At 74.3% G+C, this 226,495-nt stretch carries 214 protein-coding genes, 4 tRNA genes and 2 pseudogenes (2 of these 220 only partly in view); 125 read left to right on the top strand and 95 right to left on the bottom strand.

Annotation, left to right across the window (positions count from 1 at the left end; all coding sequences use genetic code 11):
- On the top strand, positions 1-330 hold the end of the coding sequence (locus LQ327_RS25880; protein ID WP_230738681.1) for an SDR family oxidoreductase. The gene continues 411 nt to the left of window position 1, outside the view; only the last 330 of its 741 coding nucleotides appear in the window; its start codon lies beyond the left edge, outside the window; the stop codon is at positions 328-330.
- Positions 331-333: 3 nt separating this feature from the next.
- Here LQ327_RS25880 and msrB read toward each other — a convergent pair whose 3' ends face one another.
- Positions 334-756, bottom strand: coding sequence for a peptide-methionine (R)-S-oxide reductase MsrB (msrB, locus tag LQ327_RS25875; protein WP_230738680.1), 423 nt, complete (start codon positions 754-756; stop codon positions 334-336).
- 39 nt (positions 757-795) lie between these two features.
- A complete protein-coding gene (locus LQ327_RS25870; protein WP_372460748.1) occupies positions 796-1,119 on the bottom strand; it encodes a hypothetical protein in 324 nt (107 codons plus the stop codon).
- Between the two features lie 46 nt (positions 1,120-1,165).
- Here LQ327_RS25870 and ligD point away from each other — a divergent pair, with 46 nt between their 5' ends.
- A complete protein-coding gene (gene ligD, locus LQ327_RS25865; RefSeq protein ID WP_230738679.1) occupies positions 1,166-2,170 on the top strand; it encodes a non-homologous end-joining DNA ligase in 1,005 nt (334 codons plus the stop codon).
- A gap of 57 nt (positions 2,171-2,227) precedes the next feature.
- Here the strand turns inward: ligD and LQ327_RS25860 are convergent, their stop codons facing one another.
- Positions 2,228-2,956, bottom strand: a complete 729-nt coding sequence (locus LQ327_RS25860; RefSeq protein WP_230738678.1) for a GntR family transcriptional regulator — start codon at positions 2,954-2,956, stop codon at positions 2,228-2,230.
- Positions 2,957-4,106: 1,150 nt separating this feature from the next.
- Between LQ327_RS25860 and LQ327_RS25855 the strand changes: the two genes are divergently transcribed.
- The 7 genes from LQ327_RS25855 (at position 4,107) to LQ327_RS25825 (ending at position 11,688) form a co-directional block, all read left to right on the top strand.
- Positions 4,107-5,945: a Vgb family protein gene (locus tag LQ327_RS25855; RefSeq protein ID WP_230738677.1), complete on the top strand. Its 1,839-nt coding sequence runs from the start codon at positions 4,107-4,109 to the stop codon at positions 5,943-5,945.
- Between the two features lie 381 nt (positions 5,946-6,326).
- A complete protein-coding gene (locus LQ327_RS25850) occupies positions 6,327-6,698 on the top strand; it encodes a hypothetical protein (protein ID WP_230738676.1) in 372 nt (123 codons plus the stop codon).
- Positions 6,695-7,108, top strand: coding sequence for a hypothetical protein (locus LQ327_RS25845; RefSeq protein ID WP_230738675.1), 414 nt, complete (start codon positions 6,695-6,697; stop codon positions 7,106-7,108). The genes LQ327_RS25850 and LQ327_RS25845 overlap by 4 nt, the downstream gene beginning before the upstream one ends.
- Positions 7,109-7,288: 180 nt before the next feature.
- Positions 7,289-8,422: a hypothetical protein gene (locus tag LQ327_RS25840; RefSeq protein WP_230738674.1), complete on the top strand. Its 1,134-nt coding sequence runs from the start codon at positions 7,289-7,291 to the stop codon at positions 8,420-8,422.
- 69 nt (positions 8,423-8,491) lie between these two features.
- Positions 8,492-9,475 (top strand): LLM class F420-dependent oxidoreductase, encoded by a 984-nt coding sequence (locus tag LQ327_RS25835; RefSeq protein ID WP_230738673.1) that lies wholly within the window; start codon positions 8,492-8,494, stop codon positions 9,473-9,475.
- Positions 9,476-9,602: 127 nt separating this feature from the next.
- Positions 9,603-10,592, top strand: a complete 990-nt coding sequence (locus LQ327_RS25830) for a zinc-binding dehydrogenase (protein ID WP_230738672.1) — start codon at positions 9,603-9,605, stop codon at positions 10,590-10,592.
- A gap of 40 nt (positions 10,593-10,632) precedes the next feature.
- Positions 10,633-11,688, top strand: a complete 1,056-nt coding sequence (locus LQ327_RS25825) for a sigma-70 family RNA polymerase sigma factor (protein WP_230738671.1) — start codon at positions 10,633-10,635, stop codon at positions 11,686-11,688.
- Here the strand turns inward: LQ327_RS25825 and LQ327_RS25820 are convergent.
- The 4 genes from LQ327_RS25820 to LQ327_RS25805 form a co-directional block, all read right to left on the bottom strand.
- Positions 11,574-12,941: a metallophosphoesterase family protein gene (locus LQ327_RS25820; protein WP_230738670.1), complete on the bottom strand. Its 1,368-nt coding sequence runs from the start codon at positions 12,939-12,941 to the stop codon at positions 11,574-11,576. The two genes, LQ327_RS25825 and LQ327_RS25820, sit on opposite strands and share 115 nt — an antisense overlap.
- Before the next feature lie 41 nt (positions 12,942-12,982).
- Positions 12,983-13,471, bottom strand: coding sequence for a hypothetical protein (locus tag LQ327_RS25815; RefSeq protein WP_230738669.1), 489 nt, complete (start codon positions 13,469-13,471; stop codon positions 12,983-12,985).
- Between the two features lie 204 nt (positions 13,472-13,675).
- On the bottom strand, positions 13,676-14,176 hold the full coding sequence (locus tag LQ327_RS25810) for a hypothetical protein (RefSeq protein ID WP_230738668.1): 501 nt from the start codon (positions 14,174-14,176) through the stop codon (positions 13,676-13,678).
- A gap of 124 nt (positions 14,177-14,300) precedes the next feature.
- Positions 14,301-14,894 (bottom strand): TetR/AcrR family transcriptional regulator, encoded by a 594-nt coding sequence (locus tag LQ327_RS25805; protein WP_230738667.1) that lies wholly within the window; start codon positions 14,892-14,894, stop codon positions 14,301-14,303.
- Between the two features lie 143 nt (positions 14,895-15,037).
- Between LQ327_RS25805 and LQ327_RS25800 the strand changes: the two genes are divergently transcribed.
- From LQ327_RS25800 to LQ327_RS25755, 11 genes and pseudogenes are all read left to right on the top strand, one after another.
- The gene (locus tag LQ327_RS25800; RefSeq protein WP_230738666.1) at positions 15,038-16,009 is read left to right on the top strand and encodes a fumarylacetoacetate hydrolase family protein; all 972 of its coding nucleotides are present in this window, start codon (positions 15,038-15,040) and stop codon (positions 16,007-16,009) included.
- A gap of 11 nt (positions 16,010-16,020) precedes the next feature.
- The gene (locus tag LQ327_RS25795) at positions 16,021-16,992 is read left to right on the top strand and encodes an MBL fold metallo-hydrolase (RefSeq protein WP_230738665.1); all 972 of its coding nucleotides are present in this window, start codon (positions 16,021-16,023) and stop codon (positions 16,990-16,992) included.
- A 28-nt stretch (positions 16,993-17,020) separates the two neighbouring features.
- Positions 17,021-18,148: a cobalamin-independent methionine synthase II family protein gene (locus LQ327_RS25790; protein ID WP_230738664.1), complete on the top strand. Its 1,128-nt coding sequence runs from the start codon at positions 17,021-17,023 to the stop codon at positions 18,146-18,148.
- Positions 18,149-18,166: 18 nt separating this feature from the next.
- Positions 18,167-18,679, top strand: coding sequence for an SDR family NAD(P)-dependent oxidoreductase (locus tag LQ327_RS25785; RefSeq protein ID WP_308286382.1), 513 nt, complete (start codon positions 18,167-18,169; stop codon positions 18,677-18,679).
- An 81-nt stretch (positions 18,680-18,760) separates the two neighbouring features.
- Entirely contained in the window at positions 18,761-19,993 is a 1,233-nt protein-coding gene (locus LQ327_RS25780) for an acetyl-CoA hydrolase/transferase family protein (protein WP_230738662.1), read from the top strand.
- Between the two features lie 85 nt (positions 19,994-20,078).
- Positions 20,079-20,330: pseudogene (locus LQ327_RS35325) on the top strand (AMP-binding protein); the annotation flags it as partial.
- Positions 20,331-20,598: 268 nt separating this feature from the next.
- Positions 20,599-21,042, top strand: coding sequence for a hypothetical protein (locus LQ327_RS25775; RefSeq protein ID WP_230738661.1), 444 nt, complete (start codon positions 20,599-20,601; stop codon positions 21,040-21,042).
- 100 nt (positions 21,043-21,142) lie between these two features.
- Positions 21,143-21,655, top strand: a complete 513-nt coding sequence (locus tag LQ327_RS25770; protein WP_230738660.1) for a DUF3824 domain-containing protein — start codon at positions 21,143-21,145, stop codon at positions 21,653-21,655.
- A gap of 74 nt (positions 21,656-21,729) precedes the next feature.
- Positions 21,730-22,992 carry an amidohydrolase gene (locus LQ327_RS25765; protein ID WP_230738659.1) on the top strand — a complete coding sequence of 421 codons (1,263 nt, stop codon included), beginning with the start codon at positions 21,730-21,732 and terminating at the stop codon, positions 22,990-22,992.
- 7 nt (positions 22,993-22,999) lie between these two features.
- Positions 23,000-23,650 carry a trimeric intracellular cation channel family protein gene (locus tag LQ327_RS25760; protein WP_230738658.1) on the top strand — a complete coding sequence of 217 codons (651 nt, stop codon included), beginning with the start codon at positions 23,000-23,002 and terminating at the stop codon, positions 23,648-23,650.
- Between the two features lie 351 nt (positions 23,651-24,001).
- A complete protein-coding gene (locus tag LQ327_RS25755) occupies positions 24,002-24,628 on the top strand; it encodes a hypothetical protein (protein WP_230738657.1) in 627 nt (208 codons plus the stop codon).
- An 18-nt stretch (positions 24,629-24,646) separates the two neighbouring features.
- Here LQ327_RS25755 and LQ327_RS25750 read toward each other — a convergent pair whose 3' ends face one another.
- Positions 24,647-24,961, bottom strand: a complete 315-nt coding sequence (locus LQ327_RS25750; protein WP_230738656.1) for a hypothetical protein — start codon at positions 24,959-24,961, stop codon at positions 24,647-24,649.
- Between the two features lie 93 nt (positions 24,962-25,054).
- On the opposite strand from LQ327_RS25750, the gene gad reads away from it, so the two are divergent.
- From gad to LQ327_RS25735, 3 genes are all read left to right on the top strand, one after another.
- Positions 25,055-26,473 carry a glutamate decarboxylase gene (gene gad / locus LQ327_RS25745; RefSeq protein WP_230738655.1) on the top strand — a complete coding sequence of 473 codons (1,419 nt, stop codon included), beginning with the start codon at positions 25,055-25,057 and terminating at the stop codon, positions 26,471-26,473.
- 56 nt (positions 26,474-26,529) lie between these two features.
- Positions 26,530-27,819, top strand: coding sequence for an alpha/beta hydrolase family protein (locus LQ327_RS25740; protein WP_230738654.1), 1,290 nt, complete (start codon positions 26,530-26,532; stop codon positions 27,817-27,819).
- Between the two features lie 155 nt (positions 27,820-27,974).
- On the top strand, positions 27,975-28,526 hold the full coding sequence (locus LQ327_RS25735; RefSeq protein WP_230738653.1) for a hypothetical protein: 552 nt from the start codon (positions 27,975-27,977) through the stop codon (positions 28,524-28,526).
- A gap of 147 nt (positions 28,527-28,673) precedes the next feature.
- Here LQ327_RS25735 and LQ327_RS25730 read toward each other — a convergent pair whose 3' ends face one another.
- The 5 genes from LQ327_RS25730 to LQ327_RS25710 all read right to left on the bottom strand — a co-directional run bounded on the left by LQ327_RS25730 (position 28,674) and on the right by LQ327_RS25710 (position 36,650).
- A complete protein-coding gene (locus LQ327_RS25730) occupies positions 28,674-30,800 on the bottom strand; it encodes an elongation factor G (protein ID WP_230738652.1) in 2,127 nt (708 codons plus the stop codon).
- Between the two features lie 110 nt (positions 30,801-30,910).
- Positions 30,911-31,486 (bottom strand): DUF6790 family protein, encoded by a 576-nt coding sequence (locus LQ327_RS25725; RefSeq protein ID WP_230738651.1) that lies wholly within the window; start codon positions 31,484-31,486, stop codon positions 30,911-30,913.
- Between the two features lie 122 nt (positions 31,487-31,608).
- Positions 31,609-32,913, bottom strand: coding sequence for an MFS transporter (locus LQ327_RS25720; RefSeq protein WP_230738650.1), 1,305 nt, complete (start codon positions 32,911-32,913; stop codon positions 31,609-31,611).
- Positions 32,913-35,612, bottom strand: coding sequence for a helix-turn-helix transcriptional regulator (locus LQ327_RS25715; RefSeq protein ID WP_230738649.1), 2,700 nt, complete (start codon positions 35,610-35,612; stop codon positions 32,913-32,915). Before LQ327_RS25715 ends, LQ327_RS25720 begins: the two co-directional genes overlap by 1 nt.
- Positions 35,613-35,687: 75 nt before the next feature.
- On the bottom strand, positions 35,688-36,650 hold the full coding sequence (locus LQ327_RS25710) for an EamA family transporter (protein ID WP_230738648.1): 963 nt from the start codon (positions 36,648-36,650) through the stop codon (positions 35,688-35,690).
- 145 nt (positions 36,651-36,795) lie between these two features.
- Between LQ327_RS25710 and LQ327_RS25705 the strand changes: the two genes are divergently transcribed.
- A complete protein-coding gene (locus LQ327_RS25705) occupies positions 36,796-37,686 on the top strand; it encodes an SMP-30/gluconolactonase/LRE family protein (RefSeq protein WP_230738647.1) in 891 nt (296 codons plus the stop codon).
- Between the two features lie 7 nt (positions 37,687-37,693).
- Here LQ327_RS25705 and LQ327_RS25700 read toward each other — a convergent pair whose 3' ends face one another.
- A complete protein-coding gene (locus tag LQ327_RS25700) occupies positions 37,694-38,065 on the bottom strand; it encodes a hypothetical protein (RefSeq protein ID WP_230738646.1) in 372 nt (123 codons plus the stop codon).
- Positions 38,066-38,189: 124 nt separating this feature from the next.
- On the opposite strand from LQ327_RS25700, the gene LQ327_RS25695 reads away from it, so the two are divergent.
- From LQ327_RS25695 to LQ327_RS25680, 4 genes are all read left to right on the top strand, one after another.
- Positions 38,190-39,026 (top strand): SDR family oxidoreductase, encoded by an 837-nt coding sequence (locus LQ327_RS25695; protein WP_230738645.1) that lies wholly within the window; start codon positions 38,190-38,192, stop codon positions 39,024-39,026.
- 35 nt (positions 39,027-39,061) lie between these two features.
- Positions 39,062-39,439, top strand: a complete 378-nt coding sequence (locus LQ327_RS25690) for a VOC family protein (RefSeq protein WP_230738644.1) — start codon at positions 39,062-39,064, stop codon at positions 39,437-39,439.
- Positions 39,440-39,557: 118 nt separating this feature from the next.
- Complete coding sequence (locus tag LQ327_RS25685) at positions 39,558-40,115, top strand: dihydrofolate reductase family protein (RefSeq protein WP_230738643.1); 558 nt, start codon at positions 39,558-39,560, stop codon at positions 40,113-40,115.
- A gap of 367 nt (positions 40,116-40,482) precedes the next feature.
- Positions 40,483-41,370, top strand: coding sequence for a DivIVA domain-containing protein (locus tag LQ327_RS25680; protein ID WP_230738642.1), 888 nt, complete (start codon positions 40,483-40,485; stop codon positions 41,368-41,370).
- 106 nt (positions 41,371-41,476) lie between these two features.
- On the opposite strand, the gene LQ327_RS25675 is transcribed toward LQ327_RS25680, so the two are convergent.
- Positions 41,477-42,403 (bottom strand): AraC family transcriptional regulator, encoded by a 927-nt coding sequence (locus LQ327_RS25675; protein WP_230738641.1) that lies wholly within the window; start codon positions 42,401-42,403, stop codon positions 41,477-41,479.
- 93 nt (positions 42,404-42,496) lie between these two features.
- On the opposite strand from LQ327_RS25675, the gene LQ327_RS25670 reads away from it, so the two are divergent.
- Entirely contained in the window at positions 42,497-43,225 is a 729-nt protein-coding gene (locus LQ327_RS25670) for a class I SAM-dependent methyltransferase (RefSeq protein ID WP_230738640.1), read from the top strand.
- A gap of 1 nt (position 43,226) precedes the next feature.
- Here the strand turns inward: LQ327_RS25670 and LQ327_RS25665 are convergent, their stop codons facing one another.
- Positions 43,227-44,024 carry an Fpg/Nei family DNA glycosylase gene (locus tag LQ327_RS25665; RefSeq protein ID WP_230738639.1) on the bottom strand — a complete coding sequence of 266 codons (798 nt, stop codon included), beginning with the start codon at positions 44,022-44,024 and terminating at the stop codon, positions 43,227-43,229.
- Positions 44,025-44,123: 99 nt separating this feature from the next.
- On the opposite strand from LQ327_RS25665, the gene LQ327_RS25660 reads away from it, so the two are divergent.
- Both LQ327_RS25660 and LQ327_RS25655 read left to right on the top strand, forming a co-directional pair.
- Positions 44,124-44,777 carry a DUF3159 domain-containing protein gene (locus LQ327_RS25660; protein ID WP_230738638.1) on the top strand — a complete coding sequence of 218 codons (654 nt, stop codon included), beginning with the start codon at positions 44,124-44,126 and terminating at the stop codon, positions 44,775-44,777.
- 36 nt (positions 44,778-44,813) lie between these two features.
- Positions 44,814-46,076: an FAD-dependent oxidoreductase gene (locus tag LQ327_RS25655; RefSeq protein ID WP_230738637.1), complete on the top strand. Its 1,263-nt coding sequence runs from the start codon at positions 44,814-44,816 to the stop codon at positions 46,074-46,076.
- Here the strand turns inward: LQ327_RS25655 and LQ327_RS25650 are convergent.
- Positions 46,052-46,525, bottom strand: a complete 474-nt coding sequence (locus LQ327_RS25650; protein ID WP_230738636.1) for a MarR family winged helix-turn-helix transcriptional regulator — start codon at positions 46,523-46,525, stop codon at positions 46,052-46,054. The two genes, LQ327_RS25655 and LQ327_RS25650, sit on opposite strands and share 25 nt — an antisense overlap.
- A gap of 144 nt (positions 46,526-46,669) precedes the next feature.
- Between LQ327_RS25650 and LQ327_RS25645 the strand changes: the two genes are divergently transcribed.
- A complete protein-coding gene (locus LQ327_RS25645; protein ID WP_230738635.1) occupies positions 46,670-48,589 on the top strand; it encodes an ABC transporter ATP-binding protein in 1,920 nt (639 codons plus the stop codon).
- Here LQ327_RS25645 and LQ327_RS25640 read toward each other — a convergent pair.
- Positions 48,586-49,512 carry an LLM class flavin-dependent oxidoreductase gene (locus LQ327_RS25640; RefSeq protein ID WP_230738634.1) on the bottom strand — a complete coding sequence of 309 codons (927 nt, stop codon included), beginning with the start codon at positions 49,510-49,512 and terminating at the stop codon, positions 48,586-48,588. The genes LQ327_RS25645 and LQ327_RS25640 overlap by 4 nt on opposite strands.
- A 22-nt stretch (positions 49,513-49,534) precedes the next feature.
- A complete protein-coding gene (locus LQ327_RS25635; protein ID WP_230738633.1) occupies positions 49,535-49,996 on the bottom strand; it encodes a PNPOx family protein in 462 nt (153 codons plus the stop codon).
- 81 nt (positions 49,997-50,077) lie between these two features.
- Between LQ327_RS25635 and LQ327_RS25630 the strand changes: the two genes are divergently transcribed.
- The gene (locus tag LQ327_RS25630; protein ID WP_230738632.1) at positions 50,078-50,656 is read left to right on the top strand and encodes a TetR/AcrR family transcriptional regulator; all 579 of its coding nucleotides are present in this window, start codon (positions 50,078-50,080) and stop codon (positions 50,654-50,656) included.
- On the opposite strand, the gene LQ327_RS25625 is transcribed toward LQ327_RS25630, so the two are convergent.
- A complete protein-coding gene (locus tag LQ327_RS25625; RefSeq protein WP_230738631.1) occupies positions 50,653-53,382 on the bottom strand; it encodes an AfsR/SARP family transcriptional regulator in 2,730 nt (909 codons plus the stop codon). The genes LQ327_RS25630 and LQ327_RS25625 overlap by 4 nt on opposite strands.
- A 77-nt stretch (positions 53,383-53,459) precedes the next feature.
- Between LQ327_RS25625 and LQ327_RS25620 the strand changes: the two genes are divergently transcribed.
- Positions 53,460-54,155: a DUF4386 family protein gene (locus LQ327_RS25620; protein WP_230738630.1), complete on the top strand. Its 696-nt coding sequence runs from the start codon at positions 53,460-53,462 to the stop codon at positions 54,153-54,155.
- On the opposite strand, the gene LQ327_RS25615 is transcribed toward LQ327_RS25620, so the two are convergent.
- From LQ327_RS25615 to LQ327_RS25570, 10 genes are all read right to left on the bottom strand, one after another.
- Complete coding sequence (locus LQ327_RS25615; protein WP_230738629.1) at positions 54,110-55,966, bottom strand: Na+/H+ antiporter NhaA; 1,857 nt, start codon at positions 55,964-55,966, stop codon at positions 54,110-54,112. The two genes, LQ327_RS25620 and LQ327_RS25615, sit on opposite strands and share 46 nt — an antisense overlap.
- Before the next feature lie 4 nt (positions 55,967-55,970).
- On the bottom strand, positions 55,971-56,438 hold the full coding sequence (locus tag LQ327_RS25610) for a hypothetical protein (RefSeq protein ID WP_230738628.1): 468 nt from the start codon (positions 56,436-56,438) through the stop codon (positions 55,971-55,973).
- Between the two features lie 67 nt (positions 56,439-56,505).
- Complete coding sequence (locus tag LQ327_RS25605; RefSeq protein ID WP_230738627.1) at positions 56,506-57,729, bottom strand: cytochrome P450; 1,224 nt, start codon at positions 57,727-57,729, stop codon at positions 56,506-56,508.
- Positions 57,730-57,757: 28 nt separating this feature from the next.
- A complete protein-coding gene (gene denD / locus LQ327_RS25600) occupies positions 57,758-58,732 on the bottom strand; it encodes a D-erythronate dehydrogenase (protein WP_230738626.1) in 975 nt (324 codons plus the stop codon).
- 340 nt (positions 58,733-59,072) lie between these two features.
- Positions 59,073-59,669 carry a histidine phosphatase family protein gene (locus tag LQ327_RS25595; protein ID WP_230738625.1) on the bottom strand — a complete coding sequence of 199 codons (597 nt, stop codon included), beginning with the start codon at positions 59,667-59,669 and terminating at the stop codon, positions 59,073-59,075.
- Between the two features lie 5 nt (positions 59,670-59,674).
- Positions 59,675-60,625 (bottom strand): lysylphosphatidylglycerol synthase transmembrane domain-containing protein, encoded by a 951-nt coding sequence (locus LQ327_RS25590; protein WP_230738624.1) that lies wholly within the window; start codon positions 60,623-60,625, stop codon positions 59,675-59,677.
- The gene (locus tag LQ327_RS25585; RefSeq protein ID WP_230738623.1) at positions 60,622-61,452 is read right to left on the bottom strand and encodes a class I SAM-dependent methyltransferase; all 831 of its coding nucleotides are present in this window, start codon (positions 61,450-61,452) and stop codon (positions 60,622-60,624) included. The genes LQ327_RS25590 and LQ327_RS25585 overlap by 4 nt, the downstream gene beginning before the upstream one ends.
- Positions 61,422-62,483 carry a glycosyltransferase family 4 protein gene (locus LQ327_RS25580; RefSeq protein WP_230738622.1) on the bottom strand — a complete coding sequence of 354 codons (1,062 nt, stop codon included), beginning with the start codon at positions 62,481-62,483 and terminating at the stop codon, positions 61,422-61,424. Before LQ327_RS25580 ends, LQ327_RS25585 begins: the two co-directional genes overlap by 31 nt.
- Before the next feature lie 61 nt (positions 62,484-62,544).
- Entirely contained in the window at positions 62,545-62,943 is a 399-nt protein-coding gene (locus tag LQ327_RS25575; RefSeq protein WP_230738621.1) for a 6-pyruvoyl trahydropterin synthase family protein, read from the bottom strand.
- Positions 62,944-62,964: 21 nt separating this feature from the next.
- A complete protein-coding gene (locus LQ327_RS25570; protein WP_372460756.1) occupies positions 62,965-63,933 on the bottom strand; it encodes a zinc-dependent alcohol dehydrogenase in 969 nt (322 codons plus the stop codon).
- A 76-nt stretch (positions 63,934-64,009) separates the two neighbouring features.
- On the opposite strand from LQ327_RS25570, the gene LQ327_RS25565 reads away from it, so the two are divergent.
- A complete protein-coding gene (locus LQ327_RS25565) occupies positions 64,010-66,493 on the top strand; it encodes a CDP-alcohol phosphatidyltransferase family protein (RefSeq protein ID WP_230738619.1) in 2,484 nt (827 codons plus the stop codon).
- Between the two features lie 421 nt (positions 66,494-66,914).
- Positions 66,915-68,036 (top strand): glycerate kinase, encoded by a 1,122-nt coding sequence (locus LQ327_RS25560; RefSeq protein WP_230738618.1) that lies wholly within the window; start codon positions 66,915-66,917, stop codon positions 68,034-68,036.
- A 135-nt stretch (positions 68,037-68,171) separates the two neighbouring features.
- Here the strand turns inward: LQ327_RS25560 and LQ327_RS25555 are convergent, their stop codons facing one another.
- On the bottom strand, positions 68,172-69,557 hold the full coding sequence (locus tag LQ327_RS25555; RefSeq protein WP_230738617.1) for a PQQ-dependent sugar dehydrogenase: 1,386 nt from the start codon (positions 69,555-69,557) through the stop codon (positions 68,172-68,174).
- 108 nt (positions 69,558-69,665) lie between these two features.
- Here LQ327_RS25555 and LQ327_RS25550 point away from each other — a divergent pair, with 108 nt between their 5' ends.
- A complete protein-coding gene (locus tag LQ327_RS25550) occupies positions 69,666-70,592 on the top strand; it encodes a DUF2127 domain-containing protein (RefSeq protein ID WP_230738616.1) in 927 nt (308 codons plus the stop codon).
- The gene (locus tag LQ327_RS25545; RefSeq protein WP_230738615.1) at positions 70,589-71,650 is read left to right on the top strand and encodes a cation diffusion facilitator family transporter; all 1,062 of its coding nucleotides are present in this window, start codon (positions 70,589-70,591) and stop codon (positions 71,648-71,650) included. The genes LQ327_RS25550 and LQ327_RS25545 overlap by 4 nt, the downstream gene beginning before the upstream one ends.
- Here LQ327_RS25545 and LQ327_RS25540 read toward each other — a convergent pair.
- Positions 71,626-72,351: a TetR family transcriptional regulator gene (locus LQ327_RS25540; RefSeq protein ID WP_230738614.1), complete on the bottom strand. Its 726-nt coding sequence runs from the start codon at positions 72,349-72,351 to the stop codon at positions 71,626-71,628. The genes LQ327_RS25545 and LQ327_RS25540 overlap by 25 nt on opposite strands.
- Before the next feature lie 57 nt (positions 72,352-72,408).
- Complete coding sequence (locus tag LQ327_RS25535) at positions 72,409-72,612, bottom strand: hypothetical protein (protein WP_230738613.1); 204 nt, start codon at positions 72,610-72,612, stop codon at positions 72,409-72,411.
- 160 nt (positions 72,613-72,772) lie between these two features.
- Here LQ327_RS25535 and LQ327_RS25530 point away from each other — a divergent pair, with 160 nt between their 5' ends.
- Positions 72,773-73,708, top strand: coding sequence for an NADP-dependent oxidoreductase (locus tag LQ327_RS25530; RefSeq protein ID WP_230738612.1), 936 nt, complete (start codon positions 72,773-72,775; stop codon positions 73,706-73,708).
- A gap of 22 nt (positions 73,709-73,730) precedes the next feature.
- Here the strand turns inward: LQ327_RS25530 and LQ327_RS25525 are convergent, their stop codons facing one another.
- The 14 genes from LQ327_RS25525 to LQ327_RS35015 all read right to left on the bottom strand — a co-directional run bounded on the left by LQ327_RS25525 (position 73,731) and on the right by LQ327_RS35015 (position 83,755).
- Positions 73,731-74,282: a hypothetical protein gene (locus LQ327_RS25525; RefSeq protein WP_230738611.1), complete on the bottom strand. Its 552-nt coding sequence runs from the start codon at positions 74,280-74,282 to the stop codon at positions 73,731-73,733.
- A gap of 177 nt (positions 74,283-74,459) precedes the next feature.
- Positions 74,460-75,437: an SDR family NAD(P)-dependent oxidoreductase gene (locus LQ327_RS25520; protein ID WP_308286376.1), complete on the bottom strand. Its 978-nt coding sequence runs from the start codon at positions 75,435-75,437 to the stop codon at positions 74,460-74,462.
- Between the two features lie 85 nt (positions 75,438-75,522).
- Positions 75,523-77,118 (bottom strand): alpha/beta hydrolase, encoded by a 1,596-nt coding sequence (locus LQ327_RS25515; RefSeq protein ID WP_230738610.1) that lies wholly within the window; start codon positions 77,116-77,118, stop codon positions 75,523-75,525.
- Positions 77,119-77,226: 108 nt separating this feature from the next.
- Positions 77,227-78,297 carry an ATP-dependent DNA ligase gene (locus LQ327_RS25510; protein WP_230738609.1) on the bottom strand — a complete coding sequence of 357 codons (1,071 nt, stop codon included), beginning with the start codon at positions 78,295-78,297 and terminating at the stop codon, positions 77,227-77,229.
- A 15-nt stretch (positions 78,298-78,312) separates the two neighbouring features.
- A complete protein-coding gene (gene amaP, locus LQ327_RS25505; protein ID WP_230738608.1) occupies positions 78,313-78,915 on the bottom strand; it encodes an alkaline shock response membrane anchor protein AmaP in 603 nt (200 codons plus the stop codon).
- Positions 78,912-79,445, bottom strand: a complete 534-nt coding sequence (locus LQ327_RS25500) for a DUF6286 domain-containing protein (RefSeq protein WP_230738607.1) — start codon at positions 79,443-79,445, stop codon at positions 78,912-78,914. The genes amaP and LQ327_RS25500 overlap by 4 nt, the downstream gene beginning before the upstream one ends.
- Positions 79,446-79,453: 8 nt before the next feature.
- Positions 79,454-79,888 carry an Asp23/Gls24 family envelope stress response protein gene (locus LQ327_RS25495; protein WP_230738606.1) on the bottom strand — a complete coding sequence of 145 codons (435 nt, stop codon included), beginning with the start codon at positions 79,886-79,888 and terminating at the stop codon, positions 79,454-79,456.
- The gene (locus LQ327_RS25490; protein ID WP_230738605.1) at positions 79,885-80,064 is read right to left on the bottom strand and encodes a hypothetical protein; all 180 of its coding nucleotides are present in this window, start codon (positions 80,062-80,064) and stop codon (positions 79,885-79,887) included. The genes LQ327_RS25495 and LQ327_RS25490 overlap by 4 nt, the downstream gene beginning before the upstream one ends.
- A gap of 46 nt (positions 80,065-80,110) precedes the next feature.
- Positions 80,111-80,467 (bottom strand): hypothetical protein, encoded by a 357-nt coding sequence (locus LQ327_RS25485; RefSeq protein WP_230738604.1) that lies wholly within the window; start codon positions 80,465-80,467, stop codon positions 80,111-80,113.
- Positions 80,468-80,472: 5 nt separating this feature from the next.
- Complete coding sequence (locus tag LQ327_RS25480) at positions 80,473-80,856, bottom strand: hypothetical protein (RefSeq protein ID WP_230738603.1); 384 nt, start codon at positions 80,854-80,856, stop codon at positions 80,473-80,475.
- Positions 80,853-81,350, bottom strand: a complete 498-nt coding sequence (locus tag LQ327_RS25475; protein ID WP_230738602.1) for an Asp23/Gls24 family envelope stress response protein — start codon at positions 81,348-81,350, stop codon at positions 80,853-80,855. Before LQ327_RS25475 ends, LQ327_RS25480 begins: the two co-directional genes overlap by 4 nt.
- A gap of 124 nt (positions 81,351-81,474) precedes the next feature.
- Positions 81,475-82,575, bottom strand: coding sequence for a methyltransferase domain-containing protein (locus tag LQ327_RS25470; RefSeq protein WP_230738601.1), 1,101 nt, complete (start codon positions 82,573-82,575; stop codon positions 81,475-81,477).
- Positions 82,572-83,363, bottom strand: a complete 792-nt coding sequence (locus LQ327_RS25465) for a pyrimidine reductase family protein (protein ID WP_230738600.1) — start codon at positions 83,361-83,363, stop codon at positions 82,572-82,574. The genes LQ327_RS25470 and LQ327_RS25465 overlap by 4 nt, the downstream gene beginning before the upstream one ends.
- Positions 83,360-83,755, bottom strand: a complete 396-nt coding sequence (locus tag LQ327_RS35015) for a DUF3072 domain-containing protein (protein WP_308286375.1) — start codon at positions 83,753-83,755, stop codon at positions 83,360-83,362. Before LQ327_RS35015 ends, LQ327_RS25465 begins: the two co-directional genes overlap by 4 nt.
- 806 nt (positions 83,756-84,561) lie before the next feature.
- Here LQ327_RS35015 and gltB point away from each other — a divergent pair.
- Together gltB and LQ327_RS25445 are read left to right on the top strand one after the other, a co-directional pair.
- On the top strand, positions 84,562-89,244 hold the full coding sequence (gene gltB, locus LQ327_RS25450) for a glutamate synthase large subunit (RefSeq protein ID WP_230738599.1): 4,683 nt from the start codon (positions 84,562-84,564) through the stop codon (positions 89,242-89,244).
- Entirely contained in the window at positions 89,237-90,700 is a 1,464-nt protein-coding gene (locus LQ327_RS25445; RefSeq protein WP_230738598.1) for a glutamate synthase subunit beta, read from the top strand. The genes gltB and LQ327_RS25445 overlap by 8 nt, the downstream gene beginning before the upstream one ends.
- A gap of 53 nt (positions 90,701-90,753) precedes the next feature.
- Here LQ327_RS25445 and LQ327_RS25440 read toward each other — a convergent pair whose 3' ends face one another.
- Positions 90,754-91,104 (bottom strand): hypothetical protein, encoded by a 351-nt coding sequence (locus tag LQ327_RS25440; protein ID WP_230738597.1) that lies wholly within the window; start codon positions 91,102-91,104, stop codon positions 90,754-90,756.
- Positions 91,105-91,475: 371 nt separating this feature from the next.
- On the opposite strand from LQ327_RS25440, the gene LQ327_RS25435 reads away from it, so the two are divergent.
- The 3 genes and pseudogenes from LQ327_RS25435 to LQ327_RS25425 all read left to right on the top strand — a co-directional run.
- Positions 91,476-93,383: a glycosyltransferase gene (locus LQ327_RS25435; RefSeq protein WP_230738596.1), complete on the top strand. Its 1,908-nt coding sequence runs from the start codon at positions 91,476-91,478 to the stop codon at positions 93,381-93,383.
- Positions 93,384-93,386: 3 nt separating this feature from the next.
- A complete protein-coding gene (locus LQ327_RS25430; RefSeq protein ID WP_230738595.1) occupies positions 93,387-94,496 on the top strand; it encodes a GNAT family N-acetyltransferase in 1,110 nt (369 codons plus the stop codon).
- 55 nt (positions 94,497-94,551) lie between these two features.
- Positions 94,552-95,541: pseudogene (locus LQ327_RS25425) on the top strand (glycosyltransferase family 4 protein); the annotation flags it as partial.
- 53 nt (positions 95,542-95,594) lie between these two features.
- On the opposite strand, the gene LQ327_RS25420 reads toward LQ327_RS25425, so the two are convergent.
- Positions 95,595-96,740 carry a GNAT family N-acetyltransferase gene (locus LQ327_RS25420; protein WP_230738594.1) on the bottom strand — a complete coding sequence of 382 codons (1,146 nt, stop codon included), beginning with the start codon at positions 96,738-96,740 and terminating at the stop codon, positions 95,595-95,597.
- 214 nt (positions 96,741-96,954) lie between these two features.
- Here LQ327_RS25420 and LQ327_RS25415 point away from each other — a divergent pair, with 214 nt between their 5' ends.
- The 4 genes from LQ327_RS25415 to LQ327_RS25400 all read left to right on the top strand — a co-directional run bounded on the left by LQ327_RS25415 (position 96,955) and on the right by LQ327_RS25400 (position 102,534).
- The gene (locus LQ327_RS25415; RefSeq protein WP_230738593.1) at positions 96,955-97,575 is read left to right on the top strand and encodes a hypothetical protein; all 621 of its coding nucleotides are present in this window, start codon (positions 96,955-96,957) and stop codon (positions 97,573-97,575) included.
- Positions 97,576-97,733: 158 nt separating this feature from the next.
- Positions 97,734-99,587 (top strand): ArnT family glycosyltransferase, encoded by a 1,854-nt coding sequence (locus LQ327_RS25410; RefSeq protein ID WP_308286374.1) that lies wholly within the window; start codon positions 97,734-97,736, stop codon positions 99,585-99,587.
- A gap of 3 nt (positions 99,588-99,590) precedes the next feature.
- A complete protein-coding gene (locus LQ327_RS25405) occupies positions 99,591-100,940 on the top strand; it encodes a beta-galactosidase (protein WP_230738592.1) in 1,350 nt (449 codons plus the stop codon).
- A gap of 115 nt (positions 100,941-101,055) precedes the next feature.
- Entirely contained in the window at positions 101,056-102,534 is a 1,479-nt protein-coding gene (locus LQ327_RS25400) for an oligosaccharide flippase family protein (protein ID WP_230738591.1), read from the top strand.
- Here LQ327_RS25400 and LQ327_RS25395 read toward each other — a convergent pair.
- On the bottom strand, positions 102,522-103,187 hold the full coding sequence (locus LQ327_RS25395; RefSeq protein WP_230738590.1) for an HAD family hydrolase: 666 nt from the start codon (positions 103,185-103,187) through the stop codon (positions 102,522-102,524). The genes LQ327_RS25400 and LQ327_RS25395 overlap by 13 nt on opposite strands.
- A 203-nt stretch (positions 103,188-103,390) precedes the next feature.
- Here LQ327_RS25395 and LQ327_RS25390 point away from each other — a divergent pair, with 203 nt between their 5' ends.
- From LQ327_RS25390 to LQ327_RS25345, 10 genes are all read left to right on the top strand, one after another.
- Positions 103,391-104,959, top strand: a complete 1,569-nt coding sequence (locus tag LQ327_RS25390; RefSeq protein WP_230738589.1) for a DUF6777 domain-containing protein — start codon at positions 103,391-103,393, stop codon at positions 104,957-104,959.
- A gap of 313 nt (positions 104,960-105,272) precedes the next feature.
- Positions 105,273-108,077, top strand: a complete 2,805-nt coding sequence (locus tag LQ327_RS25385) for an ATP-binding protein (protein WP_230738588.1) — start codon at positions 105,273-105,275, stop codon at positions 108,075-108,077.
- A 146-nt stretch (positions 108,078-108,223) separates the two neighbouring features.
- Positions 108,224-108,640 carry an ester cyclase gene (locus tag LQ327_RS25380; protein WP_230738587.1) on the top strand — a complete coding sequence of 139 codons (417 nt, stop codon included), beginning with the start codon at positions 108,224-108,226 and terminating at the stop codon, positions 108,638-108,640.
- A 23-nt stretch (positions 108,641-108,663) separates the two neighbouring features.
- On the top strand, positions 108,664-108,996 hold the full coding sequence (locus LQ327_RS25375) for a GYD domain-containing protein (protein ID WP_230738586.1): 333 nt from the start codon (positions 108,664-108,666) through the stop codon (positions 108,994-108,996).
- Positions 108,997-109,051: 55 nt separating this feature from the next.
- Complete coding sequence (locus LQ327_RS25370) at positions 109,052-109,555, top strand: SRPBCC domain-containing protein (protein WP_230738585.1); 504 nt, start codon at positions 109,052-109,054, stop codon at positions 109,553-109,555.
- Between the two features lie 220 nt (positions 109,556-109,775).
- On the top strand, positions 109,776-111,005 hold the full coding sequence (locus tag LQ327_RS25365) for a glycine cleavage T C-terminal barrel domain-containing protein (protein ID WP_230738584.1): 1,230 nt from the start codon (positions 109,776-109,778) through the stop codon (positions 111,003-111,005).
- Between the two features lie 13 nt (positions 111,006-111,018).
- Entirely contained in the window at positions 111,019-111,885 is an 867-nt protein-coding gene (locus LQ327_RS25360; protein ID WP_230738583.1) for a methylenetetrahydrofolate reductase, read from the top strand.
- Between the two features lie 19 nt (positions 111,886-111,904).
- Positions 111,905-114,415, top strand: coding sequence for a GcvT family protein (locus LQ327_RS25355; protein ID WP_230738582.1), 2,511 nt, complete (start codon positions 111,905-111,907; stop codon positions 114,413-114,415).
- 7 nt (positions 114,416-114,422) lie between these two features.
- Positions 114,423-115,181, top strand: a complete 759-nt coding sequence (locus LQ327_RS25350; protein WP_230738581.1) for an electron transfer flavoprotein subunit beta/FixA family protein — start codon at positions 114,423-114,425, stop codon at positions 115,179-115,181.
- Between the two features lie 8 nt (positions 115,182-115,189).
- Positions 115,190-116,152, top strand: a complete 963-nt coding sequence (locus LQ327_RS25345; RefSeq protein WP_230738580.1) for an electron transfer flavoprotein subunit alpha/FixB family protein — start codon at positions 115,190-115,192, stop codon at positions 116,150-116,152.
- A gap of 161 nt (positions 116,153-116,313) precedes the next feature.
- On the opposite strand, the gene LQ327_RS25340 is transcribed toward LQ327_RS25345, so the two are convergent.
- Together LQ327_RS25340 and LQ327_RS25335 are read right to left on the bottom strand one after the other, a co-directional pair.
- Positions 116,314-116,706: a hypothetical protein gene (locus tag LQ327_RS25340; protein WP_230738579.1), complete on the bottom strand. Its 393-nt coding sequence runs from the start codon at positions 116,704-116,706 to the stop codon at positions 116,314-116,316.
- A 207-nt stretch (positions 116,707-116,913) separates the two neighbouring features.
- The gene (locus LQ327_RS25335; RefSeq protein WP_230738578.1) at positions 116,914-117,483 is read right to left on the bottom strand and encodes a TetR/AcrR family transcriptional regulator; all 570 of its coding nucleotides are present in this window, start codon (positions 117,481-117,483) and stop codon (positions 116,914-116,916) included.
- Here LQ327_RS25335 and LQ327_RS35320 point away from each other — a divergent pair.
- A complete protein-coding gene (locus tag LQ327_RS35320) occupies positions 117,446-117,571 on the top strand; it encodes an ester cyclase (protein ID WP_372460755.1) in 126 nt (41 codons plus the stop codon). The genes LQ327_RS25335 and LQ327_RS35320 overlap by 38 nt on opposite strands.
- Before the next feature lie 5 nt (positions 117,572-117,576).
- Here the strand turns inward: LQ327_RS35320 and LQ327_RS25330 are convergent, their stop codons facing one another.
- The 3 genes from LQ327_RS25330 to LQ327_RS25320 all read right to left on the bottom strand — a co-directional run bounded on the left by LQ327_RS25330 (position 117,577) and on the right by LQ327_RS25320 (position 120,673).
- On the bottom strand, positions 117,577-118,359 hold the full coding sequence (locus LQ327_RS25330; protein WP_230738577.1) for a PIG-L deacetylase family protein: 783 nt from the start codon (positions 118,357-118,359) through the stop codon (positions 117,577-117,579).
- Between the two features lie 39 nt (positions 118,360-118,398).
- Positions 118,399-118,632, bottom strand: a complete 234-nt coding sequence (locus tag LQ327_RS25325; RefSeq protein ID WP_230738576.1) for a hypothetical protein — start codon at positions 118,630-118,632, stop codon at positions 118,399-118,401.
- A 133-nt stretch (positions 118,633-118,765) separates the two neighbouring features.
- The gene (locus LQ327_RS25320; protein WP_230738575.1) at positions 118,766-120,673 is read right to left on the bottom strand and encodes an Hsp70 family protein; all 1,908 of its coding nucleotides are present in this window, start codon (positions 120,671-120,673) and stop codon (positions 118,766-118,768) included.
- A 266-nt stretch (positions 120,674-120,939) separates the two neighbouring features.
- On the opposite strand from LQ327_RS25320, the gene LQ327_RS25315 reads away from it, so the two are divergent.
- From LQ327_RS25315 to LQ327_RS25300, 4 genes are all read left to right on the top strand, one after another.
- A complete protein-coding gene (locus LQ327_RS25315) occupies positions 120,940-121,551 on the top strand; it encodes a histidine kinase (RefSeq protein WP_230738574.1) in 612 nt (203 codons plus the stop codon).
- Entirely contained in the window at positions 121,542-122,207 is a 666-nt protein-coding gene (locus LQ327_RS25310; RefSeq protein ID WP_230738573.1) for a response regulator transcription factor, read from the top strand. Before LQ327_RS25315 ends, LQ327_RS25310 begins: the two co-directional genes overlap by 10 nt.
- 70 nt (positions 122,208-122,277) lie before the next feature.
- Entirely contained in the window at positions 122,278-123,558 is a 1,281-nt protein-coding gene (locus LQ327_RS25305; RefSeq protein WP_230738572.1) for a sensor histidine kinase, read from the top strand.
- Positions 123,555-126,827: an ATP-binding protein gene (locus tag LQ327_RS25300; protein WP_230738571.1), complete on the top strand. Its 3,273-nt coding sequence runs from the start codon at positions 123,555-123,557 to the stop codon at positions 126,825-126,827. Before LQ327_RS25305 ends, LQ327_RS25300 begins: the two co-directional genes overlap by 4 nt.
- Here LQ327_RS25300 and LQ327_RS25295 read toward each other — a convergent pair.
- A complete protein-coding gene (locus tag LQ327_RS25295) occupies positions 126,796-127,578 on the bottom strand; it encodes a class I SAM-dependent methyltransferase (RefSeq protein ID WP_230738570.1) in 783 nt (260 codons plus the stop codon). The genes LQ327_RS25300 and LQ327_RS25295 overlap by 32 nt on opposite strands.
- 17 nt (positions 127,579-127,595) lie before the next feature.
- A complete protein-coding gene (locus LQ327_RS25290; protein ID WP_230738569.1) occupies positions 127,596-128,633 on the bottom strand; it encodes a methylenetetrahydrofolate reductase C-terminal domain-containing protein in 1,038 nt (345 codons plus the stop codon).
- A gap of 117 nt (positions 128,634-128,750) precedes the next feature.
- On the opposite strand from LQ327_RS25290, the gene pqqB reads away from it, so the two are divergent.
- The 4 genes from pqqB to pqqE are packed head-to-tail and all read left to right on the top strand — an operon-like array spanning position 128,751 to position 131,689.
- Positions 128,751-129,644, top strand: a complete 894-nt coding sequence (pqqB, locus tag LQ327_RS25285) for a pyrroloquinoline quinone biosynthesis protein PqqB (protein WP_230738568.1) — start codon at positions 128,751-128,753, stop codon at positions 129,642-129,644.
- Positions 129,641-130,312 carry a pyrroloquinoline-quinone synthase PqqC gene (pqqC, locus tag LQ327_RS25280; RefSeq protein WP_230738567.1) on the top strand — a complete coding sequence of 224 codons (672 nt, stop codon included), beginning with the start codon at positions 129,641-129,643 and terminating at the stop codon, positions 130,310-130,312. The genes pqqB and pqqC overlap by 4 nt, the downstream gene beginning before the upstream one ends.
- Entirely contained in the window at positions 130,309-130,593 is a 285-nt protein-coding gene (gene pqqD / locus LQ327_RS25275) for a pyrroloquinoline quinone biosynthesis peptide chaperone PqqD (RefSeq protein WP_230738566.1), read from the top strand. Before pqqC ends, pqqD begins: the two co-directional genes overlap by 4 nt.
- The gene (gene pqqE / locus LQ327_RS25270; protein ID WP_230738565.1) at positions 130,586-131,689 is read left to right on the top strand and encodes a pyrroloquinoline quinone biosynthesis protein PqqE; all 1,104 of its coding nucleotides are present in this window, start codon (positions 130,586-130,588) and stop codon (positions 131,687-131,689) included. The genes pqqD and pqqE overlap by 8 nt, the downstream gene beginning before the upstream one ends.
- A gap of 70 nt (positions 131,690-131,759) precedes the next feature.
- Here pqqE and LQ327_RS25265 read toward each other — a convergent pair whose 3' ends face one another.
- From LQ327_RS25265 to LQ327_RS25250, 4 genes are all read right to left on the bottom strand, one after another.
- Complete coding sequence (locus tag LQ327_RS25265) at positions 131,760-132,914, bottom strand: sodium:calcium antiporter (protein WP_230738564.1); 1,155 nt, start codon at positions 132,912-132,914, stop codon at positions 131,760-131,762.
- 111 nt (positions 132,915-133,025) lie between these two features.
- A complete protein-coding gene (gene ppc / locus LQ327_RS25260; protein WP_230738563.1) occupies positions 133,026-135,824 on the bottom strand; it encodes a phosphoenolpyruvate carboxylase in 2,799 nt (932 codons plus the stop codon).
- Between the two features lie 397 nt (positions 135,825-136,221).
- Positions 136,222-137,445, bottom strand: a complete 1,224-nt coding sequence (locus LQ327_RS25255; protein ID WP_230738562.1) for an RNA polymerase sigma factor — start codon at positions 137,443-137,445, stop codon at positions 136,222-136,224.
- 1 nt (position 137,446) lies between these two features.
- Positions 137,447-137,806 (bottom strand): YciI family protein, encoded by a 360-nt coding sequence (locus tag LQ327_RS25250; protein ID WP_230738561.1) that lies wholly within the window; start codon positions 137,804-137,806, stop codon positions 137,447-137,449.
- A gap of 103 nt (positions 137,807-137,909) precedes the next feature.
- On the opposite strand from LQ327_RS25250, the gene LQ327_RS25245 reads away from it, so the two are divergent.
- The gene (locus LQ327_RS25245) at positions 137,910-138,950 is read left to right on the top strand and encodes a glutathione S-transferase family protein (RefSeq protein WP_372460744.1); all 1,041 of its coding nucleotides are present in this window, start codon (positions 137,910-137,912) and stop codon (positions 138,948-138,950) included.
- A 29-nt stretch (positions 138,951-138,979) separates the two neighbouring features.
- Positions 138,980-140,791 carry a thiamine pyrophosphate-requiring protein gene (locus tag LQ327_RS25240; protein ID WP_230738560.1) on the top strand — a complete coding sequence of 604 codons (1,812 nt, stop codon included), beginning with the start codon at positions 138,980-138,982 and terminating at the stop codon, positions 140,789-140,791.
- 8 nt (positions 140,792-140,799) lie between these two features.
- On the opposite strand, the gene LQ327_RS25235 is transcribed toward LQ327_RS25240, so the two are convergent.
- The gene (locus LQ327_RS25235; RefSeq protein ID WP_230738559.1) at positions 140,800-141,261 is read right to left on the bottom strand and encodes an RDD family protein; all 462 of its coding nucleotides are present in this window, start codon (positions 141,259-141,261) and stop codon (positions 140,800-140,802) included.
- Positions 141,262-141,355: 94 nt separating this feature from the next.
- Between LQ327_RS25235 and LQ327_RS25230 the strand changes: the two genes are divergently transcribed.
- From LQ327_RS25230 to LQ327_RS25220, 3 genes are read left to right on the top strand one after another with little or no spacing between them, the layout of a single operon-like run.
- On the top strand, positions 141,356-142,486 hold the full coding sequence (locus LQ327_RS25230; RefSeq protein ID WP_230738558.1) for a sensor histidine kinase: 1,131 nt from the start codon (positions 141,356-141,358) through the stop codon (positions 142,484-142,486).
- Positions 142,487-142,509: 23 nt separating this feature from the next.
- Positions 142,510-143,151, top strand: a complete 642-nt coding sequence (locus LQ327_RS25225) for a response regulator (RefSeq protein ID WP_230738767.1) — start codon at positions 142,510-142,512, stop codon at positions 143,149-143,151.
- A gap of 44 nt (positions 143,152-143,195) precedes the next feature.
- Complete coding sequence (locus LQ327_RS25220; protein ID WP_230738557.1) at positions 143,196-143,594, top strand: FKBP-type peptidyl-prolyl cis-trans isomerase; 399 nt, start codon at positions 143,196-143,198, stop codon at positions 143,592-143,594.
- Between the two features lie 61 nt (positions 143,595-143,655).
- Here LQ327_RS25220 and LQ327_RS25215 read toward each other — a convergent pair whose 3' ends face one another.
- Positions 143,656-144,981, bottom strand: a complete 1,326-nt coding sequence (locus tag LQ327_RS25215; protein WP_230738556.1) for an ATP-dependent 6-phosphofructokinase — start codon at positions 144,979-144,981, stop codon at positions 143,656-143,658.
- A gap of 181 nt (positions 144,982-145,162) precedes the next feature.
- On the opposite strand from LQ327_RS25215, the gene LQ327_RS25210 reads away from it, so the two are divergent.
- Together LQ327_RS25210 and LQ327_RS25205 are read left to right on the top strand one after the other, a co-directional pair.
- A complete protein-coding gene (locus LQ327_RS25210) occupies positions 145,163-145,624 on the top strand; it encodes an SRPBCC family protein (RefSeq protein WP_230738555.1) in 462 nt (153 codons plus the stop codon).
- Between the two features lie 36 nt (positions 145,625-145,660).
- A complete protein-coding gene (locus tag LQ327_RS25205; RefSeq protein ID WP_443611920.1) occupies positions 145,661-146,518 on the top strand; it encodes an exodeoxyribonuclease III in 858 nt (285 codons plus the stop codon).
- Here LQ327_RS25205 and LQ327_RS25200 read toward each other — a convergent pair.
- A complete protein-coding gene (locus LQ327_RS25200; protein WP_230738553.1) occupies positions 146,501-147,301 on the bottom strand; it encodes a helix-turn-helix transcriptional regulator in 801 nt (266 codons plus the stop codon). The genes LQ327_RS25205 and LQ327_RS25200 overlap by 18 nt on opposite strands.
- A 425-nt stretch (positions 147,302-147,726) precedes the next feature.
- On the opposite strand from LQ327_RS25200, the gene LQ327_RS25195 reads away from it, so the two are divergent.
- Positions 147,727-148,293: a MarR family winged helix-turn-helix transcriptional regulator gene (locus tag LQ327_RS25195; RefSeq protein ID WP_230738552.1), complete on the top strand. Its 567-nt coding sequence runs from the start codon at positions 147,727-147,729 to the stop codon at positions 148,291-148,293.
- Positions 148,294-148,317: 24 nt separating this feature from the next.
- On the opposite strand, the gene LQ327_RS25190 is transcribed toward LQ327_RS25195, so the two are convergent.
- The 3 genes from LQ327_RS25190 to LQ327_RS25180 are packed head-to-tail and all read right to left on the bottom strand — an operon-like array spanning position 148,318 to position 153,189.
- Complete coding sequence (locus tag LQ327_RS25190; RefSeq protein WP_230738551.1) at positions 148,318-150,843, bottom strand: DEAD/DEAH box helicase; 2,526 nt, start codon at positions 150,841-150,843, stop codon at positions 148,318-148,320.
- A gap of 31 nt (positions 150,844-150,874) precedes the next feature.
- On the bottom strand, positions 150,875-152,266 hold the full coding sequence (locus LQ327_RS25185; protein ID WP_230738550.1) for an MFS transporter: 1,392 nt from the start codon (positions 152,264-152,266) through the stop codon (positions 150,875-150,877).
- Positions 152,263-153,189, bottom strand: coding sequence for an amidohydrolase family protein (locus LQ327_RS25180; RefSeq protein ID WP_230738549.1), 927 nt, complete (start codon positions 153,187-153,189; stop codon positions 152,263-152,265). Before LQ327_RS25180 ends, LQ327_RS25185 begins: the two co-directional genes overlap by 4 nt.
- Before the next feature lie 153 nt (positions 153,190-153,342).
- On the opposite strand from LQ327_RS25180, the gene LQ327_RS25175 reads away from it, so the two are divergent.
- Positions 153,343-154,005 (top strand): GntR family transcriptional regulator, encoded by a 663-nt coding sequence (locus LQ327_RS25175; protein WP_230738548.1) that lies wholly within the window; start codon positions 153,343-153,345, stop codon positions 154,003-154,005.
- An 8-nt stretch (positions 154,006-154,013) separates the two neighbouring features.
- On the opposite strand, the gene LQ327_RS25170 is transcribed toward LQ327_RS25175, so the two are convergent.
- Positions 154,014-155,447 carry an MFS transporter gene (locus tag LQ327_RS25170; RefSeq protein WP_230738547.1) on the bottom strand — a complete coding sequence of 478 codons (1,434 nt, stop codon included), beginning with the start codon at positions 155,445-155,447 and terminating at the stop codon, positions 154,014-154,016.
- 158 nt (positions 155,448-155,605) lie between these two features.
- Between LQ327_RS25170 and LQ327_RS25165 the strand changes: the two genes are divergently transcribed.
- From LQ327_RS25165 to LQ327_RS25145, 5 genes are all read left to right on the top strand, one after another.
- A complete protein-coding gene (locus tag LQ327_RS25165; RefSeq protein ID WP_230738546.1) occupies positions 155,606-156,313 on the top strand; it encodes a 4-carboxy-4-hydroxy-2-oxoadipate aldolase/oxaloacetate decarboxylase in 708 nt (235 codons plus the stop codon).
- Entirely contained in the window at positions 156,306-157,397 is a 1,092-nt protein-coding gene (locus tag LQ327_RS25160) for a 4-oxalomesaconate tautomerase (protein ID WP_230738545.1), read from the top strand. Before LQ327_RS25165 ends, LQ327_RS25160 begins: the two co-directional genes overlap by 8 nt.
- Before the next feature lie 70 nt (positions 157,398-157,467).
- On the top strand, positions 157,468-158,424 hold the full coding sequence (locus LQ327_RS25155) for a VOC family protein (protein ID WP_230738544.1): 957 nt from the start codon (positions 157,468-157,470) through the stop codon (positions 158,422-158,424).
- Entirely contained in the window at positions 158,421-159,203 is a 783-nt protein-coding gene (locus LQ327_RS25150) for a DUF1932 domain-containing protein (RefSeq protein WP_230738543.1), read from the top strand. Before LQ327_RS25155 ends, LQ327_RS25150 begins: the two co-directional genes overlap by 4 nt.
- Entirely contained in the window at positions 159,200-160,219 is a 1,020-nt protein-coding gene (locus LQ327_RS25145; RefSeq protein WP_230738542.1) for an amidohydrolase family protein, read from the top strand. The genes LQ327_RS25150 and LQ327_RS25145 overlap by 4 nt, the downstream gene beginning before the upstream one ends.
- A 7-nt stretch (positions 160,220-160,226) precedes the next feature.
- Here LQ327_RS25145 and LQ327_RS25140 read toward each other — a convergent pair whose 3' ends face one another.
- On the bottom strand, positions 160,227-160,475 hold the full coding sequence (locus LQ327_RS25140; protein WP_230738541.1) for a DUF8847 domain-containing protein: 249 nt from the start codon (positions 160,473-160,475) through the stop codon (positions 160,227-160,229).
- A gap of 83 nt (positions 160,476-160,558) precedes the next feature.
- On the opposite strand from LQ327_RS25140, the gene LQ327_RS25135 reads away from it, so the two are divergent.
- From LQ327_RS25135 to LQ327_RS25115, 5 genes are all read left to right on the top strand, one after another.
- Positions 160,559-161,227, top strand: coding sequence for a class I SAM-dependent methyltransferase (locus tag LQ327_RS25135; RefSeq protein ID WP_230738540.1), 669 nt, complete (start codon positions 160,559-160,561; stop codon positions 161,225-161,227).
- A gap of 128 nt (positions 161,228-161,355) precedes the next feature.
- Positions 161,356-162,528, top strand: coding sequence for an oxidoreductase (locus LQ327_RS25130; RefSeq protein ID WP_230738539.1), 1,173 nt, complete (start codon positions 161,356-161,358; stop codon positions 162,526-162,528).
- A gap of 158 nt (positions 162,529-162,686) precedes the next feature.
- A complete protein-coding gene (locus LQ327_RS25125; protein WP_230738538.1) occupies positions 162,687-163,658 on the top strand; it encodes an NADPH:quinone oxidoreductase family protein in 972 nt (323 codons plus the stop codon).
- A gap of 98 nt (positions 163,659-163,756) precedes the next feature.
- Positions 163,757-164,545: an alpha/beta fold hydrolase gene (locus LQ327_RS25120; RefSeq protein WP_230738537.1), complete on the top strand. Its 789-nt coding sequence runs from the start codon at positions 163,757-163,759 to the stop codon at positions 164,543-164,545.
- A gap of 3 nt (positions 164,546-164,548) precedes the next feature.
- Positions 164,549-164,995, top strand: coding sequence for an OsmC family protein (locus tag LQ327_RS25115; RefSeq protein ID WP_230738536.1), 447 nt, complete (start codon positions 164,549-164,551; stop codon positions 164,993-164,995).
- Between the two features lie 98 nt (positions 164,996-165,093).
- Here the strand turns inward: LQ327_RS25115 and LQ327_RS25110 are convergent, their stop codons facing one another.
- Complete coding sequence (locus LQ327_RS25110) at positions 165,094-166,236, bottom strand: hypothetical protein (protein WP_230738535.1); 1,143 nt, start codon at positions 166,234-166,236, stop codon at positions 165,094-165,096.
- A 354-nt stretch (positions 166,237-166,590) separates the two neighbouring features.
- On the opposite strand from LQ327_RS25110, the gene LQ327_RS25105 reads away from it, so the two are divergent.
- The gene (locus LQ327_RS25105) at positions 166,591-167,313 is read left to right on the top strand and encodes an SGNH/GDSL hydrolase family protein (protein WP_230738534.1); all 723 of its coding nucleotides are present in this window, start codon (positions 166,591-166,593) and stop codon (positions 167,311-167,313) included.
- 9 nt (positions 167,314-167,322) lie between these two features.
- Here LQ327_RS25105 and LQ327_RS25100 read toward each other — a convergent pair whose 3' ends face one another.
- The 5 genes from LQ327_RS25100 to LQ327_RS25080 all read right to left on the bottom strand — a co-directional run bounded on the left by LQ327_RS25100 (position 167,323) and on the right by LQ327_RS25080 (position 168,610).
- Positions 167,323-167,691, bottom strand: a complete 369-nt coding sequence (locus LQ327_RS25100) for a hypothetical protein (protein ID WP_230738533.1) — start codon at positions 167,689-167,691, stop codon at positions 167,323-167,325.
- Between the two features lie 117 nt (positions 167,692-167,808).
- Positions 167,809-167,883: transfer RNA gene (locus LQ327_RS25095), tRNA-Val, on the bottom strand.
- A gap of 1 nt (position 167,884) precedes the next feature.
- Positions 167,885-167,956: transfer RNA gene (locus LQ327_RS25090), tRNA-Cys, on the bottom strand.
- 66 nt (positions 167,957-168,022) lie between these two features.
- Positions 168,023-168,095, bottom strand: a tRNA-Gly gene (locus LQ327_RS25085).
- Between the two features lie 95 nt (positions 168,096-168,190).
- Positions 168,191-168,610, bottom strand: coding sequence for an SsgA family sporulation/cell division regulator (locus LQ327_RS25080; protein WP_230738532.1), 420 nt, complete (start codon positions 168,608-168,610; stop codon positions 168,191-168,193).
- 289 nt (positions 168,611-168,899) lie between these two features.
- Here LQ327_RS25080 and LQ327_RS25075 point away from each other — a divergent pair, with 289 nt between their 5' ends.
- The 11 genes from LQ327_RS25075 (at position 168,900) to LQ327_RS25025 (ending at position 175,594) form a co-directional block, all read left to right on the top strand.
- Complete coding sequence (locus LQ327_RS25075) at positions 168,900-169,493, top strand: RNA polymerase sigma factor (RefSeq protein WP_230738531.1); 594 nt, start codon at positions 168,900-168,902, stop codon at positions 169,491-169,493.
- Positions 169,490-170,506: an anti-sigma factor gene (locus tag LQ327_RS25070; RefSeq protein WP_230738530.1), complete on the top strand. Its 1,017-nt coding sequence runs from the start codon at positions 169,490-169,492 to the stop codon at positions 170,504-170,506. The genes LQ327_RS25075 and LQ327_RS25070 overlap by 4 nt, the downstream gene beginning before the upstream one ends.
- Positions 170,507-170,585: 79 nt before the next feature.
- A complete protein-coding gene (locus tag LQ327_RS25065; protein ID WP_230738529.1) occupies positions 170,586-171,077 on the top strand; it encodes a TIGR02611 family protein in 492 nt (163 codons plus the stop codon).
- 20 nt (positions 171,078-171,097) lie between these two features.
- Positions 171,098-171,169: transfer RNA gene (locus LQ327_RS25060), tRNA-Val, on the top strand.
- A 133-nt stretch (positions 171,170-171,302) separates the two neighbouring features.
- Complete coding sequence (locus LQ327_RS25055; RefSeq protein WP_230738528.1) at positions 171,303-171,578, top strand: hypothetical protein; 276 nt, start codon at positions 171,303-171,305, stop codon at positions 171,576-171,578.
- Between the two features lie 47 nt (positions 171,579-171,625).
- The gene (locus tag LQ327_RS25050; RefSeq protein ID WP_230738527.1) at positions 171,626-171,988 is read left to right on the top strand and encodes a VOC family protein; all 363 of its coding nucleotides are present in this window, start codon (positions 171,626-171,628) and stop codon (positions 171,986-171,988) included.
- A gap of 289 nt (positions 171,989-172,277) precedes the next feature.
- A complete protein-coding gene (locus LQ327_RS25045; protein WP_230738526.1) occupies positions 172,278-172,976 on the top strand; it encodes a hypothetical protein in 699 nt (232 codons plus the stop codon).
- Between the two features lie 379 nt (positions 172,977-173,355).
- Positions 173,356-173,730 (top strand): hypothetical protein, encoded by a 375-nt coding sequence (locus LQ327_RS25040; RefSeq protein WP_230738525.1) that lies wholly within the window; start codon positions 173,356-173,358, stop codon positions 173,728-173,730.
- A 40-nt stretch (positions 173,731-173,770) separates the two neighbouring features.
- Positions 173,771-174,394, top strand: a complete 624-nt coding sequence (locus LQ327_RS25035) for a methyltransferase family protein (RefSeq protein ID WP_230738524.1) — start codon at positions 173,771-173,773, stop codon at positions 174,392-174,394.
- Positions 174,395-174,630: 236 nt separating this feature from the next.
- A complete protein-coding gene (locus LQ327_RS25030) occupies positions 174,631-174,891 on the top strand; it encodes an ANTAR domain-containing protein (RefSeq protein ID WP_230738523.1) in 261 nt (86 codons plus the stop codon).
- Between the two features lie 94 nt (positions 174,892-174,985).
- A complete protein-coding gene (locus LQ327_RS25025) occupies positions 174,986-175,594 on the top strand; it encodes an ANTAR domain-containing protein (RefSeq protein ID WP_230738522.1) in 609 nt (202 codons plus the stop codon).
- Here the strand turns inward: LQ327_RS25025 and LQ327_RS25020 are convergent.
- Positions 175,585-176,364 (bottom strand): SDR family NAD(P)-dependent oxidoreductase, encoded by a 780-nt coding sequence (locus LQ327_RS25020; RefSeq protein ID WP_230738521.1) that lies wholly within the window; start codon positions 176,362-176,364, stop codon positions 175,585-175,587. The genes LQ327_RS25025 and LQ327_RS25020 overlap by 10 nt on opposite strands.
- Positions 176,361-177,011, bottom strand: coding sequence for a TetR/AcrR family transcriptional regulator (locus LQ327_RS25015; RefSeq protein WP_230738520.1), 651 nt, complete (start codon positions 177,009-177,011; stop codon positions 176,361-176,363). Before LQ327_RS25015 ends, LQ327_RS25020 begins: the two co-directional genes overlap by 4 nt.
- A 115-nt stretch (positions 177,012-177,126) precedes the next feature.
- Between LQ327_RS25015 and LQ327_RS25010 the strand changes: the two genes are divergently transcribed.
- Entirely contained in the window at positions 177,127-178,341 is a 1,215-nt protein-coding gene (locus LQ327_RS25010) for a cytochrome P450 (RefSeq protein WP_230738519.1), read from the top strand.
- A 164-nt stretch (positions 178,342-178,505) separates the two neighbouring features.
- The gene (locus LQ327_RS25005; RefSeq protein WP_230738518.1) at positions 178,506-179,000 is read left to right on the top strand and encodes a nuclear transport factor 2 family protein; all 495 of its coding nucleotides are present in this window, start codon (positions 178,506-178,508) and stop codon (positions 178,998-179,000) included.
- Here the strand turns inward: LQ327_RS25005 and LQ327_RS25000 are convergent.
- Complete coding sequence (locus tag LQ327_RS25000) at positions 178,975-180,792, bottom strand: chorismate-binding protein (RefSeq protein WP_230738517.1); 1,818 nt, start codon at positions 180,790-180,792, stop codon at positions 178,975-178,977. The two genes, LQ327_RS25005 and LQ327_RS25000, sit on opposite strands and share 26 nt — an antisense overlap.
- Before the next feature lie 55 nt (positions 180,793-180,847).
- Here LQ327_RS25000 and LQ327_RS24995 point away from each other — a divergent pair, with 55 nt between their 5' ends.
- A complete protein-coding gene (locus tag LQ327_RS24995; RefSeq protein WP_230738516.1) occupies positions 180,848-181,195 on the top strand; it encodes a hypothetical protein in 348 nt (115 codons plus the stop codon).
- Here the strand turns inward: LQ327_RS24995 and LQ327_RS24990 are convergent.
- From LQ327_RS24990 to LQ327_RS24975, 4 genes are all read right to left on the bottom strand, one after another.
- Positions 181,152-181,685, bottom strand: a complete 534-nt coding sequence (locus tag LQ327_RS24990) for a MarR family winged helix-turn-helix transcriptional regulator (RefSeq protein ID WP_230738515.1) — start codon at positions 181,683-181,685, stop codon at positions 181,152-181,154. The genes LQ327_RS24995 and LQ327_RS24990 overlap by 44 nt on opposite strands.
- Before the next feature lie 229 nt (positions 181,686-181,914).
- Positions 181,915-182,700, bottom strand: coding sequence for an FHA domain-containing protein (locus LQ327_RS24985; protein WP_230738514.1), 786 nt, complete (start codon positions 182,698-182,700; stop codon positions 181,915-181,917).
- Between the two features lie 28 nt (positions 182,701-182,728).
- Complete coding sequence (locus LQ327_RS35010) at positions 182,729-184,039, bottom strand: FHA domain-containing protein (protein WP_230738513.1); 1,311 nt, start codon at positions 184,037-184,039, stop codon at positions 182,729-182,731.
- Positions 184,036-184,545 carry a hypothetical protein gene (locus LQ327_RS24975; protein WP_230738512.1) on the bottom strand — a complete coding sequence of 170 codons (510 nt, stop codon included), beginning with the start codon at positions 184,543-184,545 and terminating at the stop codon, positions 184,036-184,038. The genes LQ327_RS35010 and LQ327_RS24975 overlap by 4 nt, the downstream gene beginning before the upstream one ends.
- A gap of 277 nt (positions 184,546-184,822) precedes the next feature.
- Here LQ327_RS24975 and LQ327_RS24970 point away from each other — a divergent pair, with 277 nt between their 5' ends.
- The 4 genes from LQ327_RS24970 (at position 184,823) to LQ327_RS24955 (ending at position 189,610) form a co-directional block, all read left to right on the top strand.
- Entirely contained in the window at positions 184,823-185,995 is a 1,173-nt protein-coding gene (locus LQ327_RS24970; RefSeq protein ID WP_230738511.1) for a ferredoxin reductase, read from the top strand.
- 29 nt (positions 185,996-186,024) lie between these two features.
- A complete protein-coding gene (locus LQ327_RS24965) occupies positions 186,025-187,212 on the top strand; it encodes a fatty acid desaturase family protein (protein ID WP_230738510.1) in 1,188 nt (395 codons plus the stop codon).
- 115 nt (positions 187,213-187,327) lie between these two features.
- Positions 187,328-189,289, top strand: coding sequence for a dipeptidyl-peptidase 5 (locus LQ327_RS24960; RefSeq protein ID WP_230738509.1), 1,962 nt, complete (start codon positions 187,328-187,330; stop codon positions 189,287-189,289).
- A 3-nt stretch (positions 189,290-189,292) separates the two neighbouring features.
- On the top strand, positions 189,293-189,610 hold the full coding sequence (locus tag LQ327_RS24955; RefSeq protein WP_230738508.1) for a hypothetical protein: 318 nt from the start codon (positions 189,293-189,295) through the stop codon (positions 189,608-189,610).
- 4 nt (positions 189,611-189,614) lie between these two features.
- Here LQ327_RS24955 and LQ327_RS24950 read toward each other — a convergent pair whose 3' ends face one another.
- From LQ327_RS24950 to LQ327_RS24930, 5 genes are read right to left on the bottom strand one after another with little or no spacing between them, the layout of a single operon-like run.
- Positions 189,615-191,114: a sodium:solute symporter gene (locus tag LQ327_RS24950; RefSeq protein WP_230738507.1), complete on the bottom strand. Its 1,500-nt coding sequence runs from the start codon at positions 191,112-191,114 to the stop codon at positions 189,615-189,617.
- 12 nt (positions 191,115-191,126) lie between these two features.
- Positions 191,127-192,266 (bottom strand): N-acetylglucosamine-6-phosphate deacetylase, encoded by a 1,140-nt coding sequence (gene nagA, locus LQ327_RS24945; protein WP_230738506.1) that lies wholly within the window; start codon positions 192,264-192,266, stop codon positions 191,127-191,129.
- Entirely contained in the window at positions 192,263-193,561 is a 1,299-nt protein-coding gene (locus LQ327_RS24940) for an anhydro-N-acetylmuramic acid kinase (RefSeq protein ID WP_230738505.1), read from the bottom strand. Before LQ327_RS24940 ends, nagA begins: the two co-directional genes overlap by 4 nt.
- 11 nt (positions 193,562-193,572) lie before the next feature.
- The gene (locus LQ327_RS24935; RefSeq protein WP_230738504.1) at positions 193,573-195,393 is read right to left on the bottom strand and encodes an N-acetylmuramic acid 6-phosphate etherase; all 1,821 of its coding nucleotides are present in this window, start codon (positions 195,391-195,393) and stop codon (positions 193,573-193,575) included.
- A complete protein-coding gene (locus LQ327_RS24930) occupies positions 195,390-196,112 on the bottom strand; it encodes a GntR family transcriptional regulator (protein WP_308286373.1) in 723 nt (240 codons plus the stop codon). The genes LQ327_RS24935 and LQ327_RS24930 overlap by 4 nt, the downstream gene beginning before the upstream one ends.
- 93 nt (positions 196,113-196,205) lie before the next feature.
- On the opposite strand from LQ327_RS24930, the gene LQ327_RS24925 reads away from it, so the two are divergent.
- Complete coding sequence (locus LQ327_RS24925) at positions 196,206-196,802, top strand: MOSC domain-containing protein (RefSeq protein ID WP_230738502.1); 597 nt, start codon at positions 196,206-196,208, stop codon at positions 196,800-196,802.
- Between the two features lie 240 nt (positions 196,803-197,042).
- Here LQ327_RS24925 and LQ327_RS24920 read toward each other — a convergent pair whose 3' ends face one another.
- Both LQ327_RS24920 and LQ327_RS35005 read right to left on the bottom strand, forming a co-directional pair.
- Entirely contained in the window at positions 197,043-197,474 is a 432-nt protein-coding gene (locus LQ327_RS24920; protein WP_230738501.1) for a hypothetical protein, read from the bottom strand.
- A 19-nt stretch (positions 197,475-197,493) separates the two neighbouring features.
- On the bottom strand, positions 197,494-198,219 hold the full coding sequence (locus LQ327_RS35005) for an IclR family transcriptional regulator (protein ID WP_230738500.1): 726 nt from the start codon (positions 198,217-198,219) through the stop codon (positions 197,494-197,496).
- A gap of 106 nt (positions 198,220-198,325) precedes the next feature.
- Here LQ327_RS35005 and LQ327_RS24910 point away from each other — a divergent pair, with 106 nt between their 5' ends.
- Genes LQ327_RS24910 through LQ327_RS24900 form a run of 3 tightly spaced genes read left to right on the top strand, consistent with a single transcriptional unit; the run spans position 198,326 to position 202,180 of the window.
- Positions 198,326-199,414, top strand: a complete 1,089-nt coding sequence (locus tag LQ327_RS24910) for a mandelate racemase/muconate lactonizing enzyme family protein (protein WP_230738499.1) — start codon at positions 198,326-198,328, stop codon at positions 199,412-199,414.
- A gap of 28 nt (positions 199,415-199,442) precedes the next feature.
- The gene (locus LQ327_RS24905) at positions 199,443-200,927 is read left to right on the top strand and encodes an aldehyde dehydrogenase family protein (RefSeq protein WP_230738498.1); all 1,485 of its coding nucleotides are present in this window, start codon (positions 199,443-199,445) and stop codon (positions 200,925-200,927) included.
- Positions 200,924-202,180: an iron-containing alcohol dehydrogenase family protein gene (locus LQ327_RS24900; protein ID WP_230738497.1), complete on the top strand. Its 1,257-nt coding sequence runs from the start codon at positions 200,924-200,926 to the stop codon at positions 202,178-202,180. Before LQ327_RS24905 ends, LQ327_RS24900 begins: the two co-directional genes overlap by 4 nt.
- Positions 202,181-202,189: 9 nt before the next feature.
- Here LQ327_RS24900 and LQ327_RS24895 read toward each other — a convergent pair whose 3' ends face one another.
- The gene (locus LQ327_RS24895) at positions 202,190-202,681 is read right to left on the bottom strand and encodes a pyridoxamine 5'-phosphate oxidase family protein (protein ID WP_230738496.1); all 492 of its coding nucleotides are present in this window, start codon (positions 202,679-202,681) and stop codon (positions 202,190-202,192) included.
- Positions 202,682-202,854: 173 nt separating this feature from the next.
- On the opposite strand from LQ327_RS24895, the gene LQ327_RS24890 reads away from it, so the two are divergent.
- From LQ327_RS24890 to LQ327_RS24875, 4 genes are all read left to right on the top strand, one after another.
- Entirely contained in the window at positions 202,855-203,967 is a 1,113-nt protein-coding gene (locus tag LQ327_RS24890; RefSeq protein WP_230738495.1) for a flavin reductase family protein, read from the top strand.
- A gap of 170 nt (positions 203,968-204,137) precedes the next feature.
- The gene (locus LQ327_RS24885) at positions 204,138-205,301 is read left to right on the top strand and encodes a fatty acid desaturase family protein (RefSeq protein ID WP_372460754.1); all 1,164 of its coding nucleotides are present in this window, start codon (positions 204,138-204,140) and stop codon (positions 205,299-205,301) included.
- A gap of 50 nt (positions 205,302-205,351) precedes the next feature.
- Positions 205,352-206,125, top strand: a complete 774-nt coding sequence (locus LQ327_RS24880; protein ID WP_230738493.1) for a GAF and ANTAR domain-containing protein — start codon at positions 205,352-205,354, stop codon at positions 206,123-206,125.
- 107 nt (positions 206,126-206,232) lie between these two features.
- Entirely contained in the window at positions 206,233-206,682 is a 450-nt protein-coding gene (locus LQ327_RS24875; RefSeq protein ID WP_230738492.1) for a hypothetical protein, read from the top strand.
- A gap of 39 nt (positions 206,683-206,721) precedes the next feature.
- On the opposite strand, the gene LQ327_RS35000 is transcribed toward LQ327_RS24875, so the two are convergent.
- Entirely contained in the window at positions 206,722-208,041 is a 1,320-nt protein-coding gene (locus tag LQ327_RS35000; RefSeq protein ID WP_230738491.1) for a helix-turn-helix domain-containing protein, read from the bottom strand.
- Between the two features lie 284 nt (positions 208,042-208,325).
- Between LQ327_RS35000 and LQ327_RS24865 the strand changes: the two genes are divergently transcribed.
- Complete coding sequence (locus LQ327_RS24865; protein ID WP_230738490.1) at positions 208,326-209,597, top strand: alpha/beta hydrolase; 1,272 nt, start codon at positions 208,326-208,328, stop codon at positions 209,595-209,597.
- 195 nt (positions 209,598-209,792) lie between these two features.
- Here LQ327_RS24865 and LQ327_RS24860 read toward each other — a convergent pair whose 3' ends face one another.
- Positions 209,793-210,110 (bottom strand): hypothetical protein, encoded by a 318-nt coding sequence (locus tag LQ327_RS24860; protein ID WP_230738489.1) that lies wholly within the window; start codon positions 210,108-210,110, stop codon positions 209,793-209,795.
- A 109-nt stretch (positions 210,111-210,219) separates the two neighbouring features.
- Between LQ327_RS24860 and LQ327_RS24850 the strand changes: the two genes are divergently transcribed.
- The 6 genes from LQ327_RS24850 to LQ327_RS24825 all read left to right on the top strand — a co-directional run bounded on the left by LQ327_RS24850 (position 210,220) and on the right by LQ327_RS24825 (position 219,805).
- The gene (locus tag LQ327_RS24850; protein WP_308286372.1) at positions 210,220-214,539 is read left to right on the top strand and encodes an RHS repeat-associated core domain-containing protein; all 4,320 of its coding nucleotides are present in this window, start codon (positions 210,220-210,222) and stop codon (positions 214,537-214,539) included.
- The gene (locus LQ327_RS24845; RefSeq protein WP_230738487.1) at positions 214,530-214,826 is read left to right on the top strand and encodes a hypothetical protein; all 297 of its coding nucleotides are present in this window, start codon (positions 214,530-214,532) and stop codon (positions 214,824-214,826) included. The genes LQ327_RS24850 and LQ327_RS24845 overlap by 10 nt, the downstream gene beginning before the upstream one ends.
- A gap of 649 nt (positions 214,827-215,475) precedes the next feature.
- Positions 215,476-217,542 carry a threonine--tRNA ligase gene (thrS, locus tag LQ327_RS24840; RefSeq protein WP_230738486.1) on the top strand — a complete coding sequence of 689 codons (2,067 nt, stop codon included), beginning with the start codon at positions 215,476-215,478 and terminating at the stop codon, positions 217,540-217,542.
- A 24-nt stretch (positions 217,543-217,566) separates the two neighbouring features.
- Positions 217,567-218,235: an HIT family protein gene (locus LQ327_RS24835; protein ID WP_230738485.1), complete on the top strand. Its 669-nt coding sequence runs from the start codon at positions 217,567-217,569 to the stop codon at positions 218,233-218,235.
- Positions 218,232-218,909: a phosphatidylinositol phosphate synthase gene (gene pgsA, locus LQ327_RS24830; protein ID WP_230738484.1), complete on the top strand. Its 678-nt coding sequence runs from the start codon at positions 218,232-218,234 to the stop codon at positions 218,907-218,909. The genes LQ327_RS24835 and pgsA overlap by 4 nt, the downstream gene beginning before the upstream one ends.
- Positions 218,906-219,805 carry a phosphatidylinositol mannoside acyltransferase gene (locus LQ327_RS24825; RefSeq protein WP_230738482.1) on the top strand — a complete coding sequence of 300 codons (900 nt, stop codon included), beginning with the start codon at positions 218,906-218,908 and terminating at the stop codon, positions 219,803-219,805. Before pgsA ends, LQ327_RS24825 begins: the two co-directional genes overlap by 4 nt.
- 9 nt (positions 219,806-219,814) lie before the next feature.
- Here LQ327_RS24825 and LQ327_RS24820 read toward each other — a convergent pair whose 3' ends face one another.
- Entirely contained in the window at positions 219,815-220,231 is a 417-nt protein-coding gene (locus tag LQ327_RS24820) for a MarR family transcriptional regulator (RefSeq protein WP_230738480.1), read from the bottom strand.
- 173 nt (positions 220,232-220,404) lie between these two features.
- Here LQ327_RS24820 and LQ327_RS24815 point away from each other — a divergent pair, with 173 nt between their 5' ends.
- Together LQ327_RS24815 and LQ327_RS24810 are read left to right on the top strand one after the other, a co-directional pair.
- Positions 220,405-221,127 (top strand): GntR family transcriptional regulator, encoded by a 723-nt coding sequence (locus LQ327_RS24815; protein WP_230738478.1) that lies wholly within the window; start codon positions 220,405-220,407, stop codon positions 221,125-221,127.
- 63 nt (positions 221,128-221,190) lie between these two features.
- Complete coding sequence (locus LQ327_RS24810; RefSeq protein ID WP_230738476.1) at positions 221,191-222,402, top strand: alpha/beta hydrolase; 1,212 nt, start codon at positions 221,191-221,193, stop codon at positions 222,400-222,402.
- Positions 222,403-222,408: 6 nt separating this feature from the next.
- Here LQ327_RS24810 and LQ327_RS24805 read toward each other — a convergent pair whose 3' ends face one another.
- Entirely contained in the window at positions 222,409-222,894 is a 486-nt protein-coding gene (locus LQ327_RS24805) for a hypothetical protein (protein WP_230738474.1), read from the bottom strand.
- A gap of 382 nt (positions 222,895-223,276) precedes the next feature.
- Here LQ327_RS24805 and LQ327_RS24800 point away from each other — a divergent pair, with 382 nt between their 5' ends.
- Positions 223,277-223,549, top strand: a complete 273-nt coding sequence (locus LQ327_RS24800; RefSeq protein WP_230738473.1) for a hypothetical protein — start codon at positions 223,277-223,279, stop codon at positions 223,547-223,549.
- A 4-nt stretch (positions 223,550-223,553) separates the two neighbouring features.
- Here LQ327_RS24800 and LQ327_RS34995 read toward each other — a convergent pair whose 3' ends face one another.
- On the bottom strand, positions 223,554-224,681 hold the full coding sequence (locus LQ327_RS34995; RefSeq protein WP_230738471.1) for an adenylate/guanylate cyclase domain-containing protein: 1,128 nt from the start codon (positions 224,679-224,681) through the stop codon (positions 223,554-223,556).
- Between the two features lie 118 nt (positions 224,682-224,799).
- On the opposite strand from LQ327_RS34995, the gene LQ327_RS24790 reads away from it, so the two are divergent.
- Together LQ327_RS24790 and otsB are read left to right on the top strand one after the other, a co-directional pair.
- Positions 224,800-226,041, top strand: coding sequence for an ROK family transcriptional regulator (locus LQ327_RS24790; protein ID WP_230738470.1), 1,242 nt, complete (start codon positions 224,800-224,802; stop codon positions 226,039-226,041).
- Positions 226,042-226,184: 143 nt separating this feature from the next.
- Positions 226,185-226,495 carry the beginning of a trehalose-phosphatase gene (gene otsB, locus LQ327_RS24785; protein ID WP_230738469.1) on the top strand. It continues 493 nt past the right edge of the window, so only the first 311 of its 804 coding nucleotides appear in the window; it begins with the start codon at positions 226,185-226,187; the stop codon falls past the right edge of the window.

The following is a 226,495-nucleotide window of genomic DNA, read 5'->3' as shown; positions in this document are numbered from 1 at the left end:
GTGCTGACCTCGTCGATCTCCGCGGGGATGGGCGTGCCCGGGCACGCCGTCTACGCCGGGTCGAAGGCCGCGGTGGAGGCGATGGTCCGCTGCCTCGCGCTGGACCTGGTCCGCCGGGGGATCACGGTCAACGCGATCGCCCCCGGCGGCACGGCCAGCGACATGGCCGCGGAGAACGGCAGGCACTACGACAACGACCTGACGGCGATCTCCTGGCCGATGGGCCGCTACGGCGAGCCCGAGGACATCACGCCGACCGTGCTCTTCCTCGCCTCACCCGACAGCGCCTGGATCACCGGCCAGACGCTGCGGGTCTCCGGCGGGCAGTGACGCTCAGCCCTCCTTGGGCTCCAGCGTCAGCGAGACGCTGTTCATGCAGTACCGGTCGTCGGTCGGCGTGCCGTAGCCCTCGCCGTGGAAGACGTGCCCGAGGTGCGAGTGACAGGTCCCGCACAGCACCTCGACGCGCTTCATGCCCATCGTCGAGTCCTCGCGCAGGATGACGTTGTCCTCCGCCGACGGCGCGTAGAACGACGGCCACCCGCAGTGCGAGGCGAACTTGGTCTCCGAGCGGAACAGCTCCGCGCCGCACGCGCGGCAGTGGTAGACGCCCTCGGTGAACGTCTCGTCGTACTCCCCGGTGAACGGGCGCTCGGTGCCCGCCTTCCGCAGGACCTTGTACTCCTCGGGCGAGAGCTGCTCGCGCCACTCGGCGTCGGACTTCTCGACCTTCGGCTTGCCGATCGCACTGCTCATGCGTCCAGGCTAATACGAGTCGCGCGCAACCGGCCCGGATCAGACGAGCCAGCTCCCGACCACGAACTCCAGCACGCCGTAGATGACGTACCCGGTCCCGAGCAGCACGAGCACGACCAGCAGCCAGGCCGCCCACCGCTGGAGCCCGCCCGCGCGGTTGGCCGACTCGGCGAAGTCCCGCACCCCGGACAGCTCGCCCTCCACCGTGAACATCGGCCGCACCCGCTCCATGCGGTCGAGGTGCTCGGCGAACGCGCGCGCCTCCGGGTCGTCGGGGTCGAGCCCGACGAGGTCGTCGTGGAACCGGCGCGTCGGGTCGGGACGGCCGGCGCCAGATGAAGCACCCCAGGTCACGCCGGTCACGGTAACCTCCGAACCTGTGGCGCGGTCCCCTGCGGTGGAGCTCGAGGTGGGCGGACGCACGGTCCGCGTCTCCAACCCCGACAAGGTCTACTTCCCGGAGCGGGAGATCACCAAGCGGCAGGTGGTCGAGCACTACGTCGCGGTGGCCGACCCGCTGCTCGGCGTGCTGCGGGACCGCCCGACGCACCTGAAGCGCTTCGTCGACGGCGTGACGGGCGAGTGGTTCTACGCCAAGCGCCTGCCCAAGGGCGCCCCGGACTACGTCGAGACGGTGCAGGTGCGCTTCCCGTCCGGTCGCCCCGCCGACGTGCTGTGCCCGACCGAGCCCGCGGTGCTGGCCTGGGCGGCGAACCTGGGCACCTTCGACTTCCACCCCTGGCCGGTGCGGCGTCCCGACGTCGACGCCCCGGACGAGCTGCGCATCGACCTCGACCCGCAGCCCGGCACCGACTTCGCCGATGCGGCGCGGGTGGCGGCGACGCTGCGCGAGGTCCTGACGGAGGCCGGCCTGCGCGGCTGGCCGAAGACCTCCGGTGGGCGCGGCATCCACGTCATGGTCCCGATCCGCGCGGAGTGGGACTTCGTCGCGGTCCGCCGGTGTGTGATCGCGATCGGGCGCGAGGTCTGCCGCCGGATGCCCGCCGAGGCCACCGTCGACTGGTGGAAGGAGGAGCGCGGCGAGCGCGTGTTCCTCGACTTCAACCAGGCCGCGCGCGACCGGACGATCGCCTCGGCGTGGTCGGTCCGCGGCACGCCGCGGGCGACGGTGTCCTTCCCGTTGCGCTGGGAGGAGCTCCCCGACGCCGAGCCGGACGACTTCGACGTCCTGACGGCGGCCGGCCTGCTCGCTGAGCGCGGCGACGCCCACGCGGGGCTGCACGACGAGCCGGCGGGCCTGGAGACTGCGCTCGAGTGGGTGGAGCGCGACCAGCGCGACCACGGGCTCGGGGACATGCCCTACCCGCCCGAGTACCCGAAGATGCCCGGCGAGCCGAAGCGGGTCCAGCCGAGCAAGTCCCGGGCGGACACCACCGGCAAGACCGTTTCCTGAGCCCTCGCGGGTAGCGAGGAGCCCTCGCCGAGCACCGGACCCGGGCCTCGGGGTCGATCAGGTGGCGGGGACCCCGCTCATGGCCTCGAGGATCATCCACTGGGCGTGCCGGGCGTGGCGGACAGCGAGGTGCTCGGCCTCCGCGCCGTCGCGGCGGGCGATGGCGCCCAGGATGTCGGTGTGGTCCTCCCAGACCCAGAGCGGCCCGCCGTCGTGGAGCAGGACCTCGCTCATCAGGCGATGGACGTTGCGCCACATCACCTCGGCGCTCTCGGCGATCAAGGGGTTGGCGGCGGCGTCGACGACGGCGCGGTGGAACTCGACGTCCGCGGCGATCATCTGGGCGAAGGCGCCCTCGGAGCGGGCGCGGTGGCCGGCCTCGACGATCTCGGTGGCTCGGGCGAGCCATGGTTCGTCGTGCCGTTCGGCGGCCAGGCGCGCGGCGGGGCCGTCGATCACGCCGCGCAGTTCGTAGACGTGGCCGACGAGGTCGGCGGCGACGGGGGCGACCTCGAGGCCGCGGCGCCCGAAGTCGCGCAGCAGGCCCTGGTTGCGGAGCAGGAGCAGCGCCTGCTGGATGGGCTGGCGGGAGACCTCGAACCGCTCGGCGAGCCGTTCCTGGCGCAGCGGTGTGCCGGGGGTGAGACGGCCGGTGCAGATGTCGTCGACGATGGCCTCGTACACCCGGTCGGTGCGCGACGGCGCTCCGGAGGCGGTCATCGCGACGCCCCGACCGCGGTGCGCGGGGGTCGCTCGGCTGGTGGCGTGCTCCGCCGGGCTCGGCACTGCTGACCTCCTGCTCGGCGTGGGCATCGACCGTTCGGGGCAAGATCATGGGCGGTACGGCCGCAGCTGATGTTCTGAATTCAGTGTTGACACTGAATTCAGAGTGCGGCAAGCTCCGCGCCCAACCTGATGTGGTCCGGTTCACACGCGAGCCGAGCCCTCTCGGGCCGACCTCACCCCGACCACGTCGCTACCCGGCTCCGGCTCCCCGGTCGTCTCCGGGTCTCGACGATTCCCGCAGCCGGTTCGGATCCCGACGGATGGACGCTCCCCGGCTTCCACTCTCCCGCCGAGACCCCGAACCGGACCGACCAAGGATCGTGACGATGACATCGAGATCCACAGTGGTCCCGCTGGCCCGAGGTGACCCTGCCGCTGGGTTCCGCTCACACGCTACGACGTGAGCGGCAAGGACCCCGAAACGTCGAAGACGTCGGCGAGTCGGGGTATTTCGACGAACAGTATCAAACCAGACATCGACGCTCTATCGGACGGCCGGGTGCCGACGATCCGAGTGTCGGACCCGGCGCTGACGGTCGCACTGCCGTCACGCGGCATCGGTATGCCGTAGCGCCGGCGCTACGAATTCTATCCAGGAAATGAATAACCGAGCCGTATCCTTCCGGTCATCGGTTCGTTATCTGCATACGTCGATCGAGGAGTTCAGGGGCCTCGGTCGGTGTCCACTACCGTGTCGCGCCACGTCGAGGCCGATCGGTGATCATGTCGCCGGTCGGACAGATCGACGGGTTCGACGTCGCCCCTGATTCTCAGGGGCCCGGAACCCCTTCGAGGAGCTACTCCACCCGCCGGTGGGTCTCGCCGTCTCGTCCTCCTTCTCGGGGCGCGGCCGCTCCCACTCCGGCGTAGACGCAGATTTCTTCGGAACTGCCGGACGATCATCACGTGAGTCGTCCTCTCGACGACTCGCTGGTTCGGCTGTGCCCGGATCCGGGTGTCGACCCCACGATCCCCGATTCCCGGCTGCCTGAATCAACTGACACGAATCGTCATCCGCATCGAGCGGAACGCTTCTTCGTGGGCGCCCACGTGTTCGGTCCGTTCTGTCCGCTCGTCTTCGGTCGCACCCCAGTGGACCGACCCCTGAACCGTCCGACGGAAAAGACTCCCCAACACCGAAAGAGGCCTGATGTCTCGAATTCGCCTCCGTCCACCTCGTGCGAGGTGGCTGGTCCGATCACTGGGCGGGGCCACGCTGGCCACCGCACTGGTCGCGGGGCTGGTCGCGGCCACCCCGGCGGCCGCTCCGGCACCGGCCGATCCGGCCGTCGCGAACCTCGCCCTGCTCAAGAAGGTGGTCGCCGACATGCCGGCCGACTTCCGTGCGAGCAACGAGAAGGCCCAGGCCATGGCCGCGGCCGCCAATCCGGCGGCACTCGGGCCGCAGGTCCCGACGGTCGGGCCGGCTCCGAAGGACACGCAGATCCTCGAGTACCCCCTCCCGCCGGGGACCTTCCCGATCGATGAGAAGAACGGGGTCGACGGGGCGATCTGGTACACCGCGCTCCAGTCCATGATCCGGCAGGACCCGGTGACCAAGAAGATCGACATCTTCCCGGTCCCGGCCCAGACCGGAATCCCGTACGCGGTCAACTCCGGCCCGGGTCCGTGGGTGTACTTCACCTCGCTCGGTGTGAGCGGTGGCCCCGGCCTCAAGGTCGTCGGGAACGCCATCAACCGGATCAGCACGATCGACCACCATTTCGAGTCGTTCCCGATCCCGACGCCCGAGGCGTACCCGGCCGACATCAAGACCGGCTCGGACGGCAAGCAGTGGTTCTCGGAGACGGTGGCCGGCAAGGTCGGCCGGTTCGACCCCGTCACCAAGAAGATCGACGAGTTCGAGGTCGGCCCGGGCACGCTGCCGCAGGATGTCACCACCGGCGAGGGCAACTGCCTGGTCTTCCGGGGATGCACCCGGGACTACACGCAGGGCATCAACTACGCCCACTGGCCCATCCAGGACCAGAACGTGTACTTCTCGATGACCGGGCCGGCCTCGCTGGGTAGCGGCAGGCTCCCCGTCGTGGGCGGGACCAAGCCCGAGCCTCCGACGCCGTCGCCGGCGCCGAACACCGGCCCCGCGCAGGGGAACGGGCTGTTCGTCATCGACCCCAAGAACCCGGGACCGACGACACCGATCGTGCCCGCCACGGGTACCGACCCCGCCGCGAAGAAGTACCCGTACCCCACCGCGGCCGCGCTCACGGTCGACAACGAGCCGGGGCCGTCGAACGACTGTGACGTGTGGTCCATCTACCTCAACGGCAACAAGTTCGACAAGTTCAACACCGTCACCAAGAAGCACACCGAGATCCCTCAGCCGACGCCGAACGAGCTCTCGTACACGAACGGCCCGACGGCGGTGGGCGTCAACGAGAAGCGGATGTACGCGGGCGGGTGGCGTAGCAACGCGCTCTCCGTCGTGCGGAACATCGACTCGCCGAACCCGGTCGTCGAGGACCTGCCGTACCCGACGCCGCTGGCCATCCCGGTCGACTTCGCCCAGAGCCCGCGGTCGCAGTCGACCTGGTCCGCCGAGCTGCGCGGCAACAACCTCGTCGAGATCCGGAACCCGGAGTCCTACCCCACGGGATACGACCCCGGCCAGCACCTCCCGCCCGGCGTGGGCCAGCAGCGCGACGCTCACAACTCCTACCCGCCGGTCGACCCGCCCGGACGGGCGGTCGACAAGGCCAAGGAGAGCGACGTGCTCCCGGCCCCCGGCCCGTCGGGTGTGTCGAAGGACGCCACCCCGGCGACGGTTCACCCCGGGTCGGGTCTCCCGATCGCCCCGCCGCCCCTTCCGCTGCCGGGCACCCCGCTGCTCCCCGGAACCCCCGCAGGGGCGGCTCCCGCAGCACCGGCTCCCGCAGCGCCGGGTGCTGGGGCGCCTGACGCCGGGGCACCGGCTCCCGCAGGACCGGCTCCCGCAGCGCCGGGCCGCGGGATCCCCGGGCTGGGCTAGGAGGACGAGCGGACGGGGTTGACCTGTCGGCTCGCCGAGACCTCGCCGCATGACGGGCGAGGAAGCACGACAGGCGGGCGCGCCCCTCGGGGAACGCGTATCCGCTGATGCCGCACGAGGCGGGGGCGGGCCGGCCCACCACGGACCGGTCCGCCCCCTGCTCGCCGCTCGGAATCGCCCGGGAGCGAGCAGCAGCAGCCGCCGACCGCTCCTCGGTCGCGGCGGTAGGAACTGCCGGTGTCACCGAATGGGGTGAGGCGGCACCGGCCAGCACTCGGCCCCGGCCCGGGCCTCCCCTGACCCGGACCGGGGCCGACGTGCACCGGATCGACCCGACAACCACGAGAGACCGACCAGTGGCCTGCAGCCCGGAGGGCGACCATGGGACGCCACGACTTCCACGACGACTTCCTCGACGACGATGTCCACGACTTCGACGGCTTCGACGGCTTCGACGGCTTCGACGAGTTCGACGAACCGCCGACGCTGGCGCTGCCGGCTCCGCGCGAGCCCCGCAGACGCCGCCTGCGCGCGCAGCGCGTGGAGGCCGCCGCGTTCGACACCCTGATCGCCCACGCCCGACGACGGGCTCTGCAGGTCGCCCTCGCCAGTCGTCCCACGTCGCCGCCGGAGCCCTCGGACCCGTGGCCCGCGGATCCGGACGAGGTCGCCGGGGGCCGGTCGTCCGCGCGCGGTCGGCACCCGCACCGGCGCGCCGGCCGCGGCCTCCGCCCGGGGCGTCACCGTCGATGACCGCGGCCGATCAGCACCTCGACGCCCCGCACATCCGGTCGGTGTGGGAGGCGATCCTCGCCGCCGCGGCCCGCGAGTGCCCGGCCACGACCACCTTCACCACCGCGCAGCTGTTGCTCTGGCGCACGTTCGCCGGCCCGGACGAAGCCATCGAGTCCGAGATCGGGTGTTCCTTCGAGCGCGCCCACGACGGCCCTCATCACGCCCCGCTGGGACCCAACGATGCCGCGGGCGAACTGGGGCAGCGCGACGTCTGGTGGTTGCGCTGGAGCGACGACGGCGAGCACCACGAGTTCGTCGACGCCCCGTTCTGCCCCGGCACCCGCGGCGGCGCCGGCCACGACTTCTGCGTCAAACCCGCCCGCCACCGCGCCCACCACCTGTGGTCCACCGACCTCCGCGGTCGATAGCGCGCCCGCCCGGGTCCTCTCCCTCCCGTACGTCATGGCTCGACCAGTCCAGGTAGCGACACGAACGCCGAGGTTCCGATGAGTTCTCCGTCAGCATCGCCTTCCGGGGCCGCTTCCGCGGCCCCTCCCACCCCGTCCGGCACTGCCCCGGACGGCCACACGCGAACCCTGCCCTGGTGGGTGTTCGGGCTGGCCAATGTCGTCGTCGTCGCGGTGGCGGCGGTGCTGTTGTGGTGGCTGTTGATCGATCCGCAGTGGAGCCCGGTGGGTTCGTATCCGCAGCCGTTCAACGCGTCGCTGTTCTGGGCGATCATCGCCACGGTGTGGGTGGCGTTCAACTGCGGCTGGACCGGGCCGGCGCGGCTGGGTCAGCCGGCCCGCGGGCTGGTGGGGATCGTGGTGGTGCTCGCGATCGCGGCGGCGGTGGTGGCGCTGCTGGCCTACGGCTGGTCGCGCGTGGATCCGAGCTTCGCCGCGTCGCGGGCCGAGGGGGCCGGGTTCGGGACCGGGCAGCTGATCGTGCTGTTCGCGTTCTTCTTCTACGTGACCGCGGTGGTGAACTGGGCGCAGTGGCCGTGGGCGGATCGGCTCTCGCCGCCGTGGGCGGGGCTGGCCGAGATCGGGACGCTGGTGCTGCCGACGCTGGTGCTGTTCGGGGTGTTCGCGGTGCCGAGCGTGGCGACGTGGGCGGATCCGTCGACCGCGTTGATGAGCAAGGCGACGCTGACCGGCTGGTTCTACAGCTGCATCGTGGCGGTGGTGGTGACCGGGCTGCTCTGGGACAACCTGCCGTGGGCGCTGCTGAAAAGCCGCGCCGCGACGGCGGTGGTCTCGCTGGTCGGGAACTTCGTGCTGGGCACGGTGATCTATTTCGGGACGCTCGGGGCGGCGAAGCTGCTCATCGGCCCGGCCAACGTGGCCGCGCTGGGGGACGGGGTGACCTCGTATGCCGCGGAGTTCGGGGTGTGCTGGGTGTTCTGGATGATCGCCTGGGCGAACGTGTTCGGGAACAAGCCCACCCATCTGGGTCGGGCGGCGAACCTGGTGGTGCGCACCGTGGTGACCCTGGTGCTCGCCGTGGTGACGTTCCTCGGCTACTACTTCGTGGTGGCCGGGTCGGTGCTGCACGAGCCGGCGGCCGGGGTGTCGCTGCACGGTGACGCGCTGGGGTTCATGAACTTCGCGGTGCTGGTGATGCTGTTCTACGTGCTGTTCCTCGGGTCGTTCGGGCTGCCGCCCGCCGAGCCCGACGCCGCCGCGGCCGACGCCGAGACCATCGCCGTCGAGACCGCCGGAGCCCGCGAACCCGCCTGACGCACGGTCCCGCCCGCGCGGCCCGTCGACGCCGCGCGGGCGGGATCCGGGGATGGCAGTCTCGGAGGCATGGGCATTCGACTCGGCTACCAGATGCCGAACTTCTCCTACGGCGACTCCGTCGAGAAGCTCTTCCCGACGGTGATCCGTCAGACCCGCGACGCCGAGGCCGCGGGCTTCGACACCGCCTTCGTCATGGACCACTTCTACCAACTGCCCGGCCTCGGGGCCCCGGACGAGCCGATGCTCGAGGCGTACACCGCCCTCGGTGCGCTCGCCACGGCGACGTCGTCGATCCAGCTCTCGACGCTGGTCACCGGCAACACCTACCGGAACCCGACGCTGCTGGCCAAGGCGGTGACGACGCTGGACGTGGTCAGCGGCGGCCGGGCTGTGCTGGGCATCGGAGCGGGCTGGTTCGAGCTCGAGCACCGCCAGCTCGGGTTCGAGTTCGGCACGTTCACCGAGCGGTTCGAGCGTCTCGACGAGGCCCTGCAGATCATCGTGCCGATGCTGCACGGCGAGCGCCCGACGTTCTCCGGGAAGTGGTACCGCACCGAGAACGCCATCAACGAGCCCCGCGTCCGCAACGACCTGCCGGTGATGCTCGGCGGCGGTGGCGAGCGCAAGACGTTCGCGCTCGCCGCCCGCGACGCACAGCACCTGAACATCATCTGCAGCCCGTCGGAGCTGCCGCGCAAGATCGAGGCGCTGGACGCCCGCTGCGCCGAGGCGGGTCGCGACCGGTCGACGCTGGAGACCAGCTTCCTCGCGTTCGTCATGATCGACGAGAACGGTGACCGGGCCCGTGCGCAGCTGAAGCAGGTCCTGCGGGGTCAGGGCCTCGACCCGGACGCGCTGTCCGACGACGAGTTCCGGGCCGCCACCGAGCGGATGTTCGTCGGGACGCCGGACGACGTCGCCGCCGACCTGAAGGAACGCGTGCTCGACCGGGGCGTGGACGGGCTGGTGATCAACCTGCCGGCCACCGGGCACGTCGAGGGCGCCGTCGAGCTCGCCGGCCGGACGCTGCGTCCGCTGGTCGACGCCTGAGGGCTCGGTCCCGGCGCCGCCGGCAGGCCGCCGGGACCGATTCCTTCCGGTGGTGTCCGCGGTCTACCTGGGGGGAGGCCGCGCACGGGCCGGTCTCCGCCACCGAGACCGGAGGGCCGAGGAGCCGATGACCGTTCCCACGACGATGCGCGCGCTGCAACAGAGGTCTCTCGACGGACCGCTCGACATGGTGCTGATCCCCGATGTGCCGGTTCCGCGCCCCGGCCCGGACGACGTCCTGGTCCGCGTCACCGCGGCCGGCGTCAACTTCGCGGACGTCTCGAAGGCGCACGGGACGTTCGGGGACGGCCCGCGGCCGCCCTACCTGGCCGGGTTCGAGGCCGCCGGAGAGGTCGTCGCCGTGGGGGAGGCGGTGACCACCGTGGCGGCGGGGGCACACGTCGTCGGGGTGGGGGAGGGCGCCTTCGCCGAGTACATGGTGCTGCCCGCGGTCGCGGCGATGCCGGTGCCGAGCGGCTGGACCCACCAGCAGGCGCTGGGACTCGCCGTCAACTGGCCCACCGCCCTCGCCGTCGTCGGGCACCTGGGTGGCGTCACGGCCGGCCGGACCGTGCTGGTGCACGCGGCGGCGGGTGCGACCGGCCGGGCCGCGGTCACCGTCGCCAAGCATCGCGGTGCGATGGTCATCGCCACCGCCTCCCGGGAGAAGCACGCGGCGGTCCTGGCCGCGGGCGCCGACCACGTCGTGGACTCGCGGGGCGACGTCGCGGCCGAGGTCCGGCGGCTGACCGGCGGGGTCGGTGTCGACGTGGTGCTGGAGTCGGCGGGCGGCGCCACCCTGGAGGCGAGTCTCGCCGCGGCGAAGCGGGTCACTGGCCGCGTCGTCGTCTACGGCCTGGCGGGCGGCGAGGCCTCCCTCACCAACTGGGACCTGGTGTACCGGCACCAGGTCCACGTCGTCGGGTTCAATCTCGGCGTCTTCATCCGGTCCGCGCCGCAGCTCTTCGGGGAGGTCCTGGGGGAGCTGCACACGCTCATCGCGGACGGCGTCCTCACGCCGTCCGAGCCCACCACCTACGCGTTGCCCGGCGGCCCGAAGGCGCTCGCGGCCTTGGAGACCAGGGCCACGATCGGCAAGCTCGTCCTGGCGCCCTGACCACCCGGGGCCGAGGTCCCAGCGACGCGAACGGACACCGATGACCACGGACGCCGATCCGGCCGCCGTCGGGAGGGCGCGCACGTTCGCGGCCGAGACCGAGCCGTTCCGTCGGGAGCTCCTCGCGCACTGCTATCGCATGGCCGGCTCGGCGCAGGACGCCGAGGACCTGGTGCAGGAGACCTACCTGCGGGCCTGGCGCTCCTACGCCGGGTTCGAGGGCCGGTCGTCGATGCGGACCTGGCTCTACCGGATCGCCACCAACGTCTGCCTCTCGGCGATGACCTCGCGCCCGGTCCGGCTGCTGCCCTCGGGCCTGACCGGCCCCGTCGACCGGGCCGACGGCCCGCCGAGCCTCGCGGGACCGGGCGAGGTCTCGTGGCTCGAGCCGCTCCCGGACGCCTGGATCGCCCGGCCCGACGACGACCCCGCCGCCGTCGCGGTGGAACGCGAATCGGTGCGGCTGGCGCTCATCGCCGGCCTGCAGCACCTGCCGCCCCGGCAACGCGCGATCCTCATCCTGCGCGACGTGCTCGCCTTCTCCGCGCTCGAGACCGCGGAGCTCCTCGGGACCACGACGGCGGCGGTGAAGAGCGGTCTGCAGCGTGCCCGCGTCCGGCTCGACGACGTGGGGCCCACGGACCTGCTCGAACCGACGGATGAACGGGCCCGGGCCCTGCTCGAGGGCTACATCGCCGCCTTCGAGCGCTCCGACGCCCGCCTGCTGGAACAGGTGCTGCGCGCCGACGCCACCCTGGAGGCCACGCCGTTCCGCGACTGGCAGTCGGGTCGGGCCGCGTGCATCGACGTCCTCGACACCTACGTGCTGGGTGCACCGGGCGACTGGCGGATGATCGCGACCACGGCCAACGGCCAACCCGCGGCGATCGTCTACCGGCGCGACGCCGGCGGGGTCCTACGAGCCGACGGCGTGGTGGTCCTCGCGGTGACCGCCACCGGGATCGCCCGCGTGACGAAGTGTCACGATCCCGCTCTGGCCGCGTCGTTCGGGTTCCCGCCGGCGCTGCCGTCGTCGGCCGACGGGGTCGGGAGCACGTCCTCGGGACGCCAGGTGCGGCCGTTCTTGTCGAGGTAGCGGACCCGCATCGTCGGGCCGTCCAGGTCGAGGACGGCGAAGCCCGGCATCCGCCAGGTCAGCCCCTCGGGGTCGGTGAAGGTGGCGTCGAACTCGCCGGGGTGCGGGTGCTCGGGCGGGGTCTCGAGGATCGCGCCGTGGCCCATGCAGGTCGCGTAGCCGATCCCGGAGTGGTCGCCGTAGGCGATCAGCTTGTGCTCGTGGCCCCAGAGCCATCCGGTGAGCCGACCGGCCTGCCGCAGGGCCCGTGTCCGGTCGAGCAGGTTGCCGATGGGCTCGACCCCGTGATCGCCCCAGGTGATCGGCTGGTGATGGCTGAACAGCATCGTCCGGTGATCGGGGTGGGCCTGGACGTGCCGGGTGACCCACCGGCTCTGGCGCCGGCTCAGGTGGCCGGCGCCGCCGCGGGGATCGCGTAGCCGGAACTTCCAGCTGGTGTCCAGACCGATCAGCGACCAGTGCCGGTTCGCCAGCAGGAACTCGGTGGTGATCGCGCCGGCGGTGGTGCGCTGCGCGGCGAACCGCGGGTCGGTGAGGACGACCCGGGTGAGACCCCGACCGGCGGAGTACATGTCGTGGTTGCCGTTGAGGCACCACGACGGGTGCTCGTCGGCGTCGGTGACGGGCCAGTGGTCCAGGAAGCGCCTGCGCGCCTCGGCCGGGGTCCCCGCGTAGTAGATGTCGCCGAGGTGCACGACGTGGACCTCGCGGTCCCCGGCCTCCTCGATCGCCTCGCGCATCCGGGCGGCGACCTCGATGGCCAGGCCCTCGCCGGTACCCCAGTCCCCGACGACGACGACGCGGGCGTTCTCGGCGAGCGGCTGCTGCCGCGGCTGACCGGCGGGCAGCCGGAAGCGGATCCGTCGGAAGAGGTGGACCGGCAGGGTGCGCAGGAAACCGGTCACGAAGCCGCGGTCGATGCCACGGCCCTCGCTGAACGGCTCCACCGAGCGCGAGCCCATCGGCTTCGGCGCCTCGGCGGTGGTGAGGTGCTCGGGGTGCTCGCGGTCCAGGTGCTCCTCGTGCTCGGCCTGGAACAGCGAGAGCAGCATGTCGCGCGGGATGTAGGCCTTGCGGTCGGCCTGACCGGGCTCCTCCGGCAGCGTCTTCCGCTCGGCGCGCATTGCCCCGCGCAGCAACAGGCTGCCGAGCCCGAGCCGGGGATCGACGAGCGTCCGCCACCGCGGGGTGCGCGCGAGCAGATGCGACGTCCCGGCCAGCACCGCGGACTTGTCCACCGCGTCGTCGATCATCTCCGGGATTCTGCCTTCCCGACGGCGAGGGGGCGCCCGGCCTATCTCCGGCCCAGGGCCGGGATCAGCTCCCGGGCGGCTCCGTGCCAGAACGGCACCGCGGCGAGGTAGAGACCGCCGAGGGCGAGCAGCCCGATCGCGGCGTCGACGCTCGAGCGGCCCTCGCGGGACCAGTAGACGTCCTCGAGGTCGATCAGCAGTGCGAGCTCGTCGACGATCAGCGCCGCACCGCTGCCATAGGCGGTCGCGGTGACGGGATGGCGACGATGACGCTCCTCGCCGCGCAGCGCGACACCCCCGACGGCGGCCAGCAGCAGGATGCCGATGTTGTAGTGGTGCAGGTGGCGCCCGCCCGCGCTCATCCCGCCGCTCGACGGACCATGTCCCGCGCGGATCCAGTGGGTGATCGCGCGGGTGACGCCGAACGTCGCGCCGAAGCCTCCCCACGCGACGATGAGCGACTGCTCGGTGGGCCCGACCCGGTCCACCGCGACCTGGCGCAGCCGGGCGACGACACCCTTGTCCGCCATCTGGTCCTCCTCCCGCCGTTCGGCGCCACTCGGGGGAGCGGGCCGGATTCCTGGCAGGGGTGACACGGCGTCGTCGTCGGGAATCGCCGGGGAACCGCCTTCCCGACGAAGGGGTGGCGCCGGTCGGTGACCGGTGGGCTGCGTCAGCGGCGGTTCAGGGCCGACCCAAGAACGCGTCACCGTCCGGCAACCGGTCGGCGTCACTCAGCGCGGCCGTGAGGAGACCGCGACCGGCGTCTCCGCGAAGGCGCGCCACAGGTGCGTCAGGCCGAGCAGGAACACGGCCGCGATGACGAAGCCCTCGATCTGCAGCGGCGCCAGGCCCGCCCGGGGACCGGGGACGAACGCCGCCAGTGCCACGAGGAGGTACAGCAATGGTGCGAGAACGCCCAGCACCCGCTCGACGGTGCCCGGCAGGCCCTGGTGCCCGATGAGGAACGGCACCGACTCGACGAGCCCGATGACCGCCCCCAGGACGAAGACCACCCGCCACGCCAGCGGGTTCGTCCCGCCGAGCACGGAGGCGAGCCCCATCGTCCCCGGCAGGAAGAAGAACAGCGCGACGTGGAGGCGCTCCCGGTGGCGTGCCGGGGAGCCCCAGTCCCCGCGGCCGATCCCGAGCACCACGAACCACAGTCCGAGCAGTGTGAAGCTGATCGATGCCAGTGTCTGGTAGAAGCTGAATGCCGTCTGCGTATCCCCCATACAGGCAGGGTGACATCGGGGAAAGCGGGCACGAATACCTATGACAGCAATGACTACGTCGGCCCGGGAATGCGACCGGCGTCGGTAGTCATCTCGGCCGGACAGCGGATCGGAGAATCGGCGATCATTCCATCAGCGCGCCGGACAGCACGGTGTCCAGCACGGCCGAGAGCTCCCGGTCGAGGCTGAACGGCGCCGGCTCGACGACGATCCAGCGCACGACGGCGGAGTAGTACCCCAGCGCGAGCAGCCGTCCGACCTGCGCCGCGTCGGTGGTCGGGCGCAGTGGCTCCCCGCTCGCGGTGATCAGCTCGGTGAGGTCCTGACCCAGCGTGTGGCCGCGGAACACGTCGTGGACCTTGAGCGAGAGCGACATCAGCGCGGTGGTCTCGGCGCGGGTCTCGGCGTTCACCGCGGCGAGCGCGGTGAAGTACCGCGCGAGGACCTCGCGCAGCGGCTGCACCGGCACGGAGGCGTCCTCGATCGCGTAGGCGGCCCGTTGCCGGCGGCGCAACGCCCATTCCTCGAGGAACAGCGCCTTGCGTGGGAAATGGTTGAACACCGTCGTGCGGGCCAGGTCCGCCCGGGCCGCGATGTCGTCCATCGACGTCTCGTCGAAGCCCCGTTCCACGAACAGGGCGATGGCCGCGGCGTAGACACGGTCCCGGCGCTCGTGGCGCTTGCGGGTCCGGGTGCTGACCGCCGGGAGGTCCGCCACACCCGCCGTCGCTCCTCGCGGGTCCATCGTGATCAGTACAGCACAGACCGCGAACCCGTACTCGAGTCTTGATTCGCGTCACACCGGGTCGTAGCGTCGCCCACGAACCTGTACTGGAGTGCGGATTCAGCGTGGAGGCGGCCGTGAAGTGGGTGACGTACGACGCGGGCGCTCCCGGGGCGAGCGGAGCGACGGGGATCAGTTTCAGCCCGCGGACCGGGCTGCTGACCGACGACGGGATCCGCGGGCTTCCGCCCGGCGTCACCCTCCTCGCGCTGCTGGAGGACGGGGCTCTCGACGACGCCGCGACGACGGCCCGCCGCGACCCGGCCGAGGTCCGGGCCCTCGACGAGGTGCGCCTCCTGGCCCCGATCCCGCGCCCGCCGTCGATCCGCGACGGGCTGTCCTTCCTCGACCACCTCCGCGGCTGCTACCGCGCGCTCGGTCGGCCGCCGGAGCTGCACCCGGCGTGGTCGCAGGCGCCGGCGTTCTACTTCGGCAACCCGGCCGCCGTCGTCGGGCCCCACGACGACGTCCCGATCGCGCCCGGGTCGCGGATGTTCGACCTCGAACTGGAGGTCGGCGCCGTCGTCGGGCGGCCCGGACGCGACCTGCACCCGGACACCGCCGCGGACCACGTCGTCGGGTTCACGTTCTTCAACGACTGGACCGCCCGCGACCACCAGATGCGCGACATGGCGCAGGGGATCGGCATGGGCAAGGCCAAGGACATGGCCATCACGCTCGGGCCCGCACTGGTCACCGTGGACGAGCTCGAGGCCTACCGCGGTCCGGACGGCTACGCGTTCGAGGTCGCCGCCACCGTCAACGGCCGCGAGATCGCCAAGGGCTCGCTCGCCGGCATGGACTGGACCTGGGGCGAGCAGCTCGCCTACATGTCGCGCGGGACCGAACTGCAGCCCGGCGACGTCATCGGCTCGGGCACCGTCCCCGGGGGCTGCCTGCTCGAGCACGTCGACACCCCCGACCCGTTCGCCTTCACCGGCTGGCTCGCGCCCGGCGACGTGGTCTCGCTGTCCTCGGAGGTCCTGGGCGAGACCCGCCAGGTCGTGCGGGAGGCCGAACCGATGACGCCGCTGCGGACCGGTTACTGAGGAAGGGACCCATGAGCACGCTCGACTACCGCAAGGGACTGCACGACCTCGGGCAGGGCTGCCACGCCTGGCTGCAGCCCGACGGCAGCTGGGGGTGGAGCAACTCCGGCCTGATCACCGGCTCGGGCACCTCGCTGATGGTCGACACGCTGTTCGACCTGGCGCTGACCCGGGAGATGCTCGCCGGCCTGCAGCCCGTTCTCGACCACCACCCCCTCGGGACCCTGGTCAACACCCACTCGGATCCCGACCACGTCAACGGCAACGAACTGGTCGGGGAGGACGTCGAGATCATCGCGTCCGAGGCCGCGGCCGCGCTGATGACCCAGGAGGCGCTCGACGCGGTGGCCCGGGTCAAGCACCTCGACGGCACCCTCGGCGAGTTCGCGCGGCACATCTTCGGGCCGTTCGAGCTCGACGGGATCACCGCCACCGGCCCCGACCGCACCTTCTCCGGCGAGGACAGCGTCGACGTCGGCGGTCGGGAGGTCCGGCTGATCCAGGTCGGACCCGCGCACACCCCCGGCGACGCGCTGGTCCACGTGCCGGACGCGCGGCTGCTCTATGCCGGCGACGTGCTGTTCGTCGGCGGCACCCCGATCGCGTGGGCCGGGCCGATCGACCGCTGGATCGGCGCGCTGGACCTCATCCTCGAGATGGACGTCGCGACGATCGTGCCGGGTCACGGCCCGGTCAGCGGCAAGGCCGAGGTCTCGACGATGCGGGAGTACCTGGTCTCGGTCGAGACCCAGGCCCGCAAGCGGTTCGAGGACGGCCTCGACGTCGACGAGGCCATCGCGTCCATCGACCTCGGACGCTTCGCCGATCTCCCCGAGCACGGCCGGCTGGCTCAGAACGTGCTCAACGTCTACCAGCAGCTCGACCCCGCGATCCCGCGCCCGGACCGGCTCACGGTCCTGACGAAGATCGCCGCGCTCGAGGGCTTCAGCCCCTCGACGTTCGACGAGGCCACGGCCCCCTGACCCATCCGTCCCCCGGAGGACAGCCCCGATGACGACCGTGCGCACCACCCACGTGGGGAGCCTGCCCCGCCCCGAGGCGCTGACCCGGCTGATGTACCTCCACCAGGAGGGCAAGGGTGACGAGGCCGAGCTCGAGGCCGCCGTCACCGACGCCGTGCACGACGTCGTCGCCATGCAGCACGGCGCGGGCATCGACATCGTCTCCGACGGCGAGATGGGCAAGCCCGGCTTCGTCAACTACGTCCGCGAGCGCCTCGACGGGTTCGGCGGGCAGGCCCCGCCGTGGAGCATCGACGACCTCGCGGCCGCGCCCGAACTGGCGATCGCGCAGTACGGCGGGGAGGCCGGCGCGCACATCATGCCGGCGAACTGCGAGGGACCGGTCAGCTACATCGGCGACACCGCCGTGCAGCGCGACATCGACACCCTGCGCCTCGCGCTCGACAAGACCGGGCACCGCGACGCGTTCGTCCCGGCTGCCTCACCCGGCTGCATCGCGACCGGCAGCCCGAACCTGCACTACCCGGACTACGACAGCTACCTCGACGCCCTCGCCGACGCCATGGCCGTCGAGTACCGCGCGATCGTCGACGCCGGCCTGCTGCTCCAGCTCGACTGTCCCGACATCCCGATGGCCGCCCACACCGAGTTCTGGTGCCGCGACGAGGTGCGACGGCGAGGGCTGGTCGGGTTCGCGGAGCGCCACGTCGCCGCGATCGACCGGGCACTGGCGGGGATCGACCCGTCGCGGGTGCGCCTGCACATGTGCTGGGGCAACTACGAGGGGCCGCACCACCTCGACGCCCCGCTGGCCGAACTGCTCCCGCCGGTGCTCGCCGCCCGCCCGACGATGATCTCGTTCGAGGGGGCCAACCCCCGCCACGAGCACGAGTGGGCCGATCTCGGAGCCATCGCGATCCCGGCCGACAAGGTCCTCGTGCCCGGCGTCGTCGACACTCTCAACAACATCGTCGAGCACCCGCGGCTCATCGCCCAGCGCCTCGAGCGCTACGCGTCGATCGTCGGCCCCGAGCGCGTCATCGCGAGCACCGACTGCGGCTTCGGGACGTTCGTCGGCTTCGGCCGCGTCGGCGCGCAGGTCGCCGAGATGAAGCTCCGGGCGATGGCCGAGGGGGCGGCGCTCGTCCGCGGCTGACCCCCGGAGAGCCGTGATCTGGATCATGGCCGGCGCCGCCATCGGGCGCCGCTGATAGTTGTTGCATCAACTGTCAGGCACATCGGGCCGGCGGAACTCCGACCGATCGGGATCGGAGAGCCTCTGGCCACCCACGACGTCGCGGACCGTTCGGCCATCGTCACCGGAGCAGGGTCGGGGATCGGGCGGCGGGCGGTGGCGCTGCTGCCGGCCGCGAACGGGGCGGCCGTGCTCGTCCACGACCTCACGAGCGACGCGGCCGACAAGGTCGTGCAGGAGGTCGTGGACGCCGGCGGGACCGCCGCCGCCTTCGTCGGGGACGCCGCCGACGAGGATGTCGCGGTGGCCGCGGTCGAGGCCGCCGAGGCGCTGGCCCCGCTGCGCATCGCCGTCGACAACGCCGGCATCGGCGGACCGGACCTGCCGGTCGGCGAGTACCCGACGGAGGCCTGGTGCTCGGTCATCGACGTCAACCTCGACGGCGTCTTCTACGGCATGCGCGCCCAGAGCCCGGCCATCGCGGCCCACTAGCCGACCCCGGCGCATGCGGGTGGCTCCGGTTCGCCCGGACGAAAGGTCAGACCTAATCTCGCGGCCGACCGTCCCGCCCCGATGCCTCCGGAGCCGCTGATGCTCGACCTGCGCCCGCACCTGCGGCCCGGGGACGGCGTCTGGTGGAGCCAGGCGGGGGCCGAGGCGACCCCGTTGGTGGACGCACTGCTCGACCAGGTCGGCGACCTCGGGCCGGTCCGCGCCTTCTGCGGGCTGACGTTCAACCCCCGGCTCCGTGACCTGCCGCCTCAGCTCACGCTCACGTCCTACGGGGCGATGGGCGAGCTCCGGGCGGCGAGCGCGGCGGGACGGCTCGAGATCGTGCCCGCGCACTACTCGGTGCTGCCCCGGCTCTTCGCCGAGGGACGGCTGCCCGGCGACGTCGGGCTGGTCCAGGTCGCACCGCCCGGCCCCGACGGCCGGTGCTCGCTCGGGATCGGCGTCGACTACGCCGGCGACGCCGTGCGGTACAGCCGGACCCTGATCGCGGAGATCAACCACCGGATGCCGGCCGTCGCGGGCGCCGACACGGTCGCGCTCGGCGACTTCGCCGCCGTCGTCGAGACCGACCGGGCGCTGCCCGAGGCGCCCGACCAGGGGCCGAACGCCGTCGACCGGGCGATCGCGGCGCACGTCGCGGGACTGGTCCGCGACGGCGACACCGTCCAGATCGGGGTGGGTGCGCTGCCGTCGGCGATCCTCGATGGGCTCGCCGGGCACCGCGACCTCGGCGTCCACTCCGGGATGGTCAGCGACGGCGTGGCGCGGCTGGTGGAGGCCGGTGTCGTCACCGGCGCCCACAAGGAGATCGACCCGGGCGTGGTCGTCGCCGGCGCCGCCCTCGGCAGTGGCGGTCTCTACGCGCGCCTGCCGGAGATGCCCGTGCGGTTCCGTCCCGCGAGCTACACGCACGCCCCCGCGGTGCTCGCCCGCCTGTCCCGGCTCGTCGCGATCAACTCCGCACTCGAGGTCGACCTCACCGGGCAGACGGGTGCGGAGGTCGCCCGGGGCCGCTGTCTGGGCGGCGTCGGCGGGCAGGCGGACTTCTCGGGTGCGGCGGCGCGGACCGGTGCCTGCTCGATCATCGCCCTGCGCTCCACGGCGGGCGGCGCGTCGACCGTCGTCCCGGCGCTGCGCGGACCGGTGACGACGGCGCGGGCGGACGTCGACGTCGTCGTCACCGAGCACGGCGTCGCGTGGCTGCGGGCGTGCCCGCTGTCCGAGCGCGGGACGAGGCTCGCCGCGATCGCCGCGCCCGAGCACCGGGACGCGCTCCTGGCAGCGCTGCGCTGAGCCCGATGCTCTCGTCCCGGCCCGCGAGTCGGGGCAAGCTCGGTGGGACGGCGTTCGCCCCGAGCGCCCCGGCGAGGAGCAGCCCATGGACGACGACCTCGATCGGTACCTCCCGCCGCTGTCCGAGGACGTCGTCCGGGCCCGGCGGCAGAGCATCGGCTCGCTGCTGGCCCGCACCGCGCTGAAGTACGGCCCGAAGCTCGCCGTCGTGCACCGCGACACGCGCCGGACCTTCGCCGAGCTCGACGCCGACGCCAACCGGGTGGCTCAGTCGCTGGCGCGGCGCGGCGTGGTCCGGAACCAGCGGGTGGCGATCCACTCGCGCAACTCGTACGCGTTCGTCGTCGCCAGTCGCCGAAGTACGTCGTGCTGGTCGAGGAGTTGCCGAAGAATCCCAGCGGGAAGATCCTCAAGCGGGAGCTGCGGGACACCTACGCGGGGCTCGCGGGCGACGCGCCCTGAGCGGACCGGCGGGGTCGGCTCCAGGACCGGTGCGCACTCCGCGCGCCGTCGTCGTCGCCCCGAGTGTTGCGTCCGAACGGCGGTTCGTGCTCCGGCCCGTCCGCGGCGAGAGTCGGGGACATCGGGGGAGGGGTGATGCGCGGATGTCGACCGATCGATCGTCCTGGCCGGGGGAGGACTGGGCGCGCGCCTGGCTCGACCGGCTGCTTCCCGGGCGCTGGGCCCCGGGCGTCCTGACCCAGCCGATCCTGCCGGGCTGGAGCTTCGGGCCGACGCTGACGATCAACGAGGCCAACTCGTCGTCGCCCCGGACCGAGGAGGCCATCCTCGAGACACACAGCTACGGACGTCAGCTGGGACGGATGGCCGGGGCCCTCGACGCCGTCATCGATCACGTCGACCCGGACGACGCCGATCCCCGGATCGAGGCCTTCCGCGAGATGCAGCGCGAGATCGCGGACGTCAAGCAACGGACGAGCGACGACGACGTCGACCGTGCGCGGACGCTGCTCGGGTGGTTGCGGGAGACCAACCGCCCGGCCTTCGACGGACTGATGACCGAGTTCGCCGACGGGCGCCCCGGCTGATCTGGCCACGAACGGGACGTAACGAGATCCGCTGTCGCACGATGCACAGGGCGTACCGCCTCCGCCCGTTCGGCAGAGGTCCTGACCGTCGGGGGAAGCCATGACCGAGTCCACCGGGGCGACCTGCCCCACCTGCGCGACCGTCCTGCCCGTCGCGGGCGCGCCCTGCCCCCGGTGCACGACGACGCCGGCGGCCGGCCCGCAGTACGCGGCCCCGCAGGGGATGCCGTTCCAGCAGGCCCAGTACCCGCAGGCGCCGTACCAGCCGGGCTTCTACCAGCCGGCCCCGTTCCAGGCCGTCCCGTACCAGCCGATGGCCTACCCGCCGGCGCCGTACCAGCCGAACCCGTACGCGGTGCGCGCCCCGAAGTCGGCCGGCATCGCGGTCCTGCTGACCATCCTCTGGATCGGCGCGGGCCACCTCTACCTGGACCGCATGGGCACCGGGCTCGTCCTGATGGGCGCCCACCTCGTCGTGGGATTCATCCTGATGTTCATCTTCCCGATCAGCTTCTTCATCTGGCTGGCGGCGGTCGTCGGCGTCTCGATCTGGTGCTCGAACCTTTCCGGGCAGATCAACGCCGGGACGGTGCCGGCCCGCGAGACCTGGTGACCCGGCGCGGCCGATCCCCCGCTTGATCGCGCCGCCGACGAGGACCATCGTCGGCGTCGTCGCGAGGAGGGTCGATGCCGGACGATCGGATGCAGACGTTGCTGGGCGCGGTGGACGCGCTGGTGCCGGAGGCGCAGGAGTTCTACACCGACCTCCACGCCCACCCCGAGCTGTCGATGCAGGAGCACCGGACCGCGGAGCGCGCGGCGGCCCGCCTCGCCGACGCCGGGTTCGAGGTGACCACCGGCGTCGGCGGGACGGGCGTGGTCGGCGTGCTGCGCAACGGCGACGGCCCGACCGTCGCGCTCCGCGCCGACATGGACGCCCTCCCGGTGCGGGAGGACACCGGTCTGCCCTACGCGAGCACCGTCACCGCCACCGACGACGACGGGCACGAGGTCCCGGTCGCGCACGCGTGCGGCCACGACATGCACGTGGCCTGGCTGGCGGCCGCGTCGGCGCTGTTCGGGGCCCACCGCGACACCTGGTCGGGAACCCTGGTCGCGCTCTTCCAGCCGTCCGAGGAGACCGGGGGCGGCGCGCAGGGGATGGTCGACGACGGGCTGGTCGGACGGTTCCCGAGCCCCGACGTCGTGCTCGGGCAGCACGTCATGCCGGCGCCCGCCGGGGTCGTCAGCACCCGGCCCGGCACCGTCACCTCGGCGTCCGACGTGTGGCGCATCCGGTTGTTCGGCCGCGGCGCCCACGGCTCGATGCCCGAGGCCGCCGTCGACCCGGTGGTGATGGCCGCGTCGACCGTGCTGCGCCTGCAGACCGTCGTGTCCCGGGAACTGGGCATGAACGAGCCCGCGGTGCTCACCGTCGGGATGCTCCGGGCGGGCAGCAAGGAGAACGTCATCCCCGACGAGGCGACGATCGGGCTCAACCTGCGCTGCTACGACGAGGCGGTGCGCGCCCGGGCCCAGGACGCGATCCGGCGGATCGTCGCCGCGGAGGCGCACGCGGCCGGCGCACCGCGGGCCCCGGAGATCACGCCGGTCGAGACCTACCAGGTCACCGACAACGACCCGGCCGCGACCGACCGGGTGCTGGCGGCGTTCCGTGGGCACTTCGAGGCGGAGCAGGTGCAACCGATGGGCCCGACGTCGGCCAGCGAGGACTACGGGGTGCTCGGCCGGTCCTGGGGCGCGCCGTCGGTGTTCTGGTTCGTCGGCGGCGTCGACCGGGACACCTATGACGGCCTGGCGCGCGCCGGTCGCCTCGCCGAGCTGCCCACCAACCACAGCCCGCAGTTCGCGCCGGTCCTGGATCCGACGGTGCGCACCGGCATCGAGACCCTCGTGACCGCGGCGGGTGCCTGGCTGGCGTCGGGCTGATCACCGCGTGACCACGGCATCGGCGACGGCTCTCGTGCTCGACCTCGCGGGCACGTTCGCCTTCGCGCTCAACGGGGCGCTGACCGCGGTGCGGGCCGCGCGGCTGGACATCGTCGGCGTCATCACGCTGGGCATGATCACCGCGCTGGGCGGTGGCATCCTGCGGGACGTGCTGCTCGGGGCGCTGCCCCCGTCGACCTTCAGCGACTGGCGCTACCTGGTGGTCGCCGCGGTCGGTGGGCTCGTGGCGTTCGGTCTGAGCCGGCAGCTCGAGCGGCTCGCCACCCCGATCACGGTGTTCGACGCGCTCGGGCTGAGCCTGTTCGCGGTGACCGGGGCGGGCAAGGCACTCGCCCTGGGCGCCGGGGTCGGCCAGTCGATCCTGCTCGGCGCGATCACCGCGGTGGGCGGCGGCACCATCCGGGACGTGCTCGTCCGCCGCATCCCGACGGTGCTACGCAGCGAGCTGTACGCGATCCCGGCGCTGGTCGGCGCGGCGATCGTCGTGGTGCCGGCCCGGTTCGGGCTCGGTGGGCTGGTCTGGGCGCTGGTGGGCGCCGGAGTCTGCCTGGCGATCCGCCTGCTCGGGGTCCGTTTCCGGCTCGAGGCGCCGCATCCGCCGGGTGGGAAGTCCGACGGGGACGCGCCGGCCTCGTAGCTGCCCGGCTGTTCGCATGATCAACGGGCCTGTACGGCTCCCGCAGCCCCCGCCGGCAGCCACACAGGCCCGTTGATCATGCGCAGCGGCCGACGCCCGGCGAGTCGGGGTGACTGCCCAGCGGCCGCCGCAGTTCTCATGATCGCCGGGATGACGAGAATCTGAGGGCTGGGCGTCCAGATCCTCGTCATCCTGGTGATCATGGCCGGTCAGGGCCCCACGGGCGGCCGACACTGACGCTGCGTCGCGAGGCATTGCGGCATCCGGGGGATCGCCGCGCCCGCGAAGCGACGCTCACATCTCAGCGTGATGGCCGATGTTTCACCGTGCCGGGCCCACGACGCTGAACCCATGTCGATGACGAAGGTGCTCGTGGGCTTCGTGCCCTGGATCGTGTTCTCGTTGGTGGCCACGCGCGTGGGTCCCGGAGCGGTCGGGGTCGCCGCCGTGCTGGCGTTCCTCGTCGCGCTCGGCCTGGTCATCCGGTCGGTGGTCCGCGGGGAGTCGCCGAAGCTGCTCGAATTGGCCGGCGCCGCGGTGTTCCTCGCGTTCGCCGTCGTCGCGCTCACCGCGCCGGTCCTGGACGCGGTGCTCGCGAGCTACGGGCGCGCGATCGCGGCGCTGGTGCTGGCCCTGATCATCTTCGCCCTGCTGCCGATCATGCCGTTCACCGAGCAGTACGCCCGGGAGAGCGTGCCGCGGCAGTACTGGCACACCCCGGAGTTCCGTGCGGTCAATCGGCGCATCAGCGCGGCGTGGGGCGGTGTCGTCGCGGTGATGGCGCTCGGCCACGCGATCGCCGGCACGTTCGAGGTCCCCGACCCCGGCGCCGGGCTGCTGCACCGCCCCGTCGACCTGGTCTTCAACTGGGTCGTCCCGGCGCTGCTGGTCTGGTGGGCCGCGCGCTACACGCAGCGCGTCAGCGCCGCGGCCGGGTCGTCGACCCCGGCCCCCGCGCGGCAGTCCAGTCCCCGGTGACCCCGCGCGGGGCCGGTGTCACCGCTCCCGCTCGAGGTGGGCACGCACCGACTCGCCGTCGTCGCTGAGCCAGCCCTTCTCGCGGGCGTAGTCGATCATGCCGTCGAAGTCGGCGTCCCAGCCCTCGGGGACCCGGCCTTCGGCGAGCCGGCGCAGCGTCGCGACCGGGATCATCAGGTGGGAGGCGCCCTCGAGCAGCTCGCCCGCGTCGTGCTCGGCCAGGACCGCGGCGAGCCGGTTCGCCGTGAGCCGCTGGTGGTAGGAGGCGTAGAGGTCGGTGACGACCTCGGGCTGGTGGAGGGTGACGCCGTCGTCGGCGATCGCCAGGTACATCTCGCTCCTCTGCTGACGCTGCTGTACGTCGGTGGTCGGGATCTGCGGTGCCGAGTCTGCCCGGTCGGGCCAGGAGTGCACGACGATGCCGGTATGCCTCCCGAGCAGCCCGCGTCGCCGTCGTCGCACCTCTTCCCCGGCAGCGGTCTCGACGCCGCCGTCGTCCCGACCTTCACCGCCGAGCCCGGGATGATGCCCGCCACGGTGCTCCCCGAGCACGAGCTCGCCCCGGAGCTCGCGCACCAGCTGGTGCACGACGAGCTCATGCTCGACGGCAACGCGCGGCTCAACCTCGCCACCTTCGTCACGACGTGGATGGAGCCGCACGCCGCGGCGCTCATGGCGCAGACCGCCGACAAGAACATGATCGACAAGGACGAGTACCCGCGGACCGCCGAGCTCGAGCGGCGCTGCTCCCGGATGCTCGCCGACCTGTGGCACGCGCCGGATCCGCTGACCGCTCCGGGCTGCTCCACCGCTGGGTCGAGCGAGGCCTGCATGCTCGCCGGGCTCGCGTTCAAGCGCCGCTGGAGCGCGCGGGTCGGGCCGTCGTCGGGACGGCGCCCGAACATCGTCATGGGCGCGGACGTCCAGGTCTGCTGGGACAAGTTCGCCAACTACTTCGAGGTCGAGCCGCGCGTGGTGCCGATGCGGGGCGACCGGTTCCACCTCGACGCCGAGCAGGCGCTCGCGCGCGTCGACGAGGACACCATCGGCGTCGTCGCCGTCCTCGGGTCGACCTTCGACGGCAGCTACGAGCCGGTCGCGGACATCTGCGCCGCGCTCGACGACCTCGCCGCCGGCGGCGGGCCGGACGTGCCGGTCCACGTCGACGGGGCCTCCGGGGCGATGGTCGCGCCGTTCCTCGACGAGGAGCTGGTCTGGGACTTCCGCCTGCCGCGGGTCGCGTCGATCAACACGTCGGGCCACAAGTACGGGCTCGTCTACCCCGGTCTCGGCTGGGTCGCCTGGCGCGACACCGCGGCGCTGCCCGAGGACCTGATCTACCGGGTGAACTACCTCGGTGACGAGCTCGCGACCTTCACCCTGAACTTCTCGCGCCCGGGTGCCCACGTGGCCGCGCAGTACTACCAGTTCCTGCGGCTGGGCCGGGACGGCTACACCCGCGTGCAGCAGCACTGCCGTGACGTCGCCACCCGGCTGGCCACTCAGCTCGGAGCGCTCGGCCCGTTCCGGCTGCTGACCCGCGGCGACGAGCTCCCGGTGTTCGCCGCGACCCTCGACCCCGCGATCACCCACTACTCGGTCTTCGACGTCTCGGCCGGCCTGCGCGAGCACGGCTGGCAGGTGCCCGCCTACACCTTCCCGGCCGAGCGCACCGACCTCGCCGTCCTGCGCTTCGTGATCCGCAACGGGTTCACCCACAGCCTCGCCGACCAGCTCCTCGCCGACCTGCGCCGGGTGCTGGCCCGCCTCGACCGGCAGCACGGGCCCCTGCACGACGCGAGCGACAGCTCCTTCAGCCACACCGGAGCGCCGAGCCCCCGCTGATCGGAGGCCGTCAGATGGCGGATGTCCCGGCCGCCGTCCGGGGCCACCGTCGTCGTATGACCACGCAGCACACTCCGGACCCCGCCCTGACGGTGGACCAGCTCGACCACAAGGGCACGACCTCCCACGAGGTCTACACCGCCGGCTTCTACGACCAGCCCGCCTGGGACTTCGTCGTGCGCACCCTGCTGGGCAAGGCGACCCGCGGCGGCGCCGACATCGGCGAGGTGCTCGCGACGATCGCGGCGGTCCGGCCCAAGGACGACGAGGGCTGGTTCGCGGCCTGGAAGGCGCTGGGGGAGCGGACGGCCGCGATCGCCGCGACCTGCGCGCAGCGCGGCCACCGCTCCAGCGCCTCCCGCGCCTACCTGCGGGCCGCGAACTACTACGCGGTCGCGGTCAACGCCATCAACGGCCTGGACACCGACGAGCAGCTGCTGCCCACCTTCCGGGCCCACCGCGCCGCGTGGGAGGGGTTCCTCGCGACCACCCGCTGGCCGGTCGAGCGCCTCGAGATCCCCTACGAGGGCTCCACCCTGCCGGGCTGGATCCTCCGGCCGGACACCAGCGGCGCGACGCGGCCGACGCTGGTGATGACCCTCGGCAGCGACGAACCGATCACCGGGGTCTGGAGCGAGGGGGCGGAGGGGGCGCTCGAGCGCGGGTACGCCGTCGTGCTCTACGAGGGGCCGGGGCAGCAGTCGATGCTCTTCGAGCGCGGCATCCCGTTCCGGTACGACTGGGAGAAGGTCCTCACCCCGGTCGTGGACACCGTGCTGGCGCTCCCGGACGTCGACCCCGCCACGCTCACCGTCTACGGCGTCAGCCAGGCGGGCTACTGGGTGCCCCGGGCGCTCGCGTTCGAGCACCGGTTCGCCGCCGCGATCGTCGACGGCGGCGTCGTCGACGTCTCCCGCACGTGGACCGAGAACATGCCGCACCGACCGCTGGAGGCGTACCGGCGCGGCGAGAAGGAGCACTTCGACAAGGAGATGTCGATGCTCATGCACCTGCCGGGGACGAAGGCCGTCCGCACCGGGTGGAAGTTCCGTACCCGCCCCTACGGGCTCTCCGGCTACTCGGCCGTGCTCGACGAGGTGACGAAGTACGACGTCACCGACGTCGCCGGGCAGATCACCACCCCGCTCTACGTGATCGACGCCGACGGCGACCAGTTCTTCGGCGGGCAGGCCGCCGAGCTCGCCTCCCTCGTCCCGGGCGCGACGCTGCAGCGCTTCAGCCAGGCCGAGGGCGCGAGCCACCACTGCCAGCCGTTGGCCCGGGAGCTCACCGAGCAACGCATGCTCGACTGGCTGGACGAGCAGATCGGTCACACCGAGCGGTGACGGACCCCCGGATGAGCAGGGATCTTCCGACCGAATATTGCGCTCCGAACACGGATCGATCTCGATGAGGTTACGGATCGCCGCATCCAGGGGAACACCCGCCGCGTTCGGCGCACAGGACGTGCCGTTCCGGACGCTCCCTAGGGGGAAAGATCATGGGTAAGCACACGAGCACCGTCCACGGTCTCGAGTCCCAGGCGGACTCGCAGCCGACCGGTGACCGCCGGGTCGGCCGTGGCGGCCGGGCCGTCGCCGTCGCCGGCATCGCCGGAGTCGGGCTGATCGCCGCGGCCGGGTCCGCGATGGCCGGGGAGGCTCCCTCCTCCGGCGACCACGGCCAGGACTCCGTCTCCTCGGCCAGCTCCGGTCACCACGACCAGGACGGCAAGAAGGACAAGGACGGCAAGGGCGACAAGGGCCACGGCAAGTCGCCGGTCTCCGACGTGACGACGACGGTCGCCGGCCTCACCGGCGGGAACGCCGGTTCCGGCGGCAACGGCGGTGGCAACGGTGGCAACGGCGGCACGGCCCTCGGCGGGCAGGGCGGCGTGAACGTCCTGTCCGGCAGCAACCTCGGGCTGCTGGGCCACTCGGCGCCGAGCAAGGTGTCGTCGCACGGTGGTGACGCCGACGCCTCCGGCGGCATCGGCGGCACCGGTGTCGGCGGCTCCGGCGGGAACGCCGGGCTGCTCGGCAGCGTGCTCTGAGGCTTCGTTCCGAGCGAAGGGCCCCTTCGGTCGAATAGATCGGCCAGGGGCGCCCTTCGCCGGAACGCCGACCCCTGCAGTGCACTGAGTGAAGGGCACCTTCGAGCGACTAGATCGACCGAAGGTGCCCTTCGCTCAGAACGAGGGTCAGGTGCTCACCGCCGGTTCGTAGCGGCTGAACCGGCGGGTGAACGTCGCCGTCCCGGCCGTCAGAGCACGCAGATCCACGGCGTAGCGCAGCAGCGCGGTCTCCGGCACCTCGGCGCGCACCCCGGTCCGCCCGGTCCCGTCCGGCTCGGTGCCGACCACCCGCCCGTGCCGGGCCGCGAGGTCCCCGAGGACCGCACCGAGCAGCCCGTCGTCGACGGCGACCTCGACCTCGTAGAGCCGTTCCATGACGACGGTGCCCGCCGCCGCGACGGCCTCCCGGACGGCCAGCGACCCGGCGGTCTGGAACGCCTGGTCGGACGAGTCGACGCTGTGGGCCTTCCCGTCGACCAGGGTCACCCGGACGTCGACGACCGGGCGGCCCGGCGTCACGCCGTGCTCCAACTGCGCCCGGACGCCCTTCTCCACGCCGGGGATGTAGGCGCGTGGGATCGCTCCGCCGACGATGCGGTCGACGAACTCGACGCCCGACCCCCGCGGCAGCGGTTCGATCTCGATCCGGCAGACGGCGAACTGCCCGTGCCCGCCGGACTGCTTGACGTGCCGGCCCAGACCCACCGCCGACCCGAGCACGGTCTCGCGCTCGGGGACCGCCACCTCGGTGACCTCGAACGTCGCGCCCGCGGCGCGCAGTCGCGCGAGCACGACGTCGGCGTGCGCCTCGCCCGTGCACCACAGCACGATCTGGTGGGTGTCCTCGTTGCGCTCGACGCGCAGCGTGGTCTCGCTGGCGGCCAGGCGCGCGAGCCCGCGGGCGACGGCGTCCTGGGCGCTGCGGTCGGCGATCAGCGCCACCGGCAGGAGCGGCTCGGGCAGTTCCCAGCCGTCGATCCCGATCGGGTCCTCGACCTCGCAGAGCGTGTCCCCGGTGGTCCCGGCGCCGAGCCGGGTCAGGGCGCAGAGGTCGCCCGCGACGCACCACGGCACCTCCCGCATGGTGGCCCCGAGCGGCGCATGGATCCGGGACACCCGCAGCGGTGCGTTGCCGGTCGGGTCACCGCCGTCGCGCGGTGACGGGATCCGGAGCGGGTCGCCGCAGACGGTCAGCGCGGTGTCCGGGGTCAGGCACCCGGAGAACACGCGGACCAGCGACACCCGGCTGCCCTGGCTGTCGGTGCCGGTGTGGACGACCTCGGCGACGACGGGTCCCTGCGGGTCGGGGGTGACCGGCTCATGCCGGGCGCCGTCGGGAGCGTGGGCGGCCAGCGGCTGGTGGGCGGTCGCGGGCGGGACGGCGTCGACCACCAGGTCGAGCAGCGCGTCGAGCCCGGCGCCGGCGGGGGCGCACACCCCGGCCACCGGGACGACGGTCCGCCCGGCCACGGCCGCGGCGAGCACCTCGCGCAGCGCCGCCATCGGGACCGGCTCGCCGCCGATCCAGCGCTCGAGCAGCGCCTCGTCCTCGCTCTGCTCGATGAGGGTCTCGACGAGGCTGCGCCGGGCCTCGTCCGGGTCGTCGGCCGTCGGGTCCGGGTCGTCGGCGCCGAGCAGCGGGTGCACCGACAGCGTGCCGTCGCTCGCGCGCTCGGTCCGGGTCACCGGCACCAGCACCTCGCCGGCCTCGGCCGCGGTGACCGCCTCCCGGCACGCCGCGAGCGCGGCCGTCTCGTCGGCGCGGGCGTGGTCGAGGCGGCTGAGGACCAGCACCGCGGGGAGGCCCGCGCGGCGGCACTCGGCGAGCAGCCCGGACGTCGGCGCGGCGGCCCCCTCGGCGGCGTCCGCCGTGCCGACGACGAACAGCACGGCGTCCGCGGCCCGCAGCCCCGCCCGGACCTCGGCCAGGAAGTCCGGGCAGCCGGGGGTGTCGACGAGGTTGACCTTGATCCCGCGGTGGGGGAGCGAGGCGACGGCCACCGACACCGAGTGCTGCTGGCGCCGCGCGTCGACGTCGTGGTCGGTGACGGTGGTCCCCGCCGCCACCGTGCCCGCGCGGGAGATCGCCCCGGACCGGGCGAGCAGCTCCTCGACGAGCGTCGTCTTGCCTGCCGACATCGGCCCGACCACCGCGACCGAGCGGAGGCCGCCCGGATCGTCGGGTGCCAGATCGGTCCCCGCCCGCGGGCCGCGTGCTCTCCGGGCCGTCTCGCCCGCCGTCCGACCACTCATGACGATCACCTCGTCGCCTCACCGGCACGAAGTCCTGAGGCCGCGCCGTCGTGCCCAGTTCTAGACAGTGACCTAGATCACGGCAAGCCCTCGGCGGGGGTCGGCTGCGCTCAGCCCGGGATCGTCGCGCGCGGCTCGGCCACGACCGGCGTGCTCCGCTCGCCCTCGGCCCGGCGCGCCAGGGCACGGTGGTGGGCGTAGACCGCGGCCAGACCGAAGACCGGGAGCAGGATGTCGGTCCAGAGGATGACCCCGGAGTTGCCCGCGGCGTGGTTGCCGTGCGCCAGCAGCTGGTAGACGTGCCCGCCCGCGGCGCCCCACAGGAATGCCGTCACGCCCAGCACGGCCGCGAGCTTCACGCGCAGATCGGCGCGCCGCGAGAAGGCCAGGAAGCCGATGAGCGCGAAGCCCAGGCTGGCGAACGCGACCTCGAGCTGGAACGGGCTCTGCGGCCAGCCGATGACCTTCGCGGAGAAGTCGCCGAACACGCTGTGGACGACGAAGTTCCAGGTGTAGGCGACCCCGATGCTGAAGAACAGGAACCAGTCGAGCAGCGCTCCCGACACCAGGCCCGGCGGCCGCTCGTGCCGGTTCCGGGCGATCCGGACCCCGGACGCGATCAGGCCGACCACGAACAAGGTGAGGGTGAAGTTGACCAGCAGGAACTCGATGGTCTTGGCGATCATGTGGGGCCTCCGGGGGCCTCGGGAGAGGGACACCACGACGATCGCTCGGCGCCGGGGGCGAAACATCCGCCACCTCGCGGATGCTGACGCTCCGTAGATCGGGCGGTGGGCCGTCCGGGTGGTCAGCCGGCGCCGTGGGTCATGTCGACGTCACGGGTCTCCGGTCCGACGGCCGCCCCGACGGCCACGAGCACCCCGGCGACGACGAGCAGCCCGACCGGCGCGAGGAACGACGGCACGACGGTGCCGAGCCCGGCGAGGTAGAACGCGTAGAACGCCGGGATCACCAGGGCGAGGCTGTAGCCGACGCCGAAGCCCGTCGCCCGCACCGGAGCGGGGAAGAGCTCGGTCAGGTACGCCGCGACCGGGCCGAACGTGCCGACGGTCGTGAGCCCGACGAGCACGGTGAGCAGGATCGTCACGCCGAGCCCGCTGTCGGTGACCGTCATGACGGCCGTGTACGCCGCGCCGCCCAGGATCGCGATGCCCGGCGCGTAGCCGAGGTAGAAGCGTCGGCGCCCGGTCCGCTGCGAGAGCGCGCCGAACAGCGGGAACGCGACGACGAGCGCCAACGACTCGATCATCATCGTCACCGACGCGCCGGTGGCGGAGAGCCCGACGTGCTCGCGGAGCAGCCCGGGCAGGACGGCGCTGGTCATGTTGTTGGCCAGCCACACTCCGGTCATCAGCACGAACGCCCCGAGCAGCAGGCCGCGCTGTGGCCCGGCGACGAGCGCGACCAGCGTCGACCGGGAGCCCGTCCGGGTGCGCGGGGTCGGCGACTCCGCCACGGTCCGCCGGAAGTGCAGGAAGATCGGGATCGTCAGGAGCCCGCCGATCAGGAACGGGACGCGCCACCCCCACTGCGTGTAGGCCTCGGCCGACGGCAGGGTCCGCAGCAGCACGAGGGTCAGCGCGGCGAGCACGGCGTAGGCCGCGGGCGAGGCGGCGAGCATCGTCCCGGCGAGCAGCCCCCGTCGTCGGGGTGGGCTCCACTCCAGGGCGAGCGGGATGGCCGCGGTGTACTCCCCGCCGAGGAACACGCCGTTGACGGCGCGCAGTCCGATCAGCGCGACGACCGACCAGATCCCGATCGACGACGCTCCCGGGATCGCCGCGATGAGCAGCGTGACCACGCCCGACCCGGCGATCGCGATCAGCGTCGCCCGTTTCCGGCCGGTCGTGTCGGCGAGCATCCCGAACACCGCGGCCCCCAGCGGCCGGGTGATCAGCGTCGAGGCGAACACCGCCGCCGCGAGCACCCCCGCCGTGCCGGCGGAGAGTCCGTGCGGCTGGAAGTACGCCGTCACGGGCGCGAGCACCAGCACCGGCAGGTAGATGTCGAACTGGTCGACGAAGAACGCCAGCACCCCGGCGCGGGCGGCGGCCCGGGCGGGTCGGGGGTCGTCGGCCGGGGCCGCCGGCATCAGGAGGTGTGCCGGGCGACCGTGGTCGCGAGCTCGACCCGCGAGCGGAGATCCAGCTTGCGCAGGCTGTGGGAGATGTGGGTCTGCACGGTCCGCGGCGAGATGAACAGCTGCGAACCGATCTGCGGGCTGGTCAGGCCCTTCCCGACGAGCTCGGCGACCTGCCGCTCGGTGGGGGTGAGGCTCTGCCACCCGGTGGCCGGCCGGCGGCGGGAGCCGGACACGCCCAGCCGGACGTCGTGGGCACGGAGCCGGGCGGTGAGCCGGCGGACGGTTCCGGCGGCCCCGAGCGACGCGGCCAGCTCGGTGCAGCGGCGGGCGTGGGTGCGCGCCCGGTCCCCGTCGCCCCGCGTCGCGGCGGCGACGGCGGCCTCCTCCCACGCGCTGAGCGCGCCCGCGGCGTGACCCCGGTGGTCGAAGGCCGCGGCGGCGGCCGCGGCGAGGTCCGGGTCGGCGTCCGCGACGGCCGCGACGAGGTCGACCGCGGGTGCCAGCGCGACCGCCTCGTCCACCGGCACCGCGGCGGTGTCCGTCGCCACCTGCCGCAGCAGGGCCGCGTCGCCGACGTCGAGCGCGAGCCGGGCGATGTCCGGACCGGCGAGCAGCGCCCACAGCAGCCGCCCGCCGTCGAGGGTGGTGGTCCAGCTCGTCCGGGCGAGGTCGACGACCTCGCTCTGCCTGCCGCGGGCCTCGGCCAGCAGGATCGTCGTCAGCGCCGTCATCGGCAGCCCGAACTGCTCGGGCAGGCCGCGGAGCCGCCAGCGTTCCTGCGCGGTCTCGAGGCCGTCGAGCTCGCCGCGGCGGATGCGGGTCTGGAGGACGCCGGCGGTGGCGCGGGACAGCCAGCCGCTGCCGGTGAGTGCCGCGGCCTCGAGTCCGGTGTCGAGCTCGGCGAGGGTGTCGTCCCACCGCCCCGCGACCCGGTCGATCTCGCCGGCGACGAACAGGTGCAGCGGACCGAGCCATCCCTGCCCGCGCTCCTGGGCGCGCCGCCGGGCCTCCACCGACTCCGCGCGGGCGGCCTCCGGGCCCCGGGCGTAGAGCGCGAACCAGGCGGGCCAGATCGGTGCGGTGGCGCCGTCCGCCCAGGGGGGCGAGCCGCCGGCCTCGCGGGCGTCGCGGGCCTCCACCGCCAGCTCCAGCGCGCTCTCGCAGCGGCCGGCCAGGAAGAGGTCCATGGCGGCGGGGACCAGCGCGGCCCCGCTGCGCGGCCCCGACGGCATGGTCCGGACGACGGGTCCGCGCCCCTCGAGCACCTCGACCCAGCGCCGCAGGTGCCGCAGCGTCGTGCGCTCCGACTCCGGCGGATCCCCGGCGAGGTAGTCGTCGATCGTCGCCAGCGCCGCGCCGACGTGGGCGCTGCTCACCATCGCGTGCAACGCGACGCGGGTCAGGTCGTAGCGCGCCGCGCGGTCGCCGTCGGCGTGCAGCCGCTCCCGCGCGACGCGTTCGGCCTCGGCGATCTGTCCGGCCGCGGCGAGGGCACCGGCGCGGGCCAGGGCGATGGCGTCGGCCTCCGGCCCGTCCCCGCAGCGCTGGGCCGCTCCCGCGAGCACGTCGGCGGCCTGGGCGGGCGCGTGCGCGAGGTCCGACGCGGCGATGCGCAGCGCCTCGGCGGGCGGGATCGGCTCGGCGGCGTCGGTGTCGTGCTGGAGGATCTGCGTGGCGATGCCGCCGGTCGCGCGCAGCCGGGACGCGCACGCCTCGTGCAGGAGCCGGCGCAGCGGCGGCGCGAGGTCGGCGTAGATCACGTCGCGGAAGAGGTCGTGCCGGAACGCGAGCTCGTCGTCGGCGTTCCAGCCCGCGATGCCGGCCGAGACGGCGGCCTCGACCGCGCCGACCAGCGCGAGGGCCGAGGTCCCGCCCACCGCGGCGAGCTGCTCCACCGTCGACGGGCGACCCCAGACGGCCAGCAGCCGCAGCAGATCCCGGGCCGGCGCCTCGAGCAGGGCGAGGTGTGCCCGCACGCTCGCCTGGACCGAGGTCGGCACGTCCCGGCCGTCGCCCCGCACGACGGTCTCGCCGTCGACGACCGCCAGCCGGTCCTGGCGGCGCAGGTCGTCGAGCAGGACGCCGGCGTGGAACGGGTTCCCGCCCGTCACCGCGAGCAGTTCGCGCAGCCGCGCCCCGGGTGGTGCGCCGAGCCGCTCGCGGACGAGCTCGTCGAGCCCGCCCGGCCCCAGCCCGGCGATCTCGAGGGTCCGCACGTCGGGTCGCGCGGCGAGTGCGTCGAGGGACTCGCGCACCGGCAGCGCCCGCCGCGCGAGCACCAGCGACAGCGGGAGGTCACGGACGGTGCCCGCCAGCCGGCCGAGCAGGGCGAGCGAGTCCGCGTCGGCGTGGTGCACGTCGTCGGCGCACAGCGCCACCGGACCGTCGGCGCACCGCTTCTCGACGGCCTCCAGCACGAGGTCCGGGGTCTCGGCGAGCGGCGGGTAGTGCTCCTCCAGTCCGAGCAGCGTCGACATCAGCCCGAACGGACGGCGGCGCCCGATCTCGTCGGCGACCACGCGGTAGACCCGCACCCCGCGCTCGCCCAGCATCCGGCCCACCCGGTCGAGCGCGGTCGACTTGCCGGCGCCGGGTGCCCCGGTCAGCAGCAGGACCTGCTGCGGCGCGCGACCGTCGGCCATCGCGTCCACCGAGTCCCGCAGGTCCCCGAGAGCGTCGGGGTGCACGGTGTCCGTGGTGGTCGCCACGGATCGATCGTACGGAGCAGTGGCGCCACGGCGCGTGATCGCTTCGGGCTAATCGTGTACGACGACGGCGGGGGGTCATTCCGCGACGGGAACGGGGTCCCCGGGCGGCTCGGACCAGCGGATCAGCGCGATCGCGCCGACCACGAGCACGCCGCCGGCGACCTGCACCGTCGTGGGGCGCTGCGCCACGAGCCACCACGCACCGAGCACGGCGAAGAGCACCTCGCTGAGCCCGACGAACGACGCCAGCCGGGATCCGAGCCGCCCGACCGCGGCGATCCCGGTGAGATAGGCCAGCGCCGTCGACAGCGCCGCCACCAGCACCACGCCGACCCACCACGGCACCGTCGCACCGCCGAGCACGATCGGTGTCGTCGTCGCGGTCAGCGGCAGCAGGCCCACGACGCCGACGAGCGCGACGACGGCGCTGCCCACGACCGCGCCGCCCGCGGTCAGCACTAGCGCCGGCGGGCCGGTGCCGTCGTCGCCGGAGCCGGCCCCGGCCGAGAGCCGGAAGTACGCGGCCAGGCACACCGCGGCCCCCAGCCCCCACAGCACGCCGACGACGTCGACCGCGGCACCACGCCCGACGTCGAGGACCAGCACCAGCCCGGCGACGGCGGCGGCCGCGCCCAGCAGCGTCGCCGGGCGGGGCCGCGTCCCGGATCGCGCCCACGTCCACCCGAGCAGCAGCACCGGCGCGGTGTACTCGATGAGCAGCGCGACGCCGACCGAGAGGTGGCCGACGGCGCTGAAGTAGCAGACCTGCGCCCCGGCCAGCGGGACCAGCCCGTAGACGACGACCGGACGCAGCTGGCCGGCGCGGGGCCGCCACCCGCGGGCCAGGACGATCACCAGCGGTACCGCCAGCAGGACCGCCGCGCCCGCCAACCGGCCCAGCGCCACTGCGGGCGGTGACCAGCCGGTGGCCAGGAGCGAGGCCGCGAACGGGCCGGCCAGCCCGAACGCCAGCCCCGAGAGCAGCGCGATCGCGAGCCCGGGCGCGGTGCGGGACGGTCGTCGATCGGCGTGGTCCACTCCGGTGATCAGAGCAGGCCCATAGCGCTCGGCAGAGTGATGTGGGTCACTTCTCGGCGGCGGCTGTCGATGACGGTGGGGGTGCTGCGTGGAGGGGCGGAGCGGCCGCCACCCGCGGTCGCCGGGGCGATCGGAGGTCATCGGAATGACGACGACGAGTGCGGTGCCGTCCCTGCCGCCCGCCCGGACGCTGCTGACCGGGCTGACGATGGTGGAGGGCGCACGCTGGCACGAGGGCCGGCTGTGGTTCGCGCACTGGGGGATCGGCGAGGTCGTGGCGGTGGACCTCGACGGACGGTCCGAGGTGATCGCGCCCGGTCCGCCGCGGATGGGCTGGGCGTTCGACTGGCTGCCCGACGGGCGCCGGATCACCACCGGCGCGTCCGTCACCCGGACCGAGGCCGACGGCACCGAGGTGACGCTGCGGGAGCAGGCGGCCAACGAGGTCGTCGTCGACCCGACCGGGCACGTGTTCGTCGACGGGTTCGACTTCGACTTCCTGGGCGGCGGCACCCCGGAGCCGGGCTGGATCGACCTCGTCGCTCCCGACGGCTCTTCGGGCCGGGTCGGGGAGGACATCCAGTTCCCGAACGGCATGGTCGTCACCCCCGACGGCCGCACGCTCGTCGTCGCCGAGTCCTTCGCGAGCCGGCTGACCGCGTTCGACATCGCCGACGACGGGAGCCTGACGAACCGTCGCGTCTGGGCGGACGGCCTCGCGCCGGACGGGATCTGCATCGACGCCGAGGGCGGGATCTGGGCGCAGGCGGCCGACACCGCGGCCCACACCGGCCGCCCGAGCGCGCCGTCGGGTGCCTGCGTGCGGGTGCTGGAGGGCGGCGAGATCACCCACCGGATCGAGGTCGACCAGCCGTGCTTCGCGTGCGGGCTCGGCGGCCCGGACGGGCGCTCGCTGTTCCTGCTCTGCAACGACTTCGAGGGCGTCGACCAGCTGCAGGCGGTGCTGTCGCGTCGGTCCGCCCGGGTCCTGGTCACCGAGGCGCCGGTGCCGGCGTGGACCCCGTCGGTCAGGTGAAGGTCGGTCAGGTGAAGACGGCCGTGATCGGGCTCGCCGTGTGCGGGAACGGCGCGGCCCCGGGGACGACGACGTCGGAGCGGCTCCGTCCGCCGGCGACGGTCGGGGTGGTGCTGGAGGCGGGCACGCCGAGCACGACGTCGTCGACGACGTTGCGGGCGCGGTGATCCCCGGGTCCACCGTGGGCGGGCCGGGGTGCGGCCGATGCGCTGATCGTCGGCGGGGCCGGCCGCTCCAGGCCCGCCATGATGCCGCCCGCGCTGCCGATCGCGACGAGGCCCGCGACGGTGCCGACGATCGCGGTCCGACGCCGCCGCGGCGGCAACCACTGCCCCGGCCGTCCGGTCGGCTGGTCGTCGTGGCGCGGGCTGGTGTCCATGTGCTGGCCTCCCTGGGGTCTCGGACGATCGTCGAGCCGTTCGGTGGGGCGTGGCTCGGTGCACTGTGTGGGTGGGCTGTGATCACTTGCGTTCGAGCGCGCTCGAACACCTAGCGTCGAGGGCGTGAGCACAGCGAACGCCGCCAGGATCTGGTTCATCACCGGCACGTCCCGTGGTTTCGGCCGCGAATGGGCGATCGCCGCCCTCCAGCGGGGCGACTCCGTCGCCGCCACCGCCCGCGACGCGGCCTCGCTCGACGACCTCGTCGCCGAGTACGGCGACCGCGTGCTGGCGCTGACCCTCGACGTCACCGACCGCGCGGCCTGCTTCGCCGCCGTCGAGCGGGCCCGCCGGCACTTCGGCCGGCTCGACATCGTCGTCAACAACGCCGGCTACGGGCAGTTCGGCATGATCGAGGAGATCAGCGAGGACGAGTTCCGCGCGCAGATCGAGACCAACGTCTTCGGGGCCTTCTGGGTCACCCAGGCCGCGCTGCCGATCATGCGGGAGCAGGGCTCGGGCCACCTGCTCCAGGTGTCGTCGATCGGCGGCATCTCGGCCTTCCAGAACATCGGCGCCTACAACGCCTCGAAGTGGGCCCTCGAGGGCTTCAGCCAGGCGCTGGCCCAGGAGGTCGCCGCCTTCGGCATCCACGTCACGATCATCGAGCCGGGTGGCTTCTCCACCGACTGGGGCGGGTCCTCCGCGAAGCACGCCAGGTCGCTGCCGGCCTACGACGGCGTCCGTGACGCGGCGGCCGAGTCCCGGAAGGCGCGGGTGTCGTCCCCGGGCGACCCGAACGCGAGCGCCAAGGCCGTGATGGAGATCGTCGACGCGGCGGAGCCGCCGCTGCGGGTCTTCTTCGGCGACGCCCCGCTGCAGATCGCCGAGGCCGACTACTCGTCGCGGCTCGACACCTGGCGCTCCTGGCAGCACGTCGCGCACCTCGCGCAGGGCTGACGGTCCCGCTCCCGCCATCGGCGAGGATGGCGGGCGTGGCCAGGTCTTTCGGCGCCGTCGTGATCGGTACCCCGGACCCCGCGGGGACGGCGGCCTTCTACCGCGAGCTCCTGGGGTGGCTGACCGTCGAGGGCGACGACCCCGACTTCATCCGGCTGCGCGACCCGGGCCGGGAACGTCCGGGACTGAGCTTCCAGCGCGAGTCCGGGTTCATCGCCCCGACGTGGCCGCCACAGCCGGGCGCCCAGCAGTTGCAGGCGCACCTCGACGTCCTGGTCGACGACCTCGACGCCGAGGTGGCGCGGGCGCTGGCACTGGGCGCGTGTCGGGACGACCACCAGCCGGCCGAAGGGGTCGTGATCATGCGCGACCCCTGGGGCGGGGTGTTCTGCCTGTTCCTCGACGGCTACTGACTGGTCCGGTCGGGTGATCTCGCCGCCCGGGCTGGCTTCGGTGTCATCGCGGCCGGTCTGGCTCCGACCCCCGGTCGAACCGCACCGCGGGTGCGGCGACACCGAGGAGGAGAGCCGCATGGGCACCGTGGTCGTGAAGCAGTGGATGTCGCTGGACGGCGTCGTGGAGTCGGAGTCGATGGCGACGTGGTTCGCGCCGTTCCACTCCGACGCCCGGGGCGCCCGGATCACCGCGGACCTCGCCGAGGCCGACGCGATGGTGATGGGCCGGCGCACCTACGAGACCCTCGCGCCGTACTGGTCGGTTCTGCAGAACAACGAGATGGGTGTCGCGGACCGGATCAACGGCATGAAGAAATACGTCGCGTCGCATTCGATGACGAATCCGACCTGGATCAACGCCGAGGTCCTCCCGGGTGACGCCGTCACCGCCGTCGCGACGCTGAAGAACGAATCCGACGACCTGCTCTACGTCGACGGAAGTGCCCACCTCGCCGGGCAGCTCCTCGCGGCCGGCCTGGTGGACGAGCTCCGGCTGTTGATCAACCCCGTGGTGATGGGCCGGGGCGTGAACTTCTACGACGCGGTCCCGCCCGGGACGGTGCTCGAGCCGGTGGCGATCACCCCGCTCGACCTGGGTGTCGTCGCCGCCCGGTACGCGGTCCGGCAGGGCTGAGGTCCCGGTCCGGGGGGCCGGTGCGGCGGACGGACCAGCGGGTCCGCCTCGCCGGTCACAGCGTGATCACAAACTGCGGCGCCGACGAACCCGGGGCCCGGCTCCACGTCCCCCTCACTGCGTTGCGGCCATCATCGTTCGGACCGCCACGGTCAGGCACATAGGGACCAAGGAGAAACCAGTAGTGGCTGAGACAGAAACCCGTCGGTCGCCGGCCATCATCGTCCCGAAGCGAATCGGGCAGAATTCCACGAACCCGGCGGAAAGTGCTGGTAGCGCTGAGACCGCGACGCCGGCGGTCCCCGCTCCCCGGACCCCGGAATCCGTCACGACCGACGCGCGGTCGTGGTGGGGCGCGGGCTTCACCGTGACCCGCCGGGGCTACGACCCCCGCGAGGTCGAGGCGGCGTTCGACCGGGCGGCGGCCGACTACTCGGTGGTCGTCACCGATCGCGACGAGCTGGCCCGCAACGAGCTGCGGGCCCGCGAGCAGGTGGCCGAGCTCCAGCAGGAGCTGCGCGACCTCGCGTCCGCCCCGATCGACGGCCGCAACCTCTCGGCGCGGCTGCGCCACATGCTCGAGCTCGCCCAGGAGGAGGCGTCCGAGGTCCGCGCCCACGCCCACGCATCGGCGACCGCGACCGTCGAGCAGGGGCGCACCCAGGCCCGGGCGATCCACGACGACGCGACCGGGCGCGCCCGGGCCCTCGCCGAGCAGACCGACGGCGCCGCCCGGGCCCGGCTCGCGGAGGCGTCGGAGCAGGCGACCGCGACCGTCGTCGAGGCCGAGCGGCAGGCGGGCAAGCTCCGCCGCGAGGCCGAGGACGCGCGGGCCGAGGCGGCCCGACGGATGGAGGCCGCCGAGGCGCAGGCGCGGGAGCTCGTCAGCACCGCCGAGGCGGAGGCCGAGCGGCTCACCAAGGACGCGCACGCCGAGCGGATCCGGCTCGACGAGGCGTCGCAGAGCCGCCGCGCCCAGACCGAGCACGACTTCGAGGTGGCCCTGACCGCGCGTCGTGACGAGGCGGCCGCGGCGCTCGAGGTCGTCGAGAAGGACCGTCAGGACCTCGAGCGGACCGGGCGGGAGGCCCAGGAGGCCGCCGCCACGCGCCTGGCCGCCACCACCGCGGCGACCGAGGCGCTCGAGCAGCACCAGCGGGAGATCACGGCGCGCTTCGCGACGCTGCGCGAGCTCGTCGACCGCGCGTCGGCGCCGATCCCGGAGCGGACGAAGACCCCGGAGTCGGCGGTCTGACGCGTCATCCGCGTCCATGATCACCGGGATGAGGAGATTCCGGGCGCCAGGCGTCCAGGAGCTCGTCATCCCGGTGATCATGCTCGGGCCGGCCCGCCCGAACAGCTCAGCCGGCCCGCCGCCACTCCTGCGGGGTGAGCCCGTGCGCGGCGCGGAACCGGCGCACGAAGTAGCCGGGATCGGGATAGCCGACGCGGCCGGCGACCGCGGCGACGGTGAGGTCGCTCGTCGCGAGCAGCCGCCGGGCCTCCTGCAGGCGCCGCTCGGTCAGCCACTGCCCGACGGTGCGCCCGGTCCCGCGCCGCAGGACGGTGGTCAGGTGCCCGGGTGACACCCCGACGACGGCCGCGACGTCACGCGTCGAGACCGGGACGCGGAACCGGGCCTCGATCTCGTCGAACGTCGCCGCGAGCAGCGGCTCGTCGTGACGGCGCAGGTCGTCGGGCACGTCGGTGTCCAGCCGCGCGAGCCGCACGAGGAGCAGCGTCACGTGGGCCCGGGCCGCCTCGGCGTAGCCGTCGCGGCGGGTGCCGAGCTCGTCGGCCAGCGCGGTCAGGTCGGCGAGCCACGCCGCGCGCTGCTCGGGCACCACGTGCAGGCGCCGCCCGGAGGGATGCCGGAGGCGGGTGAAGGGGTAGAGCAGCGGGTGCGCGCGCCACGCGGCGGGGGAGGACGGCGCGTCCGGGTCGACGAGGTCGGGCGGGAAGAACACCGCCCAGACGACGCGGTCCTCGGCCGGGCTCCCCTCGCTCGGGGTGACGACGGCGCCGGGCGCGATGACGAGCACGTCCCCGGTGTCGAGGTGCCAGGTGCGCCCGTCCACCGTCATCGGCCCGGCGCGGTGCTCGACGTAGAGCAGGACGAGGAAGTCGTGCGCGTGCTCCCGGTCGCCGAGGCCGGGCGGTGACGCGCTCGTCCAGCGCGCGACGGTGACTGCCGGCGCCCCGGGACTGCGGGTGTAGCCCACCAGCGGTACGCCGTCGACGTCCCGGTGCACGATCGGTCCCGCGGCGGAGAAATGTCCTGTCGTCACGACGTTCTGTCCCTTGTTCCCAGCTCAGGCACCATCGAGAGTAGTCCCCGCACCGGAGAACCGTCCGATACCGCGACCCGAGGAGCGACGACGATGCCCGATCCGCACGCGGGGCACGACGCCCGGCCGGCCCGCCCGTTCGTGCCGGCCATGGGGCAGGGCGGCCCGCTGGCCTTCTACGACGCGATGAGCCTCCTGCTCGGGGCCCGCCGCGCGCACGAGCGCCTGGTCGCGGCGGCCGGCCTCGCCGCCGGGCAGACCGTGCTCGAGATCGGCTGCGGCACGGGCAACCTGCTGCTGGCCGCCGCGCGGGCGGAGCCCGGGGCCGCCGTCGTCGGGCTCGACCCCGACGCGGGGGCGCTCGCCCGGGCGCGGCACAAGACGCGGCGGCTGCCGGCGATCCGGCTCGAGCAGGGCTACGCCGACGAGCTGCCGCACGCCGACGGCAGCGTCGACCGCGTCGTCTCGGCGTTCATGTTCCACCACCTCCCGGCGGACGGGAAACGGGCGATGCTGGCCGAGGTGCGGCGGGTGCTCGCGCCGGGCGGGGTGCTGGCCGTCCTCGACTTCGACGGCGCGCCGCGCCCGTTCGGACCGCTGACGCCGCTGCTGCGGTTCGCGCACCGCCGTCGGGGCCACGACCACGGTCACGACCACGGCCACGGGCACGACGCCGAGCCGCTCGGGATCGTCCCCAACGACCGCGCGGTGATCCGCGAGCTCATCGCCGACGCCGGGTTCGACGAGGTCGCCCAGGTCGACGAGGGCCGCGGTCACGCCGGCGCGTGGACCATCCAGCGCGCGGTGCGCCCGCGGGACTGAGTCAGAGCTGGTGTTTCGGACACCAGTAGGAGGTGCGCCCGCCTACGGTGGCCCGGCGCAGCTCGGTGCCGTCGCGGGGGCAGTGCCCGCCGAAGTGGCGGTGCGCCACCAGCGGCAGGGTGTGGACCCCGCCGTCGCGCAGGGCCTCGCCGATCGTCGCGCGCAGCGCCCGCTGCAGCCGCGTCCGTTCGGGCGCGGTCAGCTCGTCGACCGGACGGTCCGGGGCGAGCCGGGCGCGCCAGAGGATGTCGTCGGCGAGCAGGTTCCCGACCCCGGCCAGCGCGTGCTGGTCGAGCAGCCGCGCCTTGACCGGGCCGCGGCCGCTCCCCAGCGCCGTGGCGAACTGCTTCGGGGTGATCGTGGCGGCGTCGGGGCCGAGCCCGTCGAGCGGTGGGTCGAGCCGGATGCGCCCGAGCCGGCGGGGGTCGACGAGCCGGAGCATCCCGCCGTCGTCGAACGTCAGTGAGAAGCGCGACCAGCGGTAGTCGCCAGGGGCGCGCCCGAACTCCCAGTAATCGCCGCCGTCGACCTCGGTGCCGTCCACGTCGGAGATCACGATCTTGCCGGACATGCCGAGATGGATCCCGAGCACCGGGCCGGTCGCGGTGTCGCACCACAGCGTCTTGCCCCGGCGGTGGGCCGCGGCCAGGTCCTCACCGACCAGCGCGGCCGCGATCTCGCCCGGGGCGTGCGGACGGCAGACGTAGCCGTCGCCGTCGTCGACCGCGACGATCCGCCGTCCCAGCGCGGAGCGCTCGATCACCGCACGGGCCGACTCGGCCTCCGGCAGCTCGGGCACCGGGCCCACCCTTCCCCGTGATCGGGCCGAGGTCGAGCGCACCGCGCATACGGAGTTGAATGAGATAGTTTCATTCGATACTCTCTTACTGTGAACGATATGGCGGACGTGTCCGAGAGCGACACCCCGGCGACGACGGCCGTCGTCCCCGGCGGCTTCTCCGAGACCTTCCGGGCGGCGTGGGCCCGGTCCGGCGGGTGGTCGGGGATCGCGGTCGCCGCCGCGCCGACCGCCGTCTTCGTCGTGACGAGCGCGCTCACGGAGCTCCCCGCCGCCGTCATCGCAGCCGGCGTGACGGCCGTCGGCGCCTTCGCCTACCGGCTCGCGCGGCACGAACCCCTCGGTGGTGCCCTCGCCGGGCTGGGCGTGGTCGTCGTCTGCGCCGTCGCCGCGGCGGTCACCGGCGAGGCGCGCGGCTTCTTCCTCCTGCCCGCCGCCCTGCCCGGGGTGGTCGTGGTGATCTGCCTCGGCAGCCTGGTCGCCCGCCGGCCCGTGACCGGTCTGCTGCTCAACCGGCTCGCGGGCGGGCCGGTGCACTGGCCCCGGCGTCGCGACCTCCTCCGGGTCTACGACGTCACGACGGTGATCGCCGTCGCCGTGAACCTGGTCAACTTCGCTCTGCAGGCCGTCTTCTACGCGGCCGACCAGACCGCCGTCCTGGCGGTGGCCCACGTCGCGACCGGCCCGGTGTTCGCCGCGCTGGTCGCCGGAACGGTCGTCGCGGTACGCCGCCGGCTGCCGCGGCCCGCCTGAGTCCGCGTCCGCCCCCCTCGTCGTTCGGAGAGAGTCATGCGTGTGGTCGTCATCGGCGCCGGCCTCGGCGGACTGACCCTGGCCCACGGTCTGCGGTCGGCGGGCATCGAGGTCGCGGTGTACGAGCGCGGCTCTCGCTCCGGCCCCCAGCCGGCCAGCTACGGCATCCACGTCAACCGCCACGGCAACCGAGCGCTGCACGCCTGCCTCCCGGCCGGGAACTGGGCGCTGTTCGACCAGGGGGCCGTTCCCGCACCGGACGTCGTCCGGTTTCGCGACGCCCGCCTGACCGTCCTCACCGACCTCGAGCAGAGCGCCCCGACCGAGGACGTCGACCCCGTCGCCCACCGCCGGGCCGTCCGGCGGGACGTCCTCCACAGCGCGCTGCGGCTCGGGCTCGACGCGGTCCTGCACTGGGAGAAGACCTTCGAGTCCTTCGCGCGTCGGTCCGACGGGACGGTGCGGGTCCGGTTCGCCGACGGCACGTGGACCGACGGCGACCTGCTCGTGGGCGCCGACGGCAGCAATTCCCGGGTGCGCCATCAGTACCTGCCCGATCTGGTCCGTCACGAGCTGGGCATCCTCAACGTCGCGGGCCGCCTCCCGCTGGACCACCCCGCGGCTCGTGCGCTCCCGGCAGGCATGACCGACGGGTCGGTCAACAACGTGGTGCCCGGGACACCCGGGTGGCTCTTCGCCTCGGCGTGGCCGGCGGCCGACCGCAACGGGGCCGGCCGGCCCGTCGCGGGCGACGACGTCCTGGTCTGGGCCTATGCCGCTGCCCGCACGGCCTACCCGGACGGCGTCGAATCCCTCGACGGCGAGGCGCTGCGGCACTGGGTCGGCCGCCGGGTCGCCCGGTGGGATCCCCGCGTGGCGGCGATGGTGGCGGGCAGCGCGCCCGACACGGTGGCCCCGGTGTCGCTGCGCACCATGGGCCGGTTGCGCGTCTGGCCGGCATCGACCGTCACGCTGCTCGGGGACGCCGTCCACTCCATGACACCGATGGCGGGCGTCGGCGCCAACACCGCGCTGCGCGACGCCGACGCGCTCCGGCGGGCGCTCACCGATCCCGGACCCGACGATCTCGTCGCCCGGGTCGGGACCTACGAGGAGCAGATGCGCGGCTACGCGAACGAGGCGCTCGCCGTCTCGACCCGCAACGCCCGCAACGCCGCCTCCACCCGGCGGTTGCCCCGCCTCGCGTTCCGCGCCCTGCTCTCGGCCGGCGAGGCGGTGCCCCCGATCAAGCGCAGGGTGTTCCCCGCGACGCGTCAGGCGGTCCCGGCCGACGGGTAGGTGAACCGGGTGAGGAGGTCCATGAGCTGGTCGTACTCGCCCGGCTCCAGGGGAGCGACGAGCCGGTCGAACAGCGGGGCGCCGTTGTCGTGAGCGGCGTCGAAGACCTCCACGCCACGGTCGGTGATCTCGACCTCACGGACCCGGCGGTCGCCCGGCACGGGTTTGCGCACGGCGAGGCCGGCCTTCTCCAGATCGTCGACGACGCGCACGATCATCGCCTTGTCCATGCCGATCGCGGCGCCGAGGTCACGCTGGCTGGTGGCGCCGGCCCGGTGCAGCTCGATCAGCACCGCGAAGTGGCGCAGCTCCAGGCCGAGGGGCCGCAGCGCCTCGACGAGCGCCCCCGCAGCGTGGTCGTGAGCCCGCCGCAGCAGCAGGCCGAGGGCGAACGGCGACGCGTCACCGGGGCGGTCGGTCGCTCGCGGCGACGACGACGACATCGTCATGCCTGACTCCATATCAGCGTAGACCGTCTCGGATGACTCAGATTATCCCCCTCGTCCCCGGGTCGTGGCGCGCGCTGGCAGGGGTGGGTCCGGGGGAGGACGCTGGATCACGGTCCGGCCGGGGCCTCGGAGGGAGAGCGATCCATGGTGACCACCGCACCTCGGGAGTCGGCCGGGGAGCAGGGGCTGGTCCGCCGCGTGGTCGCGCTCTTCGCGCCCTACCGCGCCCGGCTGCTGCTGATCGCCCTGGCCATCCTGGTCACCGCCGGGCTCGGCATCGTCAACCCGTTCCTCACCCAGGCGGTGTTCGACGACGCCCTGTTCGCGCCCGGCGGGGCGAACCTGGGCCTGCTCGGCCTCCTGGTCGCGGGGATGGTCGTCATCGCCCTGGTGTCCGGGCTGATCGGGGTCGGGCAGACCTACCTGACGACACTGCTCGGCAACCGCGTCATGCAGGAGCTGCGGGACCGGCTCTTCGCGCACCTCCAGCGCATGCACCTCGGGTTCTTCACCTCGACGAAGACCGGGGTGATCCAGTCGCGGCTGGACAACGACGTCGCCGGGGTCCAGTCGGTGGTGACCGAGACGGCGTCGTCGATCCTGTCCAACGTCGTCACCGTGGTGGCATCGGTCATCGCGATGCTGGTGCTGTCCTGGCAGCTCTCGCTCGTGGCGTTCGTGCTGATGCCGGTGTTCGTGCTGCTGCAGATCCGCGTCGGGCGGGTGCGACGACGGGTGGCGGCGAGCACCCAGGTGTCGCTCTCGGACATGTCGGCGATCACCCAGGAGTCGCTGTCGGTGTCGGGCGTGCTGCTGGCGAAGGTGTTCGGACGCCAGGAGCACGAGATCGACCGCTACCGCACCGAGAACGCCCGCCAGACCGACCTGCAGGTCCGGCAGACCATGACCGGGCAGTCGTTCTTCGCCGTGGTGCAGGCCTTCTTCGCGATCACGCCCGCCGCGGTGTACCTGGTCGCCGGGTACGTGGGCACCGGCACCGGCGGCGCGGTGCTCTCGGCGGGCACCCTGGTCGCGTTCACGACGCTGCAGAGCCGGCTGCTCTTCCCCGCGGTGAACCTGCTGCGGGTCTCGCTCGACGTGCAGACCTCGCTCGCGCTGTTCGGCCGGATCTTCGCCTACCTGGACCTGGTCCCGGCGATCACCGACCCGCCCGGCGCGCGGGTCCTCGACACGGCGCACGCCCGGGGCTCCGTGGAGTTCGACGACGTGTGGTTCCACTACCCGCCGGCCGAGGAGGACGAGTCCGTCACCCCGGGTCCCGAGGACGACCGGGAGCCGACCTGGGCGCTGCGCGAGCTGTCGCTGCGGATCGAGCCCGGCCAGCTGGCCGCCGTCGTCGGGCCCAGCGGGGCCGGCAAGACCAGCCTCTCCTACCTGGTGCCCCGCCTCTACGACGTCGACCGCGGAGCAGTCCGTCTCGACGGGTACGACGTCCGCGACCTCGCCCTCACCTCGATCGCGCAGGTCCTCGGCATGGTCACCCAGGACACCTACCTCTTCCACGCCACCATCGCCGAGAACCTGCGCTACGCCGCGCCCGACGCGACCGACGACGAGCTGGTGGCGGCCGCGCGGGCGGCGAACATCCACGACCGCATCGTGGGCTTCGAGCAGGGCTACGACACGGTCGTCGGGGAGCGCGGCTACCGGCTCTCCGGCGGCGAGAAGCAGCGGCTGGCCATCGCCCGGGTGATCCTCGCCGACCCCAAGGTCCTCATCCTCGACGAGGCGACCTCGGCCCTGGACACCGTCAGCGAGCGCCTGGTCCAGCACGCGCTGGAGAGCGTGATGGACGGGCGGACCACGATCGCGATCGCCCACCGGCTGTCCACCGTGCTCGCCGCGGACGTCATCTTCGCCCTCGACGGCGGCCGGCTGGTCGAGTCCGGCACGCACGCCGAGCTGCTCGCTCGCGGCGGGCTCTACGCGAAGCTCTACGCCGAACAGTTCGGGGCCGGAGCGATCGAGGCCCGCTGCGCCGACGGGGTGCGCTTCCGCGACGGCGAGGTGATCCACCAGGAGCCGCAGCCCGAGGTGGCTTAGCGGACGTGAGGCAGGACGTCGGCGACGAGGCGCTCCATCTGCTCGCGGTCCTCGGCGACGTCCGCGCCGAGCGGGTTGAGCAGGATGGTCTCGGCGCCCGCGTCGCGGACCTCGGCCAGGCCGCGGGCGACGTCGTCGGGGGTGCCGGTGACCGGGACGTCCTCGATGCCCGGCATCCCGCCGTAGATCCGCCGCAGACCGGCGACCGCCCGCTCGCGCGCCCGCGCCGGGTCGTCGTCGACGGCGAGGTAGACCCGCTTGCCGATCGGGTAGGCGGCCGGGTCGCGGCCCTGGCGCTCGAGCTCCTGCCGGATCGTGGTCACCTGCCCGGCGAAGGCCGCGGTCGACGACGAGCCGGCGCCGAGGAAGGCGTCGCCGTGCCGGACCGCGCGGGCCAGCGCCTTCGGGGCGTTGGCGCCGAACCAGATCGGCGGGTGCGGGCGCTGCACGGGCTTCGGCGCGACGGGGAGGTCGTCGACCTGCCGGAACCGTCCGTCGAACTGCACGCGCGGTGCGTCGGACCAGGCGGCCTTCATCAGCTCCAGGCCCTCGGTGAACCGCGAGATGAAGGTCTCGCGCTCGACCCCGAACGCCGCGAACTGGCGGAACCCGCCCCCGGGCGCGACCCCGACGTCGAGCCTGCCGTGACTGAGCCGGTCGACCGCGGTGATCGACGCCGCGAGCTGCAGCGGGTCGTGCAGCGAGCTGACCAGCACCCCGACCCCGAGACGCAGCCGCTCGGTGCAGGCCGCGGCGTAGGCGAGCATCTCCAGCGGCGCGATCAGGGGTGTCGGTCCGATCGCCTGTTCCAGGGTCCAGCCGGCCTCGAACCCGAGCTCCTCGGCCCGGGTGAGGTAGGCCTTCAGCCCGGGCGCGTCGAAGCCGTCGGTGTCGCGCTGGGGGATCGAGATCGACCATCGCACGTCGCGGACGCTACCGGTGTGGTCACGTTCTCGGTCGGAGCCGGAACGCCCGGGCACCGCCGGCCCAGGCGAGGTGGAGGTCCTGCTCGCTCGGCTCGCCGTCGTCGTCGACCGTGATCTGGTTGAAGTCGGCGAACCGGCGGTTGTCGCGCGCCATGATCCCGTAGGCCTCGACGACCCCCGGCTCGTCGGTGATCGCCGTGACGTCGGCCGTCCGGCGCCGTCCCTGCAGCAGGATCGTCACCGGATCACCCGTGCGCAGGTTGCGGCCCCAGGCGAACGGGGTGCCGACGAGCAGGGCGTCGCCCTCGCGGGTGTAGGCGACCGGGACCTCGTAGCGCGTGCCGCTGCGGCGCCCGACGACCTCGATCACCACCAGCCGCGCCCCGACCAGCCGGTTCAGCAGCGGGACGTGGAGCAGGAAGCGGACGAGGCGGTTGACCGCGCTCTGCACCGGCAGGGTCCGTGCCCTCGGCTGGGTCATGTCCTTCTCCGTCCTATCGAGACGCTTCCGTTTCGCTATTTATCGATACGCTAGCGTCTCGATGGAGCGGAGGGAATGGGGATGACGACGACGGGTGCGGCGGTAGGCCGGGGACAGCACGCCCGACGGCGGGTGCTGTCGGCCGCGCTCGAGGTGCTGACCGAGGTCGGCATGCCCGGGTTCACGATGGAGTCCGTCGCCCGGCGGGCCGGCGCGAGCAAGGCCACGCTGTACCGGCACTGGTCGTCGCCGTCGGCGCTGCTCGTCGACGCGATGGACGCGGAGTTCCGGCCGTCGCCCGACCTCGACACCGGCGACCTCCGCGCCGACCTGGTCACCCTGCTCACCGGACTCGCGACCGGACTGACCGGCTCCCGCTTCCCGACGCTGATGGCCGCGTTCACCGACGCCGCCGAGCGGGACCCCACCCTGGCCGACCTGCACGCCGAGCTGACCCGCCGCCGTCGCGAACCGCTGCTCCGGCTCCTGGCGACCGCGGTCGGCCGGGGTGAGCTCCCCGCCGACACCGACACCGAGCTCGTCGTCGACCTCCTCGCCGCCCCGTTCTTCTACCGGCGCCTCATCGCCCACCACGCGATCCCGTCGGCGATGCCGGGCGCGGTCGTCGACCACGTCCTGCCGTCGTTGGGCGGCGGCTAGGGCGTGGAGGACGGGGTCCGCAGGCTCGCGAGCAGGCGCGCGGCGTCGTCAGCACCCTCGCCCGCCCCGGCCTCGGCGAACCACGCATCGGCCACCTCGACGAGCGCCCGGGCGGCGTCGCGATCGCCGCGGGCCAGCGCCGCCTCGGCGAGCCACGTCCGGATCTGGGCGAGCAGGCGGGGATCGGCGGCGTCCTCCGCCTCCGTCACCGCCTGCCGCAGGGTCGCCTCGGCGTCGGGGTCGCCCGCGGCGTGCTGCGCCCGCCCGAGGTGGGCGAGGTGCTGGGCCGCCGCGCCCGGGAAGCCGAGCCGGCGCGCGGACGTCGCGGCGTGGCCGTGGTGGCGGGCGGCGTCGGTGTGCCTGCCCTCGGCCGCGGCGATCCGCCCGAGCGCGGCCTCGGCGTGCAGCAGCCCCCAGCTGTCCCCGAGCGGCCCGACGAGCCGGATCGCGGCGTCGCAGGCCGCCCGCGCGGCCGTGGTGTCGCCGAGCGCGACGAGGACGAACGCGGCGAGCAGCGCCGACGCTCCCTCCTCCCAGGCGAGGTCCCGCGCGGTGTAGGCGCGGCGACACCGCTCCAGCGCGTCCAGCGCGGCGGCCAGCCGGCCTTCCTGGAGCAGCAGGAAGCCCTCGAACCACCGCGCGGCGTCGGGGTCGCCGTCCGCGTCGACGGCGTCGAACGCGTCCCGCGCGGCCCGCAGGTCGCCCGACATCGCCTCCAGCCAGCTCTCCAGCAGCAGCGCCCGACGGTGCAGGTCGGCCGGGGCCTCGGGCGCGGACCGGCGGGCGCGGCGCAACCGGGCGGCGGCGTCGTGGTCGTCGAGCAGCACCCACGCCCAGCCGAGATCGACGGTGATCCGCAGCGCCGTCGTCGGGTCGTGGTCGGCGCTGCGGGTGAGCGCGGTGTCGACGGTGGCACGCTCCGCGGCGACGGCCGCCACCCGTCCCGCCTGCCCGGGCCCGCGGACCTGTGCGGCCACGTCGCGGGCGAATCCCGCGACCCAGTCGACGAGCGCGTCGAGGGCGGTCCCCGCTGCGCCCGCCGTCGCCGACCGTTCCGCGGCCAAGGCCCGGACGCTGTGGAGCAGCCGGTACCGGGTGCTGCCGTTCCGGTCGGCGCCGACGGTGACGAGCGAGCGGTCGACGAGCCGGGTCACGACGTCGAGGCCGGCGCCGTCCGGGAGCCCGAGCCCGACGAGCACGTGCTCGACGGCGGCGGGGGCGGCCCCGTCGGGGAACGGCGCCAGCGCCCACAGCCCGCTCCGGTCGTCGGGGGAGAGCAGGTCGTAGCTCCACCCCAGCGTGCCCTCGAGCGTGCGACGCCGGTCGGGGCGCGTGGAGGCGGGGTCGCGGAGCAGCGCGAACCGGTCGTCGAGGCGCTCGACGATCTCGGCGACGCTCAGCACCCGGGTGCGCGCGGCGGCGAGCTCGATGGCGAGCGGGAGCCCGTCCAGGGCGCGGCACAGCCGGGTGACGTCACGGGGGCTCGCGGGCCGGTCGGTGGTGGCCCGCGTCGTGAACAGCGCGATCGCGTCGTCGTCGGCGAGGGGCTCGAGCGCGTGGACCCGTTCGCCGTCGAGCCCGAGCGGGCGCTGGCTCGTCGCGAGGACCCGGACCCGGGCCGCGGTGGCCAGGAGCTCCCCGACGACGGCGGCCACGGCCTCGGCCAGGTGCTCGCAGTTGTCGAGGACGAGGAGCAGGTCGGCGCCGCGCAGGCTGCCCGGCAGGTCGGCGGCGGCCGTCCCCGGGACCGCGTCGATGACGGCGGCGGTGATCCCGGCGGACGTCGTCACGCCCTCCAGCCGGACCAGCCAGGCCGCGTCCGCCGTCCGGGCCGCCTCGACGGCCAGCCGGGTCTTCCCGACGCCGCCGGGGCCGACCACCGTCACCAGCCGGTGGTCGTCCAGCGCCGCGACGAGGGCGGCCAGCTCGGCGTCCCGGCCGACCAGCGGGGAGAGGGCGGCGGGGAGGTTGCCGCGCCGCCGGGGGACCGGGGCGAGGTCGGCGTCCTGGGTCAGGACCCGGCGTCCGAGCTCGGCCAGCTCGGGACCGGGGTCGACGCCGAGCTCCTCGGAGAGCAGCCGGGTCGCCCGCCGCAGGGTCGCGAGGGCGTCGGCCTGCCGGCCCGACCGGTAGAGCGCCGTGACGAGCAGCGTCCACGCCCGTTCGCGCAACGGTCCCTCGGCGACCAGGGTCTCCAGCTCGCCCACGAGCTCGGCGGCCTCGCCGAGCGCCAGGCGCGCCGCCGCGCCGGTCTCGGCCAGCTGCCACCGGGCCTCGTCGAGCCGGGTCCGCCACGGCAGCGCCCACGCTCCGGCACCCGGGAGCAGCTCGGGTGAGAACAGCGCCGACCCCGCGGCGCACGCGGTGGCGGCCGCGGCGTGATCACCCGCCGCGAGCCGCTGGGCGCCGGCCTCGGCGAGGCGCAGCGCCTCCAGGGCGTCGACCGCGGTGGGCTCCACGACGAGCGTGTAGCCGGTGCCGTCCCCCCGCACGAGCCCGGCGTCGCCCAGCGCCCGGCGCAGCTGCGAGACCTTCGCCTGCAGCGCGTTGGGGCTCCCGTCGGACCCGTCGGGCCACAGCTCCGCGAGCAGCCGCTCGGCGCGGACCGGGCGCCCGGCGTCGAGGGCCAGGCGCACCAGGAGCGCGCTGGTGAGACCCCGCGGCACGCGCGCCTCGACGTCGTCGCGCCGGACCACGACGGGGCCGAGCACCGCGACGGTCAGCACCCGCCGAGCGTAGGCGCGTCGGGCGGGCGGACGGCACCGTCAGCGGTGCGTCAGCGGTCCCGCGCACCGTACGGCCCATGACCTCCCGGACCACCGCCGCCGCGATGATCGTCGCCGCCGCGCTCGTCAACATCGCCTTCGCCGTCCTCGGCGCCGTGTTCGACTACCCCGACGTGCTCGGGCACCCGCCCGCCGAGGTGCTGGCCACCTTCGGGGCGGCCGAGGTGACCGTCGCCGGCTGGTTCGCGGTGCTCGCGCTCGGTGCCGCGCTGCAGGCCCCGATCGCGATCGGGGTCGGCCGGCTCTCGGACGCCCGGGCGATGCGCTGGGCCGTCCCCGTCGGGATCGCCGCGGCGGTCGTCCAGGTGATCGGGCTGCTCCGATGGCCGCTGCTCGTGCCCGGCTGGGCCGCGGCCGCCGCCGGCGGCGACCCCTCGGCGGTCGACTCCTTCGCCACCGCCAACCGCGTGCTGGGGACGATCGTCGGGGAGACCGGCGGCTACGTGCTGACGGCCGGGTGGACGGCGCTGGTGCTCGTCGCGCTCGGCGGTCGCTTCGCGGGGCGCGCGTTCACCGTGCTCGGGGCCGTCGCCGCCGCGCTCATCCTGCTCGGGGTGCTCTCGCCCCTCGACTTCCCGCTCGTGGACCTCGCCAACTTCGCCGGCTACGTGCTGTGGAGCGTCTGGCTGGTCGTCTTCGCGGGGATCCTGCTGATCCGCGCCCGGCGTCAGACGTCGAGCTCGGCGCGGGTGCGGGCGACGTCGACGTCGTGAAGCAGGGACTTCAGGTCGTAGGCGCCGAAGTGCCGGCGGCCGTTGACGAAGAAGGTCGGGGTGCCGGCGACGTCGCTGCGGTCGGCGGAATCGAGGTCCTCGGCCACCCGCTCGACCGCGTCGGGTGCGTGGACGTCCCGGCGGAAGACCTCGACGTCGAGCCCGAGCGTGGCCGCGTGCCGGTCGAGGTCTGGAGGGCGCAGGTGCTCCTGGTTCTCGAGCAGCAGGTCGTGCATCGGCCAGAACGCGCCCTGGCGGGCGGCGGCCTCGGCGGCCTGCGCGGCGATCGTCGCGCGCGGGTGGACGTCGGACAGCGGCAGGTGACGCCACACGTAGCGGACGTCGCCGCGCTCGGCGAGCAGCTCGCGGACCGTCGGCTCGGCCTGGCCGCAGAAGGGGCACTCGAAGTCGCCGTACTCGACGACGGTCACCGGGGCCTCGATCGGCCCGCGCATGTGGTCGCGCTCGGGGTCCACCGGGTCGACGAGGTCGACGAGCACCGGGGCGGACCCGAGCAGGGCCCGCTCGCGGCGGCTCGCCGGCATGAACGCCAGGACCCGGAAGACCAGCCACGTCAGGGCCGGCGCGACGATCGCCGACGCCAGGATCCCGAGGGTGGCCTCCTCCAGGTCCGGCCCGTTGAAGGCGAGCGAGGCGATGAGCAGCGCGACGGTGAACCCGACCCCGGCGATGGTCCCCGCACCCGTGACCCCCGCCCACCCGACCGGCGGGCGCAACCGGCCCCGGCTCGCGCCGGTCAGCAGCAGCGAGGTCCCGACGATGCCCAGCGGCTTGCCCAGCCCGTAGCCGATGACCACGGCGAGCGTGATCGGCGAGGTCACCGCGCGGGCGAGGACGTCCCCGCCGAGCGGGATGCCGGTGTTGGCCAGCGCGAACAGCGGGACGACGCCGAACGTCACCCACGGCAGCACCGACTGCTGCAGCCGCTCGTTCGGCGAGACCGCGGCGCCGAGCCCGAGCCGCGCCGTCCGGGCGAGTTCCGCGGTCGGCTGCTCCCTGAACGCCCGCACCAGGTCGGTGGCGCGCTCGAGATCGTCGCGGGCGGCCGGGTAGGCGAGCGTCAGCAGCCCCAGGACCAGGCCGGCGACGACGGGGTCGAGCCCGCTGGCGAGCAGCGCCGCCCAGGCGCCGAGACCGAGGGCCACGTAGAGCGGTACCGAGCGCACCCGCACCCGCCGCGCGACGAAGGTGGCGACGACGAAGGCCACCGCCACCAGCAGCGCCGGCAGCTCCACGTGCTCGGTGTAGACGATCGCGATCACCGCGAGCGCGGCCAGGTCGTCGACCACCAGCACCGCGACCAGGAACGAGCGCAGCGCCGCCGAGCGCACCCCCACCAGCGCGAGCAGGCCGAGGGCGAGCGCGGTGTCCGTCGACATGACGACACCCCAGCCGTGCGCCGCCGGGGTCCCCGCCGTGATGGTCAGGTAGAGCACCACCGGGACCGTCATCCCGACCAGCCCGGCCACCAGGGGCAGCACCAGGCGCAACCGCTCCCGCAGCTCGCCGAGATCGAACTCGCGGCGCGCCTCCAGGCCCACGACGAAGAAGAACAGCGTCATGAGCCCGGCGTTGACCCAGGTCCGCAGGGTCTCGCCCGCCTCGTGGTCGCCGAGCCGCAGCGAGAACTCGGTGTTCCAGAGCCCGGTGTAGGAGGCCGGGGCGACGTTGGCCCAGAGCAGGGCGGCGACGGCGGCGGCGAGCAGCACGACCGCGCCGGCCCGCTCGTCGGCCACCCAGTGGCGCATCCGCCGGCGCACCGACGGGGACCAGATCGTCTGGCCGGCCACCACGTCAGCGTCTCGCCGGCCGGGGCGACGACAGGATCTGCACGACGAGGCGCTCGTCGACACCGAGCCGGGGCGCTGCCGTGCGGCAGCGCTCGACGATCTCGCGCGGGGAGAGCCCCATCTCGTGGTAGATCCGCACCAGGTTCTCCTGCTCGGGGGTCCAGGGGCGCTTCGGCGGCGTGCTGGGCCGGCGCCGCTGCGGGGTCCGTTGACGGGGCACCCCGCTCGCGGGCGTCGGCAGGACCGCCGCGTTCTTCGCGGCGAACTCACCGGCCTCCGCCCGCCGTCGGACGTCCTCCGGCTCCGCCACCACGAAGGACTCCCCGCTCTTGTTCACCCCGACGGCGGTGACCGCCGGCCCCTGGCGGTACCGCCCCTGACAGGCGGGCGCGAGGCAGTACTCGTACCCCAGCTCGGCCCGTTCCGCCAGCAGCTCCTCGCCGCACCCGACGCAGCGCATGACGTCGTTCATCGTTCCTCGTTCCACCTCGACCGAGGACCAACGCCGCCCGGCACGGTCCTGTTCCGGGGCCGCGTCGTCAGGTCCGGCGGGTGAACGTCACCGGCAGGTGGGTGATCGCCCAGGTGGTGCCGACGTCCTCGACGACGGCCTCCGGGTCGGTCAGGCGGATGTCGGCCATCGCCGCGAGGACCTCCTCGAAGGCGATCTTCATCTCGGCGCGGGCCATGTGGAGCCCGACGCACGTGTGGGCGCCGTAGCCGTAGCTCATGTGCCGGTTCGGGCTCCGGTCGATGCGGAGCTCGTCGGGGCGCTCGAACACCGCCGGGTCGTGGTTGGCCCCCACCCAGTTGAGGTGCACCCGGTCGCCGTCGCGCAGGTCGTGTCCGTCCAGGGTGGTGTCGGCGACGACGGTGCGGGTGTGTGACCGGGTCGGGGTCACGTAGCGCATCATCTCCTCGAGCGCGGCCGGGATGCGGTCCGGTTCGGCCCGCAGGGTCTGCTGCAGCTCCGGGTCCTCGGCCAGCATCAGGAACATGAAGCTCATCGAGCTCGCCGTGGTCTCGAAGCCGGCCGGCAGCAGGATGAGGCAGTAGTCGAGGATCTCCGACTCGGTCAGCGGCCGGCCGTCGACCGTGGCGGTGCACAGCAGCGAGACGATGTCCTGGCCCGGCTCGGTCCGCTTGGCCTGCGCCAGGCCGGCGAAGTACTCGTAGATCTCGGTGGCGGGGGTGCCGTCCTCGGCGTCGCCACGGACCAGCCGGATGGCGAGGGCGGCGAGGCGTTCGCGGTCGTCGTCGGGGATGCCGAGGGTGTCCATCAGCGCGTGCACCGTGACCGGCGTACAGAGCTGTTCGAAGAGCTCGGCGTGCCCGTCGTCGAGGAACGCCTGCAGGTGGCGGCGCACCAGGTCGCGGTAGTAGGGCTCGCGTCCGGTCTGCACGCCGCGGGAGAGCGGCGCGGCGATGATCTGCTTGTACTGCCGGTGCAGCGGCGGGTCGGACTCCATGGGGATCATCGGCCGGACCTGGCCGAAGTTCTGCAGGAGCACGGGGAAGTTCGAGTATGCCGTGCCCTCGTCGCGGTGCACCGCGACGAGCTGCTCGTACCCGGACACCGTCCACACGCCGTCGCCGAACCCGTCGCTGTGGATCACCGGGCACTCCCGGGCCATCGTCCGGGAGACCCGCGTGTACCGGCCCCGGGTCAGGCTGCGGCTGAGCGGGTCGAAGTGCTCGCGAAGGTGGCCGAGGTCGTCGTGGTCGTCCGCGGGGACCTCGGGATCCCAGTACCGGTCGGGCATGCGGCAGACCCCTTCGTGGTGGCTCCGGTCAGGGCGCGTGGTCGGGCGTGTGGTCGGCGAGGTACTCCTGGACCAGGTCGTCGACGGAGCCGTTCGGCCGCAGTCCCAGCGCCGTGGCGCGCGCGGTGTCGAAGCGCGCGGGCCAGCTCCCGACGATCGCGGTCACCGTGGCGTCCTCGGTCCAGTCGACCAGCCTCGCGGCGTCCCCGTCGAGCGCCTCGACCATCTCGCGCGGGCTCGTGGTGATCGACGGCAGGTTCATCGCGGTGCGGCTGCCCCAGGCCTCCGCGCCGACCGCGGCGGCGCGCACGATGCCCTCGATCGTGCGGCGCGGGGAGGACAGCGCCACCGGGGTGTCCGGCGGGACCGGGCACGCGGCACGCTCACCGGCCAGCGGCTCTCGGAGGATGCCGGACAGGAACCCGGAGGCGGCGGCGTTCGGTGGCCCCGGCCGGACGGAGACGGTCATCAGCCGGACCGACCGGCCCCGGACGAAGCCCCGGCGGGTGTAGTCGGCGACGAGCTGCTCGCCGATGAACTTCTGCACCCCGTAGCTCGACTGCGGACGCGGCAGGGTGTCGTCGTCGACGGTGCGGTGTGTCGGTCCGGCGGGGTCGGTTCCGAACACCGCCAGCGAGCTGGTGAAGACGAGGAGCGGCGGTCCTGCCTGGTGGCGGGCGTGCTCGAGGACCGCGCGGGTGCCGTCGAGGTTGGTGCGCATGCCGAGGTCGAAGTCGGCCTCGGCGGCCCCGCTGACCACGCCGGCGAGGTGGAAGATCGCGTCGACGTCCCCGAGGTGGTCGAGGGTCCGGTCGAGCTCGCCCGTGAGGGCGGTGACCCGGGGGTCGTCGGCGAGACGGGGGGCGGGTTCGGCGAGGTCGGCGATGATCAGCTCGTCGACGTCGGCGGGCGGGGTGTCGTCGAGGACGACCGGTCCGGCGAGCAGGTGGCGGGCGAGCAGGGTGCCGAGGAAGCCCGCGCCGCCCGTGATCGCGATCCTCACCGGCCGCCTCCTCGTCGCCCGTGCCACAGCGTCCGGGCCGCATCCTGCTCCATCCGGCCGGGCGACACCGCATGATCACGGGCTTCCCGTTCATGATCAGCAGGCCTGGGTGGTCGTCGGCGATCGGTGCGGCAGCAACCCAGGCCCGTTGGTCACCGGGTGGGTGCCCCGGCCCCGTCCTCGGGTGATCACCGGGACCTCATGGTCGTCGTCAGGGCCCGGCGGCAGCCACACCGTCCCGGTGATCACACCCCGGCGCCCGGGCCTCCGCCGAGTGGACTGTCACGGTCGGCGCCGCAGCCGTGGGGGTCCCACTCGACCCGCGCGCCGTGAGGCGAGTTCAGGGCACGGGCGCCGCGGCGTGCGCGGTGACGTCGTTGAACGCGAGCAGCCGGGGCGCCGACCCGGAGGTGTCGATCCGGCACACCGCGGCGTCGGACACCCACATCCGCCAGGTCACCTCGTCGCCGGCCCCGAGCGCCCACGCGGTCGCGGCCTTGATCGGGGAGACGTGGCTGACGACGATCACGTCGCCGGCCGCCGCCGCGCCCGTCAGGTCCCGGCACGCCGCCCGGACCCGGGCACCGACCGCCGCGATCGACTCGCCGCCGGCGGGAACGAAGGTGGGGTCGTCGCGCCAGGTCCGCCATCCCTCGGGGTCGAGCGCGGAGGCGGGGCAGCCGTCGAGGTCGCCGTAGTCCAGCTCGATCCACCGGTCGTCGATCTCGACGCCGACACCGGACACGGCGGCGATCGTCTCGGCGGTCTCCCGGGCCCGGCCCAGGGGGCTGCTGATCAGCCGCGTCGGCGCCGGGAGGGTCCGGGCCAGCGCCTCGGCCTGCTCCCGGCCGTCGTCGCACAACGGCGGGTCCGCTCGCCCGAGCAGGAGCCCCTGCTGGTTGGCGCTCGTCAGGCCGTGGCGGACGAGGATGAGCACGCTCGTCACGCTACTGACGGACGGCGTGCCCGAAATGTGAACCGCGGCGAGTTCGGCGAGGTGGCGGCCCGTCGTTGGACCGTCCGGCGCAGCAGGAGCACCCCGAGCCCGGGCAGCGTCGACACCAGCGCGAGCACCCCGAAGGCCACGGCCGTCGCCAACCCGGTCGGGGCGCCGAGGCCGGCGACGCCGAACGACACCGCCGTCGTCGCCTCCCGCGGTCCCCAGCCGCCCACGTTCAGCGGCACCCCCATCGCCAGCAGCGGCAGTACCAGCAGCGGGAGCAGCTCGCCGGGCGACGCCTGCACCCCGACCGCGAGCGCGGCCACCACGAGCAGTGCCAGGTGACCTGCCATCGCGAGCAGGGAGAGGCCGAGCACGCCCGGACCGGTCCGGGCGGTCAGCAGGCCGTCGCGGGTGGCGGTGGCCAGCGGCGCCAGGCGGCGACGGATGGGCGGGACCGCCGCGAGGCCGAGCGCCAGGAGGCCCAGCCCGCCCGCCACGAGAGCCGCCGGCCCGAGCCCGCCGACCATGCCCCGCACCGGGCTCGGGACCGCGAGCAGCACCGCCGCGCCGACCACCACGACGACGACCTGACCCGCGACCCGCTCGAGGACCACGGCACGGACGCCGCGGGCGAGGTCGCCGTTGCGCCGGCCGTGGTCCACGGCCCGGTGCACGTCGCCGAGCACGCCCGCGGGCAGCACCGAGTTCAGGAACTGCGCGCGGTAGCAGTCGCCGACCGCGCCGCCGAAGCCGATCGAGAGCCCCGTTCCGCGGGCGACCAGGCACCAGCGCGCCGCGGACGCCGCCGTCGTGACCGCCCCGAGGACCAGGGCGAGCACCACGGCTCCCGGCGACACCGCGCGGATCCCGTCGAGCACCGCCCCGGATCCGAGACGCGCGACCACCGCGACGACCACCGCGGCACCGAGCACGAGCTTGAGCGCCCTCACCGGTCCGTCCCGGGCAGGGCCAGCAGGTCGGCGTGGCCGACCTCGCCGTAGAGGTTCCCGGCGCGCAGCGTCTCGAGCCGGCGGCGCAGGTAGGGCTCCGCGACCGCGAGCAGCGCCGGGTCCTGGGCGCAGGCCGCGTCGATCCGGCCGCGCAGCCACTCCTCGACGAGGGCGGCGTTCCCGGGCCCGAGGCGCCAGGGGCTCGGCCGGCGGTGGACCGCGTACCCGTGCCGGGCGAAGGCGGCCTCGGCGACGTCGGGGGCGTCCGGGCCGAGCCGGCCGTCGCGGCGCTGGTGGGCGTCGAACGCGGCCGCGATGTCGTCGTCGAGCGGGTCGACGGGGTCGAGCGCGACGACGCCGGTGACGGAGAGCGTCAGCAGCGCGGCGCAGCCGGCCTCGGCGCAGCGCGCGGCGAGGCCCTCGACGTCGGACGCGGTGAGCAGGTCGAGCAGGGCCGAGCAGACGAGGACGTCGGTGCCGGCGAGCGTGTCGTCGTCGGCGAGGTCCCCGACGAGGGCCGTGGCGGGGACCGGCGTCGCGGCGGCCGCCCGGTGCGCGAGGTCGGCGTCGCGGTCCTGGAGCACCCAGCGCTGCGGCCGGGCCAGCCGTGGCGCGAGCCAGCGTCCCATCGAGCCGGTGCCGCACCCGACGTCGCGGACCACGACGTCGCGCGCACCCGGCCAGGCTCCGAGCCGGTCGGCCAGGCGGTCGGCCAGCTCGCCCGCGCGGGCGGCGTGGTCGGCGGGCTCACGCAGCCCGAGCCAGTCCGGCGTGCAGACCGGCGAGCCGGGTGCGCTCAGCCGGGCCCGGGGGAGCGGAACGTCCACGCGATCCGGTGACAGGTCGAGGTCCACGGCATCAGCGTGCCTCGCCGTCCGAGCGCTGAGAGTTTCCACCCGGAACGCAGCACCGGGTCCTCCAGCCACCTGACCAGTGCTGCGGCGAGCGCCCCAACGTTCTCAGTCGGTACCCAGATTCCGGGCATCGGCCCCGTCGTGCCCACCGCTTCGGAGACCCCGCCGACCCGGCTCGCCACGACCGGGATCCCGCGGGCCAGCGCCTCGGTGACGACCATCCCGAACGTCTCCGTCCGCGAGGGGAGCACGAGCAGATCGGTGGCCGTCCACGCCGCGTCCAGGGCCCGGCCGGTCAGTGTGCCGGGCGCCGTGACGCGCTCGGCGAGGCCGTGGTGCGCAATCGCCCGACGGAGCCGCACGACGAAGCCGGGGTCGCGGGTCGTCGGTCCGGCGAGCACGCACGTCCACGACCGGTCGGCCACACGGGCCAGCGCCTCGATCAGCACGTCCTGGCCCTTGGTCGGGGTGAGCGCGCCGAGGCACAGCAGCCGCGGCGGGGTCCCGGTGACGGCGGAGCCTCGTGCGGCCCGCGCCGGATCGACGCCGGGCGGTGCGACGAGCACCCGGGCCGGGTCGAGCCCGTGGCTGGCGACGACCCGGTCGGCGGTCCACCGGCTCGTCGTCACCACCGTCGTGGCGCATCCCAGGGCCGCGCGCTCGCGGGCGTCGAGGTCGCGGGCGGTGGCCGCGGGGAGCCCGTGCTCGTCGGCCAGCGGCAGGTGCACGAGCACCACCAGCCGCAGCCGGTCGGCGTGCGGTGCGAGCGCGTCCGGCACCCCGCAGGCGACGAGGCCGTCCAGCAGCACCGACCCGGCGTCGGGAACGTCGTCCAGGACGTTCGCGACGGCGGCCGCCTCGCCGCGCGGCCACGCGCCCGGCAGCAGGTGCTCGACGACGTCGATGCCGAGTTCCCGGAGCCCGCGCAGCACCCGCCGGTCGTAGACGTTGCCGCCACTCGGGACGGTGTGGACGTCGCCGGGGAGGACGGCGTGGACGATCATCGGCCCGCGCGAGGATGTGGAGCTGCTGACGTTGGACGACAGCGGTGCCGCATCGCTGACGTCACAGGGCCCGCTCGTACCCGGCCCGCGCGACGTGCGACTCCTGCAGTTCCACCGCGATCGCCGCGATCCCACGGGCACCCTCGCCGAGGTCGCCGGCGTGGATGCGCGCCGCGAGCCGGTCGGCCACGACCTGCGCGAGGAACTCCGTGGTCGTGTTGACGCCGGCGAAGGCGGGGTCGTCATCGAGGTTCCGGTAGCGCAGGTCGTCGAGCACCGCACCGAGCGCGGACGTCGCCAGACCGATGTCGACGACGATGTTGTCCCCGTCCAGCTCGGGGCGGCGGAACGTGGCGTCGACGACGAACGTGGCGCCGTGCAGCGCCTGCGCCGGTCCGAACACCGCGCCGGTGAAGCTGTGGGCGACCATGACGTGGTCGCGGACGGTCACCGAGAACATGATCAACTCCGTTGGTTGACGTCAGTAGTCGACGCGCACACCGAGGCCCGGCGTACCGGCCGCCAGCCGCGTCATCGTCTCCGGCAGCGTCCCGAACGCGACCACCTCGGTGATCAGCGCCTCGAACCGGTCGTCGGCGAGCAGCCGCAGAGCGAGCGCCATCCGGTCGGCGTAGGTCCAACGGGCCTGGCGCGCCGGCGACACCCGCCCCACCTGACTCCCCCGGATCGCGAGCCGACCGGGATGGAAGCCCTCGCCGAGCGGCACCCGCGGCGCGCGGTCGCCGTACCAGGACAGCTCGATCACCTCGCCCTCGACGCCGAGCAGCTCCAGCGAGCGGGCGAGCCCGGCCTCCGTCGCGCTGGCGTGGACCACCAGGTCGCAGCCGCCCGCGGCGTCGTCGGGCCGGGCGAAGCCGACGCCGAGCGCGTCCGCCACCGCCGCCCGCGCCGGGTCGACGTCGACCAGCTCGACCCGCACCCCGGGCATCGGCGCGAGCAGTGCCGCCACCGCGCACCCGACCATCCCGCCGCCCACCACCGCGATCCGGTCACCGACCCGCGGCGCGGCGTCCCAGAGCGCGTTCACCGCGGTCTCGACGGTGCCCGCGAGCACGGCCCGCGTCGCCGGGACGTCGTCCGGGACCGGACTGACGGCCGACGTGGGGACCACGAACCGGGTCTGGTGCGGGTGGAGGCAGAACACGTCGCGACCGCGCAGCTCGGCCGGCCCCTGCTCGACGGCGCCGACCGCGAGGTAGCCGTAGGTCACCGGTCCGGGGAACTCGCCGACCTGGAACGGCGCCCGCATCACCCCGTACTGGCTCGGCGGCACCCCGCCGCGGAGCACCAGCAGCTCGGTGCCCCGGCTGACGGCCGAGTGCCGGGTGCGGACGACGACGTCGTCGGGTCCCGGTTCGGGGACCTCCACCTCGACGACGGCGCCGTGTCCCGGCTCGAGGACCCGGTAGGCGAGCGCGGTCCGATCCAGGGTGAGCTCCTCCGTGTTGCCGCGCCGAGCGCGGGGTGAGTGTCGATCCGTCATGCGTCCGGGTGACGATAGGTGGATGCCCCGACCCGCCGCGATGCTCGTCCGTCCCTCGGTCGTGGCGACCGTGGCCGTGGCCGCCGTCGTCGCGGTCGGCCTGTTCGCGCTGCTCACGGTGTTCGCCGGGCTGCGGACCGCGGGCTGGCTCGGGGGCGGGACGTTCCTGGCGCTCACCGCGGCGCTCGTCACCCGGGCGGCCCGGCAGGCGGGCGCGTCGACGCTCGGCCCCGCGGGCAGCGTCACGGCGTTGCGGGCGGTCCTGGTCGGCGGGGTCGCCGGGCTGGTCGTCCAGGAGATCGCGGGCTCCCGCCCGGCGCCGACGACGACGCTGGTCGCGCTGACGGTCGCCGCGCTGCTGCTCGACGCGGTCGACGGGCAGGTCGCCCGCCGGACCCGGACGGTCAGCGAGCTCGGCGCACGGTTCGACTCCGAGCTCGACGCGGCGCTGCTGGCCGTGCTCTCGGTCCAGGTCGCCGGCGACCTGGGCGTCTGGGTCCTCGCGGTCGGCGGGATGCGCTACGCCTTCGTCGCCGCCGGCTGGGTGCTGCCGTGGCTGCGGGGGTCGTTGCCGGTCCGGCGCTCGGCGAAGGTCGTCGCGGCGGTGCAGGGCGTGGCGCTCGTGGTCGCGGCGGCTGACGTTCTGCCGCGCGTGGCCTCGACGGTCCTCGTCGCGGTGGCCCTGGCCGCGCTGGTGTGGTCGTTCGGGGTCTCGGTGGTCTGGCTGGCCCGGCATCGTCCGGGTGCGGTGCCGCGCGAGGGGAGGATCGCGTCGTTCTACGAGGACGAGGGTTCCCCTCGTGCGGGGGGTGACTCGGACGGCGAGCGCGGTGCGGCCGGCGAGACGCCCGACGACGACGGCGAGCGGGGTGCGGCCGGGCCGACGCGACCGGGATGGCGGCGGGCGCTCGGCGCCACGCTCACCGTCGTCGCCGTGCTGGTCCTCGGTGCGGTGCTGGTGGCGCCGCAGGACCCGGGCGCGGTGATCCCCGAGGTGTACCTGCGGCTGCCGATCGAGGGAGTGGCCGGGCTCGCGCTGCTGCTGCTCCTGCCCCGCCGGGTCCGCGTCCCGGTGGCCCTCGTCGCGGGGGCGCTGCTGGGGGCCTGGGCGGTGCTGACCGCGTTCGACGTCGGGTTCGCGACCGTCCTCGCCCGCCCGTTCGACCCGGTCCTCGACCGGGCGCTCGTCGCCGACGGCGTCGAGTTCGTCGCCAGCACCTACGGTCGGGCGGCGGAGATCGGGGCGATCGTCGCCGCCGTCGTGCTCGGCGTCGTGCTCCTCGGCGGAGCCGCCCTGGCCGCGCGCCGTGTCGTGACCCGGGCCGATGTCCACCGCCGGGTCGTGCTGCGGGCGCTCGGCGTGCTCGGCGCGGTGTGGCTGGTGGCGGTGGTGGCCGGGACGACGATCGCGCCGGGCGTCCCGCTCGCGGCCGCCAGCACGGCAGCGGGCGCGACCGTCCGCGCCCACATCACCCTCACCTCGCTGCGCGACGCCGACGCGTTCGCCGCGCAGTCCCGCGCCGACGCGTGGTCCGGGGTCCCCGCGCCCGACCTGCTCACCGCACTGCGCGGCAAGGACGTCGTCCTGGCGATCGTCGAGAGCTACGGCCGCGCGGCGCTCACCGATCCCGGCCTGGCGCCGACGGTGACCCCGGTGCTCGACCGCGCCGACCGGGACCTCCCGGCTGCCGGCTGGGGCGCCCGCAGCGGGTTCCTGTCGTCGTCGGTGGTGGGCAGCGGGAGCTGGCTCGCGCACGCGACGCTGCTCTCCGGGCTCCACGTCGACAACGAGCAGCGTTACCTCACGCTCACCTCCAGCACCCGGTTCACGCTCTCCGCCGCGTTCCGCCGGGCCGGGTGGGACACCGTCGCGATGCAGCCGGGCACCACGCGCCCGTGGCCCGAGGGCGCCTTCTACGGCTACGACCGGGCGTACAACGTGCGCCAGCTCGGGTACCGCGGCCCGTCGTTCGGCTGGGCGTCCATGCCCGACCAGTTCGTGCTCGACCGCTTCGACCAGCTCGAGCTCGACAAGCCCGCTCCCCGCCCGCCGATGATGGCCGAGATCGACCTCGTCTCCAGCCACGCGCCCTGGCAACCGCTGCCGCACATGATCGGGTGGGACCAGCTCGGCGACGGCTCGGTGTTCGACGGCCAGCTCCCCAACCCGCCGGAACCCCCCGGCAGCACGGCGGAGTCCCAGGCCCGCGCCGGGTACGCGCAGTCGATCGCGTACACGATGGACGCCCTGACCTCGTGGGTGCAGCGCTCGAACGACCCGAACCTCGTCGTGATCGCCGTCGGCGACCACCAGCCCGCCCCGCTCGTCACCGGACCCGGTGCGGGGCGCGACGTGCCGATGTCGATCATCTCCCGGGATCCTGCGGTGCTCGCGCGGACGGCGAGCTGGGGCTGGACCGACGGACTCCGGCCGCCCCCGACCGCCCCGACCTGGCCGATGGAGGCGTTCCGGGACCGCTTCCTGCAGGCGTTCTCCGGCCCGTGATCGTTCGCGCTCGGCCGCCGGCGGCTTGATCAGGAGTACGTCAGGCAGCCGCCGAGCCCGGCGCGCATGCGTGCAGTGCCCCTGGTCGGGGAGGGCGCGGAGAAGCGCGTGAGCACGTGTGACCGGCGTCACAATAGGATCAGATAACGCCTAGGAGGGGCCCGGACGACATCCCCGATGAACCCGGTGCCGTCAGACCCCCGACCTGACGGCCCGGGTTCCTTCATGTCCGGCCCCGGTTCCGGACCCGGGATGCGCGAGACACACGAAACGCCCGAACCGGCCGTCCCCCGACGGCGGCCGGACCGGGCGCTGTCGTCAGCCTAACGTGTGACACGCGGCGCCCGCCCGGAGTGTGAGCACTCGACCACTCGGAGTCCCGGGCTCGACGCGCTGTCGCCGCCCCGGCACGCTCCGCGCCATGCGCGTCCTCGTGGCTCCGGACAAGTTCAAGGGCTCGCTGACGGCGGCCGAGGTGGCCGCCGCGATCGTGCGGGGCCTGGCCGGCCGCGGCCTCGACACCGAGACGTGCCCCATCGCCGACGGCGGTGACGGCACCGTCGACGCCGCGGTCGCCGCCGGGTTCACCCGACGCCCGATCACCGCGAGCGGCCCGACCGGCCGCCCCGTCGACACCGCGTGGGCGCGCTCGGGGGAGACCGCGGTCGTCGAGCTCGCCGACGTCTGCGGACTCGTGCGCCTGCCCGACGGAGTGCTGCGCGCCGAGGACGCCACCACGCTCGGGCTCGGTGAGGTCGTGCGCGCGGCCCTCGACGACGGGGCGGACCGGATCGTGCTCGGGCTGGGCGGCAGCGCGTCCACCGACGGCGGCGCCGGCCTGGCCCAGGCCCTCGGCGCCGTGCTGCGCACCGCCGACGGCACCGTCCTGCCGCCCGGCGTCGGCGGCGGAGCCCTCGCGAGCGTCGCGACCGTCGACCTCGCGGGCCTCGCCGTCCCGCCCGGCACCACGGTCGAGGTCGCCTGCGACGTCGACAACCCGCTGCTCGGCCCGCACGGCGCCGCCGCCGTCTACGGCCCGCAGAAGGGCGCCGACGACGACGCCGTCGCCCGCCTGGACGCCGCCCTCGCCTCGTGGGCGCGGGTGCTCGGCACCGCCACCGGCACCACCGGCCGGGAGGACGAACCGGGCGCCGGGGCGGCCGGCGGGGTCGGGTACGGGGTGCTGACCCTGCTCGACGCGCGGCTGCGCCCGGGGTTCGACCTCGTTGCAGAGCTCCTCGGGTTCGACGACCGCCTCGCCGGCGCCGACCTCGTCGTCACCGGCGAGGGACGCCTGGACGCCCAGACCCTGCGCGGCAAAGGGCCTGCGGGAGTAGCCGCACGGGCGGCTGCGGCCGGGGTCCCGGTGCTCGCCCTCGCCGGCTCCGTCGCCCTGGGCCCGGACGAGCTCGCGACGGCCGGCATCGGTGGTGCGGCCGCCCTCGCCGACCTCGAGCCCGACCTGCGCCGCAGCCAGGAGCACGCCGCGGAACTCCTCGAGCGCCTCGCGGCGACGGTCCCGCTGCCGGACCGACCCAGCTGATCGCCCCCGGAACGGACGAACGGCGCGTTCGTCACCATCAAGAGTGACGAACCGCCCGTTCGTGCGTCTCGGGGGAGGGCCTCTCGGGGAGGGCCTCTCGGGGAGGTGAGCCCCAGCAGCGGACCCGAGGAACGATCACTTCCCGGGCGGCGCCACCCGGTAGATCGCGTTCGCCTGGTCGTCGCTCACGTAGAGCGCGCCGTCCGGCCCGGGCACCGCCGCGACCGGGCGGCCCCAGCGGGAGCCGTCGGGGGCCTGGAAGCCGCCGACGATCGTCTTCTGGTCGCCCATCCGACCGTTCGCCCAGCTGAAGAAGGACACCTCCGGCGCCCGCGGCGAGGTCCGGTTCCAGGAGCCGTGCACCCCGGCGACCGCGCCCTCGCCCAGCCCCGGGAGGTTAGCGAACGTCAGGCCCAGCGGCGCCGAGTGCGCCCCGAAGGTCTGCTCGATCGGGGCGAGCGTCGAGCAGTCGAGCTTCGAGCCGTCGGCGTTGGTCTCCACGTCGCGGGTGAACGCCAGGTCGGCGTGCTTGAGCGGCGACAGGGGTGCGCCGGGCTGGGTGTCCGGCTCCGGGTTGCAGTACGGCCACCCGAGGTCACGGCCCGGGGTGAGCGCGGCCAGCTCCTCCGGCGGGTGGTCGTTCACGTACTCCGGGATCACCTGGCCGAACGCGTCACCGTCCCCGCCGTAGGGCTGGTGGTACGGGAACTGGATGTTGTCGCGGTTGTTCACCGCGGTCCAGATCTTCCCGTCGGGGGCGACGGCGAGGCCGGTACCGTTGCGGACGCCCCGGGTGAAGACCTCCGGCGCGCCGCCGCCCGGCGGGACCCGCATGATCGTCGCCCGCTGCGGGTTCGCGTCGCGGTCCTGCGGCGAGATGTTCGCAGTGGAGCCGATCGAGATGTAGAGCGACTTGTCCGGCCCGACGATCACCGTCTTGAGCGCGTGCGCGTAGGCGCCGCCGAGGCCCGCGCCCTTGGCGTCCGGCAGGTTCGGGACGACGACGCGCGGGGCGGTCGCCTGACCACCGCCGTACCGGTAGGCCGACACCTGGTTGCTCTCCGCGACGTAGAGCGTCGAGCCGTCGAACGCGAGCCCGTGCGGCTGGTTGAGCCCGGAGAGCAGCGTCGTCTGCGTGGGCGGCGCGCCGTTCGCGCCCGGCACCAGCCGCGCCACGTCGCCGTTGCCGGTCTGGGAGACCAACAGCGAACCGTCCGGGGCCCACGCCTCGAGACGTGCGCTCGGTACCCGCGCCCACACCGAGGCGGTCCACCCGGCCGGCACCATCACCGAGCGCGGGCTGTCCAGCGGCGCGTCCCCGAGGCCGTTCCCGACCTGCAGCGGCGTCGACACCAGGCCGGCGGTGTCGGCCCCGGACGCGGCGGCGGTCGAGGTCGTCCCGGCGTTCGCGGCCGGTGGTCCGTCGCCCGACGACGAGCACGCGGCGGCGAGGAGCAGGAGCGTCGCCATCCCGGCGAGGAGGAGACGGGGAGCGGGGCGCATGCGGGGCGGTGTGGTCATGGCGGCCCCCAGCGTGGCGGTCGTCGCCGACGTCCACCACTCGGGGTGGCCGGTCCGCACGCCGTCGGGCCGGACGCTCGTACGATCACCGGACCGGGAGGAGGCACCATGACGAGCACGACCCCGACCACGAACCCGGGGACCGACGCCCCGCGCGACGGCACGCCGGGCGGCCCGGACCGCCCGCCGGGGACCGTCGCGCCCGCCCGCTTCCGTCCCCGGTTCCACTACGAGCTGATCACCTGCGGGCTGCGCGGGCACGCGCTGCTCGGCACCGACGCGGCCACCCTCTCCTCCGACGACGACGGGTTCGACCCGGCGATCGTCGTCCGGGAGGACGCCCACGAGGAGGGGACGACGGCGCTGCGGTGGCACCGCTGCCTGCGCTGCGACTCCTGGGTCCCGCTGCCCGCCCCGTCCGCCCCGACCCGCGACCGGCTGCCGGCCCGGGCCGAGGTCGAGCTGCCGCTGCGGGGCCGGGCCCTGCGCGACCGGTTCGTGCTGCGGCTCATCGCGATCGACCGGGTGATCCACTTCGTGGGCCTGGCGCTCGTCGCGGCCGCGGTGTTCGTCTTCCTGGCCGACCGCGACGTGCTGCGCACCCCGTTCTTCGCGGTGCTCGGGACGCTGCGCGACACCGTGGGCATCGGCGACGGCGACGACGGGGTGGTCGGTGAGCTCACCCGGGCGTTCTCGGCGAGCGCGACGACGGTCCTGCTCATCGGCGTCGTCGTCGCCGCCTACGCGCTGCTGGAGGGCGTGGAGGCCGTCGGGCTGTGGGGTGCGCGGCGCTGGGCGGAGTACCTCACGCTCGTCGCCACCGCGGTGCTGCTGATCCCGGAGATCTACGAGCTCACCGGGAAGGTCACGGTCTTCAAGATCCTCGCGCTGATCATCAACCTCGCCGTCGTCGCGTACCTGCTGTTCGCCAAGCGGTTGTTCGGGCTGCGCGGGGGAGGAGCCGCCGAGGAAGCCGCCCGGGCCCGCGACCAGGGCTGGGACGCCCTCGTCCGCACCGCACCCGGCGCGCAGTGACCGCGGACGCCGGAGCCGCCGCCGAGGAGCCGGACGACGCGGGCGGCGGGAGCACGCTCACCGTCCTGCTCGCGCTGGCCTCGAACGTCGGGGTCGGCGTGCTCAAGCTCGTCGCGGGCCTGCTCACCGGCTCGTCGGCCATGCTCGCGGAGGCCGCGCACTCGGTCGCCGACACCGCCACCGAGGGGCTGCTGCTCACCGCGCTGAACCGGTCGTCGCGGCCCGCGGACCGGTTCCACCCGTTCGGCTACGGCAAGGAGCGCTTCTTCTGGGCGCTCATCGCCGCGGTCTCGGTGTTCGTCACCGGGGCCACGTTCTCGGTGTACGAGGGCGTCGCGTCGATCGTCTCCGGCGAGAACGAGCAGACCCTGGCCTGGGTCGCCTACGGCGTGCTCGCCCTCTCCGCGCTCATCGAGGGGACGTCCTGGCGGCAGGCCCTGCGGCAGGTGCGCAGCGAGAGCCGGGCCGCCGGGACCCCGTTCATGCGCTACCTGCGGCTGTCCGACGACCCGACGGTGAAGAGCGTCTTCTTCGAGGACTCCGCGGCGCTGATCGGCCTGGCCCTCGCCGCGCTCGGGGTGGGGCTGCACCAGCTCACCGGGTCGGGCGTGTGGGACGGGATCGCGTCCCTGCTCATCGGGGTGCTGCTGGCACTCGTGGCCTTCATCCTCGGCCGGACCAACCGCTCGCTGCTCATCGGGCGGACCGCCGGCCAGGACCTGGTCCACGACGCGTTCGACCACATCGCCGACGCGCCCGAGGTCGACCAGGTCGTCGACATCCAGACCATGGTCACCGGCACCGACTCGGTCCTGCTCTGCGCCCGCGTGGACTTCGTCGACACCCTCACCGCGGCGGACCTCGAGCGCGCCTGCGTCCGCCTCGACGACGAGTTGCGCGAGGTCCTGCCCGACCTCGACGAGATCTTCATCGAGCCGGTGCCGCGCAACGACCCGGACGTGCGGGAGGCCGTGCTGGAGCGCTACGGCGACACGCTCTCGCGCTGGCAGGCGGAGCACGACGGGCGCAGCGGTCAGGGTTCGCGCGCGAGCCGGTAGGCCTCCGGGTCGGGCCCGGGCCGGTCGCGCCACGGCGACGCCGCCCACCCCTCCCGCCACGCCTGCGGCGCCATGATCGGCAGCAGGCCCTCCCACGACTCGGTCATCCGCGCCCACAGGTCGTCCGGCCCGACGGCGAGCGCGTAGTTGCCGGTCGCCACGGCGACGACCGCGCGACCCGCCCGCCGCGGGTCGACCTCGGCGGCGAGCAGGCCCGCCGCCGACGCCTCGGTGAGCCGCTCGATCGTCGCGGTCTCCCAGCCGCCGAACCAGCGGGTCCGCAGCGCGAGCAGTTCCGGGTCGTCCAGGGACCGGCTGGCCCCGCGGACGACGGGGTCGTACATCCAGCGCGCCACGTAGGAGTCGGTCTCCACGAGCAGCCGCCACAGCGGGTCGAGGCCCCGCCCGGCGATCTCGCGGACGACGGCCTCCCACGACCGCTCCACCTCGGTGAGCAGCGCCTCGGCGAGCGCGTACTTGGAGCGGAAGTGGAAGTACAGCGCTCCCTTGGTGAGCCCGGCGGCGGCGAGGATGTCCGAGAGCGAGGCGCCGCGGTAGCCGGCCTCGTCGAACAGCCCGGCCGCCGCGAGCAGCAGCCGCCGACGGGTCCGCCGGGTGCGCTCCCGGACCTCGTCGTCGGCCCAGCGCGACACCGGGGCCAGGAGCGCGGACGCCGGGAGCGGCGTGACGGAGGGCGTCACCCCCACATCGTACGACTCCGGATGATCATGGTCGGGGCGCACGCCGCCTCAGAGGGGTCACGAGCGCCCGAGGAGATGCCGCGGTCCGGCGGCGGAGGCGGGCACCCGCACCGGCCGCCGGGGGTCGCGCGTCGAGCCCGCGAAGGACAGCATCGTGCACGGCAGCGGGTCGTCGCCGCCGTCGCGCCACCACTGGTCCACCGCGTCGAAGATCGGCGTGACCGAGGTCGGGCGGGGCGGCGCGGAGGACGCGGACGACATGGGCGCGACGGTGACAGCCCCCGCCTGCGCCCTCCCAGCGCCGCTCCGGCGACTCACCTGGTCGGGATGCCAGGTTCGCCCGGTCCGGGGAGCACGGTCACGACGGCGGGGAAGATCGGCTCGGGGTGGCGGCGTTGCCCCCGGCATGCGCGCAGTCGGAGTGACGGAGTTCGGAGCGCCCGAGGCCCTCGAGGTCGTCGAGCTGCCCGACCCGGTTCCCGGGCCCGGTCAGGTGCTGGTGGACGTCGCCGCCGCGGCGGTCAGCCCCACCGACACGTACACCCGCAACGGGGCACGGGCGGAGAGCCTGCGCCGGTTCCCGCCGCCCTACGTGCCGGGCATGGACGTCGCCGGCACGGTCGCGGCGCTCGGCGAGGACACCGCGAGCTCGGGCCTGGCGGTCGGCGACCGCGTCATGGGCATCGTCGTGCCGTCCGGGTCGCACGGCGGGTACTCCTCGCGGATCGCGCTACCGGCCGGGTCGGTCGCGGCCGCGCCCACCGGGGCGTCACTCGTCGAGGCGGCCACCCTGCCGATGAACGGTCTCACCGCGCGGCTGGCGCTGGACCTCCTCGCCCTGCCCGCGGGCGCGACGATCGCCGTCACCGGGGCGGCGGGGGCGTTCGGCGGCTACGTGGTGCAGCTCGCGCACGCCGACGGGCTGCGGGTCCTCGCGGACGCGTCGGCGGCCGACGAGGACCTGGTGCGCGGGCTGGGCGCGGACGTCGTGGTGCGTCGCGGCGACGACGTCGCCGACCGGATCCGCGAGGCCGTCCCGGAGGGAGTCGCGGGGATCGCCGACGGCAGCCTCCAGGGGGAGGAGCTCGTGCCGGCGCTCGCCGACGGCGGCCGGGTCGCGACCGTCCGCGGGTACCGGGGTCCCGACGGCGGCAGCGGGCGCGGCATCACCTGGCACCCGGTCGTGGTCCGCGACTACGCCGAGAACCACGCAGCGCTCGACCGGCTGCGCGAGCAGGCCGAGAAGGACGAGATCACGCTGCGGGTCGCCGACGCGATCCCGGCCGACCGGGCGGGCGAGGCCCACGCCCGGCTCGAGGCGGGCGGGGTGCGCGGCCGGCTGGTCATCACGTTCTGAGCCGGCGGGGGCGCGCCCGGGGTCAGATCGTGGGCAGGACCGCCACGACCAGCAGCGCCAGCACCGAGAGGGTCATCCCGACGACGGCGACCGGGCGGCGGACCGGGGTGCGCAGGGCGACCCCGCCGACGACGAGGGCCACCACCGCGACGCCCAGGGCCACGTAGGTGTCCCAGGCCATGACCATCGAGCCGAACGCCAGCGGGCGGAAGCTGATCAGCAGCGCGAGCAGGCCGAGGATGACCGAGGAGGCCGCCGCGGCATTGCCCGGGCGCCGCGGGTCGTCGACGTCGTTCGCGGGGTCCCAGGAGTAGGGCCCCGCGTTGACCGCGCCGTGGGGGCCGGTCGGGGTGGGACGCGGGCCGGGCACGTACGGGCCGGGGTAGGGCCGGGCGGCGGGGTACTGGGCCGGGCCGCCGTACGGGTGCTGGGCGTAGGGCGATCGCGGGCCGGCGGGGAAGCCACCCGTCGGGGGGCGGTGTCCGCCGGGCGGGGTCATCGGCGCGACCGGCCCGGCCGGTCCCGGCCGCCCGCCCGCCGTGGCTCCGCCCGCGGTCTCCGTCTCCTGACCCATCATCTTCTCGCCCCCGAGGCACCCGGTCCCCGCGCCGTCGCGGGGGTGTTCACCCGTCGCATCGGTCGGCGCCCGTCCGGCGTTATCCGGACCCGGGACCGTACCCCGATCAGAGGTACCGGACGAGGGTCGTTCGCTCCCGGACCAGGTCAGCGGGCCGGGGTGCCGGGAGGGGTGTCAGGTCGGGCCGACCGCGTCGACGCACAGCGCCCACAGTCCCGCCCGCGCCTCGGGAGCCTCCTCGCCGCCGGGCAGGTAGTGGGTCGGCCGGGGCACCCGGTCGTGCCAGAACACCCCGCTGCACTGGCCGGGCTCGCGGGCGGCCTGCAGCCAGACGGCGGTGTCGGCCCCCTGGTCGACGGAGCGCAGCAGCGGCCCGGTGATCCGGCGGAACGCGGGCAGCGACCCGGCGACGCCGGGGGTGTCGGCCCAGCCCGGGTGCATGCTGTGAACCGCGACGCCCGCGCCCGCGAGGTCGTCGGCGAGCAGTTCGGCCAGGACCACCTGCATCCGCTTGGTGCGCGCGTACGCGGCCCCGCCCGAGAACTTCCCCTCGCGGAACTCCGGGTCGTCGGTGCGCAGCGAGGCGGTGTACATCCCGCCCGAGGACACGAAGACCACGCGCGCGGGGCTCCCGGGGCGGTCGGGCGGCGAGCCGGCCCGCAGCAGCGGCAGCAGCTCGCGGGTGAGCAGGAACGGGCCGAGGACGTGGGTGGCCAGGCACAGCTCGTGGCCCCCGGCGGTCTCGGTGCGGGCCTCGGGCAGCACGCCCGCGTTGTGCACCAGGCCGTGCAGCGCGATCAGCCGGTCCCGCGCGTCGGAGGCGTAGCGCCGGACGTCGTCGAGGTCGGCCAGGTCGCAGACCGCCACCGTGATGCGGGCGTCCGGGTGCGCCGCGAGCACCCGGTCCCGGGCGGCCTCGCCGCGGGCGCGGTCGCGCACCAGCATCTCGACCGCGGCGCCGAGCTCGACCAGCCCGGCCACGGTCGCCTCGCCGAGCCCCCCGCTGGAGCCGGTGACCGCGATCGTCCGGCCCGTCAGGGCCTCGCGGGGCAGGCGGGACCAGCCCGCCGACCGGGCGAGGAAGCCCAGGCGGGAGTAGCCCGGGACCACGAGGCGGTCGAGCGCGGCGTCGAGCAGGCGCGGCAGCGGCACGCGGGCAGCGTACGGGCGGTGCCGCCGCCCGGCACGCTGATGATCATCATGTCGCGCGGTGCGACCCGATCGGGACCGGCCGTCCTCACGGCGGGCAGACCGTCTCCTCCCGGGGGATCGTGCCGCCGACCAGGAAGTCGTCGACCACGCCGGAGATGCACGGCGTCGCCGGGTAGGCCCCGTGCCCGGCGCCCAGCCAGGACACCAGCACCGAGCCCTGCATGCCCGCGGCCACCCGCTGGCTCTCGGACAGCGGCACCGCCGGGTCCGAGGCGGTCCCGAGCAGCAGCGAGGGCGTCGGGGTGCCGGCGAGCGGGGCGGGGGCGCTGGTGGGGACCGGCCACGAGGAGCACTCCAGGGCCCGCTGCGCGAACCAGCCGCCGAACACCGGGTCGCCGGCCGCGGCCCGGCGCACCGCCGCGCCGACCTGGTCGACGGTCTGGCGGGCGGGGTCGTCGTTGCAGGTCTGCACCAGCCCGAGGTCGTACCCGGCGTCGTCGGGTCCGGTGCCCTCGCGGGCCTCCGCGAGCCCGAGGATCCCGGCGGGGTCGCCCGCCCGGGCCGTGGCGAGCGCGGACTCGAGGGCGGGCCAGGACTCCGGGTCGGCGAGCCGGTCGACCAGGACGGTCACGAGGGTCCCGGCGGTGACGGTGCGGCCGGGGACGGGTCCGGTCGCGGTCGGTGAGGCGGGCAGGGGAGCCGCGCGCAGCCGCGTGACGAGGTCGGTGACGGCGCCGCGCGGGTCCGGTCCGAGCGGGCAGTTCCCGGCCGCCACGCACTGGGTGGCGAAGGCGTCGAGGGCCGACCGGGCGGCGGCGGCGCGCGCGTCGGAACGGGCCGGGTCCACCGCGGTGGGGTCGGGCAGCGCGTCGAGCACGAGGCGGCCCTGCGCGCCGGTGTGCGACTGCGCCCAGGCGGCGAGCGTGGCCGCGCCGCCGCCCAGCCCGATCGCGTTGAGCCGCGGGGCCCCGAGCGCCTGGCGGACGGCCTCGAGGTCGTCGGCGTCGGTGGCGGTGGAGAAGTCGGTGACCGAGTCCTCGAGCAGCTGCGAGCAGGTCTTGGCGGCGCTGCCCGCGGCGGCCGAGAGCGGGCCGAGGGCGGCGGGATCCGCGGCGGTCGGGTCGGCGTCGTCGAGGGCGGCCCGGGTGGTGGGGGTGATGCAGTCGACCGCGGTGCCCGAGCTCCCGCGGACGTCGATCCCGTAGAGGGTGCGCCCGGCCAGCAGGTCGGCCGGGCCCTGCGCGGCCAGCCGGACGGCCGCCTCGGTGCCGGTGCGCCGCCCCGGGTCGCCGAGGACGGCGATCGGCACCGTCGGGCCGGCCGGGGCGGGACCGATGGTGACGCGGGTGACGTCGACCTCGGCGGCCGACGCCGACCCCGACGCGAACCCGCCGCCCACCGGCACCGTCGCGCACCCGGTCCGTACGTCGCGGCCGCCGAGCGCGGCCCGGCCGCCGAGGCCGGCGAGCGTCGGGCCGGTGCAGTCGGTGAAGTCGAGCGCCGGGTTCGAGGGCGTCAGGGGCGGCAGCGCGGGCGGTGGTGCCTCCGGGGCGGGCTCGGCCGGGGCCTCGGTGGCCGGCTCGTCACTGTTCACCGTGGCCACCGGGGGCCGCTGACTGGGGCCGACGGCGCACCCCGCGAAGAGCCCGAGGGCGGCCAGCACGGCGGCCGCGACGAGCACCCGGGTGCTGATGCGCGGAGCGGGGATGATGCGACCTCTCGTGATCGTCGGGGCCGGCCCATGATGCCCCGCCGGTGGTCGCGCCCCGGTGAGACCCCGCGCCGCGGGTCAGGCCGTCGGCAGGATCTCGCCGAGGTCGAAGCTCACCGGGCGCTCGAGCTGGTCGTACGTGCAGGACTCCGGGTCCCGGTCGGGCCGCCAGCGGACGAACTGGGTGGTGTGCCGGAAGCGCTCGCCCTCGAGGTAGTCGTAGCGGACCTCGACGACCCGCTCGGGGCGCAGCGGGGTGAACGAGAGGTCCTTGCCCGCGTTCCAGCGGCTGGTCTCGTTCTTGCGCGGCGTCCGGTCGCCCTGCTCGTGGGCGGCCCAGTTCCACGGGTGCTCGTCGAACGTCGTCACCAGCGGCTGCAGCTCGGCGAACAGCTCCTTGCGCCGGGCCATGGTGAACGCCCCGACCACGCCGACCGACGCGAGCGACCCCTCGGCGGTGTACAGGCCGAGCAGCAGCGACCCGAGCGCGTCCGGTCCCGACTTGTGCACCCGGTAGCCCGCGACGACGCAGTCGGCCGTCCGCTCGTGCTTGATCTTGCTCATGACCCGCTTGTCCGCCTGGTAGAGCAGGTCGGGCTTCTTGGCGATCAGCCCGTCCAGCCCCGCGCCCTCGAAGCGCACGAACCACTCCCGGGCCTCGTCGAGCTCCGAGGTCATCGGGGTGACGTGCACCGGGGCGCGCCCGGCCGGGCCCAGCGCGTCCTCCAGCGCCGCGCGGCGCTCGGCGAACGGCCGGGAGGTGAGGTCGTCGTCGCCGAGGGCGAGCAGGTCGAACGCGACGACGCTCGCCGGCGTCTCCTTCGCGAGCAGGTTCACCCGGGAGACGGCCGGGTGGATCCGCTGCTGCAGGGCCTCGAAGTCGAGCCCGCGGCCGTCGGGGTCCGCGACGATGATCTCGCCGTCGAGCACGCAGCGCGGCGGCAGGTGCTCGCGCAGCGCCTCGACGACCTCGGGGAAGTAGCGGGTCATCGGCTTGGTGTTGCGGCTGCCGATCTCGATCTCGTCGCCGTCGCGGAAGACGATCGCGCGGAACCCGTCCCACTTGGGTTCGTAGCGCTGGCCGTCCGGGATGGTCTTCACGGGCTTGGCCAGCATCGGGAGCACCGGCGGCATGACGGGCAGGTCCACACCGACCAGTGTGGCTCAGAGCACGCGCGGGGTCTTCGTGGCGGCGGCGTCGAGCTCGATGCGCACCGCGGTGGGCAGCGCGTCGACCGCGAACGCCTGCCGGGCCCGGGCGAGGACCCGGCCGTCGACCTCGGCCCACACGTCGCGCACGTCGGCGTCCTCGACGAGCCACAGCGTCATCCGCAGCGCGGGCCGCCGCTCGGTCCCGACCAGGCGCACCCGCGCCCGGCTCACGCCGTCGATCGCCTCCGCGTCGTTGCGCACCGCCTCGGCGATCGCGGAGTGCTCGACCGTCAGACGTTGCCCCGGGGTCTCGGAGAGCAGCACGTCCGGGCGCGCCTCGGGCCGCAGCGAGCGGATCGCCCACGTCAGGCCCACCACCAGCAGGACGATCCCGCCGACGATCGCGATCCAGCGGGTGAGGTTCGCGTTGGCGGCGATCCAGGCGGTGACGTCCGGGTCGATCAGCGGGCGCTGCGCCCGGTAGACCCCGAAGATCCCCATCCCGAGCAGGACCACCAGCACGCCGGCGGCGAGCAGGACCAGCCCGGACAGGACGACCAGGCTGCGGTCGGCGGCGGTGGAACGGGCGACCGCGGCGCGGGATCGGCGACTCACTTGACCCCCTTGGTGGCGGCGACGGACACCGACACGCGCGGGCGGCGCGCGAGCGGCAGGCGGGAGAGCAGCTCGTCGACCCGTTCGCGGACGCCGGCGCGGACGTCGTCGGGGGCGTCGAGGGTCCCGGCCTTGATCACGACCTTCTTCGACGAGGCGACGACCGACGCGGACACCACGTCGGCGTGCGACCGGACCTCGTGCCCGACGGCGCGGGCGAGCGATCGCGGCGAGGTGGTCACCGTGACCTCGGGGACCGGGTCGGTGAGACGGACGTCGTGGCGGCGGGCGACGAGGGCCACCAGCAGCACGAGCAGCCCGACCACGCCGACCCCGATGGCCACGCCGCGCACGACCGGCGAGGACCACGTCGAGGAGAGCAGGGCGGCCTGCCAGGTCGGCCACGGGACGACGAGCGGGGAGGACGCGGGCGCGACCCACGCGGTGACGACCTCGATCGTCGTGATGAGCCCGACCGCTGCCACCAGCAGGCCGAGCACCGGGGAGAGCAGGCGCAGCACGAAGCGCATGGGAGACCTCACTCCGTCCGTCGGGTGGGGGCCGCGGGACCGGCCGGGACGGCGAGCGCCGAGACGGTGACGTCGAGCGCGCGCACCGCGTAGCCGGTGAGCGTCTGGACGCGCTCGCGGACGTTGCCGCGGACCGCGTCCACGGTGAGCGCGATCGGCGCGGGGTAGGCCAGCGGCACCTCGAGGCGCAGGTCGACCTGGTCGCCGTAGCCGGAGACCTTGGCGGTCGCCCCGGCCTCGCCGAGGCCGACCCCGACCAGGCGCCGCTCGGTGCGGACGGTGCCCTCGGTGGTGTCCGCGGCGTGCTCGGCGATGCGGCGCACCACCGAGAAGGAGATCGCGAGGGTGCCGCGCTCGCCCGCCTCGTCCTCGGACGCCGCGGCGGTCGCAGCGCCGGTGGCGGTCGGGACCGGCGTGGTCGCGTCGCTGGCGGGTTCGCTCATCGGTCGCGGCCGCGGCCGGTGAACTGGGTGAGGTCGAGCTCGCCGTCGAGCACCCGCCCGACGATCAGGCCGATGACCCCCAGGAGGAGGGCGATGAGGAAGCCGGTGACTCCGGCGACTGCTGCGGCGATGCCGAGCAGGAGGCCGACGAACAGACCGGCCGTGGTTGCGCTCATGGGAAGGACCTCCAGGCAGAGCGAGAAGCGGGACGGGGCCGTCGGGTCAGATCACCCGGCGGGAACGGACGGGATGGAGCGGGCCGCGGCCGAGCCACCGACGGCCCGCACGGAGGGTGCGGGGCACGACGTGGCCGGAGACCGCGACGACCGGCGCGTCCAGGCGCGGGTCGTCGTCGGGGACCGTCCACCGCGGCGCGGGCTCCTCCGTGGTTCCGGACGGATCGACCTCGCCCACCGCGGCGAAGGGCGACCGGCCGGCGCGGAAGGCCTCCACACCGAGCCGGAAGGTCTCCGGGTCCCCACCGACGTCCGGGTGGTGGCGCCGGGCGAACGCCCGGAAGCGCGCGGCGGCCGGGTCCGCCGCCGGGCCCGTGTCCGGACCGTGCTCCCGGTCGTCCACCGCGGTCACGGCGTCGGGCCGGCGGGCTCGACGTCGGTGACGACGACGTCGACCCGCTCGGCCCCGGTCTCGGCGCCGACGAGGGTGCGCAGGGCGTCCGCGGTCGCGGGCACCGGTGCGCCCAGGCGCAGGACGACGCCGATCCGCGCCGGCTCGTCACCCTCGCCGAGCGCGACCCCGATCAGACGGCGCCCCGGCAGGTAGGTCGCGATCGACCCGAACCGGCCGCCGGAGAGCCGCACCACGTCGGGGTGCGCGAGCAGGGCGTCGGCGACGCGCTCGGACAGCGCCCCGCGGCCCGGGGACGACGCGTCCCCCGGGGAGGTGGCGCGCACCCCCGGGGCCGACGCGGGGATCGCCCCGGGAGCGTCCGGCGCGGGGCCGCTCACTCGACGCGCGAGGACGGAGCCGGCGCGGGCTCGGAGTCGTCGCCGTCGTCGCCCGGCATGTGGATGTCGTTGACCGCGATGTTGACCTCGATCACCTCGAGGCCGGTCATCTGCTCGACGGCGCCGATGACGTTGCGGCGCACGGCGCGGGCGAGCTCGACGATGCCGGCGCCGTACTCGACGATGATGTCGAGGTCGATCGCCGCCTGCTTCTCGCCGACCTCCACCTGCACGCCCGCGGCCTGCGAGGTGCCGGTGCCGCCGGGGATGCGCTCCCGGATGGCGCCGAAGGCGCGCGAGACGCCGCCGCCCATCGAGTGCACACCCGAGACCTCGCGGGCCGCGATGCCGGAGATCTTCTGCACCACGCCGGAGGCGATGGTGGTCTTGCCCTGGCCGGAGTCGTCGGCGAGGCGGGACGGAGAGGCGCCGCCACCGGTCCGGGGACCGGCGGGGGTGGGCGTCGACGTCGAGGGGGAGTCCGCGGTCGTCATGTAGCGCTCCTCTGCGCTGGGGGACTGGGGCAGCGTGCCGGGCGGCGCGATCACGCTCGCGGCCGCCGACTACCCGTAGGACTCGGCCTGAAGGGGGATCGTCACGGCATGTCACTCGAACGGACTACCCGGCTCCGTCCGTCGGTCCGCCGCCCCGCGGAGCGACGATCGCGACGCCGATCAGCGAGTGGGCCGCGCCGAGACCGCGCTGGAGCCTGTGCTCGACCTCGCGCAGCCCCGCCGCCAGACCGGTGCGCACCGCGGCGGCCGGCCCGGCGGCGGCCTCGTGCGCCGCGGCGGCCGCGACGCGCGCGTTCCACGCGGGCTCGAGCGTGGCGAAGAAGTCGGCGATCTCGGCCGGGGCGTCGACGGTGGGCGCGGTGAAGCGCAGCCGGTCCAGGTCGAGGGTGACGTCGCCGTCGTGGAGGCGGTTGACCAGGGACCGGTACTCGGGCAGGTCCGGGGTGAACGCGCCGGTGGTGGTGTGACGGCCGACCATCACCGACCGGTCGTGGAAGGTCACCGAGCGCAGCACGGTGCCGGTCTCGTGCGCGGCGGCCTCCAGTGCGGCCGCCACGGTGCGGCGGCTGTGGACGCTCATCGGCATCGCGACGGCGTCGTCGCCCTCGCCGGCGCCGTGGAAGAACGACATCCGGTAGTCCCAGGCGTCGAGGGCCCAGCGGGTGGTCCATTCGATCGAGTACCGCCCCAGCACGTCGACGACGACCGCCGTCGGGCCGCGCCGCCGGGCCGCGGCCGCGAGGACCCCGGTCAGCGCGCCGCGGAACTCCGCGTGTCGCAGGTGCGACCAGGGCACGCCCGCGGACAGGTGGAGGTCGACGTCGTCGACGGGCAGGTCGTCGCGGACGTCGCCGAGGACGAACTCGACGTCCGGGCGGTCGGCGTGGGCCGCCCGGGCGGTCTCGATCATCACCGGGTCCGGGTCGAGCCCGACGTAGTGGATCGGTCGTCCGGGATCGGACGACAGCGCGAGACCCCCTTCCAGCAGGGCCAGCCCGTCGCCCGTGCCGGCGCCGACGTCGAGCACCCGCAGCGGGCGGGACGAGGCGGGCAGGGCGTCGACGGCGGCGGCGATCACCCGGTGGTTCACCGGCTCCTCCCAGAGCCGCTTCACCGGGTCCCGGCGGTCCGGGGACAGGTAGTGTGCCGGCGCGTGGCCGTAGGCGGCGCTCCGGTCGTCGGGTGTCACATCGAGGATCTTCACCCGCCCTCGGGGTCGGCACCGTCCGGGTCGGCCCGGTCGCCGCGCGTCGTCCGGTACCGGAGCATCAGCCCGTCGTCGTGGGCGATCACCGACGCCGTCCGCAACGGCTCCGGCCCGTCCTCGAGCGCGGGGCCGCCCAGGATCCGGTCCGCCCCGGCGCCGGCGAGCTGCGGCGCCACGCTGAGGCACAGCTCGTCGACCAGCCCGGCCGCCGCGAAGGACCCGAACAGGGCCGGTCCGCCCTCGCAGAGCACCCGGCACAGCCCGCGGCCGGCCAGCGCGTCGAGCGCCGCCCCGGGCGTGACCTCCTCACCGACCGCGAGAACCTCGGCGGTGTCGCCGAACCGCTCCCGCGCCCGGCCGGCCGCGCCCGTCGTCGTCAGCAGCAGCGGCGGGACCGCGGTGTCGGTGAACAGCCGTGCGTCCGGCTCCAGGTCGGCGGTGCCGGTGACGACGGCGACCGGCGGGACCTCGGTCCGACCCCGCGCCCGGCGCCGTTCGCGCAGCTCGGGCGAGGTGCGCACGCCGCGGTACCGCTCGGCGCGGACCGTGCCCGAGCCGGCGAGGACGACGTCGGCGAGCTCGCGCAGCAGCCCGAACACCTGCCGGTCGCCCGGCGCGGACAGGCCGGTGGAGAGCCCGCCCGCGCTGACCGCGCCGTCCGCGCTCGCGACGAAGTTCACGCGCACGAAGGGCCGGTCGAGGCGCGCGGGGTAGGCGTAGACCCCCGCGAGGGCCGCCCGGTCGAGCTCGCCCGGCGGGCCGCCCGGCGGCCAGACGTGCCTCACCCCTTCGCCTGCGCCTGCAGTTCGTCGATCGCCCGCGAGGCCTGCGACTTCGTGAGCCCGGTCGGCGGATCGGTGCCCGCCTGCTGGGCCAGCGTCTCGAGGTAGCTGGCCTGCGGGCCGGTCATCGGCTCCTCGCCGGTGACCCATTCGTCGGTCGGGCGCTCCACCCCGTCCGGACCAGGGCTCTCGCCCGACCGGTCGGCGCCGGACGACTGCAGGCGCTCGATCTCGTCCGAGGCCTGCGCCTTGGAGAGCCCCTCCGGCACCTTCTCGCCCGCCTGGTGCGCCAGGGTCTCCAGGTAGGAGGCCTGCGGACCGGTCATCGCCTCGCCCCCTGTGACCCACTGCGCGGAGTCCTTCTCGGCGGCGGATCCGTCCCCCTGGGCCTTCACCCCGTGGGGGTCCGGAGCGGCCTCCGGCGACTGTGTGTCAGCTGTGTGACGTCCAGGGTCTTGGCCGGACGGCGTGTCGGACGGCAGACTGTCCCGCGTGTCGGTCTCACTCATGATGGCTCCCGAGGTCGTGGCCGTCGTGGGTCGTGCTGCTGCTTCTCGCACGGGCGGTCCCACCGCCGCGGGGCGTCACAGACGCATCACGCGTCGGAGGCGCTCCGTGCGATCGAACATCCGTTCGAGACCATAAGGGCATACCCCGACACCACGACCCCGATACCCGTCGGTCCCCGCAGATCGGGCTGCGGAGCGGACCGTCGGTGCACGGGGACTCCGACGACGAGGGCGGCGATCCCGCCCCCGGCGCCGGAACCGACGCCCCCGGGCGAGCCGACACCGGCAGTGACAACGACGTCACGTCGGGATGCCGGGAGCGTCGTGGATACGGCCGGCAGGTTGCCGGAACGTGGCGATCAGCACGTTCCCGATCTCGTCCGGGGCAGTGCGCAGGACGTTCCGCACCGTTAACGTCTTATTGCTTCGGACCACACCACGGAGACGTCCGCCCCGGGCCGGCGGTCGACGCTCCGGCCCGACCCGGGACGCCGTCCCCCGACTCCCGCTCTCCGGCCCGTCTCCTCACCCCCGCCCGTATCCGGGTGACGGTCTCCGGCCGCCGCTCGCCGACCGCCTCCTCGCCCGCCGGAACCACCCAGACCCGCCGCTCTTCGTATGCGCTGCTCGGCCGTTCGGCCGCACACCGTCGTGGACCGGCTCACCACCTTCGTCGACGACGGGAGGGGCACGTGGCCACCACCGCCACCGGCACCAGCACCACCGGCCGGACCCAGGGCCAGCAGGCCCGCGGAGCCGACACCGCATCCAGCACCCGCCCGGGCGCCCAGGGGCTCTACGACCCCGCGCACGAGCACGACGCCTGCGGTGTCTCGTTCGTCGCCGACATCGCGGGCCGCCGCGACCACGGCATCGTCACGAAGGGGCTCACGGCCCTGATCAACCTCGAGCACCGCGGTGCCCGCGGGGCCGAGCACGCGACCGGCGACGGCGCGGGGATCCTCATCCAGCTGCCGGACGGCCTGTTCCGCCCGCTGCTCGCCGACCTGGGGGTCACGCTGCCCTCGGCCGGCCGCTACGCCGCGGGGACCGCGTTCCTGCCGACCGACGAGGCGCGGGCCGCCGAGGCGTGCGCGATCGTCGAGCGCCTCGCGGCCGAGGAGGAGCTCGAGCTCCTCACCTGGCGCGACCTGCCGACCGACCCCGACGGGGCCGGCATCGGCCCGACGGCGCGCGAGGTCATGCCGCGGTTCCGCCAGCTCTTCGTGGGCCTGCCCGACGACGTCACGCACGTCGTCGACACCCCGAACGCCGGCGACGACGAGGCGGGCATCGTCCTGACCCTCGAGCGCCGTGCCTTCGCGCTGCGCAAGCGCGTGGAGCACGAGACCCGCGCCGCCGGGTGCGAGACCTACTTCCCGAGCCTCTCGGGCCGGACGATCGTCTACAAGGGCATGCTCGCCGAGGAGCAGCTCGGGCCGTTCTACGCCGACCTGCGCGACGAGCGGACCACCAGCTCGCTCGCCCTGGTGCACAGCCGGTTCTCGACGAACACGTTCCCGGCCTGGGACCTCGCGCACCCCTACCGCTACCTCGCGCACAACGGCGAGATCAACACCCTGCGGGGCAACCGCAACTGGATGCGGGCGCGCGAGTCGATGCTCGCCACCGGCGCGTTCTCGGCCCGCGACATCGACCGGCTCTTCCCGATCGTGACGCCCGAGGCCAGCGACTCCGCCAGCTTCGACGAGGTGCTCGAGCTGCTCCACCTCGCCGGGCGCTCGCTGCCGCACGCGGTGCTGATGATGATCCCGGAGGCGTGGGAGAACCACACCGAGATGGACGCGGCCCGGAGGGCCTTCTACCGGTACCACTCCACGATCATGGAGGCCTGGGACGGCCCGGCCCTCGCCGCGTTCACCGACGGCTCGGTCATCGGCGCCGTCCTCGACCGCAACGGCCTGCGCCCGGCGCGCTACTGGGTCACCGAGGACGGCCTCGTCGTGCTCGGGTCCGAGGTGGGCGTCCTCGAGATCGAGCCGTCCGCGATCGTGCGCAAGGGCCGCCTCGAGCCCGGCCGCATGTTCCTCGTCGACACCGTCGGTCGGCGCATCGTCGACGACGACGAGATCAAGGGCGAACTGGCCGCCGAGCACCCGTACGACGAGTGGCTGCACGCCGGGATGATCGAGCTCGCGGACCTGCCCGCGCGGGACCGCGTGCCGTTCGACCGCGAGGTCCTCGTCCGGCGCCAGCAGACCTTCGGCTACACCGACGAGGAGCTGACCCTCCTGCTGCGGCCGATGGCCACCGGGCAGGGCGAGGCGACCGGGTCGATGGGCAACGACGCCCCGCTCGCCCCGTTCTCGTCGCGCAGCCGGTCGCTGTTCGACTACTTCACCCAGCTCTTCGCGCAGGTCACGAACCCGCCGCTGGACGCCTACCGCGAGGAGCTCGTCACCTCGCTGCAGGTCTCCCTCGGCTCGGAGACCAACCTGCTCGAGGTCAGCCCGGCCTCCTGCCGGCGGGTGGTGGTCTCGCTGCCGGTGATCGACGACGACGAGCTCGCCCAGATCATCGGCATCAACGACGACGGGAACCTCCCCGGGTTCGCCCCGCACGTGGTCTCCGGGCTCTTCCCGATCGCGGGCGGCGGCGACGCCCTGCACGCCCGGCTCGCCGAGATCCGCGAGGAGGTCTCGGCCGCGGTCGCCGACGGCGCCCGGGTGATCGTGCTGTCCGACCGGCACTCCGACCCGGACCGCGCCCCGATCCCGACGCTGCTGCTCACCGGCGCGGTGCACCAGCACCTGGTGCGGGAGAAGACGCGGACCCAGGTCGACCTCGTCGTCGAGGCCGGCGACGTCCGCGAGACCCACCACGTGTCGCTGCTGCTCGGCTACGGCGCCTCCGCGGTCAACCCCTACCTCGCGCTGGACACCGTCGCGGACCTCATCGACCGCGGCGTCATCACCGGGGTCGGCGTGCCCACGGCGACCCGCCACGTCGTCGAGGCGCTGGCCAAGGGCGTCCGCAAGGTGATGAGCAAGATGGGCGTCTCGACGGTCGCGTCGTACATCGGCGCCCAGATCTTCGAGGCGATCGGGCTGGGCGAGCAGGTCGTCGCCGACTGCTTCGCCGGCACCACCTCGCGGCTCGGCGGCGTGGGCTACGACGTCCTCGCCGAGGAGGTCGCGATCCGGCACCGGCTGGCCTGGCCTGCCGACGGGGTCCGGGCGAACCACCGCGAGCTGGCGGTCGGCGGCGAGTACCAGTGGCGCCGCGAGGGCGAGCTGCACGTGTTCAACCCGCACACCGTGTTCAAGCTGCAGCACTCCACGCGGACGCAGAACTACGACGTCTTCAAGGAGTACACCCGCGCGGTCGACGAGCAGAGCTCGGCGCTGCTGACGCTGCGCGGCCTGTTCGCGTTCAAGGACGAGCGGGAGCCGGTGCCGATCGAGGAGGTCGAGCCGGTCTCCGAGATCGTCAAGCGGTTCAACACCGGTGCCATCTCCTACGGGTCGATCTCCCAGGAGATGCACGAGGTCCTGGCCATCGCGATGAACCGCCTCGGCGGGCGGTCCAACACCGGCGAGGGCGGCGAGGACCCGAACCGCTTCACCCGCGACGCGAACGGCGACTCGCGGCGCTCCGCGGTCAAGCAGGTGGCGTCCGGCCGGTTCGGCGTCACCAGCGAGTACCTGGTCAACTCCGACGACATCCAGATCAAGATCGCGCAGGGCGCCAAGCCCGGCGAGGGCGGGCAGCTGCCCGGCCACAAGGTCTACCCCTGGATCGCCAAGACCCGGTACTCCACGCCCGGCGTCGGCCTGATCAGCCCGCCGCCGCACCACGACATCTACTCGATCGAGGACATCGCCCAACTCATCCACGACCTCAAGAACGCGAACCCGGCGGCGCGCATCCACGTCAAGCTGGTCTCGCAGGTCGGGGTCGGGACGGTGGCCGCGGGCGTGTCCAAGGCCAAGGCCGACGTCGTCCTGATCTCCGGTCACGACGGCGGGACCGGCGCCTCGCCGCTGTCCTCGATCAAGCACGCGGGCGGGCCGTGGGAGCTCGGCCTGGCCGAGACCCAGCAGACGCTGCTGCTCAACGGGCTGCGCGACCGCATCGTCGTGCAGACCGACGGCCAGCTGAAGACCGGCCGCGACGTCATGATCGCCGCGCTGCTGGGCGCGGAGGAGTTCGGCTTCGCGACGGCGCCGCTGGTCGTCTCGGGCTGCATCATGATGCGGGTCTGCCACCTCGACACCTGCCCGGTCGGCGTCGCGACGCAGAACCCGGCGCTGCGGGCGAAGTTCAACGGCAAGGCCGACTACGTCGTGGCCTTCATGGAGTTCATCGCCCAGGAGGTGCGCGAGCACCTCGCGGCGCTCGGCTTCCGGTCGCTCGACGAGGCGATCGGGCACACCGAGATGCTCGACACCCGCGCCGCCGAGTCCCACTGGAAGGCCGAGGGTCTCGACCTCTCCGCGATCCTGCACCGCCCGGAGCTGCACGGCGCCTTCGCGGAGCAGACGCTGCACCAGTCGAAGCCGCAGGACCACGGGCTGGAGAAGGCGCTCGACCACACCCTGATCCAGCTCGCGGAGGGTGCCCTCGCCGACGGCTCGCCGGTGCGCCTGGAGCTGCCGGCGCGCAACGTCAACCGCACCGTCGGCACCATGCTCGGCTCCGAGGTGACCCGGCGCTGGGGCGGCGACGGCCTGCCCGACGACACCATCGACGTCACCTTCACCGGCTCCGGCGGCCAGTCGTTCGGCGCGTTCCTGCCGCGGGGCGTGACCCTGCGGCTGATCGGCGACACCAACGACTTCTGCGGGAAGGGCCTCTCGGGCGGCCGGATCACGGTCCGCCCGCACCCGGACGCCCCGCTGACGGCGGAGGAGAACATCGTCGCCGGCAACGTCATCGCCTACGGCGCGACCGCCGGCGAGATCTTCCTGCGCGGGAAGGTCGGCGAGCGGTTCTGCGTGCGCAACTCCGGGGCCCACGCGGTCGTCGAGGGCGTCGGCGACCACGGCTGTGAGTACATGACCGGCGGGCGCGCGGTGGTCCTCGGGCCGATCGGGCGCAACTTCGCGGCGGGCATGTCCGGCGGCGTCGCGTACGTGCTCGACCTGCCCGAGAACCGGGTGAACCACCAGATGGTCGAGCTCGAGGTGCCCGACGCGGTCTCGCTGGAGGAGCTGCGCGCGCTGGTGGAGAAGCACTACGCCGCGACCGACTCCGCCGTGGCCCACCAGCTGCTCACCGACTGGGAGGCCGCGACCATGCGGTTCACCAAGGTGATGCCGGTGGACTTCAAGCGGGTCCTGGAAGCCACCGCCGACGCCGAGCGCGACGGGCGGGACGTGAACGACGCGATCATGGAGGCCGCACGTGGCTGACCCCCGTGGATTCATCACCACCGGCCGCGAACTGCCGCGCCGCCGGCCCGTCGACCTGCGTCTGCGCGACTGGCACGAGGTCTACGAGGAGCTCAACGAGACCACGCTCAAGAAGCAGGCCGGGCGCTGCATGGACTGCGGCATCCCGTTCTGCCACCAGGGCTGTCCGCTCGGGAACATGATCCCGGAGTGGAACGACCTGGTCTGGCGGGACGACTGGTCGGTCGCGATCGACCGGCTGCACGCCACGAACAACTTCCCGGAGTTCACCGGGACGCTGTGCCCCGCCCCGTGCGAGGCGGCGTGCGTGCTCGGGATCAACTCCGATCCGGTGACGATCAAGCAGGTCGAGATCGAGATCATCGACCGGGCCTGGGAGGAGGGCTGGGTGCGCCCCGAGCCCCCCGAGGCGAAGACCGGGTTCCGGGTCGCCGTCATCGGCTCCGGGCCCTCCGGTCTCGCCACCGCCCAGCAGCTCACCCGCGCCGGGCACGAGGTGACGGTCTACGAGCGCGCCGACCGCATCGGCGGGCTGCTGCGCTACGGCATCCCCGAGTTCAAGATGGAGAAGAAGCGGCTCGACCGGCGTCTCGAGCAGATGGCGGCCGAGGGCACGCACTTCCTCGCCGGCGTCGAGGTCGGCGGCCGGGGCGAGAACGACCTGTCGGTGGAGGAGCTGCGCTCGCGCTTCGACGCCGTCGTGCTCGCCGTCGGGGCCACCGCCTGGCGCGACCTGCCGATCCCCGGCCGCGAGTACGCCGGCGTCCACCAGGCGATGGAGTACCTGCCGCCGTCGAACCGGGTGCAGCAGGGCGACTACGCCCGCTCGGACATCGACGCCGAGGGCAAGCACGTCGTCGTGATCGGCGGCGGCGACACCGGCGCGGACTGCGTCGGCACCGCGCACCGGCAGGGCGCCGCCTCGGTGACCCAGCTCGAGATCATGCCGATCCCGCCCCACGAGCGGCCGGCGTCGAACCCGTGGCCGACCTACCCCGCGATCTTCCGCGTCTCCTCGGCCCACGAGGAGGGCGGCGAGCGCCTGTTCTCGGTGAACACCGAGGAGTTCCTCGGCGGCCCGGACGGCGAGCTGCGGGCGCTGAAGCTCGTCGACGTGCAGCGGGTCGACGGGAAGTTCACCCCGGTCGAGGGGTCGGAGCGCGAGATCCCGGCCGACCTGGTCTTCCTCGCGATGGGCTTCCTCGGCCCGCAGAAGGAGGGCCTGGTCGAGACGCTGGGCGTCGAGTGCGACGAGCGCGGCAACATCCGCCGCGACGCGTCGTACGAGACCTCGGTGCCGGGCGTGTACGTGGCCGGCGACGCGGGCCGCGGGCAGTCGCTCATCGTGTGGGCGATCGCCGAGGGCCGCTCCGCCGCGGCGGGCGTGGACGAGAAGCTGACCGGGCGGGGCGTGCTCCCGCGGCCGATCAACCCGGGGGATCGCGCGTTCGCCTGACGGCATGTGCGTGCGTTTCCGTGTCTGAACACGGAAACGCACGCACATGGCCGTCAGGCCGACCGGCTCACGACGGGGCTCGTGTTGATCGCGGGCACCGTCACCTGCAGTCGGTGCGAGGTGACCTGCCAGAAGCGGCGCGCGGGGTCGACCTGCCGCCAGGACTCCGCCGCGTCGTGCACCTCGTCCTGGGACAGCCCGTCGCGCGGGACCACGGCGACGGGACGGGGCACCGGCAGCCAGCGACGGCGTGGCGCGTCGACCCGGTCCGGCGCCGACTGCGCGCCCAGCGCGGTCGCGAGCGCCGCCCAGGCGTCGACGGCGCTGCCGTGCACGCTGACCGTCGTCGGGCCGACACCGTCCCCGAGCAGCACGGTGTAGGCGCTGACCGCGTCGTACGTCACGGACCCTCCTCACGCCCCGGACGAGTTCCGGGGCTCTTGTGCGTCCTGCTCCAGACAACGGTTCCGGGCCCTCCGCGCCCAGTGGGCACGCGGGGTGTCGCGCCGAACTGAACCGATTCCGCGCCGGATGGTGCCGCCGATCGAGGCCTCACTCGACAGGACGTACCGCCGGGCGACGTCGTTCCGAGAGCCCGATCACCGTCGGGGTCGACCCGTCCCGGAGCGTGTCCGGCGCGGGGGGAGAACCCCACCTCGGCCCGGGGGACGTCCCCGGCCGTCCGGGGGTCCGCTCCATCGTCCGGTAAAGCGCTGACCAGCAGTCTTCTCGGTGTCACCAGGGAGCACGACGACACCGGGGAGGTCCGACGATCATGCTCACCACTCTCGCCACCACGCCACGGACGGTCACCCCGACGGTGTCCGTCGTCATCCCGACCTTCAACGAGGCCGGCAACGTCGACGAGCTGCTCCGTCGCCTGGCCGAGGCCCTGCCCGCCGGCGCCGAGGTGGTCGTCGTCGACGACTCCACCGACGACACCGCCGACCGCGCCCGCGCCGCGACCGTCCCCTTCACCCTCACCGTGATCCACCGCGACGAGCCGTCCGGCGGCCTCGGCGGGGCGGTCGTGGAGGGGCTGCGCGCCGCGCGGGCCGACTGGGCCGTCGTGATGGACGGCGACCTCCAGCACCCGCCGGCCGTCGTCGCCGAGCTGCTCGCCGCCGCGCCCGGCCACGACGTCGTCGTCGCCACCCGCTACGCCCACGGCGGCGACGGGTCGGGCCTCGGCTCGCCGTACCGCCACGCGGTCTCGCGGGGCTCCAAGGCACTGGCCGCCCGCCTGCTCGGCGGCGCCGTGGCGCAGATGAGCGACCCGCTCTCCGGCTTCTTCGCCGTCCGCCGCGCCGCCCTCGACCTCGACGCCGTCGACCCCATCGGCTACAAGATCCTCCTCGAGCTGGTCGTCCGCTCCGGGCTGGAGCGCATCGCCGAGGTCCCCTTCACCTTCGGAGTCCGCCACGCGGAGGAGTCGAAGTCGACCGCCCGCGAGGGGATGCGCTTCCTGCAGCACCTCCGGACGCTGCGTCGGGCCCAGCGGGTCGTGACGCCGTCCGCCGCCCCGATCCGCCTCGACGACCACCGCCGGCCCCGCGAGAACACCTCGCCCCGTCTCGAGGTCCTCATCGTCACCAGCGAGGCGCCGCCGATCGTCTCCGGCATCTCGCGCTGCGTGGATCGGCTGACCGTCGGGCTGCGCGAGCGCGGCCACCGCGTCGACGTGCTCTCCTCGGTGCAGATGCCGCGCCTCATGCTCGGCGAGTACCGGTTCTCGCCGCTCGTCGCGTACTGGCGGCAGATCGGGCGGCTGCTCGACGGCTACGACGTCGTCAACCTCCACGGCCCGGTGCCGACCATGAGCGACGTCGTGCTCCTGCTCGCCGGGGCCCGCCGCGGCACCCCGATCCTCTACACCCACCACAGCGCACTCGCCGTCCGCGGCGCGGAGACGCTGTCGCGCGTCTACAACCGGCTCCACCGCGTCCTGTCCGGTCGCGCCGACCGCATCCTGACCACCTCCGAGCACTACGCCGACGAGCAGCGCCGCACGGGCGGCCCGACGGTGGAGGTCGTGCCGTGGGGCGTCGACGTCCGGCCCCAGCCGCTGCGGCCGCGCCAGGACGGTGCCCCGCTCAAGGTCCTGTTCGTCGGCCAGATGCGCCCGTACAAGGGCCTCGAGTGGCTGATCCCGGCGGTCGCCGGCCGTCCCGGGCTCGAGCTCACCCTCATCGGTGACGGAGCGCATCGGGCCGAGTACGAGGCATTGGCCGGTTCGGCTGACAATGTCTTGTTCGCGGGCCGCGTCTCCGACGAGGATTTGCACCGTGCGTATGACACGCACGACGTCGTCGTCCTCCCGTCGGTCACCCAGGCGGAGGCCTTCGGTCTGGTCGTGCTCGAGGGAATGGCCGCCGGGTGCGTCCCGGTCGTCTCCGACCTGCCCGGGGTCCGCGACCTCGTGTCCGACACCGGCCTCGTCGTCGGGACCCGTGACGTGGACGCCCTGGCGGCCGCGCTGGACGGCCTCGCCGCCGACCGGTCGCGCCTGGTGGCCCTGGGCCGCCGCGCCCGCCGCCGCGCCGAGGGCCTCGGCTGGGACACCTGCGTCGAGCGCTACGAGGCGGCCATGATCGCCACCGTCGCCGACCGCGGCCGCGTCCTGCCGGCCGCCCATACCACCACTGTTCCCGCGGCCCCCGCCGCCATCACCCGGGCGGGCTGAGCCATGACCCTCCTCGACCGTGCCGGCTCGACCCCGGTGACCCGCGACGTCTGGCGGGAGGTCCTCGCGGCCGACCCCGACGCCGTGGCCACCCAGTCCCCGGAATGGATGGACTGCCTGGCTGCTCGCGGCTACACCGACGCGAGCAGGCTCTACGTCCTCGCCGACGGACGGCGGCTGGTCCTCCCGCTCGCCGCCCGACGGCTGGCGGGGGTGACGCTCTCCGAGGAGTCCTGGCCGTACGGCTGGGGCTACGGCGGAGCCGTCGTCGAAGGCGGGGACCTCACCGCCGCCGACGCCCGGCTGGTCCTCGACGACCTGCGGGCCCGGCCCGCGGTGCTCCGCGCGGTGGTGCCGATGCCGCTGCGGGGGCAGGTCTGGGACGAGGCGGCCGGCCCCGACGTGGCGCGGGTCCGCTACACGTCGCAGGTCGTCGACCTCGCCGTCGGCTGGGACCAGCTCTGGGAGAAGGGCTTCAAGCGCCAGGCCCGCAACTCGGTCCGGAAGGCGGAGAAGTTCGACCTCGACGTGCGCCGCGAGGACGGCACGACGGCGAGCGGGCCGGACGGGCGCGGGCTCGCGGTGTTCCGCGACCTCTACGCCCAGTCCGTCGACCGCTGGGCCGCCGACCGGGGCCAGCCGCTCCCGCTGGCCCGCCGGCTCGCCGCCCGCCGCGACCGGCCGGGCCAGGTGGCCGCGGCGGCCGCCGCGCTGGGGGAGCGGTGCGTGGTGTGGTCGGTGCTGCGTGACGGTGAGCCGGTGGCGGTGAACGTCGTGCTGCAAGCCGGGGCGAGCGGAGCGACGGGAGATGGGCCCGGCGGGCACGCGGTCGGCTGGATGTGCGCGATGGACACCACCGGGATCGCCCGGGAGACCCTCGCGACCTACCTGCTGCACTCCCTGGCCATCCGCGACGCCTGCGAGCACGGCATCCGCTGGTTCCACATGGGCGAGTCCGACGCCGGGTCGGGGCCGGAGCACTTCAAGCGCTACTTCGGCGCGGAGCCGGTGTCGTACGCGGCGCTGCGCTTCGAGCGGCTGGCGCTCTCGCGCGCCGAGCACACCGCCCGCGCCGCGTTCGCCGCGGTCTCGAAGCTGCGCCGATCGTCGTGAGCCCGGTCGTCGTGAGCCCGGTCGTCGTGAGCCGGGTCGTCGTGAGCAGGCCGTCGTGAGCCGCGTCGTCGTCTCGATCTACGACGACCTGGGCAACCCGCACTACGGCGGCGGTGGCGCCGCCGTCGTCGCGCGGGTGGCGGCACGGCTGGCCGAGGAGCACGAGGTCACCGTCTACTGCGGTTCCTACCGGGGCGCGGTGTCCGGGGTGCGCGACGGCGTGCGGTACGTCCACCTGCCCGTCGGGTGGGCCGGGCCGCGGGGCGGGCAGATCCTGTTCACGCTGCTCGTGCCGGTGCTCGCGCTCGTGGTGCGCCCGGACGTGTGGATCGAGAGCCTCACCCCGCCGGTGTCGGCCAGCCTGCTGCCGCTGGTGGCGCGCTGCCCCGTCGTCGGTCTGGTCCAGATGCTGTGCGGGGCGGACATGCAGCGCCGCTACGGGCTGCCGTTCGAGGCGGTCGAGCGCCGCGGACTCGCCCTCTACCGGCACTTCGTGGTGCTCAACGACGTCGACGCCCGGCTGGTCGGAGAAGCGAGCCCCCGGGCGCGGGTCACCGTGATCCCCAACGGGATGGACCTGCCCGACGACGGCGGCGACGACACCGCCGAGGGCCCGGTCCTCTTCCTCGGCCGCATCGACGTCCGGCAGAAGGGCCTCGACCTGCTCCTCGCGGCCGTCCGCGACGACCCGACGATCCGGCTGGACATCGCCGGGTCCGGGACGGCGGCCGAGGAGGCCCGGCTGCGGGAGCTCACCGGAGGGCTCGGGGACCGGGTCCGGCTGCTCGGCCGGGTCGACGGCGAGGCGAAGGAGGAACTGCTGCGGTCCTGCTCGGTGATGGTGGTGCCCTCGCGCTACGAGACGTTCTGCCTCACCGCGCTCGAGGCCATGGCCCACGGCCGCCCGGTGATCACCTTCGACCTCGAGCGGCTGGCGTGGATCGGCGCCGGTGCGGGGCTCACGGTGCCGGCGTTCGACGTCGGGGCGCTGCGGGCCGCGATCGTGCGCCTCACCGGGGACCGGGCGCTGCGCGCGGAGCTCGGCCGCGGGGCCCGGGTGCGCAGCCGGGCCTTCGACCGGCGGGTCGCCGAGGCCCGCTACTCCGCGCTGGTCAACGACCTGCTCGCGGACACCCTCGCACCGCCGGGTCGCCAGCGGTTGCGCCACGCGGACAGTCGCGCCCGGGTGTCGTCCGACATGCGGGACACCGCCTCGGCGCGCAGCCGCGCCGCGCTGGCCAGGGCGGCGCGGTGGGCGGAGCCGGTCAGCCGGTGGCCGAACACCTGGAGACGGACCTGCTCGCGGGTGCCGCTGGCGAGGTCCGCCTTGTACGACTCGGAGTCGCCCAGCAGGTCCAGCTCGACGAGCTCCGGGTCGGAGCAGCAGTGATCGACGAGGTGGTGGGTGAGCACGACGCCGGGCCCGAGCTTGGCGAGCTCGTCGTCCATGCCGAGCTTGAGGAAGGACAGCGTGCCGCCCTGGCGCAGGCAGTAGCCGAACGCGACCCCGCGCCCGTCGATCCGCAGGTGCACCAGGCGGAGGATCCCCTCGGCGGCGGCCCAGCGGGCGGCCTCGGTGTAGAAGCGGACGCTCGCCGGGGAGGAGCGGATCGCCGAGCCGGCGGCGAGCTTCCACGGCCGCGCCTCGAGACCGAACCCTTCGTCGAGCAGGGCGTCGAGATGCTCGGTGCCGTCGCGGACGTCGAGGACGACCTCGCCGACGTCGGCCATCCGGTGGCGTAGCCGGCGCAGGCCGTGGCGGCGGTTCTTCGACAGGCGGGCCAGGAAGGACGCCGGGTCCCCGGTGGTGTCGATCCACGGCGAGACGCAGACCGGCCGCTCCAGCGACGGTGCCCCGGCCCGGCCGGCGGCGGCCCGGAGGGCGGGAGTCGCCGGGGATTCGACGGCGAGGGCCCCGAGATCGACGGTGGTGCCCGCCGCGAGGAGGCGGTCGGCCAGCTCGGTGGCGGCCTCGTCGTCGGCGAGCACCGGGGCGAAGCGCGCGGTCTCGTGGTTGGTGGGCGCACGGAGCCCTAGCGGACCCGGCAGCAGCGGCAGCACGCCCACGAGCTCGCCGCGGCGCTCGACGGTGAGCACCCGGAGGTCGTCCGCACGGCCGAAGGCGTCCGCCCACGCGCCGAGCCACCCGGGACGCATGAACGGCGCCGCTCCGGACGCCAGGGCGAGCGCGTCCCACCGCGCGCGGAGATCGGGGTCGGGGGCGCGAAGGTCCCGCGGTCGCATGGTCGCGGACGCTAGTGGCCCGGTAGGCCCCTGACCAGGCACGTCGCGCTCCGTCGTCGCGCCGTCGCGGGGTGTGGATCAGCGACACCGGGGTCCGCGGGTCGGGGGAGGACCCCACCCCGGTCGAGGGCGCGCACCATCCACCCGACGGCCGCGCGTTGCCACGCTCGTCCGGTCGGCCCACCCCGGGCCGCGCCGGGTCGGAGGAGACGCCATGACCGCCATCGCAGCCCGCGGACCGGGCGTGCTCCTCCGGGCGCTCGTCGCGGCGCTGCGCGGTGACGAGGTCGCGCTGCTGCCCGAGCCTCCGTCGGGCCTCGGCTACCCGGCCCCGTCCGCGTACCCGCGCGTCCCGATGCTCCCGACGACGACGCCGGCGGGGCTGACCCCGGCCGGCGCGGCCGAGGTGGCCTACCTCGTCGCGCTGGACGGCGTCGACGGGGCCGGCTCGGTCGTGCCCGTCCCGCGGCCCGCGCGGCACCGGTCGCGGCCGGGGGGAGGACCCCACCCGGATCGGGGGGAGCGCCCCGGCGGCTCGCGGGTCCACCCCCTCGGATCGCCGGGCGCGCTCGCGCAGGCTCGACCCCGAGCAACAGAGCATCGGCCCCGCCGGGGTCGACCGGCCGAGGAGTCACGGATGAACGCGACGATCATCGATCTGCGGACCGAGCGTCTGGCGCGTCGCCGGACGTCCACCATCCCGGCGTCCCCGGCCCCGACGGGCGACGAGACGTGCCCCGTGCTGCTGTTCCACCGCCGCCCGTCCCGTGCCGCACGGGCCGCCGCCGGCCACCGGGCGACCGACACGGGCCGTCGTACGGACCTGTCGCGATGAGCGCGACGACCACCGACGAATCCGTCAAATCACCCGTCGTGAGCACTGTTCGCGGTCGTGGCGGGGTCGATAGAGTGAATCACTCGGGAGTCGCGGCGGGCGATGCTCACACAGAGTTCCTGCCGGCGAGTCTCGGGCCCGGGTGGGGAGGTGGGGACGTGCCCGAGAGCCGTGGCGTGCCCGGTGGTCCCCAGGGCCCCCGGCCCACCGGTCCGATCCCGGGACCGCCCCGGCCGCCCGGCCCGCGCCCCACCCGCATCCCGGGCCCCCGCCCCGTCCCCGGCGGGCCGCCGCGCCCGCCGGGTCCACCCCGTCCGCCAGGACAGACCGGACCCGGACCGACCGGACCAGGACCGACCGGACCCGCCGGGCCGCCCGGGACGACCCGGCCGCCGTGGGGTCCGCCCGCCGCCGACCGGCGCCCGGGCCCGCCGTCGGGATCGCAGGGCCCGGCGCTCACCTCGATCATCCGGCCCTCCCAGCGCGGCCGCCTCGGGTGGCTCACCGTCGGGCGGACGTGGCCGCTGACGGCGCTCATCGGCCTGATCGCCTTCGCGATCCGGGCGATCGGCCTGGAGCGGGCGAACGACCTGTTCGTCGACGAGCTGATCTACGCGCAGATCGGGAACTCGGTGGCGTCGGGGCAGACCCCGACGTTCCAGGGCGACCACTTCTACCTGCACCCGATCGGCTCGTTCCTCCTCGACGCGGCGTTCATCAAGATCTTCGCGCTCGGGTCGCTGCCGGTCATGGATCTCGTCTACGACCTGCGCTGGGTCACGGCGATCCTCGGCGCGATCACCGTCGTGCTCGGGTTCCGGCTGCTGCGCAAGGTCGTGCCGCTCCCGATCGCCCTGGGCGGCGCCGCGGTCCTGGCGTTCGACCCGTTCATCCTGCGCAACGACAGTCGCGTGATGCTCGAGACGCCGGCCACCATGTGGACCCTCGCGGCCTGGCTGCTGCTCCTCGGCGTCCTCACCAACCCGGCGACCCCGTGGGTCCGGCGCTGGCGCGAGGTCGGCGTCGGGGTGGTGTTCGGGTGCGCGCTGGCCACCAAGGACATGACGGCCATCCAGATCCTCGTCCCGCTGCTCCTCGCCGTGGTCTGGCGCCGCACCCTCGGGCCGGCGCAGACCGGCCGCATCCTGCTGGGCTCGCTGGTGCCCTACACCGTGATCGTGGCCGTGGTCGCCGCGAACGGGGAGTTCGGCGAGTGGGCGGGGCAGAAGCTCGGCGGCCTCCGTCGGCTGATCGGGCTCGACCAGGTCACCGGGTTCCACGCGAGCAACGTGAGCCTGGTGGACCGGCTGATCGCCGAGCTCTCGCGCTTCGGCACCAGCTACGTGCTGCTCGGCCTGTGCCTGTTCGCCGGCTTCGGGACGGTCTTCGCGAAGTCGACCGCGCGGCGCCTCATGGGCCTCATCGGCGTGTCCACCGGCCTGTTCGGGGTGTACTCGCTCGCGGCGGGCGCCCTCGAGGAGCAGTTCGGCTACTACACCGTCGTCGTCTCGGTCGTGGTCTGCGCGACGTCGCTCGCGGAGCTGCGGGACCGACGGCCGACGCTGCGCCGCCCGCTAGTCGTCGTCGGGTCGGTGTTCGTGGCGGCCACCCTGATCCTCGGGATCTCGGCGCGGCTGACCGTCGACGACACCTTCCCGCAGGCGAGGGCGTGGATGGCGACGAACCTGCCCGCCGACGCGCGGGTGGGGCTCACCGGGCCGGTCGGCCAGCTCGCGTTCCTGCCCCGCGAGGGCTGGGGGGACTGGCCCAGCCTGACCCAGCTGCGGGACAACGACGCGCAGTACGTCCTGACCTCGTCCAAGCCGCTCGAGCAGGGCTACGGCGACGCCGCCCCGCAGATGCTGAGCTGGCTGTCCCAGCACGCCCGGCCGCTCTACACCGCCCACGGACCGACCAACGGCGACACCACGGTCTGGCAGGTCGACCGGCCCGCCCTCGACGCGGCCGTCGCCGCCGGCCAGGACGTCCCGCCCGTCTCCGAGAGCGGATGAGTCGTGCGCGCACGGTGGTGGCTCGCCGGCGGCGGCGTGGCGGCGGTGGTGGTGGTGGTCGTGCTTGTGCTGACGGCGTTCGGGTCGATCGGGCGGCCCGCGCCGCCGGAGCGGCCCGCGTTCGGGGTGCTCGCGTCCTCCTGCGACCCGGACCGGGTCGCGGCGCTGCGGAAGGCCGGGGTCACCACGGCCATGACCGAGATGCAGTGGGCCCAGGCCGAGCCGGCCCCGGGCGTCACCGACGAGGGCTACCTCGCGTCGGTGCGCGCCCGGATCGAGGCCTGCGCCGCGGGCGGACTGCGGGTCGTGCTGGGACTCGGCCTGCAGAACCCGCCGCCGTGGGTCCTCGGGCTGCCCGGCGCCGCCTTCGTCGACCAGGCGGGCCGGAGCTCCTCCCAAGGTGAGGCCGACCTGGTGTTCAGCGCCGGGGCGCGGGACGCCGCCACCGCCTACCTGCGCGACGTCGCGGGTCAGGTCGGCTTCGGGCGGGTGGCCACCGTCCGGGTGGCCGGCGAGCTCGGCTACCCGAGCGCGGAACCGGAAACGGGCGGCACGGCGTTCTGGGCGTTCGGCGCGCCGGCCCAGGGAGGGCCCGGCCGGGCGGCGGGCGTCGACGCGTCGCCGCTGCCCGGGTGGGTGCCGGGCTCGCCGACGTGGCAGGACGCGCCGGTCACCGCCGACGACGCCGGGCGCTGGTACGACTGGTACACCGGCTCGCTGGCCGACTCCGTCGTCTGGCTCACCGACGCGCTGCGCGGGGTCGGCTTCACCGGGGACTTCCAGGTCCCGCTGGCCGGGCGCGGGGTGCTCCCGGCCGACCGGCAGGAGGCCGTCGCCGGGCTGCTCGACGGCCGGGCCGACCCGGACGGCGCGCTCGGGAAGGGCCTCGACTACCCGTCGCAGTTCCGGGTGTTCGCGGATCTCGACGCCCGGCTGCGCGCCACGTCCCCGTCGTCGCGGATCCTCGTCGACTTCACCAGCCTCGACGACGACAGCGCCGTCCGGGCCCGGGCCGCGGACCCGCCGCAGGACACCTGCCGTCCGGACGACACGACCGCGTCGCTGACCGCCGCGGGCCTTGACCGCGGCGCCTCCCAGCGCTGGACGGTCGCGCTCGCCCACGAGGCGGGCCTCGGCGTCGTGGCCGAGAACCCCGGGCCCCCGGACCTCACCAACACCGGCGGCACCGCCCAGTCCGACGACGAGCCCGACCAGATGGTCCAGGCGGGCCGGTACGCGCGCGACTGCGGCCTCGAGGCGTGGTACCTCGCGTTCGAGGACCAGCTCTTCGAGCCCGGCTCGGGGATCGACGTGGCCGGCTACGGCCGGGTCATCGCGGGGTCCGCCTCCTGATCGTCGGCGGACCGATGTAGGGACTGCCCCCGCCGTCTCCAGGGCCGTCCCCATCCCGCCCGGACCCGGCCGCAACGACGCTGAACTCGCCCACCAGCGAGGAAGGCGACCCACGATGCGAGACCTCCGAGGACACCAGTCCGCGGTCACCGGGACCGCGGTCTCGATGGCGGCCATCGCCCTGACCGCCCCCCTGAACTACGGCTTCGGGCTCGCGCTCGCGTGGCTGCTCCCCGCCGACGAGTTCGGCGTCGTCAGCGTGCTGCTGACCGTGCTGCTGCTCGCCACCTCGATCCTCGCGGCCGGTTTCCCCTGGGCCCTGGCGCGGCGGGTCGCCCGCGACGACGACCCGGCCTCCGCGGCGGCGTCCTTCCGCGCGGCCCTGCTGGGCAACGTCGGGCTCGGTGCGGTGCTCGCGGCGGGGTTCGCCGGCGTGCAGCTCGTGACCGGCGCGATCCTGCCCGGCGCCGGGCCGGGGCTCACCCTGCTGGTCGCGGTCACGATCGTGCTCCTCGCGCTCGGCCAGGTCCTCGTCGGCGGCCTGCAGGGCACCCGGCGGTTCACCGCCGTGAGCGCGGTCCGCATCGCGGAGGTCGTCGTCAAGGTGGCGGTCGGTCTCGGCGTGGTCGCCTTGGTCGGGGCGGGCGTCCTGGGGGTGGGGTGGGCCCTGCTGATCGGCGCGGTGGCCGCGGCGGGGACCGGGTGGTGGATGTTCCGTGACCGGCTGCCCCGCCTGCGGGGCGCGGTCGCCGGGTGGCGGGAGTTCGCGGCCGCCGCGCCGATGGCCGTCGCGACCACCGGCTTCGGCCTGATCGGCACGCTCGACGTGCTGCTGCTCGGCGTCCTGGGCCAGGGCCACGGCGTCACCGTCGCCGCGGTCGGCAGCTACCAGGCGGCGGCCATCCTGGCCAAGGCGCCGTTCCTCGTCGGGAGCGCTCTCTCCGACGTGGTGTTCCCGTTCGTCGCCCGGGCGCGCGGCGCGGCGGAGGCGCACGGCTGGGTCGTCACCGGGATGCGCTGGGTCCCCCTCGCGCTGGTCCCGATGCTGCTCGTGCTCGCGGTGACCCCGGACTCGTTCATCGGGCGGCTCTTCCCTGCCGAGTACGCCGACGCCGCGGGCCCGACCCGGGTGATCGCGCTCGGCGCCGTCGGGCTGATCGTCGGCGACATGCTGCTCAAGGCGCTCTTCGCGCGGGGTCTCGCCCGGGCGGCCGCGGTCCGCATCCCGGCGGCCGCCGTGGCCGAGGTCGCGACGATGGCCGTGCTCGTCCCGGGGCACGGTGCGACGGGGGCGGCCGCCGGATTTGCGGTCGGGGCCTGGGTCGGGGTGGGCGTGCTGGGCGCCGTGTACCTGCGCCAGCACCCGGTGGGCGCGCTGCCGGTGCGGCGCGCGCTGGCGTGGAGTGCCTCGGTGGGTGTGCTGGCGGGTCTGCTGGCGCTGGCAGCGGCCTCGGGGCGGGGGCCGGACCTGGTCGTGATCGCGGTGGCGCTGCTCGTCTACGTGGTGCTCGCCGTCGTCCTGGGTGCGGTCCCGGCGCAGGACGTGGCCCGGGTGCGAGGGTTCCTCGACGGCCGCCGGGTTCAGCGGGTGTAGGTGCCGGTCGGACCGTCGCCGTCGAGCAGCCGGCGGGCCTGGGCGTAGGGCTCCCGCAGGTCGTCGCCCCGGTAGGTGACCCGGGCGAGCGCCTCGACCACGGGGTCGGCGTTGACGGCGATGGTGTGCGTCAGGTGGGCGAACAGCGGCTCGTCGGAGCGGGAGTCGCCGTAGGCGACGCAGGCGTTCGTCGAGAGGTGGCGGGCCGCGCGCTCGGCCTCGGTGATCCGGACCTTGTCGGCCGGGGTCAGGATCGCGGCGGGGTCGACGGGAGCCGTGAACGGCAGGGGCGGGAACGCCGAGCCGTGCACGACGTCGACGCCCAGCCGCAGTAGGTGGCGGGCGAAGAAGTCCGGCGACAGGGTGATCAGCATCGAGGTCTCGCCGCGGGCGGCGATGTCGGCGCAGACCTCGGCGATCCCGTCGATCCAGGGCGCGCCGTCGGCGATGTCGTCGACCAGCTCGGTGTGCAGCGTCGACCAGAGTCCGTGGACCCCGACGGCGAACTGCGCGTCGGTGATCTCCCGTCCCCTGAAGCGGCGCTCGAGCTCGTCGATCTCCGCGATCCGGTCGAGCCGGCGGCAGATCTCCCGGCTCGCGGTGGTGCCGCGCAGCAGGGTCCCGTCCATGTCGAAGACGTGCAGGGCGGTCACGGGGGCAGCGTGCCCGACCGGCGTCGGCGGGCCCAGCCGATTCCGGCGGTCGTCGGGTAGGGAGAACCCCCGCTGACCCGGCGGGTGCTCCCCGCCCTGCTCGGGGGCGCACACGATCGTTGGTCGATCACGATCGCGACAGGCTTCTCCCATCACCGAGACGGGGTCGCCGAGGCCCCTCAGGACACACCGAGGAGCCCGCCATGACGAACTTCGACCCCCGCACCGTCCACCCCCAGCAGTACGGCACCCCGCGCCATGACGCCCCGCAGTTCCGCACCGGCCAGTTCGGGCCCCAGACCTCGTCCGGTCGGCAGTTCGCCGGCTCGGTCCCACCTCCACTCGGGCAGTCCACCCCCAAGCGGCCGCTGGCCGGGAAGATCGTCGCCGGGATGGTCGCCGCGGGCCTGGTCCTCGGTGGGGCCGGCACCTGGATCGCGCTCTCCAGCTCCCCGGCCCAGGCCGCGGTGCAGTCGACCTCCTTCGCCGGGGCCAACCCGACGACGAGCCCGTTCGGCACCGACGCCCCGCAGGTCGCCGCCGTCGCCGCCACCGGCCCGCAGTCCGGTGACACGAAGGGTCTCTATGCGGCCACCACCCCGCCCGCCTGCACCACCGCCGACCTCCTCGGCCAGCTGCAGGCCGACCCGGCCAAGCTCGCCGCCTTCGGCGGGGTCTTCGGCCTCGGCGCGAGCGACGTCCCCGCGTTCGTCGACAGCCTCTCCCCGGTGGTGCTGCGGGCGAACACCTCGGTGACCGACCACCCGTACAGCGACGGCGCGTTCACCGAGCAGCCCGCGATCCTCGCCGCCGGCACCGCGGTGCTGGTCAACAGCTACGGCGAGCCCACCGTCAAGTGCTTCAACGGCAACCCGCTCACCGCCGGGGCGCAGGCCTCGGACGCGGTCACGATCACCCCCACCCCCCAGGTCATCACGCAGTTCAGCTTCACCTCGATCGACAACTCCCGCGTCGTCGTCATCCCGGGCAAGCCCGACCCCAAGCCGCATCCCGGGCCCAATCCCACGACCACCCCGCAGCCCGACCCGGCGCTCGTGAAGCAGGCCCAGGAGGCGAAGGCCACCGCCGACAAGGCCCGCGCCGAGGCCACCGCCGCCCGCGAGCGGGCCGACGGCTTCAAGAACGCCGCCACGATCGCCCAGACCAACCTCAACGGCGCCGAGGCCGACCTGGCCCGCGCGATCGCCGAGGGCGCGAACCCGACGGTGATCGCCGAGCTGACGAAGGTCCGCGACCAGGCCAAGCAGGACCTGGAGACCAAGAACAACCAGTTCAAGTTCGCCGACGCCGCGGCCACCAGCGCCAAGGGCACCGCCGAGGCGGCCGAGAAGAACGCGAAGGACGCCCAGCAGAAGGCCGACGACTCCGCGAAGGCCCCGGCCGCGAAGGACGAGCAGGACAAGGCCACGAAGGTCCAGAACAACCCGACGGTCGGCCCGGGGGCCGGGATCCCGGCCGAGGAGCAGACGCTGCCGGCCCAGGGCCCGGCCACCGGCACCACGACCTGCACCGCCACCGTCGTCGCCGACACGGCCACCAAGGACTGCAAGCTCCCGACCGGCTCGGCCGACGCCGCGACCGGCACCACACCGGCGACGGGCACGACGAAGGGCGGCGAGACCGGCTCCACGGGGGAGACCGGCTCCTCCGCCACCGGCGGTTCCGCCAAGACCGGCTCGTCGAGCAGCAGCTCCTCGAACTCCTCGACCGGCGGCTCGCAGAAGAGCAGCAAGGAGGGCTCCGACCAGTGACCTGACCCTGCGACCCCGCTGCCCGGTCCCACCTCGGTGGGGCCGGGCAGCGGCGCGTGCCGGAGCATTCGCGCACCGAGAATGAAGACATTCTTGTGCGGAACCGGTGGCATGCTTGGGGCGCTCTTGGGGTCATATCGATGATTCGCACCGCTGCGGGCGGAATTGTTGGGCCGTCCAGGTCTGGCCTCTTGCATTCCAGAGGGCCCGTCGTCACTCTCGGTCGCCCGTGGACCAAGGGGGTCACTGACGCCGGAAAGGAACAGGACAGGACTCCGGCGTCGTGATCGAGATTCGCCGAATGGATCCGTCGATGATCGATTCGATCGGGATGTGGGAGCGCGAGTCGGTGGTCGGTGCGGTGGACCGACTGTTCGCGCGGACCCGGTCGGGCCGTGGCGGCGGACTGTTCCTGCTCGGTGGTGCGGGACTGGGCAAGACGAGCTGCCTGCGGAATGCCTGTTCGGCCGCGGCCCCCGATCATCTGGTGGGGAAAGCCCGCGGCGACGAGATGGAGTCGGCGTTGCCGTTCGGAATGGTGTCCCAGGCATTCGACGCGTGGGGATATCGGGATCTGGTCGGCGACGGTGACCGCGGATGGGACGGCCCGGCCGCGGACGCGGGGGTCGCGCGAGCGTCGAGGTTCTACCGCGTGCTCCGGCGGGTGCGGGAATCGCGGACACCGCTCCTGTTGGCAGCCGACGACCTGCACTGGGCCGATCCGGATTCCCTGGCGATGCTGGCGTTCCTGTGCCGGCGGATCGCCCAGCTGCCGGTGGCCGTCGTGGGTGCCCTCCGGCCGTTTCCGCCGGCCGCTCTGCAGATGTGCGAAGCGCTCGCCCACGACGGCGCGGCCGAGATCGAGGTCCTGGCTCCCCTGAGCCGACGCTCGGCGGGCGCGCTGCTGGCCGCCCTCGCGGGGCGCCCGGTCGACGACCGTCTGGTCCGTGCGGCGTGGACGTCGGCGGGTGGGAACCCGCTGCTCCTCGAACAGCTGGCCCGTGCGACGTGTCGCGGCGAAGAGACCGCGGTGCCGTCGTCAGGTGTGGCCGGGGACGGTGTCCTGCTGACGCGGTTCGCCGGGTTGCCGCCCGACGGGTTGCGGGTCGCGCGGGCGGCCGGCGTGCTGGGAGTGCGGTTCCCCCCGACGCTCGCGACGGCGCTCGCGGGGGTGCCCGATCAGCCGCCCGGGTCGACCACGGAGGCGCTGTGCCGGAGCGGTCTGTTCACCGCCGCACCAGGCGGGGCTCTCGAGTTCGTCCATCCGCTGTTCCGGCAGGCCCTCTACGACGAGATCCCGGCGCCGGTCCGGGCGCGGCTGCATGCGGGAGCGTTCGCGCTCCTGCACGCCCGCGGCCGCGACGCGGCGGCGGCCGAGCACGCCCTGCGATCCGACCTCGCCGACGACCCGGCCGTGGTCGACGTGCTGACCCGGGCCGGGACCGCGGCGCTGCGGGCGGGCGCGTCGGCGACCGCGGTCGGGCAGTTGCGCGCCGCGGTCGAGTGGGCCGGTGATCGGCCCGACCCGACGCTGCTGCTGGCGTACGGAGAGGCGTTGCTGAGCACCGCCGCCGCAGAGCGGGCGGTCGAGATCTACGAGCGCCTGCTGGCCGACCCGACGACCCAGGTCGCGGACCGGGCGAGCGCCCTCCGGATGCTGGGGCGCGCCCATACGTCGATGGCCGCCTACCCGGCCGCGTCGGCACGGTTCGCCGAGGCGGTGGAGCTGATCGCCGACGCCGACCCGGCGGCGGCGATCGAGGCACTGCTCGACGAGGCGATGGCCTCGTGGGCCACGGCCGGGCCGGTCACGTCGCTGCCGTTGGTGGCCCGCGCGCTCGACCTCGCCCCCGCCGCCGACCCGGTTCTCCGCCGTCGGGCCACGGTGGCCTGGGCCTTCGTCGCCGTCCTCACCGGAGACGCCGGCGGCACCCGGGCCGCCGACGAGGCCTACCGCGGCCTGGCGATGGACACGGCGGCGCAGATCGGCGACCTGTCGTGGACGTGGGGCACGATCGTGCTCTACGGGCACATGCTGAGCTTCACCGAGCGGATGTCCGAGGCCGAACAGGTGCTCGCGACGGCGGCAGCGGCGGCCGAGCGCGGCGGCGCGGTGGACGCGGTCGCCTCCCTCGCGATCGCGCGAGCCCGGTTGTGCCACGAGCGCGGTCGCCTCGACGACGCCCTCGGCCACGCCCGGCGCGCGGGCGAGCTGGCCGAACTGGTGCCGATGCTCGCCAGGTTCGTCGACGTCGGGCTCCTCGCGATCCTCTACGAGCTGGGGCGCGGCGCCGAGGCCGACGTCGTCTACCGGCGCATCGAGACCACCGCCGACACCGGCGAGTTCGGGGCGCTCGTCGTCGGCTGGGCCGTCCAGGCACGCCGGCTGCTCGACACCGGCGCGGTCGCGGCGGCGTGCGAGTTGTTCAGCCGCGTCGAGGACCTCGCCCGGCGGCTCCGCTTCGAGAACCCGTGCATGTGGTACTGGGCCCGGTACGCCGCCGTCGCGTACGTGGCCGGCGGCCGGTCCGACGATGCGCGGCGGGTCGTCTCGGTGCTGGACCGGAGCACCGCCCGGGGACTGCCGTGCCGCTGGCCGCGGATCGCCGCCCACGCCGGGCGTGCCGCGCTCGCCGAGGCCGACGGCGACCTCGACGGCGCCGAGGGCCACCACCGGTCCGCGGTCGCCGTGCACGACGAGGTCGAGCTGCCGCTCGAGCACGTCGAGACGCTGCTGGCCTACGGGTCGTTCCTCCGCCGGCGCGGGCGGCCGGCCCGGGCCCGACCGGTCCTGGCGGACGCCCTGGCCCGGGCGCAGGGGCTCGGCGCCGTGCGACTGGCGGGGACGGCCCGCGACGAGCTGAGTGCAGCCGGTGGTCGTCGCCATCGCGGCCGATCCCGGGAACTGACCGTCCAGGAATCGCGGGTGGCCCGGTTGGCCGCCGACGGTCTGGCCAACCGGGAGATCGCCGTCGCCCTGTCCATCACGGCGCGGACCGTCGAATATCACCTCGGGCATGTGTACGCGAAGCTCGAGGTGCGCTCGCGCCGCGACCTGATCGTTCGATCGGAACAGCTCGCTCCGGCCCCTGCGGTTCCCCCAGGGCCGATCGGCTGATCCCGGAGACCGGACGCCCCGTAGTTCCCGGTGTCTTCCCCGGGGTTGTCCGCGGCCCTCCTTCGTAGCGTCGGCGTCCGACCTCGCCGGCGCGACGCGAGAACGCGGACGCGACGGTCGGGGCGCCACCGCAAGGAGGATCACCGATGGACGTTGCCGAATTCATCCGTGACGGCGTCGACGTCTGGAACAAGCGGGACAAGGAAGCCTTCCTCGCCGAGTTCGACAGCGACTGCGAGATCAACGCTCCTGGCGGGGTCGTCCTGCGCGGCCGCGACGGGGCCGAGCTGTTCTGGCACGGCTACCAGGATGCGTTCCCGGACAATCACATCACCCTGCGGACCGCGTTCGGGGCCTCCGACCGCGGCGCCGAGGAGGCGGTGTTCGAGGGCACCCAGACCGGGGTCCTGCTCCTGGCGGACGGCAGCCGGATCCAGCCCACCGGTCGGCTGGTCAGGACCAGCTACTCGGCCGTCTACCAGTATCGCGGCGACTGCATCGCGACGTCCCATCTCTACTTCGACCGCGCCGAACTGTTGGCACAACTCGGCGTGCGCCCCTAGTCGGGCCCGGACGAGGAGTGACGATGGCCAAGTTCGTGGCGTTCTTCAGCTATACGACCGACGCCTGGCAGAAGATGCAGGCCAATCCAGGAGATCGACCGGCCGCGATCGGCGCAGTGATCGAGCGGCTCGGCGGAACGCTCGTGAGCGTGCACTTCATGCTCGGTCCCCACGACGGGATGGTCGTGACCGACCTGCCCGACGCGGCCGCGGCCGCGGCGATGTCGACCGTGGCGATGTGCACGGGCGCATTCAGGGAGTTGCAGACCCACGCTCTGCTCGACCCCGGGGAGATGCCGCACGTCTTCGAGCTGAGCCGGACCGAAGGCGCTGTCTACACCGCGCCCGGCGCATGACATCGCCCGCGATGTCGACCAGCGGGAATCAGCGACGAGGCCTCGAGGAGGAGAGATGAACAACAGCACGAAGTGCACCGTGAGCAGGATGGTCGCAGCGCCGAGGCAATCGGTCTTCGACATCCTCGCGAACCCCCGCGCGCACGCGGACCTGGATGGATCGAGCACCGTCGCGAGCAGCGAGAGCCCCCGCATCACCGAGCGCGGCCAGGTCTTCGTCATGGACATGTACCGCGAGGACCTCGGCCACTACCGATCACGGAACATCGTCACGGAATTCGTGCACGGTGAGCGGATCGCGTGGGCGCCGGAACTCGATCGGTCCTACGAGTGCTGGCTGGTGGAGCAGTTCGCCGACATCACGACCGGCGGTCACACGTATACCTACGCACTGCGGGAGACCGCCGGCGGAACCGAGGTGACACAAATCTACGACTGGTCCGGGGTCACCGACCCCCGGTTCGCTGCGTTCTGCCCCTTCGTCTCGGACCAGCGGCTCACGGAGACGCTGGAGAATCTGGCCCGAGTGGTCGAGCGCGCGCCGACCGGCACCACCTGACGAGCCCGCACGACCCCCGATGCCCGGCCCCACCTCGGTGGGGCCGGGCATCGGCGCGCAACGGGTGGCCGTGCGGCGAAACCGGAGACAAACCCTATTGACGTGATCTCGCTCACAGACGCAGACTCGTTGCGCCAGACACAACCGGTTGCGCTACTCGCAACCCGTCCCTCGGGTCCACCGCGGAGGTTCCCCGGACGCACGATGAAGTGGAGTGCCGATGACGGACGTCCTGCCCTCCCGGGCCGCGCTCGACATCGCGCCGGCGCCACCGCCCTCGACGGTGGTCACCAGCCCGGCGGTCCTGCTGTACCCGCGCCTGCGCAAGTCGCCCTATTTCTGGAAGTCCCGGGCGCACGGCGTGGCGATGTACAGCGTCTACAACCACACCTACCACCCCCGGCACTACGGCGATCCGGTCGCGGAGTACTGGGCGCTGCTCGAGGGCGTCACCCTCTGGGACGTCGGCGTCGAGCGCCAGATCGAGATCGCCGGGCCGGACGCGTTCGCGTTCACCAACATGCTCGTGCCCCGCGATCTGACGAAGTGCGCGGTCGGCCAGTGCAAGTACGTCTTCATCACCGCGCCGGACGGCGGGATCATCAACGACCCGGTGCTGCTGCGGGTCGAGGAGGACCGCTTCTGGCTCTCGCTCGCCGACTCCGACGTCGGGCTGTGGGCGATGGGCCTGGCGCACGCCGGCGGCTGGGACGTGCAGGTGCGCGAGATCGACGTCGCGCCGGTGCAGGTCCAGGGGCCGAAGGCCAAGGCCGTGATCACCGACCTGTTCGGTGCGGCCGTCGCCGAGATGCCCTACTACCACCTGCGCCACGCGGTGCTGGACGGCATGGAGGTGGTGATCAGCCGGACCGGCTACAGCGCCGAGATCGGCTACGAGATCTACCTCCGGCACGCGACCCGCGACGCCGGCCGGCTGTGGGACCGGGTCTGGGAGGCGGGCCGTCCCTACGACATCCGCCCCATCGGTCCGTGCCACATCCGGCGCATCGAGGGCGGGATGCTCGCCTACGGGTGCGACATCACCCTCGACACCAACCCGCTCGAGGTCGGCTACGACTACACGTGGATGGTCGACCTCGACCAGGAGGCGGACTTCGTCGGGAAGGACGCCCTGATCCGCGCCAAGCAGCGCGGGCTCACGCGGTCGATGGTCGGGCTCGATATCGGTGGCACACCGCTCGGCTCGTACAACGACGGGTCGATGATCGAGCCGTTCACGGTGTGGGACGACTCGGGCCAGATCGTCGGGTCGGTGACGAGTGCCTGCTGGTCACCGCGGCTCGAGCGCAACCTCGGGCTGGCCATGGTCGGGGTCGGATGCACACCGCTGGGGACGACGCTACGGATCACCACGCTCGACGACACCCGCGACGCCGTGGTGGTCGAGAAGCCCTTCGTCGACCCGAGCAAGCAGACCCCCAAGGGCTGAGCGGGAGCACGGCATGGACCGAGCCGGAATCCCGGGCGCGGCGGACGACCACACCGACCCCACCGCGCTCGCCGCGCTGCTGGCGCACCCGCGCTGGGAGGTGGTCCCGACGGCGGGTGTGCTCGAGGCCGCCGTCGGGCTCCCGGCCGGGGCCACGGTGACCGTGACGGCCTCGCCCGGCCGGGGCGTCGAGGCCACCGTGGCGGTGGCCGAGGGGCTGGCGGCCCGGGGGTTCGCCGCGGTCCCGCACCTCGCGGCCCGCAGCCTGCACGACCGGGCCGAGCTGGCCGGGTACCTCGAGCGGCTCGCCGGGGTCGGGGTGGACGACGTGTTCGTCGTCGGCGGCGACGCCCGGGAGCCCGCGGGCGAGTTCGCCGACGGGCTCGCGCTGCTGCGGGCGATCGAGGAGCTCGGGCGCCCGGCGCGGGTGGGCGTCCCGAGCTACCCCGACGGCCACCACCGCATCTCCGACGACGTGCTCTGGGCCGACCTGCGGGCCAAGCAGGCGCACGCCGACTACACCGTCACGCAGCTCTGCTTCGACGCCGACCGCCTCTGCGCGTTCGTCGGTGAGGCCCGTCGGCGGGGCGTGGACCTGCCCGTCGTCGCCGGCATCCCCGGGGTCGTGGACACCGCGCGGCTGCTGCGCATCGGCATCCGCATCGGGGTCACCGACGCCGCGCGGTTCGCGCGGTCCCACCGCTCGACCGCCGCGGCGCTCCTGCGGCCCGGCCGCCACCGGCCCGACGAGCTCGTCGCGCGGCTCGCGGCCCACGTCGCCGCCGGCGACTGCGACCTCGAGCGCGTCCACGTCTACACGTTCAACCAGATCGAGCCGACCGTGCGGTGGCTCTCGCAGGCCGGCCGCGCGGCCGCGTGAGGCGCCCGAGGAGGAAACCATGACCCCGTTCCCGGACCGGGCCCAGGTCGTCGTGATCGGAGCCGGCATCGTCGGCAACTCCGTCGTGCACCACCTCGCACGGCTCGGGTGGCGCGACATCCTGCTGCTCGACAAGGGGCCACTGCCCGATCCCGGCGGGTCGACCGGGCACGCGTCGAACTTCGTGTTCCCGGTGGACCACTCCCGCGAGATCACCCTGCTCACCGGCGACTCGATGCGGCAGTACAGCGAGCTCGGCATGCTCACCACGTGCGGCGGCATCGAGGTGGCCCGCACCCCCGAGCGCGTCCAGGAGCTGCACCGGCGGATGTCCTCGGCGCGGGCCTGGGGCATCGACGCCGAGCTCATCACCCCGGCCGAGGTCGCCCAGGACGTCCCCTGCCTCGATCCCACGGTGCTGCTCGCGGGCTTCCGGACCCCGTCGGTCGCGGTCGTCGACCCGTTGCGGGCGGGTGAGCTGATGCGGCAGCGCGCCACCGAGGCGGGCGCGCTCACGGTCGCGGCGCTGACCGAGGTGCTCGGCATCGACACCGAGGACGACCGCGTCCGCCGGGTCCGCACCGACCGCGGTGACGTCGACACCGAGTACGTCGTCGTGGCGTGCGGCGTGTGGAGCCCGCGCATCGCGCGCCTGGCCGGGGCGACGATCCCGCTGACCCCCGCCGTGCACCAGATGATCGACGTCGGGCCCATCGCCGAGCTCGCCGCGACCGGGCGGGAGATCGCGTTCCCGATCATCCGCGACATGGACCCGCTGATGTACGAGCGGCAGAGCGGCGCCGACCTCGAGATCGGCTCCTACGCCCACCGGCCGATCCTCTACGAGCCCGACGAGATCCCGTCCGCGGCCGCCGCGGCGCTCTCGCCCACCCAGCTGCCCTTCACCCCGGACGACTTCGACCCGCAGATGGAGGCGGCGCTCGACCTGTTCGCCGGCGTCCTCGACCGACCGGACGCCGGCATCCGCCACGCCATCAACGGACTGCTCTCGCTCACGCCGGACGGCCACCCGCTGCTGGGCGAGACGCCGGAGGTCCGCGGCCTCTGGTCGGCGGCCGCGGTGTGGATCAAGGAGGGGCCCGGGGTCGGCCGGCTGATCGCCGAGTGGATGACGGCGGGCGCGCCCGAGATCGACCCGCACGCCGCGGACATCGCCCGGTTCGCCCCGCACGAGCGCACGCGGTCCCACGTGCGCGCCCGCGCCTCCGAGGGCTTCAACAAGACCTACGGGATCGTCCACCCGCGCGAGCAGTGGGGCTCCGACCGTGGCGCCCGCCGCTCCCCGTTCTACGAGCGCGAGCGGGCACTGGGGGCCGAGTTCTTCGAGGTCGCGGGCTGGGAGCGCCCGCAGTGGTACGGCGCCAACTCACCGCTGGTGGCCGAGCTCGGGGTCGAGGGCCGCCCGCACGAGTGGGACGCGCGCTGGTGGTCGCCGATCATCAACGCCGAGCACCTGGCGATGCGCCGGGGTGTGGCGATGATCGACCTCAGCGCGTTCTCGCAGTTCGACGTGAGTGGCCCGGGCGCGCTCGCCTACCTCCAGCACCTGACGGTGGCGCAGATGGACCGGCCCGTCGGCCGGGTGATCTACACGCCGGTCCTCGGCCCGGACGGCGGGTTCCGCAGCGACCTGACCGTCGTCCGGCTCGGCGAGAACCGGTTCCGGGTGGTCACCGGCGGTTCCGACGGTGCCCGTGACCTGGCCTGGTTCGCCCGCCACCGGCCCGGCGACGGGTCGGTCGCGCTGGCGGACGTGACCTCCGCGGTGTGCACCCTCGGGCTCTGGGGCCCGCGGGCGCGCGACGTGCTCGCGGCGGTCACCGACGACGACGTCTCCGACGCGGCGTTCCCGTTCGCGACGGCCCGGGAGCTGACGATCGGGTCCACGCCGGTCCTCGCGCTGCGCCTGTCCTACGTCGGTGAGCTCGGGTGGGAGCTGCACGCGGCGCCCGAGTCCGGCCTGCGGCTCTGGGACACGCTCGTCGAGGCCGGGGCGCCGCACGGGCTCGTCCCGGCGGGCATCGGGGTCTACGGCACCACCGCCCGCATCGAGAAGGGCTACCGGCTCATGGGCCACGAGCTCGACGCCGAGCACGGTCCGGTCGAGGCCGGGCTCGCGCTGTCCGGGCTCAAGTCGCAGGACTTCGTCGGGAAGGCCGCCTACACCAAGGCGCGCGAGGGCGAGCCCGAGGCGACGCTGTGCACACTGCGCCTCGACGACGCCCGCGACACGGCCGGTCTGCGGCGGTATCCCCAGGGTGGCGAGCCGCTGCTCACGCCCGACGGGCGGCGTGTCGTCGACCGCCGGGGCCGGCCGTCGTACGTCACGAGCGCGGGCGCCGCGCCGTCGCTGGGGACGCACCTGCTGATGGCCTACCTGCCGCCCGGGTACGCGGCGGAGGGCACCGGGCTGGTCGTCGAGTACCTGGGGGAGCGGTACCCGGTGACGGTCGCCCGGGCGGGGCGCACCCCGCTGTTCGATCCCGACGACTCCCGGATGCGCGGGTGAGGCGGTCATGGACGTCCTGGTGTGCGTCAAGCGCGTGCCCGCGGTGGGCGCGGAGATCCTGCTGACGGCCGACGGCACGGCCGTCGACACCCGCCACCTCGGCTTCACGATCGGCCCGCACGAGGAGTGCGCGGTCGAGGAGGCGGTCCGCATCGCCGAGCGCACCGGCGGGGCCGCGGGCGTGCTCACCGTCGGCGCGCCCGAGACCGAGGAACAGCTGCGCTACGCGATGTCGATGGGCGCCGACCACGCGGTCCGGGTCGACGCCCCGGGAGCCGACGGGGACCCGCAGGCCACCGCCGCGGCGATCACCGGGGCGCTCCGCGACCTGCCGCCCTACGACCTCGTGCTGTTCGGCGCGGCGTCGGCCGACGCCGGGCACGCCCAGGTGGGCGTGCGCGTCGCCTGCGCGCTGCGCCGGCCCGTGGTCGGCGGGGTGAAGGGCATCGAGCTCGACGACGGGTGCGTGCGCCTGCGTCGCGAGGTCGGGGACGGTGTCGAGGTCCACGAGGCGCCGTTGCCCGCCGTCGTCACCGTGCTGGAGGGGCTGAACCTCCCGCGCTACCCGACGATCAAGGGTCGGCTGCGGGCGAAGAAGGCTCCGATCCGGGTGCTCCCCGCCGCGCCGGCGGCCGGGGACCTGCGCCTGCGGCGGTTGCGGCACCGACCCGAGGCCCGCGCCGCGACGATCGTGCTGGGTCGCGGGGCCGACGCGGCACCCGCCGTCGTGGACGTCCTGACCGACCTGGGGATGGTGCGCCGATGATGCTCGCGATGGTCGAACGGGACGGCGACGGAGCGCTCACCGCCGAGTCCGCGGAGGTGCTCGCGACCGCCCGCGGGCTGGCCGAACAGTGCGGCGTCCCGGTCGGGGCGGTCGCGGTCGGGGACGCCGGTGACCTCCCCGACGACCTGGCCAAGCGGGGTATCGCGACGCTGCACCTGCTCCAGCACGAGCTGCTCGCCGACGGGGAGCCGGCGTCCGTGGGCGAGGCCCTCGCCGGACTCGTCACCGCGCTGCGGCCGGCGGCGGTGCTCGCCGCCGACGGAGGCCGGTGCACCGACGCGATGGCCTGGGCCGCCGCGGCGCTCGACGCCCCGCTGGCCACGGCGTGCACCGAGATCCGGCCGGGGGACGAGTGGGAGGTCACCCGGGAGCGCTCCGGCGGCATCCTGCTCGAGGACGCCGTGCTCGCCGCCCCGGTGCGCTTCTGCACGCTGCGCCCGGGCGGTCCGTCGCCGAGCGAGACAGCGGCGGCCGCGGAGGTGACCGTCCACGTGGTGGTCCCCGAGCTCGGCACCTCGGTGCCGCGCGCCCGGCTGGTCGAGCGCACCCGGCGCTCGTCGGGCATGACGCTGGCGAGCGCTCCGGTGGTCGTCGCGGGTGGTCGCGGGGTCGGCAGCGCCGAGGGCTATGGCGTGCTCGAGGAGCTGGCCGGTCTCGTCGGCGGCGTCGTCGGGTGCTCGCGGGTCGCGACGAACAACGGTTGGCGGCCGCACGCCGACCAGGTCGGGCTCACCGGCACCCGGATCAGCCCGGACCTCTACGTCGCGTGCGGCATCAGCGGCGCCACCCAGCACTGGGTCGGGTGCATGAACGCCCGCGCGATCCTCGCCGTCAACACCGATCCCGAGGCCCCGATGGTCAGCCGCGCGACGTGGGCGGTGATCGGCGACGTGCACGCGGTGCTGCCCGCCGTCGTGGCGGAGATCCGGCGACGCTCCGAGGGTGGGTGATCCGGGATGCTCGACGGGCAGCTGCGCGCCGGAATGCGAGTCTGGCGTGACGGGGTGTATCGCGACGTCCTCGGCCTGATCACGTGCAGTCGGCACGCGTGGTGCCGAGCTCGTCGACCACGAGCACAACAGGTGGTTTCGAGATCGCGGGGCCTGTCCGCTCATGTGGCCCGGGGAGCACGCCCCTGACCGGCGTCGGCTGCCGCCGGGCGCGACGTGGCGGGACCCCTGACGGCGAGGTACGCCATCCCGGACACCACGGCGACCACGACGAGCATCGCGATCCCGATCAGCAGCATGACGATCCCGCTCGGCCCCGACGAGGACGAGGCGTACGACGAGGAATACGACGAGACCGCCGACGACGAGTGGGACGCCGACGCGATCGACACGACCAGCCAGAGGAGCACCGTCAGGCCCATCCCGACCACCGCGAGGATGCTCCACAGCCTGACCCAGAAGGCGATCTTCCGCGTGGACGTCGCGATCTCGAGCAGTCGCGCGTCGCCGTAGCTCATCGGGCCCGCGGCCCGCGTCATCATCTGCTCGCTCATCGTCATCTCCCCGGCTCACGGATCTTGTCGCCCGATCCATCGCAGCGCGGCCCGTCCCGTTACGCCCCTTTCGACCGACCCGTCCCGGTCGCCGGTGGTGGCACGCGCTGCACCGCCACTGCCTCGCGTGGCCAGGGTGTAGGTGCCCGCGGCAGCCGTGCGTTCCCGAGACCGCGGCGTGATCACCGGCAACGAGCCTCCGGTCGCTCAGCCCACCGCGCCGAGGATCCGGCCCACCTCCGCGCCGAGTTCCGCCGCGTCGAGGGGCCGGACGTGCTGCTGCACCACCGTGCCCAGCAGCCACGACACCAGGGCGCGCGAGTCCTGGCGCGCCCCGACCGGCCGAGCGGCGGCCAGGAGCTCGTCGAACAGCGACTCGACCGACGTCAGCATCCCCTCGGTCGAGGCGCGTTCGCCGCGGCGGCCCGCCGCGATCCAGTGCTCGAACCAGAGGAACGCGGCGTACGGCCGCTCGGCGAAGGTGTCGAGGTAGGCGGTGACCACCGCGCGCAGCCGCTGCTCGGGATCGGTGTACGAGCGCGCGACCTCCCGCAGCCCGGTCAGCATCGCCTCGAGGTGGGCGGCGACGGCGGCGTCGACGATCTCGTCGATGTCGCGGAAGTAGTAGTGGATCGCGCTCTTCGTCAGCGGGCTGGCGTCCGCGACCGCCCGCGCCGTGCACCCCGCGACGCCGTCCCGGGCGAGGTTCCGCGGCACCCACCGGGGCCCGTTCCAGGGGATCGAGCCCACCGGCCGGCGGGTCGAGTTCGGTGCCATCCGGATCTACCGGCTGCACGACGGCCTCGTCGTCGAGACCTGGGCGCACCAGGACTCGATGGGTCTGGCGCGCCAGCTCCGCGGCTGACGGTCTCAGCGGGCCCAGTACGTCTCGGCCAGCCGCGGGATCGTCCCGGACGGGAACAACGCGTCGACCTGGGTGCCGTACCCCCGGACCAGCGCGTCCTTGGCGTCCAGGCCCTCGTCGAACGACCACGGACGCAGGTCGGCGCGGCGCACGAACGCCGGGTCGGGGGCGTGCTCGAGGGCGTAGGGGAAGTCGGAGAACCACACGACGGTCCCGGGCCAGGCGAGGCCGAGGTCACGGGTGACGAGGTGGTCGACGTGGCGCCCGATGCCGAGCGGGCACAGCAGCAGGTCGGCCTCGGTCGCACGGACGGCGATCCTGGCGGCGAGATCCGCGCGGAGGCGTCGATCGCCGCGGGAGACGCGCCCGCGGGCGATGTCGAAGCGGTAGGTCGGGTAGCGGTGGACCAGCTCGGGGAGCAGGCGGCCCACCGGGGAGAGCGCGGCGGGGACGTCGCGCTGACGGAACAGCGCGTCGGTGAGCCCCAGGTGCTCGGGTCGGGCGCCGAGGGTCTCGACCACACCACGGTCCTCGGCGCGGCGGGCGCGGAACAGCGTGGCGGCGTCGGGGTGGGCGCACTGGCGCAGGAACGACCGGGCCGCGCGGCTGTGCGGGCCGTCGGTGGCCTCGGTGAACAGCGTGAGGACGGTGATCTCGCAGCGGGGCGCGAGCGCGCGGAGCAGGGCGCCGCAGGACAGGACGGCGTCGTCGAGGTGCGGGGAGAGGACGAGGCAGCGTGCCCCCGAGGTCAGCGCGGACCGCAGGGGTGCGGGGGTCGGGTCGGGCACGGCGTCTCCTCTCGGCGGGTCGGGCGGGTCGGGCTCCGGTCAGGCGGCGAGCGCCTCGACGCCGTCGCCGGTGAGCCGGGCCGGCCCGGAGACCTGGGTCTCGAGCACGCCGGCGGCGCGCAGCCGGGCGGCCACGAACTGGTCCGCGCACGGCAGGCCGTCGATGAGCAGGCGCCCGGCGGTGACGGTCCCGCGGCCGGCGGCCACGGCGGCCAGGACGGCACGGTCGCGGCGGGACAACTGCGGGACGGCGGAGGAGAGGGTGGCGGACATGGTGTGCTCCGGCGGTTCTGGGTGCGGCTGGTGATGGCACTCAGCCTGGCCGTTCCCCCTGGTCGGGCGCGGTGGAGCTGACCCGACGACGACGGGTGCCCGCCCTGCGATCGGGGTGGGGACATCCCCACCTCTAGAGCACGCCGGTGGCGAGCAGCGCACCCCCGACGAGCACCAGCAGCACGATCACGGCCGCGACGACGAGCAGCACGGTCCGCGAGCTCCGGCCGCCCGACGGGGCCTCGGTGGGCGACGGGGCGGGAGCCTGCGCCGGCGGCCCGGTGCCGGGGCCCCCGGCGCCCGGGAAGGGCCCCGTCATCGGCCGCTGGGGCGCGCCCGGCGGACCGGCCGGTGGACGGCCGCCCGGCGGGCCCGGACGACGGCCCGGACCCTGACCACCCGGCCCTTGCCCGCACGATGCCTGCCCACCAGGACCTTGCCCGCCGGGACGTTGAGCACCCGGGCCCGGCATCGGCACCCCCGGTGCGGGTCCCTGTCCCGGGGCCGGCCGGCCCACCGCGGGGAACGACCCGCTCGGCATCCCGGGCCGCGCGGGCTGCTGGCGCGGCGCGCTCTGCTCGCCGGAGGGCCGCGTCGACGGACCGCCGGTTCGCGGCTGCGGGCCGGTTCCGGGCGACGGGCGCACGACGGCGGTCTTCGTCTCGTCGGCGGGCGAGCTCGCGCGAGTCACCGTGGTCTGCGCGTCGCCGGGTTCCGGGCGGGTGACGGTGGTCTTGGTGTCGTCGGCCGGCGAGCCCGGGCGGGTCACCGTGGTCTGCACGTCGTCCTGGCTGACGGCGGCGACCCGACCGTCGACCACCGGTCGTGGGGTCACCGTCGTCGGCGCCGAGGACTCCGCATCGGCCGACGACGAGGCCGCCGCGGCCGCCGTCTCCACCTTCGGCTTCGAGCGGCCCTTCGCCCGGGCCTTCCCGCGCGCCGGCGACGATCCGGCGGCCGCCTCGCCCGCCGGGGCGTCGGCTCCCGCCAGCTCCGCCGCCGCGCGCGCCGCCCCGAGCGCCACCATGTACTCCGGGTGGTCGTCGACGATCACGCGGAGCCCGAGCCGGTCCGCGACGGTCCGCTCGACCAGCGGGACCCGTGCCGAACCGCCGATCAGCAGCACGGCGCCGGGCCGCACTGGCGCGGCCTCCAAGGCCCGACCGAGCGCCTCCACGCTGCGGGTCACGGTCGGCCGGATGCGCTCCTCGAACGCCGCGCGCGACACCGAGACCTCCGCGTGCCGCCCGGGCAGCAGCACCGGCACGTTCACCTCGTCCTCGGAGGAGAGCGCCTCCTTCGCCACGAGGCAGTCCTGGCGGAGGCGGGCGAGGACGGCGGCGCTCGCGTCGTCGTCGGGGTCGAGGTCGGCGAGCAGCCCGCCGGAGGACTCGTCGACCAGCGCGATCACCGCCTCGTCGAAATCGGTGCCGCCGAGGCGCTCGATGTCGACGGGCGACCCCACGGGCTCCAGCGCGTCGCCGCGGCGGGTGAGCACGGAGGCCTCGAAGGAACTGCCGCCGAGGTCGTACACCGCGACCACGGACCCGTCGTCGAACCCGTGGAGGGCGCGCTGCTGGCCGGCGGCGGCCTGCGCGTCGGTGATCATCGCGGCGTCGGGCAGACCGGCCGCGGCCGCCACGTCCTCGAAGAGCCCCCGGCGGAAGGGACCCCACCCGGCCGGGTGGGTCAGGACCACCCGCCGGGCCGTCTCGCCCCGCACGGTCGCCACGCGCACGAGGACGTCGCGCAGGATGGCCGCGAGCAGGTCGGTCGCGGGCCGTGTCTCCTCGCCGAGCAGGACGGGTGCCGGGTCCCCGAGGCGGCGGCGGACCCCCCACGCCGCCCGGGACGGGTCGGTGGTGGCCCGCCGTGCGGCGACCTCGCCGGTGACCAGCGAGCCGCCGTCGCGGTGGTGCACGACCGCCGGGACGATGATCGACCGGTCGCCGAGGGCGACCATCTCGGGGCGGCCGTCGTCCCCCGCGACCGCCGCCGCGACGGTCGTCCCCCCGAGATCGACCCCGAGAACGTGGGCCACGCCGTCTCCCCTCCGCGCACGAGCCCACGCATCGTAATGACATCGGCGGCGGGCGGGGAGCACCCGACGCCGGTGATCACGGAGCGACTCCGGACCGTCACACGGCGCTCGTCAAGGGGGAGAACCCTACCTCGCGGGAGGGTGCGCCCCCTCGCCGTCGGACGCCGCGCCCGGAAGGCTGTGCAGCCATGACGCCCGCGGTGGTCGTCGACCGGAACCCGCGTCCCGGCCGGCGGCCCGACCAGCCCGGATCGGGGGATGCCGCCGTGCCCGCACCCGAGACGGACGCCCGCGAGGACCGTCGTCGTCAGGAGGAACGGTGGCGCCGCCGCCGCAGCCTGGAGCGCCAGCTCCACGACGGCGCCGCGCTGAGGATCTCCTCGCTCGCGCTCCGGCTCGGGGTGCTCGAGAACGGCAGCGTCGATCCCGACGACGGCGCCCGGCACCGCGACATCGCCGCGCTGCAGGACGAGGTGGCCGCCGCGCTCGAGGAGCTCCGGGCGGTCGCGAGCCAGATCTACCCGCCGTTGCTGCACGAGGCAGGCCTCGGCCCGGCGCTGCGCGAGCTAGTCACCGCGCGGCAGCGCGACGTCGTCCTGGACGTCGCCGCGGACCGCGCCGAGCCCGCCGTCGAGGGCGCGGTGTACTTCGCGCTCGCCGACTGTCTGGAGGCGTCGGGGGCCCCGCTGGCCGTGCGGATCCGCCGGGAGCCAGGAACCGTCGAAGGGGGAGACATCGTGGTCGTCGTCATCGAGGGGGCGGACCCCGCCCTCGGTCCCGCCGTGCTCGACGAGGCGGGTCCGCTCGGCGGCACCGTCGACGTCGAGGGTGCGCCCGGGAGCGCCGGGACGATCACGGCGAGGTTCCCGTGCGCGTAGCGGTCGCCGAGGACGGGGCGCTCTTCCGCCAGGGCCTCGTCATGCTGTTGGAGGCCTCGGGGCACGAGGTCGTGGCGTGCGTGCCGGGCGGGGACGAGCTGGTCGCGGCGCTGGCGAACGACCCCGTCGACGTCGCGCTGCTCGACATCCGGATGCCCCCGGAGCCCGACGGCGGGCTCGTCACCGCCGAGCGGCTGCGCGCCGCGCACCCGGAGATGGGGCTGCTGTTCCTCTCGCACTACGCCGAGTCGCACTACCTCGTGCGGATCCTCGAGATCGGGACCGACCGCGTCGGCTACCGGCTCAAGGAGAAGGTCGGCAGCGTCGAGGTCCTCTCCGACACGCTCTCCCGGATCGCCGACGGCGAGATCGTCATCGAGCCGGTCCTGGCGAAGCGCCTGGTCGAGAAGCCGCGCAACGACCGCAAGGACGTGGTGGCCGCGCTCTCCGAGCGGGAGCGCGACGTGCTGAAGCTGATGGCCGAGGGACGGTCCAACGGCGGCATCGCGTCCACCCTGTTCGTCAGCGGCAAGGCGGTCGAGAAGCACATCGCGAGCATCTTCGACAAGCTCGGGCTGCACGGGGACGCCTCGGTCCACCACCGGCGGGTGCTCGCCGTGCTGACCTACCTCCGGTCGCAGCGCGGGGAGTCCTGACCGACTCTTCCGCCCCGGCCCCGGCCCGCCTACTCTCCGTGCCCAGAGGAGCGGACGAGACGGCGGTGTGATGGACCGATCGGGTGCGGAGCGGGTGTGGCGAGCACTCAGCGCCGTCGCCATCGTCGCTGCCTGCCTGGCCGTCGCGGTGGTGATCGGCGAGGCGGTCCTCGGCCCGGACATCGGGCCGCTGCTCGCGCCGTTCGGGGGCGCCGGGCTCGCGGCCGCGGTCCTGGCGGCGACCGGCCGGGCGCGCCCGGGGAGCCCGGACGACCGCACCGACCCCGGGCGGGCGGGCCGCTCCGCGCTGCTCGCCGCCACCGCCCCGGCGTCCTTGTCCGGCCTCGCCCAGGTCCTGCGCGAGGGGACCGGGGCCGCCCACGCCGAGGTCTGGCTGGCCGTCCCCGGCGGGCTCGCCGCGCAGTCCGGGCCGGAGCGGGCCGCGTCGCTGACGGACCTGCTGCTCCGGCCGGACGTCGACCACGCGCTCCCGGTGGTCGACGACGGCGAGCTGCGCGCGGTCCTCACCCTCGGCAAGCCGGGCCGGCCCGTGACGGCCGCCGACCGGACGCTCGTCGCGGAGGTCGGGTCGGGCGCCGGGCTGCTGCTGCGGGTGGTCGCCCGGGGGGCCGAGCTGCGCAGCCGGGTGGCGCGTGCGGGCGAGCTGGCCCGCGAGACCGAGGCGTCGCGGCGGCGCCTGGGCCGGGCCCGGGAGGTCGAGCGCCGCCGCCTGGTCGGCGAGCTCGGGGGCGCCACCACCGACCGGCTCGTCGCCTTCCGGACCGCGGTCACCGACGCCGGCGAGTCGATCGACGAGGGCCTCGAGGAGCCGGAGGACGATCGTGACGAGGCGACCGAGCTCGCCCGCCACCACCTGGAGACCGCCCGCGAGCGGCTGGAGGAACTGCTCGACCGGTTCCGGGCCATCGCCCGCGGCGTCCACCCCGCCGTGCTGCGCGACCAGGGCCCGCGCGCCGCGCTCGAGGAGATCATCGCCGACCTGCCGCGGGCGGTGCACCTGTCCGGGCGTCTCACCGACCGCCTCCCGTGGGAGGTCGAGTCGGGGCTGTACTACGCCGCCGCCTCGGCGCTCGGCCTGCTCGGCGGCCGCTCCGGCGACGAGCCGCTGGAGCTGGATCTCGAGCAGACCGACGACCGCGCCGAGGTCCGGCTGATCGACGCCGAGGCCGACCCGGACGCCACCCGCGAGGCCCTCGCCGACGACGCCGACCGGCTCGCCGCCCTCGGCGGCTCGCTCGAGACGCACGTCGACGACGCCGGGCGCACGGTGCTGCGGGCGCGGCTTCCGATCCAGCTCAGCCCGCTGGTCGAGGCCGGGGCCACCCGATGACGGCGGTCGCGGCGGGCGGGCCGGTCGAGGCGGACCGGCCCGGCACCGACCGGCTGCTGACGGTGGTCTGGTGGGTCGTGTTCGTCGCGGTGTCGGCGCTGACCCTGGTGTGGCTGACCGTGGGCGCGCTGGTCTCCACGCCGCTGAACGAGCCGCCCGGCCAGGCGATCGTCGACTACCTCGCCAGCGCCGTGAACCTCGTCGTCGCCGTGGTGCTGCTGCGTCACGGCGGCCGGTCCTGGGCGATGCGCCTGCTCGCCCTGGCCATGGTCGGCTCGGCGGGCGCGTTCAACCTCCAGGCCCACGCGGCCGCGCTGGCCGTCCAGGAGGCCACCGGGATCGAGATCGGCGAGGCGCACCAGATCCTGCTGCACGGGGTGGCGGGCGCCGCGTTCGCCGGGGCGCTGCTGCTCGTGCCGGTCGAGACCGCCGGGAGCCCGGGGCGGCGCCGGGTCGTCTACGCCGTCGTGGCGGTGACGCTGTTCGTCGCGGGCGTCGGGACCGCGCTGCTGCCCCACACGCTGAGCTGCGTGGTGTTCTTCGGGTTCGCGGTGCCGCTGCTCGGGGTCGCCGCGATCGCCCCGGGGGTGCGCCGCGGCCCCACGCCGGAGGCCCGCGCCCGCGCCCGGCTGCTCACCAGCGTGCTGGTCGCGGCGGTGGGGGCCGCGACGGTGCTCGCGGTGCTCACCGCGGTCCTCGTCGCGCTCGGGCATCCGGGGCTCACGCTCGACGACCCGACCGCCCACCACAGCCCGCTCGGCATGGTCCCCACGGCGCTGCTGTTCTGGTTCGCCCGGCTGACCGCCGCGGTGATCGCGCTGGCCGTGCTCGTCGCGCGGCGCGCCCGACCGGCCGAGCGCTGGATGCGCGGCGGCCTCGCGGCACTGGTCACGATCGTGCTGCTGGGCGGGCTGGCCGTCCTGCTCGCGACGGTCGTCGCCACCGTGACCGGGTCGGCCGTCGTCGGGTACGTCGTGGCGGTCGTGGTGGTCGCGGCCCTGTGGCTGCCGGTGTCCGCGTGGACCGACCGGCTCGCCGAGCGCCTCCTCTACGGGACCCGGGCCACCCCCGCGGGCGTGCTCGCCGAGGTCTCGGAGCTCTCCCGGCGCACGGCCGGCGACCCGACCGGCCTCGACCGGGTCCCCGAGGCCGTCGGCCGGGCGCTCGGCGCCCGCGCGGTGCGGCTGACGACCCGCCGCGACGGGATGAGCGACCGCACCTCGCGCTGGCGCGCCCCCGACGGCGGCGCGGACGAGGACGAGGTGGCCTTCCCGGTGCGGCACGAGGGCGCCGAGGTCGGCACCCTCGTCGTCGACGCCGAGACCCTCGCCGGCGGCGACGACCGCCGCCGGCTGGTGAGCGACGTGGCCGACGGGCTCGGCGGGGTGCTCGCGGCGCACCGGCTCGAGATCGAGCTGGAGCGCCAGCTGCGGGTCGCGCTCGCGCACGCCGAGGAGATCGCGGCATCGCGGCGGCGGCTGGTCTCCGAGATGGACAGCGAGCGCCGGGCGATCGAGCGCAACCTGCACGACGGGGCCCAGCACCACCTGGTGTCGCTGCGGCTGACCCTCGGGCTCGTCGAGCACCTGGTGGGCGCGGCGCGGCTCGACGGCGCCCGCGAGCGCCTCGACACGCTCGTCACCCAGCTCGACACCGCCGAGTCGGTGCTGGCCGAGACCGCGACCGGGGTGTCGTCGGCGACGCTACGGCGCCTCGGTCCGCTGGAGACGCTGCGCTCCGACCTCGCCGAGGCCGAGCCGCCGATCGCCGTCGAGGGCGACGGCGTCGCCCGGCACGACGAGGCGATCGAGTCGGCCGTCTACTTCTGCGCCCTGGAGGCGGTGAACAACGCCCGCAAGCACGCGGGCGGCGCCGCGATCACGGTGCGGGTCAGCGACTCCGACGGCGTGCTGCGTGCGGTCGTCCGGGACGAGGGCCCCGGCTTCACGCCCACGCCGGGACAGGGCCCGGGCCGGGGGCTGCGGAACTTCACGACGCGGCTGTCCCCGGTCTCCGGGCGCGTCGAGCTGGACTCCGCCCCCGGGGCCGGGACCACGGTCCGCGTCGAGGTCCCGCTCCCCGCCGAGCCCGCGCCGGTGGCGGTCCCCGACGACCCGGCCGCGACGACCGCCCTGGCGGCGACGATCGTCCGCCCGGTCGAGACCACCGCAGGGAGCACCCGGGAGGACGTGGGCTCCCCGGCCGTGCCCGAGCCCGTCGAGCGGATCCGCGCCGTCGTCCCGGTGCTCGGGCCGCCGCGCCCGGCCCCCGATCCGTCCGGTCCCGGACCGGCGCCGCTGCCGCCCTCGGGGTCACGCCTGTTCGACGCGTCGATCGACCTGCTCCGGCGGATCGTCGCGCAGACCCCGCCGCAGCACCCCGTCGCCCGGCCGCTCGCGGGGCTGCTCGCCCGGTACGGCACGCCGTGGCGCATCGGGGTCGCCGGCCCGAACCGGCCCGACGCCGCGGCCACGGCCCGGGCGGTCGTCGCGCTCTGCCCGCGCCCCGCCCTCGTCGTCGACCTCTCGGCGCGCGCCGCCGAGGGCCCGCTCGCACCCGAGGACGTCGTCGACGTGCTGGTCCTGCTCGCCGAGGACGAGGCCGGCTCGTGGGTGCCGGGCTGGCTGGCCGACCTCCCGACGGTGGACGTGCGGGTCGTCCCCGCGGTCTCGGTCGGCGACGACGAGCCGTCGATCAGCGCCGCACCGACGACGTCCCCCGTCGCTCCGCTCGCCCCGGTCGGTCACACGGTCCGCGTCGCGCTGCCCGGTCCGGGCTCGCCGGAGGGGCGGAACCTGGAGCGCGTCGTCGAGGTGGTCGTCGACGACTGCCGCCCCCGGGCCGCACGCTCCCGGGCCCGCGCGGTGCTCGACGAGCTCGACCGGCTCGCCCGGCGCGGCGGGAGCGAGCCCTGGGCGCGCCGGGTCCTCTTCGACGTCGAGCGGGTGCGCGCCGCCGGGGCGCAGGAGGTCGCCGAGGCCGAGCTCGCCGAGGCGCTGCGGACCGGGCGGCTGGTGCTCCCCGAGGCACACCGCGACGCCGCGGTGCGGCTGCTCGGCCGCGACGGGATCTCCCCGCGCGCCCGGCTCGGGCTGGAGCCCACGGCCGAGACCACCGAGGTCACCACCGCCGCGCTGGAGCAGCGCGCCCGGTGGCAGCGCCTCGCTGCGCACATCCCGGCCCAGCGGGCGGTCCGCGACGCGGCCGAGGTGCTGGCGTCGTCCTGTGAGGGCCTGATCAGCACCGCTGGACGTGCAGCAGCACGGTGACGACCTCCCCGGCGGCCATCAGCCGCCCGAGGATCTCCTGCTGGCGCCCGGCCTCGACGAAGTCGGGATGGTCGCCGTGGTCCCGGGCCACCACGGCGTCGACGGCATCGGCCCGCCGCGACCAGTCCGCGGGCGCGTCGGGCAGCGACGACGCGTCCAGGCGGTCGGACACCCGGAAGCCGGTGGCCGCGAGCGCGCGGTGCAGCGAGACGTCGGTGGGGAAGTCGTTGCTGGCCAGCTCCTCGGAGAGCTCGCCGCGCGCGACCAGCTGGAGCAGCCCGAGCCGCGCGCCGGGCCGCAGCACCCGGTGCAGCTCGGCCAGCAGGGCGCGCGCGTCGCCGGCGACGTCGAGGACGCCGAGGGACCAGGCCGCGTCGACGGCCTCGTCGGGCAGGGGGAGGTGCTCGGTCCAGGCCGCGACGGTGGGGAGCCCGAAGAGCCGGCGGGACGCGGCCGCGGCGTGCGCCATCGGCTCGGCGAGCACGGCGGGCCCGGTCCAGTCGGAGCGGTGCTCCTGCGCCAGCCACGCCGTCGGCCCGCCGAGCCCGGACCCGGCGTCGAGGAAGCGGTCGCCCCGGTGCAGGTCGAGGCCGTCGGCGAGCCAGGCGAGGTCCGCGGGCCGGCCCGACCCGCGGCAGGCGGCGGGGATCGCGTGGTCCTCGCCGAGCTCGGCGACCGCGCGCTCGGTCCAGGCGGCGACGGTGTCGAACTCGGCCTCGAGCGAGGAGTCGGCCTCCGCCTCGTCGGTCAACCCGCACCTCCCGCTGATCACGCCCGGGCGCCGACCCGTTCGGTCGCGAGCCGCCGCCCGATCTCGGCCTTGATGTCGGCCGCTGGTACCCAACCGGCGCTCGACCCGACACCGGAGAGGTTGACGCCGACGACGCCGGGCACCGCGAGGAGCGCCCGGGCCTCGTCGACCGCGTTCGCGATGCCCGCCTCGACCGGGTCGGGAGCGGTGACCACCGACGCCACCGCGTCCTCGTCGAGCGCGAGCCCGGGCAGGTCGGCGAGCCCGCGCGCCGAGCGTTCGTCGGTGTAGACGGCCACCCCGGCGATCACCGGGATGTCGGCCCCGGCGGCCCGTGTCTCCTCCAGGAACGCGGCCAGCGCCGCGGGCGAGGAGACGTGGTTGACGACGACGAGCGACGCGCCGGCCCGTTGCTTCTCGGCCAGGGCCGCCGCCCGGGCACCCGCCGGGGGCGAGGCGGGCGACGCGGCCACGCTCGCGACCAGCCCAGCTCGGGCGGCCAGGTGGGTGAGGCGGGTCGAGTCGAGGTCGAACACCCCGGTGACGTCGGGGCGGGTGCCCGGACCCCGGCCGTCGCCGGTGACGCAGAGGATGCCCTCGACGCCCAGCGCGGCGAGTCCCGCGAGCTCCTGCTCGAGGACGACGCGGTTGCGGTCCCGGCAGGTGAGCGTGATCCACGGCCGCGCCCCGACCCGGGCCAGCTCGGCCGCCATCATCGTCGGGGGGAAGTCCGGGTTGTCGTGGTGCTCGGGCACGAGCAGCGCGTCGGAATGGGTGGCGAGCCGGCCCGCGACCTCGCGCAGCGTCGCCACGTCGTAGGGCGGGATGCACAGGTCGGAGAGCACCACCGGGCGCCGCGCGGACGTCGCGAGCAGGCCCCCGACGACCGCGGGCGCCCGGGGCGGGGTCGGCCCGTCCCACGGGCGCACCGGGACCGCGCCGGCCGGGTCGCCCCACGGGCAGGGCAGGTCGGCGTCCATCTCGCAGCCGCCGCTCGACCGGACACCGCCGCAGGGGCCGAACACCATGCGTTTGGGACACGCGTCGACGGACATGGACCGGGGGTTCCCGGCCGGACCGGTCACCCATCCGTCGCGGTGCGCACCGAGGTGATCTTGCGCACGCACCGGGCGGGAACCACGATGGGGTGGTCAGCGACGATGGGAGGGCGTGTGCGGGTTCGGGTGCTCGGGTCGGCCGCGGGCGGCGGCTTCCCGCAGTGGAACTGTTCGTGCGCCGGGTGCACGGCCGCGCGCGACGGGTCCGCGACCCCGCGCACCCAGTCGTCGATCGCGGTGACCGCCGACGACGACCGGTGGTTCCTCGTCAACGCCTCGCCCGACGTCCGCCAGCAGATGACCGCCTGCCCCGGGCTGCACCCGCGCGACGGCCGCGCGACCCCGCTCGGCGCGATCCTGCTCACCGACGCGGAGATCGACCACACCCTCGGGCTGATGCTGCTCCGGGAGGGCCGCGGCGTCACCGTGCACGCCACCGCCGCGACCGAGGCGACGCTGCGCCGGGGCACCGGGTTCCTGACGACGCTGGAGCGCTACTGCCCGGTCGAGGTCGTCCCCGTCGAGCCCGGGGTGCCGCACGCGCTCACCGCGGACCTCTCCTACACCGCGATCGACCTGCCGACGGGCAAGGAGCCACGGTTCGCCGAGGTGGGGTCGGCCGACGACCCGGGCCGCGTCGTCGGCTACCGGTTCCACGACCGCCGCACCGGTGGGACCGTGGTCTACGCCCCCGGGGTGGCGGACTTCGCGCCGCTGCTCGACGCGTGCGACGGGGCGTCGTGCCTGCTCGTGGACGGCACGACCTTCCACGACGACGAGCTCGTCCGGCTCGGCCTCGGGACCAAGACCGCGCGGGACATGGGCCACGTGAGCCTGGACGGCCCGGGCGGGACGCTGGAACGGCTGGCCACGCTGCCGGTCGAGCGCCGCGTCCTCGTCCACATCAACAACTCGAACCCGATCCTGCTCGAGGACTCGCCCGAACGGGCCGTCGTCGAGAAGGCCGGGGTGGAGATCGGCACCGACGAACTGGAGATCGAGGCATGAGCGACCTGGTCGACCGGCTGCGCTCGCAGGCTGAGCGCTACCACGCGGCCCACCCGTTCCACGTGCGCATGAACGCGGGTGAGCTCTCGCCCGAGCAGTTGCGCGGCTGGGTCGCGAACCGGTTCCACTACCAGGAGTCCATCCCGATCAAGGACGCCGCGATCCTGTCGAACTGCCCCGACGTGACCATGCGGCGACGCTGGATCCGGCGGATCACCGACCACGACGGTCACGACGGCGAGGAGGGCGGCATCGAGGCCTGGCTGCGCCTCGGCGAGGCGTGCGGGGTGCCCCGCGGGGAGATGACCGACCACCGGCACCTGCAGCCCGGCGTGCGCTTCGCCGTGGACGCCTACGTGACCTTCGCGCGGACGAAGCCGTGGGTCATCGCGGTGGCCTCGTCGTTGACGGAGCTGTTCGCGCCCGACCTCATGGCCGAGCGGCTCGCGGCGTTCGAGAAGTACTACACGTGGATCGACCCGGAGGGCCTGCAGTACTTCCGCAACCGGCTCTTCCAGGCCCCGCGGGACTCCGAGCACGCCCTCGAGGTGGTGCTCGAGCACTGCCACACCGAGGCCGACCAGCAGTCGGCCTTCGACGCGCTCGCGTTCAAGAACGACGTCCTCTGGAGCATGATGGACGCCATCGACCTGGCGTACCCGTCATGACGGGGCTGACCGTCCCGACGACCGGGCGACCCCGCCTCGGCCGCGGGGTCCGCATGCGCTTCGACAAGACCCGCGGCAAGCACGTGCTCGTGCTCCCGGAGACCGTCGTCGTCCTCAACGCCACCGGCGCCGCGATCCTCGAGCTCTGCGACGGACAGCGGACCGTGACCGACATCGTCGCCGCGCTGCGCGAGCAGTTCGGAGAGGTTCCCGACGAGCAGGTGGTCGGGTACCTGAGCAAGCTCGCCGAACGCCGGCACCTGGAGATCCTCGATGACTGAGCCCGCCGTCCCCGAACCCCCGATGGGCCTGCTGGCCGAGCTCACCTACCGCTGTCCGCTGGCCTGCGCCTACTGCTCGAACCCGATCGAGATCGCGGCCTACCGCGACGAGCTCGACACGGCCGACTGGCAGCGCGTGGTCACCGAGGCTGCCGAGCTCGGCGTGCTCCAGCTGCACCTCTCGGGCGGCGAGCCGCTGCTGCGCCGCGACCTCGCCGACATCGTCGCGACCGCCTCCGGGCTGGGGCTCTACACCAACCTCGTCACCAGCGCGCTGGGCCTGAACGAGAAGCGCGCCGCCGAGCTGCACGACGCCGGGCTCGACCACGTGCAGGTGTCGCTGCAGGCCGACGAGCCGACCCTCTCGGACCGCATCGCCGGCACGCCGTCGTTCGAGCGCAAGATCGCCGCGGCGCGCACCGTCCGCGACCTCGGGTGGCCGCTGACGCTCAACGTCGTGCTGCACCGCCAGAACATCGACCGGGTCGACCGGGTGCTCGCCGCCGCCGAGGACCTCGGCGCCGACCGGATCGAGCTCGCCAACACCCAGTACTACGGCTGGGCCTGGCACAACCGGACCGCGCTGCTGCCCAGCCGCGAGCAGCTGGCGCAGGCCGAGGTCACCGTCCGGGCCGCGAAGGAACGGCTGCGCGGCCAGATGGAGATCATCTACGTGGTGCCGGACTACTACGCCACCTACCCGAAGCCGTGCATGGGCGGCTGGGGGGCGCGCCAGCTGGTCGTGGTGCCGACCGGGGACGCGATGCCGTGCCTGGCCGCGCACGAGCTGCCGCTGCCGCGGGCGAACGTGCGGGACGGCTCGCTGCGCTGGATCTGGGAGGACTCGCCGATGTTCTCGGCGTTCCGCGGCACCGACTGGATGCCCGACCCGTGCCGGTCCTGCGAGCGCCGCGACGTCGACCTGGGCGGCTGCCGCTGCCAGGCGTTCGCGCTGACCGGCGACGCCACCCGCACCGACCCGGTCTGTCACCTCTCGCCGGACCACCACCTCGTGGAGTCCGCGGTCGAGGCGGCGAACGCCGACCGGGCGGGGGAGACGGTGAGCCTCCCGCTGGTGGCCCGGCCGCACGCGTAGGTGCGCTTCGCGCTCGTGAGCACTAATTGACGCTATAGCGTCAATTAGTGCTCACAAGGCCGAAGGCCACCTAATCGGTGTCCAGCGGCACCCCGTTGAACACCACGAGGCTCAGCACGAAGTACGCGACGTAGAGCCCGAGCAGGACGACGCCGTGCCAGCGCTTGAGCTTCCCGGTCGCCAGGAAGCCCGCCGAGATCGCCGTCATCACGAACAGCACCGGCAGGTGCCAGTCGAGCACGTCGGAGTCGACGGTGATCGCGCCGCCGACCAGCAGGATGATCCCGAGCTTGCCGGTCACCGAGAAGACGACGCTGCCGATGATGTTGGCGACGGCGATCTCCGGTGCGCCGCGGCGCTGGGGCTCCACGGTGAGGAAGATGTCCTCGAGGGAGAGCGCGATCGTCGCGATGGTGACGCCGAAGATCGTGCCGTCGATGTCGAAGTTGCCCAGGATGCCGTTGGTGCCCTCGCCGGCGACCACGGCGCCGATCACCAGGCCGACCAGCGCGATGACCGCGAACGCCAGGATCGCCCACGGGGACTGCCGGCGGGCCTTGAGGAACCCGTCGTCGATGCGCAGGTCGTCGGGGAGGTCGAACCCGCCGAGCAGCCCGCCGCCCTTCGGGCCGCCGCCGCCGGCCCGGGTACCGCCGACGACACCGCCGACGACGCCGTCGTCCCCGCCGCCGCCCTCGCGGATCAGCGTCGCCGTGCCGCCGCCCCCGGTGGTCACGCCGGCCTTCTCGAGCTGCTCGTAGACCTCCGCGTTGCGCCACACCGGGCGCCGCGAGGCGTACTCCCGCCACGCGACCCAGGCCACGAACGCCACGAACAACACGACGAGCGCGACGCCGGCCACCAGGGTCAGCGCTCCGGTCGCGGCGAGCGCCCACATGATCACCGGTGCCAGCACGAACAGCACGAGGTAGGACACCGGCACGTTGACCTCGCACGGCGCGATGATCGCCGCGAGGGCCAGCACCAGGCCGGTCATGGCGATCGTCGTGCCGATGACCGTGCCCAGCGCGACCTGGCTGAGGTCCTCGAGGTTCAGGACGATGCCGAAGGTGAGGTCGTCGAACTCGATCCCGGTGAAGACGACCGCGATGAGGAACAGCGAGATCGCCCACCGGCTCGCGACCCCGACCAGATACCCGATCAACTTCTCGGCGCTGTACACCAGCACTCCGATGCCCAGCACGAATTCGATGATCGAGATCATGGGCAGCTCCCCGGTGAGCCGAGCGACGGGTCGAGATCGACTCGTCGATGGTGATCGGGACCACCGGCGAATTCAACGGGTTGACAGATCCACTCGTGTGGGGGTTGAGCGCTACCCGGTGTTGCGCATCCCGGCGGAGATGCCGTTGACGGTGAGCAGCAGCGCCCGCTGCAGGTCCGGGTCGGGCTCGTCGACCCGGCGGCGCTCGGCGAGGGCGTGGACCTGCAGGTGGTGCAGGGGTTCGAGGTAGCTCTCACGCACCTCGAGGGTCTGGCGCAGCAGCGGGTTGTTGGCGAGCAGCCCGTCGCCCGGGGAGAGGGCGAGGACCTGACGCAGCGTCAGCGCGTGCTCGGCCTTGATGATCTCGAAGACGTCCTGCAGCTCCGGGTCGACCAGCTCCGAGACGTAGAAGCCGGCGATGCGCATGTCGGTCTTCGCCAACGTCATCTCCACGTTGGAGAGCAGGTTGGCGAAGAAGGCCCAGTCGCGCATCTCGTCGATGACCTCGCCGTACCCGGCGTCGTGCGCGGCCTTCAGCCCGGAGCCCAGGCCGAACCAGCCCGGGACGATCATGCGCGACTGCGTCCACCCGAACACCCAAGGAATCGCGCGCAGGTCGTCGAGCGAGGCGTTCCCGCCGGCGCCGGGGCGCTTGCCGGGGCGGGAGCCGACGTTGAGCATCGACAGCTCGTCCACCGGCGTGGCCTGGGTGAAGAAGTTGGGCAGGCCGTCGTGCTCGATCAGCTCGCCGTACGCGGCCTGGGCGGCGTCGGAGATGACGTCCATCGCCTCGTCCCAGCGCTTGAGCTGGTCGGCGGGGACGCGGCTGGTCTGGTGCAGCAGCGTCGCGTCGAGGACCGCCGACAGCATGATCTCGAGGTTGTCCTCGGCGAGGTTCGGCAGTGAGTACTTGTCCGAGATGACCTCGCCCTGCTCGGTCACCTTCATCACCGCGTCGACGACGCCGTGCGGCTGGGCGGCGATCGCCTCGCCCGCGGGTCCGCCGCCGCGCCCGACCGAGCCACCCCGGCCGTGGAAGAGCCGCAGCCGCACCCCGTGCTTGGCGGCGACGTCGCGCAGCTGGCGCTGGGCCTGGTGGATGGACCACTGGCTCGTCGTGATCCCGGCGCCCTTGTTGGAGTCCGAGTAGCCCAGCATCATCTCCTGCACGTCGCCGCGGGCCGCGACGATCGCCCGGTACGACGGGTCCGAGAGCATCCCGTCGAGCAGGTCACCGGAGATCTTCAGTTCCTTGGCCGTCTCGAACAGCGGGACGATGTCCACCGACGACACCGCCTGCTGCCCGCCGCCGGGCGCCGCGGTGATCTCGATCAGTCCGGCCTCGCGGGCGAGGACGGCGACGGCGAGCACGTCGTCGACGTTCTGGGCCATCGACATGATGTAGGTGTGCAGGGCGACCTCGCCGTAGGTCTCCTGCACGTCGCGGATGGTGTCGAAGACGTCGAGGGTCTCGCGGAAGCTCTGGTCGCCGATCTGCTGCCAGTTGCGCCGCGGCGTGAGCGCGCGTCGCCCGGCCAGCTCGTGCGAGAGCACCTCGATCCGCCCGGCGTGGTCCAGCTCGCCGTACGGGGTCTCGAGCTCGCCGAGCCGGTCGAACAGCGCCGCGAGTGCGGTGTGGTGGAAGTTGGTGTGCTCGCGGACGTCGACGCTCGCCAGGTGCAGCCCGACCGCGTTCGCCGAGCGCATGACGTCGCGCAGCATCCCGTCGGCGATCCGCTCACCCGCGTGCTCGCGCAGGGAACGGTCCATCATCGCGAGGTCCGCGAGGTACTCGTCGGCGCCCAGGTAGTCCCGGCCGGGGACGTGCGGGGTGCCGCCGGCGTAGCGCTCGCGGGTGTTCTCCAGACGGGCGTGGACGTAGGAGCACTTGAGCCGGTAGGGCTCCTCCGCGTTGAGCCGGACGTACCGCTCGTAGATCTCGGGGAGCTGGCGGCGGTCGCGCGCGAGGCTGCGGCGCAGGTCCTCGGACACCCCGACCAGCCGCGTGGAGACCGACAGCTCCTGGACGAGCTCCTCGAGCAGGCCGATCTGGATGCGGACCCCGCGCTCGGCGTAGATCCGCATGACCTCGGTGGTGAGCTCGGCGGTGACGTTGGGGTTGCCGTCGCGGTCGCCGCCGACCCAGCAGCCCAGCACCAGCGGCCGCGCCCCGGCCGGCAGCGAGAGCCCGACCCGGGCCAGCTCCTCGTCGAGCACCGTGAGCACCTCGGGCACGGCGTGCTGCCCGAGCTGCTCCAGGTAGTAGGAGACCGACCGGGCCTCGTCGAGCACCGTCGGGCGCTCCGGGCGGATCTCGTCGGTCTGCCAGATGAGGTCGACGAGCCGGGCGAGCTTGGTCTCCTCGACGTCGTCCGGGAGGTCCTGGGCCAGCAGGTTCGCGATCCCGCGCAGCTTGCCGAGCACCGACTGGCGCTGCGCCTCGGTCGGGTGCGCGGTGAAGACCGGCTTGAGCTCGAGGCGCGACAGCGCGGTCTGCACCTCGTCGGGGTCGGCCTCGGTGACGAGCCGGTCGGCGAGCTCGTGGATCGGGCCCTCGCCGTCGTCGTGGCGGGCCTGGCGCTCCAGGGAGCGGTGACACTGCTCGGCGACGTTCGCGAGGTGGAAGTAGGTCGCGAACGCCCGGGCCAGCACGGCCGCGGTCCCGGGGTCGAGGTCGGCGAGCAGATCGCGGATCTCGGTGTCGCCCTTCTCGGGCACCTGGCGCACCAGCCGGCGGACGTTCTCGACGAGCTCGAGCATGTCGTCGCCGTTCTGCCGGGCGAGCGTGCGCCCGAGCAGCGTCGTCAGCCGGCGGATATCGGTGCGCAGGGCGCTGTGCCCGGACTCCGACGCGACGCTGCCCTCGGTGGGAACGGCGTCGGCGCGGGCGGAACGGCGGCCGGTGCTCATGGTGCGCGTCTCCTCGGGCCGAGCTTCTCTGGGACGCCCACAGCACCGGGGACGTGCCCGATTGTGCCCCGGAACCGGCGTCCGCCACACCTCGTCGGGCCGTGTGTGGTGCCGCACGCGCGCCGGCCGTGTGCGTGCCGCACACGGCGGGGTGGCCGGCGGTTCCAGGTCGGCGTGGGGGTGCGTCGCGCACACTGCGCCCGACGGACGCTGCCGTGCTGAGTGTGCGTGCCGCAACGGGGATGACCGTTCGTGGTCGACCGGTGCCGGCCGTGTGCGTGCCGCAACGGGGATGACCGTTCGTGGTCGACCGGCGCCCGCCGTGTGCGGGACGCAACAGGGAAGACCGTTCGTCGTCGACCCGCGCCCGCCGTGTGCGTCCCGCACACCGCGACCTCTATCGCTCGTCGCGGTCCTGCAGGAAGGTCCGTTCGACGGCGTTGCCCGCCAACAGCAGGGCCTCCGACCCGGCCAGCGCCGCCTCGTCGTCGTGACCCAGCAGGCGCAGGAACTCGGCACGCGCCGCGGCGAGGTAGTGGTACGACGCCAGGCGCGGCTCGGCCTCGAGCGGCCGCAACGCCTCGAGCCCCGCGGCCGGGCCGTCGGCGAACCCGACGGCCACCGCCCGGTTCAGCGCGACGACCGGGTCCGGGCGCCCGGCCAGCAGGACGTCGTAGAGCCCGACGATCTCGGCCCAGTCGGTGTCCGCGAACGTCGGTGCCTCGCAGTGCACCGCGGCGATCGCGGCGAGCAGGGCGTACCGCGACGCCGGGCGGCCCGGTCCGGACCGGAGCAGCACCTCCTTCGCCAGCGTCGTCCCCTCGGCGATCATGGGAGCGTCCCAGCGGGAGCGGTCCTGGTCGGCGAGGCGGGTGAGCGACCCGTCGGCGCCGACCCGGGTCGCCCGCCGCGCGTCGGTGAGCAGCACGAGGGCGAGCAGCCCGGCCACGGCCCCGTCGTCGGGGAAGCGGGCCCGCAGCAGCCGGGCGAGGTCGAGGGCGCGGTCGACCAGGTCGCGGCGGACGAGGTGCTCGCCGTCCGGGGCGGTGTGGCCGGTGGTGAGGACGAGGTGCACGACGGTGAGCACCGCATCCAGGCGCTCCGGCAGCTCGGCCGGGCCGGGCACCCGGTAGGGCACGCGGGCGGTGGCGATCTTCTTCTTCGCCCGGGTGATCCGGGCGGCCATCGTCGGTTCGGGGACCAGGAACGCCTTCGCGATCTGGAACGTGGTGAGCCCGCCCAGCAGCCGCAGCGTCAGGGCGACGCGCGCAGGTTCGGCGAGCGCCGGGTGGCAGCAGGTGAAGACGAGGGCGAGCAGGTCGGTCCGGTCGGGTTCCGGGTCGTCGGGCGCGGCCTCGTCGGTGACCAGCAGTGGGAGCGCGCGCGCCGCGACGTCCGCGTGCCGCACCCGGTCGAGGGCCCGGCGCCGCGCGGCCGTCGTGAGCCAGGCGCCGGGACTGCGGGGGACCCCGTCGGTCCGCCAGGCCTCCAACGCCTGCGCGTAGGCCTCCTGGACGCACTCCTCGGCGGTGTCGAGGTCGCGCGTGACGCGCACCGTCGCGGCGAGGACCGGGCCCCACTCACGACGGTGCGCGTCGGCGACGGCGTCGTCAGGTGTCACGTCACGACATCGGGATCAGCGGCCGGACCTCGATCCCGCCGAAGGCCGCGGGGACGTCCCGGGCGACGGCGAGCGCGGCGTCGAGGTCGGGCACGTCGATGAGGTAGTAGCCGCCGAGGGCCTCCTTGGTCTCGACGTACGGCCCGTCGGTCACCTCCGCGTCGGTGCCCGCGGCGTAGTCCGGCGTCGTGCCGGCGCCGCGGACCGCGGTCGCCGTGGCGCTCGGGGCGAGCTGGGCGCCCCCGCGCAGCGCGTCGCCGTGCGCGGCCTGGAACTTCAGGTGCGCGTCCATGAGGTCGTCCGGCTTGTCCGCGGCGTAGGCGGCCTCGTCGACGTAGAGCAGGATCAGGTAACCGGCCATGACGGTCTCCTCGGGTGCCGGGCCCGGCGTCTCCGGGCCCTCATCATGACGTCGCGCACCGTTCCCCGGAATCGACAACTCCTCACGTGGGAACCTCGGGGACGTGACCACGACAGCCGGGAACACGAAGGCCTACGCCGACTCGAGCGGCTCGTTCAAGCGCCGCGGGCCGCGCTTCACCGATCGCATCGTCGCCTCCCCGTCGGGCTCCGGCGAGTGGCCGGCGGAACCCGGCCGCTACCGGCTCGTCGCGTCGCTGGCCTGCCCGTGGGCGCACCGCTCGATCATCGTGCGGCGGCTCATGGGGCTCGAGGACGCGATCTCGCTGGGGATCGTCGACCCGCTGCAGGACGACCGGTCCTGGCGGTTCAGCCTCGACGACGGCGGCGTGGACCCGGTGCTGGGCTACCACTACCTCGAGGAGGCCTACCTCGCCCGCGATCCGGTGGACGGGATCGAGAACGGGGTCTCCGTCCCGGCGATCGTGGACGTCCCGTCCGGCCGGCTGGTCACCAACGACTTCCCGAACATCACGATCGACCTCGGCCGTGAGTGGTCGGCGTACCAGCGGGCCGGAGCGCCGACGCTGTACCCGGACGAGTTGCGCGACGAGATCGACGAGGTCGCCGACGGCGTCTTCCACGACGTCAACAACGGCGTCTACAAGGCGGGCTTCGCGACCTCCCAGGCCCGCTACGAGGAGGCCTACACGGCGCTGTTCGCGCGGCTCGACGCGCTCGACGAGCGGCTGCAGGACCGGCGCTACCTCGTCGGGGACCACATCACCGAGGCCGACATCCGGCTGTTCACGACGCTGGCCCGGTTCGACGCCGTCTACCACGGCCACTTCAAGGCCAACCGGCAGAAGCTCGCGGAGTTCGACGCGCTCTGGGCCTACGCCCGCGACCTCTACCAGACCCCCGGCTTCGGTGACACGGTCGACTTCGACCACATCAAGCGGCACTACTACATGGTCCAGACGACGATCAACCCGACGCAGGTCGTGCCGCTGGGCCCCGATCCGTCGGCGTGGCTGACCCGGCACCACCGCGAGGAGCTGGGCGGCTCGCCGTTCGGACCGGACGGCACCCCGCCCGCGCCGCTGCCGGGCCCGCTGCGCCCGTTGGGCCCGATCGACATGTAGGTGCCGTCGGCTCCGGGTAGCCGCCGGGCGTGGGACATCCGAAGAACGTCGCCGAGCACGTGCTGGACCGCCTCGCCGCGTGGGGTGTGCACCGCTTCTACGGCTATCCCGGGGACGGCATCGGCGGGATCTTCACCGCGCTGCCGAAGCGCGAGGACGCCGAGTTCGTCCAGGTCCGCCACGAGGAGACCGCCGCGTTCGCCGCGAGCGCCGACGTCAAGTACGGCGGCTCGCCGATCGGGTGCTGCGCGGTCACCAGCGGACCGGGCGCCATCCACGCCCTCAACGGCCTCTACGACGCCAAGCTCGACCACCAGCCCGTCGTCGCGCTGCTCGGTCACACCGCGCAGACCGCGCAGGCCGGCGGCTACTACCAGGAGGTCGACCTCCCGACGCTGTGCGCCGACGTCGGCGGCTACGTCGCCGAGGTGAAGGACCCGTCGCAGGTCCGGCACATCGTCGACCGCGCGTGCCGCACCGCCCTGGCCGACCGCACCGTCGCCGTCGTGATCCTCCCCAGCGACGTCCTCGAGCAGGGCGCCGTCCCGGAGCCGCCGGACGCGCACGGCTACTACCGGACCTCGGCCGTCCCCTCGACGACGCCGGGTGCCCCGCCCGCCGAGGCGCTGCGGGCCGCGGCCGAGGTGCTGAACGCGGGGGAGAAGGTCGCGATCCTCGCCGGCGCGGGGGCGTTCGGGGCGTCGACCGAGCTGACGGAGGTCGCCAACAAGCTCGGCGCGGGCCTGTCGACCGCGTTGCTCGGGAAGGGCGTGGTCGACGACCGCTCGCCCTGGAACACCGGCGCGATCGGCCTGCTCGGGACGACGGCGTCGTGGCACCTGATGCGCGAGTGCGACACCCTGCTGATCGTCGGCTCGACGATGCCCTACACCGAGTACTACCCGGCGCCGGGGCAGGCCCGGGCGGTGCAGATCGACGTCGACGGTTCCCGGTGCGGGATCCGCTACGACACCGAGGTCAACCTCACCGGCGACTCCGCCGCCACGCTCGCGGCGCTGCTCCCCCTGCTGGCGGAGCGCGCCGATCACCGGTGGCGCGACCACGTCGAGCGCTGGACGGCGTCGTGGCGGGACTACTCGCAGCAGCGCGCCCACGAGCACACGACGGCACTGAACCCGGAGCTCGTCGTCCGGGAGCTCTCCGACCGCCTGCCCGACGACGCCCTCGTCGCCGCCGACTGTGGTACCGCCACCTCCTGGTACGCCCGCGACCTGGCGCTGAAGCCGGGCCAGCGGGGCTCGCTGTCGGGGACGTTGCTGTCCATGGGCGGCGCGATGCCCTACGCGCTGGCGGCGAAGACCGCGCACCCGTCGCGACCCGTCGTCGCGCTCGTCGGGGACGGCGCGATGCAGATGAACGGCGTCAACGAGCTGATCACCGTGGCGCGGTACTGGCAGTCCTGGGCCGACCCGCGGCTCGTCGTGCTGGTGCTCTCCAACGACGACCTCTCCTACGTCTCGTGGGAGACGCGCGGGATGCTCGGGGAGCCGCCCGACCCGCAGTCGCAGGCGGTGCCGGACGTGCCCTACGCGCAGTGGGCGAAGCTCCTCGGGCTGGACGGGACCGAGCTGCGGGACCGCTCGGCCATCGGGTCGGTGTGGGACCGGGCGCTGGCGGCCGACCGGCCGTTCGTCATCGACGCGAAGGTCGACAAGGACATCCCGCTGGTGCCGCCGCACGTGACGCTGCAGCAGGCGCTGAACACCGCGCGCTCGCAGGCCGCCGGGGACCCGGACGCCCTGTCGATCATCGCGAACGGCGTCCGGGAGACCGTCGGCGCGAAGGCGCGGTCGCTGCTCGGCCTGGCCCCGAAGGAGTAGCCGGCTGCTCACGGGCGCGGGGCACACCGCTCGACGACGGTGCGGGCGGCCAGGTCGCCGAGCCGCTGGTGCTCCCGCGTCCCGCGCATCGCGACCAGCGCGACGAGACCGAGCAGCATGAGGTCGACGTAGATCAGCGCGCCCCGCAGGATCATGCGCCAGAACCCGACCCGTCCCCGGCCGTCGGCGGCCCGCACCCGCATCCGCAGCACCGCCATGCCCACCGTCCGTCCGCAGAGGGCCGGCACGATGATCATGAGCACGACGAACAGCGTCGGGATCAGCCAGTTCTGCCAGGTCGGATAGGGCAGGGGCGCGAGGCGGCCGAGCACGCCCCCGTGCTCGAGCGCCCACACGCCCAGGGAGAGCACGCCCCAGCCCACGAGGTCGAGGACGAAGCCCGCCAGGCGTCGGCGCAGTGAGGCGATCGGGGCGGGGGCGGCGGTCGGGATCGCGGTGGTGATCGTCATGGCGGAGACCCTGCCCGGCGCACGACCGGGTGCCATCGGCCCGCGGACCGATCTCCGTCTCCACCCACGGGAGGAGATCCACGATCATGGACCGGTGAGCGAGGACCGGTGGCCGGCCGAGCGGGCCGTGGCGGCGCTGCGGGCCCGGCCCGTGGTGGCCGACGCGCTGCTGGCCGCCGTGGTCGCGCTCGTCGGCGTCGTGGTCGCCGGGCGGGGCCACAGCCCCGAGCACTTCTGGAACGGCTCGACGGTGGCGGGGGTCGCCGCGTCCGTCCCGCCGGCGGCTCGGCGGCGGTGGCCGTTCGCCGCGGCGCTGGCGGTCGCCGTGGTCGGGCTGGTCGGCGGGTTCACCGTCGGGGTGATCGGGGCCGCGCCGGCGATCCTCGTCGCCGCGTACTCGGTGGTCGTCCACGGGCCGCGCTGGGCCGGGCCCGCGATGGCCGGGGTGATGCTGCTCGGCTCGGTCGTACCGGTCGTCGGGGCCGGGTTCCGCGGGCCGGTGGTCGGGGTGGCCGCGGTCGTCGCCGTGCTGGCCGCGGCCTGTGTGTGGCTGGTCGCGGCGCTGCGCCGGGCCGTACTGGGCACCCGGCGCCAGGAGGTGCGTCTCGGGGTGCTGGCCGAGCGGTCGCGGCTCTCGGCGGAGGTCCACGACGTCGTCGCGCACTCGCTGACCGGCATCGTCGTCCAGGCCGACGGCGGGCGCCTGGTCGCCCCGCGCGATCCGGAGCGGGCCGCGGTCGTTCTCGAGGGCATCGCCGAGACCGGACGCGCCGCGCTGGACGAGGTCCGGGGGCTGCTCGCCGTGCTGGCCGAACCGGAGGGTGGTCCCGCCGACGGCCCGGGCCCCGCCGACGTCCCCACCCTCGTCGAGCGCGAGCGCGCCGCCGGCCGGCCGGTCACGTGCGAGACCCGCGGCTCCCCGGGCCCGGTCGCCCCGTCTGCCGGGCTGGCCGCCTACCGCGTGGTGCAGGAAGGTCTCACCAACGTCGTCAAGCACGCCGGACCCGCCGTCGGTACCCTCGTCGTCCTGAGCTGGGAACTCGACCGGCTGGTCGTCGAGGTCCGCGACGACGGCGGATACGTGCCCGCGCGGGTGCCCGCGGGCGGCCGCGGGCTGACCGGGCTGCGCGACCGGGTGTCGCGGGCCGGCGGCGAGCTGGAGGCCGGGCCACGTCCCGACGGCGGGTTCGCCCTGACCGCCCGACTGCCGCGGACACCGTCGTGAACCCGGACGGCGCGGCCCGGGTGATGCTCGTCGACGACCAGGAGATCGTGCGGTCCGGCTTCGCCATGGTGCTGGAGTCCGCCGGGGACCTGCAGGTGGTCGCGCAGGCCGGCGACGGCACCGAGGCACTCGCGCTGCTCGGGACGACCGCGGTCGACGTCGTGCTTATGGACGTCCGCATGCCGGGCCTCGACGGCATCGAGACCACCCGGCGGGCCGTGGCGGCGCATCCCGAGGTCCGGGTCGTCGTGCTGACCACGTTCGACCTCGACGAGGCCGTCGTCTCCGCGATCGGAGCGGGGGCCGCCGGATTCCTGCTCAAGGACGTCCGGCCCGAGGCGCTGATCGACGCCGTGCGGGCGGTGCACCGGGGCGACGCCGTCGTCGACCCCGCCTCGACCCGCCGGCTGCTCCGGCACGCCGCGCCCCTGCTCGGAGCCGGTGACGCGTCGCCCTCCGGTGACGTGCTCGCCGGGCTCACCCCGCGGGAGCGCGAGGTGCTGACGCTGATGGGCCGGGGTCTGACGAACGCCGAGATCGCGGCCGAGCACGTGGTGAGCGAGGCGACGGTGAAGACCCACGTCGGTCACGTGCTGGCCAAGACCGGGTGCCGCGACCGGGTCCAGGCGGTCGTGCTCGCCTTCCGGTCGGGTCTGGTGCGGTGAGCCCGGCCTCGCGGGCCGGTCGACGGGGTCCCTACGGTGGAGGCATGGCTGTCACCGTGGAGAACGCCGAGGACCTGACCCGCTCGCCGGGCGCGTCGGTCACCCCCGACACGCTGCCGAGCGACCTGGACATCACCGACCTCGTCGTCGGGAGCGGCAAGGAAGCGGCCGTCCGCGACACCGTGCAGGTGCAGTACCAGGGGATCCGGGTCGCCGACAGCGGCGAATTCGACTCGTCCTGGGGCCGCGGCGGGACGCCCGTCGAGTTCCCGCTCGGCCAGGTGATCGACGGCTTCAAGCTGGGGATCTCGGGCATGCGCGAGGGCGGGCGCCGGATCCTCGTGGTGCCGCCGCACCAGGGCTACGGCCCGCAGGGCGCGGGCGGCGTCATCCCGCCGAACGCCCACCTGGTGTTCGTCGTGGACCTCGTCAAGGTCAATTAGGCCTTCGGCCTCGTGCGTGCGTTTCCGTGTCTGAGCACGGAAACGCACGCACAGGGGCGCGTCAGCGGCCGAACGTCGCCGGCTGGCCCGTCGCCTCGAGCACCGACATCCACAGGTCCCCGTCCGGGTCGACCTGGTTGCGGTGGCCGGTGATGAGCGCCATCGGCACGTGCACGAAGCGCCGCCGCCAGCGCACGACGACGGTCTGGGTCCGGCCCGCCATCGCCGCGTGCACGGCCGCGTGGGCCAGGCGCACGCAGTAGACGCTGTCGTAGGCGTTCGCGGCCACCGACCGGATCGCGTACGACGGGTCGAGGTAGCGCACCGTCGGCGCGAGCCCGACCTCGGTGAGCCGGTCGGTGATCCGGTCCTTGAGGAACAGCCCGATGTCGCCGAGCTTGTCGTTGCCGGAGGCGTCCTTCGCCCCGTCGCACTCCAGCAGGTCCTGGCCCGCGCCCTCGGCGACCACGATGACCACCTGGCCGTGCTCGCGCAGCCGGTTCTCCACCCGGCAGAGCAGTCCGTCGTCGCCGTCGAGGCCGAACGGCACCTCGGGGATCAGGACGAAGTTGGCCTCGTTCACCGAGAGCGCCGCGTAGCAGGCGATGAAGCCGGAGTGCCGGCCCATGAGCTTGACGATCCCGACGCCGTGCTCGGCGGCCTGGGACTCGATGAACACCGACGCGATGAAGTCGGTGGCCCGCGCGAACGCCGTCTGGAACCCGAAGCTCTGGTCGGTGTAGGGGAGGTCGTTGTCGATCGTCTTCGGGACCCCGACGACGCTGATGTCCAGCTCGCGCTCGTCGACCCGCTCCACGAGCCGCATCGCGCCCCGCATCGAGCCGTCGCCGCCGATGACGAACAGGACGTCGACCTCGTGGATGAGCAGCGAGTCGACCATCTCGTCCGGGTCCTGGGCGCCGCGGGAGCTGCCCAGGATCGTGCCGCCGTCGTTGTTGATGTCCCGGACGGCGTCGAGGGTCAGGTCGGTCACCGAGTTCCGGGCGTCCTTCGCCAGGCCCTTGAACCCGTTGCGGAACCCGACGATGCGCTTGACGCGGTAGTGCTCGGTGAGCTCCTGCACGATGCCGCGGATGACGTCGTTGAGCCCGGGGCACAGTCCGCCGCAGGTGACGATCCCGACGGTGGTCTCGGCCGGGTCGAAGTAGATCTTCTTGCGCGGGCCGGCCGCCTCGAAGCTCGGTACCTGGTCGATCGGGACGCCGTGCGAGAGCAGCACCGAGACGGTGTCGTCGACGAGCACGCGGTCGTCCTCGGCGACGTAGTGCGGCGAGGTGCGCTTCGTGGAGAGCATCTCGGCGAACGGCGAGTCGTACTCGCACGCACCGAGGGAGCGGACCCGGAGGTCGTCGAGCGCCAGCGACATGGGGGAGGTCCGTCCGTGTCCGGGGTGGGCAGGTTCTGTATCGATCCGGAACCAGGGTAACCGGCACTCCGACGGGCCGAGTTCCCACGCTAGACGAGCGGTGTGACCGTCGTTGCCCCTAGAGTGCGCGCTCACTCGTGGTACCGACGGGTACCGCACTGCGGAGACGAGGAGGCCGAACGTGGCGGAGAAGGCGCCCGACGTGGTGGTCAGCGAGGTCGTGGACGCGCCCCCGGCGGCGGTCTGGGAACTGGTCGGTGACCCCTCCCGCATCGGCGAGATCTCGCCCGAGACCTACTCGATCCGCTGGCTCGGCGGCGCGGACGGGCCGAGGCCGGGAGCGCGCTTCATCGGATGGAACCGCAAGGGCATCCTGCGCTGGCCGACGACGAGCACGATCGCCGAGTACGAGCCCCAGCGGACGATCAGCTGGGACGTCGACGTCGTCGGGCAGAGCGTCGCGCGCTGGAGCTTCACGCTCGAGTCGGAGGGCGCGGGCACCAAGGTGACCCAGCGCTGGCAGGACAAGCGCACCCCGATCGCCGCGCTCGTCGGGAAGGGCCGCACCAGCGACAGCCCGTCGCACAACAAGGCCGGGATGGAGCACACGCTCGCGACGGTGAAGCGCACCGTGGAGGGCTGAGCGCGGCTGTCGGACTCCCCGGCTAGCGTGGCGGGCGTGCGAGTGGCGACCTGGAACGTGAACTCCGCGAAGGCCCGCGAGCCGCGCCTGCTCGGCTGGCTCGACGAGCGCGCGCCCGATGTCGTGTGCCTGCAGGAGACCAAGCTCTCCGACGAGGCGTTCGACGAGACCTTCGGGGCGCCGCTCGCCGAGCGCGGCTACGCCGTGGCCCATCACGGCGAGGGGCGCTGGAACGGCGTCGCGCTGCTCTCGCGGGTCGGCCTCGACGACGTCGTGGTGGGCCTGGCCGGCGGCCCCGGCTACCCGCACCAGGAGGCGCGCTCGGTCACCGCGACCTGCGGCGGCATGCGCGTGACCTCGGTGTACGTGCCCAACGGGCGGGACCCGCAGGATCCGCACTACGCCTACAAGCTGGAGTGGCTGGCCGCGCTGCGCGACGCCGTGGAGGCGGGCGACCCGTCGACGACGATCGTGGCGGGCGACTTCAACATCGCCCCCACCGACGCCGACGTCTACTCCGTCGAGGCGTTCGCGGAGTCCACCCACGTGACGCTGCCCGAGCGTGACGCGCTCGCCGCGCTGCAGAAGACCGGCCTGCACGACGTGGTGCGCGAGCGCTGGCCCTCGGAGAAGGTCTTCAGCTACTGGGACTACCGCGGCGGCGCCTTCCACCAGGACCGCGGCATGCGCATCGACCTGATCCTGGCCGGTGCGCCGATCGCCGAGCGCCGCGCCGCGACCTGGATCGACCGGCAGGCCCGTAAGGGCACCGGCCCGTCCGACCACGCCCCGGTGATGCTCGACCTCGACGAGGCTCCCGACGGCGACCTCGGTCCGGTCGTGCCGCCCCCGTCGCTCGGGGCGAAGAAGGGCGGGTCACGGAAGAAGAGCTGACCCGGCGGTCGTCGGGAGCAGCCCGAGGCGTCCCGCCCGGACGACCGCGGACACCCGGTCACGCACGCCGAGCTTGGCGTACGCGCGCTCGAGATGCTTGTGGACGGTGCGCGGGCTGATCCCGAGGCGCCGGGCCACGGCGTCGGCGGTCAGGCCCTCGGCCACCGCCACCAGGGCGGCGGTCTCGCGCGGGGTCAGCCCGACATCGGCCGCGAGGTCACCGGGCACCTCACGCGTCGCGGCGATCTGGCCGGCGAGGCCCCGCAGCAGGCCCTGGAGCCGCCGCGCGAACCGCACGTCCTCGGGTGCGAACGGCTCGCTGCGGCCGATGACGTAGCTGTGGTGGTGACCCGGCGCGTGCACGAGCGGCACGGCGATCTGCCGGTCCACGGCCTGGGCGCGGGCCTGCTCGCGCCAGTCCCCGCAGCCGTGCCGGTCGATGAGCACCGGGACGTCGTCGAGGTCGTGGGCGCGGTCGTCCCCGGTCGCGAGATAGTACGCCAGGAGCGGATGCTCGACGGCCGCACGGGTCCGGGCGAACCGGTTCGCCTCCTCCCACCGGTCGGCGGGTTCGTGCGGGCCGTGCACGGTCTGCGTGACGTGCGGCCCGCGGCGGACGTGGACGGCGGTCGCGGTGGCCTCGAAGCTGGCGGTCAGCGCGTCGGCGACGACCGCGTCCGGAAGATGGTCGAGTGGGCTCGCGCAGAGCGAGGCGACCAGGTCGAGCCAGAACTCCGCGCGCTGACCCCCCGGTGCCCCCGGCGCGAGAAGCGGGGCAGCCATGGGTCGAGTGTGACGCCGTGTAGCGCGTGGGGTGCGTGTGACGACCCGTCTGCCAGCCCCTGTCCCTCGAAGCGTCCAGTAAGCCGTCGCGCCGTCCGACCGTCACGGCCGAGCGGGCGACCGCCGTCCGGACCATCAGATTGCGCGAGTGGGTCGCCGTCGAACGAACCAGCGGTCTGCGGACTCCGGGATGGCCACGTGTTCTGGTGCGACCGAGTCACCGTGACTCGGTCGGGCCGTCGCGGTTCCGCCTGCGGAGGTCGGGTTGCGGATCGCGACGCCGCGGACGTTGCCTGCAGGGGGAAATGCTCTGGTGTGACCGAGTCACGGTGACTCGGTTGCCGGGCGCCCGGCTGCGGACCGCGATGATCGGAGTTTCGCGCGAACGGCCTCCGCGCTCCGTCGGAGACGCCCAGAGTGGTCCGGTGACCGAGGCGGACCACAAGCAGGAACGCGAGGCGGAGATCGTCGCCGCCACCGACGAACTGACCGACCTGCTGGTCGATCATCTCCTCCCGGTCGTCCAGCGCTACCGGGAGTCGGTGGCGGCCCGGCTCGATCTCGGGCTCCCGGAACTACACACCCTGGACCTGTTGCGACGGCTGGGTTCGTTGTCGAGCGGAGCCATCGGTGAGCGTGTCGGCCTCACCCGGAGCACCACGTCCAAGATGCTCCGCCGGCTCGAGGCGGCCGGGCACGTCGTGCGCGAGCCCGACGTGGCGCACCGGCAGGGGTGGCCGGTCAGTCTCGTCCCGCACGAGGAGCGCGACCTGGACCTCGCCGCCTTCCGTCGGCGGATCCGGTCGACCGTGCGCTCCGCGGTGACCACCTACGGGCTGTACCGGCGCGCGAACCTGGCGGTCGCCGCGGGGCTGGTGATCCACGTGGTGCACGGTCTCCAGCTCACCGTCACCGCCGAGTCCGAGCGCACCTGGTGGCAGCGGGCGAAGGTTCGCCGGCGGCGGGCACGGGAGGCGGCCGGCCTGCACTGAGATCCCTCAGACCCCTCAGACCCCTCAGACCACGGAGAACGGCCCCACGTGGGTCACCTGCACGACCGCGGAGCCGATCTCGTCGGAGGCGTCGAGGTCGACGGTGGCCGTGATCCCCCAGTCGTGGTCGTTCTCGGGGTCGTCGAACACCTGGCGGACCTCCCACGTCCGCCCCTTGTCGTCCACCCGGAACAGCGCCGGACCGCGGGCGTCGGGGCCGGCGCCGAGGGTCGGGTAATCGGCGAAGTAGCGCTCCATCGCGTCGGCCCACTCGTCGGTGGAGGGCCCGTCGTCGCCGGAGAGCTCGGCGAGATCGGCGGGCCAGCGGCGCTCGAAGAGCTCCACGCGACGGAACATCTCGTTGCGCACGAGCACGCGGAACGCCCGCGCGTTGCGGGTGACCGGCGGCGGGCCCTGGTCGATCGGCGCCGCGTCCGCGCCCGCCGCGTCGAGCTCGGAGGGGTTGGTCAGCGTCTCCCACTCGTCGAGCAGCGAGGAGTCGGTCTGGCGGACGAGCTCGCCGAGCCAGGCGATGACGTCCTCGAGGTCCTCGGTGCGGGACACGTCCGGGATCGTCTGGCGCAGCGCGCGGTAGGCGTCGGTCAGGTAGCGCAGGACGAGGCCCTCGGAGCGGGCGATCTTGTAGTGCGAGACGAACTCGGTGAAGTTCATGGCCCGCTCGTAGAGGTCCCGCACGACGGACTTGCAGGAGAGCTCGACGTCGCCGACCCACGGGTGGCCCTTGCGGTAGGACTCGAACGCCGGCTCCAGCAGCTCCAGCAGCGGCTTCGGCCAGGTGATCTCCTCGAGGCGTTCCATCCGCTCCTCGTACTCGAGCCCCTCGGCCTTCATCGCGCCGACCGCCTCGCCGCGGGCCGAGTTCTCCTGGGCGCGCAGCACCTGCTTCGGGTCGTCGAGGGTCGACTCGACCACGCTCACCATGTCCAGGGCGTAGGTCGGCGACTCCGGGTCGAGGAGGTCGAACGCGGCGAGCGCGAACGGGGAGAGCGGCTGGTTGAGCGCGAAGTCGACCTGCAGGTCGTCGACGAGCCGGACGGTGCGCCCGGCGTCGTCGGGAACCTCCAGCCGCTCGACGACGTCGGCCTCCAGCAGCCCGCGGAACTGCTGCACGGCCCGCAGGATGAGCCAGCGCTGCGTGGGCCGGTCGGAGTGGTTGTCCTCGAGCAGGTGGCGCATGGCCGGGAAGTACGGGCCGGGGCGCTGCGCGACCTGCAGCAACATCGCCGTCGTCACCCGCATCTGGCTGGTCAGCTGCTCGGGCTGGGCCTCGACGAGCTTCTCCATGGTGCGCTCCGACCAGGAGACGAACCCGTCCGGCGGCTTCACCCGCACCACGCGCCGCTGCTTCTTGACGTCGTCGCCGGCCTTCGCGAGACGCTTCGCGTTCTCCACCTCGTGCTCGGGGGCCTGCACGACGACGTAGCCCGCGACGTCGTACCCGGCGCGGCCCGCTCGGCCCGCGACCTGGTGGAACTCCCGCGCCCGCAGGTGGCGCACGCGCTGGCCGTCGAACTTCGTCAGTGCCGTGAACAGCACCGTCCGGATCGGGATGTTGATCCCGACGCCGAGGGTGTCGGTCCCGCAGATGAGCTTGAGCAGGCCGGCCTGGGCGAGGGTCTCCACGAGCCGGCGGTACTTGGGCAGCATCCCCGCGTGGTGCACGCCGATGCCGTGGCGGACCAGGCGCGAGAGCGTCCTGCCGAACCCGGCGGTGAACCGGAAGGAGCCGATCAGCTCGGCGATCTGCTCCTTCTGCTCGCGGGTCGAGACGTTGAGGCTCATCAGCGCCTGCGCCTGCTCGACGGCGGCCGCCTGCGTGGTGTGCACGATGTAGACCGGTGCCTGGTTCCCCGAGATCAGCTCGGAGATCGTCTCGTGCAGCGGTGTGGTCGACCAACGGAACGACAGCGGCACCGGGCGCTCGGTGTGCGCGACGACGGCGGTCTCGCGGCCGGTGCGCGCGGTGAGGTCTTTCTGGAAGAACGAGACGTCGCCGAGGGTCGCCGACATCAGCAGGAACTGGCACTGCGGCAGTTCGATCAGCGGCACCTGCCAGGCCCAGCCGCGGTCCGGGTCGGCGTAGAAGTGGAACTCGTCCATCACGACCTGGCCGATGTCCGCCGCCGCCCCCTCGCGCAGCGCCCAGTTCGCCAGCACCTCGGCGGTGCAGCAGATGACCGGGGCCTCGGGGTTGACCGCCGCGTCACCGGTGAGCATCCCGACGTTCGCATAGCCGAGCTGCGCGCCGAGGGAGAAGAACTTCTCGCTGACCAGCGCCTTGATCGGCGCGGTGTAGACGGTGCGCTCGCCGCGGGACATCGCCGCGACGTGGGCGCCCAGCGCGATGAGCGACTTCCCGGACCCGGTGGGGGTGGAGACGATGACGTTGGCGCCGGTGACGAGCTCGATGAGCGCCTCGGCCTGGGCGGGGTAGAGCTCCAGCCCACGCTCGGCCGCCCACGCGGAGAAGCCCTCGAACAGCTCGTCGGGGTCAGCGCCGGGGGAGGGGAGGAGGGCCGGGGTACTCATCACCGGCCATTGTCCCGGATACGCCGCCGGCTCAGGCGGACGCGGGGCTCACCGCCGGCGCACGGTCGAGTGGTCGCTGCCTCGTGCGCGGTCCGAAGAGGGCCACGACGACGGCGCCGACGAACCAGGTGGCGGCGATGAACACGAACACCGCCTGGTATCCCGAGCCGGTGTAGAGCGCCGCGATGATCAGTGGGCCCGCGGCGTTGGAGAGTCGTCCGACGCCGTACGAGATGCCGGTGCCCAGGGACCGGGTGCGGGTGTCGAAGAGCTCCGGGGAGTACGCGTAGGCCAGGGCCGTGTAGCCGCGCTCGACCAGGTTGACGAGGAACCCGAACACCACGATCAGCACCGGGTCGAACGTCAGGCCGTAGAGCAGGCCGAACAGACCGATCGCGGCGCCGAACACCGCGAGGCACCACTTGCGCTCGACGCGGTCGATGACGGCGGCGGCGAGCAGGCAGCCCAGCGGGGCGCCGACGGTGGTGAGCGCGACGTAGAAGATCGAGCTCTCCACGCTGAAGCCCTGCTTGGCCAGGAGCGTCGGGGCCCAGCTCGAGTAGCCGAAGAAGCCGATGGTCTGGGTGACCCACAGGACGCAGAGCAGCAGCGTCGGCATCAGCACCGGTCGCCGCAGGAGCAGCCGCCAGCGGGGCTCGTCGGCGGAGGCACCCTCGACGGCGGGTGCGGCGGGGGCCGCCGTCGGGATCTCCGGCTCGGGCAGCGGGCCGTGCTCGGCCTCGACGCGGGCCTCGATCGAGCGCAGGACCTCGTCGGCCCGCTCGGTCTCGCCGCGGTTCTCCAGCCAGCGCGGCGATTCGGCCAGGTGGCGCAGGAAGAACACGAAGCCCAGCCCGAGGGCGCCCCAGAGGAAGACCAACCGCCACGTCCAGTCGGCGACCGGGACGAGGGCGCTCGCGAGCAGGCTCGTCGCGGGCGTCCCGCAGATGCCGATGGCGATCGCGTACGCCTGGAAGCGGCCGCGCTTCGCGGCGGGGAAGAGCTCGGAGAGGTAGATGACCGCGACCACCGTCATCGCGGCGAGCCCCGCCGAGGTGAGGAAGCGGAAGACGCCGAGCGAGACGACGTCCCACGAGAACACCGAGACCAGCGAGAAGAGCCCGAAGAAGACCGTGGTCGCGGTCAGGGCCCGCTTGCGCCCGATGCGGTCGGCCAGCGCGCCCGCGACGATCGAGCCGACGAACATCCCGACGAACGACGTCGAGGTCACGTAGGCGATCTGGTTCACCGTGACGCCCCAGAGCTTGATCAGTCGCGGGGCGGTGACGGCGAAGGTGTTGATGTCGGCGAACTCGAAGAAGTAGGCGAACGACACCGCGATCAGCGTGATCCGGTGGAACCGGGAGATCGGGAGCCGGTCGAGGCGCTGCTGGGCGCTCGCGGCGGCGAGGGGTGCGCTCACGGCCGGACCTCCTCGGGCCAGTAGAGCCGCATCGGGTTGTCGACGAGCAGCCGCTGCTGCGACCCGGAGCTCGGTGCGACGTGCGGGACGTGGTCGACGAGCAGGCCGTCGTCGGGCATGTGGTCGGTGAGGTTGGGGTGGGGCCAGTCGGTGCCCCAGAGCACGCGGTCGCCGAACTCGGCGACGACCCGGCGGGCGAACGGCACGACGTCGCGGTAGGCGTCGCGCTCGCCGTCGCGCGCCGGCGGCCCGGACACGGAGAGCCGCTCCGGGCAGCTGACCTTGACCCAGACGTCGTGGCGGTCGACGAAGCGCAGGAAGTGCGAGAACGCGGTGCCGTGGACATCGCGGGTGACGTCGGGCCGGCCCATGTGGTCGACGACCAGCGGTACCGGCAGGCCGCCGAGGACGCCCTCGAGCTCGTCGAGCGACTCGGCCTCGAAGTAGACGACGGCGTGCCAGCCGAACGGGGCGATCTTCGCGGCGATCACGGCGAGGTCGTCGGCCGGGGCGGCGTCGACCAGGCGTTTGAGGAAGTTGAAGCGCACCCCGCGGACGCCCGACTCGTGCAGCGTGGCCAGCTCGGCGTCGGTGACGTCGGGGCGGACGGTGGCGATCCCGCGGGCGCGGTCGCCGGCGGCGCGGACGGCGTCGACCATCGCCCGGTTGTCGGCGCCGTGGCAGGTCGCCTGGACGATCACGGAGCGGCTGACCCCGAGGTGGTCGCGCAGGGCGAAGAGCTCGTCGCGCCCGGCGTCGGTGGGGGTGTACTTGCGCTCCGGCGCGTAAGGGAAGACGGCGCCCGGTCCGAAGACGTGGCAGTGCGCGTCCACGGTGCCGGGCGGCAACCGGAACGTCGGCGACGACGGGTGGCGGTCGTGATCCAGCCACCCCGGGGTCGGGGTGAAGCTCGGAGAGCCCACGGTGGTCCTCCCGGTCTGTGACGGCCCGCTCACTCTCCACGCCCGCCACAATCGGCGCAAGTATTGTTCACAATCTTGGATCAGATACTGGTGGCTGGCAGTCTGGGTGACGGGGACGCGTACTGTCCGTCCCGTTCGGACGAGGGGGTGGCGATGAGCGTGGTGACCTCAGCCGCGGGCGGGACCGAGGACGTCGTCGACCTCGTGCGCACCGCCATCCACGAGGGCGAGTTCGCCCCCAACCAGCGACTCGTCGAGGCGGACCTCTCGGTGCAGTTCGGGGCCAGCCGCGCCGCGGTGCGCACCGCGCTGGTCCAGCTCGCCGCGGAGGGGCTGGTCGAGCGGGTCCAGAACCGCGGCGCCCGGGTGCGCGCGGTCTCGCTGGGCGAGGCGATCGAGATCTCCGAGGTGCGCATGGTCGTCGAGGGCCTGTGCGCCGCCAAGGCCGCCGAGCGCGCGACCGACGAGGACCTCGAGGCGCTGCGCCAGATCGGCGACGACATGCGCGGCGCTGTGGAGCGCGGCGACGTCTTCGCGTACTCCGACCTCAACCGCCGGCTGCACACCGCGGTACGGGCGGCCGCCGGCCAGCAGGTGGCCGAAGGCGTGCTCGAGCGGCTGCGCGGGCAGAACGTGCGCCACCAGTTCCGGCTCGCGCTGCTGCCGGGCCGGGCGTCGGTGTCGCTGCCCCAGCACCTCGAGATCATCGAGGCGGTCCGGGCCCGGGACGCCGCACGCGCCGAGGCCGCGATGCGCGCCCACCTCGCGAGCGTCATCGAGACGCTCCCGCAGGTGGGCACCTCGCGGCTGCCCTGACCCGGCTCTCACGGCGAGAGGTCCTCGAGCGCGCGGTTGCGGGCCCGCGGGGTGAACTGCGCGATCACCGCGGCGACGACGAGGAAGCTCGAGACGAGCACGAGCGCGGGCAGCGGCGCGAGCATCGGGACCAGCGGGGCGATGACCAGCACCCCGGCCGCCCCGCCCAGCACGCCGAGCCCGTCGACCAGGCCGAACCCGGCCGAGCGCACCCGGGTCGGGAAGCTCTCGGCGGAGAGCGCGAACGTCGGCGGCACCCACACGTTGAAGCCGAAGAACACGAGGAACGACCCGACGAACGCCCAGGCGATGCTCTGCCCGAGCACGGCGACGACGATGCCGCCGACCATCGTCATCACCGCGGCCACCGGCAACCACGCGCGCCGCTCCAGCGCCTCGGAGTACCGGGCGGAGAACAGCGCCTGCACGAGGAAGCCCAGCCCGCCGACCGCGGAGATCATCCCGGCGACGGGCGCGGTGAAGTGCAGCCCGGTGAGGATCGCGGTGGAGCCGGTGGAGTAGCCGAACACCGTCGCGTACCCGAAGAACCACATCAGGGTGAGCAGTACGAGGCGGCGCCGGTAGAGCGGGTCGGCGACGATCTCGCGCAGCGCCACCGTCGGGTCGGCCGCGGACGCGACGTCCGGCGCGGGTTCGGGATCGGCCAGCGGCCCCCGTCGTCGGGCCCGCGCCTCGAGCCCGGCGACGACCCGCTCGGCGTCGTCGTACCGGCCGTGCTGGAGCAGCCAGCGCGGCGACTCCGGCAGGGCGAGCACCGCGAGCAGCGCGGCGAGGGCGACGAGCGCGGCCAGTGCGTAGATCCAGCGCCAGCCGCTCGCGAGCGAGTCCCCGACCGCGATCGGCAGCCCCGCCGGGAACGGCGCCCCGGGGGTCGTCAGCACGACGCCGAGACCGATCCCGAGCGTGGCGCCGAGGGCGCACAGCACGAACGTCGTCGCGGTGTACGCCGCGCGGGCCCGGGCCGGCGCGACCTCGCCGATGTAGGTGTTGCCGACCGAGAGCAGCGTGCCCATCGCCACCCCGGTCACCGCCCGCGCGATCACGAAGAACGCGTAGTCGCCGCTCACGGCCGTGAGCACCGAGCCGACCAGGGCGAACACCAGCCCGACGAACATGATCGGCCGGCGGCCGCGGCGGTCGGACAGCGGCGCCACGACCAGTCCGCCGAGCATGTAGCCCAGCAGGTAGAGCACCACCGGCAGCGCGAGGAAGCCGTCCGCGCTCGCGTCGGTGCAGCCGGGGACGATCCCCGTGCAGGTCTGGATGAACGACACGTTGATGTCGAAGTTGCAGAAGAACACCACGAAGAGCGCGAGCCCGGTGATGCCCGTCGCGGCCCACGACACCGCGTGGCGCGGGAGCCGGTCCAGTCGGGCGGTGATCTCGCCGATGAGCCGACCCGGCTCCGTCGTCCCGGTCATGGCCTCTCCCCGCTTCGGTGTGCCGATCCCATGGAGCGGTGACCGTAGACACACCGACGGTTCGGCTACAAGAAGGGAGCCGAAATTGTTGACAATCGAGCGCCGCTGACGAACGCTCGGGGCGGTAGTCGATCCGCCGGCGAGGGGAGTGCCGCCCGATGAGGACGGTCGTCGTGACCGATCCGCCACGCGCGGACGTCGAGGACGCCTCGACGTTGGGGAAGTACGGGGTCGCGACGGTGCACGAGGCGCTCGGCCGCGTCGGCTACCTCGGGCCGGAGCTGCGGCCCGCGTGGCCGGGCGCGCGAGTCGGGGGGACCGCGGTCACCGCCGTGTGCTGGCCCGGCGACAACCTCATGATCCACGTGGCGGTGGAGCAGTGCCGGCCTGGCGACGTCCTGGTGGTCACCACGACCTCGCCGTCGACCGACGGGCTGTTCGGGGAGCTGTTCGCGACCTCGCTGGCGCACCGGGGTGTCCGCGGCGTCGTCCTGGGCTGCGGCGTGCGCGACGTCGCCGAGCTGCGCGAGATGGGCTTCCCCGCGTGGTCGCGGGCGGTCAGCGCGCAGGGCACGGTGAAGGCGACGCCGGGCGCGGTCAACGTGCCCGTGGTGCTCGGCGGGCAGACGGTGCACCCGGGCGACGTGGTGCTGGGTGACGACGACGGCGTCGCGGTCGTCCCGCGGGGCGACGTGCCCCACGCGCTCGCGGCGGCCGCCGCCCGCGTCGAGAAGGAGGCCGCGACCCGCGCGGCGTTCGAGCGCGGCGAGCTCGGGCTCGACCGCTACGGCCTGCGTGACCGCCTCGCCGGGCTGGGGATCGACTACGTGACCCACGACGAGTACCGGCGGGCCTCCGATGGGTGAGGGCGTCCGCACGACGATCATGCGCGGCGGGACGTCACGGGGGCTGTTCTTCGAGGCCGCCGACCTGCCGGCCGATCCGGCCGCCCGTGAGGACCTGCTGCTGCGGCTGATGGGCACTCCCGATCCGCGGCAGATCGACGGGCTGGGCGGGGCGACGTCGCTGACGAGCAAGGTCGCGGTGGTCTCATCCTCGCCGCGTGACGACGTCGACGTCGACTACCTGTTCCTGCAGCTCGGCGTCGCCGAGGCGACCGTCTCGGATGCGCAGAACTGCGGCAACATCCTGGCCGGGGTGGGGCCGTTCGCGATCGAGCGCGGCCTGGTCCCGGCCGTCGACGGCGAGACGGTGGTGCGGATCCGGATGGTCAACTCCGACAGCGTGGCCGTCGCGACGGTGCCGACGCCCGGCGGGGAGGTGGAGCTGCGCGGCGACGTCGCGATCGCCGGGGTCCCCGGGACCGCGGCCGGGATCACGCTCGCGTTCACCGATACCGAGGGGTCGACGACGGGGTCGCTGCTGCCGACCGGGCAGGTGCGCGATGTCGTGGACGGCGTCGAGGTCACCTGCGTCGACAACGGCATGCCGGTGGTTCTGGCGCAGGCCTCGTCGTTCGGGCTGACCGGCCACGAGAGCCACGAGGATCTCGCTGCCGACACCGGCCTCGCGGAGCGGATCGACGCCTTCCGGACCAAGGCCGGCGCGCTGATGGGGCTCGGTGACGTGGCACGGTCGTCGGTGCCAAAGACCGTGCTGCTGGCTCCGCCGGCCGATGGTGGCCAGGTGGCGACGCGCTCGTTCATCCCGGTCGTGCCGCACACCGCGATCGGCGTGCTGGCCGCGGTCAGCGTCGTCACCGGGATGCTGCTGCCCGGCGCCGTGGGGCACGAGCTGACGCATGACTGGCCCTCCGATTCGAGCCGCGTCGACGTCGAGCACCCGACGGGGCACTTCCTGGTCGACGTCGTCGTCGACACCTCCGCCTCCCCGCCGCGCGTCGTGCGCTCCGGGGTCGTGCGCACCGCCCGCACGCTCATGGACGGGGTCGCCTATCCCCGAGGTGCGCTGCGCGCTCATGAGCACTGATCCGTGCTCTGGCAGGGATGAGTGCTCACAAGCGCGCAGCGCACCTACGACTCGGACGGAAGCAGCACAGATGCCACCGATGCACGAGGTCGCCCACCTCGCCCACCTCGAGCTGCGCACCCGGGTGCTGGACGAGTCCGTCGCGTTCTTCACCGACTACCTGGGCCTGACCGTGACGCAGACGGTCGGCGACTCGGTGTTCCTGCACGCGTTCGACGACTACGAGCAGACCACCGTCAAGCTCACCGCCCACGAGACCTCCGGCATCGGACGGACCAACGTGCGCGCCGCGTCCCCGGAGGCCCTGGAACGCCGGGTCACGGAGATCGAGGCCGGCGGCCACGGCATCGGCTGGGTCGACGGCGACCCCGGCATCGGCCCCACCTATCTGTTCCGCGACCCGGACGGCCACGAGTTCGGGATCTACTACGAGTCCGAGTGGTATCGCGCGCCGGCCGGGCTGGCGCCGTCGCTGAAGAACCAGGCGCAGGCCTACCCGAACCGTGGGGTGGGGGTGCGCCGGCTGGACCATGTCAACTTCCTCGGTGTCGAGGTGGTGCCCAACCGGGACTACCTGCGCGACACCCTGGGCGCGCTGGTGACCGAGCAGATCGTGCTCGACGACGGCACCGTCGCCGGCAGCTGGACGACCTTCACCAACAAGGGCTACGACGCGGTCTACACCCGCGACCGCACCGCCACCCCGGGCCGGTTGCACCACATCGCGTTCGCGACCGACACCCGCGCGGACATCCTGCGTGCCGCCGACATCGCGATCGATCAGGGTGTGTTCATCGAGACCGGCCCGCACAAGCACGCGATCCAGCAGACGTTCTTCCTGTATGTCTACGAGCCCGGCGGCAACCGCATCGAGCTGTGCAACGCCGGAGCACGGCTCGTGCTCGCCCCCGACTGGCAGCCGGTCGACTGGACCGAGACCGAACGCGCCAAGGGCCAGGCGTGGGGGCTCAAGACCATCGAGTCGTTCCACACCCACGGCACCCCGCCGGTCGGTGAGAACGCATGACGACCCCGCTGCGAGTCGCGCTGCTCGGGCTCGGCGAGGCCGGCTCGGAGATCGCGACCGACCTGGTCGCCGCCGGCGCGGACGTACGGGGCTATGACCCGAAGGTCGCGCCGCCGCGCGGGGTCGAGCGTCGGGACGACGAGGCCGACGCGGTCCGCGACGCCGAGCTGGTCCTGTCCGCGAACAGCTCCCACGACGCCGCCGTCGCGCTCGCCCACGCACTTCCCGGCCTGCGGCCCGGGACCGTCTGGGCGGACCTCAACACGGCTTCCCCGGGGGTCAAGGCGGGACTGGTGACGACGGCGGCTGACGCGGCGGACGTCGTCGACGTCGCCCTGATGTCCCCGGTGCCCGGCAAGGGCCTGCGCACCCCGATGCTCGTCTCCGGCGAGGCCGCGGACCGGTACGCGGCGATGCTGCGCCCGCTGGGCGCCGAGGTCACGGTCCAGCCCGGCCCGGCCGGCACCGCGATCTCCCGCAAGCTGCTGCGCAGCGTGTTCTATAAGGGCCTCGCCGCCGCCGTGGTCGAGGCGCTCGAGGGCGCGAAGGCCGCCGGCTGCGAGCAGTGGCTCGCCGACAACGTCGCCGCCGAGCTGGCCGGGTTCACCGAGGACTCCCTGAACCGGCTGGTCGACGGCACGCATCGCCACGCCCGCCGTCGCGCCGACGAGATGGCGGCCGCCGCCCAGCAGCTGCGCGAGTTCGGCGTCGAACCCCGCTCCGCCACCGCCGCCCACGACCTGCTCGCCGCCCTCCGTGACCAGGGAGCCCGCACGTGATCATCGACTGCCACGGCCACTACACCACCGCCCCCGCCGCCCACACCGCCTGGCGCGACGCCCAGACCACCGCCTACGACGCCGGCGAGTTGGCCCCGCTGTATCCGGAGATCACCGACGACGAGATCCGCGAGACCATCGAGGGCAGCCAGCTCCCGCTCATGGACGCCCGCGGCATCGACCTGACGATCTTCTCGCCGCGCGCCTCGGCGATGGGCCACCACCGCGGCGACGAGGCGGTCAGCACCGTCTGGACCCGGGCCTGCAACGACCTCGTCGCCCGCGTCGTCGGGGTCTTCCCGCAGCGCTTCGCCGGGGTCGGCCAGCTCCCGCAGTCCCCGGGCGTCCCCATCGGGCACTCCATCGCCGAACTACGGCGCTGCGTGGACGAACTCGGATTCGTCGGCGTCAACCTCAACCCCGACCCCTCCGGCGGGCACTGGAGCGCGGCGCCGCTGACCGACCGGTCCTGGTACCCGTTCTACGAAGCCATGATCGAGGCCGACGTCCCGGCGATGGTGCACGTCTCGGCGGTGACCAACCCGAACTTCCACGCCACCGGCTCGCACTACCTCAACGCCGACACCACCGCGTTCATGCAGCTCCTCCAGGCCGACCTGTTCCGCGACCTACCGGAGCTGCACCTGGTGATCCCACACGGCGGAGGAGCGGTCCCGTACCACTGGGGCCGGTTCCGCGGGCTGGCCGACATGCTCGGTCGGCCACCGGTCGAGGACGCCGTGATGGGCAACGTCTTCTTCGACACCTGCGTCTACCACCAGCCCGGCATCGACCTGCTCTTCGAGGTCATCGACCCGGCCAACATCCTGTTCGGCTCCGAGATGGTCGGCGCCGTGCGCGGCATCGACCCCCGGACCGGGCACCACTTCGACGACACCCGCCGCTACGTCGACGCCCTCAAGCTCCCCGACGACCAGGCGGCCCGGATCTACGAGGGCAACGCCCGCCGGGTCTACCCCCGCCTCGACACCCTCCTGCGCGCCCAGGGCCGGTAGCGGGGGGTCAGGCGGTGTTCTGGTCGGCCGTCTCCACCTCGGGTGCGGGTTCCGCCCGGAGGTGGTAGACACCGGCGCCCGCCGCGAGCGGGTGCAGGTCGTAGTGGTGGACGACCTTCGGGCCGTCGTGGAGGTGGGTGTGGGTCACCGTCGGCAGCGGAGCGCCGTGGCGTGCCTCGCGCACCTCCACCCGCCCGTCCAGCGGGCCGCCGAGGAAGAGCAGAACGGCGTCCTGTGTCGCGTCGTCGTCGGACATGCTCTGCCTCCCCGAGGTCTCGCCGTTGCCGAACAGGGTAGGGGCGCTGATTCGTCCGCGCTGCGTCCGTCCGGAGTCTTCTCGTGACGGCCGGTGACGATGATGTGACGGCCGGTGGGAGCGCACTCGACGCGGAGGTCACGAGCTGGACCGCGCCCGGCGCCGCGCCGCTCGTGCCCGAGGTGACGCTGCTGCTCGCCGACGACATCCACCGCACCTGGTCGCAGACCGACGAGGAGGCCCCGCCGTTCTGGGCGTTCGCGTGGGCGGGCGGGCAGGCACTGGCGCGTCACGTCCTCGACCGGCCCGAGATCGTGGCCGGCCGGCGCGTGCTCGACCTCGCCGCCGGCTCCGGGATCGTCGGGATCGCCGCCGCGAAGGCCGGGGCGGCGGCCGTCGTCGCCTCCGACTCCGACGCGCGCGCCCGGGTGGCGACCGCTCGGAACGCGGCGCTGAACGGGGTGACCCTCGACGTCGTCGGAGACCTGGTGGGTGACGAGGCCGAGGACGTCGAACTGGACGTCGACGTGGTGCTCGCCGGCGACGTGTTCTACGAGCAGCCGATGGCGCGGCTGATGGGGGAGTTCCTCGACGAGGCGGTGGCGGCCGGCGTCGAGGTCCTGGTCGGCGATCCGGGGCGGGAGTACCTGCCCCGCAAACGGGTCACGCAGCTCGCGAGCTACGACGTGCCCGAGACGGCCGACCTGGAGGGGCGCGCGGTCACCCCCACCGCGGTGCACCGCCTGACCTGAACCCGGGTACCCCGGGGAGATCGCGGGCCCGTCACGGGACACACGGCTGCAACGTCGTCGGGTTTCGCTCGAAACGATTGCGCACAATCCTCGTCGGAGAGTCCTCCCCAGACCCGAAAGGCGCACCCGTGCCCGACCTCTTCTCCCCGTTCACCCTCAAGGGCGTGACGCTGCGCAACCGCATCGGCATGTCGCCGATGACGATGCACGCGTGCGCCGACCGCAGCGGCGCGATGAACGACTACCACGTGATGTACCTCGGGGCCCGTGCGGCGGGCGGCTTCGGGCTGGTCTTCCCGGAGCAGGTCGCGATCGTGCCGGAGGGCCGCACGACGGTGGACTGCGCCGGCATCTGGAGCGACGACCAGATCGAGGGGCACGCCCGGGTCACCGACATCATCAAGCGGCAGGGCGGGGTCGCCGGGATCCAGCTCGGGCACACCGGGCGCAAGGGCAGCGAGGTCGCCGCGCACGGGCAGGTCGGCGAGTACGGGTCGGGCGCGCAGCTGCCGCCGGACCACGACCGCGGCTGGCAGGTCTCCGGCCCGTCGAACATCCCCTACGGCGGCGACCACCCCTTCGACGTCCACGCGCTGACCAAGGACGAGATCCGGGGGCTGCACCGGTCGTACGCGGACGCGGCGCGGCGGGCCGCCGACGCCGGGTACGAGTGGCTGGAGATGCACTTCGCGCACGGCTACCTGGCCGCCGAGTTCTTCTCGCCGCTGGCGAACCAGCGCGACGACGAGTACGGCGGCTCGGTCGAGAACCGGGCCCGCTTCCTGCTCGAGGCGCTCGACGCCGTCCGCGAGGTGTGGCCGGAGCGCTACCCGCTGACGATGCGGCTGGGCTCGGACGACTTCCACCCCGACGGCATCCAGTTCGACGACTCGGTGCAGGCGGTCGGGTGGATGGCCGAGCACGGGCTCGACGCGGCCGACATGAGTCTCGGGTTCAACACCGACGACATGGCCGAGAAGCCCCCGATGAACGACCCGGGCTTCATGCTCGAGCGTTCCGCGCGGGTGCGGCGCGAGGTCGGCATCCCGACGGTGTGCTCGTGGAACCTCGGCGTCCCGCAGAACGCGAACCGGGCGGTCGAGACCGGCATGACCGACGTCGTGCTGCTCGGGCGCCCGGCGCTGTCCAACCCGCACTGGCCGGTGTGGGCGGCCCGCGAGCTCGGCCACGACGCGCCGTTCACGCTGCTCCCCGACGACTGGCGCCACTGGCTGGAGAACTTCCGCGGGCACGCGCCGTCGATCGGCCTGCCGCCGGCCGGGTCCTGGCAGTCGGCCTGACGGCCATGTGCGTGCGTTTCCGTGTCTGGACACGGAAACGCACGCACATGTCGGCTGCCGTCGATCATCGGCTCTAGGGTGCCGACGTCGGGTGTGCGTGTGTTTCCGCGTCTGGACACGGAAACACACGCACGAGGCCGGAGGCCGAAGGAGGGCGCATGCGCGCGGTGCAGGTGAGCAAGCTCGAGGGCCCGGAGGCGCTCGAGGTCGTCGAGATCGACGAACCGGTGGCGGGACCGGGCCAGGTCCTGATCGACGTGGAGTCGGCCGGCGTCGTCTTCCCCGACCTGCTGCTCACCCGCGGCGAGTACCAGATGCGCCCCGAGCTGCCGTTCACGCTCGGCTCCGAGGTGGCCGGCACGGTGCGCACCGCTCCCGACGGGTCCGGGCTCGCCCCGGGCGACCGGGTCGCGGCGATGTGCGTCGTCGGCGGGTTCGCGCCGAGCGTGGTCGCGCCCGCGAGCCAGGTCTTCCCGCTGCCCGACGGGGTGTCCGCCGACGTGGGCGCCGGGCTGCCGATGAACTACCTGACGGCCCACTTCGTGCTCGGCCTGCGCGGCCGGCTCGCGGACGGCGAGACGGTGCTGGTCCACGGCGCGGCCGGCGGCGTCGGGATCGCGTGCATCCAGTTCGCCAAGGCGCGCGGGGCGACGGTGATCGCCGTCGTGTCCACCGAGGGGAAGGCCGAGGTCGCGCGGGCGGCCGGCGCCGACCACGCGGTGCTGGTGGACGGGTTCAAGGACGCGGCGCTGGAGATCACCGGGAAGGCGGGCGTCGACATCGTCGTCGACCCCGTCGGCGGTGACCGCTTCACCGACTCGCTGCGCAGCCTCCGCCGCGGCGGCCGGCTGCTCGTCGTCGGGTTCACCGCGGGCGACATCCCGACGGTGAAGGTGAACCGGCTGCTGCTGCGCAACACCGAGGTCGTCGGGGCGGCCTGGGGCGAGTGGGCCATGGGCGATCCCGACTTCATGCGCGCGCAGTGGGCCGAGCTCACCGACGACATCGCCTCGGGCCTGCTCGCGCCGCCGATCAGCGCGACGTACCCGCTGGCCCAGGCCTCGGCCGCGGTCGGGGAGCTCGCCGAGCGGCGGGTCACCGGCAAGGTGGTCGTCCGTCCCCGGGAGTGAATAGGGTGCGCTCCGCGCCTGTGAGCAGTAATTGACGCCAGAGCGTCAATTACTGCTCACGAGCGCGAAGTGCACCTACCGACCCGACGGAGGCCCCCGTGCTCGCCCATTCCCGCTCCGGCCGCGGGGAGCCGCTGATCCTCGTCCACGGCGTCACCCACCGCCGCGAGGCCTGGGACACCGTCGTGCCCTACCTCGAGGCCGAGCACGACGTGATCGCGGTCGACCTGCCCGGGCACGGCGAGTCCGCCGACGTCGAGCCGGACTTCGACGGGTCGGCCGCCCCGCTCGTCGACGCGGTCGAGGACCTCGCCCGGGAGCTGGGCCTGGAGCGCCCGCACGTCGCCGGGAACTCGCTCGGCGGCCTGGTCGCGCTCGAGATGGCCGCGCGCGGCACGGTCGCGTCGGCGACGGCGCTCTCCCCGGCGGGGTTCTGGTCGCCGGTCGGCCGGGCCTGGGCCCGCGGGGTGCTCAGCGGCGCCTCGAAGGTGCTGCAGGGGATGTCCCGCGAACGCCTGGACCGGGTGCTCGCGAGCTCCGCCGGCCGCGTCGCCCTCACCGGGCTGATCATGGCCCACCCGGGTCGGCAGGACCCCGACGTGCTGAGCCGCGACCTCCAGGGACTCGCCCGCCCCCGCGAGGGCTTCGCCGCGATGATGGCCGGCCTCGACCGGTGGACGACGCCACGACCGTCGAAGGTCCCGACGATGGTCGGGTGGGGAAACCGCGACTACCTGCTGCCGCGCGCCCAGATCCGCCGCCTGCGCACGCTGCTGCCCCAGGCCCACGTCGTCGTGCTCCCCGGCTGCGGCCACATCCCGATGGCCGACGACCCGGCCCTCGTGGCCGAGGTGATCCTCGGCAACGCCCGCCTGGCCCGGGTGTAGGCCGTGGCGCACGAGTACCGGCTCGCCGTCGCCTGGCACGACGACCCGGGCACCGTCGACTACCGCTCCTACACCCGCGACCACGTCGTCTCCGCCGACGGCAAGCCCTCGCTCGACGGGTCCGCCGACCGCTCGTTCCGCGGCAACCCCGCCCGCTGGAACCCGGAGGAGCTGCTGGTCGCGGCGCTCTCGCAGTGCCACCTGCTGAGCTTCCTGCACGTGGCCGCCGACGCCGGGGTCGTGGTCACCGCCTACACCGACCACCCCGTCGGGCGGATGACCAAGGACGACGACGGCGGGTGGTCCGTCTCGTCGGTGGTGCTGCACCCGGAGATCACCGTCGCGGGCGGGGCGCCGGACCTCACGACGTTGCACCACGCGGCCCACGAGGCCTGCTTCATCGCGCGGTCCGTCGCGTTCCCGGTGACGGTCGAGCCGCCGGAGCGGTAGCGGCCCCGGAAATGCACGAACGGCTCGTTCGTCACGGTTCAAGGTGACGAACGAGCCGTTCGTGGTCTGCCGCAGGGGCCGGGCGGCCGCAACCGGGCTCAGTACCCGGAGGACCCGCCGTACGAGCCGCCACCGGACGAGGCCGGGGCCGGAGCGGCCGGCGCCTGGTACCCGGAGCCACCCGAGCCCGAGCCCGACGCCGAGCCGCCCGAGGCCGCGCCGGCGGCCGGAGCGGTGCCGCCGCCGGAGCCACCGGCCGCGCCGCCCGCGGGAGCCGCGTTCCCGGCGACCGGCTTGCCCTCGGGGCCGAGGGCCTTCCACGTGCCGCCGACGCCGTTGCCGGTCGTGTCACCCGGCTTGGTGTCCTTGGCGTAGCGGTAGAGCGGCCAGCCGTTGAGGGTCAGCTGCTTGGTGCCGTCGGGGCGGTCGACGCTGCCGACCTTCTCCGCGGACACGCCCTTGAGCCAGGGGGTGTCACCGGCGAGCACGGGGGGCCAGGCCGTCGCGCACGCGTCGGTGCACGTCGCCTTCGGCGGCTTGTTGGTGTCCTTCGTGTACTCGTACACGGTGAAGCCGTCGCTGGTGGCGACGAGGCCGAGCGGCGTCTGCTTCGTCGCGAGGTTGGGCCCGGTCAGCGCGGTCGCGGCGACCTGCGCGCCGCCCGTCGGGGCGGCGGCGGGCGTGCCGGACGACGCGCCCCAGCGGGCGATCGCGACGTAGCCGGCCGCACCGGCCACCACCGCGGCCGCGGCGATGAGCGCGAGCATCGCCCGCCGACGACCGCGGCCGGTGCCGCCGCCGCGGCGCTCGCCGCCGCGCCGGTGCCCGGAGCCGGCGGGCAGCGGGCCGCTGGGGTGGCCCTCGTAGGGGTCGTAGCCGGCGGGCGCGGCGTCGTAGGCGGTGTACTCGCTACGACGGGAGTGGCGCACCGTGGGGTCCGCCTGCGGCGCGGGGGGCGGGTAACCCTGCTCGGCCGCGGCCCACGAGCCCGTGGACGCCGTGCGCGGGGCGGCGGCCTGCGGTCCCGAGTAGGGCCCGACGGCGGGCTGCGGACCGGAGTACGGGCCGGGGGGTGCGGGCGGCGCGGGGACGGGCCCGGAGTACGGGCCGACGGCGGGCTGGGCACCCGACCACTGACCCTGGGGACCGGCCGCGGGGTCGTCGTACCGCGCGCGGGCCGCGTCCGGGGGCACGGGGATGCCGAACTCCGGGCGCGGATCCTGCTGCAGATCGGGGCGCATGGACGAAGTACCTCCGGTGATGGGGAGCGTGGCCCGTCGCGGTCTCGGGGAAGTTCCGCGGCAGGTGCGGCGCCGACGGTAGGGATCCCGCCCGCCGGGACCACCGGAGCTGAGAGAGCGCGGGGCCGGATGCCGAGCAGGGGCCGTCGTCGTGCGGCGAACGGCGAGAAAAGAGACCGGATGACGGCTGGCGCTGCTCCGAACGCCGAACCGTTCCTTCAGGTCGGACATCGAGCACTCATCCGAGAGCCACTCGATCGAATGACGTTCCATCGGGTGAGGGCCCGTGCGCTGCGCTAACGACCACCGGGCCCCTCACGAGTCTCCCAGCAGGAGATCACCGATGGGAGGACCATGCGCATCGTCACCGTCGCGGCGGCCGCCGTACTCGCCGTGCTCGCCGGGCTGCTCGTCGTCCGGGTGAACGCCGACGTCCGGGCCGCCGCCGAGGTGCACCCGGCGCCCGTCGCCGCCACCGCCGCCGTCGGGACCCGCCCGATGCTCGGCGTGATCGGGGACTCCTTCGCCGCGGGCACCGTGATCGGTGGCGCGGGCGGCACCGGCTTCCCGATGATGATCGCCGACCGGGTCGGCTGGCGGTGGGGGACCACGGCGGTCGGCGGCACCGGGTACGTCGCGCACCCGGCCGGGACGCTCCCGTACGAGGCGGAGCAGGTCGAGCGCATGGTGGCCGCGCAGCCGGCGGTGCTCGTCGTGGAGGGCTCGCAGAACGACGGGTCGGCGGCGCCCGCGGCGGTGGGCACCGCGGCCGACGCGATGTTCGCCCGGCTCGAGCGCGAGCTGCCGCGGACCCGCATCGTCGTCGTCGGGCCGGTGGCGTCGAACTCGCGGCAGGCCGCCGCGCTGGCGGGCGTGGACGCGGCCGTCGGCTCCTCGGCCCGCCGGGCCGGGCTGCCCTACGTGGACGCTCTCGCCGAGGGCTGGTTCACCGACGCACAGGCGGCGCTGATCGGGTCGGACCACATCCACCCGACGACGGCGGGGCACGCCCGGATCGCCGACCTCCTCGGCGCGGACCTCGCGCGGCTCGGTGTGCTGCCGCCGGCCCGGACCTGACGGGACACCTCAGTGCCGGCGGTTGCGTCGGCCCTTGAGGTGGCGACGCGACATGAGGCCGCGGCGCGGCGGGTCCAGGACGAGGACGAGGGTCGCGACGGCCACCACCGCGAACCCGACGGCCACGGGGAGCCACCCCTGGTGATCCGGTTGCAGAAGGCTCAGGACCCCGAACACCATGATCACGGTGCCCGCGAAGATCGCGACCGTGAGGCTGTGCACCCGGCGGCGGTCGAGCCGGGACTGCTCCTCGATCGTCGAGCTCGGCGCCGCGAAGCTGCCGGTGGGATCCCGGTGCTTCCCGGGCTCCCGCTCGGTGGCCGCCGGGATCCCGAAGGCTGGGGTGGAGTCGTCGAACGACTCGACTGTCATCGCCATGGCCCGGAGGGCGTACCCGGCCGTCACACCCGTAATCCGCCCGATCGCGAGATTCCCCGGAAGATGACGAAAGGCCCTGGCCGACGACCCCGTGTGGGGGCCTGACCAGGGCCTTCGTGGTGGGCGATACTGGGATTGAACCAGTGGCCTCTACCGTGTCAAGGTAGCGCTCTCCCACTGAGCTAATCGCCCGAGGCGGAGGCGGGAATCGAACCCGCGTACAGGGCTTTGCAGGCCCTTGCCTAAGCCACTCGGCCACTCCGCCGGGAGTTCGGAGACAGTGTTCCCATTCGAACCCCTGGGGGCCCGACGCCGAGGGGGCCTGCTCCCGAGCGGACGACGGGACTCGAACCCGCGACCCTCACCTTGGCAAGGTGATGCGCTACCAACTGCGCTACGTCCGCATGTCGTCGAAGGAAACAGCGGGTGACTTCCGCTCTCCCTGCCGACGACGAGAACTCTACTGCATCGTGCGCGCCCCCGATCAGGGGGGTCGTTCTCAGGAGGGGTCGGTCGACAGCAGCAGCCCCAGCGCGTGCTCGAGGTCCAGCCAGTCGTCCTCGGCGCCCGGCTCGATCACCTCGTGGGTGCGCTGGAGGAACTCCGACACCTCACGCGCCAGGGCGCGGAAGGTCGCGTGTCCGGAGGGGGAGGAGAGCTCGATCTCCACGGCCTCGCCCTCGGCGGGGCGGATGCGGACGTCGCCGTCGCCCGCGGTGTCGATGAGCCCCTCGGTGAGGAGGTCACGCGAGAACACCCACTCGACCCAGCCGGCGCGCCCGGTACGGAAGGCGGCCTGCACGGCGTAGGGGTCGCGGGTGTCGTAGCGGAGCTCGACCTGGACGGGCACCGGCGGGTTCGGCGGTCCGATGAGGTCGAAGACCGCCGTGGACCGGATCGTGACGTGGTCGTTGTGCATTCGAAGGCTGCCTTTCGCGCACGCTGCTGTCGAAGTGGGGAACGACCGTCGGCCGAGCCTGTGACGCTGGTTCACCCGGCTCACGCACCGAGAGCATCTTACGAGTACCCGGTGGAGCCCTTACCCCGTCCGGTTCCGTAACGACCCACCCTCCCCGCCGGAGCGTGCGGGGACCCCCAGGAGCACTAACCTGTGCTGCGTCTCCCCCGGACAAGAGACGATCAGGCAGGAGTCACCCGTGTCGGACGCTTCGCAGCGCGGTGCCGAAGTGGCTGCGCAGCGTGACCAGGTGTCCGACGATGCTGTGGCGGACGCCACACTCCTCCGAGCGGTCACCTCACGGGCGCCACGCGCTCTCGAAGAGCTCTACGACCGCTTCTCGCGGCGCGCCTACTCGCTCGCCCGCCGGGTGTGCGTGGACGAGGCGCTCGCCGAGGACGTCGTGCAGGAGGTGTTCCTCCTCGTCTGGCGCCACCCCGAGCGGTACGACCCCGCGCGCGGCAGCGTCTCGGCCTGGCTGATGACGATGGTCCACCACCGCGCGGTGGATGCAGTGCGTCGCGAGGCCACCCGACGGAGGCACACCGTCCCGCCGGGCGAGGAGGGTGACGAGTGGAACCTCCCGTCCGGGCCGGGAGCCGACGAGGCCGCGCTCGACGCCGTCGTCGCCGGCCACGTCCGCGAGGCGCTCGCCGCGCTGCCCGCGGAGCAGCGCGAGGCGCTGACGCTGGCGTACTTCGGGGGCTTCACCCAGCGTGAGGTCGCGAGCATCGCCGGCATCCCGCTCGGGACGGTGAAGTCGCGGATGTTCACCGCGGTCCGGACGCTGCGGGGCCTGCTCGAGGGGCACGTGGACCGCGGCGGCGAGGAGGGGCCGTCATGACCGCCCCGCTGCCCGCCTCCGCGCACGGGCACCCCGAGCTCGCCGTAGCGTGGGTGATGCACGGCCTCGAGCCGGACGAGGCGGAGGTCTTCGCGGCGCACCTCGACGAGTGCGAGGGCTGCCTGCGCATCGTGGCCGAGACCGAGGACGTCACGACGCTGCTCGGGACGGCCGTGGAGCAGGTGGACCCGCCGGCGTCGTTGCGGACGGCGCTGCTGGCGGCGGCTGCCGAGGAACCCGGCTCGGCGGACGTCAGCGATGCGGCACCGCTGACGCTGGACGTCAGCAACGCCACATCCTCGAACTCGACGTCCCCGAACGCGGTGTCCTCGCACTCGGCGTCGTCGAACGCGGCATCCCCGAGCTCGCCATCCTCGAACTCCACGGCCTCGACCGCCGATCCAGCGGCCGACGTCGTCGAGGTCGCCTCGCCCGACCCGACGCTCGTCGAGACCGAGCCCGCACCCGCCGTCGTGCCCATACGCCGTCATCGGGCTCCCGAGGCCGGCCGTCGTCGATGGGCCCGCCGCGCGACCGCCGGGCTCGCCCTCGCGGCCGCCGTCGCCGTCGTCGTCGCGATCGGTGGGCTGGTCGCCGCGAACCGGTCGCTGACCGAGCAGCGCGACGCCGCCACCGCGTCGGCGGCGCAGAACCAGCAGGTGGTGGAGATCATGAACGCCGCCTCCGAGCCCGGGACCCCGCACGCGGTCCTCGCGACCCCGCAGGGCGGCTTCGCCGGCCTCGTCGTCGACCGGGGCCGCGGGTCCGAGGTGCTGTCCTCCGGGCTGACGCCCGCCGACCCCGACCACACCTACGTTCTGTGGGGTCTGGCGGACGGCAAGCCGGTCGGGCTGTCGACGATCCAGATGTCCGATTCAGGCCCGCTCGTGCAGTCCGTACCCTCGGTGGAGGCGGCTGGACGGTTCGCCGGGTTCGCGGTGTCCCTCGAGCCCGGTCACACCGTGCCCGCCACGCCGACCCAGGTCGTCGCGAGCGGTCAGACGGCGGACTGACCGAGCCGGGGCCGCGACGCCGGCGAGCCGTGCCCGACCCGCCAGACCGGCACCGCCGGCCGACGCCTCGAGGAAGTCGATGACGCAGCCACAGGCCAGGCCCGACCGACCGGCGCCTCCCGACGACGGGTTCGCCCCGCCGGCTCCCCGGGGCGGGCGCCTGCACGCGACCCGCGTCCGGCTCCGGGCGCTGCGGATGAAGGTCCGTGCCCGGCCGGGCTGGAACCTCGCGTGGCGGATCGGGATCGGCGTGCTCGGCACCGTCGTCCTGGTGCTCGGCGTCATCCTGATCCCGTACCCCGGCCCGGGCTGGCTGGTCGTCTTCGCGGGCCTCGGGATCCTCGCCACCGAGTTCGCCTGGGCAGGCCGCCTGCTGCGCTTCGCGCGCGGCTACTACGACCGCTGGGCGGCCTGGGTGAAGCGACAGAACCCGTTCGTCCAGCTACTGCTGGGGTTCGCGACGCTGATCGTCGTGCTGGCGACGCTGTGGCTGCTGGACGCGCTCTGGCTCGTCGCGAGGATCGTCGGCCTGGGGGAGTGGACCTGGCTGCACAGCCCGATCATGGCGTGAGTTAGGCTGGGCGACGCTGCGGGCGATTAGCTCAGGGGGAGAGCGCTTCGTTCACACCGAAGAGGTCACTGGTTCGATCCCAGTATCGCCCACGCAGAAAGGCCCTGGTCAGGGCTCCGCAAGGAGCCGAGGCCAGGGCCTTCGTCGTTTACGCCCGAGTTCACTCCCTCTAAGATCCACTCCGAGCGGCGGCCGCCCGGCCACGCCGCTGGAGGGAGCGAAGCCATGCTCGCGATCACTCTGGGCGTCGTCGTGGTGGCACTCGTCGTCGGAGCTCTCGCCGTGAGGCGCCGGCGGGACGGTCGGGACGCACCGAACTCGAGTACCTATGAGCTGGTCGACAGTGGTGCGGTCGGTTTCGTTCCCGGGTACATGCCCGGCGTCCGTCAGAAGGCCGAGCACTACGAGGACGCGGCCACCGAGCTGGTCGAACCTCCGCACGACCGGGACGCTCGGATCGACCTCGAGGACAACACGGTCCACGTCCGCCGAGGACGCTGACCCTGAACCGTGGACCCGGCACAGCGGACTGCGCCAGACTCGTCGACGTGCCCGAGGCGACTGCTGGATCGGTGATCCCGCGGATGGTCGTGTCCGACGTCGCGGGAGCCGTGGCGTTCCTGCGCGACGTGTTCGGCGCGAGCGGTGAGGTGACGGACGGCCGACCGGCCGAGGTCGACCTGCAAGGCACCACCGTCATGGTCAGCGAGGCGGGGGAGCGGGACCTGTTCCCCGCCTTCCTCTACGTGTACGTCGACGACGCCGACGCGGCCTTCGGGCGCGCGATGACGGCCGACGCCCGCTGCATCGAGGATCCGGTCGACACGTTCTACGGAGATCGCCGGGCCATGGTGGCGGACCCGTTCGGCAACGTCTTCCAGATCGCGCACCGTCGTGAAGGTCGTTCCTGACCCGGCGGACCGAGCCGATGGGTCCCCACCGGAACAGGCCGGCTGAGCCCTCCGGAGCGGTACGGACCCTTCGTTCGTCGGATGACGGCTGATCGCGCCGGTCCCCGACGCTCCCGGTCTCCGACCTCAACGATTCGCTGAGCGATCAGCGGGTACGTTCACTGGATAGTGACCATCGACGGTGGCACTCGTCCCTGACCAGGCACGCACGGCGACGAGCGATCACCCGGAGGCCTCCCGGACCACGGTGAGCCTCCACGGTCGCGACGGAGTGCTCAGGGGGTCCGCGATGGCGTCGGCCGGCGAAGACCGGAACGGCCTCGACGAGGCGCTGCACCGGGTCCTGGTCGGGGGCGAGGCACACCGGCCACCCGGGTACGACCCCTTGGACGCCACCGTCGCGGCGTGCCTCGGGAGCATTCCGGCGGTCGAGGCCGCGGCGATCTCGTACGTCCGCGCCGGGCGGGTCCGCTCCACCCATTGCACGGACCCGGCCATCGCCGAGATCGACGGCCGGCACAACGAAGCGGGCCGCGGGCCGCTGTTCGACGAGGCGATCACGCAGCCGTGGCCGCGCTCGTTCATCGCCATCGAGGACCTGGCCTCGGCCGCGGTCTGGGGTGCCAGTTCCCCGCTCGAGATCGCGCCACCGTTCCGGTCGCTGGTCTCGATCACGCTGCGCAGCACGCCCCGCGGGCGAACGGCCCTGGACCTCTACGCCCGGGCCCCGCAGGCCTTCGACCTCGACACGACGATGGTCGTCGACATGTTCGCCGTCCGCGCCGCCCACCTGCTCTACGGCCCGGTCGACCCGGCCAAGTCCCGCTACGCGCTCGCGGTGGAGACCATCAGCCGGCGCCTGCGACTCGACCGCCCCAACGCCGAGCGTCTCCTGCTCACCCACCTCGAGCCGCTCGCGGACCCGGTGGCCGTGGCTGAACGTCTCACCCGCCACGCCGACGGGGCCGAGACGACCGAGTCCGACTAGGGCCCCGCTCAGGTCCTGACTGGTCGAGCGGCGCCGGACGTCCCGGTGACGTTTCCGTCGGCGTCCGGGCCGGGAACGCCCGTGCACAGTCCTCCGGCGAGCCCCACGGCGACCCGGTGGGCGAGGTCCCGGGCCGCCGGTAGGGGGCCACGGGAGCCCGGGGCCGTCAGCGCCCGATGTCCGGTTCGAGGCCGAACGGGTGAACCATTCCGACATCCGCGTAACGCGGCGCCTCGTGGTGGCGAACGGTCTCACGGTAAGTACGGGACCGCGGGTGCATGCTGGTCGGGCGGCGTCATCATGGAGGCGGAGGAGATGACTCTCCGCATCGCCGACCGGTCGCTGAGCAGCGCACCTGCCCTCGAGGGGAGCAGTGTCGATGACGTTCGCTGTCTCGTACCGACTCCGCGCCGAGGAGCGGGGGCGGGACCGCCCCCTGCTCCGTGAGGTGTACGAGGAGCTGGCGTCGGTGCGCCCGATGTGGATGACCGCCGAGACGTTCGCGGCCGCCGACGACCAGTCGATGATCCTCCTGATCAGCACCGACTTCGAACGGCGCCTGTCCGAGCTCGCGGTCCTGCGTCGTTATCGGGGCGGGCTCGACAGCCGCTGTGAGTTCCCGTCCCAGAGCTACGTGGTCCGACGGGCCACGATCGACAAGCTGCCGGTCGCCAAGATCGCGTTCTGGAACCCCTACCGCAGGACGTGGGCGCTCCCGCCGGACCTGCCGTCGGGCGTCCCGGGGCTCGTCTGAGCGTTGCGGCGGACGTCGGGACGCTGCCAGGCTCCGACCCATGGGACGACGCGGGCCGCGGCGGCTCCGTGACACCGCGTGGGCGACGGCGGGGGTGGCCGGCGCCTTCGCCGGGATCCGGGCGATGGAGGCGGTCCGGCCCGAGGTCATCGGCGAGGACTCCGGCGCCGCGGAGATCCGGGACGGCGTCGGCGAGCTGACGCGGGCCTACTTCTTCTCGGCCGGCGCGATCGTCGTGAGCCCGCTGCTCGCGACCTCCGTGCGGCTCCCGCGCAGCTGCGGTCCGATCGGGCTCCTCGTCCAGTTCGGAGCCGTCGGTCTGCGCGTGTGGGCCATGCGCACCCTGCGGGGGCACTACGCGCGGACGCTCCGGGTCGTCGACGGCCAGCCGGTCGTGCGGAGCGGCCCGTACCGCTCCGTGAGGCACCCGGGCTACCTGAGCGTGCTGCTGCTCTGGGCCGGCGCAGCGCTCACGGCCCGTAACGCCCTGGCGCCGGCCCTGACGCTCACTGCCGTCGGAACGGCTTATCAGCATCGTATGGATGCCGAGGACGCGCTCCTCCTGAGAGACCTGCCGGGCTACGCCGAGTACGTCGAGACCACCAGAAGGATGGTTCCGCGGCTCCTCGCGCCCCGGAGTGGATCAGGTCGGCACGAGCGCTGACGCCCGCCCTGCTCCGGACGAGAAGCAGCGAGACCGCAGGTCAGCCCCGGTGTGAGCACGGTCGCAACGACCGCCGCCCATCGTCGGCGCGGGAGACGGCAGACTGTGCGTCGGCTTCGAGAGTCACTCGGCGTTCACTCGTCGGAGGTTCCGAAGCCGGGTCGCGGTCCGTAGTGTCGCAAGCGCTTGCGTAGTTCGCTCCGGCAAGCACCGCACCCTGCGGAGGGATTGACCCGATGACCCCCGACGACCGCGGACGCGACTGCACCGTCGTCCAGGCCGCAGTGAGAACGCTGGTCGAGCGCTACCGGCTCGGCGAGGAGGACGCCCGCTCCCGGCTCGCGCAGTGCTGCGCGGCCACCGGGCAGACACCGTCGGCGGTGGCCACCCAGATCGTCCTCGGCGTGGTCGACGACACGAGCGGGGCGGAACCGTCGACGCCCCGCGCGCCCGCGACGCCGCCGGCTGACTGGGCCCTCGCCATCCCCGTGCTCTGACCGCCGTCGGCGCACCCCGGGAACGGCGCTGCGCCATGGGATCGCGAATAGACCGACCGTGTCCAATCTGACCGCCACCTAGTAACTTGGCGTCATGTTGTCGGACGACTCCGGGCGGACGATCGCCGAACAGGCGACGAACGCGCTGGGGAGTCTGGCCCGCTACGGTGACGCTCTGCGGCCGTCCGGCGCGGACGACCTGACCTGGCGGCTCGAGATGCTCGACGAGTTCGTCCGGACCGGCAGCCGCTTCGCGGCGGCCGTCGCGCAGGTCGTCGGGGAGGCGGACCCGTCGATCACCTGGCTGGTCCGGGAACTGGCCGCCGCCGTCGACCTGCACTGCGACCGCGTCGTGCGCGCCGTCCGCGAGCGGTCGGAGGTCGCGGCGCTCCCGGCCGTGGCGGGCGGGGCCCGCGTCGTCCCGTTCCCGACGCCGTACGTGCGCCCCGCCCGGCCGGAGGTCACCGACAACGGTGCCCATCTCGCGGGTCCGCTGGTCGGCGCACCCGCCGAGCAGATGTCCCCGTCCGATCCCGCCGCGCTGCTCGAGCAGCGCACCGCCATCCACACCGCGACCGGTGTCCTCATGGTCCAGCACGAGTGCGACGCCGAGACCGCCTACGCGCTGCTCGTAGGCCGCGCGCGCCAGGCCGGGACGTCCCCGTTCGCCGTCGCCGTCCAGGTGATCTCCGCTCAGCGCTGATCGGGCAGGGGGACGCCGGTGAGCTCGGCGCAGTAGTCGAGCAGGGCGTCCTGCCGGGCGGGGTCGTGCGCGGCGGCGGGCGGGTCGATCGGGCTCCGGTGGTAGAAGAACGTGGCCGTGACCTGGGCCGACGGCTCGTCGGAGACGGCCAGCCATGCCTGGGTGTCGGGCCCCGCGGCGAGGTCGTCGGGGGCGCCGGCGCCGCCCATCCTCGTCGCCACCCAGCCCGGCGAGACGGCGTTCGTCGGGATGTCCGGCCAGCGGCGTGCGACGCCGAACGCGAGCACGAGATCGAACAGCTTGCTGTCGGAGTAGGCCCGCGCGCCCGCCCAGCGACGCCGGGTCCACTGCGGGTCGTCGAGGTCGGCGCTCCCGCCGCGGGCCATCCCGGAGCTGAGGTACACGAGGCGCGCCGGGCGCTGCATCAGCGCGGTGAGCAGGTACGGGGCGAGCACGTTGATCGCGAACACGTGGGCGAGCCCGTCCGCGGTCTCCCGTCGACGGGACTCGCGGTAGCCGACGCCGACGTTGTGGATCACGGCGTCGAACGGCCCGCCCTCGTCGGCCTGTTCGGCGACCGCACGCATCCCCGCGATCGAGGACACGTCCCCGACGACGACGCGCTCCGCGGCCGGGAGTGCGGCCGCGGCGGTGGCGGCGCGGGAACCGTCGCGGGCGTGCAGGGTCACCGCGTGGCCGTCGTCGGCGAGCAGCCGCGCGGCCATCAGCCCCAGGCCGTCGGCCGAGCCGGTCACGAACACCCGGCTCATCGCGCACCGCCCGGCCGGCGGGTGAGGGTGCGCAGCGTCTCGGCCAGCCGGTCGCGGTGTCGCTCGAGGGCCGCGGTGGTGACCTCGGCGTCCGCGACGGCCCAGGCGAGCTCGTCGGTCAGCACCCGCAGGGCGGCGTTGACGGCAGCCGCACGGAGACGGACGTCGAGGTCGTCGACGGGCAGCCCGAGGCGGGTGGCCAGGGCGGCGGCGATGGTGGGCTCGGCCCGCTCGTGCAGGACGAGCCAGACCGCGCGCAGCCCCGGCTCGTCGCGGGTCAGGCGTACGACGGCGAGGACGGTCCCGGCATCCGACGGGGTGAGGTCCACCGCGTAGACCGAGCGCAGGTGCTCGTCGAGCTCGAGGTGCTCCGGCCAGCTGCGCAGCACCGCCACGAAGTCGTCGAGGGAGGTCGTGAGCACCGGCTCGACGCAGGCCTCCTTCGCGCGGAAGAGCCGCCACAGGGTGCGCTCGGAGACCCCCGCGGCGTGGGCGATCTGCTCGCCGGTCGTCTCGGTGACGCCCTGTTCGCGGAACAGCCGCACGGCGTGCCGCGAGATCGCGAGGCGGCGGCGTTCGCGCTGCTCCTCGCTCTCGGGCGGGCGGCCGCGACGGGCGCCACTCGCCTCGGCCTGCTCGGTCGTCATGACGCCCCCTCCGTCCGACGTGACCGGTTCCGCACACCCTAGCCACCCTTATTTGTGGCAGTTACTGCCATGAAGACGTACGGTCAGTGACGTCACCACCACTGTGAGGAGTGCCATGACCGTCGCGCCCGAGCGTCCCGCACTGCCCTTCACCCGCCCGAACGTCCTCGAACTGGCCCCGCTCTACGACGTCCTGCGCCGCGAGGCGCCGGTCGCCCCCGTCACCACGCCCGCCGGCGACCCCGCCTGGCTGGTCACCCGGTTCTCCGAGGTCCGCGACCTGCTCGGCGACAAGCGCCTCGGCCGGTCGCACCCGCACCCGGAGCAGGCCGCGCGGATCACCCACGGCGCCGTGCAGGAGGGTCCGTCCGGCACGTACGAGACCGAGGAGGCCGACCACACCCGCATGCGGCGCCTCCTCACGCCGGCCTTCTCGGCGAAGCGGATGCGTCGGATGGGCGAGGACGTGCAGGCGCTCGTCGACGGCTACGTCGACGACCTGATCGCGGCCGAGGAGGCCTCCCCGGACGGCGTCGCCGACCTGCACGAGAACCTCGCCGTGCCGCTGCCGGTCGCCGTCATCTGCCGCCTGCTCGGGGTGCCGCACGAGCACAGCGACTACTTCCGCGACCTCTCCGACCGCATGGCGACCTACTCGCCCGACGTGGACGCCACGGGCGCCCGCGCCGAGTTCCGCCGCTACATGACCGACCTCGCCGAGCAGAAGCGCGCCGAGCCGGGGGAGGACGTCATCTCCGACCTCGTGCGCGCCCAGGCCGAGGACGACTCCTACGAGTACGACGAGATGATCCGGCTCTCGGTGGGCCTGCTCTTCGCCGGCCACGAGACGACGGTGAACCGGATCGGGCTGGGCAGCCTGATGCTGCTCACCCGCCGCGAGCGCTGGGAGGACCTGGTCTCCGACCCGGACGGGCGCACCGACGCCCACGTCGAGGAGATGATGCGCCTCGGCGCGCCGGGCGATCTCGGGCTGTTGCGCTACGCGCACACCGACGTCGAGGTCGGCGGCGTCACGATCGCCGAGGGCGACGCCGTCATCCTCTCGATCAACGCCGCCAACCGGGACCCGGAGGCGTTCGCGGACGCCGAGGACTTCGACCCGGACCGCACCGAGCGCGCCCACGTCGGCTTCGGGCACGGCGGGCACTTCTGCATCGGGGCGAGCCTCGCGCGCACCGAGCTGCGCACCGTCTTCTCGACGATCGCGCGGCGCCTGCCGGGCCTGCGCCTCGCCGCCGACCTCGACGACATCGAGGTGCGGACCCAGCACCTCACCGGGGGTGTGAAGGCGTTGCCCGTGACCTGGTGAGCGTGGGGCAACCGTTTGGTCGCCCCGACCCTCCGGGCACCACCGGCGCGTCGGGGGCCGAGAGCCGTCGACCGGGGCGGCTCCGGCCCCCGTTGAGCACCCAGCTGGTGCCGGGGCCGTCACCGCGGTTGCCGGGTGAGGTCTGCTCGCGCATCGTGAGGTGCGTGACGAAGGCCGTACAGGATCTCATGGTCGAGGTCGAGCGCGTCCGTGACGCGTTCCTCGGCGCCGTCCTCGCGGCCGACCCCGACGCCGCCCACGCCCTGATCACCCCGGACGCCACGCTGCGGGTCGACCCGACGGGTACCGGCGCGGCCGGCGCGGACGACGTCCGGCGGTTCCTGGCCGAGCAGGTCGCTCCCGGGCTGCCCGACGACTTCGTCGTGCGGCGCCGGTCACGCACCGGCGACCGCTGGCACGTCGTCGACGAGGACACCGTCTCCTTCACGCACGACCGCGAGATGCCCTGGCTGCTGCCCGGGATCGCGGCGACCGGCCGCGCCGCGGAGGTCGACGTGGTGACCGTCGTGGGCGTGCGGCGCTCGCTCGTCGTCCGGTGCCGGATGGTGTGGGACCTGCTGGGGCTCGCCGATCAGCTCGGGCTCGACCCCGCCGAGCTCCCACGGCGACGGCTCACGGACGCGCCGACCAGGGCGTGAGCGCCGGGGCGAGCACCGCCGGCCGCCACCCGCGCAGCGAGCTCACGACGGCGAGTCCGCTCGCCCGCTCGAGGTCGTCGGGGGACAGCATGCGCTCGGTGAGGTCGCCGCGCTCGACCAGCACCGCCCGCGCGACCCCCGGCAGCGCGCCGCCGCCCAGCGGAGGGGTGAACCAGCGCTCGTCGAGGCGGACGGCGAGCGACGCGATCGTCGTCTCGGTGAGCTCTCCCGCGGTGTTGACCAGCACGACGTCGTCTGCGTCGGCGTGGGTGCGACGGGCGGTGGCGAGCCGGCGCGTGTAGGGCTCCCGGTCGGTGGTCTTGTGGTGGGGCCAGCGCGCCGAGGCGTCGACCGGGTCGGTGACCAGCGGCGGGGCCAGGACGACCGGGCCGCCGTCGGACGGGAGCGGGGCGAGGGTGACCTCGACGGCGCCGTCGGGACGCAGCACCACCCGGACGCGGGCCTCCCGGACGCCGGTGAGCTGCTCGTCCACCGTCGGGCGGACCGCCGTGGCGTCCAGGCCGAGGAACGCGGCCGAGTCCACCAGCCGCGCGAGGTGGCGCTCGCGGTTCACCGCGTGCCCGCCGCGCACCGCGAATGTCTCCAGCAGGCCCACGGCGGGCGGGCGGTGGGTGAGCACGCGGGCCTTGGCGCGGGTCTCGGCGTGCTCGGCGGCGGGGTCGGAGTCCCAGGTGATACCGCCGCCGGTGCCGTAGACGGCGCGGGCGGTGCCGGGCGGGGCGTCGGGCGGCGTCCGGTCCACCACCGCGGTGCGGATGGCGACCGAGAACTGCAGGTCCGGCAGGTCGGTGCCGTGGTCCGGTGGGGCCACCCAGCCGATCGCGCCGCAGTACACCCCGCGCGGGTCGTCCTCCAGCTCCGTGATCAGGCGCATCGTCGAGCCCTTCGGCGCGCCGGTCACCGAGCCGCACGGGAACAGCGCCCGCATCAGCTCGAGCACCCCGGTGTCCGGCCGGGCGGTGGCGGTGATCCCGCTGGTCAGCTGCCACACCGTCTCGAAGCGCTCCGCCGCGCACAGCGACCCGACCCGCACCGTCCCCTCGACCGCCACCCGCGAGACGTCGTTGCGCAGCAGGTCGACGATCATGACGTTCTCGGCGCGCTCCTTGGGGTCGGCCCGCAGCCGCGCGGCGATCGCCGCGTCCTCGGCCGAGGTGCGTCCGCGGGCCGCCGTGCCCTTCATCGGGCGCAGCGTGAGCTCGTCGCCGTCGCGGCGGACGAACAGTTCCGGGCTCGCGCTCACCACGACGAAGCGGCCGAGGTCGAGCAGCGCGTGGTGCGCGCCGCGCTGGGCGTGCGCGAGGTCGGCGTAGAGGCCGGTGAGATCCGGGTCGGCGGCCAGGTCGAGCTCGCCGTCGACGCGCGCGGTGAGGTTGGTCTGGTAGGTCAGCCCGGCGGCGATGTGCTCCTGCACCCGCGCGACGGCCGCGGCATGTCCGGCGGCCCCCTCCCGCGGTGACCAGCGCCCCGTCGGGGCGTCCGCCCGCTCGACGACCGGGACCTCCCGCGGCGGTGTCCGCGTCAGCCCGAACCAGGCGAGCGGCGGACCGTCGGGTTCCGGGGGGTGGGTGACCAGGTGGGGATCGAGGCCGGTGGCCGCCTCGTAGGCGAGGTGGCCGTACGCCCACGCCCCGGCCGCGGTCGCCGCGTCCACGCCGGCGAGCACCCCGGCGACCTCGTCGGGGGTGGTGGCGACCAGGACCTCGTCCGGCGGGTCGAAGCACCGGGCGCGGCCGTGGCGCAGGTCGTCGAAACGGGCGCCGCGGCTCACGCGGGCACAGCCTTCCCGACGCCGGGCCGGGAGTCGATGCGCGTACCGTCACCCCATGCTCGGTGCCACCCCGACCTGGCCGCCGCCGGACACCGACCGCAACCGGTTCCTGTTCCGACTCGGCTTTCCGCTCGGTGTGCTCGCGTCCGCCTACGTCCTCGCGTTCGCGCTGCTCAGCCAGGGGTGGTTGCCGTTCGTGGTCGCGGTGCTGCTGATCGCGGGAACGCTGATGCTCGGCATCGGCCTGCTCCTCATGCGGCGCCAGCGGCGCCACGGCGGGGGAGACGAGGCCGGGGGTGACGGAGCCGGGGGTGACGAGACCGACGCCGCCGCCGACGACGGCGACGACGGGCCCGGTCCTACACCGCGTCCTCGTCCGCGACCTGCTCCCATCGCTCGCTGAGCTTGTCGAGGGTCGCGAGCAGGCTCGCGAACTCCCCGGCCTCCTCCTCGCCGCGCATCAGGCGCAGGTTGAGCCGGCCGACGCGCGACGTCACGTCCGCGAGCACCGACTCGCCCTGGCTGGTCAGGGTGAGCAGCTTGCGGCGCCCGTCGGCCGGTGCGGTGTCCCGCCGGATGAGCGCCCGGTCCTCGAGGCGACGGCACACGTCGGCCATCGTCGAGCGGTCGAGCGCCACCGACGCCGCCAGCGACCCCTGGTCGATGCGCGGATAGGAGTGCACCGCGGTCATGACCGCGAACTGCGGCCCGGTGAGCGCGGTGTCCACATGTCGCAGCCATGCGGCCGAATAGGCCTGGTAGAGCCGCCGGACGAGGAAGCCTGGTGCGCCCCGCAGCGGCTCCGGAGTCTCGGGTGGATCACCCGGGCCGACACCGTTCGTGTTCGCCGGGCGTGGATCGTCCGGCTCCGTCGACCCGTCCTGTCGAGTCATCGTGTCCTCGTTCCCCCTGGCGCCGGAGGACTCCTTCGCCGACCACGAGGCGTAGACCTCGGTGAGGTGACCGACCGCGAAGCACTCCACCGCGAACAGCGCGTCACTCTTCCGACGGGACGAGGACGCCTTCCCCCTTCACACCGCGTCGCGGCGTTGACCCGCACGCTACGGTGTCGACCCTTCTGTAGCGAGTCGTGGCATTCCCTGGCGCGTCGGGCAGGGCCGGTCAGCCCCGTCCGGGCAGGTCCGAAGGGACCTGCGACGGGAACAGACGCCGTACGTCGTCGAGGGTGACCAGGCGCAGGCCGATCACCTGGTCGACGACGGCGACCCGCCAACCGCGGGTCTTGTCGTTGAGCCGCACGCCGCGCAACCATCGCTGGGCGTGGCGGAACGCCTCGCTCTGGGTCTTGGGGCTCGGTGCCGGCCGGCCCGCCTCCCGGTGCCACGCGGTGATCTGGTCGGCGTCGCCGTGGACGTCCCTCGCGACGCCGTCGGGACTCTGCGCGGCGGCGATCAGGGTCGGCCCGCAGGCCGCGACCAGGACCGACCACCACGTCTCGTCGGTGGGCAGGGCGGCGTTGACGGTGGCGCCGCCGGCCAGGTCGGGGACCTCGGACGCGGCGCCCACCGGCCCGAACGCCAGCAGCGCCAGCGTGATCTCGCGGCCGTCGGCGAGCCAGAGGCCCAGCGAGGCGCGCGAGTCGCGCACCAGCAGTCCGTTGCCCGCGCGGATGCGGTCCTGCCCGGCGACGCCCGGGACGAGGAAGGTCAGCTGCCCGCCGTGGCGCTGGCGGTTGATCACGAGGTAGGCGTCGTCGCGGACCTCGATCTCGGCCGCGACGCGGGACACCTGGTCGTCGCCGACGTGCACGTGCCGGTCCGAGGCGCCGTTGCGGCCGATCGTCGCGGTGTCGCCCCACGGCACCGAGATCCGCCGCTCGGTCCGCACGTCGAGCAGAGCCAGACCGCCGAGCGGCAGCCGCCGCGCCGGGTCGCGGACCTGCCTCACGCACCCTCCCGCCGTCGTCCTCCCGATCTCAGTATCCCCGGGAGACGACGGTGCCACGGGACACCACCGGTGCCGTCGTCGTCGCGTCCGTGCGCACCGCCGGACCGGGCTCGGGCACCTGCAGCCGCAGGCGCGGGCCGTCGGTGCCGAGCGCGAGGGACGCGCCGGGCGACAGCGGCGTCGAGCCGGTGACGCGGACGCCGTCGACCGTCGTGCCGTTGGTCGAGCCGAGGTCGGTGACCGTCCAGCCGCCGGCCGAGGGGGCGAGGGCGACGTGGCGCCACGAGACGCTCGGGTGGTCGACGACGACCCCGCACGCCGGGTCGCGCCCCAGCTCCACCCGGCCCTCGACGTCGGTGTCGCCGAGGCGGGAGCCGGCCGGGTCGTCGACGACGAGCACCGCCCGCGCCGCGGGGGTGGGGACGAGTCCGGCGTCCCGGGCCGCCCGGCCGACCCTGCCCATCACGGTCCGCAGCCGCGCCGGGACGGACACCGTCGCCATCGTGGCGAGGGTCCCTGCGGGCCGTGCGGGGGCGGGAGGTCCGGGCGGCCCGGGCCGCCGCGCCGGCCCGGGGTGTGCCGGTCCGGCAGCCGGGCCGGGGTGCTCCGGCCCGGGCGCGGGGGGCAGCGCCCGGGCCGGAGGGGCCGCACCGCGCGCGGGGGCGAGCGGCGCGGACGTCGAGGCGCACGCGGCGGCCACCGGCGGCTGCTGCGGCTCCGAGAACGCGGCGGTGACGACGACGCGGCCCAGCGGCACGTCGTCCGAGACCAGCAGGTGGACCCAGGTGCGGTCGGCGAGCCGGCGCACCCCCTGCTCGGCGCCGTGGGTCACGTAGCCCTCGGCGAGCTCCCGGGCCAGCGCCTCCAGCGGGCGGCGCTGCGCGACCTCGGCCGCATCGACCGGGTGCCACTCCACCCACAGGTGCGGGGCCGCGACCTGCTGGCCGCGCGGGGTCCAGACCAGGGCGTCGTGGCCGTCGAGCCGGGTCGCGGTGGCGCGCAGCAGCCCGTCGCCGTGCACCCACGGGCGGGCCAGGGCGAGCCGGAGGACCCGTCGAACCGGTGCCCCCGCCGGCGGGGCGAGCGAGAGGTCGGTGGTGGCGCGCTCCGCGGTCGGGGCGTCCAGCGGCTCGGGGCGGGGTCGGGCCCAGGCCGCGACGACGACCGCCAGGCCGGCGCCGAGGGCCAGGAGCACGACGACCAGCAGGGCGACCAGCAGCGACCCCGTCATCCACCAGAGCAGGAGCAGGGCGACCGCACCGCCGCCGAGCCAGAGCTTCCCGCGGGTGCCGAGCAGCGGCGCGCGGGCCGGGGCCGGCGTCGGGATCGGGGCGCTCACGAGGTCCCCCCGACGGCCATGACCCGGCCCAGCCCCGGCACCCGGTCGGCCACCTGGGATGCGGTCGGCAGGTGCGCGGCGGTCGCGGTGAGCACCGAGCTGCCCCGGACGGCCTGGCTCAGCCCGGCGGGTCCGACGGCCGCCACCGCGGCCCCGATCGCCACGCACACCACGAGCGCGAGCCCGCCGTGCGCGACGACCCCGACCACCCGCTCGAGCAGGTGCGGCCGCGCGATCCGGCCCCCGCCGCGGCTCGCCAGCGAGTCGGCGAGGCGACGGCCCGCGCCGAGCCCGATCAGTCCGCCCACCACGATCGCGACGACGAGCAGGACCGTCGAGGACGCGTCCCACCAGGTCGCGATCCAGCCGCCGAGGAGCACCCCGGCGACCGCGCCCGCCAACGACAGCACCAGCGCGGTACCCCCGCGCCGCCAGCCGCGGAAGGCGGCGAGGGCGACGACGGCGAGCACCACGAGGTCCACCGCCAGATCCGCTCCGGCGTTCACGGGGTCCTCCTCGCGTCCGGCAACGATGTCGACTCCGAGTCAAGCGGGGCGGAGGGGTCGGCGGCCGGGCGCGATCGGGAACTAATTACCGGGTTCGGGCCTCCGGCCCATGTGCGTGCGTTTCCGTGCCAGGACACGGAAACGCACGCACATGTGGGCCGGCCCACGAACCCGGCTGTGAGCCGGAACAACACACTCACCCGGTACCGTGGGTAGCGGTAACCGTCGGTCTCCGGTACTCCTGGTACCTAGTAATTCACCAGGCAGAGGAGAGACCGTGACAGCGATCGGAGACTCGCCGCTCGCGCGACGACTGCGCGACGCCGCGACCCGCTTCACCACCCCGCTGCTCCCCGACGACTACCTGACCCTCGTCAATCCGCTGTGGTCCGCCCGTGAGCTGCGGGGCCGCATCGTCAGCGTCACCCCGGAGGCCGAGGACACGGCGACGCTCGTCGTCGAGCCCGGCTGGGGCTGGAGCTTCACCCACGCCGCCGGCCAGTACATCGGGATCGGCGTGCAGATCGACGGGCGCTTCGTGTGGCGCTCGTACTCGCTCACGACGCCGCCGTCGCGCGACGGCCGGCGGCTCGTGGTGACGGTGCGCGCGATGCCCGAGGGCTTCGCGTCGCGTCACCTCGTGCACGGCGTCGCGCCCGGCACCATCGTCCGCCTCGCCCCGCCCGCCGGGGAGTTCGTGCTGCCCGACCCGCTGCCGGACAAGGTCCTCATGCTCACCGCGGGCAGCGGGATCACGCCGATCATGGCGATGCTGCGGACGCTGGACCGTCGTGGTGGCAGCGGATCCCTGCACGACGTGACCGTCGTGCACTGCGCGCCCGACGCCGAGCGCGCGCTCTTCGCCGACGAGCTCGACCTGCTCGCCCGGCGCCACCCCGACTGGCGGATCGTCTCGCACCACACCGCGACGGCCGGCCGGCTCGCCCTCCGGCCCGCCCCGCACGAGGGGAACCCTCGTCCCGGTAGAGCGACCGGATCCTCCCCTCGCACGAGCCTGGACGACCTCGTCCCGGACTGGCGCGAGCGGGAGACCTGGGCGTGCGGCCCCGCCGCCATGCTCGACGACGCCGAGAAGCTCTGGGCGGACGCCGGCCTCACCGACGCGCTGCACCTCGAGCGGTTCGCCGCCTCGTTCTCGGCCGACGCCGCGTCGTCGCAGGGCGGCACGATCACGTTCGCCCGCTCCGGGCGGACCGTCGAGGCCGACGGCGCGACCACGGTCCTCGACGCCGGCGAGCGCGCCGGAATCCCGATGCCGTTCGGCTGCCGCATGGGCATCTGCCACACCTGCGTCGCCCCGCTGCGCTCCGGCGCGGTGCGCGACCTGCGCGACGGCACCGAGGCACGCGTCGCGCCGACCGACCAGGCCACCCGCACCGTCCAGACCTGCGTGAGCGCGGCGTCGGGCGACTGCGTCATCGACCTCTAGAACCCACCTCACGGAAGGGGAGTCCGACCATGGCCATCTCCGACATCACGGAGTTCGCCCACCTGACCGACGCCGACGTCGAGGCGCTCGGCGAGGAGTTCGACCAGATCCGCCGCGACGTCGAGGCGTCGCGCGGGGCCTCCGACGAGGAGTACATCCGCTCGATCATCCGCACGCAGCGCCGCATCGAGATCGCGGGCCGCGTGGCGCTGTTCGGCAGCCCGATCCCGCCGCTGTGGATGGCGGGCGCCGCTCTCCTCGGCGTGGCCAAGATTCTCGAGAACATGGAGATCGGCCACAACGTCATGCACGGCCAGTGGGACTGGATGAACGACCCCGAGATCCATTCGGCCACGTGGGAGTGGGACAACGTCTGCCCCGCCGACCAGTGGAAGCACTCCCACAACTACCTGCACCACACCTATACGAACGTCATCGGCAAGGACAAGGACGTCGGCTACGAGATCCTCCGCGTCACGTCCGACCAGAAGTGGCACCCGGTCAACCTCGGCCAGCCGGTGTTCAACACGCTGCTGATGCTGCTCTTCCAGCACGGCGTGGCGATCCACGACCTCGACATCGAGGGACTGCTGCGCCGCGACGTCCAGGACCCCGAGGAGTTCCGGGCCAAGCTCGAGCAGGTCGGCCGCAAGATGCGCCGGCAGATGGGCAAGGACTACCTGCTCTTCCCGCTGCTGACCGGCCCGTTCTTCCTCACGACGCTGACCGCGAACATGACCGCGAACCTCATCCGCAACGTGTGGTCGTACGCGATCATCTTCTGCGGGCACTTCCCCGACGGGGCCGAGGTGTTCACCGAGGAACAGCTCGAGAACGAGACGCAGGGCGAGTGGTACCTGCGCCAGCTGCTCGGGTCGGCCAACTTCACCGGCGGGCGGCTCATGCACGTCATGTCCGGCTCGCTCGGCTACCAGATCGAGCACCACCTGTTCCCGGACCTGCCGTCGAACCGCTACCCCGAGATCGCGGAGCGCGTGAAGGCGATCTGCGAGAAGTACGACCTCCCGTACAACATCGGGCCGTTCCCGAAGCAGTTCTGGAAGTCGATCCGCACCATCTGGCGGCTCGCGCTCCCGAACCGTAAGGCGGCGGCCGAGCAGGCGGCGCACGAGTCGGAGGGACTGCGTCGTGAGAACGCCTCGACGACGCCCTCCGCGGCGCGGGAGGCCCGCGCGGCGGCGGCCGCCGCCGCGTAAAGGAGTTGATCAACAGCACATGAGGCCGAGCAGGAGGCCGTGCGAGGCACCTCATGTGCTGTTGATCAGCAAAGGGGCGGCGGGACCGAACCGGCCCGGCGATAGCGTGGGCCGCGTGTCGATCTCCTCCTACGGCTCGTGGCCGACGCCGATCACCTCCGAGCTCGTGGTCGCCGCCGCCGTCCGCCTCGACGAGGTCCGCCCGGACGGCACCGGAGCGGTCGTCTGGGGGGAGGGCCGCGCGACCGAGGGCGGCCGGATCGCGCTGGTGCGCCGCGACCCCGACGGGACCTGCACCGACCTGCTCCCCGACGGCGGCAACGCCCGGAGCGCGGTGCACGAGTACGGCGGCGGGAGCTGGTGGACCAGCGCCGCGGAGCCGGGCGTCGTGTTCTACGTCGAGTGGACCGACCAGCGGCTCCGACGGCTCGAGGGAAACGACGTCACCCCGCTGACCCCCGAGCCGGCCGTCAGCAGAGGCGACCGCTACGCCGACGGCGACGTCGCCCCGGACGGGACCTGGCTGGTCTGCGTCCGCGAGCACCACCCGACGACGGACGGCCCGGCCACCGAGGTCGTCAACGAGATCGTCCGCCTCGACGCGCGGACACCGTCGACACCCGAGGTCATGGTCAGCGGACCGGACTTCGTCGCCGCCCCGCGCCTCTCGCCCGACGCCGCCCGGCTCGCGTGGATCTCGTGGGACCACCCGTCGATGCCGTGGGACGACACCGTGCTCACCGTCCGGGATCTGGCGAGCGGTCACGAGACCGTCGTCGCGGGTGGACCGGAGGAGTCGGTCGCCGAGCCCGCCTGGCAGCCCGACGGGTCGCTGGTCTTCCTCTCCGACCGCACCGGGTGGTGGAACCTCTACCGCTGGCCGGTCGGCGGCGTCGTCGAACCGCTGGTGGTCCTCGACGCCGAGATCGGGGTCCCGGGCTGGCAACTCGGCGGGTCGCGCTCCGCGATGCTCAACGACGGAACCGTCGTGTTCGCCCGCTCCTCGGCAGGCTTCGACGCCCTCGCCGTGCGGAAACCCGACCGGACCGTGAACCTCCTCGACACCGGGTTCACCGCCATCCGCTCGGTACGCGCCGACGGACCCGACGCCGTCCTCTGCGTCGCCGGCTCACCCACCACCGAACCCGGGATCCACCGCGTCACCACCGACGGCACCGTCACCACCCTGCGCGCCCCACGCGACCTCGGCCTCGACCCGACGACGCTGTCCGTCCCGGAGCCGATGACCTTCCTCTCGGTCGACGCGCACGGCGCCCCCCGCGACGCGCACGCGCTGTACTACCCGCCGTCGGGCACCCACACCGGCCCGAGTGACGAGCTCCCGCCACTCCTCGTCGTCATCCACGGCGGCCCCACCGGCGCGGCGACCCCGGTGCTCGCCGTCGGGCTGCAGTACTGGACGAGCCGGGGCTTCGGGGTCGTCGACGTCAACTACGGCGGCTCGACCGGCTACGGCCGCGCCTACCGCGAGCAGCTCGACGGTGCCTGGGGGATCGTCGACGTCGCGGACTGCCTCGCGGCGGCCCGCGCGCTGGCCGACGCCGGCCGGGTCGACCGGGACCGGATGGCCATCCGCGGCGGCTCGGCCGGCGGGTTCACCACGCTCGCGGCGCTGGCCCGCGAGGACACCCCGTTCTCGGCCGGGGCCGATCACTTCGGCGTCGCCGATCTCGAGGCGCTCGCCCGCGACACCCACAAGTTCGAGTCCCGCTACCTCGACGGGCTCGTCGGGCCCTACCCCGCCGACCGGGACGTCTACGTCGAGCGCTCGCCGCTGCACCACGTCGAGCAGTTCGCGACGCCGCTGATCGTACTGCAGGGCGACGAGGACGCGATCGTCCCGCCGAACCAGTCGGAGATGATCGTCGACGCGCTCCGCGCCCGCGGTGTCCCGGTGGCCTACCTGCTGTTCGCGGGGGAGCAGCACGGGTTCCGGCAGGCCGCGAACATCCGCCGGGCGCTCGACGCCGAGCTAGCGTTCTACGCGCGGCTGTTCGGGTTCACACTGCCCGACGACGAGGGCATCGAGCCGGTCGCGATCGAGAACCTGGACTGACGCATGGCGAAGCGCACCGACGACCGCGACGGGTTCGGCGGCGTGCTCGCGAGCTTCTGGATCGGCCTGGCCGTCATCGCCGTGGTCTTCGGCGTCGGGGCGTGGCTGCAGGCCGACTCGACGACCAACGAGGTCTGCTCCAGCCCGGCCGCGGTCCGCGTGGACGACACCGACTGCTCGGCCCACCATCCGGGCGATCTCTGGGTCTACTACGGCACCGGCCAGCGGGCGCCGGCCATCGACGGCTCGACCGCCGGCGCCTCGCACACCGCACCCGACGGCAGCGCGCGTTCCGGGGTTCCCGACGACGGCGGGTCGTGACGGTTCAGGCCGACGCGACCGGCTCCGGCTCCGGATCGTCCACGGGCTCCCGTCGTGGGCGGACCAACGAGATCACCCCGCCGATCGCCAGAGTGATCACCACGCCGAGCGGCACGAACCACGGGAACGCCAGCGGCTGCCCGCCGATGTCGATGCCCAGCGCAGCCCAGGCGGTCCCGATCAGCGTCGCGACGAACGCCACGAACGACGCCACCCCGTCGGCCCGCGGGACGAGCCGCCCGAGCAGGAACGCCCCGAGCAGCGCGCCGTAGGCGTAGGAGGCGATGGAGAGCCCGAGCTCGACCACCGGGTCCTGCGTGGTCGTGAACAGCGACGCGAACCCGACCATGATCAGCGCCCACACCCCGGTCATCCATCGGGCGACCCGCAGCATCGTCGCCTCGTCCGGCCGCCACCGCCCCCAGGACTCCACGAGGTCGGCGATCGTGGAGGTCGACAGCGAGTTCAACGCGCTGGACAGCGACCCCATCGTCGCGGCGAGGATGCCCGCGACGAGCAGCCCGGACAGGCCCATCGGCAGGTCGCGCAGGATGAACTCGCCGAAGAGCTGGTCGCTGGTCAGGTGCAGCGACGACAGCGACGCCCCGCGGTTGCGGGCCCAGAGCAGTGCCCCCACCAGCGAGAACAGTCCGAACTGCACCCCGATCGCCACCGCCGAGCCGATCATCGCCTTGCGCCCGTCGGAGAGCGAGCGGCAGGAGAGCACCCGCTGCGCGATCAGCTGGTCGGAGCCGTGCGAGCCCATCGTCAGCAGCGCTCCGCCGACGACCGCGGTGACGAACGCGTACGGACTGGTCAGGATCGGCTTCGAGAAGTCGAAGACGGTGAACTTCCCGGCGTCCCACGCGGCCGCCCAGCCGCCGGCGTCGACCTGCGTCGCGAGCACGATCACGCAGACCACCGCACCGACGACGTAGAGCCCCATCTGCAGGAAGTCGGTCCACACCACCGCCTTGATCCCACCGACGTAGGTGTAGGCGACGGTGACCGCGGTGATCGCCAGGACGATGACGAAGTAGTTGACGTCCAGCCCGAACTCGGCGAGCAGCAGCTTGATCGGGATCGCGCCGGCGAACAGCCGCACGCCCTCGGCGAGCAGCCGCGTGACCAGGAACGTCAGCGAGGCCAGCCCCTGCGTCGGCCGCCCGAAGCGCTGCCCGAGGTACTGGTAGGCGGAGACGAACCCGCCGCGGAAGTACAGCGGCAGCAGCACGAACGCCACGAGGATCCGCCCGACCAGGTACCCGACGGCGAGCTCGACGTACGAGAACGACCCGCCGTACGCCACCCCCGGAACGCTGATCACGGTCAGCGTGGAGGTCTCGGTCGCGACGATCGAGAACATCACCGCCCACCACGGCAGCGAGCGCTCCCCGGTGAAGTAGTCGGTGGCCGACCGCTGCCGACCGGAGAGCTTCAGACCGATCACGGCGATCGCCACCAGGTAGGCGACGATGACCGCGAGGTTGACGACGTCGTGCACGCCCGCCTCCTCCTACTCGCTGCCGGCGATCGTGGGCCGGCCCGCCACCAGCACCGTCGTGACCTCGAGAGCGTCGTCGAACACCGTCACGTCGGCGACCCCGCCGGGGCGCAGCCGGCCGAGATCGCGGTGCGGGCGCCGGCTGGGCGGCACGATCCCGGCCGGTGTCGCGGTGGCGGCGACGAGCGCCGCGGCGAGGTCGATGCCCGCGGCGACGGCCGTCCGGACGCAGCCGGCGAGGGTCGCCGCGCTGCCCGCGAGGGTGCCGTCGGGGTTGCGGACGGCGCCGTCGGCGAGGGTGAGCTCGACGTCGCCGAGGGTGAATCGGCCGTCGGGCATCCCGGCGGCCGCGGTCGCGTCGGTGACGAGCGCCCACCGCCCGGCCGCGGCGGCGGCGATCACGCGCAGCACGTCCGGGGCGACGTGGTGGCCGTCCGCGATCACGGAGACGACGGTGCCCGGGTGGGCGAGGGCGGCCGCGGCCAGTCCGGGTGCGCGGTGGTCGAACCCGCTCATGGCGTTGAACAGGTGCGTGGCGCCGGTGATCCCGCCGTCGAACCCGGCGTGGGCCTGGGCGGCGGTGGCGTCGGAGTGTCCGGCCATCACCGTGACGCCCCGGCTGGTCGCCCGGCGGACGAGGTCGAGGGCGCCGTCGAGCTCCGGGGCGAGGGTGGTGATCGCGACGTCGCCGGCGTCGAGGAGCTGGGTGAAGCATCCGTGGTCAGGTGCTCGGAGGTGCTGCGGCGGGTGGGTGCCGCGCCGCGCGGGGGCGAGGAACGGCCCCTCGACGTGGGCGCCGAGCAGCCGGGCGCCGTCGTTGCTCCCGCGTGACTCGTCGAGACAGGCGAGCGCCCCGGTCAGGGTGTCGGGCGCCGCGGTGATGATCGTCGGGACGACGGCGGTCACCCCGTCGGCGGCCACGGCGCGGCGGAACGCGTCCACCCGCTCGACGTCGGGGGCGTCGCCCAGCGTCGTGAGGTCGATCCCGGCGTAGCCGTTGCACTGCACGTCCACCAGCCCGGCGACGGCGAGCGCCCCGCCCCGCGCCGCCGGGAGCCCGACCGCCTCGACGACGCCGTCCGCGACCGCCACGTCGCCGGGATGCAGCACGCCGTCGACGAGGGCCGCGCCCACGCCCAGCCGCCGTCTCACGCCTGCACCCCGCCACTCCCGCACGAGGGGACCCCTCGGCCCCCTAGAGCGACCGGATCCTCCCCTCGCGGCGGCCCGATCCGGAGCGCGTGGACGGCCCCGACCGGCTCGGGGAGGCGCAGCGGTCGGCGCCCGGGGCTGATCCGGCCGAGCACCCGCGCGGTGTGCGAGCCCGTCGCGCCCGGCCGTACCCCGGGCACGCCGTGCCAGGTCAGCGCACCGAGCAGCGCGGTCAGGACCGCCTCCTTCGCGGCCGAGGGCAGACCGCGCTCGTCGGAGTACACGAGCCGCGTCGGGGCCAGCGCCTCGGCGAGCGCGGCGCGGAGTACCGGGTTGTCCATCCCGCCGCCCGACCCGACGACCTCGACCGGTCCGTGCGCCCGGCACGCGTCGGCCACCGTGCGGGCGGTCAGCGCGACGAGGGTCGCGGCCAGATCCGCAGGTTCGATCCCCGGACTCGTGGCGGCCACCGCGGCGTCCAGAGCGGCCGCGGTGAACAGCTCGCGGCCGGTCGTCTTCGGGGGCCGCGCCGCGTAGTAGGGCTCGGCGAGCAGGTGGTCGAGCAGCGCGTCGTCGACGGTGCCGGAGGCCGCGAGTGCCCCGTCGACGTCGTAGGGCACGCCGGTGGCGCGGTGGGCGACGACGTCGAGCCAGCAGTTCGCGGGGCCGGTGTCGTAGGCGATCACCGTCGGTCGGCCGTGAGGGGAGGATCCGGTCGCTCTAGCGGGATGAGGGTTCCCCTCGTGCGGGATGGTGGGGGCGACGACGGTGATGTTCGCGATCCCGCCGAGGTTCAGGGCGATCGTCCGTTCCCCGGTCGCGAGCCACAGCGCGTCGAGCGTGCTCGCCAGCGGTGCCCCGTGACCGCCCGCGGCGATGTCGGTGGCGCGCAGGTCGGAGACGACGGGCAGGCCGGTCGCCTCCGCGATCCACGCCGGCTGACCCAGCTGCAGCCCGCCCGTCGCCGTGCCGCCCGCGATCCCGTGGAACACCGTCTGCCCGAGCCACGCGACCAGGTCCCCGGGAACCCCGACCGCCTCCAGCGCCTGGTCGGCGGCTCGGCCGGCCGCCTGCCCGACGGCGTTGTCCAGCGAGGCGATCTCCTCGACGGTGGTCCGCGCCGGAGGGAGGACCGCGAGCAGCCGTTCCTGCAGGTCGGCGGGCCACGGCGCCGACCGGTGACCCAGCACGGTCAGGCTCGCAGCCCCCCTATCGGCGTGCTCAGTTGCTCCGTCGGGAACCTCGATCTCGCAGACCGCGGTGTCCAGGCCGTCCATCGACGTCCCCGACAGCATCCCGACGACGATCACCCGATCGCCTCCGGGTCGACCGCCGCACGCACCGAGCCCGCCGCCGCGAGCCGGGCCCGCGCGGAGTCGCCGTCGAGGCCGGCGAGCAGCGCGACCAGAGCCGTCGCAACGTCGTCGTGGGCGTCCGCGAGGGCCGCCCGCGCGAGGCCGATGTCGACCCCGGCCGCGTCGCACACGATCCGCTCCGCGCGCCGCCGCAGCTTCGCGTTGGTGACGCGGACGCCGACCATCCACGGCCCGTAGGTCGCCCCGGCCCGCACCATGGCCGCCGTCGTCAGCGTGTTCAGCGCGACCTTCTGCGCGGTGCCCGCGGCCAGCCGGGTCGAGCCCGCGAGCACCTCCGGGCCGGTGACCAGCTCGATCGCGGTCCCGGCGAGGGCCGCGGCCGGGCTGCCGGTCGCGTTCACGACGGCGACCGTGGCCGCCCCCCGATCGTCCGCGGCCCGCAGCGCGCCGAGCACGTAGGGCGTGCGCCCGGACGCCGCCACCCCGATCAGCACGTCACCGGGACCGACCCCCGCCGCCTCGACGTCGGCCCGCCCGGCGACGTCGTCGTCCTCGGCGTTCTCCACCGCCGCCCCGGCCGCACCCGCCCCGCCCGCGAGCAGCGCCAGCGCCCGGGCGGAGTCGATGCCGAAGGTCGGCGGCAGCTCGGCGGCGTCCTGCATCGCCAGCCTCCCCGAGGTCCCGGCACCGGCGTAGACCAGCCGCCCGCCGGTGCGGAACGCTTCCGCGAGCACGTCGACCGCCTGGGTCAGTGCCCCCGCGACCGCCGCGACCGCGGCCGGCGCCGCCGCCTGCCCGTCGAGGAGGCGCGCGACCAGGACCGGCGTCGTCAGGGCGTCGAGCTCCTCGGAGCCGGCCCGGACGAGCTCGGTCGGCAGCCGGTCGACCTCCGCGGCCAGACCCCACGTCTGACCGGGCACCGGGGCGGCGCGGCGGGTGACGAACGGTTCGTGCGCCGTCCCGGGGTCGTCGAGCAGGCGGAGCAGCCCCGCGATCGCGTCCCCGTCGGGGCCGCGCAGATCCAGGTCGGGCCGGGCGTCCGCGAGCCGCGGCGCGAGGGCGTCCGCGAGGCCCCCGACGACGGCGACCTCGGTGCCGGCCCGGGAGCCACCCGCGGCGTCGACGGTCGCGGCGAGAGCGGTGACGGCGTCGTCGACCAGGGCCCGCGCCACCCCGTCACCACCGTCGGCGGCCGCGAGCACCGCGGGCGCGAAGCCGGCGAACGCCGCGGGCGAATCCGGGCGCCCGGCGAGCATCTCCCGCGCCGGGCCGGCCAGCGCCGTCGCCGGCCCCGCGCCGTCCAGGGCCCGCAGCGCCGCCCGCAGACCCTCCTGCCCGAGCCGGGCACCGCCGCCGGAGTCGCCGAGCAGCAGGCCGTGGCCGTCGACGCGACGGACCCGCCCGTCGGCCCCGACCCCGAGCGCCACCGCGCCCGTCCCGACGGCGAGGACGACCTGGCTTCCGGGCGACGGGGCCGCGAACGCGCCGGCGTGCCACGCGACGACGTCGGAGCTCAGGGCAACCGCGATCGGGTCGGGACCGTGCCAGCCGGAGGCGAGGAGGTCGGTGAGCTCCTCGGCCGCGCCCGGGTGCGTGAGCGCGCCGGGCACCCCGACGACGAGCGACCAGGGCCCGTCCGTGGGCGGGGCCGCGACCGCCGCGCGCACCGCGGCCGCCACGGCCGCGGGGCCGCCCGCGTCACCGAGCCCGGCCCCCGCGGGCGTCGTCCGGCGGATGTCCGGGCAGCCCGGCTCGCGCCGCAGGACCCGGGCCCCGGAGCGGCCCATGTCGACGGCGACGACGGTCGTCACGGCATCGCTCCCGAGCTCACCGGCTCGGCCCCGTCCCGGGGCGGCATGATGTCCATCTCGATGAGGTAGCGGTCCCCGCGCGCGAGCGACTCGACACGTTCGACGACCTCACCGTGCTGGTCCCGGGAGGTCCGGACGAAGCGCAGCGCGGCATCGCCCGGCGGCACGCCGAGCAGGTCCGCCTCGTGAGCCTCGAGCACCACCGGCGCGACGGACTGGGTCCCGGACCGGATCCGCCGCCCGAACCGGGTCACGAGGATGTCGTAGTAGGAGGCGGCGCCCTCGAGGTCCTCCCCGGTGAGCCCCGGGACCCGCTCGGCCGGGGCGTGCAGGGTCTCGAGCGTCATCGGCTCGCCGTCCGCGAGGCGCACCCGGCACACCCGCAGGACCGCCTCGCCGCCGGGCATCTCCAGCCGCCCCGCCAGCTCGGTGTCCGCCACGACGGTGTCCCACCACAGCAGGCGCGACGACGGCTCCAGGCCCCGCCGGCGCATGTCGTCGCCGAACGAGGTCGCCATCAGCGGCTGCGCCACGGCCGGGCGGCGGACGAACGTCCCCGCCCCGTGACGGCGCTCGACGACCCGCCGGGCCATCAGCTCCTCCAGCGCCTTGCGCACGGTCGCGCGCGACACACCGAATCGCCCCGAGAGCTCCCGCTCGCCTGGCAACATGGCACCGGGGCCGAGTTCGGCGCACAGCGCGGCGACGCGGGCGCTCACCTCGGTGGATCGCCTGGCCGCCACCACCAGAGGTATAGACCTCTGACCTGAATGAATCAAGAGGTCCGGACCTGTCCGGACACGGAGGGATTCGTGCGGATCGAGCGATTCGTCGTGTCGCCCCGGCACGCCTTCGAGGGGCGGCCCGCTGACGGCCCGACGCCGGTCGACACGTTCTCCCCGGAGTCGATCGAGCTGCGGGCGGGACACGGCGTCGTCGGCGACCGCTATGCCGGCGGGCGGGCGCACCGGGACGCCGCGCTGACCATCGTCGCCGCCGAGGCCCTGGAGGCGGTCGCGGACGAGCTCGGCGTGCCCCGGTTCGACCCCGCCCTCGCCCGCCGCACCATCGTCACCCGCGGCCTCGACGTCGAGGCCCTGCGCGGCACCGACGTCCTGCTCGACTCCGGCGACGGCCCGGTCCTGCTCGGCGGCCGCCGCCCGGCCGCTCCCTGCGCGTGGATGGACGCCGTCCTCGCGCCCGGCGCGCACGCCGCGCTGCGCGGTCGGGCCGGGGTGCGGTTCGCGGTGCTGGGCAGCGGCACGTTGCGGGTCGGGCCGTTGGCGGTGACGTTCCCGCCCGACGGGTCGCTCTTCGACGACGCCTCCGACGCGCTGCGCGGCACCCACCTCCGGCTCGACCCGGCCCGCGCCGCCGTCGGGACCCATCGGTCGCGGCGCCCGGCCTGATCGCGACGTGTGCGGCGGAACAGCTCACATCTGACGCGTTCCGCCGCGCAGAAGTCGATCACTGCGGTTCCGGGACCGGCCTGGGCCATCGCGGGCCCGCGGCTCGTCACCGACGGCAGCGGCCGGGCCCGTCGGCGGTGTCCGCTCCGGAGACACCAGGGACGGCTGCGGGGTCGAGACGGGTGCGTGGTGACGTTGCGTGATCGCTGGCCTCCCGGGGAGGGAGCGCGCCGCCCCGAGTCACGGCGCAGCGAGCAGCACCATCGCGACCGCCACGACGCCCCCGGCGGTCCACGCGGCCGTGCGGTACCAGTTGGTGCGGACGAGGCGGTCGAGCACGCCGTCGTCGTAGGCGACCGCGAGCCGGCGATGGCACGGCACCGAGAGGCCGAGCGTGACCGCGACCGTCGCGGCCCCACATACCCCGGCCACCACCGCGAGCCAGAACGGGACGCCGGCCGGACGCCACACCAGCAGCGCCGCGCACGTCACCCCCTGCACCGCCCACGGGCCGCACACCGTCCACGTCATCAACCGGGTGTGGTGGTCGTGGTGCTCGCGCCAGGCCGACCGCTCGATCGCCCGGAATTCGGGATAGACCAGCACCTGCACGACCCACACCAGTCCGACGCAGAACCAGACCGCGGCCAGGTGCACGACGACGAGCAGCACACCGGACGGGTACCCGCGATCACGCCCGGGGCGAGGCCAGGCGTGATGACAGCTCGGCCGCGGCGTCCACGGTCGCGGCGGCCAGGGCGGGCAGGACGGGCCGCATCCGGGAGACCGGCCCGGACACGTTCACCGCGGCCACCACGCCGCCGTGCACGTCGCGGACGGGGGCCGAGGCACCGGCGAGGCGCGGGTCGAGCTCGCCGTCGACGATGGCCACGCCGTCGGCGACCACCTGCGCCGCGATCCGCGGGTCGAGTCCGCGCTCGGTCAGTCGACGCGCCAGCCCGGCCTCGTCCCGGAACGCGAGCAGCGCCCGGCCCGCGGAACTCACCACGATCGGCATGGCCGAGATGTCGAACCCGGTGCGGGGCGCGGAGCCGTCCCCGGCGACGGTCAGCACCGTCGCGACGGCCTCGCCGTGCAGGCGGCACAGGTGGGCGCCGACGCCGAGCCGGTCGGCGAGCCGCGTCAGGACCCGCCCCGCGGTGCGCACCAGGCGCGCCTCCGTGGTTCGGGCGGCGAACGCGTAGAGCCGCCAGCCGAGGGCGTAGCGGCGGCTCTCCGGGTCGCGCTCGACCAGGCCCTCCTCGGCGAGCACCACGAGGGCCCGCGAGACCTGGCTCTCGGTGCGGCCGGTCACCGCGGCCAGCCGGGCCACGCCGAGGCCGCTCGCCTGGGCCTCGGGTGCGGCGAGCGCGTCGAGCAGGTCCACGTCGCGCCGCACCCCCGCGCCGCCGTCCACCTGGCCACCTCACCAGGGCACTTGCGCTCACCGCAAGGTCGCCTTGTCCGGGTGGTCCACCGCGGCGTGCACTCGCGAGCGGCCTGTCGTCGACCCCGGGACCAGCGTGAAGATCACCGAGATCCGTGTGACCGAGCACGAGATCGACCTCGATCCGCCGATGCACGCCGCGTGGGACCCCGACCCGCGTCGGTCGTTCGCCGCCACCGTCGTGCGGGTGGAGACCGACGAGGGGGTCGTCGGGATCGGCTCCGGCGACACCATGGCGGGCTTCGCGCCGCACCTGGAGCACTTCCTCGGCACCGACCCGCTCGCGATCGAGCCGCAGGTCCGGCGCATCGAGTCGATCGCGTTCCACGGCGGGCGGTTCTGGCCGCTCGAGGTGGCGCTCTGGGACATCCTCGGGCAGGTCGCGGGCCTGCCGGTCTCGGTGCTGTTCGGGGGAGTGGCCGACCGGCTGCCGGTCTACGCCTCGTGGTGCTCGGTGCAGCCGCCGGAGCGCCGGGCCGAGGACGCGGCCGAGCTGGTCGCCCGCGGGTTCCGCGCCGTGAAGGTGCGCGTCGACCCGCGGGACCCGGAGCCCGGCGTCGCGTCGGTGGCCGCGGTGCGCGAGGCGGTGGGGGACCGGCTCGACGTCCTCGTCGACCTCAACCAGGCCTGGCGGATGGCCGGCGACACCCGACCTTCCGTGGAGCTGAGCCGGATCCGGCGTCTCGTCCGTCGGCTCGCCGAGTACGAGCCCGGGTGGATCGAGGAGCCGCTGCCGTACGCCGACCTCGCCGGTCACCAGGTGCTGCGCGCGGACAACCCCGGGCTGCGGATCGCCTCGGGGGAGATGCTCGACAGCGCCGCGCAGGTGACCGCGCTGGTGGAGGCGGACGCCCTCGACGTCGTGCAGACCGACGTGGTGCTCTCGCTGGGGATGTCCCGGACCCGCCACCTCGCGGAGACGATGGCCGCCAGACATCGCCGGTTCACGCCGCACACCTGGTCCAACGGGCTCGGGCTGCTCGCGAACCTCCACGTCGCGGCGGGGGTCGGGGCCGGCCCGTACCTCGAGTTCCCCTACGACCCGGCCGGCGGCTGGACCCCGGACCGGCGTGACTTCCTGCTCGCCGAACCGCTCTGGCCGTCCCCCGACGGCACGCTGGCCGTCCCGCAGGCGCCCGGGCTCGGCGCCGCGCTCGCCGTCTGATCCACCCCTCGCACCAGGAGAGCCGCCCGTGAGCACGACCGACCGTGCCGGCTGGCGCGAGCGCGCCGCCGCTTTCGCCCCGACCACGACCCTGCGCATCGACGGCCGCGAGGTCTCGGCCGACGCGTCGCTGCCCGACCACACCCCGCGCGACGGCTCGCTGCTCGGCGACGTGCCGCTCGCCGGGCCCGCCGAGGTCGACCTCGCCGTCGGCGCCGCCCGCCGCGCGTTCGACGACGGGTGTTGGGCCGACGCGGCGCCCGCGCACCGCAAGCGGGTGCTGCTGCGGTTCGCCGAGCTCGTCCGGGAGCACACCGAGGAGCTCGCGCTCGCCGAGACGCTGGACACCGGCAAGCCGATCCGCGAGTCCCTGCAGGTCGACGTCCCCACGTGCGCGGACGTGATCGCCTGGTACGCCGAGGCGATCGACAAGCACTACGACCTGGTCGCCCCGACCGGTCCGGGCGCCCTCGCGACGATCACCCGCCGGCCGCTCGGCGTCGTCGCCGCCGTCGTGCCGTGGAACTACCCGCTGATCATCACCTCGTGGAAGATCGGTCCCGCGCTCGCCGCCGGGAACAGCGTGATCGTCAAGCCGGCCGAGCAGTCGCCGTCGTCGGCGCTGATCCTGGCCCGGCTCGGCGCCGAGGCCGGACTGCCCGACGGGGTGCTCACCGTGCTCTCCGGCGACGGCCCGACGACGGGTGCGGCGCTGGGTCGGCACGACGGCGTCGACAAGGTCGGATTCACCGGGTCGGTCGAGGTCGGACGGCTCTTCCACCGCTATTCGGGGGAGTCGAACGGCAAGGCGGTGGCGGTCGAGGCGGGCGGCAAGTCCGCGCAGCTCGTCCTGCCCGACGCCGACCTCGAGGCGGCGGCGTCCGCGATCGCCTGGGGGATCTTCTACAACGCCGGGCAGACCTGCCACGCCGGTTCCCGGGTGGTCGTCGACCGGGCGGTGCACGACGAGCTGGTCGGCCGCGTCGTCGACCTCGCGAAGACCTTCACCGTGGGTGACCCGCTCGACCCCGACACCGTGCTCGGGGCGATCGTCGACCGGACCCAGCTGGACCGGGTCGTCGGCTACCTCGACCTCGCGCGCTCCACGGGGGTGCGGGTGGCGTCCGGCGGATCGGTGCTCGAGCCGGTCGTGGGCGGGACGTACGTCGAGCCGACGGTGCTCGACGGGGTCGCGAACTCCTCGCGGCTGGCGCAGGAGGAGATCTTCGGGCCGGTGCTGTCGGTGATCGAGTGCGACGGGGCCGAGGAGGGCGTGCGGCTGGCGAACGCGACCCGGTTCGAGCTGGCCGCGTCGGTGTGGACCCGCGACGTGTCCGTGGCGCACCGCACCGCGGCGGCGCTGCGGGCCGGGACGGTCTGGGTGAACACGTTCGACGCGGCGTCGGTGACCACGCCGTTCGGCGGCGGCGGGGACACCGGCGGCGGCCGGGACCGCTCGCTGGCCGCGCTCGAGGCCTACTCGGCGCCCAAGACCACCTGGTTCGCGCTGTGAGCGCCGTCGAGCCGCGGCCCGGCGCCCGTGTCAGCGATGCGGCGTCGCTGACGTCCAGCGTCAGTAACGCCGCATCGCTGACACCGGCCTGTGCCTGCGCCGCGACTACCCCGTTCGTCCACGAGCCCGGACCCGCCGTCGACTCCGGCCCCGGCGCGCTCGCCCGCCTCGGGGACCACGTGCTCGACGTCCACTCCGGCGCCCGCACCGGCGGCGCGGTGATCGTGACCGACCGCGGCCTGCGCGCGACCGGCATCGTCGACGAGGCCCTCGCCGTGCTCGCGGGGGTCGGCTGCCCGACGGTCGTGATCGACGACGTGCCGGGCAACCCGACAGTGGTCTCGGTCGAGGCGGGCGCGGGCGTCGTCGCCGAGGCGTTCCCGGGCTCGCGGCCGGTCGTCGTGGCCCTGGGCGGCGGGTCCGCGCTGGACGCGGCCAAGGGCATCGCGCGCCTGGCCGCCGACTCGTCCGGTCCCGGACTGCCGCTGGTCGCGGTCCCGACGACGGCGGGCACGGGCGCCGAGACCAACGGGTTCGGCGTGCTCGAGGACCCCGCGCGGCGCTGCAAGGTCTACTGCGGCGACGCGAGCACCACGCCGCGGGTCGCCGTGCTCGACCCGCTGCTCACCCACGGCCTGCCGGCCGGACCGACCGCGGCGACCGGGGTCGACGCGCTCGTCCACGCCCTGGAGTCGCTGGTCAGCCGGGGTCGCAGCCCGGTCTCCGAGGCCTTCGCGGTCGAGGCCCTGCGTCGGGTGTGGCGCTGGCTGCCGGCCGCGGTGGGCGACGGCGCGGACGGGACGGCGCGCGCCGAGATGCTCGTGGGCGCCCACCTCGCCGGACAGGCGCTCACCCGCAGCGGGCTCGGACTGGTGCACGCGCTCGGCCACGCGATCACCGCCCACCACGGTGTCGTGCACGGCCGGGCGCTGGGCCTGGTCCTTCCCGAGGTCGTCGCCTGGTCGCTGGACGGGACCGGGATCGTCTCGGGCGACACCGGCCCCGACGACGGGGCCTGGGCCCGCGTCGCGGAGACCCTCGGCGTGCCCGTCGTCGCGGTGCCCGAGGCGCTGGCCGGCTGGTGCGAGGCCGTCGGGGTGTCGGTCGGGATCGACGGCGAGGCGCTCGGGCTCGGGCGCCCGGAGATCGACGCGCTCGCGACGACCGCCGCGGCCGACCCGGTCGGCCGCAACGCCCCGCGCGCCGCGGACCGGGGGGCGCTGGTCGGGCTGCTCACCCGCTCGGTGCGGTGACGACCGGCCTCAGTGCTTCCGGATCACGGTCTCGGGGTGACCTTCGCGCCACGTCGTGATGTCGAGGTGGCCGCCGCCGACCGCCACGGCGGACGCCCCGACGATCTCGGCCCGGAAGCAGTGCTCGAACGGCTGACCGCGGATGTCGAGCCCGATCTCGGCGAAGATCGCCTCGGCGAACCGCGCGTGGAGGGCCTCGTCGTGGACGTCCTCGACGGTGCCCCACACCTTCGCGTCGCCCTCGGTGACGTGGGTGTCGACGGTGGCGGTGTGCAGGGTGAAGCGGGGGTCGCGGGCGAGATCGTCGAACTTGGCGGTGTGCGGCATGCCCGCCAGCCACAGCTCGCCTTCGAACACGCGCGGCTCCATCGGGCTGATGCGGGGGAACCCGTCGGGGCGCAGCGTCCCGAGCATGCAGAGCTTCCCCGTGGCCTCGTGCCGTCGCGCGAAGACCGCGGCGATCGAGGGGGCGAGCACACAGAACTCGGTCCACCCGGCCACGCCCTCAAACCCTAGACGACGTGACCGGAATCTCAGAAGAAACCGGTCGAATCGGGTGGAAAGCCCCGCCGAGCGGGCACCAATCCTGACTTTGTGGAGATGCAACAGAACCGGTCGGCACCTCCTCGCTTCCGGCGTAGAGCACGACGGCGGGTCTCCCTACCGTCGGGTGCGTGATCACACGAGCACCGGCACCCGGGATCCGGGAGCCACGCGAGGAGGCCCCCCGGCGGGGCATCGCGCGTCGTCTCGCCCGTGCGACGCGTGCCCTGGCCACCCCACTGCTGCCCGACGACTACCTCGCCCTGGTCAACCCGCTGTGGTCGACGAGGGCGCTCCGCGGCCGGATCGTGGCCACGCGCCCGGTCGGCCACGCGACCACCGAGCTCACCATCCGGCCGGGCGCGGGCTGGGCCGGTCACCGGCCGGGCCAGCACCTCGGGATCGGCGTCGAGATCGGTGGACGCCGTCACTGGCGGACCTACTCGATCACGAGTGCCCCCGGCGACGAACACCTGACCGTGAGCGTCACCGCCGTGCCCGACGGCTCGGTGTCCACCTTCCTGGCCCGCACCGCGGCGCCGGGCGAGCTGCTGACCCTGGGCCCGGCGATCGGGGACTTCGCCCCGGAGCACGACGGGCCGCTCCTCGCGCTGACCGGCGGCAGCGGGATCACCCCGATTCTCGGCCACCTCGCCGGTGGCGCCGGCACGGCGACGGGCGCCGACACCGTCGTCGTCCACTCCGGCCGCGGCGAGCGGGTGCACGGCGACGACCTGGGCCGCCTCGCCGCCTCACGGCCCCGTCTGCGGGTCCACGAGCACGACAGCGGTTCCGGCCGGCTCCGTCCCGCCGACCTCGACGACCTCGTGCCCGACTGGCGCGAGCGCACCGTCCTCGTCTGCGGCCCGGCGGAGATGATCGACGAGTTCTCCGCCCACGTCGCCGAGGCCGGCGCGACCTGCCTCGTCGAGCGCTTCCGTCCGCCCGAGCCGGTCGCCGAGGGCACCGGCGGACGCGTCACCTTCACGGCCAGCGGCATCGTCGCCGAGGCCGACGCGGTGACCCCCCTGCTCCGCGCCGGTGAGGACGCCGGCGCGCTCCTGCCCAGCGGGTGCCGCATGGGCATCTGCCACACCTGCGTCGGGCGCCTGCGCTCCGGCGCCGTCCTTGACCTGCAGACCGGTGAGTTGCACATCGCCGACGACACCACCGAAGCGGACGACGCCGTCGTCGTGCGGACGTGTGTCTCGGCCGCCGCCGGCGACTGCCGCCTCGACCTCTAGAGACCACCGCTCCCCGGCGTTCCAGGAGGACCGCAATGAGTGTCACTTCCCCCTCGCTCCGCTCGACCAGCACCGTCGCGAACCCCGAGGTCGTCCCCGACCACGTCACCCGGATCAACGAGGCGAAGACCCCGACCGGCCCCGGCCGCCCCGGGGCGAGCACGGCTCACATCACGCCGTCGACCGCGCACCTGTCGACCGAGGACATCGAGCGCATCGGCGCCGAGCTCGAGGCGATGCGCGACGAGGTCATGTCCTCGCTCGGCGAGGCCGACGCCCAGTACATCCGCCGCGTGATCAAGACCCAGCGCGGGCTGGAGATCGCCGGGCGCATCATGCTGCTCGGCGCGCTGTTCCCGCCGGCCTTCGTCCTGGGGACCGCGTCGCTCGGCGTCGCGAAGATCCTCGAGAACATGGAGATCGGGCACAACGTCCTGCACGGCCAGTGGGACTGGATGCGCGACCCGGAGATCCACTCCACGACGTGGGAGTGGGACGCGGTCTCGACCGCCGAGGGCTGGCAGCACGCCCACAACTACCTGCACCACACGTACACCAACGTCCACGGCAAGGACCGGGACATCGGGTACAACCTGCTCCGGATCGACCCGGACCAGCCGTGGGCGCCGCACTACCTGTTCCAGTTCCTCAGCAACGCCGGGCTCGCCCTGATCTTCGAGTGGGGCATCGCGATGTTCGACCTCGAGATCGACGAGGTCCAGCGCGGCGAGAAGACCTGGGCGGACAAGAAGCCGGCGATCATGGGCATGCTCCGCAAGGCGGGCAAGCAGATGCTCAAGGACTACGTGGTGTTCCCGGCGCTGTCCGGCCCCTCGTTCGTCCCCGCCGCGGTCGGCGGCCTCGTCGCGAACCTGATGCGCAACGTCTGGGGCCACGCGGTGATCTTCTGCGGGCACTTCCCGGTCGAGGTCGAGACCTTCGACGAGGAGCGCCTCGAGAACGAGTCGCAGGCCGAGTGGTACGTCCGCCAGATGCTCGGCTCGGCGAACATCGAGGGCTCGACGCTGCTGCACATCATGACCGGGAACCTCTCGCACCAGATCGAGCACCACCTCTTCCCGGACATGCCCTCGAACCACTACGCGCGGATCGCGCCCCAGGTCCGCGACCTGTGCCGCCGCTACGGGCTGCCCTACCACTCGGGCCCGATGTGGAAGCAGTACGGCGGCGTGCTGTGGAAGATCGCGCGGCTGTCGTTCCCCGGTGGGCACGAGGCCGTGGAGAAGCGCCGCCGTCGGGGACTGCCCGTGATCGGCGAAGCGGTGGCGACGCTGCGCCGACTGCGCGACGGGGCTGCTCCGGCCGCCGCCTGACCTGGCTCTCGTCCGCCCCGTCCGGCCACGGGATGCCATGATTTCGTCCCGTGGCTGACGAGGGCAGGTGGCGAGAGGAGCGCGAGCGGTTCGTGAACGGTGATCAGGACACGCTCGGGCCGCTCGCCGAGCAGTTCGTCTCGCTCGGTGAGGCCCTGACCATCGTGGAGGGCGGCCTCGGGGTCGGCGAGGTGCTCGAGCGCATCGTGCACGCCGCGCGGGCGGTCGTCGGGGCGGACGTGGTCTCGGTGACCCTGCGCCTCGACGGCGGGTTCACGACGCCGGTGGAGACCGACCCGGTGGCGAGCAAGGCCGACGCCGTTCAGTACGAGCACGAGGAAGGGCCCTGCGTCGAGGCCACCGTCTCACCCGGGCTCGGGTACGCCCTGTCGGCCGACCTGCGCCACGACTCGCGGTGGGCCCGCTTCGGTCCGGCCGCCGCCGACCTCGGGCTGCACTCGGTGCTCGCGACCGGGATGTTCCCGCGCGACGCCCGACCCCGGATGGGGGCGCTGAACTACTACTCGCGCACCCCGGGCGGGCTGGACGAGGCCGACAAGGACGTCGCGCTGGTGTTCGCGACCCACGCGGCCGTCGCGCTCAAGGGCGCGCAGGCGGTGGAGGCGGCCGAGCTGCGCTCCACCCAGCTGGCCGAGGCCGTGCAGTCCCGTGACGTGATCGGCCAGGCCAAGGGCATCCTCATGGAGCGTCGCGGACTGACCGCCGACGAGGCCTTCGACACGCTCCGCCGCACCTCGCAGGACCTCAACGTCAAGCTCCGTGACCTCGCGAAGACGCTCGCGGAGCATCGCTCGGAGCTGTGATCCAGCTCACGGTTCGCGGGCCGGGTCCATCGGAGATCTGAGCCGCGAACCCTCCCGCCGAGACCGCGCGGGCTCGTCCGAGCAGCGCCGATCGGCGGAGGTGCGCGATGACCATGTCCTTGTCCCGCGAGAACGACGACGTACGACTGCAGGAGCCCGCGGCCGTCGCGACGGCCGACCAGCGCCGACGTCAGGCGCGGACCGACGCGAACCGGTGGGCCCGGGAGACCGACGCCGGCGTCGGCCTCTGCGCGCACGACGACGGGTGTGTCGCGGTCGCCGTCGTCGGTACCGGCGGGCCCGCGCAGGTCAGGACGCTGCGCTCGATGCGCGACCGGCTCGCCCGAGAGGCCTGGGCGGAGCTCGTCGTCGACCTGTCCGGGCTCGACGGCGACTGCGGCCCCGCCCTGGTGCGGGTGCTCGGGCAGTTGCGCGTGCACCGGCTGACCGCGGGTGCCCGGGTCGAGGTGCACGGGGCGCCGCCCGCGCTCACGGCCGAGCTCGGCGCCCGTCCGGCGACGGCCTACACGGTGCGCGACGCGCCGTCGGACGGCTGACCGTTCGATCGTCTCCCGTCGTCGAGGGTCGGCCCTCGGTCAGCCCTCGACGGCGGGCTCGCCGAACGCCGGGCCGAAGCGCAGCGCGAGCGCGACCTCGAGGCGGGCCACCGGGTCGTCCAGGGCGCCGGCGAAGGACTCCTTGAGGCGGGCCAGCCGGTACCGGACGGTCTGCGGGTGTACGTGCAGGCGGCCGGCGGTCTCGGCGATGTCGCCGTGCGCGTCGAGCCACGCCCGCAGCGTCGTCACCGCGCGGTCGCGGGCCGAGGAGGTCATCCGGCGCAGTGGCTCGAGGCGCTGCGCGACGAGGTCGGTGGTCACCGAGACGTCGGCGTGCAGCAGGAGGGCCAGCAGGTGGTCGTCCGCGCGGATGAGGCCGGACGCGGGCCGGGAGGTCGAGGGGCGCTCGTCGTCGACCTCGGCCGTGACCTCGCCCGCGACGACCAGGGGCCACGCGGCCCGGGCGCGGGCGACCGTGCGCGCGACCTGGTCCGCGGGCACCGTCGGGCCGACGACCGCGGTCACCCCTGCCGTGGCCTCGAACAGGGCGTCCGCTCGTCCGGGGCCGTCGGGGTCGGGGATCACGAGCACGCCGAGACCGTCGACCCGGGAGCCCAGGGCGTCCGCGGGCAGCCGTCGGAACACGGCCTGCACCGCGTCCTCGTCGCACACCATCACCGCGAGCGAGCGGGGCATCGCCCACTCCGCCTCGCGGACCAGGCGCTCGAGCTCGGGTCCCTCGGGGGTCGGCGTCCGCAGGAACGCCGCGACCAGGGTGTGCCGACGGGCCTGCCGGGAGCCCGCGGTGAGGCTCTGCTCGTGCGCGTACCCGGCGACCGAGGCCGCCGCGAGCTGCTCGGTGTACTCGAACAGTGCCTCGGCGAGCCGGAAGATCCCGTCGGGCCCGAGGCCGTAGGCGTCGCTGCCGTCCGAGATGCGCCGCCACATCACGCGCGAGCCCACGCGGTAGGCGCTCTGCAGCGCGTCCATGGTGCGGCCGTGGCGGTGCTCGACCCGTCCGAGCTCGAAGTACACGCGGGTGTCCGGCAGGTCGTCGTCGGTCCCGAGCAGCTGCAGGAACTGCTCCAGGGCCACCGACACGCCCTTGCGGATGTTCTGGCCGAACACGCCGTCCATCGACAGCGCGTACTCGGGGACCTCGGCCCGGACCTGGTCGATGATGTCGTCCCCGGTGCCGACGATCATGGACCGCATCCGGTCCGCAGCCTCCGCCGGCACCTCGGCCCAGGGGTGGCTGCGCTGTCCGCATCCCGGGTCGCCGACAGCCCGCAGGGTGGCCCGGCCGCTCCCGGCCGCGCGCCCCGTCGGGGCCTCCCCGGCCTTCGCTTGGTCCGCCACGCCGTCATTGTGACCCACTCGGGGCGTTCGGTGGGGTTCGCCGCGACCCGCGCCACGCCGCGGGGCCGTGCGGGCTGCCCGTCGGGCCCGTGTCGGGGCGTGTCGGGCGCGACGCGCGGGGACGGGGCACAGTCCGGGCACAGGGGTGCGCGGGAGGATCGTGGGGGATCGGACGGCAGATGTCGGCGGCCAGGTCGGGGTGCCGGCGGGTGGGGAAGACGCGGACAGGCTCCGGCGGGTGCCGGACAGGCGACGGTAGGCGACGGCGGGGGAGGTGGTCGGACGTGACGACGGCGGACGGCCTGCCCGGTCGGCGGGCGTGGCGTGGACCGGCGACCCGGACGCGCGGTGGACCGAGGGCGGCCGCACTCGCCGCGCTCGCGGGCGGCGCGGGGGCGGCTCTCGTCGCGACCGCGGGCTTCCGGCCTCTCACCCGCCGCTGGCCCGCGGCGATCGGGGCCTCCCTGCTCGCCGCGTTCGCGACCGAGCTGCCGCGTCCCACCGCCGTCCTCACCGCGGGAGTGGCGCTCAGCGCGGCCCGTCGCGGCGCGAGCAGGACCATCCCCGGACGCGTCGGGCTCGGGCTCGCCGGTGCCGCCGTCGCCGCCATCCTGACGCTCGACCGCCGCGCCCGGACCACCGACCAGATCCTCTCCGAGGCGCTCTCGTCGGCGTTCGGCTCGCGCGCGCCCGCCCCGGAGGCGCCGGCCTGGCTCTCGCCGCGCGCGATCACCGCACCACGACGGTTCCGGGCCGCGGGCGCGGGCGACGTCGCCTACGGCCCCCACGGGCGGGAGAACCTCCTCGACGTGTGGCGTCACCCGGACCTGCCTCGCGACGCCGGCGCACCGGTTCTGGTCGAGATCCACGGCGGGGCCTGGTCGTCGGGGCGCAAGGAGGGCGAGGCCAACCCGCTCATGGCCCACCTGGTCGAGCGCGGCTGGGTCTGCGTGGCGGTCAACTACCGGCTCGGGCCCGGCTCCCGCTGGCCGGCCATGATCGACGACGTCCGCGCGGCGCTGCGCTGGGTGCACGCGCACATCGGCGAGCACGGCGGTGACCCGGACTTCGTCGCCGTCACCGGAGGCTCGGCCGGCGCGCATCTCGCGGCGCTCGCGGCCCTGACCGGCCGCGACGACGACGGCACGCGGGTCGACGCGGCCGTGACCCTCTACGGCATCTACGACCTCACCCAGGACGACGGCAGCGGCACCCTCGACCTGCTCCTCGCCGAGACGATGATGCCCGGCACGCTCACCAACGACGGTGCGGTGTGGATCGACGCCTCGCCCGCGCACCGTGTCCACCCCGGGGCGCCGCCGTTCTTCGTGCTGCACGGCACCGGCGACGCGATCGTCGTGCCCGAGCAGAGCCGCGGGTTCGTGCGGGGGCTGCGGGAGGTGTCGGCGACGCCGGTCGCGTACGCCGAACTGCCGCACGCCCAGCACGGGTTCGACGCGCTGCCCACTCCGCGGACCCTGCTCGTCGTGCGGGCCGTCGAGGCGTTCCTGATCGCGGTGCTGGGGCGGAAGCCGGAGCGCCCGGGCGGTCTCTGACGTCGGGCTCGCGTGATCACCGGGACCCGGTGGTCGTCGCCGGGGATGCTCCGGAGCTGCATCGGCACTCTCCACCCGCGCTGTCCCATGATCAACAGGCACCTGGCGGGGTCATCGGTGCTCGGCGGGCCCGCTAGGTGCCCGGTGATCATGTAACCGGCCATCCCGAGGGCCTCCCCATCCGCCGCCGGCCCGTCACTGACCCGTCGTCGGCACCGCTCCGGAGATCCGCCGCGACGCCGCCGCATCGCTGGTCGCGTAGTTGCCCGACGCGACGCTCACCCTGCTGCCCGTCGTCACCACCGCCGCCCCGAGCCGCTGGGTGCGCGCCTGCAGTTCCGCGGTGAAGCGGTCGAGCGACGCCGTGAGGGGGCCCGCGATCACGCCGCCACCCGCCGCGGCCGATGCCTGCCCCGCGTCCGCGCCGAGCTGCCCGACGGTGTCGCCGGTCGTCCGGAGGACCTGCGCACACGCCGCCATCTCCGCGAGGTCGGCGTCGATCCCGTCCGCCACCGGCGGCCACCCCCACTTCTCCGAAACGGCCACCGGCGCCCGGCGTCGCGACCTACGTTAGGTCGGCCCGACGACGGGTGGGGGCGGTTTCGCGGAGGAGGGGGGCGAGGTGCCGGGACCGGACATGACCCTGGGCGGCGACCCTGCTGCCGTCTCCGCCGGGGCCGCGCAGCTCGCCGGGCTGGCGGACCGGTTCACCAGCGGCGGCGAGGACGTGCGGGCCGCGGGCGGACGGCTGGGGGCGGCCTGGCGCGGTGACGCGGGGCCGATCGCGGCGCAGGCGGTGACGCGGGCCGGCGCGGCGGTGGACGTGGGCGCGGACGTCGTGCGGGCCGCCGGGCCGATCCTCGAGCAGTACGCCCAGGCCCTCCGCGAGGCGCAGCGGGCCTACGCCACGGCCCGCGCCGCGCTCGACACCGCCGTCGACGCGATGACGACCCGCCAGAACCAGCCGCAGCCGATGATGCCCGCCGAGGAAGGGTTGCTGCAGCAGGGGATCACCGGCGCGCAGGCGGGGATGAGCGCGGCACGCGAGAAGGAGCGCCAGGCCAACCAGGCGGCCGCGACCGGCATCGAGGCGCTCACCGCGCGGCTCTCGGGGATGACGGTGCCCGACGGTGTGTCGCCGGGTGACGTCGCGGTGGGGCTGCAGTCGTTGCCGGGCACGGCGACCGCGCAGCGCGCACCCGCGCCGGGCCCGGCGCCCGGCCCGGAGACCGTCGTCGACCAGCCCGGCACCCTCCTGCACCCGGCGCTCGCCGTCGCGAGCATCCCGCCGGGTCTCGGGGCGCCGTTCGCCCTGCTCGACGCGGGGCTCTACGGCGCCGAGGGCAGCCCCGGCGCGGCGGGCGTCGCGGCGCTGGGGGCGATCCCGGTCGCGGGGCCGGTCGGCCGGCTGGCCCGCGGGGGCCTGCTGCTCCGGGACGGACGCGGGGCCGAGGAGGCCGTCACCACCGGTGGCCGTGCCGTGGAGGACGCCCCTACGGCGAGCACCCCGGCGGCGGGACGTGCCCCGGAGGACGCGGCCCGTACGCCCGCGCCGGGCGAGAGCACGACCGTCGGCGACCCGGTCGACACCGGCACCGGCCACCTCCTGATGCCGGTCACGGACGTCGAGCTCCCTGGCGTCCTCCCGCTGGTCCTCGGCCGATTCCACCGGTCGTCGTACCGCTCCGGTCGGTGGTTCGGCCCGACCTGGGCGTCGCTGCTCGACGAGCACCTGCGCGTCCTGGACGACCGCGTGCTCCTCGCCCGCGCCGACACCCACGTGCTGCGCTTCGACCCGCCCGGCCCGCTGCCCGCCCGGGCGACCACCACGCCGCGGTGGACGTTGCACGCCGTCGAGGCCGGCCTCGTCGTGACCGACCTCGACACCCGCCGTCGTCACCACTTCGCCGGCGACGGCGAGACCTGCCGGCTCACCGCGGTGACCGACGAGGCCGGTCACCGCATCGACATCGTGCGCGACCCCGACGGCACACCCCGCGAGGTCCGCCACAGCGGCGGGTACCGGGTCGGCGTCCACGTCGCGCAGGACCGCGTGACCGGGTACGACCTGCTCACTACCGACGGGCCGATCCCGCTGATCCGTTTCGGGTACGTCGCGGGCAACCTGACCGCGGTCGTCGACTCCTCCGGCCTGCCGCTGCGGATGGGCTACGACGAGCGCGGACGCCTCACCGGTTGGACGAACCGGGTCGGGACGTGGTTCCGGCACTCCTACGACGACGAGGACCGGGTCGTCCGCCAGCGCGGGTCCGGGGGAGCGCTCAGCGCGGACTACGTCTACGACACGACCGGCCCGGTCGCGGGCACGATGACGCGCCGCGACGCCGTCGGGAACACCTGGATCTACGCTCACGACGAGCACCGGCGCCTCACCGCCGTCGTCGACCCGCTCGGCGCCCGCCGGAGCATCGAGTACGACGACGAGGGGCGTCCGGTCCGCGAGACCGACGCGGCCGGGGCCCTCGTCGAGCGGGCCTACGACGATGCCGGTGACCTGATCCGCGTCGTCGGTCCCGACGGTGCGGAGACGACGATCGACCGCGACGCCCGGGGCCTCCCGGCCCGCGTCGAGGGCCCGGCCGGCACGTCCCGGTTCCGCCACGACGACGCCGGCCGGCTGCTCGAGGAGATCGATCCCGCCGGCGTCCGGACCCGGTACCGGCACGACGCCGGCCGGCGGACCTGGTCGATCCTCGACGCCACCGGCGCGGAGACCCTCGTCGAGTGCGACGCGGCCGGCCTGCCCGTCGCCGTCGTCGACCCGCTCGGGGCCCGGACGACGTGGGAGCGCGACGCCTTCGGGCGGGTGGTCGCCGAGACCGACCCGACCGGGGCGCTCACCCGGCGGACGTGGACCGTCGAGGGGCGGCCGAGCGTGGTCGTGGACCCGCTGGGCGGGGTCGAGCGCCGGGAGTACGACGGCGAGGGCAACGTCGTCGCGCTGACCGACCCGGCCGGCGGGGTACGGCGCTTCGAGTACACCCACTTCGACCTGCTGGCCGCCGAGACCGCCGCCGACGGCACACGCACCGAGTACGCCTGGGACGCCGAACTGCGGCTGGCGGAGGTCGCCGCGCCCGGTGGCCTGAGCTGGACCTACGAGCGGGACCCGTGCGGCCGGGTCGTCGCCGAGACCGACTTCGACGGGCGCCGGACGGTCTCGGAGCGCGACGTGCTCGGGCGGGTGGTCGCCCGGACCGACGCCGCCGGGCAGCGCACGACGTACCGGTACTCGCCGTCGGGGGAGCTGGCGGAGCGCCGCGCGCCGGGGTCCCTGGCGACGTTCGACCACGACGACGCCGGCCGGCTGGTGCGCGCGACGACGGCCGACGTCGACGTCGTGCTGCGCCGGGACCTCGCGGGACGGGTGGTCTCGGAGAGCGTGAACGGCCGCGAGCTGCGGACGGCGCACGACGCGCTGGGTCGGCCGGTGCGGCGGGAGACCCCGTCCGGCGTGGTCTCCGAGCGGTCCTACGACGCGGCGTCCCGGGTGCGGTCGCTGGTCGCGGGCGTGTCGGTGGCGTTCGACCACGACGCGGCCGGGCGGGAGTCCCGCCGCGTGGCCGGCGCGGCGGCGGTGGACCTCGAGCACGACGTGGCCGGCCGGCTCGTCGGTCAGCGGGCCGGCGGGGTGGACCGGCGATTCGGGTACCGGGCGGACGGGCACCTGGTGTCGCTGGCCACCTCGACGGGCGCCCGGGAGTTCGAGCTCGACCCGCTCGGGCGGGTCACTCACGCGCGGGGCAGTGGCGACGAGGCGCCGTGGTCCGAGCAGTACGCCTACGACGCGCTCGGGAACACCGCCGCCGCCTCCTGGCCCGGGGCGGGCGCGTCGGCCGGCCCGCGGTCGGTGGTCGGTACCCGGATGCAGCGGGCCGGTGGGGTGACCTACGAGCACGACGCGCTCGGCCGCGTGGTGCGCCGGACCCGCCGCCGGCTCTCGCACCGGCCCGACACGTGGCTCTACACCTGGGACGCGCTCGACCGCCTCGTCGAAGTGCGTACGCCCGACGGCACCCGGTGGCGGTACCTGCACGACGCCTTCGGGCGGCGGGTCTCCAAGCAGCGGCTCGACGGCGCGGGCGGGGTGGCCGAACAGGTCGACTTCACGTGGGACGGGGCCACGCTCGTCGAGCAGGTGCGCTGGGCGCCCGACGGGGTGTCCTCGACGACCTGGGACCACTCCGGCCTGCGCCCGGTCACCCAGCGGGAACGGTGGCGCCGGGCCGGCCAGGACGAGGTCGACGAGCGGTTCTACGCGGTGGTCACCGATCTCGTGGGGGCACCGACGGAGCTGGTCGGGCTCGACGGGGTGGTGGCCGGGCGGGCCCGGCGGTCGTTGTGGGGGCGGACGTCGTGGGAGGGCTCGGCGTCGTCCCCGCTGCTCTTCCCCGGCCAGTACGACGACCCCGAGACCGGCTGGGCCGACAACCTGCACCGCCAGTACGACCCGGACACGGCCCGGTACGCCTCGCCCGACCCGCTCGGCCTCGCGCCCGCCCCGAACCCGGTCGCGTACGTGCACAACCCGCACACCTGGGTGGACCCGTTGGGCCTGGACCCGTCGCACGGTGGCGGGGGCGGCCTGGTCGACCTCTCCAGCCCCGAGGCCCGCAAACACATCCTCGACGGGGATGGCCCGGGACGAGGCGGGCACTACCCACCGGCCCAGCCCGGGAAGTCAGAGTTCCCGGGCACCTGGTCCAGAGATCAGACCATGCACCACATCTCGGATATCGTCACCGACCCGTCCTCGACGATCCGAGGGGGAGGGAGGGGCGGTTCGATCTGGGAGAGGACGGGGCGTCCCGCGACGTTCCGTGTCTACGGGGTGCGTGACGGTGTCCCCGTCAGGGTCGTTTATCAGCCCGCGGGCCGCGAAATCATCACGGCCTATCCATTCTACGGGAATTGGAACTGATGGAAGAACGGCAGATATTTCGGCGATTGATCGCCGACCTGCGTGGCCAGGGGTTCGACGACACGACGCTGCAGGTCTTCTCCGACGATGTCGAGGCCGGCGAGTCCGTGGTCGGGGTCGAACAATTGGCAGCCACGATCATCGAGTACGACATGGAGATCGACCAGCACTCGGCGCAGGTCCTGCGGGAGATCGCCGAGCGGTGGAAGATCAGCGACGAGAACCTGAGCGACGTGATCGACAAGTTCGCCGATCAAGGTTCCGTCGCCTCTCGGCCTGCCGAGTGACCTATGGTTGCCGGACTCCTCGCGAGAGTTCGTCTCGTAGGTGCGATTTTCTCCTCTAGGAGCGTCGGGGGCGGCTAGCCTGCTCTCATGATCAACAGGCCGTGGCGGGATGGACGGGGCTGAGGGCCCGGCAAGTGCCCGGTGATCATGTTGGGCGACCGACCACCGTGATTGACAGGCATGAATGGGTCCCACCAGCCGCGGACATCCCGAACAGGTCTGTTGATCTTGCAGCGGCGGCCGCGGGCGCCGGCTCACCTGCCGGACAACTCCCCGCGCATGATCAGCGGGCATGTGGCGGGGTGGACGGGGGGCGAGGAGCCCGCCAGGTGCCCGGTGATCATGACCAGCCGCCCGCCTCGCGTGATCAACAGGCCTGGGTGGGCCTTGCGGGCCGGGCGGGACACATGCAGGCCTGTTGATCAAGCGAGCACGACCGCCGCGTGTGATCACCGGGACCCAGTGGTCGTCGCAGGGACTCCTCCGCAGCCATCCAGGCCTGTTGATCATGCAACCGCCGCGCGGAGACCCCCGTCCGGCCCCGGCACGGCGCTCCGAACCCCCTCGCCGTCGGTCGATAGGCTGGTACTCGCGGGGGAGACCCTCCGCCACGACCCAGATCAGCCTTCACGACCCAGGAGTACGCGCCGTGTCCTCGCTCGCAGCCCCCGCTCCCGCCGCCACCGTCCGGGTCGGCGCCGGGACGACGGCCGGCGAGGCCCTCCGCGAAGCGAGCCTCTCCGGCACCGGCTCCAGCACCGTCGTCGTCGTGCGCGCCCCCGACGGCGCCCTCAAGGACCTCGCCTGGCGCCCCGACGAGGACGTCGACGTCGAGCCGGTCGCGGCCGACACCGACGACGGCCGCGCGGTCATCCGCCACAGCGCCGCGCACGTCCTCGCGCAGGCCGTGCAGCAGAAGTTCCCGGACGCCAAGCTGGGCATCGGCCCGCCGGTGGCCGACGGCTTCTACTACGACTTCGCGGTCGACAAGCCCTTCACCCCCGACGACCTCGCCGACCTCGAGAAGTCGATGAAGAAGATCATCAAGGCGAAGCAGCGCTTCGTGCGCCGGGAGTACGAGTCCCTCGACGCCGCCCGCGAGGAACTCGCCTCCGAGCCCTTCAAGCTCGAGCTCGTCGACCTCAAGGGCACCACCGACGAGGACGACAGCGAGATCATGGAGGTCGGGTCCGGCGACCTGACCGCCTACGACAACATCCACGCCCACACCGGCGAGCGGGTCTGGGGCGACCTGTGCCGCGGCCCCCACATCCCGACCACCGGGTACATCCCGGCCTTCAAGATCACCCGGTCGGCGGCCGCCTACTGGCGCGGCGACCAGCGCAACGCGCAGCTGCAGCGGATCTACGGGACCGCGTGGGAGTCGCCGGAGGCCCAGGACGCCTACCTGGAGCGGCTGGCCGAGGCCGAGCGCCGCGACCACCGCCGTCTGGGCGCCGAACTGGACCTGTTCAGCTTCCCGGACGAGATCGGCTCCGGCCTCGCGGTCTTCCACCCCAAGGGCGGGATCATCCGCAAGGAGCTGGAGGACTACTCCCGCAAGCGGCACACCGAGGCTGGCTACGAGTTCGTCAACACCCCGCACGCCACCAAGGGCGAGCTCTTCCAGACCAGCGGCCACCTCGACTGGTACCGCGAGGGCATGTTCCCGGCGATGCACCTCGACGCCGAGTACGGCGACGACGGCGAGCTGAAGCGGCCGGGCATCGACTACTACCTCAAGCCGATGAACTGCCCGATGCACAACCTGATCTTCCGGGCGCGCGGGCGGTCGTACCGGGAGCTGCCGCTGCGGCTCTTCGAGTTCGGCACCGTCTACCGCTACGAGAAGTCGGGCGTGGTCCACGGCCTGACCCGGGCGCGCGGCTTCACCCAGGACGACGCGCACATCTACTGCACCCGCGAGCAGATGGCCGGCGAGATCACCTCGCTGCTGACCTTCGTGCTCGGGCTGCTGCGCGACTACGGCCTCGACGACTTCTACCTCGAGCTCTCCACCCGCAACCCGGAGAAGTCGATCGGCACCGACGAGGAGTGGGAGGAGGCCACGCAGGCGCTGCGCGACGCGGCGTCGAGCTTCGGCCTCGACCTCGTCGACGACCCGGGCGGCGCCGCCTTCTACGCCCCGAAGATCAGCGTGCAGGCCAAGGACGCGATCGGGCGCTACTGGCAGATGTCGACGATCCAGGTCGACCTGATGCTGCCCGACCGCTTCGAGCTGGAGTACACCGCGAGCGACGGGTCCCGGCAGCGTCCCGTCATGATCCACCGCGCGCTCTTCGGCAGCATCGAGCGCTTCTTCGGCGTGCTCACCGAGCACTACGCGGGCGCGTTCCCGGCGTGGCTCGCGCCGGTGCAGGCCGTCGCGATCCCGGTGTCGGGCGAGCAGACGGACTACGTCGACGGGATCGTCGGGAAGATGAAGGCCCTGGGCCTGAGGGCCGAGGCCGACCACTCCGACGACCGGATGCAGAAGAAGATTCGCACGCACACCCTCGCGAAGGTCCCGTTCCTGCTGCTCGCGGGCGGGAAGGACGCCGACGCGAACGCGGTGTCGTTCCGGTTCCGCGACGGGTCCCAGGTCAACGGGGTGCCGGTCGACGACGCGGTGGCGGCCGTCGCCGACTGGGTCGCGCGTCGCGAGAACACCTCGCCGGACGAGGGGTCCTTCGGTCCGCACGTGACGCGTGCCTGACCCGACGAGCACGATGGGTCTGCGATGGACGACGACGCGGTGACGAGCGAGCACGCACCGGACGGGGCCGGCGCTCGCGGCCTGCCCGCCCAGCCCGGGCGGCCGGAGTCCGGCGTGCCCCTCGGGCACCCCGACGGCGCCCAGCAGCTCGACGGCGCCGGCACCCCGGACGGCTTCCGCCGGTTGTGGGCGCCGCACCGGATGGCCTACATCGCGGGGGAGTCGGGCACCGGCGAGGTCGACGGGGGCTGCCCGCTCTGCGCGATCCCCGGACGTGACGACGAGGACGGGCTCGTCGTCGCCCGCGGCGACCTGGTGTACGCGGTGCTGAACCTGCACCCGTACAACCCGGGCCATCTCATGGTCGTGCCCTACCGGCACGTGGCCGGGCTCGACGAGATCACCGACGACGAGTCGACCGAGCTGATGCGCGTCACCCAGCAGGCGATCCGGGCGCTGCGGGCGATGTCGGCGCCGCACGGGTTCAACGTCGGCATCAACCTGGGGCACGTCGCGGGCGGTTCGCTCGCCGACCACCTGCACCAGCACGTGGTGCCGCGCTGGGGCGGCGACGCCAACTTCATCACCGTCATCGGCCAGACGAAGGTCATCCCTGCGCTGCTGGCCGAGACCCGGCAGCGCCTCGCCGAGGTCTGGGCGAGCACAGCGACGGGAAGTGGACAGGGGCAGTGATCAACGAGTGGGGCCGCGCGGCGATCAACCGCGGCGTGCAGCCCGCCGGCAAGTGGCTGGTACGCCGCGGCATCCATCCGGACGCGGTGACGGTGCTCGGGACCCTCGGCGCGACGGGGTTCGCGATCTGGCTGATCCCGACGGGGCACCTCTTCGCCGCCGCGATGATCGTCTGGGGCTTCGCGATGCTGGACGTCCTGGACGGGGCGATGGCCCGCGCGCGGGGGGTGTCGAGCCCGTTCGGCGGGGTGCTCGACTCGGTCGGCGACCGCCTCGTCGACGGCACCGTCTTCGCCGGCATCGCCTGGTGGGCGGCGGCGAACGACCGGTGGACCGTCGCCGCGCTGGCCCTGATCTGCCTGGTCAGCGGTCAGCTGATCTCCTACATCAAGGCCCGCGCCGAGGCGGCGGGACTGCGCGGCGACGGCGGGATCGTCGAGCGGGCCGAGCGGCTCATCCTCGGGCTGACCGGGATCGGGTTGACCGGCCTGGGCCTGTGGTGGGCGGTCGACGTCGCGCTGTGGCTGCTCACCGTCGGCTCGCTGGTGACCGTCGGACAGCGCATCGCGACGGTGTGGACGAGCGCCCGCGAGCAGTACGGCGCGGCCACCGGACGCACCGACCGACCCGTCGGAGAGCTCCCCGCGGCGGAGTCGCGGGACGCCGACCGGTGACCGGTGGCGACCTCGCCGGGCGGGCGGCCGACCTCGGCTACGCCGCGGGCTGGCGCCTCGTCCGCGAACTGCCGGCGCCGCTGGCGCGGACCGCGTTCGACGGCGGGGCGGATCTCGCCACCCGACGCGGCGGGCCGGGCGTCGCCCGCCTGCGCCGGAACTACGCGCGGGTCCGGCCGGATCTGCGCGACGATCAGCTGGACCAGCTGACCCGCGCCGGCGTCCGGTCCTACGCCCGCTACTGGCGCGAGGCGTTCCGGCTCCCGACTATGGACCACAAGGAACTGGCCGAGCGCGTCGACCCGGCCGTGCACGGCCGCGAGCACCTCGACGCCGCGCTCGCCCGCGGCCGCGGCGCCGTCGTCGCGCTGACGCACTCCGGCAACTGGGACGTCGTCGGCGCGTGGGCGGTGCAGCGCTACGGCGGATTCGCGACGGTGGCCGAACGGCTGCGACCCGAGGCGCTGTTCCAGCGGTTCGTCGACTACCGCGAGTCCCTCGGCTTCGAGATCCTCCCGATGACCGGCGGCGAGGCCCCGGTCCGCGGGCTGCTCCGCGCGCTGCGGGCCGGGAGGATCGTGTGCCTCGTCGCCGACCGCGACCTCTCGCGCCACGGCATCGGCGTCGACTTCTTCGGCCACCGTGCGGCGATGCCGCCCGGACCCGCCTCGCTGGCCGCGGCGACGGGCGCCGCGCTGCTCCCGCTCGGCTGCTGGTTCACCGGGTCGGGACCCGACGAGAACTGGGGCTTCCGGATCCACCCGCCGGTGCCGGTCACCGGCCAGGACGCCGTCCCCGCCGCGACGCAGGCGATGGCCGACGCGTTCGCCGGCGACATCGCCCGGCACCCCCAGGACTGGCACATGCTGCAGCGCATCTGGCCGGACCTCGGCTGACGGCAGGAGTCACCGCGGCGCGAGGCGTGCCCGCAGGCCGGCGACGACGGGCCTGAGCCCGGCGACGTCGTCGTCGTGCAGGAGCCGCCCCAGCTCGTCCTCGATCGCCACCGTGGCCGCGGCGTGCGCCTGCTCGCCCGTCTCGGTGGCCCGCAGCAGCGACGAGCGCCGGTCGGTGGGGTGGGCCCGGCGCTCCACCAGGCCGCCCGTGACGAGCCGGTCGGTCAGCTTGCTCGCCGCGCCGACGGTGATCCGGAGCGAGACCGCCACGTCCTGCACGCGGCACGGGTCGCTCGTCGCCACGACCCGGAGCGCCTCGACGCGTCCGAGCGGCAGCCCGACCTCCGCACGCAGGCGCCGGTCGACGGCGTCCCACAGCACGATCTCGACCCGGACCAGGTCGTCGAACAGCTCGCTCAGGTTCATGTCGATTCCAGGGAATCAGCTTCCGGAGAAGTCGGTGGCAGCGCCCATGAGCATTCCGCACTCGGTGCGCGCCGTCCTCCCGGACGCGCCCATGAGTCCCGGATGACGATCCGACCACCCGCAACCGCTTGCGGTACTGGCGGTACCGCTCACTCGTGGTAAGACCGGCAACCGTGCTGCAATCCCGGACCGCGCACGTCCAGGTGGAGGTCGAACGGCTCTGCCGCGAGCTCGGGCCCGGGGCGCTGCTGCCGGGGGAGCGGGACCTCGCCGAGCGCTGTCACGTGTCGCGCTCGACGGTCCGGCTGGCCCTCGCGGAGCTCACCGCCCGCCGCGTCGTCGAGCGTCGCCACGGCGCCGGCACCTACGCCCGCCGCACCGCTCCCGCGCAGCCGCTCGCCGCGCTGTCGTTCCACGACGACATGACCCGGCGCGGCCTGCGCCCGTCCTCCCGGCTGCTGTGGCACGACGAGATCGCGGCCGACGACGACCTCGCCGAACACCTCGCCGTCCCGCTCGGCGACCCGGTCCGGCGGTTCGCGCGCCTGCGCCTGGCCGACGGCGAGCCGATGGCGCGCGAGCTGCTCCACGTGCCCACGCGGATCGTCCCCGACATCGCGGGCGCCGACCTCGACGGCGAGGCCTCCTGGTACGCGCTGCTCGAGACGCGGTACGGCCGCAGCGTCGTCGGCGGCACGCAGACCGTCGAGCCCGTCCTGGTCGAGGGCGAGGACGCGGCGCTGCTCGGCATCCCGTCCGGGCGCGCGGGGTGGCGCTTCCGGCGGACCTCGCGCGACGACCGCGGCACGCCGGTCGAACGGGTGGACGCCCTGGTCCGCGGCGACCGGTACCTCATCGAGGTGGAGATCAGCCGGCCGCGGCGCCCGACCCGCTGAGGTCCCTCACCCGACCGGGCCGCACAAGATCGTCCACACGGCCGGCGCCGTACGCTCCCGCCCATGACGACGTCCGCCGGCCCGCGGCGCGGTCGCCGGCTCACCGGCGCGGCGGCCGGTCTGGCGCTGGTCGTGCTCGGGTTCGTCGGCCTGACCGTGCTGCTCGTCGCCCTCGGCGCGCTCGTCCCCGGGCTCGGGGCGCTCTCCGGGTGGGCCACGGTCACCGTCCCCGCGCGCGGGGCGACGCTCGTCGTCGCCGGGCTGGTGGCCGCGGTGCTCGCGCTCCTGCTGCGCCGCCGGCTGCGGTGGGCCGCCACCGGGGTGGCGATCGGGACGGGCGTCGCGACGGTGGCGCTCGCGGTCGTCGTCGGGATCAGCGTGGTCACGACGGTGGCCGCGGGCGGGTCGGTGAACCCGTTCCGGGCGGTCGTCCCCTCCTCCGGCCTGGCGCTGCCCGACGGCGACCCGGTGTACACGACGGGTCCCGACGGCGCCGCGCTGCACGCCGCGGTGTGGGACCCGCGCGGCGCCACCGGGCCCGCTCCGGTGCTCGTCTACGTCCACGGCGGCGGGTGGAACGCCGGGTCCGAGCTTGGCAACACCGACGACCTGCGGTGGTTCGCCGATCACGGGCGCCTCGTCGTCAGCGTCGCGTACACGCTCTCCAGCGGCACCCGCCCGACGTGGGACGTCGCCGGGCCGGAGGTCGCCTGCGCGCTGACGAAGGTCGCCGCGCTGGCGCCCGGCCGGGGCGGCGACCCGAGCCGCATCGTCCTGGCCGGGGACTCCGCGGGCGGACAGCTCGCGGTGTCGGTCGGCTACCACGCGGCGTCCGGGACGCAGCCGTCGTCGTGCGGGGGGACGGTGCCGGTGCCGCGCGGGGTGCTCGTGCAGTACCCGGCGGTCGATCTGGTGGACGCCTACGAGCACGGCCACTTCCCCGGCCAGCCCGGCACCCCGGCCGGGTACCTGGGGCAGCTCTACACCGGCGGCACCCCCGAGCAGGTGCCGGACCGCTACGCCGCGGTCTCCGGCGGCCCCGCGATCACCCCGCGTGCGCCGGCGACGTTGGTCATCGGGCCGACCCGCGACGAGCTGGTCCCGCCCGGCGGCGTCGAGCGGTTCGTGGATCAGGCGCGTGCGGCCGGGGTGGACGCGACGCTCGTCCGGATGCCGTACGCGAACCACGCCTACGACACGCTCGGCACCGGCTCCCTGGGCAACCAGGCCCGCCTCACGATCAGTGAGCACTGGCTGGCCGACCACGGCTGGTGAGCCGGGTCAGCGCAGGATCTCCACCAGCAGCACCCAGGCACCGACCAGCCCGCCGAACAGCGCGAACCCGATCCCCGGCGCGAGCCAGATCAGCCCGCCGAGCCCGTCGGCGAGGACCCCGATCCCGGCGAGCAGGGCGCCCGCGGTCAGCACGACCGGAGGCAGCACGGTGGTGGCGATCCACGCCGGGAGGGGCACCTCCGGGATCGGCCGCGGCAGCATCACACCGAGGCTGCCCCCGATGATCACCGCGAGGACGACGAGCACGACGCCGAGGGTCGTCGACGACCCCCACGGCGCCAGCAGCGCGAGCGCGAGGAACACCGGCGAGGCGAGCAGGACCAGCGTCGACGCCGCCCGGGCGGTGGTGTGCGTCGAGGCGAGGACGGCGGTGAGGTTGATCGAGAGCGCCACGAACAGCAGGCCTGTCAGCGCGGCCGCCGCGCCGGCGGTGGCCACGCTGAAGTCGCTCCACGCCGCGGGGTCGGTCACGGGGTGAGTCTCGCCCGGGTGATCGCCGCCGCGCCAGCACTGCCGCTGATCAACAGCACACCAGGCGGCCGCACGAGGGCCGCCGGGATGTCTGGTGTGCCCGTCGTCGACGGCCCCAGCACCACCACCCGCACGCCCCCTTGACCGGCGTGATCACCGGGGTGTCTAGTGATCGATGTCGATGGCACTGCGTGTGCCCGAGAGTGCGAGGAGGTGAGCGTGTGAGTCCCGGTCACAGTCCCGTCGCCGAATCCCGGCGATCGAGGAGAACCAGGTCCGACTCCCACCCGCCCGCCCCGCGCTCCGCGTCCCCCTCGCTCTGAGGCCGGCCGCGACCGCGTGACGGGCCCGGCCGCCTGCACGCGGAGAGCGAGGCCGTCCCATGAGCATCACGATCACCATCACGATCCCCGGCCCCACGACGCTGCCGCCGATCCCCGGACCGCGCCCGGCGCCGGGCGACACGGCACCCGCCACCCGCGCCGAGCAGGTGTGGCACACCGTGCGCCCCTACCTGCCCGTCCTGCTCGCGGGCGCGGAGTCGCTGCTGCCGGGGCTCGGCGTCGTCGTCGCCATCGCCGGAGTGGTCGGGGTCAGCGCGAGCGCCGACCGCCGCAGCACCGACACCGACGACGACCAGGACGCCGCGGCCTGAGTCCTCACCGGTCCGTCAGGGCGGCGAGATCGACGACGGCGAGCGACCCCGCGTCGCGCAGGGCCTTCCGGTCGATCTCGGTGAGATCGGCGAGCATCCGGTAGGTCAGCGTCATCGGGTCGATCCCGAGCCGGTCGGCGGCCCCGGCCTCGAGCCGCTCGAGGGCGGTCTTCGAGACCAGGGTCTGCCCGCCGGTCGCGACCTGCTCGATCCGGGCGCACTCGTTCACCTCGTCGCCCAGGGCCGTGACCTCCAGACGGCCGCCGGTGACGATCTGACCGATGTAGAGGTTGGCGCCCCAGTGGACGCCGAGGTTCACCCGGCAGTCTGCCTCTGCGATCCCGATCCCGTCCTCGGCGAGGTCGGCGACGATCCCGCGCACCGCGGGCGGGAACGCCAGCGCGACGGCGAGCGCCGCGCTCGCAGCGTCCGACTCCGCGGGGTGGTGATCGGCGTCCGCGGCGAGGAAGAACGCGCTCGCCCCGTCACCCGCGTGCTTGCCGACGATGCCGCCGTGGCAGGCGACGAGGTCGTCGAACGCGGTGGTGAACCGGCGGATCAGCTCGAAGTAGGCCGGGGTGGGGAGCAGCCGGGACAGCGGTCCGGAGGAGTCGATGTCGGCGAACACCACCGCCGCGGGCCGCCGCCGTGGCTCGGTGAGGTCGGCCATGCGGGTGAACATCGCCTCGTCGCCCTCGCTGACGAGCGCGAGCACCCGGGCCGGGAGCAGCGGCGCGAACACCAGCGCGGTGCCCGCGACGGTCCCGTCCGACGCGCGCACCGTCACGCCGAGCATCCCGACGGGGCGGCGGCGCTTCGCCAGGTTCAGCTCGACGGGGGAGACCCAGATCGGGGCCATGTCGGGCCCGTCGGTGAACCGCTTCTCGAGGTCCTCGCGGAGCTCCCGGCGGGCCTCCGGCGAGAGCATCGAGGCCCAGAGCGGCAGCTCGAGCCCCTCGGCGATCCGGGAGCCGTAGCCGATCTCGGTGGACGGGTCGGCCCCGGCCAGCTGCAGCATCTGCTCGGAGACCCAGCAGAGCCGGCCCTCGCCGTCGTAGACCTGGGACGCCGTGCGGCTGGCCTCCAGGGCCTCGGTCACCGCCAGGCGGAGATCGGAGAGCTGATCCTCCACCGAACGGACGCTAGTGCTGTGCCGTCGTCACTCGCAGAGTGGGACGTCCGGCTCACTCGGCCGAGGTTGTGCCGAGCAGTTAGTGACATGCGACACAGCGACGCGTTAAGTTCATCCGATGAACGCGGCGGGGCCCGGATCGCCCGCGGGGCTGCGGGAGGCGAACCGTCGCCGCGTGCTGGACGCCGTGCTCACCGCCGGTGAACCGACGCAGTCCGGCATCGCCGCCGCCACCGGCCTCGCCCCCGCGACGGTGTCGAACATCGTCCGCCACCTGGTCGACGCCGGCCGGCTCACCGCGACGACGACGGTGCGTGGCGGCCGCCGGGTGCGGGCGGTGCGGCTGACCCCGCCGACCGGTCACCTCGCGGGGATCGACTTCGGCCACCGGCACGTCCGGGTGGCCGTCGCCCGCGCGGCCGACACGTTGCCGCGGGTGGCGCCCGGGGGAGCGGTCGTCGCCCCGCCGGCCGAGGTGCTCGCCGAGCGCGAGGCGGAGCTGCCGGAGGGGCACGACGTCGACAGCGGGCTCGACGCGGCGCACGCGCTGCTCGGCGAGGCACTGGCCGAGGCGGGCGTCGACCGCGCCGACCTGCTCGGCGTCGGCATCGGACTGCCCGCGCCCGTCGACGCCCGCTCCGGGACCGTCGGCGAGCCGGGCATCCTGCCGGGCTGGGTCGGGGTCGACGCCCCGGGACGCGCCGCCGCGCGGCTCGGGGTGCCGGTGGCCGTCGACAACGACGCCCTGCTCGGGACGCTGGCCGAGCAGGCGTGGGGTGCGCTCTCCGGGGTCGCCGACGCGGTCTACCTCAAGCTCTCCGACGGGGTGGGCGCCGGCCTGGTGCTGAACGGGCGCCCCTACCGGGGCCGCTCGGGCACGGCGGGCGAGCTCGGCCACGTCGTCGTCGGCGAGGACGCCGGCGGCCCCGCGGGGGTCCCGGGCGGCACCGTCTGCCGGTGCGGCAACCGGGGGTGCCTGGAGACCTGGGCGTCGACGACGACGGTGGTCGGGCTGCTCGAGCCGTTGCTCGGCCGCCCGCTGTCGGTCGCGGAGGTGGTGGCCCGCGCCCGCGGCGGCCACGCCCCGTCGCGGCGCGTGCTCGCCGACACCGGACGGCACGTCGGGCGCGCCCTCGGCGGGCTGTGCAGCGTGCTCACGCCCGCCCGCATCGTCGTCGGCGGCGAGCTCGCGCAGGCCGGGGACCTGCTCATCGATCCCCTCCACGCGGCCCTCGAGCGGTGGGCGCTACCCGGCGCGGCCGAGGGCGTCGAGGTCGTCGCGGCCGGCCTCGGGGCCCGCGCGCACGTCCTGGGCGCGGTCGCCCTCGCGGGGGAACAGCTCCTCGCCGCGCGTGGATGATCACCCGCGACGGGTATCGCCGATCCATGCCAAGATCACGTCGTGCGTTCATCCGTTGACCGCGACAGCAACCGGACCTAGCCTGTGAACCGCGTCACAACCCGGCATCGGGGCGGACGCACGTCGAGGGGGAGGTCGCATCCATGAGCGCGCGAGCGTCCGAGCTGCCCGCCCCCGAGGCGGTGCTCGCCGAGCGCGACGACAGGCGGACGCCGGCCGTCTTCCTCGACTACGACGGCGTGCTCACGCCGATCGTCGACCGGCCGTCCGACGCCGTGATGGGGCCGGAGATGCGCCGCATCGTCTCCGATCTCGCGCGGCGCACCAGCGTGTGCGTGGTGTCGGGACGGGACCGCGCCGTCGTCACCGAGCTCATGGGCCTGGACGACCTCATCGTCGCGGGCAGCCACGGCTTCGACATCCACAGCCCGAGCACCGGGACGATCACGCACGA

The organism is Actinomycetospora endophytica (assembly GCF_021026375.1).
Lineage (GTDB): Bacteria > Actinomycetota > Actinomycetes > Mycobacteriales > Pseudonocardiaceae > Actinomycetospora > Actinomycetospora endophytica.
This window is presented reverse-complemented; position numbering and strand designations above follow the sequence as displayed.

Excerpts from the sequence above, each read along its gene's own strand:
- LQ327_RS25150 (WP_230738543.1), top strand. The coding sequence starts at position 158,421 with ATGACGACCCCGCTGCGAGTCGCGCTGCTCGGGCTCGGCGAGGCCGGC.
- LQ327_RS25705 (WP_230738647.1), top strand. The coding sequence starts at position 36,796 with ATGACGACGACGAGTGCGGTGCCGTCCCTGCCGCCCGCCCGGACGCTG.
- LQ327_RS25225 (WP_230738767.1), top strand. The coding sequence starts at position 142,510 with ATGCTCGTCGACGACCAGGAGATCGTGCGGTCCGGCTTCGCCATGGTG.
- LQ327_RS25830 (WP_230738672.1), top strand. The coding sequence starts at position 9,603 with ATGACCGTTCCCACGACGATGCGCGCGCTGCAACAGAGGTCTCTCGAC.
- LQ327_RS25170 (WP_230738547.1), bottom strand. The coding sequence starts at position 155,447 with ATGACCGGGACGACGGAGCCGGGTCGGCTCATCGGCGAGATCACCGCC.
- LQ327_RS25365 (WP_230738584.1), top strand. The coding sequence starts at position 109,776 with ATGACGGACGTCCTGCCCTCCCGGGCCGCGCTCGACATCGCGCCGGCG.
- LQ327_RS24955 (WP_230738508.1), top strand. The coding sequence starts at position 189,293 with ATGGCGAAGCGCACCGACGACCGCGACGGGTTCGGCGGCGTGCTCGCG.
- LQ327_RS25685 (WP_230738643.1), top strand. The coding sequence starts at position 39,558 with ATGGGCACCGTGGTCGTGAAGCAGTGGATGTCGCTGGACGGCGTCGTG.
- LQ327_RS25500 (WP_230738607.1), bottom strand. The coding sequence starts at position 79,445 with ATGCGCTTCGTGCTGCGCCTGCTCTCCCCGGTGCTCGGCCTGCTGGTG.
- LQ327_RS24940 (WP_230738505.1), bottom strand. The coding sequence starts at position 193,561 with ATGCTGTCGGGGACGTCGATGGACGGCCTGGACACCGCGGTCTGCGAG.
- LQ327_RS25340 (WP_230738579.1), bottom strand. The coding sequence starts at position 116,706 with ATGAGCGAGCAGATGATGACGCGGGCCGCGGGCCCGATGAGCTACGGC.
- LQ327_RS24965 (WP_230738510.1), top strand. The coding sequence starts at position 186,025 with ATGGCCATCTCCGACATCACGGAGTTCGCCCACCTGACCGACGCCGAC.
- LQ327_RS25055 (WP_230738528.1), top strand. The coding sequence starts at position 171,303 with ATGCTCGCGATCACTCTGGGCGTCGTCGTGGTGGCACTCGTCGTCGGA.
- LQ327_RS25370 (WP_230738585.1), top strand. The coding sequence starts at position 109,052 with ATGAACAACAGCACGAAGTGCACCGTGAGCAGGATGGTCGCAGCGCCG.
- LQ327_RS25740 (WP_230738654.1), top strand. The coding sequence starts at position 26,530 with ATGACCACGCAGCACACTCCGGACCCCGCCCTGACGGTGGACCAGCTC.
- LQ327_RS25290 (WP_230738569.1), bottom strand. The coding sequence starts at position 128,633 with ATGTCCGTCGACGCGTGTCCCAAACGCATGGTGTTCGGCCCCTGCGGC.
- LQ327_RS25105 (WP_230738534.1), top strand. The coding sequence starts at position 166,591 with ATGCGCATCGTCACCGTCGCGGCGGCCGCCGTACTCGCCGTGCTCGCC.
- LQ327_RS25815 (WP_230738669.1), bottom strand. The coding sequence starts at position 13,471 with ATGGCGGACAAGGGTGTCGTCGCCCGGCTGCGCCAGGTCGCGGTGGAC.
- LQ327_RS25795 (WP_230738665.1), top strand. The coding sequence starts at position 16,021 with ATGAGCACGCTCGACTACCGCAAGGGACTGCACGACCTCGGGCAGGGC.
- LQ327_RS25010 (WP_230738519.1), top strand. The coding sequence starts at position 177,127 with ATGACCGTCGCGCCCGAGCGTCCCGCACTGCCCTTCACCCGCCCGAAC.
- pqqD (WP_230738566.1), top strand. The coding sequence starts at position 130,309 with ATGACGGGGCTGACCGTCCCGACGACCGGGCGACCCCGCCTCGGCCGC.
- LQ327_RS25375 (WP_230738586.1), top strand. The coding sequence starts at position 108,664 with ATGGCCAAGTTCGTGGCGTTCTTCAGCTATACGACCGACGCCTGGCAG.
- LQ327_RS25780 (WP_230738662.1), top strand. The coding sequence starts at position 18,761 with ATGCCTCCGGAGCCGCTGATGCTCGACCTGCGCCCGCACCTGCGGCCC.
- LQ327_RS25035 (WP_230738524.1), top strand. The coding sequence starts at position 173,771 with ATGGGACGACGCGGGCCGCGGCGGCTCCGTGACACCGCGTGGGCGACG.
- LQ327_RS25030 (WP_230738523.1), top strand. The coding sequence starts at position 174,631 with ATGACCCCCGACGACCGCGGACGCGACTGCACCGTCGTCCAGGCCGCA.
- LQ327_RS25720 (WP_230738650.1), bottom strand. The coding sequence starts at position 32,913 with ATGCCGGCGGCCCCGGCCGACGACCCCCGACCCGCCCGGGCCGCCGCC.
- LQ327_RS25080 (WP_230738532.1), bottom strand. The coding sequence starts at position 168,610 with ATGCACAACGACCACGTCACGATCCGGTCCACGGCGGTCTTCGACCTC.
- LQ327_RS25820 (WP_230738670.1), bottom strand. The coding sequence starts at position 12,941 with ATGATCGACGACGCGGTGGACAAGTCCGCGGTGCTGGCCGGGACGTCG.
- LQ327_RS25810 (WP_230738668.1), bottom strand. The coding sequence starts at position 14,176 with ATGGGGGATACGCAGACGGCATTCAGCTTCTACCAGACACTGGCATCG.
- LQ327_RS24875 (WP_230738492.1), top strand. The coding sequence starts at position 206,233 with ATGACCATGTCCTTGTCCCGCGAGAACGACGACGTACGACTGCAGGAG.
- LQ327_RS25725 (WP_230738651.1), bottom strand. The coding sequence starts at position 31,486 with ATGATCGCCAAGACCATCGAGTTCCTGCTGGTCAACTTCACCCTCACC.
- LQ327_RS24835 (WP_230738485.1), top strand. The coding sequence starts at position 217,567 with ATGGACGACGACGCGGTGACGAGCGAGCACGCACCGGACGGGGCCGGC.
- pqqC (WP_230738567.1), top strand. The coding sequence starts at position 129,641 with ATGAGCGACCTGGTCGACCGGCTGCGCTCGCAGGCTGAGCGCTACCAC.
- LQ327_RS25385 (WP_230738588.1), top strand. The coding sequence starts at position 105,273 with ATGATCGATTCGATCGGGATGTGGGAGCGCGAGTCGGTGGTCGGTGCG.
- LQ327_RS25670 (WP_230738640.1), top strand. The coding sequence starts at position 42,497 with ATGCCCGATCCGCACGCGGGGCACGACGCCCGGCCGGCCCGCCCGTTC.
- LQ327_RS25215 (WP_230738556.1), bottom strand. The coding sequence starts at position 144,981 with ATGTCGCTGGCGCTCGACGACCTCCGGGTCCGCTCCCTCGGTGCGTGC.
- LQ327_RS24790 (WP_230738470.1), top strand. The coding sequence starts at position 224,800 with ATGAACGCGGCGGGGCCCGGATCGCCCGCGGGGCTGCGGGAGGCGAAC.
- LQ327_RS24995 (WP_230738516.1), top strand. The coding sequence starts at position 180,848 with ATGCTCGGTGCCACCCCGACCTGGCCGCCGCCGGACACCGACCGCAAC.
- LQ327_RS25345 (WP_230738580.1), top strand. The coding sequence starts at position 115,190 with ATGGTCGAACGGGACGGCGACGGAGCGCTCACCGCCGAGTCCGCGGAG.
- LQ327_RS25645 (WP_230738635.1), top strand. The coding sequence starts at position 46,670 with ATGGTGACCACCGCACCTCGGGAGTCGGCCGGGGAGCAGGGGCTGGTC.
- LQ327_RS25160 (WP_230738545.1), top strand. The coding sequence starts at position 156,306 with ATGGGTGAGGGCGTCCGCACGACGATCATGCGCGGCGGGACGTCACGG.
- LQ327_RS25550 (WP_230738616.1), top strand. The coding sequence starts at position 69,666 with ATGACGAGCACGACCCCGACCACGAACCCGGGGACCGACGCCCCGCGC.
- ppc (WP_230738563.1), bottom strand. The coding sequence starts at position 135,824 with ATGAGCACCGGCCGCCGTTCCGCCCGCGCCGACGCCGTTCCCACCGAG.
- LQ327_RS25420 (WP_230738594.1), bottom strand. The coding sequence starts at position 96,740 with ATGCGACCGCGGGACCTTCGCGCCCCCGACCCCGATCTCCGCGCGCGG.
- LQ327_RS25300 (WP_230738571.1), top strand. The coding sequence starts at position 123,555 with ATGACGGCGGTCGCGGCGGGCGGGCCGGTCGAGGCGGACCGGCCCGGC.
- LQ327_RS25775 (WP_230738661.1), top strand. The coding sequence starts at position 20,599 with ATGTCGACCGATCGATCGTCCTGGCCGGGGGAGGACTGGGCGCGCGCC.
- LQ327_RS25535 (WP_230738613.1), bottom strand. The coding sequence starts at position 72,612 with ATGTCGTCCGCGTCCTCCGCGCCGCCCCGCCCGACCTCGGTCACGCCG.
- LQ327_RS24810 (WP_230738476.1), top strand. The coding sequence starts at position 221,191 with ATGACGACGTCCGCCGGCCCGCGGCGCGGTCGCCGGCTCACCGGCGCG.
- LQ327_RS25825 (WP_230738671.1), top strand. The coding sequence starts at position 10,633 with ATGACCACGGACGCCGATCCGGCCGCCGTCGGGAGGGCGCGCACGTTC.
- LQ327_RS24990 (WP_230738515.1), bottom strand. The coding sequence starts at position 181,685 with ATGACTCGACAGGACGGGTCGACGGAGCCGGACGATCCACGCCCGGCG.
- LQ327_RS24820 (WP_230738480.1), bottom strand. The coding sequence starts at position 220,231 with ATGAACCTGAGCGAGCTGTTCGACGACCTGGTCCGGGTCGAGATCGTG.
- LQ327_RS25610 (WP_230738628.1), bottom strand. The coding sequence starts at position 56,438 with ATGAACGACGTCATGCGCTGCGTCGGGTGCGGCGAGGAGCTGCTGGCG.
- LQ327_RS25175 (WP_230738548.1), top strand. The coding sequence starts at position 153,343 with ATGAGCGTGGTGACCTCAGCCGCGGGCGGGACCGAGGACGTCGTCGAC.
- LQ327_RS25605 (WP_230738627.1), bottom strand. The coding sequence starts at position 57,729 with ATGCCCGACCGGTACTGGGATCCCGAGGTCCCCGCGGACGACCACGAC.
- LQ327_RS25070 (WP_230738530.1), top strand. The coding sequence starts at position 169,490 with ATGACCGCCCCGCTGCCCGCCTCCGCGCACGGGCACCCCGAGCTCGCC.
- LQ327_RS25335 (WP_230738578.1), bottom strand. The coding sequence starts at position 117,483 with ATGGCACCGAACTCGACCCGCCGGCCGGTGGGCTCGATCCCCTGGAAC.
- LQ327_RS25155 (WP_230738544.1), top strand. The coding sequence starts at position 157,468 with ATGCCACCGATGCACGAGGTCGCCCACCTCGCCCACCTCGAGCTGCGC.
- LQ327_RS25190 (WP_230738551.1), bottom strand. The coding sequence starts at position 150,843 with ATGAGTACCCCGGCCCTCCTCCCCTCCCCCGGCGCTGACCCCGACGAG.
- LQ327_RS25755 (WP_230738657.1), top strand. The coding sequence starts at position 24,002 with ATGTCGATGACGAAGGTGCTCGTGGGCTTCGTGCCCTGGATCGTGTTC.
- LQ327_RS25565 (WP_230738619.1), top strand. The coding sequence starts at position 64,010 with ATGCCCCGACCCGCCGCGATGCTCGTCCGTCCCTCGGTCGTGGCGACC.
- gad (WP_230738655.1), top strand. The coding sequence starts at position 25,055 with ATGCCTCCCGAGCAGCCCGCGTCGCCGTCGTCGCACCTCTTCCCCGGC.
- LQ327_RS25415 (WP_230738593.1), top strand. The coding sequence starts at position 96,955 with ATGACCGCCATCGCAGCCCGCGGACCGGGCGTGCTCCTCCGGGCGCTC.
- LQ327_RS25065 (WP_230738529.1), top strand. The coding sequence starts at position 170,586 with ATGACGCAGCCACAGGCCAGGCCCGACCGACCGGCGCCTCCCGACGAC.
- LQ327_RS25790 (WP_230738664.1), top strand. The coding sequence starts at position 17,021 with ATGACGACCGTGCGCACCACCCACGTGGGGAGCCTGCCCCGCCCCGAG.
- LQ327_RS25635 (WP_230738633.1), bottom strand. The coding sequence starts at position 49,996 with ATGACCCAGCCGAGGGCACGGACCCTGCCGGTGCAGAGCGCGGTCAAC.
- LQ327_RS24800 (WP_230738473.1), top strand. The coding sequence starts at position 223,277 with ATGAGCATCACGATCACCATCACGATCCCCGGCCCCACGACGCTGCCG.
- LQ327_RS25040 (WP_230738525.1), top strand. The coding sequence starts at position 173,356 with ATGACGTTCGCTGTCTCGTACCGACTCCGCGCCGAGGAGCGGGGGCGG.
- LQ327_RS25125 (WP_230738538.1), top strand. The coding sequence starts at position 162,687 with ATGCGCGCGGTGCAGGTGAGCAAGCTCGAGGGCCCGGAGGCGCTCGAG.
- LQ327_RS25660 (WP_230738638.1), top strand. The coding sequence starts at position 44,124 with ATGGCGGACGTGTCCGAGAGCGACACCCCGGCGACGACGGCCGTCGTC.
- LQ327_RS25400 (WP_230738591.1), top strand. The coding sequence starts at position 101,056 with ATGCGAGACCTCCGAGGACACCAGTCCGCGGTCACCGGGACCGCGGTC.
- LQ327_RS25220 (WP_230738557.1), top strand. The coding sequence starts at position 143,196 with ATGGCTGTCACCGTGGAGAACGCCGAGGACCTGACCCGCTCGCCGGGC.
- LQ327_RS25200 (WP_230738553.1), bottom strand. The coding sequence starts at position 147,301 with ATGGCTGCCCCGCTTCTCGCGCCGGGGGCACCGGGGGGTCAGCGCGCG.
- LQ327_RS25380 (WP_230738587.1), top strand. The coding sequence starts at position 108,224 with ATGGACGTTGCCGAATTCATCCGTGACGGCGTCGACGTCTGGAACAAG.
- LQ327_RS25100 (WP_230738533.1), bottom strand. The coding sequence starts at position 167,691 with ATGGCGATGACAGTCGAGTCGTTCGACGACTCCACCCCAGCCTTCGGG.
- LQ327_RS25855 (WP_230738677.1), top strand. The coding sequence starts at position 4,107 with ATGTCTCGAATTCGCCTCCGTCCACCTCGTGCGAGGTGGCTGGTCCGA.
- LQ327_RS25015 (WP_230738520.1), bottom strand. The coding sequence starts at position 177,011 with ATGACGACCGAGCAGGCCGAGGCGAGTGGCGCCCGTCGCGGCCGCCCG.
- LQ327_RS25265 (WP_230738564.1), bottom strand. The coding sequence starts at position 132,914 with ATGATCTCGATCATCGAATTCGTGCTGGGCATCGGAGTGCTGGTGTAC.
- LQ327_RS25735 (WP_230738653.1), top strand. The coding sequence starts at position 27,975 with ATGGGTAAGCACACGAGCACCGTCCACGGTCTCGAGTCCCAGGCGGAC.
- LQ327_RS25655 (WP_230738637.1), top strand. The coding sequence starts at position 44,814 with ATGCGTGTGGTCGTCATCGGCGCCGGCCTCGGCGGACTGACCCTGGCC.
- LQ327_RS25250 (WP_230738561.1), bottom strand. The coding sequence starts at position 137,806 with ATGGCCGGTTACCTGATCCTGCTCTACGTCGACGAGGCCGCCTACGCC.
- LQ327_RS25360 (WP_230738583.1), top strand. The coding sequence starts at position 111,019 with ATGGACCGAGCCGGAATCCCGGGCGCGGCGGACGACCACACCGACCCC.
- LQ327_RS25355 (WP_230738582.1), top strand. The coding sequence starts at position 111,905 with ATGACCCCGTTCCCGGACCGGGCCCAGGTCGTCGTGATCGGAGCCGGC.
- LQ327_RS25835 (WP_230738673.1), top strand. The coding sequence starts at position 8,492 with ATGGGCATTCGACTCGGCTACCAGATGCCGAACTTCTCCTACGGCGAC.
- LQ327_RS25475 (WP_230738602.1), bottom strand. The coding sequence starts at position 81,350 with ATGACGACCGCGGACTCCCCCTCGACGTCGACGCCCACCCCCGCCGGT.
- LQ327_RS25575 (WP_230738621.1), bottom strand. The coding sequence starts at position 62,943 with ATGTTCTCGGTGACCGTCCGCGACCACGTCATGGTCGCCCACAGCTTC.
- LQ327_RS25650 (WP_230738636.1), bottom strand. The coding sequence starts at position 46,525 with ATGACGATGTCGTCGTCGTCGCCGCGAGCGACCGACCGCCCCGGTGAC.
- LQ327_RS25620 (WP_230738630.1), top strand. The coding sequence starts at position 53,460 with ATGACCTCCCGGACCACCGCCGCCGCGATGATCGTCGCCGCCGCGCTC.
- LQ327_RS25630 (WP_230738632.1), top strand. The coding sequence starts at position 50,078 with ATGACGACGACGGGTGCGGCGGTAGGCCGGGGACAGCACGCCCGACGG.
- LQ327_RS25430 (WP_230738595.1), top strand. The coding sequence starts at position 93,387 with ATGACCCTCCTCGACCGTGCCGGCTCGACCCCGGTGACCCGCGACGTC.
- LQ327_RS25140 (WP_230738541.1), bottom strand. The coding sequence starts at position 160,475 with ATGTCCGACGACGACGCGACACAGGACGCCGTTCTGCTCTTCCTCGGC.
- LQ327_RS25495 (WP_230738606.1), bottom strand. The coding sequence starts at position 79,888 with ATGAGCGAACCCGCCAGCGACGCGACCACGCCGGTCCCGACCGCCACC.
- LQ327_RS25305 (WP_230738572.1), top strand. The coding sequence starts at position 122,278 with ATGGACCGATCGGGTGCGGAGCGGGTGTGGCGAGCACTCAGCGCCGTC.
- LQ327_RS25700 (WP_230738646.1), bottom strand. The coding sequence starts at position 38,065 with ATGGACACCAGCCCGCGCCACGACGACCAGCCGACCGGACGGCCGGGG.
- LQ327_RS25770 (WP_230738660.1), top strand. The coding sequence starts at position 21,143 with ATGACCGAGTCCACCGGGGCGACCTGCCCCACCTGCGCGACCGTCCTG.
- LQ327_RS25730 (WP_230738652.1), bottom strand. The coding sequence starts at position 30,800 with ATGAGTGGTCGGACGGCGGGCGAGACGGCCCGGAGAGCACGCGGCCCG.
- LQ327_RS25560 (WP_230738618.1), top strand. The coding sequence starts at position 66,915 with ATGCGCGTCCTCGTGGCTCCGGACAAGTTCAAGGGCTCGCTGACGGCG.
- LQ327_RS25390 (WP_230738589.1), top strand. The coding sequence starts at position 103,391 with ATGACGAACTTCGACCCCCGCACCGTCCACCCCCAGCAGTACGGCACC.
- msrB (WP_230738680.1), bottom strand. The coding sequence starts at position 756 with ATGAGCAGTGCGATCGGCAAGCCGAAGGTCGAGAAGTCCGACGCCGAG.
- LQ327_RS25765 (WP_230738659.1), top strand. The coding sequence starts at position 21,730 with ATGCCGGACGATCGGATGCAGACGTTGCTGGGCGCGGTGGACGCGCTG.
- LQ327_RS25555 (WP_230738617.1), bottom strand. The coding sequence starts at position 69,557 with ATGACCACACCGCCCCGCATGCGCCCCGCTCCCCGTCTCCTCCTCGCC.
- LQ327_RS25350 (WP_230738581.1), top strand. The coding sequence starts at position 114,423 with ATGGACGTCCTGGTGTGCGTCAAGCGCGTGCCCGCGGTGGGCGCGGAG.
- LQ327_RS25325 (WP_230738576.1), bottom strand. The coding sequence starts at position 118,632 with ATGTCCGCCACCCTCTCCTCCGCCGTCCCGCAGTTGTCCCGCCGCGAC.
- LQ327_RS25845 (WP_230738675.1), top strand. The coding sequence starts at position 6,695 with ATGACCGCGGCCGATCAGCACCTCGACGCCCCGCACATCCGGTCGGTG.
- LQ327_RS25435 (WP_230738596.1), top strand. The coding sequence starts at position 91,476 with ATGCTCACCACTCTCGCCACCACGCCACGGACGGTCACCCCGACGGTG.
- LQ327_RS25235 (WP_230738559.1), bottom strand. The coding sequence starts at position 141,261 with ATGACGATCACCACCGCGATCCCGACCGCCGCCCCCGCCCCGATCGCC.
- LQ327_RS25025 (WP_230738522.1), top strand. The coding sequence starts at position 174,986 with ATGTTGTCGGACGACTCCGGGCGGACGATCGCCGAACAGGCGACGAAC.
- pqqE (WP_230738565.1), top strand. The coding sequence starts at position 130,586 with ATGACTGAGCCCGCCGTCCCCGAACCCCCGATGGGCCTGCTGGCCGAG.
- LQ327_RS25045 (WP_230738526.1), top strand. The coding sequence starts at position 172,278 with ATGGCGTCGGCCGGCGAAGACCGGAACGGCCTCGACGAGGCGCTGCAC.
- LQ327_RS25020 (WP_230738521.1), bottom strand. The coding sequence starts at position 176,364 with ATGAGCCGGGTGTTCGTGACCGGCTCGGCCGACGGCCTGGGGCTGATG.
- LQ327_RS25580 (WP_230738622.1), bottom strand. The coding sequence starts at position 62,483 with ATGATCGTCCACGCCGTCCTCCCCGGCGACGTCCACACCGTCCCGAGT.
- LQ327_RS25490 (WP_230738605.1), bottom strand. The coding sequence starts at position 80,064 with ATGAGCGCAACCACGGCCGGTCTGTTCGTCGGCCTCCTGCTCGGCATC.
- LQ327_RS25750 (WP_230738656.1), bottom strand. The coding sequence starts at position 24,961 with ATGTACCTGGCGATCGCCGACGACGGCGTCACCCTCCACCAGCCCGAG.
- LQ327_RS25850 (WP_230738676.1), top strand. The coding sequence starts at position 6,327 with ATGGGACGCCACGACTTCCACGACGACTTCCTCGACGACGATGTCCAC.
- LQ327_RS25525 (WP_230738611.1), bottom strand. The coding sequence starts at position 74,282 with ATGGGTCAGGAGACGGAGACCGCGGGCGGAGCCACGGCGGGCGGGCGG.
- LQ327_RS25110 (WP_230738535.1), bottom strand. The coding sequence starts at position 166,236 with ATGCGCCCCGATCTGCAGCAGGATCCGCGCCCGGAGTTCGGCATCCCC.
- LQ327_RS25165 (WP_230738546.1), top strand. The coding sequence starts at position 155,606 with ATGAGGACGGTCGTCGTGACCGATCCGCCACGCGCGGACGTCGAGGAC.